The sequence below is a fragment of the Streptomyces sp. NBC_00094 genome (genome assembly GCF_026343125.1).
Lineage (GTDB): Bacteria > Actinomycetota > Actinomycetes > Streptomycetales > Streptomycetaceae > Streptomyces.
Genome location: NZ_JAPEMB010000001.1, coordinates 3,281,857 through 3,507,036 on the forward strand (window position 1 = coordinate 3,281,857; position 225,180 = coordinate 3,507,036).

Below are 225,180 nucleotides of genomic sequence, written 5' to 3' on the forward strand. Positions count from 1 at the left end.
CGGACGCGGCCGGGGTCGGCGGCGGCGAGCTCCTGGAGGAGCGGGAGGGTCCGGTCCCGGCTGCCGTCGTCCACGTAGACCAGCTCGAAGTCCCCCTCGAGACGGGAGAATTCGTCGGTCACGCGGGCATGGAAGCGGGTGAGGACGTCGTCCTCGTTGAAGCACGGGACCACGATCGAGAGCAGCACGCGGACCACGACAACGGAGCCCGGTGTCCCAGCCGGTCCGCGTGGATGGCGGACAGACGACCATTGCGTCAACTTCTCTGCCCAGAGGGCGTTGATTGCAAGTGGAGCGCGGCTGGCTGCCGCGTGGTTCCCCTGCGTCCGGAATCAGCGTGTGCTGATTCTGGGGCGGTTGACCGCGCCCCGCTTCCACGCGGCTTCGCCTCGGTGGGCGATGTTGCGGGAGCCGTTGTGGTCCGCGTGCATGACGGTCCCGCAGGACCGGCAGACGAACCGTGCTTGATCCACACGGTTGGTCCGGTGGGTGTGCCAGCACTCGGAGCACTGGCGGGAGGTGTTGCGCGGGTCCACGAAGACCACGGGCACCCCCGCCCGTCGCGCCTTGTACTCGACGAAACCGCCGAGCTGGGCGAACGCCCAGGAGTGCAGTCGTGCCCGCTGGTCCTTCTTGGCCGTAACCCTCTGCCGAATGCCCGAGAGGTCTTCCAGGGCGATCCCGCGCGAGGTGCGTTCAGCGGTGGCGACGAGCTGTTTGGCGATGATGTGGTTGGTGTTGACGGCGTGCCGGGCCTCCCGGCGACGGACACGCTTCAAGACCCGCTTCGCGGACTTGGTGCGCTTCTTCTGCAACTTCTGCCGCAGGTCACGGTGTCGCTGCCGGTAGCGGTTGAGCCTGCGGCCGGCCATGATCTCGCCGTCCGAGGTGGTGGCGATGTTGACGATGCCGAGGTCCACGCCGAGGAAGCCGTCCGGCTCGAACACCTCGGGCTCGGGGATGTCGATGGTGGCGACCAGGAAGAACCTGCCGTCCCGCATCACCAGATCCGACTCTCCCTCGCGGGAGGCCAGGAGCTCGAATGCCTGATCAGAGCAGACGAACGGAACGTGCTTGATCCGCCCGGCCACGGTCCAGATCGACACCGTACGGGCGTCGAGGTTCCACGTCAGGATGCGGTCGTCGAACGGCTGAGCCGCGTCCTCACGGAACCGGATCGGCTTCGCCTCCGCCCGCACGCGCCGCTTCGAGCCCTCCCGGCCGATGTTCCCGGCCTTGATGTTGCCTTTCAGGGTGGCGTAGGCGTCGCAGACCTTCTTCACGACCCGCACAGCGGGCTGGGCCCCAAGGTCGTAATCCGCCTTGAGGGTGAAGTACACCTCCTGCTGCAACACGTTCCGCCGCTTGAGGTTCTTGGCGAAAGCCACGTCCGAAGCATGGTTCGCGGCCCGGTTGCAGGCACGCAGGGTCGCCGCCAGCGCATCCGCGTCATACGCGGACGCAGGCAACAACTTCACCTGCGCGACAATTTTCACGCAAACCACGCTAGTACGATCGGTCATAGGAGAGCAACTCGCCCCCGGGTGCGCCGAAGGGAGCTCCACCGCTCCACACCTTCACGCCAGCAGGCGATTGCTCCCGGGCCTGAATCCGGAACGCCCCGGCTAATACGCGGTGAACTGTCCTGCTGTATCTGCCTCTTCCCGTCGGGGCACTGGCATATTCGACCCGTCATGCCGAACACCACGCGCTCGTGCCTGGCGGCCGCCCTCCTCTCCGTGGCCGCCGTCTGCGCTGGGGACGCCGCCGCCCGCGTCTTCCCCTTCGGGCCGCGCCACCGGGCCGTCAACGACCTCGCGAACCAGTTCGTGCCGTTCCACGCGCACCTCTGGGACCTGCTGCACGGCCGCGCGGACGGCGGGCCGCTGCTCGACTGGCAGGCGGGCTGGGGCACGAGCTTCCTCCCCGACTACGGCACCTACCTGTCGAGCCCCTTCGCCCCGCTCGTCGCCCTCTTCCCGCGCGGGGACATCGAGTACGCGGTGTACGGGATCACCGTCCTGAAGACGGCGGTCTCGGCGGCCGCGATGACGTTCCTGCTGCGGCGCCTCGGACCGGGCGCGTGGTGGTGGGCGGCGGTCCTGGGCGCCTCGTACGCGCTGTGCGGCTGGTCGCTCGCGGAGGGCACGTACAACCCCATGTGGCTGGACGGCCTGATCGCCTTCCCGCTGCTCTGCCTGGTCGGCGAGTGGGTACGGGAGGGCCGGCGGCCGCTCCTTGGACCGCTGGTGGTCGCGGTCTGCTGGCTCGCGAACTTCTACACGGCCTACATGGCGACCCTCGGCGCGGCCCTCGTGCTCCTGGTACGGCTGGCGACGACCGACTCCCTCCGGGCGCGGACACTGGCCCGGGCGGCGGTGACCACGACCATCGGCATCGGCCTCACGGCCCCCGTCCTCGTCCCCGTCTTCCTCGGCTCCCGCCACGCCCACCCGGGCCTGGTCCGCGCGTTCGACCCGGCGGCCGGTACCGACGTGCTGGCCCGGCTGCTCCCGGCGACGTACAGCTTCGCCACCCCGGCGGCCTTCGTCTGCACGGCGGTGCCGCTGCTCGCGGGGACGCTGCTCTTCCGCCGGGACGTCCCGGGCCGTGAGCGGTGGCTGTGGGCGGGCCTGTGCGCGGCCGTCGCGATGTCGCTGCAGTGGGGCCCCACGCACCTCGTCTGGCATGTCTTCGCCACCCCGAACGGCAGCCCGTACCGCCAGACCTTCGTCCTCTCCGGCGTCCTCGTCCTCGCCGCCTGGACGGCCGTCTCGCACGGCCTCCCGGACCGCCGGGCGCTGCTCGGCGGGGCGGGCGTCGTCCTGGCCCTCGCGGCGGGCGCGCTGCCCAGCCCGCTCGTCACCCGCGGGGCGCTGCTGCTCGCGGGCGCGGGCCTCGCGGCGGTGGCGGGCGCGCTCCTCCTGCCCCGCCGGGGCCGGTACGGGGCCGTCGCCGCGCTCCTCGTGACGGGCACGCTGCTCGGGCAGGCCGCGGCGACGACGGCGTACGCGGACCGGGAGCGGATCGCCCGGCTCGACGACTACCCGCCGCTGGGCGTGGAGCAGGAGCGGCGGGCGGCGGCCCTGGCGGCGGCCGACGGCTGGCCCGCGTACCGCGTGGACACGGGCCTCCCCCGGTTCGCCGGGAACGATCCCCTCCTCCTGGGCGGCCAGGGCGCCGCGTACTACAGCAGCCACACCCCGGCGGTCCTCACGAAGACGCTGACCGCGCTCGGCGGCGGCTGGACCTCGCGGGGCCGGAACCTGCTGAGCCCGGACAACCCGGTGACGGACGCGGTGTTCGGGGTGGGGGCGCGGTGGCGGGACGGTGCCGTCCACCGTACGGAGACGTACCTCCCCCTGGTGACGGTACGGCCGCCGGGCCCGCCCCCGGTCTACGGCCCGTCCCCCTTCCGCAACCAGGAACTCCTCCTCGGCGCGCGGGTGTACGAGGCTCCGCGCGCGGGCGCGTGCCCGGTCGGCACCGAGGTCTTCCTCTGGGCCCCCGACGCGAGCGGCCGGGCCCGACTGGGCACCCGCACGGCCGACCTCCTGGGCGGCCGGCCGAAGCGCAGCGCGGCGATGACCTCGCTGGGCGTCCAGCGGACGGCGGGCACGAGGGTGGAGGTGCCGGGCGGCGGCAGGAGCGAGGTCGGCTGCCTGGACCACGCCCGGCTGCGGGAGGCGGTGACGGCCCTCCGCGCCAAGGCCGCCACGTCGGTCCGCCCCACGGCGGACGGCATCAGCGCGACGGTCCCCCGGGGCCCGGGCACGGTGGTCGTCGCGGCCCCCCACATCGCGGGCTGGCGGTGCGCGAACACCCCCACGGCCTCGTACGGCGGCCTCCTCGCCCTCCCGACGGCGTCGACCGGCACCGGGACGGTCGACTGCGTCTTCCGCCCGCCCGGCCTGCGGGCGGGCCTGGCGGCGGGGGTGGGCTCACTGGCGATACTGCTCCTGTGGCGCGCGGCCGCCCGCAGGCGTTCCCGCCCCGCCGCGGCGCCGCCCCCCATTTGCCGGTCGGTCTAAGGTCGTCGCATGCATCTGGACGAGGGACGAAGGGCCGCCGAGGCCGGGGACTGGGTGGCGGCGGGGCACGCGTTCGTGCGGGCCGCCATGGAGGGCAGCGCGGAGGGCGCCGAACTGGCTACCCAGGTGACCGTGGGACTCGTACCGCTGGCGGACGCCGGGTCGGCGGAGGCGGCCGCGCTGCTCGCCGGGATCTACCTGGAGTACTTCGACGAGTCGGCCCTGCCCGACGCCGTGCGGTACGCCCGCGCGGCGGCCGGGGCCGGGCTCCCGGCCGGAGAGCGCACCTACGGCTACATGCTGCTCGAAGGGATCGGCGTCGAGGAGGACCACGCCCGCGCCGCCGAACTGTTCAGGACGGCCGCCGAGGCCGGGGACGCCTACGCCTGCCTCAACCTCGCCCAGCTGGTCGACGACCCCGACGAGTCCCGCCGCCTCCTCGAGGAGGCCGCGCGCGCGGGCGTCGACGTGGCCGGCGTCCTGCTCGCCGACGAGCTCTCCTCGCTCGACCGGGACGAGGAGGCGCTGACCTGGTACCTCTGGGCGGCCGAGCGCGGCCACACGGGCGCGATGAACGCCGCCGCCTGCTGGTACCGCGACGGCTTCGGCACCGATCCGGATCCGGTGCAGGCGGTGCGCTGGTTCTTCGTCATGTCGGCGTACGGCGACGGGGACGGCGTCCACGAGGCGATCGAACTGGCGAAGTCCGGAGGCGTCGACGAGAACCAGGTCCGCGAGGCCGGCCGCCTCGCGAACGACCCCGCCGCGGCGGAGGCCCTGATCGCCACGGTGTGGGGCGGCTGAGACCGGACCCCAGGGCCCGTCCGGCGGATCAGGGTCGGACAGGACCCAGCCGCCAGCGGATCTCCCCGTCCTCCCGTTCCTCCGTCGCCGTGAGGCCCGCCGCGCGGGCGACTGCGGCGGAGGCCGCGTGCTCCGGGTGGACGTGCGCGAGCACCGTTCGTACGCCCTGGGTCGTGAGCAGGTCCACGAGCCCCCGGGCCGCCTCGCGGGCGATGCCCCTGCCCTGCCACTCGGTGCCGACGACCCACGCGATCTCCGCGACCCGCCCGCCGTCCGTGACGGTCGCCTGGACGGTCCCGGCGAGCCGGTCCTCGTCGCGGAGCCGCACGACCCAGTTGGCCCAGACGACGGCCGGGTCGGGCGATCCGGCGGTCAGCCGCTCGTACCGGGCGCGCAGTTCGGGCGCGGTCAGCGGGGCGCCGCCGATGAACGTGTGCAGGGCGGGGTCGGCCAGGACGGCGGCCATCTCCTCCGCGTGGGCGACGGCGAGCGGCACGAGGTCGAGCCGCCGGGTCCGCAGGACCGTCCCGTTCACAGCGCCCCCAGGAATCCGGGGTCGGCCTCGTCGAACTGCATGCTCGTGTCCCGCTCGAGGTCCAGCAGCTCGGCCATCGCCACGACACTCCGGCTCGTCGCCGCCAGGTCCTGGTGCGCCTCGGCGGACCACAGCGGCGGGTAGAGCGTGAGCCCCCGGTCCCCGTCCAGCTCACGGACCTCGTCGCGCCAGCCGGGCCAGCGCAGCCCCTCGTAGAACTCCTCCGTGCCGCCCGACAGCATCCACGACAGCCAGGCCCCGTAGCCGGCGCCCAGCGCGTCCCACCGCAGCGAGTCCGGCGCGAAGTAGACGATCTCCCCGGGCTGTCCCGGGAGTCCGACCTGGTCCGCCGGCCCGCCCTGGACGACGAACACGCCGCCCAGCACGTCGTGGGCCACGACGAGCCCGGCCCTGGGCCGCCAGTCGGGGACGGTCACCGGCGGATAGCTGTTGACCCGCGCGATCCCGGGCATCCGCCGCTCGTTGTCGGCGGCCGGACTGCCGTACACCCGCAACCAGCCGTCGTCGACGAACGCGCCCCCGCTGTGCAGCACGAACGCCCCCAGGAACGACCGCACGGTCACCTGCGTCTGCAGCAGCGCGGCGGCGCCCCGCTCCGCGTCGGCGGCCAGCGCCTCGACGGGGACGGACGCCGCCCGCAGCTCCTCGCCGAGGACCGGCCACGCCGGGTCCTCGACCTCGATCAGTTCACTCAGTTCACGCACCGGGGAATGCTCGCACGAGTGGCGCGGCCGAGACCCCCGTCCACGGCCGCACCCCCGTCCAGGTCCCAGACCCCTTGCCCGTTCCTCTTCCTCGTCCTCTTCCACGTCCTCATGAAGACTCCCCCGTCGTCGCGCCTGATGGAACGGTTACGAGCCTAGGAAGATCGAGGTCAGCGGGCTGTGCGCTCGGCGCGCCGTTCCTTGACGCTCAGCGCACCCGCGCGGAACTCGGTCGGACTCACCCCGTACGCCTCCCGGAAGGACCGGCTGAACACCGCCGGGCCGCTGAACCCCCACCGCGCCGCGATGGCCTGCACGGGGTGGGTGAGGAACTCGGGCCGTTCGAGGTCGGCCCGGCACCGTTCGAGGCGCCGCCGCCGGATGCGGGCCTGGACGGTCTCCCCTTCCCCCTCGCCCTTGAAGAGCTGGTGGAGGGTGCGTACGGAGAGGTTGTGGTGGGCGGCGATGACGACCGGGGTGAGCTCCGGGTCGCCCAGGTTGTACTCGACGAACGCGTGGATCCGGCGGAGCACGGCCCGCGCCCGCACCTCGGCGGGGAGTTGCTGCTCGGCGTCGAGGTTCTGCGCCAGGCAGGCCGCCGCGAGGTCGACGGCGGTCGAGCCGATCCTCTGCAACTCGTCCGGCGTGCAGTCGCCGCCGTGCCTGACGAGGGACCGCAGGAAGTCGACGAGGACCGCCCCGACGCCGTGCCCGCCGGGCATCCGCCGCGCGAGCAGTCCGTCGAGCCGGTTCGACCGGAGGGGCAGGACGTCACGCGGGAGTTGGAGGATCACGAGCTGTCCCGGATCGCCCTCGGAGACGTACCGGGCGTCGGACGGCCGCGAGGTGTCCCAGAAGACGAGGTCCCCGACCTCCGCCTCACAGCTGTTGCCGTTCTGGACGAGGGTCATGGCCCCCTTGGTGACCAGGCCGAGCTGGTACTGCTCGGGGTCGCCCCGCCGGATGAGCGCGGGTGTCCGCCGCGAACGCAGCGGCGTGTAGGCGACGTTGGACACCTGCAGCTCCCCCAGGTCCAGCAGGGCCGCCTCCGCGGAGAAGGTTCCGGGCAGCTCACTGCTGAGCGCGGTGGGCATCACCTCCCGCGAGATCATGTCCGCGAACCACTCGAACCGCTCTCCCTCGGGGAGTTCCCCCGACGACACCACCGACCACATCGCACGCTTCTCCCGGCTCGCACCACACGACACTGGCCAGAATGCAGCGGCGAGAACGGGAACCCCTCATGGTTTCGCGGACGGCGTGGCGCCTGCCGGCCCGGGCGGACCCGGCCCCCTGATCCGACGGACGGCACAAGGGGGTCCGGCCCCGAAGTGACCGGTTGTGCAGGGGTGATGGCGATGGATTCAATGACCGCCATGAGCAACCCGACGACCACGTCCCCCTCGCCGTCCGGAACAGAGCAGAGAGCAGAGCGGACGGACAGGCCGCCCGTCCTCGTGGGCGCTCTCGTCCCGCTGACGCGGCCCGGTTGGATCGACGCCGGCCGGCATCTGCTCGCGGGGCTCGACCTCGCCGCCCGTGAGGTCGACGAGGCCGGCGGGATCCACGGCAGGCCGCTGGAGTTGGTGGTCCGGGACACCGCGGCCGATCCGGAGCGGGCCGCGGCGGCCGTGGACGAACTGGCAGGACTGGGCGTGGCCGCCGTGGTGGGCGAGTACCACAGCGTCGTCGCCCGGGCCGCCGCCGCCCGGGCCGACGCGCTCGGCCTGCCGTACCTCTGCTCGTCCGCCGTACTCGACGCGCTCACCGAGGAGCCGACGGAGTGGGTCGCGCGCCTGGCCCCGGCCCAGTCCCGGGGCTGGCGGATCTACGCGGACTTCCTCCTCGGCGCGGGCCGGAGCCGGGTCGCCGTGGCGACCCAGCCGAGCGTCTACTGGGCGTCCGGGACCCGCGTCCTCCGCGACCACCTCGCCGCCCGGGGCGGCACCGTCGTCGAACTCGACGCGAACGCGCTGACGCCCGAGGCCCTGTGCGACGCGCTCGTCGACCACGGCGCGACCGCGCTGCTCCTGCTGGTCGGCCATCCGGAACCGGCGGTGCCGATCGTCAGGGCCGTCCGGGGCGACACGCGGCTCTCGGAGCTCCTGATCGGTGCTCCGGCCGGACAGCCGGAGTTCGCCGGATGGGCGGCGGCGCTGGGCGAGGACGGCGCGGGGATCCCGTTCCTGCGCTACCTGCCCGAGCACCTCGGCCCGCTGGGCGAACGCGTCGCGAAGGAGCTCCACGCGCGCCTGGGCGAGTCCCCCTCCTTCGTCGCCTTCGAGGGCTGGGACGCCGTCACGGCCCTCGCGGAGGTCCTGCGCGCCCACGGCACGGACCGGGCGGCCGTCGCCGCGGCCTGGGCGAGCGTGGAGGTCGAGGGCACGCGCGGGCCGATCCGGTTCTCCCGTACGCCGGGCATCCCCGTGCGGCAATGGACCTGGCCGCCGATCCACGTCGCCGACCGGGACCCGGCGGCGCCGGATCGCTTCCGCATCCTCCACGTCGGCTGAGCGGCGCGCCCGACCGCGGGGGGCTCAGTTCCTGAAGCGTCGGACCAGCAGCAGGCCGCTCAGCATGCTCAGGACGGCGAGGGCGGCGGCCGCGTAGGTGCGGGGGCTCGTGCCGCTGTCGGCGAGGTCGCCGTCCGGGCCCGGGTGGCCCGGGGAGGCGCTGGGGGTGGTCGGGGGCTCGGACGAGGATTCCGTCGGGGTCGGGTCCGGGTCCGTCGGACTCGGGGTCGGATCCGTCGGGGTCGGGTCCGTCGGAGTCGGAGTCGGATCCGTCGGAGTCGGAGTCGGATCCGTCGGAGTCGGGTCCGTGGGCGTCGGGTCCGTGGGCGTCGGGTCCGTGGGCGTCGGGGTGGGCGGCGTCGGCTCCTCGCCGCAGCTCAGCTTCGCCGCGAACGGGAAGGAGTGGATCTCGCCCGCGTTCACCGGGGCCCGCAGCTCCCGTTGGACGCCCCTGCGCGGGGACTTCGCCCGGGTGCCGGCGTCCAGGGGCCCCGCCGCGAGGGAGCGGACGATGACGTCGCCCTCGATGTCGGCGGGGTCGAGGTCCGTGAGGTGGGCGCGGGGCGCGTAGATCGTCCCCTCGATCGAGTCGCCGGTGGCGATCGTGATCGCCGTCGCGTCGGCGAAGTTCCACAGGATGTACGGGGCGTCCTGCCCGCTCACCCCGGCGAGGTTGGGGACGTCCCAGGTGTACGCGCCTCCCGTGGCCGTCGTGTCGACGTCGATGACCAGCGGACCCGCCGCCGTCGGGCGATCGAGGAACGTCAGTTCCGCGAGCTGGTTCAACTCGGCGCCCGTCAGGCGCAGGACGTTCGTGCGGGTCGTGTCCGGGGTGATGCGGCCGGGGTCGACGATCTCGACCGTGCTCTCGCAGGTGGCGAGCGCGTCGGCGCGGTCGCGGTGGGTGGAGAAGAGCGACGTGAAGTCCATCAGGCCGGGGGCGGGGGCCACGGAGGACGCGGGCTGCTCGGTGGTGAGTTCGATGCGGGGTGTGGCGTCGTGGCCGGCTCCGGTCGCGGTGACCTGCGTCTTGACCGTGGCCCCGTTGCCGTCCTTCGTCACCACGTCGGACCCCGTCGCGTCGCCGACCTTCACGTACCCGTCGGCGAGGACCTTCAGGACGCCCACCGGGCTGCTGTGCGCGTAGTCGATCCGGCCGCCGACGAGGAGCGCGGTCGGGCGGGCGTCACCGGGGGCGGTGAAGGTCCCGGCGGTGTGCAGGGAGACGTTGTATCCGGCGCCGTAGGCCAGGTCGCCGCCGACGGCGACGGGGCCCTCGGACTCCGTACTGCCCAGAAGGGCGTTCTTCTCGGTGACGACGCCGAAGCCGTTGTTCCCGGCGACGGGGTTCCCCACGGTCACGGCGACGGCCGCCGCGCGGGGCACGACCGCACCCGCCGGGAGGGCCAGCGCGGCCACGGCACAGGCGGCGGCGCAGGCGGTGAGCCCGAGGGGCGGCTTGGTCGGCTTCGTCATACGGAGACGGTCGGGCGGCCCCGCCCCGCGCACCCCGTGACACGCCCGGCCGCCGGTCAGATGCCGTAACGAATCCACACTCCGGGAGCGCTCCGGCCCTTGCCCCGGTTCTTGCCCCGGTTCTTGCCCCGGTTCTCGTCCCGGCTTCCGTCCCGGGACGGCCTGCGGCCCGGGCCTTTCGGCCCTGTCCGTTCAGGACGTACGGCCCTCCCTGAACGGGCGAAGGGAGGGTTCCGGCGGAGGCCGGGCACCCTAGGCTCGGCTACCAGACGGCGGTCGCCGACGCAGGGCGGCCCCGCGTCGCGCCGGACCGGCAGCAAGCGTCAGCAGGGGCCATGTGCCACTGCCTCGGCTGCTCGGGGAGGGTCCGAACCCTCGGCGAAGGATGATCAGATGGAGATGAAGACACCCGCATACCACTTGGCGACGCACCGGTCATGGGCAGTGCCCAGCGCCGCGATGAGCATCGTGGTGGTGGCCGCCACCGCGGCGGGACCCGGGTTCGGTCTGCTGCCGCTCTACGCTGCCGGTCCCGCCCTGGCGGCCGCGCGCGGCACCACGGTCACGGTGCTGAGCATGGCCGCCGTCGCTGCCGGGCTCTGCCTGTTCAGCGCCACGATGGACGGCAACCTCGGACAGACCCGACTGCTGATCGCCCTGGGCGGGAACGCCGTCGTCACCGCGGCCGCCTGTTACGTGAGCCGGGTCCGCTGCCGGGCCGAACAGGACCTCGTCGACGTACGGGAGGTCGCGGAGGTGGTCCAGGACGTCCTCGTCCCGCCGCTGCCGTCGCAGGACGGTCCGATCAGGCTCACCGGTTCGTACCTGTCCGCCACCAAGGCCGCGCGCGTCGGCGGTGACCTGTATCAGGCCGTGCACGTCACCGACGGTGTACGGATCATGGTCGCCGACGTCCAGGGCAAGGGCCTCGACGCGCTGCACACCGCCACCCTCGTCCTGAACGCCTTCCGTGACGCCGCCCGAGGCCCGCACAGCCTGGAGGAGGTACCGGCGCACATCGAGGAGGCGCTGGGCTCCCGTACGGAAGGAGACCGGTTCGTCACCGGCATCATCGCCGAAGTGCACCACGACGGGACGGTCGACCTGTTGAACTGCGGCCACCCCGCCCCCCTCGTGCGGCGAGCGGACGGCACCCTGGAGCTCGCCCACCCCGCCGAGCCCGCACCGCCCCTGGGCCTCACCGGCCTCAGAGAGTTCGGCGACCTCGACGCCGCCGCGCCCGTCGCCACCCACCTCGTCCTGGCCCCCGGGGAACGCATGCTCTTCTACACCGACGGTCTCAGTGAAGCCCGCGACCCGGAGGGCGAGTTCTACCCGGTCCTGGACCGCGCCCAGGGCCCGCTCGGCCATCCCGAGCCCGACCTGGCCCTGGAGCAACTGCGCGCCGACGTCGAGATCCACACCGGCAGTGGCGGCGACGACGACTCCGCCCTGCTGCTCCTCCACCTTGAGGGCGTCGCCTGACCGCGCGCACGTCACGCCGCGCGGGCTCTTCTCTCCTCCAGGCAGCCCGGGCACTCGCCCGGTTCCGGGGCGCGGAAGGCCACCTTGTCGCAGGTCACGCAGGTCTGGATCGGGCCTTGTGGGGCGTCGCGCGGGCGTGCGGGCATGGGCGGCGGCGGCAGGTACTCCTTCAAGCGGAATCCGAGCAGGCCTGCCCGGCCGGTGAGGTTCGCCGGGAGGCAGGCCGTCAGCGTGCGGACGATCCCCTCCGCGACCGCGCCCCGCGTTCCGCGTTCCGCTTGACGATATGCAGGTAACTACCTGCATAATCGAATCATGGCCCTCGAAGCGAGAGCGGTGGACGCGGTCTTCAAGGCGCTGGCCGACCCCACCCGACGACTCCTCCTCGACCGTCTGCGCGCGTACGACGGCCAGACGCTCCGCGAACTGTGCGAGCACCTGGACATGGCGCGCCAGTCGGCCACCCAGCATCTCGACGTCCTCGGCCAGGCCGGACTCGTGACCGTCGTACGACGCGGACGGGAACGGCTCCACTACCTCAACCCCGCGCCGATCCACGAGATCGAGGAGCGCTGGATCTCCGGGTTCGACAAGCCCCGACTGCTCGCCCTCAGCTCCATCAAGCACCAGGCAGAGGAGTACGCCATGACGACCGAACAGGCCACGTCCGTACCGACCTACGTCTACGTCACCTACATCCGCGCGAGCGCCGAACAGGTGTGGCGGGCGCTGACCGACGCCGACCTGACCGCCCGCTACTGGGACCACGCCAACGTCTCGGACTGGAAGCCCGGTTCGGACTGGGAGCACCGGCGGATCGACGGCTCGGGCACCGTCGACGTCGTCGGCCGCGTGGTCGCGGCGGAGCCGCCGAACCGTCTCGTCATCACCTTCGACGACTCGGAGGGCGAGGAGAAGCCCGGCGGGCCGTCGGTCGTGACCTTCCTCGTCGAGCCGCACGAGGAGATCATCCGGCTCACCGTGACCCACGAGAACCTCCCCAACCGGGAGATGCTGCAGGGGATCTCGACCGGCTGGCCGGCCGTGCTGTCCAACCTCAAGTCGCTGCTCGAAACCGGCGAGGTCCTGTCGCCGGCGCCGTGGGAGATGTTCTCCTCCCATGCCTGAGACCGGGACCGAGATCGAGGCCAGGACCATGACCGAAGCCGAGGCTCTGCGGAGCGCCTATCGCGATCTGCTCGACGCCGCCGACACCGTGGCCGCCGCCGGGTCCGCGCTCTCCGGACCGCCGGACGGCGAGTGGGGCGCCGAGCGGATCCTGGCGCACGTCTCCCTCGTCACCGCCACGACCCTCGCCGCCGTCTCCGCCGTCGCCTCGGGCGTGGGGGCGACGTACGACAACCGCGTCGCGCACGACCCCTGGACCCTCGACCACGTGGTCGAGCTCGCCGGGGGCGCGGCGGGGCTCCGGGAGCGCATCCGGGTCCACGGCGAGGCCCTGTGCGTGCTCGGCGTGGGGCCCGCGCTGAGCGAGGCCGAGCTCGGGACCCCCGTACCGACCCTGCTGGTGTCCCACGACACGCTCATGGTGGACGGGCCGGTGCCGCTGCGGGACCTCGTCGCGGGGCTCGCGGCGGCCGAGCTCCCCGGACACACGAAGCAGTTGCTGTCCCTCGTGTGACACGGGACGCGGGGCGGGCGGGCAGGCGGAACGCAAGAAGGGCCGGAACCTCCGTGGGGTTCCGGCCCTTCTCGGTGTGCGCGTCGGCGCGGTTACTTCGCGGCGACCGGCTCCAGGCAGAGCACGAACTTGTCCGACTCGAGCTGCTGCGCGAGCGCCGCGAACTCCTCGCCGCACTTGTCCAGGTCGAAGGTGTTGTCGATGACCTTGGCGACCTTGAACGTGTCGGCCTTGCCGGCCGCGCAGTCGACGGTGTCGACCTTCGGGTCGTTCTCCGGGCCGGTCACGGTGACGCACTCGCCGGCCTTCGCGTGCACCGGGGCCTCGCCCGTGAGGTACGGGACGCCGAGCTTCCACGCGAGGACGGCCACGATCGCGACGAGGACGGCGCCGACCTTCTTCAGGATCTTCTTCCCCTTCGAGGGCGCCTCGGGGGCGACGGGCTGCTGCTCGGGGGTGAGGGGCGCGGAGGGCGTCGTCATGAGGGTTCCTTGGGAGGCGCGGACACGATCAGACGCGAACGTTACATGCACCAAAACCGGCAAAAAGGATCAGGAAGATCCACTTCCCGATCAGATGCCGAGTCGTGACCCTGCCGATCCGTCAGGAAGGGCGCCCCAGCTGCCGCTGGTGCTCCAGCGCCCTTCTCAACTCCACCGGAAGCGGGTGATACGGGCCGTAGGCACGCTCCGCGTCGAACAACAGCCGCTGGAGCTCCGCCTGTCCGGCCGCGTGCTCCCCCGTCGCCAGGTGCAGCAGCCCGATCCGGTGCCGGATGTCGAAGGCGCGGGCCGGGTCCGCCCCCTGCTCGTAGTACGGCAGGACCGACCTGAACTCCGCGAGCGCGGCCGCCGTCTCGCCGAGTTGCTCCCGGCACACCGCCGCGTCGTACCGGAACTGCAGGGTCCCCGGATCCGCCGGGCCCGCCTCCGCCTCACGGTCCTCCGCGAGGCGGCGCAGCTCCGGCAGCGCGCGACGGTACTGGCCGTCGTCCATCAGCGTCGACGCGTACTGCTTGCGCAGGATGCGGACGACCGGCGACCGCTCCCCGTGCTCGGCCGCGGCGGCGGGCAGGATGCCGCCGAGGATGTCCACCGCCTGCGTCAGGGAACCCTCCGCGAGCAGCCGCTTGACCTCGTCGACGGCGGCGGCGACATCGGGCCGGGGCGCGTGCGCGGGTACGGGTGGGGGCGTGGGCGTCCCGTACATCCGGGGGTCCGCGGGCGGGGACGCCGGCTGCGCGGCCGCCGGGGCCGGGGCGGCGGTCGCCGTGCTCCGGTCCGGCCAGGGCGCGTGCGGGCGCAGGAACGGCCGGGTCGGGTCCATCGGCCCCGCCGGGGCGCCGCGCGCGGGCAGCAGCGGCAGCAGGTGCTCGTACACCTCCTGCGCGCCGGACGGCCGGTCGCGCGGGTCCTTGGCGAGCAGCCGCAGCACGAGCGCTTCGAGCGGCTCGGGGATCTCCGGCCTCAGCTGCCGGATCGGCTTCGGCGGCTCGTACAGGTGCCGGTGCAGCACCCCGAGCGCGGTCGAACCGGAGAAGGGCACGTCACCGCTGAGGAGTTCGTGGAGCAGGGCCCCGAGCGCGTACAGGTCGGTGTACGGGCCGACGGCGCCGCCCATGGCCTGCTCCGGCGCCATGTACGCCGGGCTGCCGATGGGCGAACCGGTGTGCGTGAGGCGGGTGGTGTCCGTGTCGAGGACGGAGGCGACGCCGAGGTCGAGGACGGTGACCGTGCCGTCGGGGCGGATCATCACGTTCCGCGGCTTGAGGTCGCGGTGCACGATCGGCACCGCGTGGACGGCGGCGAGGACCGCGCACAGCTGCGCGGCGACGCAGACGGCCCACTCCCAGGGGTACGGGTCGTTCTCGGCCAGATGGTCGGCGAGGTCGGCGCCGTCCACGTACTGCATGACGAGGTACAGCTCGTCGCCGTCGCTGCCCGCGTCGTGCACGGTCACCAGGCCCGGGTGGTCGACCTGCGCCGTCACCCGGCACTCGCGCACGAACCGGCGCCGCAGCTCGTCGGCGGCGGTCGCGGGCCCGGCGATTCCGGCGGGCCGGAGGAGCTTCACCGCGACCCGGCGGTCGAGCCGCCCGTCGTACGCCGTCCAGACCTGGCCCATGCCGCCCTGCCCGATGACGGTGGCGAGCTCGTAACGCCCGCCGATGACACGTCCGTTCACCTGCGGTCTTCGCCTTCCCGTCCGTCCTTGCGCAGCAGGTCGCTCAGCTCGTCGAGCTCGGCGCGGACCTGGTCGATGCGGGGTGCGGTGGGCGGCTGATGGGCCGGGTGGGTCGGGTGGGTCGGGTGGGTCGGTTGAGCCGGGGGCGTCGGCTGAGCCGGGTGGATCGGCTGGGCCGGGGGCATCGGCTGCGGAGGGGCGCAGATGTACGGGGCGGGGGCCCCGCTCGGGGTCGTCGTGACGGCGCTCCCGTCCGGCCCGTACACGTATCCGAGCGGCCGGTACGGAGGCGGCACGGGCATCGGCATCGCGCGACGGCGGTCGTGGTGCCGGATCTCCCCGACCAGGTAGTAGGCGACCGAACCGGCACCCAGGACCAGGATCGTGCCGACCCCGAGGAAGGCCTCCAGGTCGCTGGGCTCCTCATCGGGGCTGGTGCCGATGTACACGAACAGGGCGGTGGCCGCGACGAAGGTCAGACCGAAGACCACCCAGTCCCGCACCGTGCGCGTGAGGACCGCCAGACGCAGCAGCGGCGCCCAGGCCAGGAAGCCGCAGCTGAGCAGCGCGAGCGCGACGAAGAGGACGCGCAGCGCGATCAGACCGCCGGAGGCGGGTCCTGACGGAGACTGCGGGACCTGCGGCGACTGCGGGGCCTGCGGGGGGCCGTACATCTCGGCTGCTCCTGTGCTCCTGCTCGAACGGATCGGGTAGGAGACGAGCGTATACACCGTCACGGACAACGGTTCCTGGTTGTACGGAACCGTTGTCGAACGGGACGGGGATTCCCCGGGCGCCCTCAGCCGGCCCTCAGGGCGCGACCGTGCCGTCCGCCAGGCCGTCGTACAGGCCCTGGACGAGCTGTTCGCCGAGCCGGGAGGCCAGCCGCAGCGTCTCCTCGAACTCCGCGAGAGCGCGGAACCGCTCGCCGAACCTGCGCTGTTCGGACAGGGGCAGGCGCGGGAGCTGGAGCCGCCGCACGTCGAGCCGGGTCGCGGTGGAGGCGTAACTGCTGGCCTGCCGGGTGTTGGCGGTGGCCCGGAGGAATCCGGCCAGGAACCAGGGGTCGAGGGCCGCCGGGTCCGGGCGCAGCAGCTGGAGGTTGCGGCCGAGGGCGGCGCCCGCCGCCGCGGCGTCGACGACCCGGACGGCCGCGCCGCCCACGACCGGGACCACGACGTCACCGGCGGCGAGGAGCACCGGCTCCTCCGGCGGCCCGTCGGGCAGTGTGCCGGAGGGCTGCTGGGCGGCGAGGACGTCGTGGTCGGTGAGGACCGCGACCGGGGCGCCGGAGGGAGCCGTGCCGACGCCGCCCGCGTGCAGGGCCAGGGCCCCGGCGCGCGCGAGCTCGCCGACCGTGGTCGTGCCCGCGGTGGCCGTGAGCCGGCCGCCGCCCTGGGCACCGGCCGTCGTGGCCGGGTCGGTCACGGGCGGCGGCGTCAGCTCGCGGGTCCGGTGCAGGGTCTCGGCCAGCCGCTCGCGGACCAGGGCCAGTTGGGTCGCGCCCTCGGCGGCGGCCGGAGGCGGGAGGTGACGGGCGGGGGCGAGGTCGACGTCGTCGTCGAGGAGCTCGATGACGGGGACGGCACGGCTCTCCCCGGGGGTCGCGGCGACGGTCCCGTCCCGGTCGAAGGCCGTCCAGGCGTCGAGGACGGCGGCGTGGACGGCCGGCCAGTCGAGCCGGTCCCGGCTGTCCCTGCCGTGGCCGCTGTGGCCGCCGTGGCCGTCCCTGCCCTGGCCCGTGTGCTCGGACGCGGTGTCGACGAGGAGCAGTTCGGCGGCGGGGCGCTCGGCGGGGACCGGCTTGCGCAGGACCCAGAGGTGGAGCGGGATGCCGTACGGGGGCGCGGCGCCGGCCGGGAGGGCGACGACCGCGCGCAGGGCGCCCCTGCGGAGCAGGTCGGCGCGGACGCGGCGGCCGGAGCGGCGGGAGGCGGCGGCGGGCGGCATGAGGAGGACGGCGGTGCCGCCGGGACGGAGGCGGGCCAGGGCGTGCTGCACCCAGGCGAGTTCGGACTCCGTACGGGCCGGGAAGCCGTACTCCCAGCGCGGGTCGTAGGCCAGCTCGTCGTGGCCCCAGTTGCGCTCGTTGAACGGCGGGTGGCAGAGGACGGCGTCGGCGGCGAGCGACGGGAAGGCGTCGGCGCGCAGGCTGTCGCCGGTACGGACGCGAATGTCGGCGTCGGAGGCGAGGGCCAGGCGCAGGGCCGTGAGCGCGGCGAGGTCGTGGTCGGCGTCCTGGCCGCAGACCGCACCGGGCCGGTCGACGGCACAGAGGAGGCCGCCGGTGCCGGAGGCGGGGTCGAGGACGGTGAGCGGGGCGGCGGGGAGGGCGGTCGTGCCGGTGGCGGTCGCGGCGGATCCGGCGGTCGCGGTGCCGGTGGCGGTCGCGGCGGATCCGGCGGTCGCGGTGCCGGTGGCGGTCGCGGCGGATCCGGCGGTCCTGGCAGTCGCAGCGGCACCGGCGGTCGCGGCGGCACCCGTCGGCATGGCGCCGGTCGACGCCCGGCCGGTCGCGAGGGCGGCCATCAGGGAGGCGGCGGCGGGAGGGGTGAGTGTGTACTGCCGGGGGTTGGCGTCGAGGTGACGGCCGAGCAGGAACTCGAAGGCCGGACGGACCCCGCCCGCCTCGGCCGCGAGCTCGGCGACCCCGCGCAGGAGCGCGAGGGAGGCACCCAGCGCGGAGGCGGTGGGGGTGAGGACGGGCCGCTCGGGGCCGAGGCGCTCGGTGAGCGTCTCCTCCAGGGCGACGGGCAGCACCTCCGTGAGCCGCTCGTCGGGGAGCGCGGCGAGCGACGGCCAGGCCGCCGACCTGTCCCGTACGAGAAGGAGGACGCAGCCCGCGTGCACGAGGGCGGTGACCGCGCCCGCGGGGTGGCCCGCGATCTGCTGCCAGACGCGCTCGCGAAGCGGGACCTCGGCCAGTTTGCCCTGGTCACGGAGCCACTGCTCGACCTCGGCGAGCGAGAAGGACGGGCTGGTCTCCGTACCGCCCACGGGCTTGGGGAAATCGGGGTGCCGGCGGCGCCAGTTGCTGACGGCGGCCCGGCCGACCCCGGCGAGCCGGGCGATCCCGGCGGCGGTCACCTCTGTTGCGCCCGCCTCTGCTGCGCTCTCCGGCACCTGACTCATCTCCCCTGATTCATCCTCGTGTGACATCGATCTTACTGATGAACGGGCGCGGAACCACTTCACAGCGTGTGCTGACCCCTTTTTCGTGAACCGTGTTGACTCGGTTCACAGCTTCTGTTGTTATTACCTCATCGCTTCAGACAGCTTCTCTGTCCAGGAGGACACACCCCATGTCGTATGACACCCAGGTTCCGCCCGCCGCCCCCCAGCAGGTCATGCGCAACGGACTCGGCACCGCGGCCCTGATCCTCGGCATCATCGGTACGATCTCCGGCCTCATCCCGCTGCTCTTCTGGCTGGCCGGCACCCTCGGCCTCATCGCCCTGATCCTGGGTCTCGTCGGCAAGGGCCGCGTGAAGCGCGGCGAGGCGAACAACAAGGGCGTCACGCTCACCGGCGCGATCCTCGGCCTCGTCTCCCTGATCCTCGCGACGGTCGGCCTGATCATCACGGTCACGGCGGTCAGCGACGCGGTGGAGGAGATCGACAAGGCCGTCCAGAGCGCGGCCCCGAAGGCCCCGAAGACGACCGAGGCCCCGGCGGCCGACGCCACCAAGGACAACAAGGGCAAGGGCCTGGCGGACGGCGACAGTTCGGTCTACGACGACGACCTGAGCGTCACGGTCTCGGACCCGAAGCCGTACGCCGCGGGCGAGTACTCGGGCCACGACAAGGGCAACAAGGCCTACCAGGTCACCGTCGTCATCGAGAACGGCGGCAAGGAGAAGTTCGAGGCCGCCGGCGTCATGCTGAACGCGACGGCCGGAGCGAACGGCGTCAAGGCCGAGCAGCTCTTCGACGACAAGGTCGCCATGGGCTTCGAGGGCACGATCATGCCCGGCAAGAAGGCCACCATCACGGTCGCCTTCGACGCCCCCAAGGACGCCAAGACGCTGACCGTCGAGGTCAACCCCGGCTTCACCTACGACGCCTCGCAGTGGGAGCTGAAGCTCGGCTGACACAGAACGGCCGACCGCCCCAGGCGGTCACCACCCGGACCGGGGGCCCCGCGGGGCCCCCTTCCCCCGTACGGCTCCCCCGCACATCCCCTCGGAGACACCGCCACCATGCACGCCTCGCCCCTCCGCCCGCTCGCCGCCACCCTCCTCTGCGCGGCCGTCGCGCTCTCCGCCGTCGCCTGCGGCCCGTCCGCGGACGGCCCGGCGTCCGCGAAGCCCGACGCCACGCGCACGGCCACGCCCACGGGGCCCTTCGGAGGGGCGACCGGCTCGCAGATCCTCGACCAGGCGATCGGGGCGACGAAGGCGGCGAAGTCCCTGACGCTGAGCGTCGACGTCACGTCCGACGGGGAGCCGCTGAAGGCCTACCTCTCCGTCGACACCCGGGAGAAGTGCGCCGGCACACTGACCATCGGCACGACGGGCACGGCCGAGCTGATCAAGGTCGACGCCAAGACCGCGTACCTGCGCTTCGACGAGTCGCTCCTGCGCGCGCAGGGAGAGGGCGAGAGCCCGGAGGTCCAGGAGGCCATACTCCAGCAGCTCAGGGGCCGCTGGACGAAGACGTCCCCGACCGACCCCGACACCGGGGACATGCTGGCGCTCTGCGACCTGAAGGGGCTCCTCGCCGAGTTCGAGCAGGGCGGGAGCGGCATCACGAAGGGCGGCGAGACCACCGTCGGCGGGCAGAAGGCGCTGAAGCTGACGGAGGCGGGCGACGTCGACGGCGAGACGACCACCGTCTACGTCGCCACGGAGGGCAAGCCGCATCTCCTGAAGATCGTCACGACGGGCGGCGACGAGCCGGGGACGATCGCGTTCTCGCGGTACGACAGGCCGGTCGAGGCGAAGGCCCCGCCGGCCAAGAGCATCTTCGTCACCGAATGAGCCGTCAGAGGCTGTGGCGTACCCACACGTTGGGCTCGACGTACACCGCGTAGCCGCGCGAGACCTCGCAGTGGACCGGGACGAGGGCCCGCTCGACCTCGACCGGACCGTCCGTGTCGAACGGCAGGCCGGTCCACTTGCGCCACTGCTCGACGGAGCCGGAGACCGTCATCGACGCCGGGGCCACCGCCTCGACGACACCGCCCGCGCGGACGTGGACGCGCAGCCACGGGTCGACCGGCAGGCCGTCGGACTCGCGGGTACGGAAGGCGTACTCGTGGATGGAGGACTCGGCCTCCAGGTGCTTGCCGTTGGGGCGGACCGGGGCGACGAGCTCCGTGAAGCCGAGCCGCCGCGCGTTGTCCCGCATGGCCGCGAGCATCCGGTGCGAGACGCCGTTGCCCAGCGCGCTCGTGTCGACCGTGATCTCGATCGCGCTGACGGTGTCCGCCTCACGGCCGGCCCGCAGGTCCGAGAAGGCCCAGAGCAGCACCTCGTCCCAGCCCCGGGGCGGGAGCGCGCGACGGCCCTCGACGTCCATCCGGAAGGGGACGCTGAAGCCCCGGGCGACGACCTTGCCCTCGGCGTCGGTGGCGACGAGGACGTACTCCGGGAGCTCGCGCACGATCCGGCCGATGTTCGCCCAGCCGACCGGGTCGTACATCATGAACTCGGGCCAGAGGTCGAGCATCCCCCACATCGGCCCTTCCAGCTCGGGGCGTTCGGCGAGGGTCGATATGTTCAGATCCATGCGGGCAGGATAAAGATCATTTCCCCGGAGCCCAAGCGAATTTACGGGCGGGTCGGCGCCCTACGGAAGTTTCTGCTGCGGGCAGCCACGGAGCACCCGCTTCATCGCGTCCCGCTCTCCGCTGGTCACCCACACCCCGTACTTCTTCTTCACCGCGACCTGCCGGGCCACGTAGGTGCAGCGGTACGCCTTGTTCGGCGGGAGCCAGGTGGCGGCGTCGCCGTCGGACTTGCGGCGGTTGGTGGACGCGTCGACGGCGAGGAGGTTGAGCGGGTCGTTGGCGAAGCGGCGCCGGGTGTCCGCGTCCCACTTCCCCGCACCCTTCTGCCAGGCGTCGGAGAGCGCCACGACGTGGTCGATGTCGACCTCGCTGCGGCCCCGGACGTAGTCGACGGTGGTCCCGGTGTACGGGTCGTCGGTCAGGGTGCCGGAGGCGACCTTGCAGTGACCGTCCTTGAACCGGACGCCGGTCAGGTCTCGCTTGAGTATGTCGTCGCGGGTTCCGCAGCCGTTGCCGTCGACGTCCAGCCAGCCGTGGCCGAACTTCTCCCGCTCGTAACCGGTCTTCGGGGCGCGGCCCTTGACGGTGAGGGTGTCCACGGCGGCGAGCGCGGACCCGCGCGGGGCGGGCTTCCCGCCCGTGCCGCCGTCCGACGCCGGGGTGTCGGCGCCGGGCGTGCAGGCGGTGGTGACGAGCGCGGCGGCGAGCGCCGTGGCGGCCAGGGGCTTGCGAAATATGCGGAACGTCCGTTGTGTGAACACCCCCGCATCCTAGGGGGCGTCTTGTCGATCAGGCCGGATCAGGGAGCGGGGTCTGGTGCCGTGGATCGCAAGGCGGAGGAGGGAGTCATGGCGGAGTCATGACGAGTGACGACAACGCGGCGAGGCGCGGTGCCAGACCCCGCGAGCCCGGCCTGATCGACAAGACGCCCCCTAGGCCTGAGGGCCGTGCGACCGTCGGACGAACGGCGGTGCGAGGATGGCGCCCGCGTTCCGGGAGACGACCGGGGCGAGGACTCAGACACGTTTCGAGGCACGGAGGCGACATGGCCAAGGAAATCCAAGTGGCGTACGACTGCGCTGATCCGCTCGCGCAGGCGACGTTCTGGGCCGAGGCCCTGGGCTATCGCCTCCCGCCGTCGTCCGAGCCCGAGAACACCTGGGCGGCCATCTCGGATCCGGACGGCAAGGGGCCTCGGCTGTACTTCCAGATGGTCCCGGAGGGGAGGACGGCGGCGAAGAACCGCCTCCACCTGGACGTGCGTTCGGCACCCGGCCTGACTGGGGACGAGCGGATGGCCGTGCTGGAGCTGGAGGCCGCCAGGCTGGAGGGGCTGGGAGCGAAGCGGCTGTACCGGCTCGACGCCGACAGTGAGAACGAGGGCATCATCGTGATGGACGACCCCGAGGGAAACATCTTCTGCCTGGACTGAGGGCGGGGCGCCCGGCTTGAGCGGGCGCCGACTTGAGCCGACTCGGGCCTGAGCCGACTCGGGCCTGAGCGGGCGCAGGCCTGAGCGGGCGCAGGCCTGAGCGGACTCGGGCCTGAGCCGCACTCCGGCCCGCGAAGGCCCCGCCTGCCGGTCGGCGGGCGGGGCGTTCTCAGATCTTGCCGATCCCGAGCGTGTTCTCGGACGGCAGCAGGCCGGAGCCGATCGCGGCCAGCCAGGGGCCGCCGAGGAGTTCGGCGAGTCGCCCGGTGCCCTCGGGGCCGAGGGCGTCCCAGGGGCCGGCGGCCAGTTCGTCCGTACGCAGCTCGACCTCGGCGCGCAGGGCGCGGCCCGCCTCGGTGGCCGCGCCGGCCTCGTCGACGAGCCCCCGGGCGGCGAGGCGCGCGCGGGCGGCGGACCATTCGGCGGCGGACCAGCCGCGACTCCCGAAGACGGCCTCGGGGGCGGCGCCGACCGCCGCGAAGGAGACGAGCGCCTCGACCGGGTCGAGGTCGGCGGCGAGCAGCGCGGCGAGGTGCCCGTCGCCGCGGTGCTCACGCAGGACCGTCGCGGCCTGCCAGAGGACGAGATGCGGGGCCTCGGGCCAGGGCAGGGCGGCGTTGGCGGCGGCGAGTGGCCGTCCCGCAGCCACGGCCGACTCGGCGGCACGGCGGGCGAGTTCGGCGGCCTCGGCGAGCTCGGGGCTCTTGACCGTGCCCTCGCCGAGGACGGCGCGGTAGGTGCGGTCGACGGCCCGGAGGCGGGCGGCGAGCACGTCACCGGGGGCCGCGGACGTCGCGCCCGGTACGTAGCGGGCGACCATCTCGGGGCTGAAGCTGTAGAAGGCCGAGGCGACCCGGACGGGGCCGGCCGCGCCGAGCGGGGCGGAGCGCCAGGCGAAGTAGGAGGGCCAGCGTTCGCCGGTCTCGTAGCCGAGGGCGGCGGCCTCGTCGAAGGCCTCGGGGGCGTAGTAGAGCAGGGCGTGCAGGGGTTCGAGCAGGTGCCACATCTGACGTACTCGGCCGGATTCCACAGCGGTCTCCCTCGCGATCGAGCGATCTACTCACTCACTCACTCACTCATCGACTTGTCACTGACAAGATTGCACCCGGCCCGCAAACTTGTCAACGCCTAGATAGGGGCTAGGCTGGCTGCCATGACGAGCCGGAAGACCTACCACCACGGCGACCTGCGGCAGTCCGTCCTCGCCGCCGCCCTCGACGTGATCGCCGCCGAAGGCCCCGGAGCGCTGAGCCTGCGCGACCTCGCGCGCCGCGCGGGCGTCTCGCACGCCGCCCCCGCCCACCACTTCAAGGACCGCGCCGGACTCCTCACCGCGATCGCCACCGAGGGGTACGACCTCCTGGCCGCGGCCCTCGCCGCGGCGCCCGAGCTGCGCGAACGCGGCGTGCGCTACGTACGGTTCGCGACGGACCACCCCGCCCACTTCCAGGTCATGTTCCAGCCGGAGCTGCTCCGCACCGACGACCCGGAACTCCTCGCCGCCAAGGAGCGGGCCTCCGCCGAACTCCGGGCGGGCGTCGCCGGCCTCCGGACCGCCCCGGACGCCCGCGCGGCCGGCATCGCCGCCTGGTCGCTCGCCCACGGCTTCGCGACGCTGCTCCTGACGCGAAACGTCGACGCGGCGCTGGACGGCCGGGACCCCGAGGAGTACTTCCGCTCGCTGACGGGCCTGCTCTTCACCGGCGGACTCGCCACGGAGGCCCCCTAGGTCGCGGCCAGGGCTCAACTACGCAGCAACCAAACTCCGCCTGAGCCCCCATCAGGCCACACGGCCGGGAATACCCCGCGCCAGCCCGTAATTGACGCAAGCATGCGATCAACGAGCACCCTCCGCCGCGCCGCCACCGCCCTCCTCACCGTCGCCGCCCTCGGCATCGCCCCCACCGCGCTCGCCGACACCGGCCACCAGGGCCCCTCCTGGCGCGCCGCCTGGGCCGCGTCGCCGCAGTCGCCGACCGCGCCCTTCAGTGCCAACTGGTCGCTGCAGGGCTTCGCCGACCAGACGGTCCGCCAGGTCGTCAGGGTCACCACCGGTGGCACCCGGGCCCGGATCGAGCTGACGAACCGTTACGGCACCACGCCCCTGCGGATCACGGGCGCGACCGTCGCCCGTACGGACAAGGGCAGCGCGGTACGCCCCGGATCCATACGCCAGCTCCGCTTCGACGGCCGGGCGTCCGTCACGATCCCCGCCGGCGGCACGCTCCTCAGCGACGCCGCGAACCTCCCCGTCGAGGCCTTCGGCTCGCTCACCGTCACCCTCTACCTGGCGGACGCGACCGGCCCCGCGACCTTCCACCACTTCTCCTCGGCCACCAGCTACCGGGCCGACGGCGACCACCGCGCCGACCTGGCCGGCACGGCCTTCGACGAGACCAGCGCATCCTGGTACTTCCTCTCCGGCGTCGAGGTCACCGGCGGCCGGGACACCGGACGCCGGAACGGCGTCGTGACCTTCGGGGACTCCATCACCGACGGCGTCGGCTCCACGCTCGACACCGACAACCGCTACCCCGACCAGCTGGCGGAACGCCTCGCCGAGGCCGGCCGGCCCCGCGCCGTCGTCAACCACGGCATCGCCGGCAACCAGGTCGTCAACGACACCACCTGGGCGGGCGACAAGGCCCTCTCGCGCTTCCGTAAGGACGTCCTGACGGAGCCCGGCGTCCGGACCGTGATCATCCTCGAGGGCATCAACGACATCGGCGGCAGCACGACGACCTTCCCCGCCGCGCCCACCCCCGACGTCTCCGCCGAGCGGCTGATCGCGGGCCACCGCACCCTGATCCGCGAGGCCCACGCGAAGGGCCTCAAGGCCGTCGGCGCGACCCTCACCCCGATCAAGGGCTCCTTCTACTACTCCCCGGCGAACGAGGCCAAGCGGGACGCCGTCAACGAGTGGATCCGCACGTCCGGCGCGTACGACGCGGTCGTCGACTTCGACCGCGCGGTCGCGGACCCGGCGGACCCGGACCGCATGCTCACGGCGTACGACTCGGGCGACGCCCTGCACCCGAACGACGCGGGCTACACGGCGATGGCCGGGGCAGTGGACCTCGACGAGCTGTGACAGAGGCGTGCCCCGGCCGGTCCGGAGGGACCGCCCGGGGCACGCTTCACTTCACCACTCCGGATCCGTCGTCACGACCTCGGAATCACCGTCACGACCTCAGATCGCCGTCACGACCTCAGATCGCCGTCTCGACCCCGAAACCGCCGTCACGACCCCGGAACCGCCGTCACGACCCCAGGATCGTCGTCAGGAACTCGCCCGTCCACGCGAGGAGTTCGCGCCCGACCACCGGCTTCCCGCCGATCTTGCCCGACGTGGGGCGCGGGACCAGGATCTGGTGGACGGCCGGCTTGATCACCGTGCGCGGGTACAGGCGCTTCAGGCGCAGCTCCTGCGACTCCCTCAACTCCACCGGCGCGAAGCGGATGTTCGGGCCCTGGAGGACGATCTCGCCGACGCCGCACGCGCGCGCCAGCATCCGCAGGCCCGCCACCAGGAGCAGGTTCTCGACCGGCTCCGGCAGCTTGCCGTACCGGTCGGTGAGCTCCTCGCGTACGGCCCTGATGTCCTCCTCCGAGTTCGCGGAGGCGATCGAGCGGTAGGCCTGGAGCCGCAGCCGCTCCCCCGGCGCGTAGTCGTGCGGCATGTGGGCGTCGACCGGGAGCTCGATCTTGACCTCCAGCGGCGCCTCCTCCTCCGGGCCGCCCTCCATCTGCGCCCGGTAGTCCGCGACCGCCTCGCCGACCATCCGGACGTACAGGTCGAAGCCGACGCCCGCGATGTGACCGGACTGCTCGCCGCCGAGCAGGTTGCCCGCGCCGCGGATCTCCAGGTCCTTCATCGCCACGTACATGCCGGCGCCCATCTCGGTGTGCTGGGCGATCGTCGCGAGCCGCTCGTGCGCGGTCTCCGTCAGCGGCTTCTCCGGCGGGTACAGGAAGTACGCGTAACCCCGCTCGCGGCCTCGGCCGACGCGGCCGCGCAGCTGGTGGAGCTGTGAGAGGCCGAAGTTGTCGCCGCGCTCGACGATGAGGGTGTTGGCGTTGGAGATGTCGATGCCGGACTCGACGATCGTCGTGGAGACGAGGACGTCGAACTTCTTCTCCCAGAAGTCGACGACCACCTGCTCCAGGGCGCTCTCGCTCATCTGGCCGTGGGCGGTCGCGATCCGCGCCTCGGGCACGATCTCGCGCAGTCGCGCCGCGGCCCGGTCGATCGAGTCGACACGGTTGTGGATGTAGAAGACCTGTCCCTCGCGGAGGAGTTCGCGCCGGATCGCGGCGCCGATCTGCTTCTCCTCGTACGGGCCGACGAAGGTGAGGACCGGGTGCCGCTCCTCCGGCGGGGTGGTGATCGTCGACATCTCGCGGATGCCCGTCACCGCCATCTCCAGGGTGCGCGGAATCGGGGTGGCCGACATCGTCAGCACGTCGACGTTGGCGCGGAGCTTCTTCAGCTGCTCCTTGTGCTCGACGCCGAAGCGCTGCTCCTCGTCGACGATGACCAGGCCCAGGTCCTTGAACTTCGTCTCGGAGGAGAAGAGGCGGTGGGTGCCGATGACGACGTCGACCGAGCCCTCCCGCAGCCCCTCCAGCGTCGCCTTCGACTCGGTGTCGCTCTGGAAGCGGGACAGCGCCCGCACCTTCACCGGGAACTGCGAGTACCGCTCGCCGAACGTGCCGAAGTGCTGCTGCACGAGGAGCGTCGTCGGGACGAGGACCGCGACCTGCTTGCCGTCCTGGACCGCCTTGAACGCCGCCCGTACCGCGATCTCCGTCTTGCCGTAGCCGACGTCGCCGCAGATCAGACGGTCCATGGGGACCGTCTTCTCCATGTCCTCCTTCACCTCGGCGATGGTGGACAGCTGGTCGGGCGTCTCCGCGTACGGGAAGGCGTCCTCCAGCTCGCGCTGCCACGGGGTGTCCTGGCCGAAGGCGTGGCCGGGGGCCGCCATCCGGGCCGAGTACAGCTTGATCAGGTCGGCGGCGATCTCCTTGACGGCCTTCTTCGCGCGCGCCTTCGTCTTCGTCCAGTCCGCGCCGCCGAGCCGGTGCAGGGTCGGCGCCTCGCCGCCCACGTACTTGGTGACCTGCTCCAGCTGGTCGGTGGGGATGTACAGCCGGTCGCCGGGCTGGCCGCGCTTGGCGGGGGCGTACTCGACGAGGAGGTACTCGCGGGTCGCGCCCTGCACGGTCCGCTGGACCATCTCCACGTACCGGCCGACGCCGTGCTGCTCGTGCACGATGTAGTCGCCGACCTCCAGGGTCAGCGGGTCGATGGTCTTGCGGCGCTTGGCCGGCATCCGCTGGCCGTCCTTGCCGGCCGCCTTCTGGCCGGACAGGTCGGTCTCGGTGAGGACGGCGAGCTTGAGCGCCGGGTCGACGAAGCCGAAGTCGATGGAGCCGGTCGACACGTGCACGACGGACGGCGAGATCTCCGCGAGGTCCCCCGTCTTCGAATCGAGCACAGTGAGGCGGGCGGCGATGCCCTCGCCGCCGAGGACCTCGACCGTACGGGTCGCGGGGCCGTGGGCCTCCGTCACGTACACCGTGCGCCAGCCGTCGGCCAGCCAGCCCTTGGTGTCGGCGAGCGCCCGGGCGGTGTCCCCGCGGTACGACTCCGGGGCGCGCATGCCGAGGAGCAGGGTGTCCCCCGACAGGACCTCGTCCGCCGCGAACGGCGCCACCGACCACCAGGCGATGTCCAGCTCGCGCGCCCGGTCCCGTACGTCCGCGATCCCCCACAGGGAGGCGGCGCCGACGTCGATCGGGGCCTCGCCGCCGCCGGCCGTCGCCGCCCACGAGGCCTGGAGGAACTCCTGCGACGTCGCCACCAGGTCCGAGGCCCGGGTCCGGACCCGCTCGGGGTCGCAGACCACGGCCATGGCGCCCTTCGGCAGCACGTCGAGCAGCAGCTCCATGTCGTCGACGAGGACCGGGGCCAGGGACTCCATGCCCTCGACCGCGATGCCCTCCGCGATCTTGTTCAGGAGCTCGCCCAGCTCCGGGTGGGCCTCGGCCAGCGCCCGGGCCCGCTCCCGTACGTCCTCGGTCAGCAGCAGTTCGCGGCAGGGCGGCGCCCACAGACCGTGCTCGGCGACTTCGAGGGATCGCTGGTCCGCCACCTTGAAGTAGCGGATCTCCTCGACGTCGTCGCCCCAGAACTCGATGCGGAGCGGGTGCTCCTCGGTGGGCGGGAAGACGTCCAGGATGCCGCCGCGCACGGCGAACTCGCCGCGCTTCTCGACGAGCTCGACCCGGGAGTACGCGGCGGCCGCGAGGCCCTCGACGATCTCGTTCAGGTCCGCGCTCTGGCCACTGCGCAGGGCCACGGGCTCCAGGTCGCCGAGGCCCTTGACCTGCGGCTGGAGTACGGAGCGGATCGGCGCGACGACGACGCTGACGGGGCCGGCGGCCGGGTCGTCGTCGCGCGGGTGCGCGAGGCGGCGCAGCACGGCGAGACGGCGGCCGACGGTGTCGGAGCGGGGCGAGAGCCGCTCGTGCGGCAGGGTCTCCCAGGAGGGGTACTCGACGACCTTGTCCGGGTCGAGGAGCGAGCGGAGCGCGGCGGCCAGGTCCTCGGCCTCCCGCCCGGTCGCGGTGACGGCCAGGACAGGGCGCCCCGAGTCACGGGCGAGCGCGGCGACGGCGAACGGGCGCGCGGCGGCCGGCCCGACCAGGTCGACGTGCGGGCGGTTCCCGTCGGCGGCGGCCTTCACCGCTTCGGCGAGGGCCGCGTCCTTGACGACTACATCAAGCAGGCCGTGCAGGCTCATGGAGCTTTCCATCCCGGGTTCGGAGTACGGGCGCGGTGGCGCGGGGGCGGACAACGCGAACAGCCCGACACGTCGAACGGGCCGGGGTGGTCCCGGACCTGCCACGGCCCGGATGCGCCCCCAGCCTACGACGTGCCACTGTCACTCGCCCGAAGGAAAGGGGCCACTCCGGGGAGTGACGGAGCTGGCAGCCGGACCGCTCGTACGACTAAACTTAGTCCCCCACTTAGTCCACCTAGCTGTGAGAGGCCGCGATGGAAGCAGCCCGGCAGTACAACGTCCACGAGGCGAAGACCCACTTCTCCAAGATCCTGGAGGCGGTCGCGACCGGCGAGGAGGTGATCATCAGCAAGTCCGGCGAACCGGTCGCGAAGGTGATCCCGCTGGCCGGCAAGGTCCACCGGAGCGACTACGGCTCCCTCAAGGGCCGGATCACCCTGGCCGACGACTTCGACGACCTCCCCGAGGGCTTCGACGAGGCCTTCGGAGCCGACGAGTGAAGCTCCTTCTCGACACGCACGTCGTCCTGTGGTGGCTCAGCGGAGAGCTCCCGGACAAGACTCGCGACCTGCTTGCCGGGGAGCGCTGGGTCTACATGAGCGCGGTGACCCCCTGGGAGCTCTCCGTCAAGCAGGCCACGGGCAAACTCGACGCCCCCGTGGATGTCGCGGAGCGGGCCCGGGCCACGCAGTTCCTCCCGCTGCCGATCGTCGCGGAGCACGGCGTCCGCGCCGGACAGCTCCCGCCCCACCACCGCGACCCCTTCGACCGGATACTGATCGCCCAGGCACAGACCGAAGGGCTCACCCTCGTGACCCGGGACAAGCACATCCCCCGCTACGACGTGCCGGTGCTCACCGTCTGAGCATGCCGAACGGCCCCGGTGGACCTGGCAGGGTCCACCGGGGCCGTGCTCCCCCGTTCCGTCCCGCGACCGCTACTCGCTCGCGATCGCGTTCAGGACGTCTACTCGCTCGCGATCGCGTTCAGGACGTTCATCCGGCCCGCCCGGAAGGCCGGGACCAGGGCGGCGAAGAGGCCCACGAAGGCCGAGCCGACGAAGACGGTGAGGATCGTCGGCCAGGGGATCTCCAGGACGCCGAGGCCCTCCAGGGCGAGGAGCTTCTGGGCGGCCGTGCCCCAGCCCATGCCCAGGCCGAGGCCGAGGAGGGCGCCGAAGAGGGCGATGACCACCGATTCCAGACGGATCATGCGGCGCAGCTGGCGGCGGGAGAGGCCGATGGCGCGCATGAGGCCGATCTCGCGGGTCCGCTCGACGACCGAGAGGGCCAGGGTGTTCACGACGCCGAGGATCGCGACGACGATCGCGAGGGCGAGGAGCCCGTACACGATGTTGAGGAGCTGGCCGACCTGGCCCTTCAGGTCCTCCTTGTAGTCGGCCTGGTTGCTCGCCTTGTACTGCGGGTAGGGCGCGAGGGCGTCCTTGACGGCCTGGTAGGCCTGGGTCTCCTGGCCCTCCTTCGCGCTGGCGAGGAGGAGCAGGCTGTGCGGCATCCGGTCGGCGGGGACGTACCGGGCGAGGGTGGTGATGTTGGTGTACATCACGCCCGAGTCGACGCCGCCGGTGTCCTCGGTGATCGCCATGACCTTGAGCTTCGCCGTCTCGCCGCCCTTGAACTCGACGGGCAGGACGTCGCCGACCTTCACGCCGTGCTCGGCGGCGTACTCGCTGCCGACGGACATGGCGTCCGTACCGTAGGCGTCGGCGAGCGTGCCCGCCGTGGTCTCCCGGCGCAGGTCCTTCATGTACGTCGGGTCGGTGGCGGCCAGCTCGACGGCCTTCGCGGTGCGGCCGCCCGGGTCGGTGATCGTGGCGTCGACCCACCTGTACTCGGTGACGTGGTCGAGGCCCGGGACCTTCTCCAGGGCTGCCTGTGCCTGCGGCACGATCGGCTGGCCGGTGCCGGACTGGACGATGTAGTCGGCGCCGACGGAGCGGTCCAGTTCCTCGGTGGCCGAGGCGACCATCGAGGAGCCGACCACCGACAGGCAGGCGACCAGGGCGAGGCCGATCATCAGGGCCGCGCCGGTGGCGCCGGTGCGGCGCGGGTTGCGCAGGGCGTTGCGCTCGGCCATCCGGCCGACCGGGCCGAAGACCCGCAGGACGACGACGCCGAGGGCCCGGACCACCCCGCCGGCGAGGAGCGGGCCGATGACGATGAAGCCGAGGAGGGAGAGGACGACGCCGAGGCCGAGCCAGAGCGAGCCGGGGCCGGCTTCCTCGGCGCGGGTCGCGGTCCACAGCGCGGCGGCGCCGGCGGCGGTGAGGGCGAGGCCGAGCCCGCCCCGGACCCGTCCGGCCTTCCCGTCGGCGGGGGTGCCGGCGTCGCGGAGGGCGGCCATCGGGGAGACCTTGCCGGCCCGGCGGGCCGGGATGTAGGCGGAGAGGACGGTGACGACGACGCCGAGGGCGAGGCCGATGGCGGGGGTCGTCCACGCGACGGTGAGGTCGCGGGTGGAGAGCTCCATGCCCATCGAGGACATGAGCTTCATGAGGCCGACGGCGAGACCGACGCCCGCCGCGACTCCGGCGACCGAGCCGACCAGGCCGAGGAGCAGCGCCTCGACGAGGACGGAGCGGTTGATCTGCTTGCGGCTGGAGCCGATGGCCCGCATGAGGCCGATCTCGCGGGTGCGCTGGGCGACCAGCATGGAGAAGGTGTTGACGATGAGGAAGATGCCGACGAGGAAGGCGATCCCGGCGAAGCCGAGCATCGCGTACTTCATGACGTCGAGGAACCCGGCGACGTCCTCGCGGCCCGCGTCGGCGGCCTCGGCGGCGGTCTGGAGCTTGTAGCCGTCGCCCCCGATGGCCGCGGCGATGTTCGCCTTCAGCGCGTCGTCACTGACACCGGGCTTCGCGTCGGCCTGGATCTGCGTGAACAGGCCTTCCTTGCCGAGGAGTTCGCGCTGCGCGGTGGCCGTGTCGAAGTAGACGAGGGTGGCGCCGGGGTTGGTGACCTTGAAGTCGACGATGCCGGAGATCTTCGCCGTGAAGTCGCCGTCGACGGCGATGGTCCGCAGCTCGTCGCCGATCTTCAGGCCGTGCTTCTCGGCGGTGGCGCCGTCGACGACCACGTCGGTGGGGCCGCGCGGCTCGTGGCCGGAGACGAGCTCCACCGAACGGAGCTCGTTGGGGGTCCAGTTGAGGGCGATGGTCGGGGCGCCGCTGGTGGGCCCGACGTTCTCGTTCTCGGCGTCGACGACGGTGACGCTGGTGGAGGCGATCGCGCCCTGCGCGGCCTGGACGCCCTCCGCCTTCCCGACCTGCTCGACGAGCGAGGCGGGGAGGGACTCGGGGCGGCCGGTCTGCGGGCTCTCGTCCTCCGCCGCCGCGCCCCTCGGGCTGACGCTGACGTCGGAGGCGGTCGACGCGAAGAGCTTGTCGAACGTCGTGTTCATGGTGTCGGTGAAGACGAGCGTCCCACTGACGAAGGCGACGGAGAGGAGGACGGCGACGGCGGAGAGCGCCATGCGTCCCTTGTGCGCGAGGAAGTTGCGCAGCGAGGTCTTGAGGACGGTCATGACGTCCGCCCGCGCGCGTCGAAGTCCTTCATCCGGTCGAGGACGGCGTCGGCGGTGGGCCGCTCCATCTCGTCGACGATCCGCCCGTCGGCGAGGTAGAGGACGCGGTCGGCGTACGAGGCGGCGACCGGGTCGTGGGTGACCATGACGATCGTCTGCCCCAGCTCGTCGACGGACTGCCGCAGGAAGCCGAGGACCTCGGCGCCGGCCCGGGAGTCGAGGTTGCCGGTCGGCTCGTCACCGAAGATGATCTCGGGCCGGGCGGCGAGCGCGCGGGCCACGGCGACGCGCTGCTGCTGCCCGCCGGAGAGCTCGTTCGGCCGGTGCTTGAGGCGGTCGGAGAGACCCACCGTGTCGACGACCCGCCGCAGCCACTCGGCGTCCGGCTTGCGTCCGGCGATGTCCATCGGGAGCGTGATGTTCTCGATGGCGCTCAGGGTCGGCAGCAGGTTGAACGCCTGGAAGATGAAGCCGATCCGGTCCCGGCGGAGCTGGGTGAGCTTCTTGTCCTTGAGCCCGGTGATCTCGGTCTCGTCGAGGAAGATCTCGCCGCTGGTGACGGTGTCGAGCCCGGCGAGGCAGTGCATCAGGGTCGACTTGCCGGAACCCGAGGGCCCCATGATCGCGGTGAAGGCACCACGGGCGATGTCCACGTCGACGGAGTCCAGCGCGACGACCCGGGTCTCCCCCGCGCCGTACGCCTTGACGACCTGTCGCGCCCGCGCGGCGACGGCCGTACGCCCTCCGGTGTCCCCGTGCCTGGGGATGGTCACAGCCGAAGTCACGGTCTTCTCCTAGGAGCAGTGGGTGGGTTGTAAGACCAAGTTAAGAAGCGAAACCCGCACTTCTCGTCCTCCGCCGGGACGACCGATCCCTGGCTCTCATGGGGGAGATCCCCCTAGGGGTTCCTCCGACCCTGGTACTGGTGAGACCCTGTCGACGAACATTTAGGTGTACGAAGAAAGGAATCTCGCGGTGACCGAGCCGTCCACGACACCGGCGGGAGCAGGCGGGCCCGGGACCCCGGCCGCCACCGCACCCCCCGAGCCCCGAACGGCCGCACGCCGAGGCCCCGTCGTGGCCGCCCTCATGCTCGGCATGGGGCTCGCCGCCATCGACGGCACGATCGTCTCCACCGCCGTCCCCCAGATCGTCGGCGACCTCGGCGGGCTCGCCGTCTTCTCCTGGCTGTTCTCCGGCTACCTGCTCGCCGTCACCGTGACCCTGCCGGTGTACGGGAAGCTCAGCGACACCTTCGGCCGCAAGCCCGTCCTCATCGCCGGAGTCGTCCTCTTCCTCATCGGCTCCCTGCTGTGCGCGGCCGCCTGGAACATGGCCTCCCTCATCGCCTTCCGCGTCGTCCAGGGCCTCGGCGGCGGCGCGCTCCAGGGCACGATCCAGACGATCGCCGCCGACCTGTACCCGCTGAAGGAGCGCCCCAGGATCCAGGCGCGGCTCTCCTCCGTCTGGGCCGCGTCCTCGGTCGCCGGCCCGGCGGTCGGCGGCCTGCTCGCCGGATACGCCGACTGGCGCTGGATCTTCCTGATCAACCTGCCGATCGGGCTCGTCGCGCTCTGGCTCATCTGCCGCCACCTGGTGGAACCGAAGCGCACCGCACCCCGGGAGCGCCCCCGCATCGACTGGGCCGGCGCGCTCGCCGTGTTCGCCACCGGTGCCCTGCTCATCACCGCGCTCGTCCAGGGCGGCGTCGCCTGGCCCTGGCTCTCCGCCCCGTCCCTCGGCCTGCTCGGCGGGGCCGCCGCCCTCGGCGCGCTCACCGTCGTCATCGAGCGCCGCGCGGCCGAACCGATCATCCCCGGCTGGGTCTGGCGCCGCCGCACGATAGCCGCCGTCAACCTGTCGCTGGGTGCCCTGGGCCTCCTGATGGTCGCCCCGACGGTCTTCCTCCCGACGTACGCGCAATCCGTCCTCGGCCTGGGCCCGATAGCCGCCGGCTTCGTCCTCTCCTCCTGGACGCTGAGCTGGCCGGTCACGGCAGCGCTCTCCAACCGCGTCTACAACCGCATCGGCTTCCGCTCGACCGCCGTCCTCGGCATCTCGGGCGCGCTGCTCCTGCTGCTCGCGTTCCCGTTCCTGCCGTTCCCCGGCGAACCGTGGCAGCCGGCTCTGCTGATGCTGCTGCTCGGCGGCACGCTGGGCCTCTTCCAACTGCCGCTGATCGTCGGGGTCCAGTCGACCGTCCCGTACGAGGAGAGGGGCACGACGACGGCCTCGGTCCTCTTCTGCCGCCAGGTCGGCCAGAGCGTCGGCGCGGCGCTCTTCGGCGCGGTCGCGAACGGCGTCCTCGCGGCCCGCCTCGGCGGCGGCACCGACCTGGACACCCTGGCCCGCGCCCTGGACGACCCCGCGTCCCTCACCGCCGAGACGATGGACCACCTGCGCCGGGCGGTCGACGCGGCCGTCGACTACGTCTACCTGGGAGCGGCGGGCGCGGCGGCCCTGGCCCTCCTGGCCCTGCTCACCCTGGCACCGCGCCGCTTCCCGGTCCTGAAGGAGCTGAAGGAGGAGGACTAACTGTGGTGAACCGGTGCGTCGCCCCTGTCACCGGCCATGTCACCGGCCATGTCACCGGCCAGGTCACCGGCCATGTCCCGCCAGTGCCTCTCGGCGGAACGGATGAGGTCGTCGCCGAGGCGCTCGAAGAATCGGCCTGCCAGGGCGAGCCGGGATCCGGCAGCGGTCCCGGCTCCGAAGAGCTCGGCGCCGCGCAGCGCGGTGGCGGCGAACCGCTGGTTGGCGGCCACGCTGGCCGCGACGGTCCGCAGGCCCGCCTTGTCGTCGAGGAAGTACCGGTGTCGGCGGCCACGGTCGTCGCGACCGCGGCGGATCAGTTCCTGCCGTTCCAGCAGGCGGACCGCGTACGAGATGGTCGCCGCGCTGACCCGCAGGTGCTGCGCCATCTCGATGGCGGTGCGACTGCCGGTCTCGGAGGTGAACAGGCAGGCCATCACGCGGGCGGCGGTGCGCGGGAGGCCGGTCTCGACGAGTGCTGTGGTGAGGTCGGTGACGAACGCGGCCGTCGCGTCGGGGTCGGGGCCCAGACGCTCGACGGTCCGCCGCACCGGGGCGGGGGGCCGCGGCCGGCGCTGGGCTCGGTGGGTGGTCGCGAGCTGTGCCAGATCCGCGCGGTACCGGGCAGGTCCACCGTTGCGCGCGACCTCGCGGCCCACCGTCGAGGCGGGACGGTTCAGGCGTCTGGCGATGTCGGCGTAGCTCAGGCGCTGCGCCAGCCCTGCGGCGATCTGTTGCCGGTCGGCTCCGGTCAGCCTGCGTCCTGGCATCGGGGTCGGTTCCTCTGCTTCGGTCGTCTCGACACCCAGTGTGTGCACGGGGCGCCGGTCGTTGCAACACCCTCCCCTTCGCCGTGCATTGACCATCACCGTCATTGCAATCGCCAGTTACGCGGCTGACCAGCGCAAAGAGCACGGTTCCGAGGAGATCGCCGTTGACCGGTGTTTCGACTCGCGCCTAACGTTCGGCTCCGATCACCGAACACGGCTGTCAGGTGGTCTCCCGGAGAGACGCGTGCCGATCGATTGTCAGGAGGCCCCGTGCGAGCCAAAGGCATCACCTACGACACCGGCTTCACCCCGGGCGGAAAGAGTTCACGGCCCGTCTTCGACGCCGACGCGGTGCGACGCGAGATCCGCGTCATCGCGGACGACCTGCACTGCGATGCCGTGCGGATCACCGGCGGCGACCCCGGGCGACTGGCCCTCGCGGCCCGGCACGCCGCCGATGCCGGGCTCGAGGTCTGGTTCTCCCCCTTCCCCTGCGAACTGTCCGCCGAAGAGCTGCTGCCCTACTTCGCCACCTGCGCCGACCGTGCCCAGGAGGTGGGAGCGGACGTCTTCGTCACCGGCTGCGAGCTGAGCCTGTTCGCCGCCGGCATGCTCCCCGGAGACGACAGCCTCGCCAGGATCGCAGCCCTGACCAGCGGCGCCCCCGAGGCATTGGCCGGGCTCGCCGAGCTTCCCGCCCGGCTGAACTCCTTGCTGGCCGACATCGCGGAGTCGGTGCGCGCGCGGTTCCACGGAAAGATCACCTACGCCTCCGGCACGTGGGAGCAGGTCGATTGGGCGCCCTTCGACATCGTCAGCGCGGACGCCTACGGCGATCCCGGGGACGCCTTCCGACAGGGCCTGCGGCAGTACTTCCGGCACGGCAAGCCGCTCGCGACGACCGAATTCGGCTGCTGCACCTACCGGGGCGCGGCCGAGCGCGGTGGCATGGGCTGGGTGGATGTCGTCGATCACGACGCCGATCCGCCCCGCATCAACGGCGATCACGTCCGCGACGAGGAAGAACAGGCCCTCCACCTGCGCGAGATGCTCGCCGTCTTCGACGAGGAAGGCGTGGACACCGTCTTCTGGTTCACCTTCGCCGGCTACGAGTACCCGCACCACGCCGAACCGCGCTTCGACCTCGACATGGCCTCCTACGGGGTGTGCAAGGTCATGCCCGACGGCGGCCTCGCACCGAAACGCTCCTTCCACGCCATGGCCGAGGCCTACCGATCGGCAACGTCGGCGTTGCCTGTCCAGGGCGAGGAGGGCCAGGCCGGTCGGGGCCGCTCCGTCTGAGTACGTGCCCTCGTGGCCTGGGCGGCGTAGCCGGAGAGCCCCGCGGAATCAGATGTCGCCCTGGACCAGGGCGTGCAGATGTTCGTCGTGCCACCGCCGGCGCATGCGCTCGATCCTCTGCCGCGCCGCCTCCGGAGAGTCCACCAGCAGGCGGTTCCAGTGGCGTACCGCCGCAGCGGGAAAGAGCCCTGCCGTCCGACTCGGACAGGCAGGGCTCTCACGCGTACAACGGTGGGCTGTACTACTCCGCCGAGGCGAGCCCGACGAATCCCGCCCACGCCTCACGCGAGACCCGGAGGGCCGGACGGGCCACGTCCTTGGAGTCACGGACGTGCACGGCTCCCGCGCCGGTCGCGACCTCGACGCACTGGCCGCCGTCACCACCGCTGTAGCTGCTCTTGAACCAGGCGAGGGATTCGGTGTTGTTCATAGCTCTCCCAGCAACTTCTCGATGAACTGCAGCGACTCTCGCGGCGTGAAAGCCTGTGACCGGATGATCCCATAGCGTGCTGCGGCGAGGACGGCCTGTTTGGGGTCTGTCTCCAGGGTGCTGGTGCCCTGGGCCTCAACGTAGACGAACCTCTTGCCGTCGTCACGGGTGATAAAGGTGAACGGGCCTTCCAGGCCTGCGTTGTCCTCACTGGCCAGCGGCATGACCTGGATCTCGACGTTCCTCCGCTGTCCGATGAGAAGAAGCTCTTCGAGCTGCCCGCGCAGCACGTTGCCACCGCCGACCTTCCGCCGCAGCACCGACTCGCACATGACGAAGCTCAGCAACGGCGCAGGCTTTCGCTCGAAGATCGCCTGCCTGGCCAGCCGGGCGGACACGCGTTGCTCGATGGTCTCCGCGTCGACCGGCGGACAATGATTGCCCACCAACGCTCGCATGTACTCCTCGGTCTGGAGCAGGCCGTTGACCACCAACGTGTCATACGACAGCAGCTCTATCGCCTGCTTCTCCAACTGCGCCATGCCCTGGAAGAACGCCGGGTACTGCGCCCTCTCCAACTGGTCCTTCCACACCGTCAGCAGTCCGCCCGCGTCCAGCACTTCATCGGACCGGTCGATCGCGCGCGGTGGCGGAATTCGGCGGCCCTGCTCGAACGAGGCGATGGTGGAGGCCGAGTAGCCCAGCCGCTTGCCGAACTCCTCCCGTTCCATCCCCGCCCGTGTTCGCAACGTCTTCAGGCTCTGCCCGAACGCGGCCACCACACCCCGCGCGGACTTGTCCGCCGTATGGGCGCCCTCCGCCTCGTCGGCCTCGGGCTCCGCCTGCTCTTCCGCCACCGCACCCCACCTCTCGTACATGCACCGACACGCCACGTACAAGGCAGTCGCGTCGGTGCGTCACCACTGGTCACGCTACGCGACCAAGAGGAGCTTGGGAGGCATGACGAGCAACAACCTCAGCCCCACCGGCACCACCCAACTCTCCGGCGACTCGCCCTACTTGGGCAGCAGGGTCTTCGCCCTGCAGTTCACGTCGACGGCCCGGGGCGCCCGGCTCGCGCGGCGGCTGGTCGCCGTCCGGCTGGACGAGTGGGGCGTGCCGTACGGGAGCGGGGCGCACGAGACCGTCGTCCTGGTCGCCGCCGAGCTGGCGACGAACGCGGTACGGCACGGGCACGTGCCGGGGCGGGACTTCCACCTGCTCCTGCGGGTCACGGACGCGCCCCGGCCCGTCGCGCGGATCGAGGTGAGCGACACCCGCGCCGAACGCGTACCGCCCCGGCCCGGACAGCTCCCCGGCCCCGGTCCGGAACTCGCGGACGGGGGCCGGGGGTTGCTGCTCGTCGACGCGCTCGCCGACCGGTGGGGCTGGTGCCCGAGGCGCGGGGCGCCGGGGAAGACGGTGTGGGCGGAGTGCGCCCTCACCTAGGGGACGAGGGTCAGAAGGCGGTGTTGTAGGACGTGTCCTGGGTCAGGGACACGTTCGCGCCACGCTTGAAGGGAGCCGACCAGCTGCCCGTGCCCGCGTAGAAGACCTCGTCGCCGTTCGAGGCGACCAGGTCGGCGCGTCCGTCGCCGTTGGCGTCACCGACGGCGGTGAGCCCGGTGAAGGCACCCCACCCGGCGCCGACGCGGATCCGGCTGGCGAAGGTGCCGTTGCCGTTGCCGAGGTACATCCAGAGGACGCCGGCCTTGTCGCGGGCGAGGAGGTCCCCGGCCGGGGCGCCCGCGATGTTCCCGGTGGCGGTCAGCTGGTTGTAGATGCCCCAGCCGGCGCCGAGCCGCTTTCCGGCGGCGAAGGGCGCGGAGGTGCTCCCCGTGCCCTTGTACAGGTACATGACGCCGGTCTTGTCGGTGGCGACCAGGTCGGGGCGGCCGTCGCCGGTGACGTCGCTGCCGCCCGCCAGCTGGTCGAAGGCCTGCCAGCCGCCGCCGATCCTCGTACGGCCCGTGAGCGGCTTGTCCCGGTCACCGGTGCCCTGGTAGAGCCAGAGGACGCCGTCGCGGTCCCGGGCGACGGTGTCGGGCGCGGCCGTGCCCGCCACGTTCCCGACGGATTCGAGCCGGTCGTAGGCTCCCCAGCCGCCTCCCACCCGGGAGGCGCCGGTGTCCGTCAGGGAGGCGCCCGGGGCGGTGGGCCGGGTGCCGAAGCGCCACAGCACACCACCGAGGTCACGGACGAGGAGGTCGGCCGTGCCGTCGTCGTCGTAGTCGTGCGGGGCGGCGGGCCGGGTCACGGTGAACCGGCCGGTGGAGACGAGCTCGGGGCCGATGCCCTCGTCCGGGCGGGCGGTGAGCTTCCACTCGTACTCGCCGTTGCGGGCGGGGCTCCCCCAGTCCTTACCCTCCAGGTCCTTGCCGTCCCAGTGCCAGGTGACACGGCGCGGCGTCCCGGGGGTGATGCCGTTCGGGACGGACCACCCGTCGTACACCGTCTTGCGGCTGCGCACGTGGGTCAGGGTCAGCCAGACCTCGCTGTCAGCCCGGGACAGGTCCCAGCTGAAGTCGACACCGCGCGCGACCTGCTCGCCGGTGAGCGCCTTCGGAGCGACGGAGCCGGTGAGGGTCAGGACGGTCGACTGCCCTGTGGACGCGACCTGTTCGACGTCCGGCCGGCCGCCGTCGGCGCGCGGCGAGATCCGGTAGAGGCCCTCCCCGTGCTCGGGGGTGCCACCGCGCACCAGGAGACTGCCGTCGGGGCCGGCGACGGCGGAGGAGAACGCGGTGAGGAGGACGATCTTCTCCCCGGTCTCGATCGACTGGACGGTGAACGGCCGCTTCGTCGGGTTGTCCGCGCCCTGGACGTAGGTGGACGCGCTGATGTGGACCTTCTGGCCGGACGCCATCCAGCCGCCGACCAGGTACAGCGGGTCGTTCAGGTCGTCCGACGGGAACCAGCGTTCGGTGGAGGAGCCGCGGCGGTGGGCGACGATCCCGTCCCCCGACAGCCGCATCTCGCGCCATGCCACGTGGGTGGCGGAGACCGCGCCCTGCTGGGCGTACTCGTTCGGGCCCTGCAGGTACGCGGGCGAGTTCCCCGACGCGAAGTCGACGACGACCTTGGAGGCCGTACTCGGCTCGCCGACCCAGCAGTCGTAGAGCGCGGAACCGGTGTCGGTCCAACCCTCCTCGCCCCCGTAGCACTCGAACCCGGGCCCCCCGAGCACCCAGCGGACCTTGAGCGTGCCGGCGTCGATCGTGCCGGCGTACTGCTTCCAGTGACCGCTTTCCTCCCGCGTGAGGAGGAGGGTGCTGCCGACCAGGCCCGTGAGGTGGTAGCCCCCGAGGGCGTCGAGATCGACCTCCACCGGCGCCGCGGCGGCCGAGGCGGGCGTCGACATGTCGTGGACCGTCAGCCGCCGGCTGGTGTAGTCGATGGGCTTGTCGCCGGTGACGACGAGGTCCGAGCCGCCGCCGATGGCGTAGGCCCCGGGCAGGACGGTCGACGAGCCGTCGGCGTACCGGGTCCAGCGGAACTCGGGCGTACTGCCGCGGGTCTTCGACAGGAAACCGCTCGGCCCCGCACCGACGACGTCCGCGTCGAGCGGGAACGGCACGGTGACCTGCTGGTCGTCCTGGACGGCCCCCGGCACGGCGGCTGCGGCCGGAAGCGCGGTGAGCGTGCCGCCTGTGGCAGCGAGGACGATGGTGACGGCGGCGGCCGCGAGTCTGCGGCCGCGCGCGCGTGCGATGTTCATGTACATGTTCCCTCCCCTGGGAAACGGGAGGTTAGCGGACGGTCGGCGTCCGGCCGTCACCGGGCTCCGCGTCGCGGCGCGGAGCCCGGTGACGGTGATGGGTCAGAACACCTCGTTGTAGGCCGGCTCCTCGGTGAACACGTACTCCTTGCCGCCCGCGTTGAAGGGGGCCCTCCAGTCGCCGGTGCCCGGGTAGAAGAGCTTCAGGGTGCCCGTGCGGACGAGAAGGTCGGGGCGGCCGTCGCGGTTCACGTCGCCGGCCCCGATGAGACCGTCGTACGCGTTCCAGCCGCCGCCGATCCGCAGGCGCTGCGCGAACGTGCCGTCCCCCTTGCCGAGGTAGAGCCACAGCACGCCGGCCTTGTCCCGGGCGACGAGGTCGCCGGCCGGCGCGCCGGCGACGTTGCCGACCGCCGTGATGTCGTTGTAGATCCCCCAGCCCGCACCCGTCTTCCGGCGCGTGGCGAACGGCGCGGACGCCTTGCCGGTGCCCTTGTACAGGTACATGGCGCCGGTCTTGTCGGTGGCGACCAGATCGGCCCGGCCGTCGCCTGTCAGGTCGCTGCCGCCCGCGAGCCGGTCGTACGTCTGCCAGCCGCCGCCGATCCTCACCCGGCTGAGGAGGGAACGCATCCACTCGCCCGAGCCCTGGTACAGCCAGAGGACCCCGCTCTTGTCCCGGGCCAGGGTGTCGGCGAAACGTGTCCCGGCGACATCGCCGGCGGATTCGAGCCGGTCGTAGGTGTTCCAGCCGCTGCCGAGGTACACGCGGGCGGTGCCCCAGGACACCGCGCCGGGACGGTAGAAGGTGGAGACCACGTACAGGCGCCCGTTCGCCTCCCGCCCGAAGATCTCGGGTTCACCGTCGCCGTCGTAGTCGTGCGCGCCAGGGGTGCGGCGGACGGTGACCGTGCCGGAGGCGCGGACGGTGTCGCCGATTCCGTCGCGCGGCACGGCCTCGATCCGCCAGGCGTACTCGCCGGGCTGGGCCGCCTTCTCGGGAGTGGCCGGCTCCTCGCCGTGCCAGGTCCAGTCGAAGGCGCCGGGCCCGAGGGCCGAGTCGTTGTCCGGGAGCGTCACGGTGGTGCCGGTGGTGCCCTTGAGGCCGAAGGTGAGACGGAACCGTACGTTCGTCCGGGACAGGTTCCACCGGAAGCCGATGCTCCGCTGACGGTCGAGGTCGACCACGTCGGGCACGTCCTCGCCGAGGTACGTGAGTGCGGTCGGCTCTCCCGTGGAGGCGACGAGTTCGACGACGGGCTCGCCCTCGGCGCCGGCCGTGACGCGGTACAGCCCCTCGCCGTGCTCGACGGTGCCGCCCCTGGCCAGCAGGGAGCCGTCGGGGCCCGGGGCGAGGGAGCTCATCCGGTCGAGCAGCGGCAGTCCCACTCCGGGCTCGGTCAGGGACCACGCGGTCAGCGGGGTCACCGCACTTTCCCTCTCGGGCCGGGTCGGCGGCCCGGACACGAGCCAGTTCCCGACCAGGCCGTACCGGTCGCCGGCGGCTTTGATCGGGAACTGCCGCGTATCGCCGGTTCCGCGGGTGCCGACGACGACCGACGTGGCGGACTCGGGCGCCACCCAGGCGACGCGCCCCGCCGAGACGGCTCCGGTCCGGTAGGGGCTGATCCCGGTGACCGGGTACGTGTCGGTGATCTCGCCGGTCGGGATGTCCAGGACCACATCGGAGTACCGGGAGGTGTCCACCGGCCCGGCCCCGACGAACAGCTGGGCGGTGTGGGAGGAGCCGGAGAGCATCACGAACGCGCGCAGGTCGGCGGGGAGTCCGCCGATGACGCGCTCTTCCGCGCCGTCCGCGCCCGGGGCGACCAGACGCCCCTGTCCGGTCCCGTCCGCCTTCTGCACGGAGAAGACGAGGGTGGCGCCCACCGCACCCCGGTAGGTGTACGTGTCCCCCGCCTCCCCCAGCTCGGCGGTGTCCACCACCAGGGGCGCCGCCCCCGAGGCCATGTCGTGGACCGTGAAGACCCGGGACTGCTTGATGTCGGAGACGTGGTCCCCCGTCACCACGATGCCCGTGGCGCCGGCGCTGAACGACCCGGAGCTGGCTGGCAGCACCGTCGAGGTCCCGTCGGCGTAGCGGGTCCAGCGCAGCTCGCCCGGAGTCGTAGCGTCCCGGAGGTACGTGAGGAAACCGGTCCGCCCGGCGCCGACGACCTCCGCGCCGCGCGGGAACGGCACGACGTCGGACGCCTGCTCTCCGCCGACGACGGCGGACACGGGCACGGACGCGGGCGCGGCGGCGGCCGGAAGTGTGGAGACCGCGGCGAGAACGACGGCGACAGCGACAGCCGTACGGGGCACACGTGAGTGCATCAAGATCTTCCCTCCCCTGGGTGAGGGGAGATTAATGGATGCCAGGCCTCCGGCAGCGCCCGTGTGCGACGACTACGGCGTCTCCGCCCGCCGCGTCTTCGGAACCGAGACGCAGAACGGGTGGCCCGCCGGGTCCAGGAGGACCCGCCACAGGTCGGGGTGGGGCTGAGCGGCGGCGGGGAGGGTCGCGCCCAGCGCGAGGAGCTCGGTCTCGGCCTCGTCCAGGTCGTCGACGTCGAAGCAGAGGTGGCTCTGCTGCGGCACCGCGCCGTCGGGCCAGGTCGGGGCCCGGTGGTCGTCGATCCGCTGGAAGCCGAGGTACAGGCCGTTCGCGCCCTCGGTCTCGCCCGCGCCGAGGAGACCCGCGAAGTCGCCGTCCGAGCCCTCGTGGAGGGGGAGGCCCGTGGCCCGGTGGTAGAACGCGGCGAGGGCCAGGGGGTCGGCGCAGTCGAGCGTGACCGCCGTCAGCTTCATGTACATGAAGAGCGAGGCTAGTCCGTCAACTCGGACCCGGGCGAGGTGAATCCCCGGGGCGGGGCGGGGCGCCTGGGTCTTGCCCCGGGGCGGGGCCCCGCCCTCTCGCCTCGCCTCGCCCCGGGCCCGGGTGTCCCCTAAGCCGCGTCCGCCCCCGGGGACTCCTCGTCCTCTACGGGCTCCGCCGCCTTCGAGGGCTTCGTCGCCTCGGCCTCCCCCTCGGCCCCGGTCTCCGCCTCCGTCTCCGTCTCCGTCTCCGTCTCCGTCTCCGTCTCCGTCTCCGTCTCCGTCTCCGTCTCCATGGACGGCGGTGCCACCCGGCCCGTCAACGCCGCCAGCGAGTTCCGGATGTGCTCCATGTGGCCATGGATCTCGTCCCGCGCCTCGTCGTGCTCCCGGAGCACCCGCTCCGTCTCGCGCTCGACCCGCTCCCCCTTCATCCGGGCCTCCGCGAGCACCTCCTCCGCGCGGGCCTCCGCGTCCTCCTGGCCGTGCCGGGCCTGCTCCTCGGTCTCCGCCAGGGCACGCTGCGCCTCCGCGAGCCGTTCCTCCGCGTAGGTCACGAGCTCCTCGTGGCGCGCGTCCAGCTCGGCCGCCTTGCCCTCCGCGGCCCGCTCCGCCTCGTCCCGTATCGCCGTCTGCTCGGCCTGCTGCTCCGCGAGCAGCGCCGCCGCACGGCGCTCGGTCTCCTCGAAGGCCTCGCGCGCCGCGGAGCGCCGCTCCTCCGCCTCGCGGCCCGAGTCCGTCGCCAGCTCCTCGGCCCGCTCGCGCGCGGCCGTCAGGGTCGCTCGGGCCGCCGACTCGGCTGCCGTCCGGACGCCCTCCGCGTACGCCCGGGCCGACTCCTCCGCCTCCCGGCCCGCCGCCTCCGCCGCCTCCGCGAGGGACTGCGCCTCGGCCTCCGCCGCGCGGACGAGCGTCTCGTCCTCCTGCTCGGCCATCTCCAGGATCTTGCGCGCCCGGTCGCTCAGCGTCTCGTACCGCTGCGGCGCGAGCGCCTCGACGGCCTCGCGCAGCCGCGCCGCCTCCGCCTCCATGTCCTTCGCGAGGACGGTGAGCCGTGCCGCCCGCTCCCACGCGCCGTCGCGTTCCTCGGAGAGCGCGGCGAGGTGGCGGTCGACCTGCTCGGGGCGGTACCCGCGCCCCCGTCCGACAGCGAAATTCATCCCTGACGCCCCTTCCCTGTGACCCCAACGTCCCGAACGTCCAGGATGCGCCATCAGAACGGACAAAAGGCGCCCAACGTGGATACACGTCGAGCGCCTTTCGTCACATTCTGTCCAACTGTGACCACACAAGGGCCTACAGAGGGCCTACAGAGGGCCTACGAAGGGACCTACAGCAGGCCGTCCCACATCTGCTCGAGCAGCACGGACCACCAGTTCTCCGGCGACGACAGCGCCGCCGGATCCAGCATCGCCAACTGCGCCTGGAAGTCGACCGTCCAGCGGCCCGCCTGCTCCGGGTTCAACCCGAACCGCAGCCGCCACATCCGGCCCAGCAGCGCCATCGCACGCGTGAACTCCGGCAGCCCCGTGTTCACGAACTGCGGCGGCACAGGCTGCCCGCCCGGACCGGCCTCCACCGGCACCGCCACGATGTGCGCGGTCCCGTACTGCACGCAGATCGCCCGCCCGAAGTCCGAACCGAGCACCAGATACGAGCTCGCGTCCGCCGCCGGCTGCACCTGCCGCTGCGCCGCCAGCTCCGCGAGCGTCGGCACCACCGGCACCGCCGGCTGCGCCCAGAAGAACGGACCGAAGTCCGCCGGCAGCCCCGCCCACACCAGCGTCCGCGCCACCAGCTCCGGCACACCCTGACGGGACACCGCGTGCTGGTCGAAACGGAGGATGCCCGGGCCGAACGCCCCCGCCAGCTCCTGCGCGATCGCCTCCGGCGGGACCGGCGGCGCGGGCTGCACCTGCGGCAGCGGCGCCCGTACCGGAGCGGGCCGCGCCGGCCCGTCCGCTACCTGGTGCAACTCGCCCTGATGGGTGAGGAGTTGCCGCATCCCCTGCTGACGGCCGTGGTGATCGCGACCGTACGGGGCGATGCTCGTGATCCGCGCCTGCGGCCACGTCTCCCGGATCATCCGCGCGCAGTAACCACCGGGCAGCTCACAGGACTCCAGCTCCGTGTGGAGCTCGAGGACCTGCTGCGGCGGCACGTTCATCGCCCGCAGCTCGTGCAGGATCTGCCACTCGGGATGCGGAGTACCCGGCGCCGAGCGCCGGATGATCTGCGCCTCGGAACCGTCCGGCGCCCGGTACCGCAGCACCGCCTGATAGCCCGGACCGACCGTCGGCAGACCCGCCGGCTGCGGATATCCGTACGCGGGCGGTACGGGACCGGGGCCGGGCGGCGGCGTGTGCCCGCCGTGCATCGGCGGCGGCGGGGCCGGGGGCCCCGGAGGCGCCGGAGTCGACGGACCGCCCGGGCCACCGGGACCCGGGTGCGCCAGCATCGTCGCGGCGTGCGCGACCCCACCGGCCGGCGTGCCACCGGGCACACCGGGCGGCGGCGGAGGCGGCGGAGGCGCGCCCGGACCACCCTGGCTCGGGTGCGCCAGCATCGTCGCCGCCTGATGCACGGGCTGCGGCGCCGCCGGCGGACCGGGCGGGGCCGGCTGCGGCGGACCCGGCGGCTGGAGCCCCTCGGGCCCGAGCTGCGAGACGAGCTGCGTCGGTACGTACGCGGGGGCGCCCGACCCACCGGGAACCCCGGGCGCGCCGGGCGGCGGGGGCGGCGACGCCGGACCGCGCCCGCTCTTCGGCGGCATCGTGGCCTTGCTCGTCGCCGCGTCCGCGATGTCCCCGGCACCCGGCACCGAAGGCGCGGGCGGCGGAGGCGGCGGCGCCCCGGGCCCGGCCTGGGCCGGCGGGACGGGGGGCGCGGGCTGCCGCACGGGCGACACCGGCGGGGCCTGCGGAAGCGACGGCGGCGGCGCGGCCGGGTCGAGCCGCGGGGCCACGGCGGTCGCGGGCAGCGCACTGCCCCCCTTCATCAGGGCGGTCGGCGCGTCGGCACCCACCACCGGGGGCGGGGTGTCCTCGTCGTCCGTCCCCGACAGCGGCGGCGCGAACACGGTCGCGGGCAGCGGCACCGCACCGTCCGCCCCACCGGAACTCGCGTTCGCATCCGCCCACGGACTCACCGAAGGAGCGGGGGCCGGAGCGGGAGTGGGGACAGGGGCAGGAACGGGGGCAGGCGCAGGGGCAGGCGGAGCCTGAGGAGCCACGGACACAGGCGCCGGAGCAGGGGCAGGGGCAGGGGCAGGCGGAGCCTGAGGAGCCACAGGCGCGGGCAAAGGCGCAGGCGCATCCACCACCCCACCCACCGGCACCGACGGCCCCGGCACAGGCCCCGAAGGCCCCGCGTCCGACACGTCGTCCACCGACGCCGACGCGCTCCCGTCCTCCTGCGAGGCGTTCGGCCCCGCCGGCAAGCCGATCCGGTCCGCCGCGTCCTGCAGCCACTCGGGCGGGCTCAGCAGGAACGACGTCTGGTTCAGATCGATCCGGGCCGCCTGGGGCGCCGCCGGAGCAGCCGCCGCCTCCTGCGTCCCGTACTCCTCCTCGTACCGCCGGATCACCTCGCCCACCGGCAGCCCCGGCCACAGCGTGGCCTCGCCGCTGTCCCGCGCGATGACCAGACGCTGCCGGCCACCGTCCGAGACCGGACCGCCCTCGCGGTCCTCCGACCACACCACGAAGCCCAGCTCGAACTCCCGCACCCGCACCTCACGGTGCTGGTACGCCGGCAGGTCGCCGTTGATCCATTCCTCGGCGCGCTCCTGCGCCTGCGCGAACGTCACCACAGCCAGTTCACTCCCCTACCGGGACCACGGGCACGGCGCGCGCGAAGCCACCGTCCACCATCAGGTTCGCCACCGTCTCCAGCTCCGGCGGATTACCGGCGAGGCGCTGCAGGAACGCGTCGAAGTCCTCGCCGCAGGGCAGCAGCAGCCGCTCCGCCCGCTCGCCCACCGACCAGCCCGCCGCCTCCGGCCCGGAGTCCCGCGCGTCGTCGTACGCGCAGAACCACACCGTGCCGATCGCGTCACCCCGCACCTTCACCGCGACCAGACCGCCCTGGACGAAGGCGACGCCCAGGTAGTCCTTGGTCAGGTGGTCGCGCAGACACTTGTTGACGTAGACGAGGTCGTTGACACCCGCCTGCTCCCGCACCGTGAAGAACGGCTGGTCGACCAGGAGCCCCAGCTCCGCGTCGAGCGCCGTACCCACCGGCGCGCAGCCGCCCGCCGCCTTCAGGAACGAGCGGTACGCCCCCGGCAGCCGGTAGCCGAGGTCCTCCTCGACGCCCTGGAGCTGAAGCTCCGACACCGACACGAGCGTCTTCGGCAGGCCGAAGTGCGCCGGACGGGTCTCCTGCAGGGGCCGCGTCCCCCGCTTCCCGTGATCGACGGCGGCCGTCGCCACACCACCGTGGTGCCGCAGCAACGCCTTCACCTCGACCGGGACCAGCTCCATCCGGCGACTGCGCGCCACGTGGTGCCAGGTCCAGCCGTGCGGGGTCGCCACCGACGGGATCGTGTCCCACAGCTCATGACCGGTCGCCGCCATCGCCGCGTTCGCCGACACGTAGTCCGTGAGACGCAGCTCGTCGACGCCGAAGCCCTCCGGAGGATCGGCGATCTCCGCCGCCGCACGCGCGTACGGCGAGAAGTCCGGGTGACCGTGCTCGTCGATCCGCACCCCTCTGGGATGACGGGCGGCACGGACCGGGTCCGGAAAATGCACGACCTGCCCGGCATAGGCCGCGTTCGGTGGCGCGGTGTCCTGCCCGAGCCGACCTGTCGTCATGGCGGTTGCCCCCTGCACTGGCGTCGCTGACTGCTGCTACCGACTGATCTGGCACAGCCTATGCGCTGCCACAAGAGCCCGAACGGCCCCCGTCCGGCGGTGACCAACTGTCACGACGCCATGACAGTTGCACCATGGTTCCGACACACCGGGCGGGTCATTCGGCGCCCCAGCTTCCCCATATGGCTCCCTATTTGGCAGGCTGTCCACGCAACTCGGGGGATTGCAGGAGGGGAACACAAGCACCATGCACGCAACAACGACACCCACACAGGGTGACCCACGCCTCAACTGGAGCAGCGATGCCGAGGCGACCCGGGCACCCCTACTGCGTCACCGCCGCGACGGCATCCTTCCCACCGTCGGGGCCGCCCTCTCCGTACGCGGCGAGACCCTCACGTGCACCGCGGGCCGCGGCGACCGCCCGCCCCTCCTGCACGCCCTCGTCCAGGACTTCCTGGACACCCTCACCAGCAGCCAGCGGGAACGCTTCACCGGGCGATGTCCCGAGGCGATCCTGCTCTCCCGGCACCTCACCGCCGCCGAGAACGGCCGCTCCAAGCGCGCCCAGCGCAAGCCGCTCACGTCCGGCGAGGCCCGCCGGTCCCTCAAGCACGCCAAACTCACCGCCCGGCGCATCCGGGAGGACGGCGACCCGCTCCACGGCAGCTACGCGGCACCCTGCCGGTCCTGCACGGCGATGCTCGCCCACTTCGGCGTCCGCACCGTCGACCCCACGACACCTGTCGAGAACGGCTGACCGCACACCCATGCCCGACCACCTCAGCACCACCCGGTTCCCGGTCAACGTCGACGCCGCCCTCCGCGAGGCCGGCTGGCAGCCCGGCCGCTGGGACATCAAGCTCGCCGAAGAATGGGCCGACGCCCTGCGCGCCCACGTCTCCCCCGCCGGCCACCGGCACAGCGTCTTCCCCGCGGCCGTCGAGGCCTGGGCGGAGTTCGGCGGCCTGCGGATCACCTCGCCCGGGCACGGGCGGACGATAGCGCCCACCACGGTCCGCTTCGACCCGCTCGCCGGACTCCACCTGGCACGCACCCTCGCCGACCTGGGGCGCGCGCTGGAGAGCGAGCTCGCGCCGCTCGGCGAGGAGGGCGACCAGCAGGCCGTCCTCGCGATGGACGTCGAGGGACGGGTGTACAGCCTCGACCACGCGGGCGACTGGTACCTCGGCAAGGACATCGACGCGGCGCTGTCCACCCTGGTCACGGGTGTCCAGCCGACCCGCCTGACCGCGGGGTAGTCCGGGCGCGCCCGTCACTCCCCCGTCGGCAGCACCGCGGACACCCGGAACCCGCCCGCGTCCGTCGGACCCGACACGAACACCCCGCCCAGCCGCGAGACCCGCTCCCGCATCCCGACGAGACCGTTCCCACCGCTCGGCAGCCGCACGTCCGAGACCTCGGCGTCCGAGGGGCGGGGGCCGTTCTCCACCTGCATCGCGACCTCGGCCTCGCGGTGCGCGAGCCGCACCACGACCTCGGCGCCCACCGCGTGCTTGTGGACGTTGGTCAGCGCCTCCTGCACCACCCGGTACGCCGTCCGCTCCACCTCCGGCGGATACGCCCGCGCCTCACCCAGCACCGACAGCTTCACGACCGCCCCCGCGAGCCGCGACTGCTCGCACAACGCCTCCAGGGCGTCCAGGCAGGGCCCGTCCTCGGCGGCGGCCTCGGCCGCGGCCGCGGCCGCCCGGCCCACCGCGGCCAGCGGCACCGCCGCCGGGACGGCGGGCGCCGCCTCCTCCCGCAGCACGCCCAGCATCTCCCGCAGCTCCGTCAACGCCTGCCGGCCCATGTCACCGACCAGCGCGGCATTCCTCACGGCCTTCTGCGGATCCTTCAGGGCCACCGCCTGCAGCGCCGCCGCGTGCACGACCATCAGCGACACCCGGTGCGCGACCACGTCGTGCATCTCCCGCGCGATCCGCGTCCGCTCCTCCTGCCGCGCCCACTGTGCCCGCTGCTCGGCCCGGTCCGCGAGGAGCGACAGCTCCTGCTCCAGGCTGTCGGCCCGCTCGCGCAGGCTCTCCATGAGGCGGCGGCGGGCCCCTATGTAGAGGCCGAAGAGCACCGGCGGCGCGTTGAGCCCGAGGGTCATGAAGAGCGCCACGACGGGCACGTACCAACCGCTCGGGTCGATCTCCCGCTGCCCGATGTCGGCCTGCGCGACGTCCTGGCGCATCCGCACGACGGTCACGACGAACACCGCCACCGTCGACATCGACGCCAGTACGGCGGTGATGCGGCGCGGCACCTCGGAGGCGGCGAGCGTGTAGAGCCCGACGATCCCCATGAGGAAGCCCATCTCGGCGGGCGCGACCGCGATCGAGACGAGCACGACGGCGATGGGCCACCGCCTCCGCACGAGCAGCACCGAGCCCACCATCAGCCCGAACAGCACCCCCACGGGCACCGGCAACCCGGCCTTCTCGGCGAACCCGACGCCCTCGATGCCGCACTCCAGCGCGGACACCAGCGCGAGCCCCACATCAAGGACGGCGCTCCGCCGTCTCCCCCACCACCACCAACTCCCCGAACGAACGCCCGCAGCGTCCCGGTCTGCCCCCGTTGTGGTCATGCCCTCCACCCTACGGGCGCGCCGCACACGACACGGCGAACCGCAGACGCTTCGGACACCAGTCCCTCGAACTGTTGAATCTCCCCCGCTTCCGGACCCAGACGTCCGCATTTCGGACGACGGTGGTCGCATGACAACCGAAACGAGCCGGTACGCCGACTTCGAATCCCTCCGCGAACAGGCGATCGCCCTCCGACGCGAGGGTCTCAGCCGCCGCCAGATCCGGGACCGCATCCACGTCGACAACAACGACATGCTCAACCGCCTCCTCGAAGGCGAACCCCCGCCGGAATGGACGAAGCGCCCGAACGCGAAGGACGACCTCCGCGACCGCGCCCGCGCGCTGCGCGCCCAGGGCTGGACCTACGACCGGATCCAGGCCGAGCTGGGCTGCTCGAAGAGCTCGATCTCCCTGTGGGTCCGCGACCTGCCGAAGCCGGAGAGGAAGCGGACCCGGGAAGAGGCGTCCGAGATCGCCAAGCGGGGCTGGGAGTCGACCATGCGCCGTCGCGAGGAGGAGCGAGAAGCGGCCAAACGCGCGGCGGCCGAGGAGATCGGAGCGATGTCCGAGCGCGAGCTCTTCCTCCTGGGCGTGGGCCTCTACTGGGCGGAAGGGACGAAGGACAAACCGCACGCCCGCCGTGAACGCGTGACGTTCGTGAACAGCGACCCCCGGATGATCCGGGTCTTCGCCGCCTGGTTGGACCTCCTCGGCATCGAGCCCGCGCGACGGAGGTACTGGGTGATGATCCACGAGACCGGGGACGTGTCCGGCGCCGAGCGGTACTGGGGCAGCCTCGTCGGCGCCGCCCCCTCGGCATTCGGCAAGACGACCCTCAAGCGCCACAATCCGCGGACCAACCGCAAGAACGTGAACGCCGAGTACCACGGCTGTCTCGTGATCAGAATCCTCGGGAGTGCCGATCTTTACCGTCGCATCGAGGGGGCCTGGTGCGGCATAGTAGGGGCCGTCTCGATCTCCTCAACGGAAATCCAGACATAGAGGGCGAACAATCCCGGATCGTCTAAGGGCAGGACAAATGGTTTTGGTCCATTGAATGAGGGTTCGAATCCTTCTCCGGGAGCCCATGGTTGCGGGTCCTGACCGTCACGGTCAGGACCCGCGCTCATGTCCGGACCCTGGCCCCCCGGTATCCTTCGTGCGTCCACCACCCAAAGCCGAAGGGCATACCCGTGAGCGCCAACCGCCCGGCAGCCGTCGTCGTCCTCGCAGCGGGTGAGGGCACCCGCATGAAGTCGAAGACCCCCAAGGTCCTGCACGAGATCGCCGGGCGTTCGCTCGTCGGACATGTCGTGTCCGCCGCCCGGGAGCTGGAGCCCGAGCACCTCGTCGTGGTCGTCGGGCACGCCCGTGAGCAGGTGAAGGGTCACCTGGAGGCGCACTACGCCGGGACCCGCACCGCCGTCCAGGAGGAGCAGAACGGCACCGGGCACGCCGTGCGGATGGCCCTGGAGGAGCTCGGGAAGACGCCCGACGGGACCGTCGTGGTCGTCTGCGGCGACACCCCGCTGCTCTCCGGCGAGACCCTGAAGGCCCTGGCCGGCACGCACGCGGCCGACGGCAACGCCGTGACCGTGCTGACCGCCGAGGTGCCGGACTCCACCGGCTACGGCCGGATCGTGCGGGACGCCGCCGGCGCCGTCACCGAGATCGTCGAGCACAAGGACGCCTCCGCCGAGCAGCTCGCGATCCGGGAGATCAACTCCGGCGTGTTCGCGTTCGACGGGAAGCTGCTGGCCGAGGCCCTCGGCCAGGTGCGGACGGACAACAGCCAGGGCGAGGAGTACCTCACCGACGTGCTGTCGATCCTGCGCGAGGCCGGTCACCGGGTCGGCGCGTCCGTCGCCGGCGACCACCGCGAGATCCTCGGCATCAACAACCGCGTGCAGCTCGCCGAGGCCCGCGCGCTGCTGAACCAGCGCCTCGTCGAGCGGGCCATGATGGCCGGCGTCACGATCGTCGACCCCGCCTCCGTCCTCGTGGACGTGACGGTGACCTTCGAGGCCGACGCGGTGATCCACCCGGGCACGCAGCTGCTCGGCGCGACGCACGTCGCCGAGGACGCCGAGGTCGGCCCGAACAGCCGCCTGAAGGACACCCGCGTCGGCAAGGGCGCCCGGGTGGACAACACCGTCGCGGACTCCGCCGTGGTCGGCGAGGGCGCCTCCGTGGGCCCGTACGCGTACCTCCGTCCGGGCACGAACCTCGGCGCGAAGGCCAAGGCCGGCACGTACGTCGAGATGAAGAACGCGACGATCGGCGAGGGCACCAAGGTCCCCCACCTGTCGTACGTCGGCGACGCGACCATCGGCGAGTACACGAACATCGGCGCCGCGAGCGTCTTCGTGAACTACGACGGCGAGGCCAAGCACCACACCACGATCGGCTCGCACTGCCGTACGGGCTCGGACAACATGTTTGTGGCCCCCATCACCATCGGGGACGGGGCCTACACCGCCGCCGGGTCCGTGATCACGAAGGACGTTCCCGCCGGTTCGCTCGCCGTGGCCCGGGGCCAGCAGCGGAATATCGAAGGCTGGGTGGCCCGGAAGCGGCCCGGCAGCGCCGCCGCGCAGGCCGCCCAGGTGGCCTCGGAGAACTCCGCAAGCGAAAGCTGACCGGAAACGGGTGCGTCGAACTCGGCGTACCGTGATACGTGCACACAAATTCGGCTGGTTCGCACACGCGCCCGCAGGGCGTGGGGCCGCGGCCAGAGAACACGTCTGAGGAGACAGTGCTGTGACCGGGATCAAGACGACCGGCGAGAAGAAGCTGATGCTCTTCTCCGGCCGCGCCCACCCCGAGCTGGCCGAGGAGGTCGCGCACCAGCTGGGCGTCGGTCTCGTTCCCACCAAGGCGTTCGACTTCGCCAACGGTGAGATCTACGTCCGCTTCCAGGAGTCGGCCCGCGGCGCGGACTGCTTCCTGATCCAGAGCCACACGGCTCCGATCAACAAGTGGATCATGGAACAGCTGATCATGGTCGATGCGCTCAAGCGGGCCTCGGCCCGCAGCATCACCGTGATCATCCCGTCGTACGGCTACGCCCGTCAGGACAAGAAGCACCGCGGTCGCGAGCCGATCTCGGCGCGTCTGGTCGCGGACCTGCTGGAGACGGCCGGTGCGGACCGCATCCTGACCGTGGACCTGCACACCGACCAGATCCAGGGCTTCTTCGACGGCCCGGTGGACCACCTGTCGGCGCTGCCCGTGCTCGCGGACTACGTCGGTGCGAAGGTCGACCGCGCCAAGCTGACGATCGTCTCCCCGGACGCCGGCCGCGTGCGCGTCGCCGACCGCTGGTGCGACCGCCTCGACGCCCCGCTGGCGATCGTGCACAAGCGCCGCGACAAGGACGTCGCCAACCAGGTCACCGTCCACGAGGTCGTCGGTGACGTGAAGGGCCGCGTCTGCGTCCTGGTGGACGACATGGTCGACACCGGTGGCACGATCTGCGCCGCCGCGGACGCCCTGTTCGCGCACGGTGCCGAGGACGTCATCGTGACGGCCACGCACGGCATCCTGTCGGGCCCGGCCGCCGACCGTCTGAAGAACTCCAAGGTCAGCGAGTTCGTCTTCACGGACACGCTGCCGGTTCCCGGCGCCCTGGAGCTCGACAAGATCACGGTGCTGTCGATCGCGCCGACGATCGCGCGCGCGGTGCGCGAGGTGTTCGAGGACGGTTCGGTGACGAGCCTCTTCGAGGAGCACTGAGCTTCCCCCGAGTGACACGTGAGGGCCGCTTCCCCGTCCGGGGGGAGCGGCCCTCCGCCGTGTTCCGGTGATCCCGGATGATCGAATTGGGTGGTACGGGGGTCGGCCGGTAGACTGCCGTAGTTGCTCGGCGAGGGAGGCCGTACCCGTACGGATGTACAGGGTCACGGCGGTCCGTTATCGACGCGCTCTTCGTAGCAGGCCAACGCCAGTCGTGGCCGGGTGACCACTTGTTTCGTCACCATCTACGAGGAGTGCAACATGTCCGAGGTCAAGCTCGCCGCCACCGTCCGCTCGGAGTTCGGCAAGGGCGCTTCCCGCCAGCTCCGTCGCGCCTCCCTGGTCCCCACGGTCCTCTACGGCCACGGCACCGACCCGGTCCACATCTCCCTCCCGGCCCACGAGCTCGGCCTGGCGCTTCGTACGCCGAACGTCCTGCTCTCCCTGGACATCGAGGGCACCAACGAGCTCGCGATCCCGAAGGCCGTCCAGCGCGACGCCATCAAGGGCTCGCTCGTTCACGTCGACCTGATCCTCGTCAAGCGCGGCGAGACCGTCACGGTCGAGGTCCCGGTCCAGGCCGAGGGTGAGCTCGCCGCCGGTGGCAACCTGCTGGAGCACGTGCTCGGCACCCTCTCCGTCGAGGCCGAGGCCACCCACCTCCCCGAGGCCATCACGGTCTCCGTCGAGGGCCTGGAGGCCGGTGCCTCCATCCTCGCGGGCGCCATCACCCTGCCGGCCGGCGTGACCCTGGCCACCGACGCCGACGCCGTCGTCCTGCAGGTCCTGGCCGCGCAGGCCGAGGAGCCGGCCGCCGAGGCCGCCGAGACCACCGAGGCCTGAGCCGTAGGCTCTGCCTGACGTGACGGGGTGACGGGCCGTTCGGCCCGTCACCCCGTTTCTCTTGTGCGGAAGTACGGAAGTACGGACGCGTGGACGGATACGAGGAGACCTGACGCACATGACGGACGACGCCAACGCCCCCTGGCTGATCGTCGGCCTCGGCAACCCCGGGCCCGAGTACGCGGCCAACCGCCACAACATCGGCTTCATGGTCGTGGACCTGCTCGCCGAGCGGATCCGCGGCTCGTTCAAGCGCGCGCAGAAGGCCCAGGCGCAGGTCGTCGAGGGCCGCATGGGGCCGCCCGGGCCAGAGAACCGTCGGGTGATCCTCGCGAAGCCGATGTCGTTCATGAACCTGTCGGGCGGTCCGGTGACGGCGCTGCGCGACTTCTACAAGGTGCCGACGGCGCACATCGTGGCGATCCACGACGAGCTGGACATCGACTACTCGGTGCTGCGGCTGAAGATCGGCGGCGGCGACAACGGGCACAACGGTCTGAAGTCGATGACGAAGGCGATGGGTCCCGAGTACCACCGGGTGCGGTGCGGGATCGGGCGTCCGCCGGGCCGGATGCAGGTCGCGGACTTCGTCCTGAAGGACTTCTCGTCGACGGAGCGCAAGGACCTCGACTGGTTCGTGGACCGCGCGGCGGACTCGGTGGAGTGCCTGCTGGCGGAGGGCCTGGAGCGGGCGCAGACGGCGTACAACTCGTAGAGGGCGTCGTGACCCCTCGCGGTCGGAACGTACGACTGTACGATCGCGGGTCATGACGCACGTCCGTAACGCCGCGATGGCCCTGGTCGCCCTGCTCCTCGTCGTCGGGGGTGCCTGGGCGTCGTGGGACTCCGCCCAGCACGTCCTGCTCGCGAAGGGGCGTGAACACGGCACGCTCACGGTGACCGGCTGCACGGACGACACCTGCAGCGGCACGTACGCGCCGGAGGACCCGTCGTCGACGCGGCGGACGCTGACGATCACGCGTTCGGTCGCGGCGGAGCAGGGCATGGCGATCCCGGTGGTCGTGAAGCCGGGCACGGACGAGGGCGTACGGACGGGCTGGGGCGGCGGGCTGCACGCGTGGGTGCCGCTGGGCGGGGCGCTGCTGCTCGCGGCGCCGGTGGTCGGCGGCGGACTGCGTCTTTCACGGACGGCGTGGTCGCTCGCGGGGGCCGGCGGGGCGCTTCTCGTGGCCGCGTTCTTCGCACTCTGACCGATACCCGGTGATACCGGCGGGTCCGTCGCGATCGTTATGAACCTCTGGGTTAAGAGTGGCTTAAAGCGACGGATAGGCTGCCCCCGCCACCTCCCACGGCATCCTCATCTCCCAGATGGACGACTGCACATGCGACGTACTCTCCTTTCCTCCGGCGCACTGGTCGCCGCCCTGGCGGGCTCCCTGGTCCTCGCCCCGATCGCCTCCGCGTCGGAGGGTCCCGGCGCCAACCACCCCACTCTGCGTCAGGAGCTTCCCCTGACGGCTGCGGAGTTCGACAACGAGGGCGGCGAGACCTGCCCCGGCATCCCCGCCGACAAGGATGGCTGGCACTTCGTCCTCCCCGGTGGCACGGCCGACTTCGTCGAGCTGACCGTGACGTTCGAGCCGGGCGGCACGCAGGTCATCACCGACTTCAGCGCCTTCGGCAACCCCGAGGGCAAGCACGCGTACGTGGCCTCCGCGCCGGGCGCGACGCTGAAGTCCGTCGAGGCCGAGATCACGGGCGGCCCGCTCCCGGGCAAGGGCAACAAGTTCCCGCTCTCCCACACCTGCCCGGCCACCCCGGTCACCGAGACCACGTCTCCCACGACCCCGGCCACCGAGACGACCACCCCGGGCACGGAGACCACCACCCCCGGCACCGAGACCACCACTCCGGGCACCGAGACCACGACCCCCGGCACCGAGGCCACGACCCCGGGCACCGAGACCACCGCCCCCGGTGAGACCCCGGCGCCGGGCGAGACCCCGGGCGGCACCGAGTCGCCGTCGGCCACCACCCCGGCCGGCGAGACCGCCGGTACCGGTGGCACGGGCAGCACCGGTGAGGGCGACCTCGCCGAGACCGGCTCCAGCGCCCCGGTCGGCGTCCTCGCCGCCGTGGCCGTGGCCCTCGCGGGTGCCGGCGCGTTCCTGGTGACCCGCCGCCGCAAGGCCGCCCAGCAGTAGTAGTAGTCGCTTCACGCCGTCATGACTGTGCCCCCGCCGGAGTCCGAGGATTCCGGCGGGGGCACAGTCGTTCGTACGGCAGGGGTCAGCCGGTGTTGCGCAGGCCCGCCGCGACGCCGTTGACCGTGAGGAGCAGGGCCCGCGCGAGCAGCGGGTCCGGGTCCTCGCCGCGCTCGGCGGCCGCGCGCTGGCGGGCGAGGAGGGCGACCTGGAGGTAGGAGATCGGGTCCAGGTAGGCGTCGCGGATGGCGAAGGTCTGCTGGAGCACCGGGTTGGAGGCCAGGAGCGTCTCGCCGCCGGTGACCTTGAGGACCTCGGCGACCGTCAGGGCGTGCTCGGCCTCGATGGTCTCGAAGACGTGCTTGAGGTCGTCGGGGACGAGGGTGTCGACGTAGTGGCGGGCGATCCGCAGGTCGGTCTTCGCGAGCGTCATCTCGACGTTGGCGAGGAAGTTGCGGAAGAAGTGCCAGTTCCCGTACATCTCGCCGAGGACCGCGTCGAGTCCGGCCTCGCGCAGGGCCTTGAGGCCCGAGCCGACGCCGAACCAGCCGGGGACGATCTGCCGGGACTGCGTCCAGCCGAAGACCCACGGGATGGCGCGCAGTCCGTCGAGACCGGCACCGGAGTCGGGGCGGCGCGAGGGGCGGGAGCCCAGGTGCAGGTCGGCGAGCTGGTCGACGGGGGTCGCCGCGAAGAAGTACGCGGGCAGGTCCGGGTCCTCGACGAGTTCGCGGTACGCGGTGTGGGCGGCGTCCGAGACGGTGTCCATGGCCGCGTCCCAGCGGGCGAGGGCCTCGTCGGACTGGCGCGGGGAGGTGTGCAGGGCGGAGGCCTGCAGCGTGGCCGCGACGGTCAGTTCGAGGTTCTCCCGGGCGAGGGACGGGATCAGGTACTTGTCGGAGATGACCTCACCCTGCTCGGTCACCTTGATCTCGCCCTCCAGGGTGCCCCAGGGCTGCGCGAGGATCGCGGTGTGCGAGGGGCCGCCGCCACGGCCGACGGTGCCGCCGCGGCCGTGGAAGAGGCGCAGGCGTACGCCGTAGCGGTGGGCGACGTCGCGGAGCCTGCGCTGGGCGCGGTGGATCTCCCACTGGGAGGTGGTGATGCCGCCGAACTTGGAGGAGTCCGAGTAGCCGAGCATGACTTCCTGGACGTCGCCGCGGAGCGAGACGAGGCGCCGGTAGGAGGGGTCGGCCAGCATGTCGTTGAGGATGACGTCGGCGGCCTTGAGCTCGTCGGTGGTCTCCAGGAGCGGCACGATGCCGATCTTGGCCCAGCCGGCGTGCAGGTCGATCAGGCCGGCCTCGCGGGCGAGGACGGCGGCGGCGAAGACGTCGTCGGCGCCCTGGCACATCGAGATGATGTACGACTCGATGACCTCGGGGCCGAAGCGCTCGAAGGCCTGCTTGATGGTGTGGAAGACGCCGAGGGTCTTCTCGCCGGCGGCGTCCAGCGGGGCCGGGGTCGGGGCGAGCGGGCGGCGGGAGCGGAGCTCCTTGGCGAGCAGCTTCTGCCGGTAGTCGCGGGGCATGTCCGTGTAGCGCCAGGACTCTTCGCCGAGGCGGTCGAAGAGCTGGCCGAGCGCGTGGTGGTGCGCGTCGGCGTGCTCGCGGACGTCCATGGTGGCGAGCTGGAGGCCGAAGGCCGAGAGGGTGCGGATGGTGCGGTCCATCCGGCCGTCGGCGAAGAGGCCGCCGCGGTGCTCGCGCAGCGAGGTCTGGATCAGGGTGAGGTCGTGGATCAGCTCGGCGGTGCCGAGGTAGTCGCGGCCGTCCTGGTGCGGGGTGCCGGAGGCGAGGCGCTCGCGGGTGTTGACGAGCTTCTGCCGGATGCAGGTGGCCTTGAGGCGGTACGGCTCCTCGGCGTTGAGGCGCTTGTAGCGGGGGCTGATCTCCGGCAGGAGTTCCAGGTCGCGCTGGAGGGAGTCCAGGAGTTCCTGGGTGGCTCCGGTGTAGCGGATGGAGTTGGAGAGCAGTCCGCGCAGGAAGTCGACGAGTTCGAGGGCGTCGGTGATGCCGTGCTCGTGCTGCAGGATCAGGACGTCCCAGGTCACCTGCGGGGTGACGTTGGGGTTGCCGTCGCGGTCGCCGCCGATCCAGGTGCCGAAGGTCAGCGGGCGCGTACCGGCGGGCAGTTCGATGCCGACGCGCTCCAGCTCGGCGGCGAGGTCCTCCAGGACGTCGCCGACGGCGTTGGCGTGCAGCTCGTCGAGGTAGTAGATGGCGTTGCGGGCCTCGTCGGCGGGCTCGGGGCGGACGACCCGGAGCTCGTCGGTCTGCCAGATGAGGTCGATGTTCTCGGCGAGCCGCAGGTCATGGCGGCGCCGGTCGGCCTCGATGACCGGGGTCTCCAGGAGGGCGGCGATGCGGCGCAGCTTGTTGAGGACGGAGCGCCGGGCGGCCTCGGTGGGGTGCGCGGTGAAGACGGGTCGTACGTTGAGGTTCTTGACCGTCTCGCGTACGTGCGCGAGGTCGCCGTCCTTGAGCATGTCGGCGGTGCGGGCGAGGAGGCCGCCCTCGGCGGCGCGCTTCTCGCGCATCTCGCGGCCGCGGTGGACCTGCTCGGTGACGTTCGCCAGGTGGAAGTAGGTGGAGAACGCGCGCACCAGCTTGGCGGCGGTCTCGAGTTCGACGCCACGGAGCAGCTCGGCGGCTGCCTCGCCGTCCTCACGGGTGAGGCTACGGACCTTCTCGACGAGGTCGAGGAGCTCGTGGCCCTCCTGGCGGACGAGGGTCTCGCCCAGCAGGTCGCCCAGTCGGCGGATGTCGGCGCGCAGCTCGGCGCTGGCGGTGGGGGTCTGGTCGGCACTGCTCACAGGTGCGGCTCCTTGCAGTGTTTGAGCACGTCTGGAGGGGTACTGGAGGCTTGCGGACCGCGCTGTCCGACGGACCCAGGATAGGTGTCCGCCGCGGCGGTGTGGGCAACGCCCCTCTCGTGCCCCCTTGCCGCGGGTCACGGCGCTGCCATACTTACGACGCCGTAGGTTACGGTCCCGTAGCCTCGGCTGCGATTTCCGCTCCTTTCACCCTCACCCTCATCCCCAGGGGACACCCATGACCACTAGCACCGAGGTGACCTCGGCACCCGAGGCTCCCGAGGCGCCCGCCGGCGCCACGGACCTGCCCTCCGCCACGCTGGGCGGTGACAGCAAGGGATCGATCGAGCAGATCACCCTGGGGCTGTTCATCACGGTGCCCTTCGTGGCGCTGCTCGCGGCGGTGCCGCTGGCCTGGGGCTGGGGGGTGAGCTGGCTGGATCTCGGGCTGATGGTGGCGATGTACTACATCGGCTGCCACGGGATCACGATCGGTTTCCACCGGTACTTCACGCACGGTTCCTTCAAGGCGAAGCGGCCGCTGCGGATCGCGCTGGCGATCATGGGGTCGCTGGCGGTGGAGGGGCCGCTGGTGCGCTGGGTGGCGGACCACCGCAAGCACCACAAGTTCTCGGACGCGGAGGGTGACCCGCACTCGCCGTGGCGTTTCGGGGAGACGGTCCCGGCGCTGATGAAGGGCCTGTGGTGGGCGCACATCGCCTGGATGTTCGACGAGGAGCGCACCCCGCAGCACAAGTACGCGCCCGATCTGATCAAGGACCCGGCGATCCGGGCGATCTCGCGCCACTTCCTCTCCTTCACGATCCTGTCCCTGGCGATCCCGCCGCTGGTGGGCGGTCTGGTGACGATGTCCTGGTGGGGCGCTTTCACCGCGTTCTTCTGGGGCTCGCTGGTACGGGTGGCGCTGCTGCACCACGTGACCTGGTCGATCAACTCGATCTGCCACGCGGTGGGCAAGCGTCCGTTCAAGTCGCGTGACCGCTCGGGCAACGTGTGGTGGCTGGCGGTGCTGTCCTGCGGCGAGTCCTGGCACAACCTGCACCACGCGGACCCGACCTCGGCGCGGCACGGCGTGCTGCGCGGCCAGGTCGACTCCAGCGCGCGGCTGATCCGCTGGTTCGAGCTGGCGGGCTGGGCGTCCGACGTGCGGTGGCCGGCGAAGGAGCGCATCGAAGCCCGGCGCCAGAGCCCGGCCGCAGACGCGGCATGATGGAAGACGTGGCGATCGAGGGCAGTACCAGCGGTACCGGGAGTACCGGAAGCGCGGGAAGCAGTAGCGGGCAGAAGCCCCGGCGTGGCCGCCGGGTGAGGATGACGGGCGCGGAGCGCCGGGAGCAGCTCCTCGACATCGGCCGCACACTGTTCGCCGAGAAGGGCTTCGAAGGCACGTCGGTGGAGGAGATCGCGGCGAAGGCCGGGGTCTCCAAGCCGGTGGTGTACGAACACTTCGGAGGCAAGGAGGGGCTGTACGCGGTCGTCGTCGACCGGGAGATGCGGCAGCTCCTGGACGGGGTGACGGGCGCGCTGACCGCGGGCCATCCGCGGGAGCTCCTGGAGCAGGCGGCGTTCGCGCTGCTCGACTACATCGAGAACTACACGGACGGTTTCCGGATCCTGGTGCGGGATTCGCCGGTGGCGCAGTCGACGGGCACGTTCGCCTCGCTGATCAGCGACATCGCCACGCAGGTGGAGGACATCCTCGGCCTGGAGTTCAAGACCCGCGGCTTCGACCCGAAGCTGGCCCCGCTGTACGCGCAGGCGCTGGTGGGCAGTGTGGCGCTGACGGGCCAGTGGTGGCTGGACGTGCGCAAGCCGGACAAGTCGGAGGTCGCGGCGCATCTGGTGAACCTGGCGTGGCACGGGCTCGACGGTCTGGAGCAGAAGCCGCGGTTGATAGGGCACCGCAAGAACTGAAGCGGACGTTCACCTTCGCGGAGTAAAGCGCTGGCAAACGGCGGACGCCCGAGTAGACTCGCGTTCAACATCCGGGGGGGTGTTCCGACCGTCCAGCGAAGTGGTCTCCGCGTGCCCATCGGCGCGCGCTGACGCCGTTCGACGCCTGTGCGAACCCCCCTGGCTGGTTCCCTTGAACCTCTGATCCCTGGGGGGGATCTTCTTGTTCTTCCTGAACTCCCGTCGTGGCCGCCGTGTCGCCGCGTGCACCGCGCTCGCGCTCTCCGCCGGCATGCTGCTGGCGTCTCCCGCGTCGGCCGCCGACCCGGCGCCGCTCCCCGTCGCCGAGAAGGCGGACGACTCCGCCTTCCCGCTCCCGAAGCTGACGATCCCGCGGAGCGAGGCCCGCGCCGGTGCCGCCTCGGCCGAGGGTGCGACCTCGGTCCTGCCGCTCTCGGACTTCAACGGCGACGGCATCGACGACTTCGTCTTCCGCGCCGTGGACGGCAAGACCTACACGTCCACCGGCCAGGAGGGCTCCGAATTCGAGCTCTACCGCACCGATCAGGTCGCGAAGGACATCATCCCGATCGGCAACCAGGGCGGTTACAGCACCGAGCCCGAGGTCCTGGTGCTCTCGGAGAACGGCACGCTCACCCTGTACGTCGACGCCGCGATGACCGGCACGCCGTACGAGACGTGGCACGGTGGCGGCTGGCAGATCTACAACAAGATCGTCTCGCCCGGTGACGTGAACGGCGACGGCCGGGCCGACGTGGTCGCCCGCGACACCAACGGCACGCTGTTCCTGTACCTGGCCACCGGCAACACCAGCGCGCCGCTCAGCACGCGCAAGCAGATCGGCGGCGGCTGGAACGTCTTCGACCAGCTCGTGGGCATCGGCGACAACAACGGCGACGGCCGGGCCGACCTGGTCGCCCGCGACACCGCCGGCACGCTGTGGTTCTACGCCGGCACGGGCAACACGTCCGCGCCGTTCGCCGGCAAGAAGGCGATCGGCAGCGGCTGGAACATCTACAACCAGATCATGACCGCGGGCGACAACGACGGTGACGGCGACGGCGAGCTGCTCGCCCGCGACACCGCCGGCACGCTCTTCTGGTACGACGCCAACGGCAACGGGACCCTGGCCGGGCCTGTGCAGGGCAGCCCGGTGGGCGACTGGGCGGGCATCGCGCAGTTCGGCGGCGCGGGCAACATCCCGTACACCGGCAAGGAAGGCGTCGTCGCCCGCGACAAGGCCGGCACGCTCTTCTGGTACGGCAACAAGACCACCGGCCAGCTGGGCGCCCGCTCGCAGCTCAGCGACACGGGGAACTGGCTCGGCGCGACCGTCCTGCACCTGTCCTCGATGGACGCGGACGGCTCCTCGGACATCGGGCAGCTCCTCGACGGCGAGCTGTACGTCAACGGCAACTACATCGGCATGGGCTGGGGCATCTACAACCACCTGGTCGGCCCGGGCGACGTGAGCGGCGACGGCAAGGGCGACCTGCTGGCCCGGGACCGTTCCGGCTCCCTGTACCTGTACCGGGGCAACGGCCAGGGCACGGGGCTCGCGTCCCGTACCAAGATCAGCGCGGGCTGGGGCGGCTTCGACCGGATCGTCGGCGCGGGCGACCTCTCGGGCGACGGCCGTGCGGACCTGGTGGCCCGTACGCCGGGCGGCGCCCTCTACCTGTACGCGGGCACCGGCGTCGCGGCGACGCCGTTCAAGGCCGGGGTCAAGATCGGTGCCGGCTGGAACGCGTACCCGAAGCTGATCGCCCCCGGCGACGTGAACGGCGACGGCAAGGCCGACCTGCTGGGCGTCACCTCGGGCGGCGACCTGTACCGCTACCTGAACACCGCCCCGGGCAAGTTCGCCCCGAAGTTCCAGATCGGCTACGGCTTCGGGATCTACAACCACATGTCGTGACCTCACGGCCCGACCCCGTGGCGTGACCCTCGTGGTCCCGCACGGGCGCCCCGCACCCGGATCTCCGGTGCGGGGCGCCCGTGTTTAAGCGCCCGTGCGTCACGGCGCTCACGCCGGCTTGCGTGCGACGGCGAAGACACGGCGGAAGGGGAAGACCGTGCCGTGCGGTCCCGCCGGGTAGGCCTCGCGGAGCCGGGCGCGGTACTGGCCGAGGAAGGCGTCGATCGCCTCCTGGTCATCGCCCAGGGTCGTGAGGACGGGCCGCAGCGCCGTGCCCTTCACCCAGTCGAGGACGGGGTCCTCGCCCTGGAGGAGCCGGCAGTACGTGGTCTCCCAGACCTCCGTCTCGCAGCCCAGCCCGGTGAGCCGGGTGAGGTACTCGGTCGCGTCGAGGATGTGGACGAAGCGGCGGCCCTGGTCGCCGAGGCGGGCGCGCCACTCGGGGGTGTCGCAGAGTTCGCCGAGCAGCGCGTGGCTGGGCGCGGTGAAGTTGCCGGGGACCTGGAAGGCGAGGGTGCCGCCGGGGCGGAGTCCGTCGATCCACGCGGCGAAGGACTCGGGGTGGTTGGGCACCCACTGGAGGGCCGCGTTGGAGACGATCAGGTCGTAGGGCTCGGTGGGGGTCCAGTGCGCGGCGTCGGCCGCCCGGAAGTCGAGCCAGCCGCCGCCCCGGGTGGTGCCGGACCAGTCCTTCTCGGCGCGCTCCAGCATCTCGGGCGAGAGGTCGTATCCGGTGATGTGGGCGTCGGTCCACCGGTCGGCGAGGCGGACCGTCACATTGCCGGGGCCGCAGCCGAGGTCGGCGATCCGGGCGGGCCTGCCCTGGGCGGGGAGGCGCGGTATTCGGGCGAGCAGGTCGAGGAAGGGCCGGGTGCGGTGGCCGGAGTGGCGGAGGTACTGCTGCGGATCCCAGGTTGGTGCGGCGGATTCCACGGAATGCATGTTCGAAGCCCCCTTGCTGGAACGAGTTGCCGAAGCGGAACGGTGTTCCGGCCCGGTCTCTTCCCCGCACACCAGGGAAATATATCTCGTAATCAAGATGCTTGAAATCGAGAAACTTGAACACAAGAGACTTTATGTCAACAGACCCTCTACACTGATCGTCATGGAGGACGAGGTCGACCGACTGGTCGCAGCATGGCGCCGCGAGCGCCCCGACCTCGACGTGGAACCGCTCGAGGTGCTCAGCCGCGTCTCGCGACTCGCCCGCCACCTCGACCGCGCCCGTCGGCTCGCCTTCTCCGAGCACCAGCTGGAGCCCTGGGAGTTCGACGTCCTCACCTCGCTCCGCCGGGCAGGCGCGCCCTACCAGCTCTCCCCCGGCCAGCTCCTGACCCAGACTCTGGTCACCTCGGGCACCATGACCAACCGCATCGACCGGCTCACCAAGAAGGGCCTCGTCGAGCGGCTCCCCGACCCCAGCGACCGGCGCGGGGTCCTCGTCCGGCTCACCCCCGAGGGCCGCGACCGCGCCGACGAGGCGCTCGCCGGACTCCTCGCGCAGGAACGCGCCATCCTGGCCCAGCTCTCCCGCGCCCAGCGCGGCGAACTGGCCGCGCTGCTACGCCGACTGACCGCCCCGTTCGACAACGTCCCCGGATAGTCCCTGCCCGGACGGACCGTCCGCTCCCAGCGGCGCCGGTCCGACACCCGCGCGGCGGGCCAGCGCCACCGCCGCCAGGGTCGAGTGGACGCCCAGCTTCCCCAGCACGTTCTGCATGTGCGTACGGACGGTGTGCGGGGAGAGGAAGAGCCGCTCGGCGACCGCCTTGCGGCCGAGCCCCGCGACCATGCAGCGCAGCACCTCCCGCTCGCGCGGGGTCAGCGACTCCACCAGCCGTTCGCTGTCCGTCCGGTGCTTGCGGGCCGCCGTCAACTCCCGCAGCACGCCCGTGAGCAGCGCCGGCGGCAGATGCGTCTCGTCCCGCAGCACGCCCCGGACCACCGCGAGGAGACGCTGCAGCGAGCAGTCCTTCGCCACCCAGCCCGAGGCCCCCGCCTGGAGCGCGAGCGCGGCCCTGCGCGGGTCGTCCTTCTCCGCCAGGACGACGGTGCGGACGGCGGGCTGGACCCTGCGCACCCCTGCCACCAGGGAGATCCCGTCGACCGGGACCTCGGCCCCGGTCGGTGCGGAGCGGGCCGCGCCGGCCGCGCCGGGGCCCGCTGCCGCGAGGGCGGCCCCGGTCGGTCCCGTACCCAGCTCGGCGTCGACGAGCAGGACGTCGAACCTGCGGCCCTCCGCGATACCGCGGTCCAGGCAGCGCAGGGCGGCCGGTCCGCTGCCCGCGGCGGAGACGTCCACGTCGGGCTCCGCCGCGAGGGCGGCGGCCAGCGACTCGGCGAAGATGCGGTGGTCGTCCACCACCAGGACCCGGATACGTGCCACGGACACCCCCAAGGGTCGAGGAACGGACCGGCGCGGGTACGGCGCCGGAGGCGGGTCCGTCGGTCGCGCGGCCGCCGCCGTGCGTTGACTGTTACCCCGCTGATGGCGCCGTACCCGACGGGTCTCGACCCCTGAACAGCACCGGCCCCCACCGGCGCTGCCCCTCAGGGTAGGGGCGAGGCGTCGCGGTGGGGGCCGTTTGGCGGAACTGGGCGAAGTCGTACGGACGTGTGACCGGACGGATGACCGGACGGGCGACCGGACGGGGGACCCGTCGCGTGACCGGGCGTATGGCCCGGCGCGTGACCGGGCGTCAGAGCCGGCGGGCGCCCTCCGAGGGCACGGCCGGGAAGACGCCGGGGGCCGCGTACCCGGCCTCGGCGAAGGCCTTCCCGACGGCGGCGGCGACCGCCTCCGCCCGATCGGTCTCGACGAGGACGACGGCCGAGCCGCCGAAGCCGCCGCCCGTCATCCGCGCGCCCAGCGCCCCGGCCTCGTTCGCCGCCTCGACGACGAGGTCCAGCTCGGGGCAGGAGACCCTGAGGTCGTCCCGGAGGGAGGCGTGCCCCTCGGTGAGGACCGGGCCGACGGCACGGGTGTCCCCGGCGTCGAGGAGCGCGATCACGCGCTCCACCCGGGCGTTGTCCGTGACGACGTGCCGGACGTACCGAAGAACCGTCTCATCGCTCAGACGTGCGAGGGATTCGGGTAGGTGCACGGCGCTCACATCGCGCAGGGCACTCACCCCGAGCGCCCGCGCACCCGCTTCACAACCGGCGCGCCGCTCCGCGTACGCGCCGTCCCCGAGCGCGTGCTTCACGCGGGTGTCGACGACGAGCAGCCGCAGCCCCTCGCGGGCCAGGTCGAAGGGCACCTGCCGGTACGAGAGGTCACGGGTGTCCAGATGGAGGGCATGGCCCTCCTCCGCGCACGCGGAGGCCATCTGGTCCATGACCCCGCAGGGGACGCCGACGAACGCGTTCTCGGCGCGCTGGGCCAGCCGGGCCAGTTCGGGGCGGGACAGGCCGAGCCCGAACAGGTCGTTCAGGGCGAGCGCCGTGACGACCTCCAGGGCCGCCGAGGAGGAGAGCCCCGCGCCGGTCGGCACGGTCGACGTGAGGTGGACGTCCGCCCCCGTCACCGGGTGCCCGGCCTCCCGCAGCGCCCAGACGACACCGGCCGGGTAGGCCGCCCAGCCGCCGCCGGAGAGCGGCTCCAGGGCCTCGACGTCCAGCTGGACGATCCCGCCGTCGATGTCGGCGGAGTGCAGGCGCAGGACCCCGTCGTCGCGGCGCGACACGGCGGCGACGGTGGTGTGCGGCAGCGCGAGCGGCAGCACGAAGCCGTCGTTGAAGTCGGTGTACTCACCGATGAGGTTGACCCGCCCCGGGGCGGCCCACACCCCGTCGGGCACGGCGCCGTACAGCGCCTCGAAGCCGGCGGCGACATTCATCGACGTCATGGCCGGGCCTCCTCTGCGCGGTGACGTGCGAAGGCCCAGGCGTCGGCGACGACGTCCGCCAGGTCCGGGCGGGACGGCGTCCAGCCGAGCCGCTCCCGCGCGGCCTCGGCGGAGGCGACCAGGACGGCCGGGTCGCCGGGGCGGCGCGCGGCGGTGATCTCGGGGATCGGGTGGCCGGTGACCTTCCGTACGGTCTCGACGACCTCGCGGACCGAGAAGCCGTTGCCGTTGCCGAGGTTGCAGATCAGGTGCTCGCCCGCCGTCATCGCGTCGAGCGCCAGGAGGTGCGCCTCGGCGAGGTCGGCGACGTGGATGTAGTCGCGGACGCAGGTGCCGTCCGGGGTCGGGTAGTCCTCGCCGTACACGGAGATGGCCTCGCGCCGGCCCAGGGCGACCTGGAGGACGAGCGGGATCAGGTGCGACTCGGGCTCGTGGCGCTCGCCGAGCGAGCCGTACGCCCCCGCCACGTTGAAGTAGCGCAGCGAGACGGCGGCCAGGCCGTGCGCGCCGCACTCCCCGCCGATCATGTGGTCGACGGCCAGCTTGCTCGCCCCGTACGGGCTGGTGGGCGCGGTCGGCGCGGACTCGGTGATCGGCACGGACTCCGGCTCGCCGTAGGTCGCGGCGGTGGAGGAGAAGACCAGCTTGCGCACCCCTGCCGTCCGCATGGCGGCGAGCAGGGCCATGGTGCCGCCGACGTTGTTCTCCCAGTACTTCTCCGGCTTGGCGACGGACTCGCCGACCTGGGAGAAGGCGGCGAAGTGCAGGACGCCGTCGTAGCTGGAGTCCAGCCACTTCGCGGCGTCCTGGATGCGGCCCTCGACGAACTCCGCGCCCTCCGGGACGCCTTCGGCGAAGCCGGTGGAGAGGTCGTCCAGGACCGTGACCCGGTGGCCGCGCTCCAGGAGGTGGGCCGCGACCACGCTGCCCACGTAACCGGCGCCGCCGGTCACGAGGTAGCGGCGGGTTCGGGGATCGGCTGTGCTCATGCGGTGGCCACCTCTCGGATACGTCGGGCCGCGTCCTCCGGCCGCACGTCGTTCATGAACGCGCCCATGCCGGACTCCGTGCCCGCGAGGAACTTCAGCTTGCCAGAGGCCCGTCGGACGGTGAAAAGCTCCAGGTGCAGTCCGAAGTCCTCGCGCCGCGCGTCCGTGAACGGCGCCTGGTGCCAGGCGGCGATGTAGGGCGTCGGCGGCTCGCCCGGGCCGAAGAGCCGGTCGAAGCGCCTCAAGAGTTCCAGGTAGACCTGTGCGAACTCTGTGCGGGCGGCCTCGTCGAGGGCGAGCAGGTCGGGCACCCGGCGCTTGGGGTACAGGTGCACCTCGTACGGCCAGTGCGCGGCGTACGGCACGAAGGCGATCCAGTGCTCGGTCTCCAGGACCACCCGCTCGCCGTCGGCGCGCTCACGGGCGACGACGTCGTCGAAGAGGTTCCGTCCGGTCTCCGCGCGGTGCTCGTCGAGGCGGCGGCGCATCTGGGCCGTGCGGGGGGTGACGTACGGGAAGGCGTAGATCTGGCCGTGCGAGTGGGGCAGGGTGACGCCGATCTCCTGGCCGCGGTTCTCGAAGCAGTAGACCTGCCGGACGCCGGGCAGGGCGGAGAGTTCGGCGGTCCGGTCGGTCCAGGCGTCGAGGACGAGCCGGGCCTGCTCCTCGGTGAGGTCGGCGAAGGAGGCGGTGTGGTCGTCGGTGAAGCAGACGACCTCGCAGCGGCCGAGGCCTCCGGAGAGGGAGGGGAAGCGGTTCTCGAAGACCGCCACCTCGTAGCTCGCGTCGGGGATCTCGCTCTCGCGGCCGTCCCGGCCGGGGCAGAGCGGGCAGGCGTCGGCCGGCGGCTGGTAGGTGCGGGCCTGCCGGTGCGAGGCGACGGCGACGGCGTCGCCGGTGAGCTCGTCGTACCGGATCTCGGAGCGGGAGACGACGGGGGTGAGGGGGCGCGGGTCGACGGCCTCGCGCACGACGTCGTCGCGCGAGTCGTAGTAGATGAGCTCGCGCCCGTCGGCGAGCGTGGTGACGGTCTTCTTCACGGGGGTGCCCTCCGGGCGGGATCAAACAGAACCACGCACAAAGAATCACATTCAAACATCACCGTCAATGGCGAAGCCCGCCCTCCGCGTCGATGAACGAGCGAAGGACGGGAAGAGTGACCCCCTACGGCCGGAAGCCCCGCTGCGTCGGCACCGCCCGGTCGAGGAGCCCCGTGCGGGCCGCCAGGGCCGCCGCCTCCAGGCGCGAGCCCACGCCCAGCTTCATCAGGACCCGCTGCACATGCGTCCGTGCCGTGCTCGGCGCGATCCGCATCCCCGCCGCGATCAGCCGGGTGTCCTCCCCCTCCGCGACCCGGACGAGGACCTCCACCTCCCGCTGGGTGAGCAGCCGCAGCAGCCGCTGACCCTCGTCGTCCTCCCGTACCGCCGGGTCGAGCAGCTCCGCGAAGGCCGCCTGCAGCAGCTGCGGCGCCACCGCCGACTCCCCCGCGCGGGCCTTCACGATCGCGCGCTCGACGCCCTCGATGCGCTCGTCGTGCCGGACGTACCCCGAGGCCCCGGCCGCGAAGGCCGCCGCGATCCCGCGCGGCGACGGCACCGGCCCCAGCACCACCACGGCCACCTGCGGCCGCTCCCGCTTGATCCGTACGACCACGTCGAAGGCGCCCGGCTCGGCCGGGGCCGCCGTGCCGAGCAGACACACCTCCGGCGCCCGGCCCACCACGAGCTCCGCCGCCCCGGCCACCGGCGCCGCCGCCGCGAGCACCCGGTGCCCGCGCAGCTTCAGCGCCGAGGCCAGCGCCTCGGCGAGCAGTCGGTGGTCGTCCACCACCACGAGGCGTACGCCCATCCCGGTCATCCCCCATCCTCCGGGCCCGCCGTACCCCGGCCCGGCCCGCTCGACCTCGAATTCCTCACCAGCCGGCGAGCAACGCAAACGGCCCGGGGCATCGGGGTGAACCGATGCGCCGGGCCGCGCGAGTCTCCCACGGACACCCCAGGGGGTGTCAGCGGATTCACTTGGTGCTGTACGATACCACCAGAGGCTCCTTGTCGTCGGGCGATGCCGACGCCCGCGGCTTGGAGAGCATCATGGCGGACATGAACAGCCGTCCGTCGCGGTACAGGATCTCCGAGTAGTCCGGCGAGAAGCTGTTCTCGATGTCGTTGATCGAGGGGTCCGCCGGGTTCTCCAGGAGCAGCGTCTCCTTCATCGTGACGCCGTTGATCGCGACGATCCGACCGCCCTTGTCGTACGGCGGGGACTTGTACGCGATGATGTCGCCGCCGTCCATGCGGAGCGGGACCAGCGTGTACTTGTCCCCCGCGTCCGCCTTCTCCGGCGCCGTCCGCCCGGTGGTCAGGTCGAACGCGATGAGCTCGTTCGTCTCGTCGCCGTACTCCCCGGTGCTGCCCTCGTGCTCCTCGGTCGGCACGTACAGCCGGTTGCCGTTGACGACGACCTTGGTGCAGGACTCGACCTTCGTCGAGCGGCAGCGGCCCGCGTACTGGTCCGCGTCCGCCGTGATCTTCGCCTTCAGCTTGCCGGTCTTCTCGTCCAGGGAGAAGAAGTCCGAGATGCCGCTGCCGTCGTCGGCGCTGTCGCCGACGTCGGCCGCGACGACCAGCGGCTTGGTGGAGACGATCGACGCGTACTTCACGCCCGTCGGCATCTTGTACTGCGAGACCGGCGCGCCCGTCATCGGGTCGATGTTCTGGATCAGCACGTACTGGCTGTCGTACGGACCGCACTTGCGGACCGCGACGAGGCCGGCGCCGCCGCCGTACCCCATGTCGTAGCAGTTCTGGTCGCTGACCTGCGGCTTCCACCGCGGGTTGCCGTTGGCGACGTCGAAGGCCGCGCCTCCGTCGTTGCCGCCGGCCGCGACCGTCTTCCCGCTGACCGTGATCTCGCCGAACCGGGCCTTCTGGTCACCGGCGGAGCCGCCGGTGATCGAGGTCGACCAGAGCAGCTTGCCCGCGTCGAGGTCGACCAGGCCGACCTCGGTGCACTGCTGGTAGTAGCGCGGCGCGACCCGCTTGGAGGCCTCGAAGAGGATCGGCAGCTTGTTGTCGGCGGTCACGTGACGCGAGACGCCGCAGATCTGGCCGACCAGCGGCAACGTCCAGAGGGGCGTGCCCTTGGCGAGGTCGTAGCCGACGATCGAGTTGATGCCCGTCTTGACGTACGCCTTGTCGGTGATCCAGGAGCCGGAGACGTCGGTGACGTCCGGGACCGCCGGCTTGGGCACCTGGAAGGTCAGCTTCGCCTGGGTGTCGGCCGGCGGCTTCTCGCTGCCGCCCCCGCCCGTGCCCTTGGACTCGCCGCTGCCGCCGGAGCCGCCCTGCGACGTGCCCTGCGAGGTGCCGGCCGAGCTCTTGGCCTCGCCGTCCTTGCCACCGCCGCTCTCGGAGTTGGCGTACCAGATGCCGACGCCGACGATCAGGACGACCGCGACGACCGCCGCGATCACGATCTGGAGCTGCGCCGACAGCTTCTTGCCGCCGGGCGCCGCGACCGGGGCCTGGACGGTCCCCGGGTAGCCGCCGTAGGGCTGCTGAGGCTGGGTCGGGTAGCCGTACGGAGGCTGGACCGGCTGCTGTGGCTGGTAACCGCCGTACTGCTGGGGCTGCTGGGGCTGCGGCTGCGCCGGGTAGCCGTACGGCGGCTGGGCCGGAGGCTGCTGCGGGTAGCCGTAGCCGGGATCGGCCGGAGGCTGCTGCGGGTAGCCGTATCCCGGCTCCTGCGGCGGCTGCTGCGGGGGCGTGGGGGCGCCGAAGCCGCCCTGGGGATCCGGGGGCTGGTTGGGCGGGGGCGGGGGTGGCTGTGTCATCGGTCCGAATCCCTCACTTGCTGAACGACATCATCGTCTTGACCTGCTTCTCTTCCTTGTCGTTCGACGCGGAGACCCGTCCGCTCGTCACGACGAAGTGGCCGCCTCCGTAGGCGAACCCCGGGTCGTAGAAGCTGTTCTCGATCGTGGCGGCCGAAGCCGGGTGCTGAAGCACGATCTTCGGCGCCCCGCCGGTCGGGGCGATGGTCGCGACGGCGCCGCCCTTGTCGTACGACGGATCGACGTAGAGCAGGACCTGCCCGCCCTCCATGCGCAGCGGGATCATCGACTGCTCACCCGGCGCCTTGGAACGCCACTTCGCCTTGCCGGTCTTCAGGTCGAAGGCGACGACCTCGTTGGGGGTGCCGTACGAGGTCTCGGTGGCCATGTAGAAGGTGTTGGCGTCGGCGGCGACTCCGGTGCAGCCCTGGAGGTTCTTGCCGAAGATGACGAAGCTGCCGCCGCAGGACGGGGCGAACTTGTCCTTGCCGCCCTGGATCTGCGAGCGGAGCTTGCCCTTGGCGTCGAGCGCGAAGATGGTCCACTTCTTCTGCTCGCGCTGGGTGGCCGAGACGACCAGCGGGTCGACCGAGTAGACCTTGTCGACCTCCCAGTTCGCCTCCAGCTGGAAGGTGTACTTGGGCTTGCCGGTGGCCGGGTTGACCTCGCCGACCGCCTGGATCTTCTTGCTCGTGCTGCCCGAGGGGCAGTCCATGGCGGCGATCAGCTTGCTGCCGCCCGCGTAGGCGAAGGGCTTGCAGCCGGTGGTGGCGCCCTTGAAGAGCTGCTTGCCGTCGGTGAGGGAGAAGCCGTAGGCGGTGCTGGAACCGGCCGCGGTGACCGTGTTGCCGCTGATGGCCAGGGTGTTGTCGGAGAAGGCGAAGAGGCCGGTGGCCTTCGGCACGGCCTTCTTCCAGCCGGCCTTACCGGTCTTCAGGTCGATCTGCTGGAGTCCGGTGCACTTGGCGCCGTCCTTGGCGCTGTCGTTGTACGCGACGACCATGATGCCGTTGGCGGAGGGCGCCGGCGGCGTCGCGCACAGCTCGAACGGCACGTCGACGTGCCACTTCTTGGAGCCGTCGCTCAGGCTGTAGCCGTCGATGCCCTTGTACATCGCCTTGACGACGGTGTCGCCGACGATCCACGGGCCGTGGACGTCGGCGCCGTTGCGGGGCAGGTCGACGTCGTTCTTGAGCAGCCAGTCGACCTTCGCCTCGCCGGCCTGGCGGCCGCCGTTGAGGTCGTCGTCGCCGCCCCGGCCGTCGCCCGAACCGTCGCCCTGGTCCACCGACTCGGTCGGCGTGGGAGCCCCGGAGGACGAGGCCGAGGACGAGGCGGTCGCGGTCGGCTGGGCGATCGGGTCCTTCTCGTCGTCCCCGCCGCCGACGACCGCCCAGGTCGTCACGGCGGCGATGAGCACGGCACCGGCGGCCACGGCCGCGACGACACCGGTACGGCCCTTGAGGCCGCCGCCACCGGGCGGGGGCGGGGTGGGGCCGCCCTGGTACATGGGCTGCGTGGGGTAACCGCCGTACGGGTTCTGCTGCTGACCGTACGGACCCGGCTGCTGCGGCTGCTGGCCGTACGGCCCGGGCTGCTGCTGCTGCGTCGGCTGCTGCGGGTAGCCGTAGGGCGGCGGCGTGGGCTGCCCGTACGGGCCGGGCTGGCCGGGCTGCTGCGGGTAGCCGTAACCGGGCTGCTGCTGCGGCGGCTGCTGACCGTACGGCCCGGGCGCGGCGGCCGGCGGGGCCTGCGGCGGGACGGACGGCGGGGACTGCGGGGCCTGCGGCGGGACCGGCGGGACGGGCGGGAGGCCCTGACTCGGGTCCTGGGGGGCTCCGAAGCCCCCCGGCGGCTGGTTGCTGGGCGGCTGGGTCATCAGCGGTTTCCCCCTTGACGTGAGCGGGTTTTCTTTCTACCACCCACGCGATGGCGCAAAAGCGACCGGTCCGCCCCTTGTGCCCAAGGGAGGACCGGCCCGTGATGCCCTTGTTATGCGTCCTCGGCCAGTTCGAGCCAGCGCATCTCCAACTCATCGCGTTCACCGACGAGTTCCCTGAGCTCCGCGTCGAGCTTCGCGACCCGCTCGAAATCGGTGGCGTTGTCGGCGATCTGCGCGTGCAGCTTCGCCTCCTTCTGGGAGACCTTGTCGAGCTGCCGCTCGACCTTCTGGAGCTCCTTCTTCGCGGCACGCGCGTCGGCGGCGGAGACCCCCGCCTTCTGCGGCGCGGCGGCCGCGGAGGGCGTCGGGACGGACGCCTCGATCATCTTCCGGCGGCGCTCCAGGTACTCGTCGATGCCGCGCGGCAGCATCCGCAGGGTCTGGTCGCCGAGCAGCGCGAGCGTCTTGTCGGTGGTGCGCTCGATGAAGAACCGGTCGTGGGAGATGACGACCATGGAGCCCGGCCAGCCGTCGAGGAGGTCCTCCAGCTGCGTGAGGGTCTCGATGTCGAGGTCGTTGGTGGGCTCGTCGAGGAAGAGGACGTTCGGCTCGTCCATGAGCAGGCGCAGCAGCTGGAGGCGGCGGCGCTCACCGCCGGAGAGGTCGCCGACCGGCGTCCACTGCTTCTCCTTGGTGAAGCCGAACTGCTCGCAGAGCTGGCCGGCCGTCATCTCGCGGCCCTTGCCGAGGTCGACGCGGTCGCGGATCTGCTGGACGGCCTCCAGGACGCGGAGCGTCGCCGGGAGCTCGGTGACGTCCTGCGAGAGGTAGGCGAGCCGGACGGTCTTGCCGACGACGATCTTCCCCGCGGCGGGCTGCTCCTCGCCGCCGGAGACGGCGGCGTCGGCGAGCGCGCGCAGGAGTGAGGTCTTGCCCGCGCCGTTGACGCCGACGAGGCCGATGCGGTCGCCGGGGCCCAGCTGCCAGGTGAGGTGCTGGAGGAGGGTCTTGGGACCGGCGGTGACGGTCACGTCCTCCAGGTCGAAGACCGTCTTGCCGAGGCGCGCGTTGGCGAACTTCATCAGCTCGCTGGTGTCGCGCGGCGGCGGCACGTCGGCGATCAGCTCGTTGGCGGCCTCGATGCGGTAGCGCGGCTTGGACGTACGGGCGGGGGCGCCGCGCCGCAGCCAGGCCAGCTCCTTGCGCATCAGGTTCTGCCGCTTCGTCTCCTCCGTGGCCGCGATGCGCTCGCGCTCGGCGCGGGCGAAGACGTAGTCGGAGTAGCCGCCCTCGTACTCGTGCACGTCACCGCGCTGCACGTCCCACATGCGGGTGCAGACCTGGTCGAGGAACCAGCGGTCGTGGGTGACGCAGACGAGCGCGGAGCGGCGCTCCTGGAGGTGCTTGGCGAGCCAGGCGATGCCCTCGACGTCGAGGTGGTTGGTGGGCTCGTCGAGGACGAGCATGTCCTGGTCGTCGATGAGGAGCTTGGCGAGCGCGATCCGGCGCCGCTCGCCACCGGAGAGCGGGCCGATGACGGTGTCGAGGCCCTGCTCGAAGCCGGGCAGGTCGAGCCCGCCGAAGAGCCCGGTGAGCACGTCACGGATCTTGGCGCTGCCGGCCCACTCGTGGTCGGCCATGACGCCGATGACCTCGTGCCGGATGGTGGCCTTCGGGTCGAGCGAGTCGTGCTGCGTGAGCACGCCGAGCCGCAGCCCGCCGCTGTGCGTGACGCGGCCGGTGTCGGCCTCCTCCAGCTTGGCGAGCATCCGGATGAGGGTGGTCTTGCCGTCGCCGTTGCGCCCGACGACCCCGATCCGCTCCCCTTCGGAGACGCCGAGCGAGACCCCGTCGAGCAGGGCACGGGTGCCGTACACCTTGCTGACGGCCTCGACATTGACCAGGTTGACGGCCACGTTGACTCTTCCTGTACGGGGGATCGATCGACGTCCCAGGGTACGTTGCCGCCGCTGGTACACCTCCGGTACACCAGCGGTGTACCGTTGGGGGTATGGCTGACTCCACCATCAAGGTGCCGGACACCACGCGCGACCACCTCGCCTCGCTGGCCCGCGAGCGGGGCACCACGATAGGAGCGCTGGTCACCGAACTGGCCGCGTCCCAGCTCACGGCCGCGCAGGCGCGGGAGAAGGTTTCCGAGAGCCGGCGGATCATGCGTGAGCGCATGCACTCCACGCTCACCGACGAAGAGTTCGACGCGACGCCGAACGCCCTCGACAAGGTCTACGAGATCGCCGCCGAGAACACCCGCCGCGCCTTCGGGGACACCGCAGCGTGATCATTCTCGACACCTCCGCCGTACTCGCCCTCGCCCGCGGCCACCGCAAGCTCCAGCGCGTCGCCGACAACGCGGCGGCCTCGCCGTTCCGACATCTCCAAGTGCCCGCCCTGTGCCTGCTGCAGGCCGAGACGGAGGACGAAGGGGCGGGTGACGCGGCCCTGGCGCTCCCCGGCATCGACGTCGTCCCTCTCGACATGGTGGCGTCGGTGACCGTCGCGCGGATGGTTCGCGGCGGATTCGGCGGACCCGACCTCTGCCACGCCCTCTACACCGCGCTGCCCGCGCCGCACCGTCCCACCATGGACCTGATCCTGACGGATCAGGAGGATCTCTACCCCCCGGGCACCGTGACCGTGAACATCGACGACGAGCGTCTCGACGACTGACGTCACCGTCGACCGTCCCCGGCCCCGCGCCGCCCCGCCCGCTCCACCAGCAGCCAGCCCGCGAGGGCGAGGCCGACGGCCGCCGGGGCCGTGACCGGTACGGCGATCAGGGTCGCCGAGTGGCCGGTCAGGAGGCCCCCGAAGCCCGTCATGGAGAGGCCCAGGACGCCCAGCAGGGCGAGGGAGATGCCGAGGGCCGCGACGGGGCCGCCCTCGCCGGTCCCCGGCGCGGTCGGGAGCGGGGCCTCGAAGCGGCGGAACACGGCGACGAGTACGCCGGTGAGGACGGCCGCCGCACCGATCCGGAGCGGAACCTGCGCCCACCAGGTGCCGGAGGCAGGGTCGGGCAGCCTCATACCGGACGCGAGCATCGCCCCGTACACGCCGAGCATCGCCGTCAGGTGCCAGAGGAACGCCGTCATCGCGATCCCGTTGGCGGCGACCACCGCCCGCCACACCCCGGCCCGGGCGACGAGCCGCGCCCCCGGCCCCCTCAGGAGCTCGACCGCGCCGACCAGCCACAGGCCGTGGCAGAGCAGGGCGAGGGTCGGCGGCGCCATGTTCGAGACCTCCTCACCGGGCATTCCGACCATCGACAGCGGATACGGGCCGAGGGCCACGAGCGCGGCGGCGCCGACGAGCCCCGCGCCGGCGAGCAGCGCCGGGCGGCGGATCATGCCGTCGGCCCGCAGGAAGCCGAGCTGGTGGACCGCCAGCCAGACGAACGCGAAGTTCAGGAACTCGACGAACGGCACGTGTGCCGCGAACCGCAGCACGTCCACCGCGACCGCCCCGCCCGCGAGCGCGGCGAACGCGCCCCAGCCCCACCGCTCGTGCAGCCGCAGCAGTGGCGGGGTGAAGGCGACCATCGCCAGGTAGATCCCGATGAACCAGAGGGGCTGGGTGACCAGGCGCAGCGCGACCCCGGTGAGCCCGCCGTCGGCCCCGGTCAGCTGGAGGACGAGCGCGGCGGCGCCCCACACCGCGACGAAGACCATCGTCGGCCGCAGCAGCCGCTGGAGCCGGGCCCGCAGGAAGGACGCGTACGCGGGGCGGGAGCGGTGGGCGAGGGCGTGCGAGAAGCCGCCGACGAAGAAGAACACCGGCATGACCTGGAAGACCCAGGTCACGAGCTGGAGCTCGGGGACGACGGCGAGGAGGTTCCCGACCTGCCCGTCCCCGGCGACCGCCGCCATCAGCCAGTGGCCGAGGACGACGACCGCGAGCGAGGCGACGCGGAGGAGATCGACGTACCGGTCCCGGGTGGCGGGGGTCGCGGCGGCGAGGTCACGCGCGCTGAGGCGGTTGCTGCTTCCCATGCCGGTACGGTCCCGCGCGGGGGCTGGGGGCCGACAGGGCGCGGATACTCAACCGGTGGCTGAGTAGTCGGCGTCGCTGCGCCACTTCCGCCACTCGCGCCAGGCGCGTACGACGCCCCGGCAGGCGCCGAGGGCCCCGAGGGCGAACAGGCCGGGCGGCACCCATCTCCAGACACCGTCGAAGAGCGGCTCCTGGACGTAGATGACGGTGAGTCCGGTGAAGAGAACGATCTGGGCGACTTCGCTCAGCACCTTCAGAAACGGATGGAACCTGAACTTCACGCGATGCCCCCCACAGGCTTGTACGCCGACGCGCCCATGATGACAGGCGCAGGTGTCAGGCAGCCGGGAGGACGACCGCGCCCTCCGCCGGCGACGTCGCCGCGCGCGCGGTGCGGCACGTGCCCGAGGCGGTCAGGGCCGCCGCGACGGACTCCGCCGCCTCCGTGTCCTTCACCAGGAACGCCGTCGTCGGGCCCGAGCCGGAGACGAGGGCCGCGAGGGCGCCCGCCTCCGTACCGGCCGACAGGGTCGCCGCGAGCGAGGGGCGCAGGGAGAGCGCCGGGGCCTGGAGGTCGTTGGCGAGGGCGCCCGCGAGGGCCGTGGTGTCGCCGGTGCGCAGGGCGTCCAGGAGGAGCGGGGAGGCGGCCGGCTCGGGGACGTCGACGCCCTCGGTGAGGCGGTCGAACTCGCCGTACACCGCCGGGGTCGAGAGCCCGCCGTCGGCGACGGCGAACACCCAGTGGAAGGTGCCGCCGACCGGAAGCCCCGTGAGCTTCTCACCGCGGCCCGTGCCGAGCGCCGCCCCGCCGACCAGGCTGAACGGCACGTCGCTGCCGAGTTCGGCGCAGATCTCCAGGAGGTCCTCGCGCGAGGAGTTCAGGCCCCAGAGCGCGTCGCAGGCGAGCAGGGCGCCCGCGCCGTCCGCGCTGCCGCCCGCCATGCCGCCGGCGACGGGGATGTCCTTGGCGATGTGCAGGTGCACGTCCGGGGAGATGCCGTGCCGGGCTGCGAGCAGCTCCGCGGCGCGCGCGGCGAGGTTCGTGCGGTCGAGCGGCACCTTGTCGGCGTCCGGGCCCTCGCAGGTGATCGTCAGCGTCTCGGCGGGGGTGGCGGTCACCTCGTCGTACAGGGAGACGGCGAGGAAGACGTTGGCCAGGTCGTGGAAGCCGTCGGGGCGGGCCGCGCCGACGGCCAGCTGGACGTTGACCTTGGCGGGTACGCGGACGGTGACGCTGCCGGAGGTGGTCACGCCTTCGCCTCCGCGATCCTCGCGAACTCCTCGACCGTCAGCGCCTCGCCGCGCGCCTGCGGCGAGATCCCGGCCTTGACCAGGGCGTCCTCGGCCGCCGCGGGCGAGCCCGCCCAGGTGGCGAGGGCCGCGCGCAGGGTCTTGCGGCGCTGCGCGAAGGCCGCGTCGACGACCGCGAAGACCTCCTGGCGGGTGGCGGTGGTCGCGACGGGCTCGGTGCGGCGCACGAGGGAGACGAGGCCGGAGTCGACGTTCGGCGCGGGCCAGAAGACGTTGCGGCCGATGGAGCCGGCCCGCTTCACGTCCGCGTACCAGTTCGCCTTCACCGACGGCACGCCGTAGACCTTGTTGCCGGGCTTGGCGGCGAGCCGGTCGGCGACCTCGGCCTGGACCATGACGAGGGTCCGCTCGATGGTCGGGAACCGCTCCAGCATGTGGAGCAGGACCGGCACGGCGACGTTGTACGGCAGGTTGGCGACGAGCGCGGTCGGCGCCGGGCCCGGGAGCTCCTGCACCTGCATGGCGTCGGAGTGGACGAGCGTGAAGCGGTCGGCGCGCGCGGGCATCCGGGCCTGGATCGTGGCCGGCAGCGCGGCGGCGAGGATGTCGTCGATCTCGACGGCCGTCACCCGGTCCGCGGCCTCCAGGAGGGCCAGGGTGAGGGAACCGAGTCCGGGCCCCACCTCCACGACGACGTCGTCGGGCCGTACCCCGGCCGTCCGGACGATCCGCCGGACGGTGTTGGCGTCGATGACGAAGTTCTGGCCCTTCTGCTTCGTGGGGCGCACGCCGAGGGCGGCGGCCAGCTCACGGATGTCGGCGGGGCCGAGGAGGGCGTCGGGGCTTTCGGGGCCGGTGGTGGTGCTCACCGGTACAGCGTAGGCCCCGCACAGGGCCCGGGCTCACCGGTGGAGTGTCGACCACCGGTGCGGCCCCCGCTCACCGGTGCAGCCGTCGGCCGCAGTGGGGCCACGGACTCGCCCCCCGCTGCACGTAGAGCTTCTTGGCCCGGAAGGTCTGCTCCGCGGCGGGCGCGTTCTGGGCGGTGCCGGTGCCGCCGAGGGACCGCCAGGTGCCCGGGTCGAACTGGTAGAGCCCGCCGTACGTCCCCGAGGGGTCGACGGCGTTCGGCCGGCCGCCGGACTCGCAGGCGGCGAGTGCGCCCCAGTCGAGGCCGTCGGCCCCGGCGACGGTGGTGGGCAGTGCGCGGGTGCCGACGCGGACCTTGCGGCTGACGGGTTCGCGGACGATCTCCTCGCCGGTCCTGCGGGGCTTCTGCTTGACGCCGTTGACCGTGCGCAGGCTGTACGTGACGCGGCGGACGCCCGTGACGCCCTGCCGCTCGACGACCTCGGTGCCGGCGAAGAGCTCCGGGTCGCGGACCTTCTCGACGGCGTACGGCACGGCTTCCTCCCGTACCTGCTTCGAGCCGGTGATGCGGAGCACGGTGACCGTCTGGCCGTCGCGGGGGAAGGTGTCGGCCGTGACGGAGGTGGTGTCCTGCCCGGAGAGGGTGATCCCGGCCTCGGCGAGGGCCTCGCGGACGGTGGCGGCGTTGGTCCGGACGACGCGCTCGCGGCCGTCGGCGAGGAAGGTGATCGTCCGCTCGGTGCGGACGTCGAGCGCGAGGCCCTGGCGGGAGATCGGGGCGGCGCGGGAGGCCGAGAGGTACGCGCCCTCCGCGCGGACGCCCAGCTGGCGCAGCGCCCCCTCGACGGTCCTGGCGGTGGTCCAGATGGTGTGGCGCCGGCCGTCGAGGGTGAGGGCGACCGGCCTCCCGTACCGGACGATGATCTCGTCGCCGTTGGTCAGGGCCTCGCCGGGGGCGGGGGCGACGATGTCGTGGGCGCCGACGGACAGGCCCTCGTGGGCGAGGAGCTCGTCGACGTCGTCGGCGAAGGTGTGGAGGCTGCGCGGGACGCCGTCGACGGAGAGCCGGACCGCCTTGTCGTTGGCGACGAAGGCGCTGGTGCCGCCGGCGAGGAAGGCGACGACGAGGGCCTGCGGGACGAGCCGCCGCAGGCTGCCGGCGGCGGAGCCGGAGGCCTTGCGGCGGCGCGCGGCCCGGCGGGACGCGGCGCGGGAGCCGGCCTGGCCGGGGACGGCGGCGGGGACGGCCCCGGGGACTGGGGCGGAGGCGGCCCCGGGGACTCCGCCTCCCGGTCCGGGGGCGACGAGCGGCGCTGCTTGGGTCGGCTGCTCGTGGACGGGCAGGGTCGCCGTCCGTCGTCCGGCGCGGTGACTGCCCTGGGAAGTGCTCACGAGGCCGGGACACTAGCCCCGCCGACGGTCACTCTCACGGACTGTCCGGCTACGACACGTAACCGTTATGGATCAGTAATCGAAGGCGCGGGCCGTGTTCACGGCGATCGCCTCGGCGAGCTCGTTCTCGCCGATGCCGCGCACGGCCGCCATCGCCCGCACGGTGACCGGGATCAGGTAGGGGGCGTTGGGGCGGCCCCGGTAGGGCGCGGGGGTGAGGAAGGGCGCGTCGGTCTCGACGAGGACGAGTTCCAGGGGGGCGACGGCGAGCGCGTCCCGCAGCGGCTGGGCGTTCTTGAAGGTGACGTTGCCGGCGAAGGACATGTAGTAGCCCTTGGCGGCGCAGATCTCGGCCATGGCGGCGTCGCCGGAGTAGCAGTGGAAGACGGTCCGCTCCGGGGCGCCCTCCTCGTCCAGGACGCGCAGGACGTCGGCGTGGGCCTCGCGGTCGTGGATGACCAGTGCCTTGCCGTGGCGCTTGGCGATCTCGATGTGGGCGCGGAAGGAACGCTCCTGCGCGGCCATGCCCTCGGGGCCCGTACGGAAGTAGTCGAGGCCGGTCTCGCCGACCCCGAGCACGTACGGCAGGGCGGCGAGCCGGTCGATCTCGGCGAGCGCGTCGTCGAGGGCGGCGTCCCCGCCGCCCGGGCGCGCACCCTGCCGGGACCAGCCTCCCCCAGCCCCAGAGGGCTGGGAGGTGCCCCCAGGGTCCCCGAGCACGATCCGCGGGGCTTCGTTCGGATGCAGGGCGACGGCCGCGTGCACGTTCGCGTGGGCGGCGGCGGTCTCGGCGGCCCACTGGGAGCCCTTCACGTCACAGCCGACCTGGACGACCGTGGTCACCCCGACGGCGGCGGCCTTGACCAGGGCCTCCTCGACGGTCCCGGACTGCATGTCCAGGTGGGTGTGCGAGTCCGCGACCTCCACGAGCAGGGGTTCGGGCAGCGGCGGCGGGGCGTCCTTGGCACTCATGGCCCCGATCGTACGAGGGCCATGAGCACCGGCGCGCGGGGCTTACCCGCCGGCCTGCTTGTCGTGGTGACGGAAGGGATGCAGCAGGTCCGACAGTTGCCAGTGGTGCGGCACGGGCGGCGGCTCAGGAGTGTCCCCGGTGGGCTCGACGGGCCCCGCCGGGTCCTCGGTCAGCTCCTGCCCGATCGGCCCGGCCGGCGAGACGGGCTTGGTCGCCCTCGCCCCGTGCCGGTGCTTCTCCGTCGCGGCGATCAGGTCGAGCACCGACGACACCTGCCCCGCGCGCATGATCCTGACGACGTGACCGCTGCAGTTCATGCAGGTGGGACTGGACAGCGGGGACGGGACCCGCTCCCCGTCGGCCTTGTAGACGACGAATTCCTGGCCGGCGGCGTCGACGTGGTGCTCGATGTCGTACGCCTGCTCCCAGCCGTATCCACAGCGCATGCAGGCGAAGGCGTACGCCTCATGGGCGACGGATATGCCGGTGCCGGTGATCTCGCTCATGCCAGCTCCTCTCCACTGATCAGTGGACGCCTTTTCGGGCCGGAGCGCATCAGCAGAGGACGAACCATGGAAGGCTTTTGGCTCTTCCCTTGCCAAGCGCCCTGCGAAGAGTCCCGGCGCCGGGTTCGGCTTTGCCTTTCAGGTTAGTCCTTTGCGTTTGGCGGGACCTTTCCTGTCAGCCCTTTGCCGCGTTCTTTGCCGCCACGACCGCATCGAACACCTCGCGCTTGGGCAGCCCCGTCTCGGCCGCGACCGCGACGATCGCCTCCTTGCGCCGCTCCCCCGCCTCCTCGCGCACCTGCACCCTGCGCACCAGCTCCGCGGCGTCGAGCTCACCGGGTCCGGCCTCCGGGGCGCCCTCGACGACGACGGTGATCTCGCCCCGTACGCCCTCGGCTGCCCAGGCCGCGAGTTCGGTCAGCGGGCCGCGCTTGACCTCCTCGTACGTCTTGGTCAGTTCGCGGCAGACGGCGGCGCGGCGCTCGGCGCCGAAGACCTCCGCCATCGCGGCGAGCGTGTCGTCGAGCCGGTGCGGGGCCTCGAAGTACACGAGGGTGCGCCGCTCGTCGGCGACCTCACGCAACCGGCCGAGGCGCTCGCCCGCCTTGCGCGGCAGGAAACCCTCGAAGCAGAAGCGGTCCACGGGCAGCCCGGAGAGGGCGAGCGCGGTGAGCACGGCCGACGGGCCGGGGACGGCCGTGACCTTGATGTCCTGCTCGACGGCCGCGGCGACCAGGCGGTAGCCGGGGTCCGAGACGGACGGCATGCCCGCGTCGGTGACGAGCAGCACACGGGCGCCGCCCACCAGCGCCTCGACGAGCTCGGGCGTACGGGCGGACTCGTTGCCCTCGAAGTACGAGACGACCCGGCCCGTGGTGTGGATCCCGAGGGCCCGGGTCAGCCCGCGCAGCCTCCGGGTGTCCTCGGCGGCCACGATGTCCGCGTTCTGCAGTTCGGTGGCGAGTCGGGGCGGAGCGTCCGCGATGTCACCGATGGGGGTCCCTGCGAGTACCAGCGTTCCTGTCACACGGGACATCCTCCCAGCCCGGACAGGCGACGCGCACAGGCGCGTTCCCTACGATGGCGCGGTGACCAGTACCGCACCCGAGGCCCTGGAGGGCCAGCACCCCATGGCAGAGCCCGTGGCAGAGCCCTCTTCGTGGCAGCAGAGGCTGCGGCGCTTCGGCTACGCCCCCCGCGCCGAGAACCCCGCTCCCATCGGGCTGCGGGAGCGGCTCGACCCGCCGTACACCCGCCCCTCGAAGCACGTGTGGTCGCTCCTCCGCCTCGGCCCCGGCCCGGCCGAGCGGCTGTGGCGGCTGATGGCCTGGGGCGGTCCGCTCCTGGTCACGGCGGTCGCGGGCCTGCTGCGGTTCTGGAACCTCGGCAAGCCGCGCGCGGTGATATTCGACGAGACGTACTACGCCAAGGACTCGTGGGCCCTGATCAACCAGGGGTACGAGGGGGCCTGGCCGAAGGACATCGACAAGACGATCCTGGCGGACCCGGGCGCGGTGCTCATCCCGACCGACCCGGGGTACGTCGTCCATCCCCCGATGGGCAAATGGGTCATCGGCGTCGGCGAGAAGATCTTCGGATTCGAGCCCTTCGGCTGGCGCTTCATGGTGGCGCTGCTCGGCACCCTGTCGGTGCTGATGCTGTGCCGGATCGGCCGCCGGCTCTTCCGCTCGACGTTCCTGGGCTGTCTGGCGGGCCTGCTGCTCGCCGTCGACGGACTGCACTTCGTGATGAGCCGCACGGCGCTCCTCGACCAGGTGCTGATGTTCTTCGTCCTCGCCTCCTTCGGCTGCCTCGTCCTCGACCGCGACCGCACCCGGAAACGGCTCGCGGCGGCGCTCCCCGAGGACGAGGAGGGGGTGCTGCGGCCCGACGCGGAGCTCGCGGAGACCCTGCGCCTCGGGTGGCGGCCGTGGCGGATCACGGCCGGCGTGATGCTGGGCCTCGCGGCGGCGACGAAGTGGAACGGCCTGTACGTCATGGCGGCGTTCGGCCTGATGACGGTCCTGTGGGACGTGGGCGGCCGCCGCACGGCCGGCGCCGTCCGCCCGCACCTCGCGGTGCTCAAGAAGGACCTCCTCCCGGCGTTCGTGTCGGTGGTGCCGGTGGCGATCGCCACGTACCTGGCGACCTGGACCGGCTGGCTCGTCTCGGACAAGGGCTACTTCCGCGACTGGGCCGCCAAGCAGGACAAGCTCCCCGGGGGCGGGGACAGCTTCTGGGGCTGGCTGCCGGAGTGGCTGCGCAGCCTCTGGCACTACGAGTACGAGGTCTTCAACTTCCACGTGGGCCTGACCTCGCCGCACACCTACGAGTCGAACCCCTGGTCCTGGATCGTCCTGGGCCGCCCGGTCTCGTACTTCTACGAGTCCCCGGCCCCCGGCACCGCCGGCTGCCCGGCCACCGCCAAGGAGAAGTGCGCCCAGGAGGTCCTGGCCCTCGGCACCCCGCTCCTGTGGTGGGCGGCCTGCTTCGCCCTCCTGTACGTCCTGTGGCGCTGGGCCTTCCGCCGCGACTGGCGCGCGGGCGCGATCGCCTGCGGCATCGCGGCCGGCTGGGTCCCCTGGTTCCTCTACCAGGAGCGCACGATCTTCCTTTTCTACGCGGTCGTCTTCGTGCCTTTCCTGTGCCTGGCGGTGGCCATGATGCTGGGCGCGATCATCGGCCCACGGGGATCATCGGAAAGGCGCCGGACTTTCGGCGCGGTGGCGGCGGGCTGTCTGGTTCTCCTGATCGTCTGGAATTTCATCTACTTCTGGCCGATCTACACGGGCACGCCGATTCCGATAGACGAATGGCGGAACCGGATGTGGCTCGACACGTGGATCTAGCCGCGTAAGGACACGAAGAGACGAAGAGGGCGCGACCGGTGGTCGCGCCCTCTTCGTCGTCAGGCTCAGCCGCTGATGAATCTGCGTGGTGCGCCCCGGCGGTCCGCCGGTTCGGGCTCCGCGGGCGCGTAGGGGGCGGAGAACAGCGCGAGGACGCCCGGGTGGACGGCGCACAGCGGCATCCGGCCGTTCTCGGCGGCCGCTGCGCGGAGCCGCTCGTCGCCGGCGAGCCGGTCGCCGCTGACGTAGAGGAAGGCGTTCTGCGCGTACCAGGGCTCGATCGTCGGGTCGTCCCACAAGCGGGTGCGCAGGCAGTCGGCGAGCTCGTAGCCCCACTGCTCGAAACGCCCGCGCCAGTACGGCGGCCACTGTTCGTTGCGGTGATCCGTCCCGGTCTGACCGGGGATCGCGGCGGAGAAGAGGACGACGTCCGCCATGGCGCACAGGTCACCCACCAGGGAGTCGGCGCGGGCCGCGTCGAAGTGCTCCGCGGCCTCCAGGCACATCGCCAGGTCGAACCGCCGGTCGAGGCGCAGCGGGTAGGTGAGGTCCTGTTCCATGAAGCAGTCCGGGGGAATGCGCAGCGCGTCGGCGGACACCCAGGGGCCGTCGACGCCCAGGATCTCCTTCGCCCCCAGGTCCTGGGCGGTGGCGAGCCAGGAGCCGGTGCCGCAGCCGACGTCCACCACACTCGACGGCCTGACGAGGTCGAACACCAGCGGCAGCACGGACTCGGCGGAACGCCGCGAACCGTCCTGTTGGCCGGCGTAGAACCACGCGCCGTACGTACTCGTAGAGGCAACGCCCATCGGATATCTCCTAGCGGCCGACAGTCCCGGAAGATCGTGGAACACGAAGATTCCCAGGCATATCCGCTATTTCGGGCGAGCCGCGCGAGAAGGTCGGGCACGGCGATTCCGATGGAGCAACCGGTCGCGCCCGCTGCGTTGTGACGGATACGGCAGTAGTTGCTCGACACACCGAAGGGACGCTGCTTGACTGGACGGCCACCTGGGGAGGGGAGCGCAGTCATGCGCAGTGGAGCGAAGACCGCGATCGTCGGGGGCGTGTTCCTCGTCGTGGCGGGCGGTGTCGGATACGGAGGGCTCAACCTCTACAACGGGATCACGGGCGGCGACACGAACGTCGGAACCCGTTCCGACAACGCGCCGAAGACCGGGCCCGTCACCGGCGACGAGGTGACGACGACCGCGAAGGAGTTCCTCGCGGCCTGGGCCGCCGGCGAGCCGGAGAAGGCCGGGCAGCTGACGAACGACCCCGTCACCGCCGGACCCGCCGTGGCGGCCTACCGGGACGGCGCGAGCGTCTCGGAGGCCGAGATCACACCGGGGACGCCCGTCGGGGCGACGGTGCCGTTCACGGTGAAGGCCACGATCACGTACAAGGGCGTGTCGAAGCCCTGGACCTACGCCTCCGAGCTGACCGTCGTCCGGGGCCAGACCACCGGCCGGCCGCTGGTGAAGTGGGCGCCGTCCGTGCTCCACCCGAAGCTGCTCACCGCCGAGGCCACGGTGCGCACGGGCGTCGCGGAGACCGCCTCCGTGAAGGCCGTCGACCGGAACGGCAAGGAGCTGACGGCGGAGACGTACCCCTCGCTGAGACCGATCCTGGACGAGCTGCGCAAGCGGTACGGGGCGAAGGCCGGCGGCGAGACCGGCATCGAGACGTGGATCGACTCGGGCAGCGCGTCCGTCCCCGACTCGACCGTCCTCGTCCTGTCGAAGGGGAAGCCGGGCACGCTGAAGACCACCATCGACGCGGGCGTGCAGGCGGCGGCGGAGAAGGCGGTCAAGAAGTACGGAAAGAGCTCGGTGGCGGCGATAGAGCCGTCGACCGGTGCGATACGCGCGGTGGCCAACAACCCGGCCACCGACTACAACACCGCCTTCCAGGGCGCCCAGGCCCCCGGCTCGACGATGAAGATCGTCACGGCGGCGATGATGATGCAGAACGGCATCGCGACGCCCGGCAGCAAGGTCGAGTGTCCGCCTGACGTCGTCTCGCGGAGCACCACCTTCCAGAACCTCAAAAGGTTCAGCATCCCCAACGGCACCCTCGCCGAGTCATTCCGCCGCTCCTGCAACACCGCCTTCATCAAGGCGATCAGCACCCTCAGCGACAAGGGCATCGCGGACACCGCCCTCGGTGACACCGCCCGTGACTCCTTCGGCATCGGTCAGAGCTGGGCGGTGGGCGTCCCGGCGGCCGACGGCAGCGTCCCCGAGTCGGCCGGCAGCGAGACGCCCGCCTCCTACATCGGCCAGGGCAAGATCACGATGAGCGCCCTGAACGTCGCCTCGCTCTCCGCGACCGTGAAGAACGGCGGCTTCCTCCAGCCGTACCTGGTGGCGAGGGAGCTCGACGACCGGGAGTTCGCCCAGGCCGACCGCCTCTCCCCCGAGGTCGCCTCGGGGCTGAAGACGATGATGAAGGCGGCGGCGACCGCGTCCGACGGCACGGCGACGGCGGCGATGGCCGGGGTCCCCACCCCCAAGGGCGCGAAGACCGGCTCCGCCGAGGTCGACGGCCAGACCTCCAACAGCTGGTTCACCGGCTACTCCGGCGACCTCGCGGCCGCGGCGGTCGTCGAGGAGGGCGGCCACGGCGGCGACGCCGCGGGCCCGGTGGTCGCGCAGGTCCTGAAGGCCGGCTGACCGGTCGGCCCGGCTGACCGACCCCCGGAACCCGGTCGCGTGGCCCGTACAGCTACCGCTAGCGTGCGGGCCATGACCGCTGACGACACCTCCCTCGCGCACCCCCAGTTCGCCGCCGCACTCCAGGAGTTGGGCCTCGATGTCGAGGTCCGTCGCTTCCCGGACGAGACCCGCACCGCGCAGCAGGCCGCCGAGGCCATCGGCTGCGAGGTCGCCGAGATCGTGAAGTCGCTGATCTTCGCCGCCGACGGGGTGCCGGTCCTCGTCCTGATGGACGGCGCCTCGCGGGTGGACGTCGAGCTCGTACGGTGGGAACTGTGCGCCGGGAAGGTCACCCGGGCCGACGCGAAGGTGGTCCGGGAGACGACCGGGTACGCGATCGGGGGCGTCCCGCCCTTCGGGCACCGCACCCGGACCCGGGTCCTCGCCGACCGGGGCATCCTCGACCACGACGTGGTGTGGGCCGCGGCGGGCACCCCGCACACCGTCTTCGCGATGGACCCGAAGACGCTGGTCACCCACGCGGGCGCCACCCTGGTGGACGTGCGCGAGCCCACCGCGTGACCCCGCTCGTCACCCTCGCGGTGCTCGTCGCCGCCGTCACGCACGCGAGCTGGAACGCCATCGCCCACCACATCAAGGAGCAGTTGCTCTCCTTCACGCTGATCTCCGGCGGCGGGGCGCTGATCGGCCTGGTCACGGCGGTCTTCGTCCCGCTCCCGGCGGCAGGCGCCTGGCCGTACCTGATCGCCTCCGCGCTGCTCCACATCGGCTACTACGCCCTGCTCATGCGCTCGTTCACGCTGGGCGACTTCGGGCAGATGTACCCGATCGCCCGCGGTACGGCCCCGCTGGTCGTGACCGTCCTCGCGGCGGTCTTCCTCCACGAGGTCCCGGGCGGCTGGCAGTTGCTCGGGGTGGCGGTGGCGTGCGCGGGCCTGACGGGCCTGGCCCTGTGGGGCATCCGGGGCAAGGACACCCGCCCGCACTGGCCGGCGCTGCTCGCGGCGGGCGCGACGGGTCTGTCCATCGCGCTCTACACGGTCGTCGACGGCGTCGGCGTCCGCGCCTCCGCCACCCCGCTCGGCTACATCGCGTGGCTGATGATCCTCCAGGGCCTCGTGATCCCCGCGTACGCCCTGTGGCGGCGCCGCGCGGCCCTCCTCCCCCAGCTCCGCCCGTACGCGGCCCGCGGCCTCCTCGGCGCGGCGCTCTCGGTCTCGGCGTACGCGCTCGTCCTGTGGGCCCAGACGAAGGCCCCGCTGGCCCCGATCGCCGCGCTCCGCGAGTCCTCGATCATCGTGGGCGCGGCGATCGGCGCGCTCTTCTTCAAGGAACGCTTCGGCGGCCCGAGGATCGCGGCGGCGGGCCTGATGGTCATCGGCATCGGCTTGATGCTCCAGGCGGGGTGAAGCGGGCGGAAGCGGGCTGAACCGGCCCGCGCCATACGAACGGAGGGACTCACGGTGTTCATCACGGAAGAGGACGCTTTCGATCCTGAGGAGATGCTGGACCTCTACGGATCAGTCGGCTGGGAGGGCTACACCAGCGATGTCGGCCGGCTCTGCCGCGGCCTGGCGAACTCCCACCTCGTCATCACGGCACGGGACGGTTCCGGAACGCTCCTCGGACTGGCCCGGACCGTCTCCGACGACGAACACATCTGTTACGTGCAGGACGTCGTGGTCAACCCCGCACATCACCGGCAGGGCGTCGGCCGTGCCTTGGTCGAGCACCTCACGCGACGCTACTCGCACTGCCGGTTCTTCCTCCTGTCCACGGACCACGAGTCGTCACCGGAAGGCGAGCGCAACCACGCGTTCTACCGGAGCCTGGGCTTCCTGTCCTACGAGGAGAAGCACATGGCGGGCTTCGGACTCCCCAGGAACCGTCCCGACCTGCGCGCCACGGCGCCGTAGGCAGACCGCGCCGCCCCGGAGGCGGCCCACGATGCCTCCGGGGTGGCGGTGGCCAACCACGTCGCCAAGGCGGCCTGAACGACGTCAGGTGCCGTTGACAGCCGCCGCCTCCGGGCCGTCACAGGAGGCCCTGAAGAAGTCGGTACGGATGCGGCGGAAGCCGGTGTGTCCGGTCTCCTCGGCGTGAGCCAGGCACCAGACGGCGGGCCCGCGCCCGTCGTCCGCCGCGCCGGAACCGTCCAGACAGGTCGTGCACTCGGCCTCGGTGATCGGCCCGCTTCCGGAGCGGTCGGCCCGTAACGCCCAGAGCTTGGGCCGCCGGGCGCCCCGGTGGTACGACCCCGCCACCCGGCCTAACGCAATACCCTCACGGCGCATCCGACTCCCCCTTCACGGCAAGCTCAGCCCACACCAGCTTTCCCGTCCCGAGGCGGTCGCAGACACCCCACTTGGCGGAGAGGGTGTCGACGAGGGGAAGCCCCCACCCGCCGTCGCCGACACCGTCGGGCAGCGCCATCAACGGCCGCCGCTCGGAGGCGTCATGGACCTCGATACGCAGTCTGGCGCCGGGCACTTGAGCGAAGTGCGTCTCGACCTCGCGGCCGGGCACGCGGCCGTGCCGGACGGCGTTCGTCAGCAGCTCGGAGAGCACGAGCGAGGCGACGTCCTCGACGACTCCCCACTCCCACCGGGCGAGCACGCGCCGCAGCTCACGCCGGGCGAGCGGCACGCTGCGGGCGGCGGGCCGCCAGCGCAGCACCACGGTCTCGTCGGGCGCGGGCCCCATCAGGCCACCTCCACGCCGTGGATCCGCCGCGGCCCGACGTCGACCCCGTGCGTGGCCAACCACAGGGCCCGCCGGCGCTGTCGCTGGGACCGTGCGGTCTCGTGTGCATCCAGGTAGGGGCGTACGAGTCGGCTGTCCTCCCCTCGGAGGAGGGGAACGCGGGTGTGGCACCGGACAGTTGCGGTTCGGGTGGTGCACCCGCGCACCGGTGGGGGCGGAGCCCCACCCAGGCGCCGACGCCCCGACGGGGGCAGTAACAGCCGCAGGACCAGTCCGACAAGGCGGACGATAGGGTTACTCACGTTGACGCTCCTCTTAAGCGTTGACCACGCCCCCGGACCGGTCGCACGGTCGCGGGGGTCTCCCCTTACCCGGGGATTCCGGCATCGGCCGCCGGGCGGCTGTCGGCCGCCAGTCGGCGCACCACCAAGATCACGTATCGCGATGAAGCATGTGCGGTACGTCACGTCATCACGCTAGAGGTGACGCCGCCATCACCGCAAGTGGACCTCTCGCAAATTTGCGACCGCTCCAGCGGGGGTCCAGGCTGGCTCCGCTTTGCCCCAAAGCGGCACACTGGACGTCACGTTGAGAGGAGACGGCATGCCCGCAGGTGGGAAGCCGACGGTTCGCAGTCGGCGGCTCGGCTCCGCCCTCAAGCGCCTTCGGGAGGCAGCCGGCGTCGACCAGTCGGTCGCGGCCCAGGCCATCCTGAGGTCGGTGACCAAGGTCAGCCGGCTCGAGAGCGGACAAGTCTCCGCCTCCGCACTGGAGGTGAGGACGCTCCTCGACTGCTACGGGGTCCGGGACGGGGACGAGCGACGCAGGCTGGAGGAACTGGCGCGTGCGAGCAATCAACGCGGTTGGTGGTTCGACTACCAGGAGACCCTGCGCCCGGACTACGCGGATCACATCACGCTCGAGAGCGATTCGACCTACATCCGATCGTGGGAACCCTCGCTGATTCCGGGCCTGTTGCAGACCCCGGAGTACGCGGAATCGGTGATCTCCTCCGGCCCCAGCTTCATCCCGCAGGAGCGCATCGCCCAGCTGGTCGAGGTCCGCCAGGAGCGTCAGCGGCGGATCGAGGACGGCGGGGTCCACTTCACCGCCATCATCTGGGAGCCCGCCATAGCCGCGCTCCGCCACGATCCGGCCGTCCGCGACGGCCAGCTCCGCCGCCTGCTCGACGCCGGGCAGCGCCAGAACGTCACCGTGCAGATCCTGCCGGCTGCGGCGAGCAAAGCGGCGGGGATGTCGGGTGCGTTCGTCGCGTTCTCGTTCGGCATCGAACCCAACGTCGAGGCGGTGGCGGTGCGCACGGCCGCGAACACGACCGTCGTCGAAGCGCCCGAGGATCTCGCCGCCTACGTCAACGTATTCGATCTACTACGCTCGGCGGCGATGTCCGCAGAGGAGAGCGCGGAGCGCATCCGGCAGACCCTGGGCGGCGTCGTCCCGGATCAGATGGAAGAGGCAAAGTGACACCTGAGATCGTCAGCGCTTTCCGCAAGTCGTCCTTCTCGGATCAGCAGGGTGACTGCGTCGAGACGGCCGCCACCGCCGTGGACGGAACCGCCGTACGCGACAGCAAGGCCACGCCCACCGGACCGTGCGTCTTCTTCGAGGCGGAGGCCTGGGCGTCGTTCGTCGGGGCCGTGAAGGCCGAGCGGCTGTAGGTCGCGGTCGGCCCGTCCGTTTCCGGGATCTCCGCATCCGCCTGGGCCGACGCCCGACTCCGCTGAGACTTCCGGCAGATGGGCCGCGCGCGCCCCGGTCCGTCCCGCTCCGACGACTCGTCCCGTCAGTCCGACGGCCTGAGGACACGCGGCTCCGCGGCCGGCGAGGGAGTCGTCGGGGCCGTTGTGGGCGGTGCCGGGTCCGTGATGCCCGGGGGGCGCGCCGGCTGCACCGGGGCCGGGGCCAGGAGGCCGCCCGGCAGCAGGTACAGGACACAGACGGCCGCCACCGCCGCCGCTGCGGCCAGCGCGGCAAGGCCGGGGCCGTACAGGGCCCGGGCCGTCCGGGCGCGACCCTGCGGGGGGTTCTCGCGGCGGAGGTCCTGGTGGGTGACGAGGGCCGCTCGGGCCGTCAGGGCCGCTCTGAGGCGGGTCTCCGTCGTGGCGTGGCGGTCTTCGGCGGGCGGGTGAGGGGTCATCGGGACGCCTCCAGTCTCTTCTCCAGGGCGTCCAGGGCGCGGCTCGCCGTGGACTTCACCGTGCCCCGTGACAGACCGAGGGCTTCCGCGATCTGCGCCTCCGTCAGCTCCGACCAGTAGCGCAGGACCAGGACCTCGCGCTGGCGGCGCGTCAGCTGGGCCAGCGCGTCGAGGACGTGACGGTGCTCCTCCGCCAGGAGGAGGCCTTCGTCGACGGGCGCGCTCGCCGGCTGGTGGGGCGGGGTGTAGCCGCGGGCCGTACGGCGGCGGCGCAGGACGGAACGGGCCGCGTTGACCACGGCGGTGTGCAGGTACGCCCCCGGGTCCTGGAGGCCGTCCAGTGAGGTGCCGTACGACCGGCAGACCGCGGCGAACGCGTCCTGGACGACGTCCTCGGCCGTGTGCAGGTCGTCGACGAGGAACAGCGCCAGTCGGACCATGTCGAGCCGGCGGGCCCTGTACAGGTCGGTCAACGTCGGCGGTCGCTCGTCGTACGACGTGACCCGAGCGCGCGGACGGAGTTCCCGTACCACCGCCCGGCCCTCGGCCCCTGTCCCGGTCCCGGACACGCGGGCCAGCAGCCGGGACCACCAGGGCGGCGCCGCGGCCATCGCGTACTGCATGTCTCGCTCGATCCGTCGCGGGGTGGGTGGGCGGGAACGGGCCGGCCCCTTGGTGGGGCCGGCCCGCCCTGGTTCCTTGGTTACTCGCCCGGGGTGATCACGCGGGGCGCGGTCTCGGCGGGCACCGACTTCGTGGCGGGAACGCCCTTCTCGCCGGCGTCGGAGGCGGCCGTGCCCGGCTTCACCACGACCGGCTTCGACGCCGGCTGCGGGACCGACTCGGCGGGCGTGACGACCTTCGGCGCCGGCTTGGCTCCCGAGTCGGCGACGGCCTGCGCGGTGAAGGCACCGCCCAGGAGCAGCGCGGCACCGGCGACGGCGCCCAGGACGCGGCGGGGGTTGCGGTTCATGGGGTTCTCCAGGTGAGGAGGTGGGATGGGTTGGGACGTGCGGTGAAGGGCGCCTTCAACCCACCAGACGTGTGGCACCTCCCGAGGTTGCGTCCCCGGTCGAAGAAGTTCTCGGACCGGCCGGGGCGTTCTCCGACCGGGGCGTTCTCCGGCCGAGGCGTTCTCGGGCCCTCAGTCCGCCAGTACCTCCGCGAAGTGCGTGTTCACCGCCAGCAGGCCGCCGTCGACCCGTACCACCGTCCCCGTGATCCACGCCGCGTCCCGCGACGCGAGGAACGCGACGGCCGCGGCCACGTCCTCCGGCGTGCCGACGCGGCCCAGGGGGTAGACGCGGTCCGCCAGGGCCGCGAGTTCGGCCTCCCTGCCCGCCCAGGCCGTCGTCGCGATCGTCCCGGGGTTGATCTGGTTGACTCGGACGCCGCGCGGAGCCGCGTCGCCCGCCAGCGTGCGGGTCAGGGAGGCCAGGCCCGCCTTGGCCGCGCTGTAGGCGTGGCCCCCGAAGTCCACCTCCGCGTTGACCGAGCCGATGGTGACGATCGCCCCGCGCCCGCCCGCCGCCGCGAGGTGCGGCAGCGCGGCCCTGGAGCAGCGGACCGCGCCCATCAGCGTCACGTCGAGCTGGCCCGCAAAGCCCCCGTCCGGTTCGTCCTCGAAGCGGTCCCGGTCGGGGGCGACGGGGGCGAGGGCGTTGTTGACGAGGACGTCGAGGCCGCCGAAGGTCTCCACCGCGTACGCGACCGCCGCCTCCACCGCGTCCCGGTCGCCCACGTCGCAGCGCAGGGCCACCGCCCCGGGCAGCTCGGCGGCGGTCCTCGCCGCCTCGTCCTCGTCGATGTCCGTGACCAGCACCCGCGCGCCCTCCGCCGTGAGGCGCCGTGCCGTGGCCGCGCCGATGCCGCGCGCCGCTCCCGTGATCAGTACCGCGTACCCGTCGAAGCGCTGACTGAGATCCATGGGCGGCCCCTACCCATCGGGCCGCCCGCCCGCAACATTCCGTTCACGAACGTCGCGGCGGGAGCGCGGGGAAAGAGGAGTCATGACAATTCGGCCAGAGCCGAAACCCTTTGACATGCCCCAGCAGCGAATACCACGATCAACTCTGCAGTTGATCACTTGCACACAGGGGGAACAATGTCTTCGGCGTACGAATCCGGAGTTGAGGAAATATGCCGGTCGCTTTCCTCCCGAAGCTATGACCTCCGCTCCAGCGAGCAGGCCCGGCGACTTCTCCTCAAGCGATCCGAAACCGCGCTCGACGACCTGGAGGGCTTCCGCGAGAGCTGGGCCCGGATGCCGCTCGACAGTTCCATGGCGAACGGCGGGCGCCGTCGCCGCCGGCACGCCACGCTGAGCGCGCCCCGGTCGAGCGCCGACTACCGCGTCGAGGCCCACCAGCCGCACTACCAGGGGCTCGACTACAACAACCTCAACGGCGGCGCCGCCCGGCACTACGAGCCGTTCGAGGACGCGACCCTGCGCGGCGCCACGATGGACAGCCTGATCACGCTCGGCTGCGACATCTTCGGCCGCCTCGCCCCGTACTCCGCGTGGCACATCGAGGCCCACCAGCTCCGCGTCGAGGTCGACGGCGCGCAGGTCGGCCTGCCCGCGCCCGAGGCCGTCCACCGCGACGGCGTCGCCTTCGCCCTGGTGGCGATGATCGGCCGCTCCAACGCCACCGGCGGCGAGAGCACCGTCTTCGACCTGGACGGGCGGCCGGTGGAGAAGTTCGTCCTGACCGACCCCCTCGACCTGGCCCTCGTCAACGACGAGCGGGTCTACCACGGCGTCTCGTCGATCGGGCAGATCCATGCCGCCTTCCCGGCCTCGCGCGACGTGCTGGTCGTGACCTACCGTCACAAGCCCTGATGTACGGCGCGGGTGCGGGGAGGCGTCCGTCACGGCGGCCCTCCCGCAGCCGCGCCGCCGCGTGAACCAGTGAGAAGAAGACGGGAATACGGGACGGAAAATGGGTCAGCTCATCGCTGTGGCGGTCATCACCGTTCTGGCTGTCATCAGCCCCGGAGCGGACTTCGCGATGACCGTCCGCAACAGTTATCTGTACGGGCGCACCGCGGGGGTTCTGGCGGCCGTCGGAATTGCCCTGGGCGTTCTCGTCCACGTCACCTACACCATGCTCGGTGTCGGGCTTCTCGTGACACGGACCCCGATGCTTTTCACGGCGATGAAACTGATCGGCGCCGCCTATTTGGTGTACATCGGGTACAAGACCTTCGTCACCAAAGCCCAGGTGGACATCGACCTTTCGGGCGACGCCGGCCTGTCGAAGGCGGGCGCGCTGCGCACCGGGTTCCTGACGAACGCGCTCAACCCCAAGACGATGCTGTTCGTGCTGAGCACCTACACCCAGGTCGTCAGCGCCGACACCCCCGTCTTCCAGCAGGTCGGCTACGGCCTCTTCATGTCGTTCGCGCACCTGGTCTGGTTCGCGCTGGCCGCGCTCCTCTTCTCCCACCAGAACCTGCGCACCCGGCTGCTCCGGCGGCAGACCGTGCTCAACAAGGTGATCGGGACGATCCTCGTCGGGCTCGGGATGGTCCTCGCGCTGACCCCGTCCGCGGCCTGACCATGGGGGCGGCTCAGTGCGCCGTCGGCATTCCCCGCGCGCCGTCCATGTGCCGGAGTAACACCACGCCCGGGCGGTCCAGTTCGTACAGCACCCGTACGCCCTCCCGGCGCCGTCGCGCCACGCCCGCGGCCACCAGCGCCGTGAGGTGCTGGGAGACGGTGCTCGGGGCGAGGCCGAGGGCCGCCGCGAGGTCCGAGGTGGTCGTGGGCGCGGCGAGGCCCCGGACGACCCCGGCCCGGCTCCGGCCGATCAGGATCTCCAGCCGGTCGCCGCGCACGGGTATGTCGGCCGGCCGCTCGGGCGGTGTCTGCCCGACGAGGACGGCGGAGCCTTCGACCGGGTAGGACAGGGCGGCTGCCGAGCCGTCCGGGGACGCGGTGGAGAAGGGTGCTCCCCGGCCGAACAGCAGAGGTACGAGGACGAGCCGGGCGGCACCGGCGGACGTGAGCGCCTCCGACGCCGCCGCCCCGGCCGCTCCCGGCAGCTCGCCCAGGAGCGCCTCCGGGCCCTGCGTGGCCAGGGTGCGGGAGCGGAACAGCAGGTCCTCCTCCGTCGCCGCCCGCAGGGTCGCCGCGTACGGGGCCAGGGCGGCCCGCCAGTACTCCGGGAGGAAGGCGACGAGTTCGGCGATGTGCGCCGCCGGGTCCGCGTACAGCGGGCGGAGTTCGGCGGGCACGCCCTGCGGGAAGCTCTCCTCGAGCTCCGCGCGGGCTCGGGCAGGGCAGACCGCCCCGAGGGCCGCGAGCTCCTCGTCCAGGTTCGCCTCGTCCGAGGCGGGGACGGCGAGCAGGAACGACGGCAGGGTTCCGCCGCCGGCCCGGTACAGCTGGACGAGCCAGCCCGGGATGGTCACCTCGGACCGGCTCAGCGAACGGCGTGCGGCCTTGTCCCAGTTGGCGTACGGCCAGGGCACGAGGCCCCGGTGCGCCGAGAGCAGCCCGATGCTGCCGTAGATCTCCCAGAGCCTGCTGCTCGCGATCCGGATGGCGCCCGGCCCGATCCGGATGGCGCCCGGCCCGATCCGGCTCGTCTCCGGTCCGGTCGATCGCGGCGGAAACTCACTCACCTGCACCCCCGTGCCTACCCACCGGTATCAGTGGGCCCGCACACGTTACCGGCCGCCCGCCCGCGGGCCCGCCCGGCGGGCGCTCAGAATGTCAGGTCCGCCGCCCGCCGCACGGCCCTCACCAGGGCCTGGGCGCGCGGGTCGGCCGTGACCGTCTTGCGCATGCCGTTGGTGACGTACCCGAAGGCGATCCCGGACTCGGGGTCGGCGAAGCCGAGGGAGCCGCCGCGGCCGGGGTGGCCGAAGGAGGACGGGCCGAGGAGCGGGGAGGCCGGTCCGTGCAGCATGTGGCCGAGGCCGAAGCGGGTGCCGACGAGCAGCACCTGGTCCGCTCCCGCCGACTCCTCCGTACGGGCCAGGGTGAGCGTCGCCGGGGCGAAGAGGCGCTCGGCGCCGTCGACGGGGCCGAGGGTCGCCGCGTAGAAGCGGGCGAGCGCGCGGGCGGTGGCGACGCCCGCCGAGCCGGGCAGTTCGGCGGCCCGGTAGACGGGGTCGTTCTCGTCGGGCTTGGGTTCGATGACCCCGAAGGCGCGCCGGGTGAGGGAGTCCGGGTCCTTGTACGCCTCGCTGACGGAGCGCTTGGGGCGGAGCTTGAGGGCGCCGCCGCCGGGCGGGTCGATCTCCTCGACGGGGCCGAGTCGGCCGACCCGGTGGGTTTCCGCCTCGGGGAGCCCGATCCACAGGTCGAGGCCGAGGGGGTCGCTGATCTCCTCGGCGACCCAGCGGCCGATGGTGCGGCCGGTGACGCGGTGGACCAGGCCGGAGAGCAGCCAGCTGAAGGTGTGGGCGTGGTAGCCGTGGGCGGTGCCGGGCTCCCAGACGGGGGCCTGGGCGGCTATCGCGCGGGTCGCCGTCGGAAGGTCGATCGCTTCGGCGAGGGTGAGCGGGCGGTCCAGGACGGGGACGCCGGCCCGGTGCGCGAGGAGCTGCCGTACGGTCACCCGGTCCTTGCCGGCCGCCTTGAACTCGGGCCAGTACGTGGCGACGGGGGCGTCCAGGTCGAGCAGGCCTCGCTGGTGCAGGAGCAGGGGTACGGCGGCGGCGACGCCCTTCGTGGCCGAGCGGACGACCTGGGCGGTGTCCGCCAGCCACGGATCCGTACCGTCCACGTCACGCGTCCCCGCCCACAGGTCGACGACCCTCTCGCCGTCGTGGTGGACGGCGACGGCCGCCCCGCGCTCGCCGCGCTGCTCGAAGTTGTTCAGGAACGCGTCCCTGACCGGCTCCCAGCCCGCCGCCACCGTGCCCTGGACGTCCACGTCCCCACTCCCTCACTCGTTGCTCCGACCCTCCATGGTGCAACGCGGCACGCGAAGGACGGATTCCGGGGCGGTCAGGCCACGGAGCTCGGGACGAAGCCGAACGGCAGCTCCAGGCGGTGCCGGGCCATCAGCTCCGTGTCCGCGAGGATGTCGCCCGTCCTTCCGTCGGCGGCGATGACGCCCTCGCTGAGGATCACCGCGCGCGGACAGAGCTCCAGGGCGTACGGCAGGTCGTGGGTGACCATCAGGACGGTGACGTCGAGGGAGCGGAGGATGTCGGCGAGCTCGCGGCGCGAGGCCGGGTCCAGGTTGGAGGACGGCTCGTCGAGGACGAGGATCTCCGGCTCCATGGCGAGGACGGTGGCCACGGCGACCCGGCGGCGCTGCCCGAAGGAGAGGTGGTGCGGCGGCCGGTCCGCGTACTCGGCCATGCCGACCCGTTCGAGGGCCTTCCGCACGACGGCCTCCAGGTCGGCGCCCCGGAGTCCGGCCGCGGCCGGGCCGAAGGCCACGTCCTCGCGGACGGTCGGCATGAACAGCTGGTCGTCGGGGTCCTGGAAGACGATGCCGACCTTGCGCCTGATCTCGGCGAGGTGCTTCCTGCCGACCGGGAGCCCGGCGACCGTGACCGTGCCCGCGCCGCCGGTGTGGATGCCGTTGAGGTGGAGGACGAGCGTGGTCTTGCCGGCGCCGTTGGGGCCGAGGAGGGCGACCCGCTCGCCGCGTCCGACGGTCAGGTCCACCCCGAAGAGGGCCTGGTGGCCGTCGGGGTAGGCGTACGCGAGGCCACGGACCTCAAGCGAGGGGGGAGTCGTCACAGGGTCCATCCCAGGAGGCAGATCAGGAGTGCGGTGAGCGGGAGCGCGGCGGCGTACGCCCATTGGGCGCGGGTGGCGGTCGCCTCGTCGATGACCGGCATGGTGCCCGTGTAGCCACGGCTGACCATGGCGAGGTGGACGCGTTCCCCGCGCTCGTACGAGCGGATGAAGAGCGCGCCGGCGGACTTGGCGAGGACGCCCCAGTGGCGGACGCCCCGCGCCTCGAAGCCGCGCGAGCGGCGGGCGACGGACATGCGGCGCATCTCGTCGGTGATGACGTCGCCGTACCGGATCATGAACGAGGCGATCTGGACGAGGAGCGGGGGCAGCCTCAGCCGCTGGAGGCCGAGGAGCAGGGCGCGCAGCTCGGTGGTGGAGGCGAGGAGTACGGAGGCGGCGACGCCGAGGGTGCCCTTGGCGAGGACGTTCCAGGCGCCCCACAGGCCGGGGACGCTCAGCGACACCCCGAGGACGGTCGTCTGCTCGCCGGGCACCACGAAGGGCATGAGCAGCGCGAACGCGACGAACGGCACCTCGATGAGCAGCCGCTTCAGCAGGAAGCCGGCCGGGACGTGGGCCTTCGCCGCCACGACCGCGAGGAGCAGGGCGTAGAGGGCGAAGGCCCAGACGGCCTCGCGGGGCGTCGAGACGACGACCACGACGAAGCCGAGGACGGCGGCGAGCTTGGTGTGCGGGGGCAGCGCGTGCACCGGCGAGTGCGCGTGCCGGTAGAGCTTGTGGGCTCCCCCGTGGCCTCCGGCACGGGAGGTACCCCCACCTGCTCCCATGTCAGGCCGCCGCGGCTTCCTGGTGCGCGGCGGCTTCCTCGTTCGTACGCCGGCGGCGCACGACCCAGAAGGCGCCCGTGCCGACGGCGAGGGTCGCGCCCACGCCGATGACGCCGGCCAGGCCGCCGGAGAGGCGGGCGTCGTCGACGTCCTTGACGCCGTAGTCGGCGAGCGGCGAGCCGGCGGCCGCGTGCTCCTCGACCTTGGCGTCGATGCCCTGGTCGGCGGCGACCCTCTCCAGGCCGTCGGGGCTGGCGGAGGCGTAGAAGGAGACGAAGCCGGCGAGGACGAGGGCGGTGACGACCCCGCCGATCCAGAGCTTCCTCGGGGAGCCGGCGGGCGCGGGCGCGGGGGCCTCGGCGTCGACCAGCTCGCCGTCGACGCGGAGCTTGAGCGGGGTGGTCAGGCCGCGGGCGCCGTACACGAGGTCGGGGCGGACGGCGACGACCGCGCCGACGGTCAGCATGGTGATGACGGCCTCGCCGACGCCGATGAGGACGTGCACGCCGACCATGGCCGTGAGGACCTTGGAGAGCGGTACGTCGGTGGTGCCGCCGACCGCGTAGACGAGGGTGAAGGCGGCGGCCGCGGCCGGTACGGAGACGAGCGCGGCGACGAAGGAGGCCACGGTCACCGAGCGGCGGGTGCGCGGCAGCACGAGGACGAGGCCGCGGAAGAGCGCGTACGCGACGACGACCGTGACGACGCCCATGACGGTGATGTTCACGCCGAGGGCGGTGAGGCCTCCGTCGGCGAAGAGGATGCCCTGCATCAGCAGGACGACGGCGATGCAGAGGACGCCGGTCCAGGGGCCGACGAGTATCGCGGCGAGCGCGCCGCCGAGCAGGTGTCCGCTGGTCCCGGCGGCGACCGGGAAGTTCAGCATCTGCACGGCGAAGATGAAGGCCGCGACGAGGCCGGCGAGCGGAGCCGTCCGCTCTCCCCCGTGGCCATCGGCACGGGAGGAGCCCCCGAGCTCACGGCGGGCCCCGCGCAGGCTGACCGCGACGGCGCCGGCGGCGACGACACCGGCCACGGCCGATACGGGGGCGTTGATGAATCCGTCAGGTACATGCACGTCCCGAATCATGAGCCTTCTTGCGAACTACTTGCAAGAGCGCATGGGTCACAGGTCACAGCACGGATGGCGCATGACCCGCACACAACGCGGGAAGGAGTGACACATTGACCGATAAGAGGACAAAACGTTAAGGAGCCTCGATGGCCGCTGTAGACGAACGCGTAGTCGACGACCACGCCAAGGGGCGGATCATCAGCGACGCCCCGCTGTCCCGGCCCGTCCCGGTGGGCCTCCGCTACGACCCCGAGTTCTCCCCCGCGACCGTCCGCTTCGTCTTCCCCGGCGACGTCGAGTGGTCCTTCCCCCGCACGCTCCTCGAAACAGGCCTGCGCACCCCGACCCGCCGCGGCGACATCGAGGTCTGGCCCTGCGGCCGGGTCCAGACGGTCGTCGAGTTCCACCGTGCCGACGGGGTCGCGGTCGTCCAGTTCGACACCGTCGCCCTGGTCCGCTTCCTCCGGCACACGTACGACGCGGGTACGCCGACGCCGCCGGCGCGTCGGTGACGACACGCCGGCGGCGTACGGAGGGCGAGCCCGCGATCAGGCCTTGACGAGGTCCGGCTTCGCCGCCGCGTCCTCACCCGTGGACCCGGCGAGGCTCTCGCCCTCCACGTCCACGTTCGGCAGGACCCGGTCCAGCCACTTCGGCAGCCACCAGGCCTTGTGGCCGAGGAGCGCGAGCACGGCCGGGACGATCGCCATCCGGACCACGAAGGCGTCGAAGAGGACCGCGACGGCCAGACCGAAGCCGATCATCTTGATCATCTGGTCCGTCATGCCGATGAAGCCGGAGAAGACCGCGATCATGATGACCGCCGCGGCGACGACCACCCGGGCGCTGTGCCGGAAGCCGGTCACGATCGCCTCGCCGGGCCGCTCCCCGTGCACGTACGCCTCGCGCATCCGGGTCACGAGGAAGACCTCGTAGTCCATCGCGAGACCGAAGACGACACCCACCATGAAGATCGGCATCATCGACATGATCGGGCCGGTCTGCTCGACCCCGAAGAGGCTGCCGAGCCAGCCCCACTGGAAGACCGCGACGACCGCGCCGAGGGCCGCGACCACCGAGAGCAGGAAGCCGAGGGCCGCCTTGAGCGGCACCAGGATCGACCGGAAGACCACCGTCAGGAGCAGGAAGGCGAGGCCGACGACGAGTGCCAGGTAGGGCACGAGCGCGTCGTTCATCTTCTGCGAGAAGTCGATGTTCATCGCGGTGGCGCCGGTGACGAGGACCTCGTCGCCGGTGGCGTCCCGGATGTCGTGGACCAGCTCCTCGGTGGCGACGGAGGACGGACGGTCCTTCGGGACCACCGTGATCATCGCGGCGTCCTTGGCCTTGTTCTGGGTCGCCGGGGTGACCGCCGCCCAGCCGTCGAGGCCCTTGATCGCCGAGACCGTCTTGTCCGCGGTGGCCTTGTCGCCGTCGACGACGACGAGCAGCGGGCCGTTGAAGCCGGGGCCGAAGCCGTCCGACAGCGTGTCGTACGCCCGGCGCTCGGTGGTGGAGGTCGGCTTGACGCCGTCGTCCGGCAGGCCCATCTCCAGGGAGGCGGCGGGCACGGCGATCGCGCCGAGGCCGATGACGCCGACGAGCAGCACCATCAGGGGGCGGCGGATGACGAACCGGGCCCAGCGGGTGCCGCCGTTCGGCTTGTCGTCGACCTTCGCGGTGCCCTTGCGGACCTTGCGGCCGACGACCTTGTCACCCGCGAAGCCCAGCAGCGCCGGGATGAGGGTGAGGGCGATCAGTACGGCGATGACGACCGTGCCGGCGGCGGCGAAGCCCATCTTCGTCAGCATCGGGATGTTGACGACGGCCAGGCCGACCAGGGCGATGACGACGGTGAGTCCGGCGAAGACGACCGCCGAGCCCGCCGTGCCGACCGCGCGGCCCGCGGCCTCCTCCTTCTCGCGCCCGTCGGCGAGCTCCGCGCGGTAGCGGGAGACGATGAAGAGGGCGTAGTCGATGCCGACCGCGAGGCCGATCATCATCGCGAGGGTGGAGGTGGTGGAGCCCAGGTCGAGGACGTTCGCGAGGGCGGCGATCGAGGAGACGCCGATGCCGACGCCGATGATCGCGGTGAGCAGCGGGAGCCCCGCCGCGACGAGCGAGCCGAAGGTGATGACGAGCACGATGCCGGCGATGATCACGCCGACGATCTCGCCCGCGCCGGTCGCCGGCATGGTCTGGAGGGCGTCACCGCCGACCTCGACGGTCAGCCCCTTGCCCTGCGCGTTCTCACCGGCCTGGGTGAGCGCCTCGCGGGTCTCGTCGGTCAGCTCCATCGCGTTGACCTTGTAGGCGACGGAGACGTAGGCCGTGGAGCCGTCCTGCGAGACGGCGTGCGCGGTGTACGGGTCGGCGACCGAGACGATCTGGTCCGAGCCGGACTCCAGCGCGGCGACGGTCTCCTCGACGACGGCCTTGTGGGCCGTGTCGGTCACCTTCTGGCCCTCGGGGGCCTTGAAGACGACACGGGCGGTGGCCCCGTCGGCGCCGGCGCCGGGGAAGCGCTCTTCGAGCAGGTCGAAGGCGCGCTGGGCCTCGGTGCCCGGGATCGAGAAGGAACCGGAGGTGGGGGCGGGCGCGGTGGCGGCGCCGATACCGGCGACCGCCAGGAGCGCCACCCAGAGGAGGGCGACGAGCCGTCGGCGCCGGAAGGCGGAACGGCCCAGCTTGTAGAGGAACGTGGCCACGGGGGCGTACTCCCATTGTGGGGCGGGACAGGACATGGGGAGCCGGCCCGACGGCGTGAGCGGTTCGACGTCAGGTGGTGCGGGTACTGCTGTGCGGGTACTGCCGTGCGGGTACTGCCCTGCGGGTTCTCCGGGCAGATGGTGGGTCAGACGCCGAGTGAGGGGAGCACGACGGCGTCGACGTAGGCACTGAGGAAGGCGCGGTCGACCGGCTGATCCTCGATCAGCGGCCGGGCGACGAACGCACCGATCAGCATGTGGGGAACGAGCTTCAGCGCCGGGTTGTCGGCGTCGACCTCTCCCCTGCGGACCGCTCGGCGCAGCAGTTCGTCGAGGCCGTTCATCTCGGGTTCGATGAGCAGCTCGCGCAGCGCCCGGTGCAGTTCGGGGTGGGTGTGGACGGCATGGGCCAGGCCCCGCATCAGCGCGGAGTCCTTCTCCATCTGACAGTCGTCGGTGCGCTCCATGAGCGCGTGGAAGTCGCCGCGCAGCGAGCCGGTGTCGATCTCGGTGAGATCGGCGGGCTTGTTGGCGCGCAGCGCCCGTGCGACCAGCTCGGGCTTGCTCCCCCACTGGCGGTAGAGGGTGGCCTTGCTGGAGTGGGTGCGGGCGGCGACGGCGTCCATGGTGAGGGCGTCGTAGCCGACCTCGCGAAGGAGGTCGAGCACGGCTGCGTACAGCTCGGACTCCCGCTCGGGAGTGAGTCTGCTGCGAGCCATGAGCGGCTCCTCCGATCCGACGGTGCGAACGAAACGGTTTCGTACAGTACGAAGGTACCCGCGGCCCCAGCGAAACGAAACCGTTTCGTACGTGTCCTGGGCCACAGTCCGGCTCCGGTCCGGTGCGCCGGACCGGCCCACCGGACCGGTACACACGTACGAGTTGCCGCACCCTCTCCGCGCGGAAAGCATGTACAGGTGAGTGACGACGTCGCGTATCTCCGGTTTCCGCACATCCACGACGACCTGCTGTGCTTCGCGGCCGAGGACGATCTCTGGATCGCCCCCCTCGTGCCCGAGGGCCACCGCCCCGGCCGGGCCTGGCGGCTGACCGTCGACCGCACCCGGGTCGGCCACCCGCGCTTCTCGCCGGACGGCCGCCACATCGCGTACACGAACTGGCGCAGCCTCGATCCGGAGATCCACCTCGTCCCCATCGAGGGCGGCTCCGCCCGGCGCCTCACCTACTGGGGCTCCACCGACACCCGGGTCTGCGGCTGGACACCCCCCGACCCCGACCGGGACGGCCACTCCGACATCCTCGCCGTCTCCTCGCACGGACAGCCCTTCTCGTACTACTCCTGGGCCTACACCGTCCCCACCGACGGCTCCCCCGGCCGCCGCCTCCCCTGGGGCCCGGTCTCCGACATCGCCGTCACCACGGCCTCGGCCACCACCCGTCACGGCGAGCAGCCCGCCCACCACCACCGCACGCTCCTCCTCACCGGGAAGCCGCCGCACGAGCCGGCCGCCTGGAAGCGGTACCTCGGCGGCGCCACCGGACGGCTCTGGCTGCACGGGGAACGACTGCTGCCCGACATCGGCGGCCACCTGGACTGCCCCATGGCCGTCGACGGCCGGATCGCCTTCCTCTCCGACCACGAGGGCGTCGGCAACCTCTACTCCTGCCTGCCCGACGGCACCGACCTGCGCCGCCACACCGACCACGACGCCTTCTACGCCCGGCACGCGTCGAGCGACGGCCACCGGGTCGTCTACCAGTGCGCGGGCGAGCTGTGGATCGTCGACGCGCTCACCGCCGACTCCCGCCCCCGGAAGCTGGAGGTCCGGCTCGGCGGACAGCGCGTCGGCCGCCGCGCCTACCAGGTGCCCGCCGCCCACCACGTCGACGCGGTCTCCGTCGACGAGACCGGCCGGGCCAGCGCCGTCTCCGTACGCGGCAGCCTGTACTGGCTCACGCACCGCGACGGCCCGGCCCGGACGATCATCGACTCGCCCGGCGTCCGCGTCCGGCTGCCCGAGATGCTCGGCAGCGGCGGCCAGGTCGCGTACGTCACCGACGCCGAGGGCGAGGACGCCGTCGAGGTCGCCTACCTGCCGCGTGCCAGCGGCGACCGGCCGCCGCGCCGGCTCGCCTCGGGCGGCCTCGGCCGGGTCGAGGAGCTGATCGCCGACCCGGACGGCAAGCGGCTCGCCATCGCCTCCCACGACGGACGCCTCCTCCTCCTGGACGCCACCGAGGACTCTGGGGGTACCTCCCAGGCCGAAGGCTCTGGGGGAGGCGAGGTCACCGAGCTGATCCGGTCCGTCAACGGGCCCGTCACCGACCTCGCCTTCTCCCCCGACGGCGACTGGCTCACCTGGTCCCACCCCGGCATCGGCCGCTCCCTGCGCTCCATCAAGCTGGCCCGCATCTCCGGCCCCGGCGCCCGGACCGTCGTCGACGTCACCAACGGCCGCTTCGCGGACGAGAACCCCGTCTTCACCCGCGACGGCCGCTACCTCGCCTTCCTCTCCTGGCGCGGCTTCGACCCGGTGTACGACGTCCACACCGGCGACCTGTCGTTCCCGCTCGGCTGCCGCCCCTACCTCGTACCGCTCTCCTCCGCGACCCCCTCCCCCTTCGCGCTGCTGCCCGACGGGCGCCCGGCGGCCGGCGGGCTCGACCCCGCCGACGACGAGACGGACACCGGCGACGGCACGGTCACCGTCGAGATCGAGGGACTTCCCGACCGGGTCACCCCCATCCCCGTCGCCGCCTCCAAGTACTCCGCGCTGCACCCCGTCAGCGGCGGCGGCCTCGTCTGGCTGCGCTGGCCCATCTCGGGCGCGCTCGGCGAGACCTTCGCCAACCCGGCCGACACCTCGGGCCGCCCCTCGCTCGAACACTTCACCATCACCAAGGCCCGCAAGACCGAACTCGCCAAGGACCTCGACTGGTTCGCGGTCAGCGGCGACGGCACCCGGCTCGTCGTCGCCGAAGAGGGCGAGCTGCGGGCCGTGCCCGCCACCGAGTCCGGCGACGGCGACTCCACCGTCTACCTGGACCTGCGGCGCATCCTCCACGAGGTCGACCCCGGCGCCGAGTGGCGCCAGGCCTTCGACGAGGCCGGCCGGATCGTCCGCGCCTACTTCTGGGAACCCGGCATGGGCGGCGTCGACTGGACGGCGGTCCTCGACCAGTACCGGCCGCTCGTCGAACGGGTCGCCTCCCCCGACGAGTTCGCCGACCTGCTCCGCGAGGTCGTCGGCGAGCTGGGCACCTCCCACGCGTACGTCACCCCCGCCCGCCGCAACGAGGGCCCGCCGCACTACCAGCGGCCCATGGGCCTCCTCGGCGCCAACCTCGTGCCCCGGGAGGCCGGCTGGACGGTGAAGCGGATCCTGCCCGGCGAGTCCTCCGACTCCAAGGCCCGCTCGCCGCTCGCCGGCACCGGCATCCGCGAGGGCGCCGTCCTCACCCACGTCGACGGCCGGCCCGTCGACCCGGTCACCGGCCCGTACCCCCTGCTCTCCGGCACCGGCGGCACCACCGTCGAGCTCACCTTCACCCCCGCCGAGGGCGAGGGCCGCTCCCGCCGCGTCGCCGTCGTCCCGCTCGTCGACGAACGGCCGCTGCGCTACCAGGACTGGGTCGCCAAACGCCGGGCCGTGGTCCGGGACCTCAGCGGCGGCCGCTGCGGCTACCTGCACATCCCCGACATGGGCGGCTCCGGCTGGGCCCAGTTCAACCGCGACCTGCGCATGGAGGTCTCCCGGCCGGCCCTCATCGTCGACGTCCGCGGCAACGCCGGCGGCAACATCAGCGAGCTCGTCATAGAGAAACTCACCCGCAAGATCCTCGGCTGGGACCTCACCAGGAACGCCCAGCCCGTCTCGTACGCCTCCAACGCCCCGCGCGGCCCCGTCGTCGCCCTCGCCGACGAGGCCACCTCCTCCGACGGCGACATGATCACCGCCGCCTTCAAGCTCCTCGGCCTCGGGCCCGTCGTCGGCCAGCGCACCTGGGGCGGAGTCGTCGGCATGACCGGCCGCCACCGGCTCGGCGACGGCACCCAGATCACCGTCCCGATGAACGCGGCCTGGTTCCCCGAGTACGGCTGGTCCCTGGAGAACCACGGCGTCGAACCCGACCTCGCGGTCCTCCGCACCCCGCTCGACTGGGCCGAGGGCAGGCACGCCCAGCTGGACGACGCCGTGGACGTCGCCCTCTCGCTCCTCGGCAAGACCCCGCCGGCGAGCCCCCCGGGCTACGAGGCCGTACCGGACCGCTCCCGCCCGAAACTGCCGCCGAGGTCGGAGCCGTAGGGAGGAGCCCGCGACCCCGGCCATGACCGCCGGGCAGGCCCTACGCGTACGGGGCGCCCAGGTCCAGTTCGTACGAGGCGCCGGGCTTCCCGTCCAGCGTCACGCTCCCGACCGCGCCGAAACCGACCCGCCCGAGCACGGCCCTCGACCCCTCGTTGTCGAGGGTCGTCGCGGCGGTCAGCCTGGTCAGCCCGTACTCCTCCCGCGCCAGCCGGCACAGCTCGCGCACCGCGGCCGTCGCCACGCCCCGCCCGGTCGCCTTCTCCGCCACCCGGTAGCCGAGCTCGGCGCCCCCGTCGACGGCGTCGACGAGGTTGAACCGGCCGAGGACCTCCCCGCCCTCCCCCACCAGGACGTGGAAATGGATCGCACCGGTCTCCTGCTCGTCGAGCAGCGCCCGGTGCCGGGCCTCGAACTCCTCGAAGAACGCGTCGCCCCTGTCGGGTACGGACGCGGCGAAATAGGCCCTGTTCTCCCGCTCGAACACGAGCAGGGCGGGCGCGTGGTCGGGGCGCAGTCGCTGCAGTACGGACATGAAGGCAAGGTATGCCTTCGCTCCGCGGGGCGGCGCCCGAATATCCTGCGGCTTGGGGCCGGTCACGGCGGAATCCCGCCGGGCGGAGCACGCCGTCCGTGATGCAGAAGATGCAGAACAGGAACACGCATGCCCGATCGACCACCGACCGGCCAGACCCTCATCCAGTCGGTCCAGCGCGCCGTCCATCTGCTGCGCGCCCTGAACCACCGGGGCGGCAGCGCCAGCGCCAAACAGCTCGCGCGCGACGCCGACCTGCCGCTGCCCACCGCGTACCACCTGCTGCGCACGCTCTGCCACGAGGGACTGGTCCGCAAGGACCGCCACGGGTACGCGCTCGCGGACCCGGGCGGCCTCGCCGTGCCGCAGCCCTCCGCCCCGGACAGCCTCCCCACCCAGGAGTGGACGGACCAGCTCAGTCTGGAACTGAACGCCGCCGTCTACTTCGTCGTCTACCGCGAGGGGGAGATCCGGGTCACAGCCGCCTCCCGGAACCCCGCCTGTCCCCCCGTCACCGAATGGGCGGACTTCCGGCTCACCGGCCACGCGCACGCCGCCGGCCAGGCGCTCCTCTCCCAGCTCTCCGACGAGGAGCGCGCCGACCACCTCGCCCGGCACCCCGCGACCCCGCTCACCCGCCACACCGTGGCCGGCCGCACCGCCGTCGAACGCCGGCTCGCCTCCCGGCAACGCGGCGCGCCCCACCTCGAGTACGAGGAGTACACCCTCGGCACCGTCTGCGCCGCCGTCCCCATCACGGTCGGCTCCTCGGCCGCCACCCTGGCGATATCCCTGCCGTCCGCCCGGGCGGCCGAACTCCAGCCCCTCACCCGCAGCCTCCAGGCCCGCGCCGAGAGCGTCCTCCTCGACCGGACCTTCTCGGTGACCCCCTGGGCGCCCCGACCGGCCCGCCCGCCCCGGACGCGCGAAGGCGCACCCGGCGTCCCGGGTGCGCCTTCCTCGACGACGGAGCGTCCGAAGGACGGACGTCAGGCGTCGTAGTCCTGGTCGAAACGGTCCTGGGCCTCCTGCTGGGCCCGGCGCGTCTCCTCGTCGGAGCGGTCGCGGCCCTGGGAAGCGCGCTCGGACGCCTCGTCCTTCGCCTTGCCCCTGGCCTGCCTGGCCTGCTCCTTGAGCTGCTCCGCCTTGTCCTTGAACTGGTCTTGCATGCCCATGAAAGTCACTCCTAGAAGGGTGTGAGGGGGACGGGGCGTCGCGCCCCTTGGGCCTCGATCAGCCTTGCACGGGCGCACATCCCGCGCATGTCGATCAGACACACCCCGTCACCACCCCACGGAACCCTCCCGCACCGCCGGGCCGCACACCCGTCCCGGCCGGGCTGCACACCGCGTCACCGCGGGACCGCACGCCCCTCACTGCCGGGCCGCACACCCGTCCCGGCCAGGCCGCACACCGCGTCACCGCGGGGCCGCACGCCCCTCACCGCCGGGCCGCGCCCCCGTCACCGCCGGGCCGCGCCCCACGTCACCGCCGGGCCGCACCCCCCGTGCGCGCCTGCTCATCGGCCGCCCCGCCCGCGCCCACCAGTCCCTTGGAGACCGAGCCGAGGCGCGGCTCGAAGCGCCGCATCTCGCGCTGACCGACCGTCGCGATCATCCCGGGCAGATAGCCCCGGACCGACTGCATCCCGCGCAGCCACCACTGCGCGTACACATGGGACGAGCGCCGCTCGATGCCCGCGACGATCCGGTCGACGGCCGGGCCGAGGGGGTACGTCCGGTTCGCCGGCCACGGCAGCCGCGAGCGGAGCTCCCGCATCACGTCGTCCTGGTCGGCGCCCCGCACCATGTCGGTGTCGGTCCAGGACAGATAGCCGACGCCGACCTTCACGCCCTTGTAGGCGACCTCGGCGCGCAGGCTGTGCGCGAAGGCCTCGACGCCCGACTTGGAGGCGCAGTACGCCGTCATCATCGGGGCCGGGGTGAGCGCCGCGAGCGAGGCGATCTGGAGGAAGTACCCCCGGGACTCCATGAGGACGGGCAGGAACGCGCGGCCGGTCACGGCGCCGCCGATCAGGTTGACCTCGATGACCCGCCGCCAGGCGTCGGGGTCAGACTCGACGAACGGTCCGCCGGCCGCGACTCCCGCGTTGGCGACGACGATGTCGACCTTCCCGAACCGCTCCTTGACCTCGGCCGCGACCTTCGCCATGGCCTCGTGGTCGGTGACGTCGGCGTGCCACCAGTCGGCCTCGGTGTGCAGCCGCCCGGCGACCTCCTTGAGCTGCTCCGGCTCCAGACCGACGAGCGCGATCTTCGCGCCGCGCGCGGAGAGCTTGCGGGCGAGGAGTTCGCCGACGCCTCGGGCCCCTCCGGTGACGACCGCGACCTGTCCTTCCAGACTCACCCGGCTCATGCCTTCTCCTTCACTTCCAGGTACGTGTCGGTCAGTTCACGGATCCGCGCCGTGACGGCCTCGGGGGCCTCCACCGGTGTCATGTGGCCCGCGCCGGTCAGTTCGAGGAGTCCCACGCACTGCGGGAGCGCCTCGGCCATGGCGCGGGAGTGGACGGGCGGGGTGAGCCGGTCGGCGGTGCCGACGAGGACGGCCACCGGCAGGTCCAGCCCCCGTACGGCCTCGTCGAGATCGAGCTCGGACAGGACGCGGGACCAGCCGACGCGGGCGCCGCGCGGGCAGGCGTGCACGATCCGGGCGCAGGCGTCGACCCGCTCGGGAGCCGACCCCGGTCCCATCGTCGCGTACTTGAGGATCTTCTTCGAGAGGGGCGTGACCGGCCCGAGGGGGGCCTTCGCGCCGAGGACGCCCCGGGTGAGCCGGGTACGCCGGCCGCTCGGCCGCAGCGGTACGACGGTGGCCTCGGCGGTCAGCCGGGAGGGCCCGGTGGAGCAGAGCAGTACGGCCGCCGCGTGCGCCTGGAAGCCGGGGCGGGAGGCCGCCGCCATCACGGTCATGCCGCCCATGGAGTGCCCGGCCACGACGGCCTTCTCGCCGGGGGCGAGGGTGGCCGCGAGGACGGCTTCGAGGTCGTCGGCGAGGGACCGGACCGAGTAGCCGGAGGGACCGGCGGGGGCCGGGGAGCGGCCGTGGCCGCGCTGGTCGTAGGCGATGACCCGGTGGTCGGCGGCGAGTGCCCGTATCTGCTCGGCCCAGAAGGAGATGGAGCAGGTCCAGCCGTGGGCGAGGACGACGACGGGGGCGCCCTCGGGGCCGTACACCTCGACGTGGATCCCGGAGCCGTCGGCGGAGACGGCGGTCAGCTCCCGGGACGCGGGCAGCGAGGTCAGGTGCCGGCTCACTGGGCCGCCTCCTTCTTGCGGGACGGACGGCGGGCGGCGTCGGCGGGCTTCGCGGACTTGGGGGCGCGCAGCACCTCGTACTCGGAGAGGTCGACCTGCCGGGTCTCCTTCCGGAACTCGCCCGTCGTCCCCGGCCACAGGGTGGTGTTGCGGCCGTTGGCGTCGAGGTACCAGCTCTCGCAGCCGCCGGCCTTCCAGACGGTCCGCTCCATCCGGGCCTGCACCTTGCGGTTCCAGGCGCCGACGGCGGAGGGCCGGACGGCGAGCGCCGAGCGGCCGCCGAGCATGTTGAGCTGGCGCAGGTAGTCGGCCATGTAGTTCAGTTGGGACTCGATCATCAGGATCATCGAGGAGTTCCCGAGGCCGGTGTTGGGTCCGATGACCGTCATGAAGTTGGGGAAGCCGGCGGCGGTGGCGCCGCGCAGCGCCTCCATGCCGCCCTTCCAGCTCTCGGCGAGCGTCTTCCCCTCGGCGCCGACGACCCGTTCGGCGATCGGCATGTCGGTGACGTGGAAGCCGGTGCCGAAGACGATGGCGTCGACCTCGGTCTCGGTGCCGTCCGAGGCCACCAGGGTGGAACCACGGACCTCGCGCAGTCCGGACGCGACGACGTCGACGTTGGGCTGGGCGACCGCCGGGTAGTACGTGCTGGAGAGCAGGATGCGCTTGCAGCCGATGCGGTACGAGGGCGTCAGCTTGGCCCGCAGCGCCGGGTCCTTGATCGCCTTGGCGATGTTGGCCTTGGCGAGCTTCTCGATCAGCCCGAGTTCGTTGGGGTGCTTGGTGAAGGCGCCGACCTGGAGTTCGCGGATGCCCCAGAGCAGGCCGCGGCGGAGGGTGCCGGTGACGGGCACGGCACGGTGGAGCCAGCGCTCGGGGCCGGAGATGGCGCGGTCCATGCGGCGCATGACCCACGGGGGCGTGCGCTGGAAGAGCGTCAGCTTCCCGACCAGGGGCTGGATCGCGGGCACGATCTGGATGGCGGAGGCGCCGGTGCCGATCATGGCGACGCGCTTGCCGGCGAGGTCGTAGTCGTGGTCCCAGCGGGCGGAGTGGAAGACCTTGCCGGGGAAGTCGGCGAGCCCCGGGATGTCGGGGATCTTGGGGTCGGAGAGCGGCCCGGTCGCGGAGACGACGACCTCGGCGCTGAAGGAGCCCTGGCTCGTCTCGATCTCCCAGCGGAGCGCTTCGGCGTCCCACTCCATGCGCCGCACCTCGTGGTTCAGGCGCAGGTGGGGACGGATCCCGAAGGTGTCCGTGACATGCTCCAGGTACGCGCGGATGTGGCGCTGTCCGGAGAAGGTCCGCGGCCAGTCCGGGTTGGGCGCGAAGGAGAAGGAGTAGAGGTGCGAGGGCACGTCGCAGGCACAGCCGGGGTAGCTGTTGTCGCGCCAGGTGCCCCCCACGGAGTCGGCCCGTTCCAGGACGACGAAGTCGGTGATTCCTTCGCGGCGCAGCCGGACGGCGGCGCCGAGGCCACCGAATCCCGATCCGATCACCGCCACCCGTACGTTCTCGTGCTTCGCCATGCCGCCTCCCGTGCGCCCGGCAGATCACGCCAGCAATCACTGGCACAGTCCGGACTGTAGAGCAGCTCCATACCGAGCGGTAGGGGTACGGCGAGGGAAAGTTACCGGCGGTACAACATAGGCTGGCGGGTGTGGCAGAAGGATCAGGTCCCGACACGGGCGCACACGAAACCGTGCACGCCGACGCTCATGACGTCGGACACGACGGCGTGCACGACGGCGTACGCGAGTACCGCATGGACGATCTGGCGACGGCCGCCGGCATCACCGTGCGCACCCTGCGCTTCTACCGCGAGCGCGGACTGATCCCGCCACCCCGCCGCGAGGGCCGGATCGCCTGGTACGACGAGCACCACCTCGCCCGGCTGCGCACCATCGCCGCCCTCCTGGAGCGCGGCCACACCCTCACCGGCATCGCCGACCTCACCACCGCCTTCGAGACCGGACGGAACGTCCGCGAGGTCCTCGCCCTCGGTCCCCCCACCGAGGAGGAGCCCGTCCGCCTCACCCCCGGGGAGCTCGCCGACCACTTCTCCGGCGAGGTCACCCCCGAGAACCTCGCGGCCGCCCTCGACCTCGGCTACCTCGCCACCGACGGCGAGGAGATCATCCACGTCAGCCGCCGCCTGCTCGACGTCTCCGCCTCGCTCGTCCGCGAGGGCATCCCGCTCGCCGAGGTCCTCAAGGCGGGCGCCCGCGTCCGCGAACACGCCGACGCGCTCGCGGAGCTCTTCACCGAACTGCTGCGCGCGCACGCGGCCGAGGACGACGTGTGGCGGCTGCGACCGCTCGCGAAGAGCGTCGTCGAGGCCGAACTGTCGATGGCACTCGACCGACGCCTGCGCCCCGAGGACACCTGACTCCCGGCGGCACACCGCCCGGAGCGCGCCCGGATCCCCACGGAGACCACGAGCGGCGCAGCCGGACGGGGCGCCCCTCCGCCGCTCCCTACAGGTCGTACACCGCGGTCACGGGGGCGTGGTCGCTCCACCGCTCGGCATGGGTGGCGGCCCGCTCGACGTAGGCCTTGACGGCCTTGCCGGCGAGGCCGGGAGTGGCGACCTGGTAGTCGATCCGCCAGCCGCTGTCGTTGTCGAAGGCGCGGCCGCGGTAGGACCACCAGGAGTAGGGCCCCTCCTGCTCGGGGTGCAGGGCACGCACGACGTCGACGTATCCCCCGTCGCCCTCGTCGAGGACCCGCCCCAGCCACTCCCGCTCCTCGGGCAGGAAGCCGGCGTTCTTCTTGTTGGCCTTCCAGTTCTTGAGGTCGGCCTCGCGGTGGGCGATGTTCCAGTCGCCGCAGACGACGACCTCGCGACCGTCGGCGGCGGCCCGCTCCCCGAGGTCCTTCAGGTACGGCAGGAACTCGCCCATGAACCGCATCTTCTCGTCCTGGCGCTCGGTGCCGACCTCGCCGGAGGGCAGGTAGAGGCTGGCGACGGTCACACCGGGCAGGTCGGCCTCGATGTACCGGCCGCTGCCGTCGAACTCGCTCGACCCGAAGCCGACGCGCACCCGGTCGGGCTCGCGGCGGGTGTAGAGGGAGACTCCGGCGCGGCCCTTGGCGGCGGCGGGCGCGTGGGCGGTGAACCAGCCCTCGGGCGCCCGTACCTCCGCGGGCAGCTGGGCCTCCTCGGCGCGGACCTCCTGGAGGCAGACCACATCGGCGGAGCTACCGGCCAGCCACTCGACGAAGCCCTTCTTGGCGGCGGCACGGAGTCCATTGACATTCACGGACGTGACAGTGAGCATCCCGGGAGAATACCGACACCGCATATCTGCATACATGTACGATACTCTGCATGAACATCCAGCCCACCCCCTTCGACCACCCCGATGCCGTCAAGCTCAACGACGCGGTGCAGCTCGAATACGCCGCCCGCTACGACGACGAGGGCGATGTCACACCGCTGGACTCCGCGATGTTCGTCCCCCCGCACGGCCTCTACCTCCTCGCCTACGACGACCAGGGCCACCCCGTGGCCACGGGCGGCTGGCGCACCCAGAACACGAACGACGCGGGCTACGCGGACGGCGACGCCGAGCTGAAGCGCATGTACGTGATCCCCGAGGCCCGCGGCCTGGGCCTGGCCCGCCGCATCCTGACGGCCCTGGAGTCCGACGCCCGCGCGGCGGGTCGCACCCGCATGGTCCTGGAGACGGGCGTGGCCCAACCCGAAGCCATCTCCCTCTACACCTCCAGCGGGTACGAACCCTGCGTCAAGTTCGGCCACTACCGCGACTACCCGACCAGCCGCTGCTTCGCCAAGCCCCTGGCCTGACGCCGACCGCCGCGCTCCCCGGGGGGCGCGGCGCGCGGCATGCCCCGGAACGCCGAAAATCCCGCCCGATCTTTCGATCGGACGGGATTCCCGGTGTCTGTGGACCTGTGGGGATTTGAACCCCAGACCCCCTCGATGCGAACGAGGTGCGCTACCAGACTGCGCCACAGGCCCTTGCGACGTGTGAAACATTAGCATCCCTACCGGCTCACGCAAAAATCCGTTCCGCCGCAGGTCACCGGGGGCCGTCGCGGGCCCCCGGCGGGGGTCATTCGTTGGCCGCCCGAGGGCGGTCGTCGTCCGCGTACTGGTCGAAGAGCGGCGTGCGGCCGTTGTCGCGGCCGCGGCGCGGCGGGGCGCTCCGGCGGCGAGGAGCCGGGGACGGGGCGGGGGCCGGGTCCGCGGCCGTCGAGGAGCGGGCCGCGCTCCAGGTCTCCGGGTCCGTGATGTCGACGCCGCTCGACGCGCGCGGGGCGACCGGGGCGGTGACGTACGTGGGGAGCGGGACCGGGACCGGCTCCCAGCTGTCGCCGCGGGCCGGGCCGCGCTCGCGCTGCTGGTCCACCCACTCCGCGTGGTCGGTCTGCTCGACCAGGGCACGGCGGCCCGCCTCCTGCGGGGAGGCCTCGGGCGCCGGCTCGGGCGTCGGGGTGGGCCGTCGGCTCTCGCGCAGCCGGGCCGCCGCCGCTTCCGCGCGGCGCCGGTCCATCACGTACACGAAGCGCCGCCGCTCCTGGACCCGCAGATGCACGATGTACGAGCTCAGGAGCAGCGCCGGGACCGCGGGCGCCCACAGGAAGGGGACGCCGCCGACGGCCGCGACGACCGCGCCGAGGGTGAAGCCGGCGAAGAGGAGCGTCGTGGTGCGCCGGCGCCGGGCGAGGACCTTGCCCCGGCGGGCCCGCTCGGCCGCCGCGCCCGTGGCCGGGCGGGCCGGGGCGGGGGCGGAGGCGGGTTCCGGCGCGGGTTCCGGTTCGGGCTCCGGGAGTTCGAGGCGCGCCTCGGTCCTGGCCGCGGGCGCGGAAAAGGCCCGGACGTCGACCGAGCTCAGATGCTCGGTCTCCACGTCCGGGTCCACGTCGGGCGTCGGTCCCTCCGCCGTAAGGTCCCGCTCCTTGAGCTCCTTGGCGTACCGGCGCTCCATTCCCGCCCGTCCGGACAGCAGCCGGATGGCGGTGCTGAAGCGTTCCGTCGGACGGGCTTCGTTCAGCTCGTCCTGCCTGCGGAGCCACATCGGCACCAAGTAGGCGGCCCAGGCCCCGACGATGACTGCGTAGATGAGGCCGCTGCTGCTCACGCCTCACACGGTAGAGGGGTTCGCGTGGGGGCATCGGCCAATTGGCCCGGTGTGTCGCACGATCTGGCTGATATCACTGAACTTTTTTGTGATTGTTCAGATCGTTTGCGTGCAACTACCGATTGAATTCGAACACTTATTTCATTCTCGTCTGACGCCAACGCCGGACGAGCCCCTCCGGCACCTCCTCCACCGTCAGCGCGAAGACCAGATGATCCCGCCACGCGCCGTCGATATGGAGATAGCGGGGGCGCAGCCCCTCCTCGCGAAAGCCGAGTTTCTCGACGACGCGGCGCGAAGGGCCGTTCTCCGGACGGATGCAGACCTCCATGCGGTGCAGCCCGACCGCGCGGAAGCAGTGGTCGACGGCGAGCGCGACCGCCGTCGGCATCACCCCGCGCCCGGCCACCTCGCTGTCCACCCAGTACCCCACGTGGCCCGAGCACATCGAGCCCCAGGTGATCCCGGCCACGGTCAACTGACCGACGAGCCGCCCCTGGTACTCGATGACGAACGGCAGCATCCGGCCGGCCTTCGCCTCCGACCGCAGATGACGCACCATCTGACGGTACGTCGGCCGCTGCGCGACCGGGCCGCCCGGTGCCGCCGGCGGCACCGTCGCCTCCCAGGGCCGCAGCCACTCGCGATTACGTCGGTTCACCTCGCGCCAGGCCCGCTGGTCGGCCATCTTTATCGGACGGAGGACGACGTCCCCGTCCACCAGGACCACGGGCCAGGGCGGGATCATGACGGTCTCGGGTGGTCGCCGCCGCGGATCTGGTCGACGGCGTGCCGCAGCAGCGGCTCCAGGACCGCGAGCCCGTCCCGTACCCCGCCCGGCGAACCCGGCAGGTTCACCACCAGGGTGCCGCCCGCGACCCCCGCGAGGCCGCGCGAGAGCGCCGCCGTCGGCACCTTCTCCCGGCCGTACGCGCGAATCGCCTCCGGGATGCCCGGGATCTCGCGGTCCAGGACCCGGCGGGTGACCTCGGGCGTCTCGTCGGTGGGCGAGATGCCCGTACCGCCGGTGGTGACGATCGCGTCGTACCCCGCCTCGATCCCCGCCCGCAGCGCGGCCTCCACCGGCGCCCCGTCCGGGACGATCTGCGGGCCGTCCACGGCGAAGCCCATCCGGGCCAGGCCCTCGGCGATCAGCGGACCGCCCTTGTCCTCGTACACGCCGGCCGAGGCGCGGTTCGAGGCGGTGACGACCAGGGCGGAGTACGGGGCGGACAAGGCACCGCCGAGCACGGCCGGGAGCGACTCGCTCGTCGGCGCCTCGGCCTCGTGGACGTGTGCTCCCGCCACCCGGCCCGCGCGCGTCACGATCCGCTCCGCGTCCAGTGGCCCGACTTTCCGCCCGTCTTCTCCTCCACCCGTACGTCGGAGATGACCGCGCCCTTGTCAACCGCCTTCACCATGTCGACGACGGTCAGGGCCGCCACCGAGACCGCCGTCAGGGCCTCCATCTCGACGCCCGTGCGGTCCGTCGTCTTCACCGTCGCCAGGATCTCGACGGCCTCGTCCGTGACCGCCAGGTCCAGCGTGACGCCCGAGACGGCGAGCGGATGGCAGAGCGGGATCAGGTCGGGGGTCTTCTTCGCCCCCATGATCCCGGCGATCCGGGCCGTCGCCAGCGCGTCGCCCTTGGGGACGCCCTCGCCGCGGAGCAGCTCGATCACGCGCGGCGAGACGAGGACCCGGCCGCTGGCCCGCGCCGTGCGGGCCGTGACGTCCTTCGCGGAGACGTCGACCATGCGGGCCGCACCCGCCTCGTCGATGTGGGTGAGACCTTGCTGCGTGCTCATGGCCGTGACACTCCCGGTCGCTGTATGGGGACGACACCGTACCCCCACCCTCGCCCCCTCAGCCGAGGAGGACCACTTCCAGCTCACTGCCCGGCTCCACGCTGTCCGTCTCCTCGGGGACCACGAGCAGGCAGTCCGCGTGCGCGAGGGCCGCGATCAGGTGCGAGCCGGCGCCGCCCACCGGAGTGACGGTGCCCGCCTCCGGGTCGTACGCGCCGCGCAGGAACTGACGGCGGCCGGCCGGCGACGACAGCGCCTTGTCCGCGGTGAGGACCGCCGTGACGGTCGGTCTGTGCAGGTCCTCGACGCCCATCAGGGCCCGGATCGCGGGCCGCACGAAGAGCTCGAAGGAGACGTACGAGGAGACCGGGTTGCCCGGCAGCGCGAGGAGCGGGATCTGCTCGGCGCCGATCGCGCCGAAGCCCTGCGGCTTGCCCGGCTGCATGGCCAGCTTGCGGAAGTCGACCTGCCCGTCGGCGCCCAGCGCCTCCTTCACCACGTCGTACGCCCCGACGCTCACCCCGCCCGTCGTCACGATCAGGTCCGCCCGGATGAGCTGGTCCTCGATCGTGGCCCGCAGCGTCTCGGCGTCGTCGGTGACGGCGCCCACCCGGTAGGCCAGGGCGCCCGCGTCCCGCGCGGCCGCGGCCAGCGCGAAGCTGTTGGAGTCGTGGATCTGGCCCTCGCCCAGCGGCTCGCCGGGCTGGACGAGCTCGCTGCCGGTGGAGATGACCACGACCCTCGGACGCGGCCGCACGCGGACCGTGCCCCGGCCGATCGCCGCGAGGAGCCCGATCTGCGGCGGCCCCAGGACCGTGCCCGCCGCGAGGGCCAGCTCCCCGGCCCGGACGTCGCTGCCGCGCGCGCGGACGTGCGCGCGGGCCTCGGCGGCCCGGTGCACCCGGACCTCGCCGCCCGCGCCCTCCGGGGCGGAGCTCGCGGCGCGCATGCCGGTGGCCGCGCCCCCGCCCGTACCGCCGTCGGTCCACTCGACGGGGACGACGGCCTCGGCGCCGGGCGGCAGCGGGGCGCCCGTCATGATCCGGGCGGCCTGGCCGGGGCCGACCGTGGGCAGCCCGCCGTCACCGGCCGCGACGTCCCCGATGACCGTGAGGACGGCGGGGAACTCCTCGGTGGCACCGGCGACATCGGCGACCCGTACCGCGTACCCGTCCATGGAGCTGTTGTCGAAGGGCGGCAGCGCGACCGGCACCGTCACGTCCTCGACGAGGACGCAGCCCTGCGCGTCGAGGAGTTGGAGTTCGATGGGTTCGAGCGGGCCGACCGTCGCGAGGATGTCGGCCAGGTGCTCGTCCACCGACCACAGGCCGCCGGCCGGACCCGCGCAGGGGTCCGCCGGGCCGTGCTCGTGGCCGTGGCCGTGGCCGTGGCCGTGGCCGTGGCCGTGGCCGTGGCCGTGGCCGTGGCCGTCGGACGGGTGCTCGCCTGACGACGACGGTGTCGCGCTGCTGCTCAAGGTCCTACATCTCCTCGCTGACGTATCTCCGGAGCCAGGCCCGGAAGTCCGGTCCCAGATCTTCACGTTCGCACGCGAGTCTGACAATGGCACGCAGATAGTCCCCGCGGTCACCGGTGTCATAACGGCGCCCCTTGAACACGACACCGTGCACCGGCCCGCCGATCTTCTCGTCGGTGGCCAGCTTCTGCAGGGCGTCGGTCAGCTGGATCTCGCCACCGCGACCCGGCTCGGTCTCCCGCAGCATCCCGAAGACGGCCGGATCCAGTACGTAGCGGCCGATGATCGCGTAATTGCTGGGCGCCTCCGCCGGTTCCGGCTTCTCGACCAGGTCCGTCACCCGCACCACGTCCGAGTCGACGGTCGCCTCGACCGCCGCGCAGCCGTAGAGGTGGATCTGCGCGGGCTCGACCTCCATCAGCGCGATCACGCTGCCGCCCTCGCGCTCCTGGACCTCCACCATCCGCGCGAGCAACGGGTCGCGCGGGTCGATCAGGTCGTCACCGAGGAGCACCGCGAACGGCTGGTCACCGACGTGCGGGGCCGCGCACAGCACGGCGTGGCCGAGCCCGCGCGGGGCGCCCTGGCGCACGTAGTGCATGGTGGCGAGGTCGCTGGACTCCTGGACCTTGGAAAGGCGTTCGTCGTCGCCCTTCCGCATCAGAGCTTCCTCCAGCTCGTAGTTCCGGTCGAAGTGGTCCTCCAGGGGACGCTTGTTCCGGCCGGTGATCATCAGAACGTCCGAGAGGCCGGCCGCGACGGCCTCCTCGACGACGTACTGGATGGCCGGCTTGTCGACGACCGGCAGCATCTCCTTCGGCGTCGCCTTGGTCGCCGGGAGGAAGCGGGTGCCGAGTCCGGCGGCCGGGATGACAGCCTTGCTGATCCGGCCGAGCCTGGGGAGCGACTGATTCATGCGGTGCACCTTAGTCGTTCGGAATGAGAGAAAGATGTGGCTCCGATTAACTTCCTCCACATAAAGACAGTTACGAGAGTTTCGTGAATTCACATGAGGCCGTCATGACACCCGAGATGTCCGAAAAGACCATGCTCCGCAGTCGACTTCTGGCCGCCCGAGCCGCCCTGAGCCCCGAAGCCCTCGCGCACACGGCCGAATCCCTCGCCCGCCGGGGAGTGGAACTGGCCGAACTCGCGGAGGCGTCCACCGTCGCCGCCTACGTGTCCGTCGGCCGCGAGCCGGGCACGCGCGCGCTGCTCGACGCGCTGCACGCGCGCGGGGTGCGGGTCCTGCTCCCCGTGCTGCTCCCCGACAACGACCTGGACTGGGCCGCGTACGAAGGTCCCGAGCGGCTCGCGAAGGCCGGCCGGGGGCTCCTCGAACCGGTCGGGCCCCGCCTCGGCCCCGAGGCCGTCTGCGCCGCCGACGCCGTGCTGCTGCCCGGGCTCGCCGTCGACGGGCGCGGGATGCGGCTCGGACGGGGCGGCGGCTCGTACGACCGGGTCCTCGCCCGGCTCGCCCGGGCGGGCGCCGACCCGGCCCTCGTGGTGCTCCTGTACGCGGACGAGGTGGTCGCCCGGGTCCCGGAGGAACCGCACGACCACCCCGTCCACGCGGTGGTGACCCCGCTGGGGGTCAGCCGCTTCCCGACGACCCCTACGGCTTGAGGACCAGCGTGTCCTTCGTCGCCGCGTCGACCGCCGCCTTGCCGTAGGCCCAGTCGAAGAGCTCGCCCCTCGCCCAGGCGTCCGTCTGGTCGGTGTAGTGGGGGTCGAAGGCGTGGCCCGAGGCCCCGGTCAGGTTGACCCACCGGGACTTGTCCCAGTCGCCGACGTTGACCACCATCCGCATCGACGGCACCCAGATCACCTCGTAGCCGCCGGCCGCGTTCCAGCCGGTCGCGTCGACCGCCGCCTCGCCGCCGCCCAGGTTCCACGGGCCGCGGTTGAGGAGCTGCTGCACGAGGCCGGGGCCGGCGGTGCCGAGGGTCTGGTTCTTCAGGGTCAGCTGGTGCAGCCGGCCCCAGCTCCAGGTCGAGACGTCCTTGCCGAGCTTGGCGGTCAGCTCCCAGCGGGCGTCCTTCATGGCCCGGGCGAGCAGCTGGTCACGGGTCTCGGTGGCCGCGTCGGTGCGGCTGCCGGGACTCGTCCACCACTCGCTGTCCTCCTGCTTGAGGAGCGGGCGGACCACCTCGTACCAGCGGTCGCCGCCGTCCGGCTGCGCCGAGTCGGGGTCGCGCTGGCCGCACTCGCGGACGAGCTTGTTCTGCTCGTCGACCGGGCCGGTGGCGTCGGCCGGGCGCACGGTGATGCAGTCGCCCTCGGCGCGCAGCTCCTTGGGCAGCTTGTTCCCGAAGGCGAGCTTGAGGACGTTGCGCCAGACCGCGTTGAAGTAGGCGGCGGCGGCCGAGTCGGGCTCCTGGGTGTAGTCCCAGCCCTCCAGGAGCTTCTGCGCCTCGCGGACGTACGGGTCCGAGATGTCGACCTTCAGCAGGAGCGGGTTGAGCAGGGTCGCGATCTCGCTGCGGTTGTCCGTCTGCATGGTCCGCATGTCGTCCGGCGAGATCTTGCCGCCGTCCTTGATCTTCGACTCGATGAGGTCGTTGATCCGCTGGCTGCGCGAGCCGTAGCCCCAGTCCTTGGTGAGCAGGTCGGGGTAGGTCTTCTCGTCGATCACGGCCTGGTTGGCGGTGACGATGTAGCCGCGGTCGGGGTTGTACTCGTACGGCAGCTGCGCGAAGGGGATGTACCCCTTCCACCGGTACGTGGAGTCCCAGCCCGGCGCCGGGAGGGTGCCGTCGCCCTTGCCGCGCTGCGGGATCTTGCCCGGGGACTGGTAGCCGATGTTGCCCGCGGTGTCGGCGTAGATCAGGTTCTGGGACGGGACCTCGAAGTTCCGGGCCGCGGCGCGGAAGGTGGTGAAGTCCTTGGCGCGGTCGAGCGCGAAGATCGCGTCCATCGACTTGCCCGGCTGGAGCGCGGTCCACTGGAGGGAGACGCCGTAGCCGGTGCCGCGGTCGGGGGCGGCGTTGCCGACGGGGGCCTTCTGGCCGACCTTCTCCAGTTCGGAGGAGCGGTCGGAGACGAGCGGGCCGCGGTCGGTGGAGCGGACCGTGATCTTCCGGTCCTCGCCGCCGGCGACCTTTATGGTCTCCTCGCGGGTCGTGAAGGGCTTGACCTTGCCGTCGACGAGGTAGCCGTCGGGGCCGATCCGCTCCAGGTAGAGGTCGGTGACGTCGGCGCCGAGGTTGGTGAGACCCCAGGCGATCTTGTCGTTGTGGCCGATGATCACGCCGGGCATGCCCGAGAAGGTGTAGCCGGCGACGTCGTAGCGGCAGGTGGCCGAGACCGAGCGGCAGTGCAGACCCATCTGGTACCAGAGGGACGGCAGCATCGGCGCGAGGTGCGGGTCGTTGGCGAGGAGCGGCTTGCCGGAGGTCGTGTACCTCCCGGCGACGACCCACGAGTTCGAGCCGATGCCGTTGCCGTTGGGGCCGAGGAGGGCCGGGATGCTGTCGAGGACCTCGGAGAGCCCGCTGAGCTGGGCGTCCACGCCGCCGCCCTGGGAGGACGAACCGGAGGAGCCGCCGGGGCCCGTGCCCGGGGTGTCGCCCGTCGTCGCGCCGTCGGCCTCGCCGGCCTTCGCCGTCGGGTCGAAGGAGCCGGTCGACTCGTCGACCGCGCCCTGGTCGACGATCGGCTGGTGGAGCGCGTACGGGTACGCCGGGTACAGCTGCTTGATCTGGCTCGCGCTCAGCCGGCTCGTCATCAGCGAGCGGTCGATCTCGTCCTGCATGTTGCCGCGCAGGTCCCAGGCCATCGCCTTGAGCCAGGCCACCGAGTCGACCGGGGTCCACGGCTCGATCGCGTAGTCGTTGGTGAAGGCCAGCGCCGCGTACTCGACGGAGATGTCCGCCGGGTCCCGGTCCTTCAGGTAGGCGTTGACGCCCTCCGCGTAGGCCTGGAGGTACTTCTTCGTCTCGGCCGACAGGACCTTGTCGTACTCCTGCTGCGCGACCTGGCGCCAGCCGAGCGTGCGCAGGAAGGCGTCGGTGTCGACCTGGCCCTCGCCGAACATCTCCGAGAGCCGGCCCGCGGTCATGTGCCGCCGGACGTCCATCTCGTAGAAGCGGTCCTGCGCCTGGACGTAGCCCTGGGCGCGGAAGAGGTCCGTCTCGTTGTCCGCGTAGATCTGCGGGACGCCGTTCGCGTCGCGCTTCACCTCGACGTCGCCGGAGAGGCTGTCGATCCGGATCTCGCCGGTGGTCTGCGGGAACGAGGCCCGGACGGTGGTGACACCCCAGTACCCGGCGAATCCGATGCCCGCGACCAGCGCAAGGACCAGGACGAGGAGGAGCAGGCGGACGCGCCGCCCTTTCTTCTTGGCGGGGGGCGCGGTCGTGTTGGAGGGCATCGCTGTCCTTCGAGGGGCAGGGTGGTCCTGGAGTACGGGAGCAACCTTAGGCGCAGCGTCCGGAGGGCCCGGACGCGGTGTCAGGAAGAGAACCGTACTGATGAGCGGCCCGATGCAAAGGAGGCGTCAAGAAAACGTTAAAGATTAGGTAAGGTAACGAAGTGTCGGCCGCTGGAGGAACGATCCAGCTGCATGCGAGGGGAAGGAACGGCCACTGACTGTCCACGAGCTCAACGAACTTCTGCTCATCTGCTCGCTGGTGTTGCTGATCGCCGTCGCGGCCGTGCGGATCTCGTCGCGGAGCGGGCTCCCCAGCCTGCTGCTCTACCTCGGGATCGGCATCGCGATAGGGCAGGACGGCATCGGCAACGTCGCCTTCGACAACGCCGAGCTGACCCAGGTCATCGGCTACGCCGCCCTCGTCGTGATCCTCGCCGAGGGTGGCCTCGGCACGAAGTGGAAGGAGATCAAGCCGGCCCTGCCGGCCGCCGTCGTCCTCTCCACCGTCGGCGTCGCCGTCAGCGTCGGCATCACGGCCACGGCCGCCCACTACCTCGTCGGCCTCGAATGGCAGCAGGCGCTGATCATCGGCGCCGTCGTCTCCTCCACCGACGCCGCCGCCGTCTTCTCCGTGCTGCGCAAGGTGCCGCTGCCCTCCCGGGTCACCGGTGTCCTGGAGGCCGAGTCCGGCTTCAACGACGCCCCGGTCGTCATCCTCGTCGTCGCCTTCTCCACCGCGGGACCCGTCGACGCCTGGTACGTCCTCGTCGGCACGATCGCCCTGGAGCTCGCCATCGGCGTCGCCGTCGGCCTCGCCGTCGGCTTCCTCGGCGCGTACGGCCTGCGGCACATCGCCCTGCCCGCCTCCGGCCTCTACCCGATCGCCGTCATGGCCATCGCGGTGGTGGCGTACGCGGCGGGCGCCCTGGCCCACGGCTCCGGCTTCCTCGCCGTCTACCTGGCCGCGATGGTCCTCGGCAACGCCAAACTGCCGCACGCACCCGCCAACCGCGGCTTCGCCGAGGGGCTCGGCTGGATCGCCCAGATCGGCATGTTCGTCCTGCTCGGCCTGCTCGTCACCCCGCACGAGCTGGTGCACGACTTCTGGCCCGCCGTCGTCATCGGCCTCGTCCTGACGATGGTCGCGCGGCCGATGGAGGTCCTGGTCAGCCTGGCGCCCTTCCGGATCCCCTGGCAGGAGCAGGCCCTCATGTCCTGGGCCGGCCTCCGCGGAGCCGTCCCCATCATCCTCGCCACCATTCCGATGGTGGGGCAGATCGAGGGCAGCGAGCGGATCTTCAACATCGTCTTCGTCCTCGTCGTCGTCTACACCCTGGTCCAGGGACCGACCCTGCCCTGGCTGGCGAAGGCGCTGAAGCTGGGCGACTCCGCGGAGGCCGCCGACCTCGGCGTCGAATCGGCCCCCCTGGAGCGGCTCCGCGGCCACCTGCTCTCCGTCGCGATCCCGCAGGGCTCCCGGATGCACGGTGTCGAGGTCGCCGAGCTGCGGCTCCCGGCCGGAGCGGCGGTCACCCTCGTCGTACGGGACGAGAAGAGCTTCGTACCGGGCCCCGCGACCGTCCTGCGCCGCGGCGACGAGCTCCTCGTCGTCGCGACCGACCCGGTGCGGGACGCCACGGAGCGGCGCCTGCGGGCGGTCGGACAGGGCGGCAAGCTCGCGGGCTGGCTGGGTACGGGGGGCGCCACGGCGGCCACGAAGCCCAGCGCCACGGCGATGCGCTTCCACCTTCCCGGCGGCCACGAAGGCCACGAAGGCGGCGGAGGCGGTCGCGAAGGCAGCCACGGCCGTCGCGACGGCGGCCACGGCGGCCATGACGGTGGCGAAAACCGCCACGGCAGTGGCTCCTCGAAGAAAACAGCCGGTTAATCGCAGGCATTAATTCAGGTGCGGGAGCGTTTTCCCAGGCGGGAAGACGCTCTCCCCTGTAGCATGAAGGCACACCTGATCGAACCAACTCTGCCTGACGCAGAGCTGGCGCGACCGTATGGCGGCCGAGGCGCCTCCTCCGCAAGGAGGCCGGCCCGGTATCTACCGCAGTTCCGCGCATGAGGACAGCTCTCGGCGACACCCGCACCACCGTGCACGGGACGCGCTACCAGGCGGCAGAAAGGCCAGGACCGTGGCGTCCACGGTCATCTCGGACAAGCGGCCCGGCTACGGGCAGCTCCTGCGCACCCCCGGTGCGCTGTCCTTCCTGCTCCCCGGGTTCGCCGCCCGGCAGCCCTTCGCGATGCTGACCATCGGCATCGTCCTTCTCGTCCAGCACACCACCGGCTCCTTCGGCAGCGCCGGCGCCGTCGCCGCCGTCACCGGCGTCTCGATGGCGCTGTTCGCCCCGCAGAGCGGCAAGCTCGCCGACCGGTACGGCCAGCGCGCCGTCCTGATCCCCGGCGTCCTCGTCCACACCGCCTCGGTCGTGCTGCTCGTGGTCCTCGCCCTGGCCGGCGCCCCGCTCTGGGCGCTGTTCCTGGCCGCCGTGCCCGCCGGCGCCTCCGTCCCCCAGGTCGGACCGATGGTCCGGGCCCGATGGGCGGCGAAGCTCGACGGGAAGCCGCTGATGCCGACGGCCGCGGCCTTCGAGTCCGTGACCGACGAGTTCACCTTCGTCGTCGGCCCCGTCCTCGCGACCGCCCTGTGCACCGGCATCCACCCGGCCGCGGGCCTGATCGCCGAGGCCGCCCTCACCCTCGTCGGCGGCCTGTTCTTCGCCGCGCAGCGCGCCACCCAGCCGCCGTTCGGGATCTCCGCGGCCAACGCCGCCGGACCCCGGCGCTCGGCCCTCTCCATCCCCGGCGTCCGCGTCCTGATCGTCGCCTTCCTCGGCATCGGCTCCGTCTTCGGCGGAATGCAGGTCTCGCTGACCGCCTTCACCGAGGAGATCGGCAACCCGGGCGCCAACGGCCTGCTGTACGGGATCTTCGCCGCCGGCAACATGCTCGCCGGCATCGCGATGGGCGCCGTAGCCTGGAAGACCGGCCCCCGCCGCCGCCTGATCCTCGGCTACGCCGGCCTCACGATCGCGGCCTCCCTGCTGTGGACCGCCCACTCGGTGCTCCTCCTCGGCGCCCTGGGCCTGGTCGTGGGCCTGTGCATCGCCCCCGCCCTGATCACCGGCTACACGATCGTCGAGACCCTGATCCCGGCGTCGTCCCGTACCGAGGCCTTCACCTGGCTCACCGGCGCCGTCGCGCTCGGCCAGGCCGCGGCCGTCACGGTCGCCGGCCGCCTCGCCGACTCCCAGGGTTCGAGCGCCGGGTTCCTGGTGCCGGCCGTCGGCACCGTCCTCGCCCTGGGCACGCTCGTCGCCCTCCGGTCGCGGCTGGCGCCGGCCCGCGCGACCCGTACGGTCGCGCGGGGCACGGTCGACCGCGATCCTGTCGCAGTCGGAAATGCGTGACGATTCCACGGAATACGTCAGTGTGACTCCTCCGCCTACTGGAGGCGGCTTCTCACTTGAGCCCGCAGGCTCTTGTGACGGCCAAGCCCTGACCGCTGCCGGAGCAGGTGACGAATCTTACTCCGATCGACTGGCGGCAGCCGCTACTATGGAAAATTGTTAGCACTCAACGAGTGAGAGTGCCAGGAGGAAGTCACAGTGCCGACCTACCAGTACCAGTGCACCGAGTGCGGCGAAGGCCTCGAGGCGGTGCAGAAGTTCACCGATGACGCGCTGACCGAGTGCCCCAGCTGCAAGGGACGCCTGAAGAAGGTGTTCTCGGCCGTCGGCATCGTCTTCAAGGGCTCCGGCTTCTACCGGAACGACAGCCGCGGCTCGTCGTCCAGCAGCTCGCCGGCCGCGTCGAAGTCCTCGACCCCGTCGTCCTCGACGTCCTCTTCGGACTCGAAGCCGGCCGCGTCGTCGACCTCTACCGCTTCGTCCGCGTCCTCGACCTCTTCGTCGTCGTCGAGCGCCGGAAGCTCGACCTCGGCCGCCTGATCCGTTGCCTCACCGAGGGCCCCGTCGCCGTGCGCGACGGGGCCCTCGGCGTTTTCCGGCGGCGCCCGTAGGGTGACGGCCATGACGACCCATGGTGCGTACGCGGACATCGGCGTGATCGGCGGATCGGGCTTCTACTCCTTCCTGGAGGACGTCACGGAGGTGTCCGTGGACACCCCGTACGGCAGCCCCAGCGACTCCCTCTTCCTCGGCGCGATCGCCGGCCGGCAGGTCGCGTTCCTCCCCCGCCACGGCCGGGACCACTCCGTCCCGCCCCACCGGATCAACTACCGCGCCAACCTCTGGGCGCTGCGCTCCCTCGGCGTACGGCAGGTCCTCGGGCCCTGCGCCGTCGGCGGGCTCCGCGAGGAGTACGGGCCGGGCACCCTCGTCGTACCGGACCAGCTCGTCGACCGGACGAAGAGCCGGGCACAGACGTACTTCGACGGGGAGCGGCGGTCCGACGGAGCCGTGCCCAACGTCGTCCACGTGACCTTCGCCGACCCCTACTGCCCCGACGGGCGGCGGGCCGCCGTCAAGGCCGCCCGGGGGCGGGACTGGGAGCCGGTGGACGGCGGCACGATGGTCGTCGTCGAAGGGCCCCGCTTCTCCACCCGGGCCGAGTCGCGGTGGCACGCCGCCGCCGGCTGGTCGGTCGTCGGCATGACCGGCCACCCCGAGGCGGTCCTCGCCCGCGAGCTGGGCCTCTGCTACACCTCGCTCGCGCTGGTCACGGACCTCGACGCGGGCGCCGAGACCGGCGAGGGCGTCTCCCACACCGAGGTGCTGCGGGTGTTCGGCGAGAACGTGGGACGGCTGCGGGAGGTGCTGTTCGACGCGGTGGGCGCGCTCCCGGCGACGGCGGACCGGGACTGCCTGTGCACGGAGGCGCACGCGGGCTGGGACCTGGGGATCGCACTGCCGTAGGGCCGCCCGGCGAGGCCTCCCCTCCTCCTCAGGGGTGAGGGAGTTGTCCACAGACGGTGGGTGATCCACAGGTCGGAGCGGGGACGCGGGACGGCCGGGAAGGTGGGGCGTGGCCCTTCTCCCGACCAGGACAGGCGGTACCCCGATGACCACGCATTCCCTTTCCTCCGTTCCGGCGCCGTGTTCCGTGCCGGCCTTCGAGCCGGTACGGAGCGGGGGCGGCCGGCGCGGGCCGCTGAGGGCCCTGCGCCGGGGGCGGCGTACCCCGGTCGTGCTCCTGGTGCTCACGGTCGCGGCCCTGGCCGCCGCGAGCGCGGGCTCGGTTTCGGGCGCCGGTTCGGGTGCGGGTTCGAGTGCGGGTGCGGCTCCGGGGGTCTCGCCGCCGGGGCCCGGCGTGACGCCTCGGGCACGGCCGCCCGCCGCCGTCCGGCTGGTGTCCGCGCCGGTGCGGATCGCCGACGCCGAGACGGTACGGCTGCTGCGCCCCGGAGACCGGGTCGACGTGATCGCCGCGCCCAACTCCCCGATGGGCGAAGCCGGTGAGGCCCGCGTGGTCGCGACGGGCGCCCGAGTGGCCGAAGTTCCACGCGCGGGCGAGACTCGTTCGGACGGAGGGGCACTCGTCGTCCTGTCCGTGCCACGGTCGACCGCGGCGGTGCTGGCAGGTGCCGGTGTCACGTCCCAACTGGCGGTGACGCTGTGCTGATTCGCACTGACTCACTGTCAAGTCGCCGGTCCGTGTGTACGGATTGGACGCCTCTGCGCCGTTCACGGCGTAATGGCTCCGCACACAGCACACACGACGAGAACGAAAGGCACCTTGGTGGCCGAGAAGAAGGAAAGCTTGCTCGGAGGCTTCAAGGCCTTCTTGATGCGCGGCAACGTGATCGACCTGGCGGTCGCGGTCGTGATCGGCGCCGCGTTCACCAACATCGTGAACTCGGTCGTCAAGGGCATCATCAACCCGGTCGTCGGCGCCTTCGGCACGAAGGACCTGGAGAGCTACTCGTCCTGCATCAAGGGCACCTGCGTGGTGGTCAACGGCGAGGTACAGGGCGTCCAGCTCCAGTGGGGCCTGGTCCTCAGCGCGGTCCTGAGCTTCATCATCACCGCGGGCGTCGTCTACTTCCTGATGGTCCTGCCGATGGCCAAGATCCTCGCCAAGCGTGCCGCGCACGACAAGGCGAAGGAAGGCGTCGCGGAGACCATGGAGATCAGCGAGCTGGAGGTGCTCAAGGAGATCCGCGACCACCTCGTCGCCCAGCGCAACCACTCCACGGGGACGGGCACGGGGACGGGCACGGGCTCCGGTTCGGGCTCCGGCGGTGGCACGGGGACGCACCCCACCTCCTGACCGGCGGAGCACGCCGGAATCAGAGGTGGTGCGGCGGCTTCTCGTCGAGGAAGCGCGCGAGGTCGGCGGCGCTGTCGCTGCCGGCCGGAGGCCGCTCGCCCCACCCGCGGTCCGTGTCGTCCGCGGACTGCTGGTCCAGCGGATCGTCGAAGACGAGTACCGGCTTCGGCGTGTTCTCGGGACTGGGCCTGGAGCCGGGCCGCTTCGCGTCTCGCGGTCCGTGGGCGGGGGCGGTACTCATGCCTTCAGGGTACGCCCGCTCCCCCGCCCCGTACCCCGCTGATCAGCGGTCCTTCGGGTCGATGAGCCAGAGGCCGAGCACCACCAGGAACGACAGGACGAGGAAGCCCGCGCCCCACCACGCGGTGCCGGTGTCGCCGGACATCCACTCGTCCACCACGATCGTCAGCCCCCAGAGCTGGCCGATGACGACCGTGAGCGCCAGCGCGAGACGCGCGGACAGCTTCGAGGAGCGCTCCGGCTCCTGCTCCGTACCGGCTCCCGGGCCCGGGCCGGTGTGCCGGACGCGGGGGTCGCCGTAGCCGCTGGTGGGGCGGATCTGCGGATAGCGCTCGTGGACCGGCCGGTTCAGGCGGGGCTGGGCGCTGCCGGGGGTGTACGCGGGCGGCGGCGGGGGTTCCGGTGCCTCCGGCGCCCCGGGGTCCCGGGGGAACGGGGTCTCGCTCATGTCCGCTCACTCCTCTCGGCCGTCTTCCCGTCGGCGCCGCTCGGGACCGCGCTCGGGCCGGCCGGGCCGCCGGCGCCGAAGCCGGGGCAGCCCGGGCGGTCGTCGCCGTTCTGGCGGCAGAAGCCCTCGACGGCGCTCTCGCCCGAGCGGGCGGTGCCGATCGCCCAGACGCTGCCGTCGACCTGCTCGACGAGCAGGACCTTCGGCAGGCCCCTCGGCGGCGGTCCCGCCGTGACCTCTCCCGTACGGGCGTCGAAGATCCCCTCGTGGCAGGGGCAGTACAGCTCTCCCTCGCTGCCGCGCTCCTTGCGCCACAACACGGCGCAGGCGAGGTGGGTGCAGACGGCGGAGTAGCCGGCGAGGGTGCCGTCGTCCATGCGGACGGCGATGGCCCTGTCCTCGTCGCCCGGGTAGCGGAAGGCGAGCGACTCTCCCGGCTCGATCCGGTCGGCGACCTTCTTGATCTCGGGTGCCTCGTCGCTGTCGCCGTGGCGGTGCAGGATGCCGGAGGCGACGGCGACGCCGCCGACGGCGAGGCCGCCGGAGACGGTGGCGACGATCCGCAGGTAGTCGCGGCGGGTGGTGAGGGAGTCGGCGGCGATCCGGTCGCGGAGCGCCTCCTGGGCCGCGTCGGCGCGGGGGTCCGGCGCCGGCGGCTGGGGGTCGGTGACGCTCATCGGACTCCCTCCCGTCGCCCGCCGCCACCCTTGTTCGAGTTCGCTTCGCTCACGTCCACCCCATTGATCTCGACGACGGGGAGCCCTCCGGGGACCGGCCACTGGACCTTGTCGGCGGGGACGACCATCGCGACGCCGGTGGTGACGGTGGTGGAGCCGAAGGTGAAGGAGTCCGCGACCTGGACGCCGGGGCGTTCGGCCTGGAGCTCTTCGAGGGTTCCGTAGAAGAGGGCGCCGGTGGGACAGACGGTGGCGCACATGGGGGCGAGTCCGTAGGCGGTGCGGTCGTAGCAGAGGTTGCACTTCATCTGGAGCTTCGCCTGGAGGTCGATCTTGGGGACGCCGAAGGGGCAGGCGTTGACGCAGTTGGCGCAGCCGATGCAGCGGGTGGTGTCGGCCTGCTGCACGACACCGTCGGCGGTCACGAGGATCGCGTCGGCGGGGCAGACCTCGGCGCACGGGGCGACGGGGTCCTCGCAGTGCATGCAGACGGTGGGAAGGGAGGCGACGGAGTGGCCCTCGTCGGGGTAGTCGAGGTGGATCATCGACTTGCCGCGGTGGGAGTCGCATTCGCGGCAGGCGGAGACGCAGGCCTGGCAGCCGATGCAGCGGCCCGGGTCGATGAAGATCGTGCGGCCCATCATGTGCGGGTCAGCTCCTCTCCGCGGTGCCGCGGCCCTGGGGGGAGGTGGGGGGCAGCGGGTCGGTGCGGGAGACCTGGGTCTCCGGGTAGGCCCGGTGCCCGGGGGCGGTGGGCGGGGCGGGGACCTCGTCGACGCGTTCGGCGGCCTCGATGCGGGCCGCGCAGACCTTGTACTCCGGGATCTTGGAGCGGGGGTCGAGGGCGTCGATGGTGAGGGCGTTGGCCGCGGTGGGGACGGGCCAGTGGTAGGGGATGAAGACGGTGTCGGGGCGGATGGCCTCGGTGACGAGGGCGGGGAAGACCTCGCTGCCGCGGCGGGTGACGACGCGGACGGGGTCGCCGTTGCGGAAGCCGTGGGAGGGGTGGACCTCGACCCAGGGGCGGGGGGTCTGTTCGACGAGGGCGCCGAGCCGGCGGGTCTGGTTGCCGGAGAGGAAGTGGGCGACGGTCCGGCCGGTGGTGAGCGAGAGGGGGTACTCCTCGCTGTACGGGTCCATCGGCGGGTGCCATTCGACGACCTGCATATGGGTCTTGCCGTCGGCGTGGTACGTCCTGCCGTCCTCGAAGAGGCGCGGGGTGCCGGGGTGTTCGGTGCTCGGGCAGGGCCAGGCGATGCCGCCGGTCTCCTCCAGCCGTTCGTAGGTGATGCCGTAGTAGTCGTTGACCGTGCCGGCGGAGGCGACGCGGAGCTCCTCGAAGACGGAGCGGGAGTCGGGGAAGTCGAACTTGTCCCCGGCGCCGAGCCGCTTGGCGAGTTCGCACATGACCCAGGTGTCGGTACGGACGCCGGCGGGGGGTTCCTGGGCCTTGTTGTGCTTGACGACCCGGGCCTCGGCGTTGGCCATGACGCCCTCGTCCTCGGCCCAGACGGTGACGGGGAAGACGACGTGGGCGTTGGCGGCGGTCTCGGAGAGGAAGAAGTCGAACTGGGCGTGGAACTCGAGGGTGTCGTAGCCGTCCTTGACGGTGGCGTAGTTCGGAAGGGAGACGAAGGGGTTGTTGCAGATGCCGACGAGTCCGCGGATCTCCTGGCGTTGCATCTGCCAGACCATCTCCATCATGGAGGTGCCGGCGAGGGGGAGCTCGGCCTCGTCGACGCCCCAGATCTCGCAGATCTGGCGGCGGTGCTCGGGGTTGGTGATGGAGCGGCCGCCGGGGAGGAGGTCGGACTTCTGGCCGTGTTCGCGGCCGCCCTGGCCGTTGCCCTGGCCGGTGATGGTGCCGTAGCCGGCGCCGGGCTTGCCGATGTTCCCGGTGGCGACGCAGAGGTTGATGATCGAGAGGCAGTTCTCGACGCCCTGGGAGTGGTGCTCGACGCCGCGGGCGTGCCAGGCCATGGCCTTGCCCGCGCCGGCGAACATGCGGGCGACCTGGACGATCTGCTCCTCGGGGACGCCGCAGATCGTGGCGGAGCGGGAGGGCGGATAGTCGGCGACGGTCTTCCTGACCTCGTCCCAGCCGGTGGTGTGGGCGGCGAGGTAGGCCTCGTCGGTGAGGCCTTCGGCGACGACGACGTGGAGGACGGCGTTGAAGAACGCGGAATCCGTGCCGGGCTTGAGGGCGACGTGGACGTCGGCGGTGCGGGCGACGGCCGTCTCTCGGGGGTCGATGACGATGAGGGTCGCGCCCCGGTCGCGGGCTCCCCACAGGTACTGGGTCATGACGGGGAAGCACTCGCCGACGTTGGAGCCGGCGATGAGGAGGCAGTCGGTGAGGAGGATGTCGGAGAAGGGGTTGCCGGCTCGGTCGATGCCGAAGGCGAGCTTGTTGGCGCCGGCGGCGGAGACCATGCAGAGCCGGCCGTTGTAGTCGACGTGCCGGGACTTGAGGGCGACGCGGGCGAACTTGCCGACGAGGTAGGTCTTCTCGGAGAAGAGGCTGGCGCCGCCGAGGAGCCCGAAGGCGTCGTTGCCGTACTCGCCCTGGATGCGGCGGATCTCGGCGACGGTGTGGTCGAGGGCCTCCTCCCAGCTGACCTCGCGGAACTCCTCGTCGCGGTTCTTGCGCATGAGGGGTGCGGTGAGCCGGTCGGGGTGGTTGACCTGCTGGTAGGCGTTGATGCCCTTGGGGCAGAGCCGCATCCGGTTGATGTCGTGGTTGCGGGGTTCGACGCCGAAGACCTTGCCTCCGCGGTCGACGCGGAGGTACATGCCGCACTGGACGCCGCAGAAGCAGCAGTGGGTGGGGACGAGCGTCTCGCCGTTCTGGTCGGCGTGCCAGCGGTCGGCGGGGATGCCTCCGGCGTCGCGGAAGTTGCGGGTGCCGGGCGGAGCGAGGGAGGGATCGAGCGGCACCGGCCGCCCGGGGGTGGTCACGGGGTCGGTCGCGGTCACTTGAAGCCCTTCTTCACGTGGTCGAGGTAGGCGCTGCCGCGGAGGACGCGCTTGCAGCGGGGGCAGTACTCGGTCCACTCGTCGAAGCCCAGGTCGAGGTCGCGCATGGTGCCCTGGAGGTTCTCGACGTAGGGGGCGGTGTCGATGGGTTCGTGGCAGCGGCGGCAGGCGAGGACCTCTTCGTCCTGGCGGCGCGAGGTGTACTTGAAGAGCTGCATGCCGACGGCCGCGGGCCGCTGGACGATGTGGAAGAACTTCCCGAAGGGGATGTAGATGAGGGTGAAGACCACGGACACCATGTGGAGGATGGCGAGGAACTCGTAGCCGCCGCCGTGCAGGAAGATCGACGAGAAGGTGAGCAGGAGCCCCGTCACGGAGATGACGATGAGGGCGATGAGGGGCACCAGGTCGTAGGCGAACCGCTGGCCGGTGATGGCTCCGCGGTCCTTCATACGGCGCCAGAGGAAGTAGGAGGCGCCGGCGATGACGAGGACGGCCGCGATGTCGAGTCCGTGGAACATGAGCCAGCCGAGGACGCTGAGGGCGTCGAAGCCGATGACCTTGAAGCCCCAGATCCGCATCTCGTAGCCGGGTCCCGAGCCGGTGGACGAGGTGAAGGTGAACCAGCCCCAGGTGAGGGGGAAGGTGATCGCGGCGGCGAGCAGACAGCCCCAGAAGACGAGCTGGTGGGCGGCCCAGCGGGCGTGCGAGCGGGCACCGAGGAACTTCTGGAAGCCGAGGTAGGTGGCGATCATCCGGGGCAGCGCGGTGGGGGCCTTGCGGAAGTTCGCGGCGGAGAAGAAGGAGCGCCAGCCCTGCCGGAAGAGGCGGCGGGCGCCGGGGGCGGAGATCCAGACGGTGTACCGGTAGGCGACGCCGAAGGCGAGGAAGACCGTGGCGACGGCGTACGGCAGGAGGGCCGAGTCGAAGTCGCGGAGGAGGCGGCTGCCGAAGACGATCGCGAGGATCAGGAGCACGGAGACGACGGCGCCCGTGAGGGAGGCGCGGCGGCGCACGGCGGCGGGGGTCTGCGGCTCGGGGCCGGCGGCCGCGGGGGCCCCGGGCGCGAGGTCCGCGGACGCGGGGGCGGTGTCTCCGGGAGTCGGGTCTCCGGGGGCGGGGCTCGGCTCGGCTGTCTGCGGTGGCTCGGTCACGCGGCCACGCTAAGGGCGGGCGTACCCTTTCGTCCTGTTTTGCGAGGTGGCGGGGTGAGCGCGTCGCTCAGACGGCGTGCAGGCCGTGGGAGAGGAAGACCTCGCGGGCATCGGCGACCTGCTCGGGCGTCGGGGACGGGGTGTCGTGCAGGGTGAACGGCTTGGCGAGTGCCTGCCACTTCGCTTCGCCCAGCTTGTGGAAGGGGAGGACGTCCACGCGGGAGACGTTGCCGAGGCCGGCGGCGAAGGCGGCGACTCCCTCGACGTTGGCGGGGTCGTCGGTGAGCCCCGGGACGAGCACGAAGCGGACGTGGACCTCCTGGCCGAGGTCGGCGAGGCGCCGGGCGAAGTCCAGGGTGGGCCGCAGCGGCCGCCCGGTGACCTTCTTGTACGTGTCCGGGTCCCAGGACTTGATGTCGAGAAGGACGAGGTCGGTGTCGCGGAGCAAGGCGTCGGTGGCGCGGACGCCGAGGAAGCCCGAGGTGTCGAGGGCCGTGTGGAGGCCGAGCTCGTGCTTCATCCGGTGCAGGAGCTCGCCGGTGAAGACGGGCTGGAGGAGCGGTTCCCCGCCGGAGAGGGTGGCTCCGCCACCGGAGGCGGCGATGAAGCGGACGTACTTGCGCGCCTCGGCGATCACGTCGTCGGCGGAGGTCCTCTTGCCGTTGCGCATCTTCCAGGTGTCGGGGTTGTGGCAGTAGAGGCAGGTGAGGGGGCAGCCGGAGAGGAAGGTGACGAAGCGGGTGCCGGGTCCGTCGACACCGGTGGACAGGTCCCAGGAGTGGACCGAGCCCTCGGAGGGCCGGTGGGTCGCCGCGGCGGCCGGGGTGGCGGGTCCGATGGTGAGGCTGGTCATGGCAGGACCTCCTTCGGAGGGTGTCGGGCACGGCCCGGGGCCGGGGTGAGGGCAAGACACCCCCAGGGCTACAGCGAGCCGTGGAAGGTGCGGTTCAGGACGTCGAGCTGCTGCTCGCGCGTGAGCCGGACGAAGTTGACCGCGTATCCGGAGACCCGGATGGTCAGCTGCGGATGGTTCTCCGGGTGCTCCATGGCGTCCATCAGCACGTCGCGGTTGAGGACGTTGACGTTCATGTGGAAGCCGTCGCTCGCCATGTAGCCGTCGAGGACGCCCGCGAGGTTCTTGATCCGCTCCTCGGGGGTGCGGCCCAGACCGTCGGGGGTGACGGTGTTGGTGAGCGAGATGCCGTCCTCGGCGTCCTCGTACGGGAGCTTGGCGACCGAGAGGGCCGAGGCCACGTAGCCGTGGGTGTCGCGGCCGTTCATCGGGTTGGCGCCCGGCGAGAAGGGCTCGCCGGCGCGACGCCCGTCGGGGGTGTTGCCGGTCTTCCTGCCGTAGACGACGTTGGAGGTGATGGTCAGCACGGACTGGGTGTGCTCGGCGTCGCGGTACGTCGGGTGCTTGCGCACCTTCCGCATGAACTCCTCGACGAGCCGGACGGCGATCTCGTCGACGCGCTCGTCGTTGTTGCCGTACGCCGGGTACTCGCCGTCGACCACGTAGTCGGTGGCGAGACCGGTCTCGTCCCGGACCGGGGTGACCTCGGCGTACTTCACGGCGGCGAGGGAGTCGGCGGCGACGGAGAGTCCGGCGATGCCGCAGGCCATGGTGCGGCGCACGTCGCGGTCGTGGAGCGCCATCTCGACGCGCTCGTAGGCGTACCGGTCGTGCATGTAGTGGATGACGTTCAGGGCGTGCACGTACACGCTCGCGAGCCACTCCATCTGCTCGTCGAACCGGGCCATGACCTCGTCGTAGTCGAGGACCTCGGCGGTGATGGGCCCGCCGCCGACGGGGCCTACCTGGGCGCCGGACTTCTCGTCGCGGCCGCCGTTGATCGCGTAGAGGAGGGTCTTGGCCAGGTTCACGCGGGCGCCGAAGAACTGCATCTGCTTGCCGACGGGCATCGCGGAGACGCAGCAGGCGATGGCGGTGTCGTCGCCGAAGCGGGGGCGCATCAGCTCGTCCGACTCGTACTGGACGGAGGAGGTGTCGATGGAGACCCGGGCACAGAACTCCTTGAAGCCCTGCGGAAGCTGCGGCGACCAGAAGACGGTCATGTTCGGCTCGGGGGCCGGGCCGAGGTTGTAGAGGGTCTGGAGGTAGCGGAAGGAGGTCTTCGTGACCAGCGGGCGGCCGTCCTCGCCCATGCCGGCGATGGACTCGGTGACCCAGGTGGGGTCGCCGGAGAACAGCTCGTCGTACTCGGGCGTGCGCAGGAAGCGGACGATGCGGAGCTTGATGATGAAGTCGTCGACGATCTCCTGCGCCTGCTCCTCGGTGAGGAGGCCCTCCTCGATGTCGCGCTGGAGGTAGACGTCGAGGAACGTGGACGTCCGGCCGAGGGACATCGCCGCGCCGTTCTGCTCCTTCACGGCGGCGAGGTAGGCGAAGTACAGCCACTGGACGGCCTCGTGGCCGTTGGCGGCGGCGCCCGAGATGTCGTGGCCGTAGGAGGCGGCCATCGCCTTGAGTTCGCCGAGGGCGCGGATCTGCTCGGAGAGCTCCTCACGGAGGCGGATGGTCTCCTCCAGCGAACGGTTCCCGGCGGGGAGGGCGTTGAGCTCCTCCTTCTCCTCCTTCTTCACCGCGATGAGCCGGTCGACGCCGTAGAGCGCGACGCGGCGGTAGTCGCCGATGATGCGGCCGCGGCCGTAGGCGTCGGGGAGGCCGGTGACGATGCCGGCCTTGCGGGCGGCGCGGATCTCGGGGGTGTACGCGTCGAAGACACCGGCGTTGTGGGTCTTGCGGTACTCGGTGAAGACCTTCTCGAGGTCTGCGGAGACCGGGTAGCCGTAGGTCTCCAGGGCGCCGGCGACCATGCGCCAGCCGCCGTACGGCATGATCGCGCGCTTCAGCGGGGCGTCGGTCTGGAGGCCGACGATCAGGTCCTTGTCGCGGTCGATGTAGCCGGGGGCGTGGGCGGTGATGGTGGAGGGGATGTCGTACGCGACGTCGAGGACGCCCTTGGCGCGCTCCTCCGGGAACCTGTCCGTGATGACCTTCCACACGGCGGTGGTCCGCTCGGTGGGCCCGGCCAGGAAGGAGTCGTCGCCCTCGTACGGGGTGTAGTTCTGCTGGATGAAGTCGCGGACGTCGACGGCGTCGCGCCAGAGCCCGCCCTTGAAGCCCTTCCAGGCCTGCTCGTTCGCCATTGCCGTTGCCTCAGCAGGGGTCGCAGTCACTGCCCGCACCGCCTTCTTCGCTTCATTCGATCGCGTCGTTTCCTCCTTCCATTTCACTCCTGCCGACCGGTCGTTCCGGTCGGCGTTGGTCACCGGTCGACGGCCTTTGGTCCTGTTCCGGGTATGCCGGAAGGCCCCGCCGTGGCGGGGCCTTCTCCTCCGTGGGGAAAGGGGGGCTCAGCTGGGCGCCTCGGCGCTCTTGCGGGCGTAGAACCACCAGGTCACGACCGTGCAGCTGAGGTAGAAGGCGACGAAGCCCCACATCGCGCTGGTCACGGCCACCGAGCCGAAGAGGGCCGGGATGAAGAAGAATCCGTAGGCGGCGATGGCCGAGGTGAATCCGGTGACGGCACCCGACTCCATTTCCGCCTGCTTGAGCGCCCTGGCGTATTCCGGGGTGCCTTCCTCAAGGCCCTTGAGGTGGGTGCCGCGGAAGATCACCGGTATCTGCCGGAACGTCGATCCGTTGCCGATTCCGGAGAAGAAGAACGCGGCGAGGAAGCAGAAGAAGAAGCCGTAGAAGGAACCGCCGTCACTGCCCGAGGGCAGAAAATTGATCACGCCGACGATGGCGACGGCCATGCCCACGAAGGACAGGATCGTGACCCGGGCGCCGCCCCACTTGTCGGCGATCCAGCCGCCGCCCCAGCGGGCGAGGGCGCCGACGGCCGGGCCCATCCAGGCGTAGGTGGCGACGGAGTAGTCCGGGAACGTGGTCTTGATCAGCATCGGCAGGGCGGCGGCGAAGCCGATGAAGGAGCCGAAGGTGCCGACGTACAGCCAGGTCATCAGCCAGTTGTGCTTGCGCTTGAAGATGATCTTCTGCCGGCTGAAGGGGGTCGAGGCCACCTTGAGGTCGTTCTGCCCGAACCAGGCGACGGCGGCGAGCACCAGCAGGACCGGGACCCAGAGGAACGCGGCGTTCTGCAGGTAGACGGGGGTGCCGTCGGCCTTGTGCTGGGCGGAGCCGATCGCGATGGTCGACCAGGTGATGACGATCGGCGTGAGGAGCTGGACGACGGAGACACCGAGGTTGCCGAGACCGCCGTTGATGCCGGTCGCGCTGCCCTTCTTCGCCTTGGGGAAGAAGAAGCCGATGTTGGCGAGGGAGGAGGCGAAGTTCGCGCCGCCGATGCCACAGAGAGCGGCGATGGCGACCATCACGCCGTACGGGGTCGTCGGGTCCTGGATGGCGATGCCGAGCCAGATCAGCGGCACGATCAGCACGACCGTCGACAGCGCGGTGAAACGGCGCTGGCCGACCATCGGGCCGAGGAAGGTGTAGAGGATCCGGGCCGTGCCGCCGGTGAGGCCGGGGATGGCCGTCAGCCAGAACAGCTGCGAGGTGGAGAAGCCGAAGCCGACGTCCTTGAGGTTGGTCGCGGTGACCGACCAGACCTGCCAGACGACGAAGGCCACGAGCAGCGCCGGGACCGCGATCCACAGGTTGCGGGTGGCGACCTTCCTGCCGATGGACTTCCAGAAGAGCTCGTTCTCGGGCTCCCAGTCGGTGATCGGCCTGCCGGGGCGGTACTGCTCCGTGTCGTACGAGGCGGGCGGCCCGCTCGCCGTTCTGCTGCCCTGCTCCTGGGACCGGACTACGGAACTCATGGCGCTTCCCTGCCTTTTCGCAGACTCTCCTTGCTCTTCCAGGCTGCGCCCCGGCATAAGGGGGAGGTGAGTGCCGATGGTCGCCGGCCGGGCGGGCCTAGGTCCCGTCAGTGGCGGGTCGGAGGGACCCGCGGCCTAGGGGTGTCTTGTAGATCAGACCCCGCGAGCCCGGCCTGATCTACAAGACACCCCCTAGGTCCCGCGCCGTACGGGTCCCGCGACACCTATCCCGTACGGGCCTGTCCCTGCCGCCGTACGCGCCCCACGCTCCCGCCCCCACGTCCCGCGACACCGACCCCGTACCGCGTGGCATGCGGCAGGACGCGCCGACCCCTCTGCTGTGCTGGGGCGCATGACACAACCGTTCCTCCCCCTCACCTCGCGCTCCCGCGAGGAGTCGCACCGGGCCGCCACCCCCCTGGAACTCTTCTTCGACCTCTGCTTCGTCGTCGCCGTCGCGCAGGCCGGCGCCGAGCTCGTCCACGCGGTCGCCGAGGGCCACACCGGCGAGGGGATCGTCAACTACGCGATGGTCTTCTTCGCGATCTGGTGGGCGTGGATGAACTTCACCTGGTTCGCCTCGGCCTACGACAACGACGACGTCCTCTACCGCGTCGTCACCCTCGTCCAGATCGCCGGCGTCCTCGTCCTCGCCGCCGGCGTCTCACGCGCCTTCCAGGACCACGACTTCCTCGTCGTCTACCTCGGCTACCTGGTCATGCGGCTCGCCCTCGCCTTCCAGTGGCTGCGCGCCGCCCACCACGCCACCGACCCCGCCGAGCGGACGATGTGCCGGCGGTACGCGGGCGGGGTCGTCGCCGTCCAGATCGGCTGGCTCGCGCTGGTCCTCGCGCCCGAGCCCGCCCGCGGCTGGATCTTCCTCGTCATGGCGCTCGCGGAGATGGCCGTGCCCGTGTACGCGGAGAAGGACGCCCCCAGCACCTGGCACCCGCACCACATCGCCGAGCGGTACGGCCTGTTCACCATCATCGTGCTCGGCGAGACCGTCGCCGCCGCGACCGTCGCCGTGAAGTCCGGCGTCGTCGAGAACGACGCCCTCGGCGAGCTCCTGCCGATCGCCGTCGGCGGCCTCCTCCTCGTCTTCGCCGCCTGGTGGATCTACTTCGTCGTGCCCGCCCACGACCGGCTGACCTCCAGTCGCCAGGGCTTCCTGTGGGGCTACGGCCACTACGTCATCTTCGCCTCGGCCGCCGCCGTCGGTGCGGGCCTGGAGATCGCCGTGGAGCAGGCGGTCGGCGAGGCGCACCTCTCGACGCTCGCCGCGTCCGCCGCCGTGACCATCCCGTCGGCCGTGTTCCTGCTCTCCGTATGGCTGCTGCACGCCCGCTACTTCAAGGTCGGCGTCGCCCAGCAGCTGGTGCTGCCCGTGGCGTCGGCGGCGATCCTGCTGTGCACGTTCGCGGGCGGCTGGGCGGTCCTCGCCGCCGGACTCGTCGCGGCGGCCACGGTCGCGACCGGGGTGACACTGACCGCCCGGAACCCGGCAACCCGCGCGCCGGCCGCCTGAGGCGCCCCGCTCGGTGCGCGGCTCGTCGGGGAGGTCGGCGCCCTCCTCGCGGGGTGAACGCGGGCCCGGCCAGGGGCTGTACGGCGCACGCGCGCCGAGCCGAGCCCCGTGGTAGGGAGAGGGCATGACACAGCCCGAGAAGGCGGCGACGAAGGCGGCGACGGCGGCGGACGGCCGGGACGCGATCACCGACGTGAGCGGAGTACGCGTGGGGCACGCGCGCGTGGCCGGGCCCGGGGCGCTGAGCGGCACCACCGTCGTCCTGGCCCCGGAGGGCGGGGCCGTCGCCGCCGTGGACGTCCGGGGAGGCGGGCCCGGCACACGGGAGACGGACGCGCTCGACCCCCGGAACGTGGTCCAGCGGATCGACGCGGTCGTCCTGACCGGCGGCAGCGCGTACGGCCTGGACTCCGCCGCCGGGGTGATGGCCTGGCTGGAGGAGCGGCACCGGGGCGTGCGGGTGGGACCCGACCCCTCGCACGTGGTGCCGGTGGTGCCCGCCGCCTGCGTCTTCGACCTGGGGCGGGGCGGTGACTTCCGGGCCCGGCCGGACGCGGCGACGGGCCGCGCGGCGGTGGAGGCGGCCGACGCGAGCGGGGACCACGCGCGCGTGGAGACGGGCGCGGTCGGTGCGGGCACCGGGGCCGTCGTCGGCGGGCTGCGGGGCGGGGTGGGGACGGCGAGCACGGTCCTGGAGTCGGGGATCACCGTCGGCGCCCTGGTCGTCGTGAACGCGGTCGGGTCGGCCGTCGACCCGGCGACGGGCGTCCCGTACGGGAGCTGGTTCGAGGGCCGCGGCCTGCCCGACGTCCCGGCGGAGGCGGTGCACGAGGCGGCGCTGCGGAGGCTCGCGGAGGCCCGGGCGGCGGCCGCCCCTCCCCCGCTGAACACGACGCTCGCCGTCGTCGCCACGGACGCGGTGCTCACGCGCGCGCAGGCGCAGAAGGTCGCGGGGACGGCGCACGACGGCATCGCGCGCGCGGTGCGTCCTGTGCACCTGATGAACGACGGTGACACGGTCTTCACGCTCGCCACCGGACGGCGCGAACTCCCGGAGGAGGCCGGTCCGCTGGCCCTGAACGAGATCCTGGCGGCGGGCGCGGACCTGGTGACCCGGGCGATCGTCCGGGCCCTGCTCGCGGCCCCCGGCGGGCAGCGCGGCCCGGGCGGCGACTTCCCCTCGTACCGCGAGCTGTACGAGGGGGGCGCGACCCCCTGGCCGACCCCGGACGCGACCCCGGACGCGACGCCCGGCACGACCCCGGACGCGACCGGGGGCCCGGCCGCCACACCACCGTACTCCCGGTAACCACAAGGGAGTTGGGGAGGAAACCTGCGGGAACTTCCGGTGCGTTCCCTTCGTTTTTCCGAACGCCGGACACGATGTCAGACCCAGGGACTACGTTTAGCAAGCACCAAGTGACATGCGGCGACGGCCTGGAGACCCTCTTGAACGATCCGCAGGATCCTCACGATCCGTACGAGACGACCGAGACGCACCTTGAGCGGCTCCTCGGCAGGGCGCTCAACTCCTTCGATCTGCCCGACTCCACCGTCGAGCGCCTCGGCACGGCGCTCGCCCACTCCAGCGCGCTGCACTCCTCGCACCACAGCGCGTCGCTGCACCGCACCACCTATCGCCACACGTACCTGCTCGCCGACGGCAGCGCTCTCAGCTTGTGGGAGCTCACGCACAACGCCGGCCGGGACGGCACCGATCAGCACGAGCTGTACACGGAGGAGGCGGAGGCCCGGCTCGCCGCCTCCCGACTGCCGACCGGGCCGCTGCCGGGCTGGAGACTGGAGCGAAACGACGGCCGCGCCCTCGACGACGACGACGCCGACATGGAGCTGCTGAGCGCCCTGCTCGCCCGCCCCATACCGGCCCAGCCCCGGATGTACGTGCCGGACAACTCGGCCGACCACGCGCGCCGCGTCCTGCGGCGCGCGGAGAACGTGGACCGGCCGGGCGAGCGGACGGCACGGCGGCTCCGCCTGGCGTTCGCGCACCACATCACCCAGGCCTTCGGGCGGCAGTGCGCGGTGGAGGGTGGCCGGGACGCCGGCTTCACCCTCTACGAGCACCAGTTCCTGCTGCTCGACGGCAGCGAGGTCAGCCTGTGGGAGGTCGAGCACACGGCGACCCCCGACGGCCGGCACATGTGCGAGGTGTACGAGGACGAGCCCTCGGCCCGCCGGGCGATGGAGTTCCGCTCCCGGGTCCGCTGACACCGGCCCCGGACTCCGCTCCCGCCCCCGCGTTCCTCAGACGAGCGCGGGGGCGGGTGCGGGCTCGGAAGCGGGAGCACCCCCCTCGATCCCGGGCTCGACCTCTGCCTCGACCTCGATCCCGGCCTCGGCCAGCTTCCCCACGGCGAACGCCCGGTTGGCGCGGGTCTGTTCGCGGTACGCGGCGGGCAGGTCCGGCAGTGCGAGCAGCCGGTCGCAGGCGGCGAGCGAGGCGACGTAATCGCCCATCCAGTACGCGGTGATCGAGTACTCGAAGAGCAGCCCGTACCGGTACACCCACGGCTGCATGAACAGCAGGTCGTCCGGCTGCCTCCCGTCCAGGACGGCGGAGACGACGGCGTGGGCGGCCCGGTACCGGCGCATCTTCCGCAGCCGCGCCGTCAGCTCGTAACAGGCTTCGAGCCGCTCCGGCCGCGACTCCCAGGCCCGCGAGAGGGCGTCCATCGCGGACGGCCACACGCCGGACTCGGCCTGGAGGACACCGGACTGGAGGAGCGAGTAGTAGACCTCCTCGCCCCAGCCGCCCATGGCCGCGCGCCGCTCGTAGAGGGCGACGGCCTCGTCGGGGCGGCCCATGTCCCGCAGGGTCTGCGCGAGGTAGAAGACCGTTCGGGGGTTGGCCGGATCCCGGACGAGCTCGTCGCCCAGGAGACGGGCGTCCCGCTCGAACTTGTCGTGGCGTGAGCCGCCGTCGGCGTGGTCCTCGATGGCCAGAACGTCCAGGTTCCGCTGCACGTGGTCCCGGTCGGCCGTCAGGTACTCGTGGGTGACGCCCTCGTACCGCCAGGGCAGATCGCCCCTGACCAGGCGTTTGATGCGGTACTCCAGGGATCCCTCGTGGCGGATCATGTACGCGTCCGCGGTGAGGTCCGGCAGCGGTCCGTCCTGCCGCAGGACGTGGTCGGCGTCGATCAGCAGGAGGTAGTCGGCCCTGCCGCGGGCGTGCGCGATGTTCAGGCTGCGGTTGTGCCCGAAGTTCACCCACGGCTCCTCCCGGAGCTCGCCCGGGATGCCGGCGAGGGCGGTACGGATCAGCTCCTGGGTCCCGTCGGTGGAGCCGGTGTCGGTGATGACCCAGGTGTCCACGAGACCGCGGACGGAGGCGAGGCATCGCTCGATGACTTTGGACTCGTTCTTGACGATCATGCACAGGCAGATGGACGGCTTCACGGCAACACCACTTCCGGTGGGGGCGGGAGAGCACTCGGGGGGTGGGCGACCCTACGGGCGCCTGCCGAAGGAGCGGTGCCGCCGCGCCGACGGCCGGTTCGAGATTCGCCTTCGTGTACGCATCCGTTCGGCTAGCAGCGATACGCCATGGCGTTGGGAGTGCCGCCAGACCGTCAAGCCTTCGCAAGCGCGATCCGATGATCCGACTAGGAAGCACGAACGCTTCCCGGACATCACTCGGACCGGCCGCGGCGCGGCCGGTGGAGGAAGGAGCATGCATGCGTCCTGATGCCAGGACCAGGTCCCCGCTGGGTCCCCTGCCCCGACGACGCCCCTGGGTCGTCGGCGGGGCCATCGCCTCCGTCGCACTCGTCCTCACGGGCTTCACCTCCCAGGCGGCAGCAGCCGCCGCCTGGGACTCCCCGGGGAGGGCGACGGCAGGCCCGTCGACGGGCGACCACTGCGAGGAACGCCCCCCGCACCACGAGGACGGTCCGCCGCCTCACCACCAGGACGGCCCGCCGCCCTGGGAGTACCAGGGCGGTCCCCGCAGCGCCGACCAGAGCGGCTCGCCGGAGGCCGAAGGCCTCCAGCAGTTCCTGGACGACGTGATCCAGCCCCTGGTCGAAGGCCAGGACATCCGCGCCCTGCGCGCGGTCCCGGTCGGCGGCGGCGACGACTGCAAGGTCGGCCCAACAGGCCCGACCGGCCCGACCGGACCGCCCGGCCCGAAGGGCGACACGGGCGACACCGGGGCGACCGGAGCGACCGGAGCCACGGGTGCGACGGGTGCGACGGGTGCGACCGGAGCCACGGGCGAGACCGGAACCGCCGGCGAGACCGGTGCGACGGGAGCGACCGGCGAGACCGGAGCGACCGGCGAGACGGGAGCCACTGGAGCCACAGGTGAGACCGGCGCCACGGGCGAAACCGGAGCCACTGGAGCCACGGGCGAAACCGGCGCCACTGGTGAGACCGGAGCCACGGGTGCGACCGGCGAAACCGGCGCGACGGGTGAGACTGGAGCCACCGGAGCCACAGGTGAGACCGGCGCCACGGGCGAGACCGGAGCAACGGGCGAAACCGGAGCGACCGGCGCCACGGGCGAAACCGGAGCGACCGGCGCCACGGGCGAAACCGGCGCGACGGGTGAGACTGGAGCCACCGGAGCCACGGGCGAGACCGGCGCCACCGGTGAGACCGGAGCCACCGGAGCCACGGGCGAGACCGGCGCCACCGGTGAGACCGGAGCCACGGGAGCCACTGGCGAGACCGGAGCCACCGGTGAGACTGGAGCCACGGGAGCGACCGGCGAGACCGGCGCCACGGGCGAAACCGGAGCCACCGGAGCGACCGGCGAAACCGGCGCCACGGGCGAAACCGGAGCCACCGGAGCGACCGGCGAAACCGGCGCCACGGGCGAAACCGGAGCCACCGGAGCGACCGGCGAAACCGGCGCCACCGGCGAGACCGGAGCCACGGGAGCCACGGGCGAGACCGGAGCAACGGGCGAAACCGGAGCAACAGGCGAAACCGGAGCGACCGGCGAAACCGGAGCAACAGGCGCGACCGGCGCGACCGGCGCGACGGGTGCCACCGGCGCCACTGGTCCCACCGGGCCCTGCTCCGACATCGACCTCTTCGCCCCCTCCAGCACCGAGGACCAGCAGGCCGTGCTCACCGGCGGCAAGGTCTTCGTCGGTAGGGCGCCGTCCGCGGGCGGGATCATCGTCTGGCAGGACCTCAGCAACCCGGACGACGCCCCGGGGGATCCCGACAACGACAACTTCCCCGCCGACGCCTGCGGCGTCTCCTACGACAACCAGGGCAACACGGCCCTCGTCAAGATCGTGACCAAGGGCGGGCAGGTCTGGCAGACGGTAGGCGAGACCAACGGCGGCAACTTCATCTGGGACGACCCGTGGGTCCAGCAGACGACACCCACCCCGGTGGCACTCCGCGCGAACAAGTTCGCGCGCGCCCTGCCTCCCGGCACGTCCCGCAACCTCATCCCGGGCCTGAAGCGTCCCTGACCGACAGGTGACACGACTGAGGGGCGGTGCGCTCGCGAGCGCACCGCCCCTCTCCGCCGCAGCGGCTCAGTGCGTCAGCACCGGCTCCTTCTCCACGGTCTCCGGAGCGTCCTCGTCGCCGCCGCCCTCCAGGTGCTGCTTCGGCTTCGCCGGCAGCGCGAACATCACCAGGAAGATCGCGGCGAGCACGCCCGCCGCCCAGCCGAGCGAGTTCTGGAAGGCGTCCGTGAAGGCCGCCCCCACCTCGGTCGGCGCCTGCTGGAGGTTCCGGTCGTCGATCACGCCGAAGAAGACCACGGACACCAGGCCGAGCCCGAGCGCGTTGCCCATCTGGCCCGTGGTGTTGATCAGGCCGGACGCCGAGCCGGCGTGCTCGCGCGGTACCTCGGAGAGGACCGCGTCCGTCAGCGGGGCGACGATCAGGCCCATGCCCAGACCCATGACCACCAGCGGCGGGATCATCTGCCAGGACTCGATCCCGGTCCCGTACCGGCCCGCCACGAAGAAGTAGAGGAGGACGCCCGCGATCATCGTGAGCGCGCCCGCCTGGAGCACCTTGCGGCCGAAGCGCGGCACCAGCTTCTGCACCGAGAGGCCGGCGGCCACGGACACCGCGATCGAGAACGGCACGCCGGTGAGGCCCGCCCTCAGCGCGCTCCAGCCGAGGCCGATCTGCATGTACAGCGTCCAGACCAGGAAGAAGATGCCGAGCACGACACCGAAGGTCAGCTGTACGGCGATACCGGCGGCGAAGCTCTTCACCTTGAACAGCGACAGCTCGACGAGCGGCGAACCGTCCTTCTTCGCCTTGTACTTCTCGTAGACGACGAAGAACGCGAAGACGAACAGGCTGCCGATCATCATCAGGTGGCCCCACAGCGGCCAGTCCAGCTCACGGCCGCGCGTCAGCGGGTAGATCAGCATCAGCAGCGCCGCCGTCACGAGGAGCATGCCGACGATGTCGAGCCGGAGCGCCTTCGGCGCCTTCGACTCGGTGATGAACTTCCGGCCCAGGATCAGGCCCGCGATGCCGACCGGCAGGTTGATCAGGAAGATCGGGCGCCACTCGAGGCCGGCGATGTTCCACTCCGTGAGCAGCGCGCCGAGCAGCGGGCCGGAGACGGCGCCGAGGCCGATGATCGCGCCGAACATGCCGAAGACCTTGCCGCGCTCGTGCGCGGGGAAGGTGACGTGGATGATCGAGAGGACCTGCGGCACCATCATCGCCGCCGCCGCGCCCTGGAGGAGGCGGGAGGCGACCAGCATCTCCGGGTTCGCGGCGAAGCCGCAGAGCGCCGAGGCGAGCGTGAAGCCGGCGGTGCCGAGGAGGAAGAGCCGCTTGCGGCCGTAGATGTCACCGAGCCTGCCGCCGGTGATCAGCCCCGCCGCGAAGGCGAGGGCGTATCCGGCGGTGATCCACTGGATGGCCCCGAAGGAGGCGCCGAGGTCCCGCTCGATGCTGGGGATCGCGATGTTGACGATCGTGGCGTCGACCAGATCCATGAAGGCTGCCGTCATGACGATGGCAAGGGCGATCCACCGCCGCTTGTCACCTGTGTCCTGGGGGGCCGCATCCGTGACGGCTTCGTGTGAACTCATACGAAGAAGATAGAAGTCATCTAGGTCAAATAATGTCCTAGATGGGCCGCATCCTGGAAGGCATGACGGACACCCCGGTTCGACTCCTGAATCTGCTGTCACTCCTCCAGACCCCGCGCGAATGGCCCGGCAGCGAGCTCGCCGAGCGGCTCTCGGTCTCCCCGCGCACCATCCGGCGGGACATCGACCGCCTCCGCGACCTCGGCTATCCGGTCGAGGCGACCCTCGGCGCGGTCGGCGGCTACCGCCTCGTCGCCGGTACGGCGATGCCGCCACTGCTCCTCGACGACGAGGAGGCCGTCGCGATCGCCGTGGGCCTGCGCGCCGGCGCCGGACACGCCATCGAGGGCGTCGAGGAGGCGTCCGTACGGGCCCTGGCGAAGCTGGAACAGGTCCTGCCGGCGCGGCTGCGCCACCGGGTCTCCACCCTCCAGAACGCGACGATCCCGCTGACCAGGGGCGACGGCGCCACGGTCACGCCGGCGACCCTGACGACCCTGGCGGGCGCGGTCACGGGGCGGGAGAAACTGCGCTTCGGCTACCGGGCGGGCGACGGCGCCGAGTCGAAACGGCTGGTCGAGCCGTACCGGCTGGTGTCGACCGGGCACCGCTGGTACCTGGTCGCGTACGACCTGGAGCGCGAGGACTGGCGGACCTTCCGGGTGGACCGGGTGAGCGACCCGCTCGCGACGGCCGCCCGTTTCACACCGCGCGAGCTGCCGGCGGGCGACGCGGCCCAGCTCCTGGTCCGCTCGATGTCCCGCACCCAGCCCGAGCTGGACCTGGACGTCAGTTTCGAGGCCCCGGCCGACTTCGTGACGGCCCGCCTCCCGTCCCACCTGGTCCCGACCGCGACGGGCCCGACGACCTGCCGGCTCCGCACCCGCTCCAACGACTCCGTCGAATGGCTGGCCCTCCGCCTGGCCCTCGTGGACGCCGCCTTCACGATCCACGGCCCGCCGCCCCTCCACGCGTACGTGGAAGACCTGGCGGTCCGCCTGGCGGCGTCGACAGGAAGGTAGCGGGCCGGGGCGTCGACACGGGGGGCATCGGGCCGGGGCGTCGACACGGGGGGGCAGCCGGGGCCGGACCCGGCACCCGTGCCGCGAGGCGGCTTCGGAACGCGAAAGAGGCCCGGGGAGGGAACTCCCCGGGCCTCTTCGAGGCCCCGCACCGGACACCCCCTAAGGGGTGCCCCGGCCCGGTCAGGCCACCGCGTCGAAGCCCGTGTCGCGGGCCATCTTCTTCAGTTCCAGCAGGGCGTGCTTCTCGATCTGGCGGATCCGCTCGCGCGTCAGCCCGTGCTGCTTGCCGACCTCCGTCAGCGTCCGCTCGCGCCCGTCCTCGATCCCGTACCGCATACGGATGATCGACGCCGTGCGGTGGTCGAGCTTGGCGATGAGGTCGTCGAGCTCCTCGCTGCGCAGCAGCGTGAGCACCGACTGCTCGGGCGAGATCGCCGAGGTGTCCTCAAGGAGGTCGCCGAACTGGGTCTCGCCCTGGTCGTCCACCGACATGTTCAGCGAGACCGGGTCACGCGCCCAGTCCAGGACGTCGACGACCCGCTCCGGCTTCGTGTCCAGCTCCGTCGCGATCTCGGTCGGCTCCGGCTCCCGGCCGTGCTCCCGGTTGAACTCGCGCTGCACGCGCCGGATGCGGCCCAGCTCCTCCACCAGGTGGACGGGGAGCCGGATCGTCCGGGACTGGTCGGCGATCGACCGGGTGATGGCCTGCCGGATCCACCACGTCGCGTACGTGGAGAACTTGAAGCCCTTCGCGTAGTCGAACTTCTCGACGGCGCGCACCAGGCCCGCGTTCCCCTCCTGGATCAGGTCGAGCAGCGGCAGGCCGCTGCGGGGATAGCGCCGCGCGACGGCGACCACGAGCCGCAGGTTGGACTTGATGAAGAGGTCCTTGGCGCGCTCGCCCTCGGCGACCAGCGCTTCGAGCTCCTCGCGGGAGGCTCCGTCCGCCCCGGCCTCTCCCGACTCCGCCCCGGCCTCTCCCGAGGCGGCGGCCCGTGTCACGGTCCCGTCCAGGATCTGCTGGGCGTACACGCCGGCCTCGATCGTCTGGGACAGCTCGACCTCCTTGGCGGCGTCGAGCAGGGGTGTGCGCGCGATCTCGTCGAGGTACATGCCGACCAGGTCGCGGTCGGCGATGTCCCCGCCCACGGCGCGAACGCTGCTTGCCCGACTCGCCCCGCTCTTGGCGGAGGTCTGACGACGGGCGACGGCACGGGTTGCCATGCGTGCTCCCTTGCTGAGTAGGTCGCGACACCCTTTCGAGTGCCCTGCATCCGACGGAAACAACGACTGGAATCAGGACAGAATTCCCACCAGGCACATGGATTTTCGCGATCATGCAGTATCCTGCGCCGCTGCCACCCCTTGGGGCGCACCTCGGGCACCCACGGAGTCGCAGGTCAGACCGGGCGCGGAGGGTGGACGACGCCGCTCGCGGGGATTCCCGACCACACTGTCGGTGAGACCGCGATCACAACGGCGGGCACCTGCGGCGTCATCTCTTCAGACGCGACGACGGGCCGTGTGGTTGCCCGCGCCCGCGCGGGCGTCCTCGGCGTCCTCGGCGTCCTCGGCCCCGAGTCCTAGGTCCCGAGCCCGTTACGCCCCGCCCCTCCCCGTCCTAGCGTCGTCCCCATGAGCGACGACACGACCGGCACCCTCGACGAGGCCCTCGAACGCCTCCACACCACCGGCCCCGAACACGACGGCTGGCTCAGCAACCACGCCCCGATGGCCGTCGAGGCGCTCGTCCGCAACGGCCAGGCCCCGGCCGTGCACCGCTGGCTCGACCACTACGCGCCCAGGCTGGAGGACGTGCCGCCCGCGAACCGCCCCGTCACGGCGGACGGCTGGCGCGAGGCGCTCGGCGACCCGTCCCGGATCACCGACTGGACGCGCTTCTTCGCGCGGGAACTCGACGGGCCCGAGGCCCGCCCCTGGCGCGAGGTCCTCGCCGAGTGGTGGCCCCGGCTGCTGCCCGGGATCGCGGCCGGCGCGACGCACCCGGTGATCCGTACCGGTCACGCCGTACGGACCCTGCTGAGCGGCGGTGACGGGGAAGCGACCGCCCCGCGCCGCGCCGAGCTGGCGCACGCCCTCGGCTACTGGGCGGCCCGCCACCAGCCGCTGCCCCCGCTCACCCCGCTGGCCGCGGCGCCGAACGCGACGGCCGCCCTGGACGCCGTACCGCCGGTTCCGGAACAGGGCGGCGGGATCCGCGCCCGACTGGCACAGCTCACCGGGTTCCCGGACTGGGGCACGGCCCCGGACCCGGAGACGGCGAAGGCGCTGCTCACCGAGCTGGTGACGGCGGCCACGCACCGGTACGCGACCCACGGCCACGGCGAGCCGATCATGCTGGTCCACGCGGCGACCGCCCCGAACGCGGTCCTCCGCACCCTGCCCGCGCTCCCCCGTGAGCTGTGGGCGCCGAGCCTGGCGGCGGCCTGGACGGCGTCGGCCGCGGTGACCGCCGCGTACAGCCCGGCGGAGGCCGCCGCCTACGCGCCGACCTCCCTCACCTCCGAGGAGGTCTTCGCGCGGGCGGCGGCGCACGGCGACGACCACACGATCAAGTTCACCGACACGGCGCTCGACGTGGGCGACCCGCTCGCCCTCACCGCCGCCGCCCGCTCGGTCGAACTGAACCCGCCGGTCTTCTGACCCGGACGCCCCGGAGGGCCCGTAGGACCCTGAAGACCCGGAGGGCCCTGCGGACCCCGACGAACCGCACGAACCGGATGACCCTGCCGACCCCGACGAACCGAAGGACCCGAACCGTGCCGCGGACCCGAGTCATTCCGAGGGACCCGGCGCTCAGCCGAACTGGACGGACCGCTTGGCGAGCCCCATCCAGAACCCGTCGATCACCGACCGCTCGGCGTCGAGGTCGCCGGCCGCGTCCGCCGCGCCCATGGTGACGAAGAGGGGCGCGAAGTGTTCCGTACGCGGGTGGGCGAGGCGTCCGGCCGGGGACTTGTGCGCGAAGTCGAGGAGCGCGTCGACGTCCCGGGCCGCCAGGGCGCGGTGCCCCCAGTCGTCGAACTCGGCGGACCAGCCCGGCACGCCGCCGCCGGTGTGGCGGAGGGCGGCGAGGTTGTGGGTGAAGAAACCGCTGCCGACGATCAGGACGCCCTCGTCGCGCAGCGGGGCGAGCCTGCGCCCGATGTCCATGAGCCGGCGCGGGTCGAGGGTGGGCATGGAGATCTGGAGTACGGGGATGTCGGCGCCCGGGAACATCTCGACGAGCGGCACGTAGGCGCCGTGGTCGAGCCCCCGGTCGGGGATGTCCTGGACGGGTGCGCCGGGCGCGCGGAGCAGCTTGCGGACGGCGTCGGCGAGCTGCGGGGCGCCGGGAGCCCCGTACCGGACCTGGTAGTAGTGCTCGGGGAAGCCCCAGAAGTCGTAGACGAGCGGCACGGTCTCGGTGGCGCCGAGCGCGAGCGGGGCCTCCTCCCAGTGGGCGGAGACCATGAGGATCGCCTTGGGGCGCGGGAGCTGCGCGGACCAGGCGGCGAGCTCGCCGGGCCAGACGGGGTCGTCGGCGAGCGGCGGGGCGCCGTGGGACAGGTAGAGGGCGGGCATCCGTTCCAGCGTGGCGTCCATCGCGACGACCTCCGGCTTCCTATGTTCTTGAAACTTCAAGCTCACTGCCGTACAGCGTAGACCGACATAGTTCAACTTTCAAGAATGAGTCGTACGATGGAGCCGATCGAGCTGCTGGAGACGACGGAGCCGATGGAGGCGACGGAGATCGTGGGAGACATGACCGAACCCCGCTGGCTCAGCGACGGCGAGCAGCACGTCTGGCGCTCGTACCTGCACGCCACCACGCTCCTGGAGGATCACCTCGACCGCCAGTTGCAGCGCGACGCCGGGATGCCGCACGTCTACTACGGGCTGCTCGTCCAGCTCTCCCAGGCGCCCGGCCGACGGCTGCGGATGACCGAGCTCGCGAGGAACGCCAAGATCACCCGCTCCCGCCTCTCCCACGCGATCGCCCGGCTGGAGAAGAACGGCTGGGTGCGGCGCGAGAACTGCCCCTCCGACAAGCGCGGCCAGTTCGCCCTGCTCACGGACGAGGGGACGGAGGTCCTCGGCCGCACCGCGCCCGGCCATGTGACGGCCGTACGCCAGGCCCTGTTCGACCGGCTGTCGCCGGAGCAGGTGGAGCAGCTCGGCGCGATCATGCGGGTGATGGCCGAGGGCCTCGAACCGGCGGGCCCGGACGCGGACCTGCCCTGGCTCCGCTGACGTACGCGGAACCAGGGCAGGAGGGCCGCCGGGATCTGAGGACCGGGGGCTTGAGGACCGGGGGGCTTGAGGACCTGAGGACCCGAGGACCCGAGGACCAGGCGATCCGGCGATCCGGGGATCCAGGGATCCAGAGATCCAGGGATCCAGAGATCCGGGGATCCAGGGATCAGTGGGCGATGACGGGCACCTTCACGTCGCCATCCGCACCCGAGCCGGATCCGACGACCGCCCCGGTGTCCGGCTTCCCGGTGTTGATGAACACGAAGGCGATCGCGGCCGAGAGGACCAGGATGCCGACGGCCCACCAGATGGCCGCCGCGTACCCCTCGACCATGCCCTCGAGCTGGACCAGCTTCTGCGCGGCCGGGGTGGTCGCGCCGGCCGCGTGGTCGGCCAGGTACGCGGTGGTCGCCGAGGCGGCGATCGTGTTCAGCAGGGCCGTACCGATGGCCCCGCCGACCTGCTGCGAGGTGTTGACCATCGCGGAGGCCACACCGGCGTCCCGCGGGTCGACGCCGAGCGTCGCGAGCGACATGGCGGGCATGAACGCCGTACCCATGCCGAGGCCGAGCAGCAGCTGCGCGGGCAGGATCAGGCCGGCGTACGAGGTGCCGACCTCCAGCTGGGTGAGGAGCAGCATGCCGATGCCGGCGGTCAGGAAGCCGGGGGCCATGAGCAGCCGCGGCGGGACGCGGGTCATCAGCCGCGTACCGATCTGGGTCGAGCCGATGATCATGCCCACGATCATGGGCAGGAACGCGAAGCCCGTCATGACGGGCGAGTACTCCTTCACGACCTGCAGGTAGTAGGTCAGGAAGAGGAAGAGGCCGAACATCGCGATGACGGCGAGGCCGAGCGACAGGTAGACACCGCCGCGGTTGCGGTCGGCCACGACGCGCAGCGGCAGCAGCGGGGACTTGACCCGCGACTCGGTGAACACGAACGCGGCGAGCAGCACGGCGGAGCCGACGAAGAGGCCGATCGTGCCGGCGTCGCTCCAGCCCTCGGACTCGGCGCGCGTGAAGCCGTACACGAGCGCGACCAGACCCAGGGTGGAGAGGATCACGCCGGGGATGTCGAGCGGGGAGCGGTTGCGGCCGCCCGCGGGCTCGCGGATGACGAGGTACGCGCCGACGGCGGCGACGATCGCGAAGGGGATGTTGACGAAGAAGGTCCAGCGCCAGTTCAGGTACTCGGTGAGGAAGCCGCCGAGGATCAGACCCACGGCGCCGCCGCCACCGGCGATCGCGCCGTAGATGCCGAAGGCCTTGGCGCGCTCCTTGCCGTCGGTGAAGGTGACGGCGAGCAGCGAGAGCGCGGCGGGCGCGAGGAGCGCGCCGAAGGCACCCTGGAGCGCGCGGGCACCGAGCATCATCGCCTCGCCGTTCGCGGCACCGCCGAGGGCGGAGGCGGCCGCGAAGCCGATCAGGCCGACGATGAAGGTGCGCTTACGGCCCCACAGGTCGGCGATGCGGCCGCCGAAGAGGAGGAGACCGCCGAAGGCGAGCGCGTAGGCGGTGATGACCCACTGCCGGTTGCCGTCCGAGATCCCGAGGTCCTGCTGGGCGGAGGGCAGCGCGATGTTCACGATCGTCGCGTCGAGCACGACCATCAGCTGGGCGAGGGCGATGAAGACGAGCGCTTTCCAGCGGCCGGGGTCGGCCTGGAGAGCGGGGTTCTCGGGGATTTTGGACATGGGGGTAGCCACCTCTTGGCGCGTACAGGTGCAAAAAGGACGTAAGGGAGTTCGGGGCGGGCCGCTAGGGAGCCATCACGGCGTCACGGCGTCACGGCATCACGCCCGCCGGCAGGAGTCGCGTCTCAGGTCCTCCAGGGTCGCGGCCGCGCCCGGCAGCTCGGAGCGCGCGGGCGCCTCCAGGCCGTCGAGGAACAACTGCAGGTGGCGATGGACGAACTGGTCGAAGTCCAGGCAGGCCGCGCCCGGCAGGGGACGGGTCAGCTGGGAGACCGCCACCATCAGGTCCCCGACTCCGACGTCGGGGCGGAGGCGGCCGGCGCGCTGCGCCCGGTCGACGAGGCCCTGGACGGCCTCCTCCAGGCGGTCGCGCTCGACGGCCAGATCGGGGTGGTCCTGGTCGAAGGCCCCGTCGAGCATCGGGCACAGGGCTCCGATGCGCGCGTCGGCGGCGGCGTGCGTGAAGCGGCGGAGGGCGGCGAAGGTGTCGGCCTCCTCCTCGGCCGCCCGTTCGGCGAGTTCGGTGACGCCGGCCATGAGGGAGAGGACGACCTCGCGGACGAGGTCGGTGCGCTCGGGGAAGTTCCGGTAGAGCGTCGCGTTCCCGACGCCGGCGCGCCGCGCCACCTCGTCGTACGGCACCTGGGGGCCGAACTCGACGAACATCTCACGGGCCGCCGTCACGATCCGCTCGCGGTTGCGCAGGGCGTCGGCGCGCGGGCGGGGTACGCGGCGGACGGGCGCGGTGTCCTGGGTGCTGGTCACGCCTCGACCTCCTCTACGACATCTCATCCGACAACGAATCCGGGACCGGGTCCGGAAAACGGATCCGGGGGCGGATCCAGGATCGGATCCGGGAACGAACCCGTCCGACGGATCCAGGATTCGGATCCGGGGACAGACTCCCCACTTCGGGGAACACAGGCTTAAACGGGGAGAGGCTCCCCGCTTATTTCCCCTCCATGATGTGACCTGGATCACATTCGACACGCCGCGCGGAATACCCACGATCGGTCCACTCGACGCGCGCCTCCGGGCCGATCACCACAGGCTGATCGCACGACACGGATCTCCGTCCCCCGCGGAGGAGATCCGTGCCGCAGACCTGCCCCCACCGGAGAGGCGCCCGTATGCAGCACCCCCGCCGACGGATACGCAGACCCGTCGCCCTGGCAGCGACCACGGCCCTCTCCCTCGCCCTGCTCGCCTCCGCGAGCACCACGCTCCCCGACCCCGCCCCGGCGTCCGCCGGCCCCGTGGCCGCCGCGCCGAGCGGCGCCCAGCTCGGGCCGTGCCGGATCGCCACGACGATGGGCGTGCAGATGTCGGAGGGGCTGCCCACCGCTCCCGGATACGTACGCTCCACGGGCCGCGTCAGGGCCCTCACCCTGATGGTCGACTTCCCGGACGCCGTCGGGGAGGGCACGGCGATGAGCCGTTTCCGCGAGTTCTTCCCGCAGACCTCCGACTGGTTCCACACCAGCTCGTACGGGCGCCTGAAGTACCGGGCCGAGGTCCCGATGACCGACTGGCTGCGGATGCCCCGGCCGTTCACCTCGTACGGGATCGAGCGCGGCTCACCGTACGAGCCGGGCTACCGCTCCCTCGTCGAGGACATCGTGAAGGCCGCCGACACGACGGTGGACTTCAGCGCGTACGACCTGGTCAACGTGCTCATGACGCCGAACGCCGGGCCGTCCGCCCTCGACACCGTGCTGTCCGTGACGTTCTCCGGCAACGACGACGCCCCGTACGCCGACGGCGTGCCGCTCGCCAACACGTCCTTCGTCTACAGCCGTCAGGACGACGGCTCGGGCAGCTTCGCCGAGACCGGCTACCGCGTCCTGCCGCACGAGAACGGCCATGTCTTCGGCCTGCCCGACCTCTACACCTCGGACGGCGGCGGCACGGTCGGGCACTGGGACATCATGTCCGAGGACTGGGGAGCCAACAACGACCTGCTCGGCTGGCACAAATGGAAGCTGGGCTGGCTCGACAACGACCAGGTCGCCTGCGCGTCGGGCCCCGGCTCCACCGACTACACCCTCACCCCGCTGGCCGTCGCGGGCGGCCCCAAGCTCGCCTTCGTCCCGCTCTCGGGAACCTCGGGGTACGCGGTCGAGGTGCGCAGCAAGGAGGGCAACGACGAGGCGGTCTGCGAGCAGGGCGTCCTCGTCTACCGGGTCGAGTCCGACGTGGACACCGGCCACGGCCCGGTGACCGTCTCCGACAGCGACCGCTCCAGCGGCGGCTGTACCCGGCGCCCGAACGTCCACGCGGAGCTGTCGGACGCCCCGTACCGCCCGGGCGAGATCTTCACGGACCGGGCGAACGGCATCCGGATCAGCGTCCTCTCGGAGGACTCGACGGGCACGTACCGCATCCGCGTCACGCGCCGCTGAAGGACCCTCGCAACTCCCGCTTCAGGATCTTCCCGGTCGGGTTCCGAGGCAGCTCCTCTTCCCGTACGAGGACACGGGCGGGCACCTTGAAGGCGGCGAGGCGCGCACCGACGTGCGCCCGCAGCCGCTCGACGTCGCGATCGGCCCCGTCCCGCAACCGCACGACGGCCACGACCTCCTCCCCGAGCAGGGGATGCGGAACACCCATCACGGCGGCGTCGACGACATCCGGATGCTCCTGCAGGACGCCCTCGACCTCGACGCAGTACACGTTCTCGCCGCCGCGGATCACCATGTCGGTGAGCCGGTCGACGACGCTGACCCGCCCGTCCTCGTCGACCCGGGCGAGGTCCCCGGTCCGGAACCACCCGTCGTCGCCGAACGCGCGCCGGGTGGCGACGTCGTCGCCCCAGTACCCCCGGATCAACGACTGCCCCCGCAGCCACAACTCCCCCACGCCCTCCCCGTCGGGCCGATCGATCCGCACCTCGGTGGCGGGCGAGGGCCGCCCGACGCTCCCCGGATGCGCCCGGTACTCGGCCCCTACGTTCGACAGCACCCCACCGCAGGTCTCGGTCAGCCCGTAGCCGTTACGGGGCTCGACGCGCTCGCCGTACGAGGCGGTGATCCCGGCGACGATCCCGGGCGGGGCGGCGGCGCCGCCGGTGCTGAGGAGGGTGAGGCTCTCCAGCGGGTCGCCGGCGCTCCGGGCGGCTTCGAGCAGCTGGAGCGCGGTGGTGGGCACACCGGCGTAATGGGTGACGCCGTGCTCCCGGATCAGCTCGAGAGCAAGGCGTGCATCCCACTTCCGCATCATCACCAACGTCCCGCCGGCGGCCATGACGGCGTAGAAGGACGTGAAGGCGGCTACGTGGAAGAAGGGAAAGGTGGTCAAGGACACGGGCGCGGGCCCGGTCCCGGGCACCTCCCCCCGGGCGAGGGCGGCAGCGGCGGCGAAGTACCGGGGGTTCATGGCGGCCCCGGCCTGCGCGAGGTGCGTGGCGACGGCGCCCTTGGGGCGGCCGGTGGTGCCGGAGGTGTAGATGATGGTGGAGTCGTGCTCGGGGAGGACGTCGACGAGGGGCGGACCGAGCAGCGGATCGTCATCGACCACGTAAGCGACGAACCCTTCCTCACCCTCCCCCCGAAAAACGACCCCGGGCACCTGATGCTGCCGCGCCCAGGCGCGCACGCGCCCGACCCGCTCCCCATCGACGAGCAGCACCCCGGGCGCGCAGTCGTCGAGGGCGTACGTGAACTCGTCCTCGGTCCACCAGGCGTTGAGCGGCACGGCGACGAGCCCGGCGAGCTGGGTGGCCCAGAAGGCGACCTGCCACTCGGGAAGGTTCCGCATGGCGACGACGGCCCGGTCCCCTGTCCGCAGCCCGAACTCCCCTACGAGCCGCCGGGCGAGCCCACAGGCGGCGTCGAAGAACTCCCGATAGGTCATCCGCCCGGCCTCGGACACGAGGAACACGCGATCCCCGTAGGCCCAGACGACCTCGACGAACTCCCGCAGAGTCCGCGGCCCGCCGACGTACACCCCGCCCTCGACAGCGAACGGCGCCCCGGGCGCCCGAAGCCGCGCCTCCCCCGCCTGCCCACCGGACACCACCACGAGGACCTCCTAAGCGCTTGCTCACCCCAGCGCCGCGACGCTATGCGCCCCAGCCCCGAGGGTCAACCCACACAGGGACGCCCGAAGAAGCACCGCCATTGTCGGGGCGACCCCGCTCAACGCCACCAGCACCGCCTTCGCAGCCCGTAAGGGCTTCGGCCAGCCGGCAGGTGAGCCACCGGGCCTCGGCGGCCGAAGCCCCTTGCCCGGAGGCCGCGACCTCGCGGGCTTATCAAGCTGGGGCGTCATCGAGGAATTACCCGACCACGCCTCCGCGACTCCGCAGGGTCGGACATCTCTGAAGCCCCATCAGCCATAGCCGATGGGGCTTCAGAGGTGTTCAGCACATCACGAAATGGAGGAACTGTTGACGCTCGACCAATAGTTGCGGGCCGCCTCGACGATCGGGGCGTACTCGGCAGATGCCACGACGGCGACCAGCGTAGGGCCCGTCAACGAACCATCCTCGTCGCCTCGCGCCACCACAACCACATTTCCCTTGTACACATACCCGTGGATCAACCAGCCATCCAAAGACTCGGCGATAGACAGGGTTGTGCGATCGTGGAGCTCCTCTTCGGTCAGCAACGCCGAGAGAACGACATCCCTGTCCGAGAACAAGAGACCGAGACGATCGTCATCCAGATGCGTCAGGCCTTTCAGCCTGGCCATGGCTGTACCCAGAATGCATGGCTCGGTGTCACCGATCAACTGGCTGTCGACGATGAGCTGGAACCGGAACATGCCGCGACCCTCCAGCGGGGCGACAAGGAATCCGAATCGACCGTCGTCGGTCAAGAACCTCACAACTAGCCTCTCTTGACCTGAATCGGAACATGATTCATCGGAATCGGAACCAGAGTACCCGACTTAGTCACGCCCCTGGTACTTCCACTCCAGTGCCACTTGCCATTGCCGTCATCGAAGTAACGGTAGTACTCGGCACTTTTTCCGGAACCCACCTTTGTCCACCTGGCGCCGTCGACGAGAACGCTTTTCGCGAATTGCGCTTCGGCGTCACCCGGCAGCACCGCCTTCTTCGGAATATACGGGTTCGGACCACCCGTCGGATCATGGTGCCCTGGATTCTCGTACACAGGGCATGTGCTGTTGTGAACGAGTACCGGCGTTTCTCCTGCCAGTACGTAGTACGTGTGCAGGTCATCGACGGTCAGGTTGTACGTGCGGGCACGCTTGCTGAAGGGCGTGTTGCCCGTGACGACTACCGTGTCTCCGTCGTCGGTGAGCAGCGTCATGCCGGACTCGAGGTCGCGGGCCTCTATCCAGTCACGCTCGGACGGTGACCAGAATGGATGCTCGTGTGTAGCAGTTAGTTGTTCGACTCCGTCATCTGTGACAACAGACAGGGTGTTGAAGTACTTATCGTTCTCAGTTCGGATGAGCCGGGTTACCTTACGAGCACCGCTCTCACCCGTCTCCGGGGAAGTCGCCTTGACGTAATCTCCGACCTCCACGTCCTCGATGGCCTTAGTGGAGCCATCTGCCATGAGGACTTCGGTTCCGGCCAAGAAGCACATGCAGTCGCCGAGGAGCCTTGCCACCGCCCCTCTCTCGGCTGCTGTCGCGCCCCCGGCGACGGCACCCTTGGCGGACTTGGCTGCGATACCGCTGACGAAGCGCCCTATCCCCCACGTGACCAAAGTGATGACGTCCGCGAGCAGCGCTTCTCCGCACCGGCCCTTTCCGGTGATGCAGTCGACATTCGCCTTCACGCCCCAGGGGTCGTCACCCACTTCAAGAAGACCCGCGGCGTCCGCGGTTTCGCAGAAGCCCTTCGTGCTCCCCTGGAATCCGCTCGTGCCGACGCCGCACTTGCTCTTGGCCCACTTCGTGGTCAGCTTGTCGTAGGAGTCGCCCGGCCACGCGAAGGACATGGCGCGCAGTTCGTCTTCGGCGGGAAGTCGAATGCCTTCGATCACCGGCTGCTTGTCGCCGGTGTCTCCCCCTGAGCCACCGCCAGTCGTCTTCTTCTCTCCCGCCGGCGGATCCGGAGTCGCTGCCGGGTCGTTCTCTTCCGTGTAGTCGTCGTACGTGCCGTTGTCGCCCGAGCAGTTGTGCGGGTAGCAGCTCTCGAGACCGGTCGGGTCGCTGGCCGTCGTGGGGTTGTTGTTGGCGTAGCTGTAGCCGTTGAGGGACTGCGGCTGGTCCAGGCTGAGGAGCGGGTCGACGCTGATGAACTGGCCGAGGCCGGTGTCGTACTCGCGGGCTCCGATGTGGGTGAACCCGGTGGTGGTGTCGATGTCTCCGCCGACGAAGCCCTTGTAACCGGGCCAGAAGGCGGGGGCAGCGCCGCGCTGCCCGCCGTAAGGGAGGCTCTTGCGGCGGTTGAAGGTGAGCGTGGTGGAGGAGAAGGAGAGCGTGTTGGTGTTGTGGTGGTCGGCGACGAGGAGACGGACCTTGCCGTCATCGCTCGTGCGGATGGCCGAGCCGCCGGGGAAGGTGTAGTAGCGGGTGCCGTTGGCGATGGTGGCCGCGGTGGTGCCGACCTTCCGGGTCAGCGCGAGTTCCTGACCGCCGGGCAGATAGAGCGTGGTGGTGGTCGGGTCGCGCTTGATGATGCGGGTGCCTTCGGCGTCGTAGAGGAACGACGTCGTCTTGCCGGAGATGGTGGACGTCTTGAGCTTGCCCTCTTCGGTCCAGGTCAGGTCCTGGACCGGGCCGGCGTTGGCCGGGGTCTTCTTCTGGAGGTTGCCGGTGTCGTCGTAGCCGTAGGTGTCGGTGCCGGTCACTCCGCCGGTCGCGGTCACCGAGGTGACGGCGTGCGGCCGGGGCGCGCCCGCCGTGGTCGGGTAGGCGTAGGTGCGGGTGGTGTTCGCGGCGATCGGGCCCGCCTTGTGGAGGGTCTCCGTCTTGCGCTGGCCGGTGTCGGTGAACGTCCAGGACGTCCAGTACGGGTCGACCGTGCCCAGGTTCGGGGTGCCGGTGCCGTTGACGGGCTTGGTGGCGCAGGCGTCGCCCGAGGTCCAGGCCTCGGACAGGCGGCGGGCCCAGTCGTAGGTGAAGCACTGCTGGTCGACGACGGTGCCGTCGGTCTGCGCGTCCCGGATGGTCGTGACGTTGCCGGCCTGGTCGTAGCCGTAGGTGATGTTCGACGGAGTCGCCGGAGCCGTCGCCTCACGGTCGACCGTGCTGCCGATCAGACGCCGGGTCGACGCCTCGTAGGTGTTCGTCTGTGTGACGAGCTTGCCGATGTTGCCGAGCTGCGCCTGCGCGAGCTCACCGAACGGCGTGTAGCTCGCCCCCCGCAGATAGGCGTGGTTCAGCGAACCGTCGACGATCCCCAGCACGTCCTTCGCGCCGTAGTGGTTCGTGACCGTCTCGGCGGGCAGAGCCGTCGTCGCGTTGGCGTTGGTCGTGCTGTACGTGGCGGTCGCCGGCATACCGCTGACCGGTGTGGCGGTGGTGGCGACGGTGTAGGTGCCGGCGAGCAGCTCCTCACCTGTCACCGAAGGGATCGTCACCGTCGTGCCTGTGGGTCGGCCGGCGGAGTCGTAGCCCCTGACCGCAGCCTTGTACGCGGCGTTCGCCGTGATGGAGGAGTCGTAACGGGTGGACGTGGCGGGCAGGCCCTTGCCGCCGGTCGCGGTGTCGTAGGTCCACTCGGCGAGCTTCGGGCCGGCGATCGATCCGGTGCGCAGGCTGGTCTTCCGACCGAGCTCGTCATAGGTGCTGGCGAGAGTGCCGCGTGCGTCGGTCGCCGTGTCGACGCGTCCGAGCGGGTCGTAGTGGACGGTGCTGGAGCCCTTGTCCGGGTCGGTCGTGGCCACCTGTCGGCCGCGCAGGTCGTAGGTGTAGGTCCAGCTGTTGCGGCCCGAGGAGTCCGTGACGGAGGCGAGCAGGCCGGCGTCGTCGTAGGTGTGGGAGGTCTTCTCGTACTGCGTGGCCGCTGCCCCGGGGACGGGGTTGCGGTCCTTGTACTGGCGCTGCTCCGTCGGGCGGCCCCGTACGTCGGAGACGGTGAGGGTGGCGGTGCCTCCCGCGGGCGGGACGGTGGCCGTCCAGTAGTCGCCGTAGGTGTTGCTGGTGCGCCACTTCTCCACGTTGAGCGACAGCTGGATGCCGGCGGTGACCCGGCCACGCCCGTCGTACTCGTTCTGCAGCGCCTGCGGGATCTGGTTCGGGGTGACCACCAGCATCGCGCCGGCGACGGCGGTGCTGTTGTAGAACGGCGCGTTCGTCAGGAACGCGCGGCCGTGACTGTCGTAGAAGACGTCACTCACCACACGGCCGACGGTGCCGACGGCGTCGGACTGGGTCTGGCGGGGCCGCAGCAGCGAGTCGTAGAACGTCGTCGAGGTGCCCCACAGGCCGTCCTCGTAGAGCGCCTTGGTCACGACGCTGGAGGGGACCGCACTGGAGACGTTGTACGTGAAGGTGGCGTTGGGCTGAGCGGTGGTCGCGCGCCCCGTGCTCCACGTCTTCTTCAGGCGTCCCAGGGCGTCGTACTCGTTGGTCGCGGTGCGGTTGTCGGCATCAGTGGTGGTCAGCGCGAGTCCGCGCATGCCGTCGAACGTCGAACGAGCCGTGTGACCCTTGACGTTGGTGACCGTGACCGTCGTGGACTGCGCGCCCGCAACCGGGTCGTAGGTGGTGGTGACGGGCTGACCGTCCTGGCCCTTGACGACGAGGGCACGGCCGTACTGGTCGTACGTGCTCTGGGAGATGGTGTCCCAGACGGGCGTCAGGTCGGCCTCGTGGTGGGAAAGCCGTTCGGTCCTGGTGACGTTGGCCTTGCCCGGATCGGGAGCTGCGCCGAGCACATTGTCGTCGTAGTAGGTACGGGCGCGGCCCGTGACCTCACCGGGGCGGGCAAGGCATGTGGTGCTGTCGGTGGTGACGATCTCGCTGGGGTAGGCGATCAGCCAGTTCGTCGTGTCCGGGGTGACGAAGTCGGTCCAGGTGCAGCGGGCTTCGACCGTGCCGGCGCCGTCGTCCGTCTCCTTGAGGAGAAGGCCGTAGGTGGTGTCGTAGGACCGGTCGGTGGTGAGGGTGCGCCAGGTGCCGTCGTCGAGGAGAGTGCTGGCCTTGGTCGTCCCGGTGCCGGAAAGCCGAGCCGTTCTGGCGGGGAGGGTGGGCGCGGGGTCGTTCGGCTTGTCGGGGTCCGTGATGCCCTTGACCGCCTGGGTGGCCGTCACGCCCGATTCCCAGGGCGTGTTGGTGGTCTTGGCGACGATCTTGCCGCCGGTGCCGTCCTTGTCGTAGGTGGCGGTGGAGGCGACGCGACCGGCGAAGTCCTCGCGGTCGACGACGCCGTTGATGGCCATGCCGGGTCGGGGGCTGCCGTCGGCGAGGGTGTCGCCGGCCATGCCGAGGTAATACGTCTTCTCGGTCTTCACCCGGTTGGTGGAGCCGGCGTAGGTGCGGACGGTGCCGTATCCGCGGAAGTCACTCCAGGTGCGGTGCTTGTCGAGGGTGAACTCGCCGGTGTCGCGCCGCCAGTTCGGGCCGTTGGCGTACTCGTAGCTGGTGACCTTCGACGGCGAACCGGTACCGGCGGTGGTGTCGTTCTCGTCGATCCGCGTGACGAGGTACTTGTGGAACCAGTCCTTGACCGGATCCACGTAACCGTCCGGGGTCCACCAAGCCGGGTAGCAACGCTTGGCGTTCATGTCCTGCGTCGCGGGCAGCGTCGTCGGAGTGCACTCCTTGGCGCTGTACGTGACGAGGGTCTGGCCACCGGTCTCGTTGGTGACCTGGGTGATGCGCCTGCGGTTGAGCGCGGGCCGGCCTTCGGCCGCGTCGACACGGTTGGCCATGAGCGCACCGGTGAAGGCGGTCTCGGTCATGCCGATGTCGGCCAGGGCGCCGGCCTTGCCGGTGCGCTTCACCGAGTCCAGCCACATCGCCGGGGTGGAGGTGTCGCCGGTCGCGGGGAACGACTGGGCCAGCGCCCAGGTGTCGACGGGCTCCAGGGTCGTACCGACGAGGGAGAAGGTGTTGATGCCGGTCAGGCGCTGCTTGGACCAGAACGTCGGGGAGCCCTGGAGGCACTCCGTGCCGGTGGTGCAGTTCAGGTCGACCGGCGTGTCCGGCCAGCTCGTGGCGTTGGCCTCGGTGAAGGCGCAGTCCGTGGCCGTGCACCGGTTCCCCGTGGTGAAGGTCACCCGTCCGGCAGGCGGTGCCGTGGCGTAGACGGCGTCGTCACGCAGGCCGTAGTCGATCCGGTTCAGGTAGCCGCCGCGGGTGTACGGCTTGGGGTCGTCGAACGTGCCGTCCTGCGCGTAGTAGCCCTGCTCCTTCGTGTAGTACATGGCCATCGCGTTGCCGTGCGGGTCGACCACGTAGTCCAGGTTCCAGCGCCAGCCCTGCACCTCGGCGGAGGAGGCGTAGTCCGCGCCGTTGCCCTGCTCACCGGCGTGGTTGCCGTAGACGGGGGCGGTGAAGACCGAGTTCGTCTCCGGCTTCCCGCTCGCCCAGCCGGGAAGGTGGTTCTTGCCGAACCAGTACTGGGTGCCGTCGAGCGTGGTGACCTTCCAGTACTCGAAGTCCTCGTCACCGGAGTTGTTCGGCTCGGCAGTGTCGTACATCCGCTCGATCCGGGACCCGTCGTCGCCTTCGAGCTTCCACGTGTTCTTCGTGCCGTCCCAGACGAGCTCGCTCGAGGAGCCGTTGAGGGAGAGTGTCGCGTTCTCCGACTTCCAGCACAGGTCACCGGTCTTGGCGGTGTTGTTGCCGCCCTGCTTGTCGTTCTCACACGAGGCGTAGCGACGTTCGATGAAGCCGGGCGAGTACTCCCAGCCCTCGCCGATCCACGACGGCTGGTTGTTCGTCGACGCCGTACGTCCGTCGACCGCCGAGGAGTTGTAGGACAGGGCGATCTTCGGTGCCAGACCGCCGGGGGAGGCGGGGACGTCGATGGGCACGGTCCAGCCGAAGCCCCCCGAGTTCCCGCCTGCGGACCACGATCCGGACGGGGCGAGCGTGGTCGCCGTAAAGGCGCCGTCACTGCCACTGGCCCCCGCCGTGGCCGCGAGAACGGTCGCGCCGGCAGTGGCCACGGCAAGGGTGGACAGCGCGGGAGCGGCCTTCGCCTCCGCCCCGGATCCCGCCTTCAGCGGTGCGCCGGAAGCCGTGGGGGCGAGAGTCGCGGTGAGGGTATGAGCGACGGTGTCGTTCTCGGTCGCCAGCGGTGTCTGCTTGCGACACTCCGGCTTGTCGGGGGTCGTCAGCGCACAGGCCGGCAACGTCACCAGGCGCAGCCGCGAGGACCAGCCCGCCCCGTAGGCGCCCTGGATGGTGCCGTAGTCCACCTCGACCTCGACCGGCGTACCAGGGGTGGCCGCCTCGGTGGGACGCACCGACATCAGCAGGCCGTCCACACCGGCCTGTTGGGTGACGGCGCGGCTCTTGACCGCCACTTCGATGTGGCCGGGGTCGGCGGCAGCGGTCTTCTTCGCGTTCGCGCGCGAGGTGGGTGTGGTGAGGCGGATGGGCAGTCCGCCCACCGTCGCGGCCTCCGTCTCCCCGGGCGGGAGAGTGAGCTCCTCGGCGGCCGGGGTGGGCCAGGTGACGGGTGGCGCCTGCCACGGTGGCGATGGCTTGGGTCTTCTCTTCAGCCCCTTGGGGACGAAGTCGGTGCCATCGACGGACGCGGTCTTCGGTACGGGCGGGGGCCCCGGGACGGCGACGGGCGTGGCCCACGACGGCGCCGAGAGCAGGGAAATGCCCAAGGTCATGGAAAGAACGCCGATGATTCCCGTCCGCGATTTCCTGACGTTACGCTCTTCGGGGCTTCCGGAAAAAGGCATCACGAAGGCATGACGGAACAACATCGAAATCCCCACCCCGATAAACACATGGCAGCCGGACGGCCAGCCGGATCCAACACCGGCACATGTGCACCTGGCAAGTGCGCACGGAAAGAGTCACCCCGAATCCGTCAGGTCCGGACCCTCAACTTCGGCGAGTCCACGGCAAGTTGAACCAATGCCCCAACCAGTCACACCACCCTCTATTGAGGGCAAATCCCTGCGGTCCATGGAATGGATAGCCCTGATTGCGATCGGCGCAGCCATGCAGGCGCACCCCTCGATCGAGAACAAGCCCCACCGACGGAAAGAATCTGGATCGCTTCCTCTCTCAGCGATCCGAGCACTCCGGAAAGGCCCGAGCTCACCCCCGAAAGGGACCGCGATCCACGACTCCGCGAGACGGTGCTCGTGCGGGCGCCCTGCGATGTACGGGAGGAACGTCTCAGCCGGCCAGCAGGACAGAGCGCCGTCGCCCCTCACAAGACGACCCCACAAACACCACCAGGGGCCGGAACTCTGGCGCTGATCACGCCCCTCAGCCCGTCCAGGACCGGAACGGTCGGGAACGGCCGCCGCTGGAGGACTGTCCCGCACACGCTCTCCTGGGAGCACACGGGAGAATCCACAGGTCAGCGACCTACCAGTCCGGCCACGCCACTCGGCACCCACTATCCAAGACCCCACGCGGGCGCCCATCCGCTACCCTGTTCCCTGGTCGGCCGTTGGCGTGGCTCTTGTCGGGCAGCAACACTGCTCAGCAGGGTCCACACTGCGCCTGACCAGCGGGCTTGACGTCCTTGCGAAGATCCAGTTGCCGGGTTTTCTCCAAGGTCTCCTCCAAGCCCCTGCCTTCGTAGCTCAGGGGATAGAGCACCGCTCTCCTAAAGCGGGTGTCGCAGGTTCGAATCCTGCCGGGGGCACAAGGGAAAGAGCACCTCCGGATTCTCCGGAGGTGCTCTTTGACATCCACGGCTGACATCAACGGCGACGGTCAGGGACGGCCGGGCCGCCTCTTGAGCAGCCGGTCCATGTGACTGATGGCCTCGCGCTGCGTGTCCTGGACGACGTGCGTGTACACGTCCATGGTGATGCTGATCTGGCTGTGCCCGAGGATCTCCATGACCACGCGGGGAGGCACCCCGGCCGCCGTGAGGATGGTCGCGCAGCCATGCCGGGCGTCGTGGAGCCGGATGACGCGGAGCCCGGCGGAGGCGGCGACGCGGGTGAAGGAGCGGTACACGTTTCGCGGCTCGACCGGGCTGCCCGTACGCGTAGTGAAGACGTAGTCACTCCCCTTCCACTCCTCCCCCGCCTTGACCCGCTGATCGTTCTGCCGCATCCGGTGCCAGCGGAGGGGCGCGATGCACATGGCGGGCAGCGGCACGGCACGCCGGCGGCGCCCCTTGGGGTCGTCGTCGTACAGGACACCCCGGCGCCGCTGGGTCTGCTGGCGGACGTAGAGGACGCGGTGATCGAGATCCACGTCTGCCCAACGGAGTCCGACGAGCTCGCCCCGGCGGAGGCCCATGGTGATGGCGAGGACGAAGGCTGCGTACAGCGGGTCCCGGCGCGCGGCTGCGAGGAAGTCGAGCGTCTCGTCCAGGGACCAGGGACTCAGCTCTCGCGCCTTGGCTCGGGGCGGCTCCACGAGGGTGGCCACGTTGCGCGTGATCAGCTCCTCGCGGCAGGCGGCAGTGAGCGCCGTGCGCAGGACCCGGTGGGACTCCCTGGCCGTGGCGGCGGTGGTCTTCTTCTCCAGCTGGACGAGGAATCGCCGGACGTCGGCGACGCCGAGGGATTCCAGGCGCTTGGAGCCGATCAGCGGGACGAGGTAGAGGCGAACGTGTGCCTCGTACTTGTCGTACGTACTGAGCTTGAGCCGCGGCTGTACGACGTTGTCCAGCCAGTACGGGAGCCACTCGGAGAGCTTCGCCGAGCGGGTCGGAATGGGGATGCCGTTGCTGGCCTTGTCCAGAAGCGCACGGCGCTTGGCGTCGCACTCCTCCCATGTCTTGCCGTAGGCGAACTTGCGGGCGCGGGTGCCGTCGGGCTGGAGGACGTACACGGCAGCCTGATAGCGGCCGTCTTTCCGCTTGGTGATGGTGCCGGCGCCGTTGGGGTTGCGCTTGCGCTGTCCGGCCATCAGGCGGCCTCGCCGATCTCGTACGAGATGAAGTCCCGTACCGAGTCGACCGGGATGCGACGTGCGCGGCCGACGGTGATGGAGGCGAGGCGGCGCGAGCGGATGAGGTCGTAGACGGTGGAGCGTCCGAGCTTGAGCCGTGCCATGACCTCGGGCACGGTCAGCAGCTCGTCGGTGGTGGCGGTAGTCATGCTGCGGCTCCTTCCGGGGCGTCCAGGACGAGTTGGTCGCGCAGAGCTTCGCGGGCCGTCTGGCGGTTGAGCTGGATACCGCGCGAGATGGTCGCGGCGAGGGCGGCCTCGCCGGGGGTGTGGCCGTGGCCGGCGTACTGCCAGGAGGCGAGGACGAGCACGGTGTCCGGGTCGGCATCCACGTGTTCCTGGGCGGCGCGGTAGTCGGCGCGGATCTGGCGGAGGGCGCCGAGGGTGGTCGAGTAGCGGCGGGACTTGGTGGAGAAGTGGCCACGGAAGCCGAGCATGTGGGCCCAAGCGGTGAGCTTGCGGTCCGGGTAAAGCGGGGCCAGGTCGAGGCAGGCCTCAATCAGGCGGCGGGGGTGGTCGGCCACATCCAGGAGGTCGAGCACCTCCCGGTTGCCGATCCGCCGGTCGAGGCTGCCGGTGGTCTCGGCGGCCTTGGTGGCGTACTTCGCGACGTACGAAGCCACGGCCTGCTCGGTGATGTCGGAGCCGTCACCGAATGCCTTGACCGGTCGGATGTCGAGCTGGCGGCCCCACTGGAAACGCCGCCGCGGCTGGTCTCCGGCGGCCGGGACGGTGATGGTCGTGTACGCGTGGACGGCAGCGGCGCGGATCGCGTCGTCGAGGAGCCGCACAGTGGCCCACGAGGGTGGGGCAGTGCAGGGGCCGTCCCGTCCGTCGAGCCGGATCACGGCGTGGAAGTGGATCGCACCACGCTTCTGGAACTCTGCGACCTTCCCGTACGAGACCCGTAACGCGTCCTTCAGCTCGCGCTGCGTGAGCCCGGCGCGGGCGGCGAGCTCTCGACGTAGACGGTTGGTGAAGCGCTGCCAGAGCTGTCCGGCGTGGTTGTTGAAGAGCACGGCCCCGGCGTAGTCGTACGACTCGGGGTCGAGCGCTGTGCCCAAGGCGGGGTCGTTCTCCGGGTGACGGGTGCCGCAGCGGCAGGCGCCGCGGTCGGGCCGGTTGTGCACGGGGCCGAAGGACGGGGCGGTGAGGGTGGCGAAGACCCGGGGGTGGTCGCGGACGGTCGTGGGAATGGCCTTGGAATCGTCGCCCGCCAGGCCCGCGCGGATCAGGTGGTAGGTGTCCCCCGCGTACGTGTGGGCGCAGGAGGGGCAGCGGGAGGCCCGGCGGTTGCCACAGGCGACGCGGAGACGGCCGCCGGGCTCGGCCTCCGTGGAGTATCGGCGGAGGGTCTCGCCGGACGTGCGGTCCTTGGCGAGGGACCAGCCGGTCAGATGGATGGGATCGGAGCAGCCGCCGGTGCGATGCACCTGGTCCCGCCAGCGATCGAAGTCGGGGGCGGCGGCGACTCGGAGAACGTCGTGGAGGGTGGCCGGGTCCAGGCCCGCCGCGGTGGCGACGGTGCGCTGATCCATGATGGGTGTTCCTTCCGGTTGAGAGATCGGCGAGGGGTACGGCTCCCGGGCGGCGGATGCTTGGCGGTATCGAGGCCGCCCGGGGGCCGGTCAGCGACGGTGGCGCGGGCGTTTGGCCGGCGACGCGAGCAGCGAGCGGACGACAAGGGCGCAGACGGCGACCGATGCGGCGGTGACGGCGGTCGCGAGGAGCATCGAGACCAGGACCGTGCCGACGACCAGGACGACGGCGGTGCCGGCGCCGATGACGGCGAGCGCGGTGCCGGGGGTGATCTGGACGGTGGGCCGCTGGGCAACCGGAGGCGGGGACGACTGCATGGGCTCAACGGCGGTCGGCTGGACGACGGCGGGCGGGGTGACGAGACCGGTCGGCGTCGGCATGGTCGGGATCTTGGGTCGGAGCATGGGGTGGTTCTCCCTTCCGGGTCAGGTCACTTGGAGATCGCGGTGTCGATGACGGGGGCCAGCAGACTGTCGGCGAGGAGGAAGCCGCCGAGGAGGATCACGGCGACGAGCCACCAGGGCGGGCGGATCAGCTTGAAGCCGAGGACGCCGACGACGAGCAGTACGAACCAGAGCGGGACATCCACGGGCGGTATCCGTTCAGTCGGAGATGCGGCAGCGGTGGGTGCGGGCGGCGAGCTGGGCGGCGGAGGAGCTGGAGTAGTCGGAGGACCAGCCGCAGCGGTCGGCGGTGCAGACGGCGGCGTATTTGGTGCGGCCGTGCCGGTCGCGGTGGGTGCCGATCTGCACCGGGCCGATCCGCATCACGGAGTGGAAGTGGTCGCGAGGGGACATGGCGTTCTCCGTTCTGATCAGGTGAGTTGGGCGGCGATGGCGTCCGCCATGGGCGCGGGGACGCCGAGGCGGGCGCGCAGGGTGTCGGTGTCGATGGGGTGGCCGGTCCGGGTGCGGTGATCGGCGGCGACCTTGCGGGCGTGCTCGACCAGGGCGGCGGGGACAGGCACGGCGGGCGGGGCTGCCGGCGCGGGCGGAGTGGGCTCCAGCTCGGCGACGGCATCGGACTCGGGGACGCGTTCCGGGCCAGCCGGCGTCTCTCCGATCGGCTCCGGCTCGACCATGGAGTGGGTCTCCGAGACCGTCGGCGCCGGTGAGTGTGCGAGGAGCGTGCCGCCGAGGAACGCGACCGCGGGCCACCCGGCGATGCCGAAGCGCAGCCAGCCGGGTGGATGGGCGAGGTCGAGGAACCCGGCGGTGGCGACGTTTGCGCCGAGCGAGGCGAACAGGGAGACCAGGAACCAGCACCAGGCGAGCCGGGACGAGCCGTCCGAGCGGAGGCGGCGCCAGGCGGCGACCAGGAGCAGGTCGACGGAGATGGGGTAGGCCCACGCTTTCCATCCGGTCTGCCCGGCAGCGGCGGCCAGGTCGTGCAGGTGGGCGAAGGACAGCGCACCGGCGATCAAGGCTTGGACCAGCACGGCGTCGACGCGGAGCTTGCTGGTCATGTCGGCACCTCCTTTGCGGGGCGTTCTGGGCATGGCGGGGTAGGGACGTGGCGCGTGATGCGGTCGCGCCGACCGAGTGGGGCGGGGAGGGTCAGGCGGTAGCCGGGGACTCGGCGGACGCCGGGGCCGGAACCTTGACCGGGTGCGCGGGCGGCTCGACGGCGGGCCGGAAGGCGGCGAGGCCGGGCAGGTCCGGGACGAGGTGCGCGTACTTGTTGCAGGCGTTGACGGCCGTACGGAGCGAGGTGTGCGGCGTACGGATGCGGGCCCAGCCGCCGGAGGCGTCGCCGGTGATCGCAAGGCCGGGCGAGTCGACGGGGATCTGGACGGTGGCGAGGACGGCGTCCGGCGCGATGTCGCCGAAGGCCATGTTGGCGCTGGTCTCGTCGTTGACGCGGTGGGCGGTACGGACGCTGAGCTGAGCGCGGAGCATGGTGATGCCCTTGCCGAGTTCAGAGCCGAATCGCTGCCCGCAGATCTCCAGGTAGATGCCGGCGGCGCGACCGAGCTGGGCGAGTCGAGCAAGTGCGGTGATGATCCGATCCCGCCGCTTCTCCTCCTCCTTCGTGGCGAAGAGGGCGAGTTCGGCGACCTCGTCGACGAGGACGACGACGGGAACGGGACGAAGGTGGTCGGGCAGGTCCCAGATGTCGGCGGCGATGTCGGCGTCCGGGGTGTCTGCGGTGATGCGCTGTTCGGCGCGGATGAGCTGGTAGACGCCTTCCATGTGCGCGATCAGTGCATCGAGTAGCTCGGCGGCGGTGTCGGGGTTGTCAGCGAGAGCGGAGAAGCGACGAGCAAGCGGGAACAACTCAACCCCTTGCTTGCAGTCGATCCCCACCAAAGCCACGTCCTGGGAGGCGAGTTCGGCGACCAGGTTCCGCTGGTAGACGGACTTCCCGGACTTGGTGGCTCCGATCGTGAGGGCGTGCGGGGTGGTGCGGTAGTCGCGGTAATGAACGGCACCGTCCTCGCGCAGAGCGACCGGCAAGCGCATGGTCGAGCGCTCGACGCCGACGGGCATCTGAACCCGCTTGAGTACGTCGTATCCGGTCATCCGCAGTTCGACGACGCCGGAGCGGATCTCCCGCGAGGCCACGCCGTGCATGCCGAACGAGTGCCGCAGCCGGTCGCACGAGGCAGCCACGTCGAAGGCGTCCTGTCCGGGCCGGAGCCCCAGCCGTAAGACGAGGCCGGTCCGGGTGGGCCGAAGCCGCAGGATGCGCGGCGCCCGGGGCTCCGGCACGGGCCGGTTGGCCATTCGGGCGATGGCGAGACGCCACCGGGGCGGAGGAACGGTCAGCCCGCAGGCGTCCATGACCGAGGAGTACCGGCCCAGAACCCGAAGGGCGGCGAGTACGACCCCGAAGGTCAGCCAGTACCAGGCGGGCCGCCGCCACCGCAGGAAACCGGCGAAGGCGACGACGATCACCACGGCGGAGACGATCAACCACTCCATGATCAGGCAGCCTTCGGGGTCGCCGCGCTGCCGACGAGCGAGGTGACCGCGACGGCGCGAAAGGCGATGCCGTGCCGACGCTGGCCGTTGAACTCGTTCTCCCAGGGCCGGGCGATCAGGCCAGTGACCGCGACCGGGGTGCCCATGACGAGGTCGGCGGAGACGCCGGTCTCCGGGACGGTCACGGTCAGGATCTCGACCTCGCCGTTCGCGGCGAACATCACGTCCACGGTCGACAGCGCGGCGCCGGTTTCGGCGTCCATGGCGCGCTCGCCGGTGCGACGGTCCTTCACCTTGGGCTGCGGGGGCTGGGCGACCATCACGGAGGCCGCGGAGGTGTCGACGGGGATCTGACGCACAGAGATCACTCCTCTAGAAGTGCTGGACTCCGTCACTCATCTATATGAGTGACATGAAGAAGAGTGCCCGACTCCTATACATGAGTCAACCCGCCCAGACGAAGAAGTCCGAGCGGGTTGAGGAGAGTTGACCGCGCGTCAGTCGGCGGCAGGGATCCGATACTCGAAGACGAACTGGTCAGCGGCCATGAGGGTGTCGCAGACCTCGACCACCCGCCCGGTCTTGGTGACGGCGTTCCGCAGCAGGTGAACGACGGGGGCCCCGGGGCTCAGGGCGAGTTCAGAAGCCTCAGCCTTGGCGGCCGGCCGAGCCTGCAACGTCTCGACGAACTCAGTGAAGACGTGCCCGTCGTCCTCCAGCCGGGCGTAGATGCCGCCAGGGCCGGGGTTCTCGGAAAAGAGCTGAGGGATGTCCTTAACGACGTCCCACGGGAGGTAAGAGGAGGCAGTCTCGACGGGAACGCCGTTACGGAAGTACAGCCGCCGCCGCGCGAGCACCTGCGTACCGGCGTCGACGCCCAGCCGCTCGGCGATGTCCTCCGGCGCTTCCATCGGCCCGATGTAGAGGACGCTCACCTTGGCGGTGGCACCGGACTGCGCGGACTCAGCAAGGTATGCGGCCTTCCCCCCACGTCGATGCGAGGCCCGAAACCGATCCGACGACCGCAGCCGCACGGGCGGCCGGTCCTTCACGATCGACCCCTTGCCGTGCCGCGTCTCCACAAGCCCGCTCGCACGAACCTCAACCATCGCCTTACGGATGGTCCCGCCGGCGACGCCGTAGCGCTCGACAAGCTCGGACTCGCTCGGCACCAGGTCCCCAGGCTTGAGAACCCCAGCCTGGATCTGCTGAACAATCTCCTCGGCGATCTGGACGTACCGAGGTACGGACCGACCACCTCCTACTGGAGTTCCCACAGTCTTTCCCACTCTCCTATGCTCCTGTACATGAGTAACAGCGCCCGAGAGACGACGTCAACGCCACTGCACTCCGTGTCCGTCGCGGGCGCAGTCGTACGCGAAGACGGCCGGCTCCTGGCGATCCGTCGCGCGGACAACGGCACCTGGGAACTCCCGGGCGGAGTCCTCGAACTCACGGAGGCCCCCGAAGAGGGTGTGGCCCGCGAGGTCTGGGAGGAGACCGGCATCCGGGTAAAGGTCGAGGAACTGACCGGCGTCTACAAGAACACGGCCCGAGGCATCGTGGCGCTGGTCTTCCGCTGCAAGCCGTCCGGCGGCGAGGAACGAACCTCCACGGAGTCGACCGCGGTCGAGTGGCTCACCCCGGAAGAGATCACCGCCCGAATGACCGAGGTCTACGCGATCCGCCTCTTGGATGCCCTTGACGAAGCAGGCCCTCACGTCCGAAGCCACGACGGCCGTCGGCTTGCCGCACAGCAGTAATCGTGGAACCGGTGCGAACGATGAGCCGCGAGGAAGCCATCTCCCTGGTTCAGCGCCTCATGGCCGCCGAGGAGACCAGCGAGGCAGAGCAGGACCAGATGCTGGAGGCCCTTGAACGCGGCCTGGTCTGCCCTCACATCAGCGACTACATCTTCTGGGCCCCGCCGAGTTGACCGCCGAGCAAGTCGTAGACAAGGCCATGGCCTACCGCTCGATCGCCCTGTGACCCCACAGGACTGATGCGGTAAGAGTTTCCCTACTTCATCAAGGCACCCGCCGCGCACGGCGCGGCGCGCGCGGCCCGTCGCCCGGGCCTGCGCTCCTGTCTGACGCCCCGCTCCAGCCCGGGCGCCGTCCGCACGCCTGACAGCTCGGGTTGATAGGTGACGAACCCACGATGGGGCCGAGGCGGTACGCGGGTGCGGCTCGGGACGATGCCTCCGGCGGGGGCGCTCAGGCTCCGGGATGGAGGGGCCCGCGGGCGGGTGCCGGCCGGTGGGTTGTAGCGGTGAGGGCTCCCATCCCGTCTGCCGTCGACCCAGGCAGAGCCGAGCAGACACGGCACCGGGCGTCCAGGTCGTTCGTACAGTGGCGCGCTCCACCTGGACGCCCGGCACCGCGCCTGCTCCACGGTGTGTGGGCCGACGGCAGACGGGATGGGAGCTGGGGGCGGGTTCGGCGGGGTTGCTTTTCGGCCATCTTTAAAACTTACGGTAGGTAAGCCAATTGAGTCTTCCTTCTACTTTTCTCGAGGAAAGTAGAAGGAGCTAGGGTCGAATGTCCGTTATTTCGTAACTCAACGTAGCTGTAAACTATAGTTTACAGCTGAGAGTTGCCGGTGGCGTCGCGGTTGCACCCTTCGACAGTCAAGGCCTTGCTACCGTCCGGAGGCAAGAAAGTGCCCCCGATCGCGAGTGCTTGGCGGCGCGTGCGATCGAGGGCCTTAAGCCATTGGAGGCTCACATGAGTGTCACCCTAAACCCAGGGGCGCTGTCAAACCCCATGCCCAAGCCGTGGGTCGTCGGGGTAATCGTCATCGTGCTGGTGATCTCACGCTCAGCCGCACAGATCGCTGACGCTTACGCGAGTGCCCTTGCTCTGACATCTGCGTTGGCAGGTCTTGGCGCGACAGCGACATACCGCAACCACCGCAACCGCGCCTGACTGCACGTGGCCACGCAGGCCGTTGAAGCAGCCGGCATGACCGGTGCTGACCGGCCTGGCTAGAGCTACGGATCAGTCAGCTGCACAACGAAGAGGCGGCTCGGCTTCGGCCGGGCCGCCTCAGTTTCCGTCTCGTTCATCTCCGTCCGGGGCCATCCAGGGGAGGGAGCGAGAAACCGATTGAGGACGGCAGCCAGCCGACCCTGAATGCACGTAAACGTCCAGGAACCCACCCCTGACCGGTACCCACAGACTTGGAAAGCGCGTAGGTCAACGGCAAACAAGAGACGTTCAATCAGATGGCGGGCGCGGTGACGCGGCGACGCTCTTTAGTCAGCTCTCGCCAATCAAAGAAAGCTTGTCTATGTACCCATCGAAAAATGTCTTGGCTGCAGCACACCGGTTAGATACGGGGGCAAAATCAAGCTCCATATCTGCCCCCAAAAGCGGCGAGAGATCCAGGAAGATGGGTATCTGCAATCCTTCAAAAAGCAGGGCTGTAATCGAAAGGACCCAGGCGGCATCGTAGTAGTCGACTGTACTACCCGTGCGATGACGAAAAGTACCTCTCCGATCAAACAATGAAGCCGCTGCTGCCGCACCAGCATGCACCGAATGATTCATTGTCAGGTATGCATGCCGCCAGTCGCGGTTGCCCACAGATTCATCTATGTCACGAAACGTGACCTGCTTGGCAGTGCCATCACCAATTGCAGGGATGGCCCACCCGTAAGGCTTGAAGTAGCGATCACCCCAGGCGGAGCGAATCGCTTCTTCCAAGCCAGGTGTCCCATCGAACGGATCCCCTTCAGCGCTCCCCTGCAAGTCACGTCGCGCCTCAACGAGCCCAGAGAGGCTATACCGCTCCGTAAGAACATACGGAGGTTCATCGCTCAAAGAGAGGAAAGCAAGAGTAGTAGTCAACTCATAAAGACTCCGCGCCCGTGAATGCGCCCCCTTGATGAATCCATGCCGAACAAGGAGGAGAACCTCTGACACCAGAGTGCAGCCGCGGGCATGGAGTCCGAGGAAGGTTAGTGCACGAACGGCAGGCCCGCCAAGCGTATTGGGGGCGTTGATCGAGTTAGCCAGGAGTTCATCGCTGCCTTTATTGAGCACCAGCCAACGCGCAAATGATTCGGAAGCATCCCTGTTACCTGTTTCCGCCAGGATCACCGCCTCTTCCAAATCCCTAAATCCAACACCCAATTTCTTCAGGTGCGCGCGCTCTGCATGCCTTTTTTCGTGAAACCGTCGAATCTTACCGCGTTTCAAAGCCTTGCGGGCAGCCCGTGTAACGTCAGGGGCGATCCGCTCAATATCCCTGACGAGCGTGTCTTGAGCCTGGTCAATGATGACCTGCCACTCTTCGAGGGTGCGGCGAACCTCTCCGTCATCCCCTGTAATGATCTTGACTTGCTCATCCTGAAGGTCGTCGAACCTGCTCATGACGAGTTGAACCCCCACTCCGATGCCAGCAAAGCCTTTCAGGATCCGGCCTTGCACCCTGAAGCGCAACCAGTTTCAGCAGACTCGGCGGACCAGCAAGGCCAGGAGATTGCGACTGATCCCACGCGTCGCGGGAGCGCGCTCTGACCGCATGAGAGCCGGCAGCACGAGCAGCCGCACCTAGGCAACACGGCCTATTCGTGGACTGCCACAGCAGGACAAGAGCGCTTGATCCGGCTGACCAGCACAAAATCCTGGAACGCACGCGCCCTCCGGAGTCGTGTGTCGTGGGCGGCATCATGGTCTCCATGACTTCCAGACCCGTCCGTGGCCCAATCGAGAGCACCCACGTCACGGTGACGGATGGTGCCGCGCTCGTTTTCACGTGGGACGCGGACTCACGTATCGAGGTGCGGAACCTCGGGAGTGAGGTTGTCATCGAGGCGAATGCCGCGGGCCTCAGGACGCTGGCTGGGCACCTGCTCGTACTGGCCGGCGAAGGCGTTTCCGACGGAGCGCACCTGCACCTCGAAGACAGCAACGGGCTAGAGGACGGGTCCGTCGGCTTGGTGCTGGAGCGGAGCGACGAGGAGTAGCACGTTCAGCGCGTAGGTCTCTCGGCCCGGTGGAGGCGGTCTCCCCACTGCGGTATGTGGCATGCCAAGTAGGGTGCCGCGCATGACCACTTCTCCGGATCACGTCGTCAGCAGAGAGGATCTGGCGTCCTTCGTCCTCTCTCTGCACCGCAGCTATGTCGACGGCGGCGAGTCGTGGGACAACGCAGACCTTGCTGGGTTCCTGGAGGCATTGGCCGCATGGATTGACGACTCGGACAGTTGGTACCGCAACACCGGCCGCGAGCTGCCGACCGAAGGTGACTGGCGCTTCTTCGCCCAAGCGCTCCAAGCGGCAACGATGTACGAGTAGCCACGGTTCTTGCCGTGTCAGAGCACCAAGCAGAGCAGCCTCGGACGTGATCCGGGGCTGCTCTGTCGTTGGATGGGCTGTTGCTAGCCGAAGGCCGCAGCCTGCAGTTGAGGGCCCTCGTTACCTTCCTCGCGGGTGGTGACGTTCGCTGCCGGCAGGCGGTGGCCGCGGCTTGTTGCTACACGGAGTGCATCCTGGAGGGCTTCCGTCAGGTCCATTGATAGGCGTCGGAGGTCCTCCGGGGCGATCGTCTCGGCTCGGAGGACCTCCGCTGCGTGTGCCACGAGGTCGGCTGCCAGGTTGAGTTGGATTGCCTCGGTGGTGTCAGCGAGGCGGGACAGGTGGCTGCCTTCGTCGTTGGTGCTTAGGTAGCAGGGTTTGCCGTCGGGGCCCGCCCAGGGCAGGAGTCGGAGTTCGTCGTGGTGCGTCATCCTTCTTGCCCTTTCTCGGCGGGTGGGTTGCGGGTGATGAAGAGCGCGTCGGCACGGTCGCTGGGGAGGACTAGGAGGGCAGCTTCCAGCACACGGCCTGTGGTGTCGGTCGACACGCGGGTGATGGAGAGGACGGCCAGGGTTGCGCTGATGCGGAGCATCGAGGCTTCCTCGGGGGTTGGCAGGCGGGCGCTGATCTGGTCTTGGCTCTGTTCCGCGGCGGATCGGTGCCAAGAGGGCTTGGCTGGCGCCGGGTCACGCGGGACGTATATGCGGGTCAAGCTGTGCGGGGACTCTCCCTGGTGGGTGAGGTAGAGGAACTCCGTCAGCGGCGTGCGCGCGGGGACTTTGAGCAGGGAGATCAGGTCTCCGTGTGCTCGGAGGTTGGTGGTGCGGGTTGTGACGTGGAGGTCCGTGTCCGGGATGAGGCGGCCTCCCGTGTACGTGAGTCTGCGGAGCGGGCCGCGGACGTAGTTGCCCTTGCCGTGGATCTTCTCGATCAGGCCCTCGGCCTGGAGGAGTGCGAGGGCGTTGCGCAGGGTCGGGGTGCTGACCTTGTAGTGCGTAGCGAGGCGGGGTTCCGAGAGAAGGCGTTCGCCGGCCTTGAGGTGGCCCGTGGTGATCTGGGTTCGGAGGTCGGCGGCGATGGTTTGGTGGAGGGACGGCATGGGAGCGGTCACCACCTTCTGAGCACGCGTACGGCGATCAGGCGCGTACGGGTGTGCATCGTGAGGAGTTCGCCCGACTCGAAGAGGAGGCGTTTGGCGCCTCCGGGGAGTTGGCGGAGGTCGGCTACTCGGCACGGTTGGCCGCCGATCTGGATGACGTCTCCGCGCTGCACGGTGGCCGTAGTGATCTCGACCGGGGAGGCGAGTGCGCCACCGGCGGGGAGGCCGTTCATGAGGCTGCCTCCGGTGATGCGGCCGTGGAGTGGCAGGGGCAGGTGCATGCCTCGTAGATGACCGGGATGCCGATCGGTGCCGTCTTTGGGGAGGAGTGTGCACAGTCGCGGTGGGTGCCGATACGGCATGAGGTGGACCGGTAGGGCGTGTTCGCCGTCCGGGGGACGCCCGTCATCCGTGTACCTCCGCCGGCGCGAAGCAGGTGTGGGCGAGGTGGCCGTGTGCGGTGGGCTTCGAGTGCTGCCTTGTGCGCTGTTCGCTGGCCAGGATGTACGGGCGAACGAGGGCGGTGTCCTCGCCCCTAAGGACGTCTCTGCAGTCACGCAGCTGTCGCAGGAGCAGTGTTGGTGCGGTGGGTGGGATGAGGTGGGCGAGCGGGGGGCCGGTGGGCCTTAACGTCTGACGGTTGCCCGGCCTTTGGGACCATCGCTCCCTGGTGCGCGCGATGGCGCGGCGGATACGGTTGAACATGCTGATCAGCTCCTATCGCTGACGGCCAGGTCCCCGGACATCGCCCGTCGCGGGGACCGCTTTATTCACGGCGGCCCATAGGGTGCGGCCGCCCAGGCTGGTGGCGAGGAGACCGAATCGGTCAGCCGCAGCCACGACTTCCAGGACCTCCCGCCATGTCTCGGCGGGGAGGGTTTCCGGTACCTCCGCTTCGATCGACGTGTGTCTGGTGTGTTCCAGCACGCGTGTGGTCAGTCCGATGGCGGACAACCGGGCGGCGAGGGCCTCCGCGCTTACTTCTGGAGCAGGCACAGGAAGCCTCCGTCACCGATAGTCACTTTCAGTGAAGCTAGTTAACTAGATTAGAGCTAGTGGACTAGATTTTCCATATGCCTGAGCAGCCGCCTTACCTCCGCATCGCCGACGAACTGCGGCGGCGGATCGCGGAGCACGAGTGGACTCCTGGAGACCGGCTGCCCTCTCGGGCCCAGATCGGCCAGGAGTGCGGGGTGGGCGAGAACGTCGTTCGTCGTGCCCAGGAGCTATTGATCTCCCAGGGCGTGCTGGAGGGGCGGGCCGGGTCCGGGACCTACGTGGCCGAGCCCCGGGCGCGGGTGCGGATGGTTCGGTCCGCGGCGCGCGAGCAGCCAGATGGGTCACCGTTCCGAGCGGACATGAAGGCCGTGGGAAGGAATGGCGGCTGGGAGAGCCGGACCGATGCCAAGGTGCCCGCGCCGGCGGAGATCGCTGCGCGGCTCGGTATCGGTGAGGGCGAGCTGTGCGTCCGGACCGTGTACGAGTTCCTCGCCGACGGGCGGCCCGTGCAGCTGTCGACGAGCTGGGAGCCGTACGACCTCACCGGCGGGACCCTCGTCGTCCTTCCCGAGGGCGGGCCACACGCCGGGGCCGGGGTCGTGAACCGGATGGCCGAGATCGGCGTCACGGTCAGCCATGCCGTCGAGCAGCCCGAGCCGCGACAGGCGACTGCCGAGGAGGCCTCACTCCTCGGGATCCAGAAGGCCGCGCTCGTCACCCACATCCGGCGGAGCTACTACAGCGACCAGGGGCGGCCGGTCGAGACAGCGGACATCGTCGTACCCGTCGCCTTGTGCGAGATCGTCTACGAGATTCCCATCAACCGGTAGGGGCCGCGAGGAGGCTCAGGGGCGCGCCTACCATGACGCCCATGACGGATGGGCAGGACAGCGATCGCCTCAGTGACGAAGAGGTCGCTCAGATGATGGGTTTGTGGCGCCGGTACTGCGCTCACGACCTGGACCAATGGGAGGCTCTCCAGACGGAGACGCCGTACGGGCCCGTCTACGTCTTCATGACCCGGTCCCTTCCCCAAGAGTGGGACCCCTCCATGTTCCGGGAGTTCTGAGCAACTCCCATGCTCCCGACGCTCCGTCTGTGCTTCCACCGCCGTCCTCTGCGCCCTCATCGTGAGCCGGCTCTGCAGGCAGCGTAGGGAAGGGCGCCCACCGTGGGCCCCGAGGAGGTGGCAGGGTGGCTCAGTCGAATTGCGGTGCTCCTACGAAGAGCGGGGGCCGCTGCCAGAGCAAAGCGATCATCGGCAGCTCGCGGTGCTCCAAGCACCAGGGGCCGTGGTCCGCGTACGGGGTCGAGCAGCAGAAGAAGAAGGAAGCCGAAGCCAAGATGCGGAAGCTCCGGAAGAAGCGATAGTGGCTACCGGATCCGACTCGGCTGACATCCATAGCTGACATCAACGACAGTGGACAGCGGCGGTCGCGCCCAGCCAGCCGCAGCAGCCGTCAGTAGCGCCCCTCCCCCGCCCTGGACCGTACAACCGAACTCCTAAAGCGGGTGTCGCAGGTTCGAATCCTGCCGGGGGCACAAGTGCAAAGGGCACCTCTCGATGTCGAGGGGTGCCCTTCGGCGTTCGGGCCGGGTGCAGCATCCGGTAGGGCGTGCGGGGGCGCCGGTGGGGAGGTCCTGGTGGAGTAGCCGACCGCAACACCCCGACCAACACCCCGCTGCGCAAGGCGGGAGTGGAGGTCATCACCATCGTCGGCGCCGAACTCGGCCGCGGACGGGGCGGCGGCCACTGCATGACGTGCCTGCTGATCCGCGACGCCGTCGACTTCTGATCGGATCCTGATCGGATCCTGATCGGCCGAACGGACGCCCGCGGGCCGCCGATTCCCCTGAAGGAGTCGGCGGCCCGCGGGTGTCCGTTCCGAGCGGCGATACGGCTCCGCGTCACCCCGCCGTCTCGGTGTCGGAGCCGGTGAGCTGTTCGGCGAGCTCCCGCTCGCGGTCCTCCGGGAGGGACGTCTTGAGGACGGTGCCACCGAAGGGCTCCATGGCCGCGGCGAACCGGTCCTCGGTGATCTTGGAGGCCATGATCACGACGGCCGCCGAGCCGGGCTCCAGCAGTTCGCTCACCTTCTTGCGGAACCCGTTGTCGACGCCCATCTGGTTCAGCTTGCCGATGAGGCCCCCGACGGCGGCACCCACCACACCGATCCCCGGGGTGAGGATGACGATGCCGAGGACCATCCCCCACAGGGCGCCGGCGGTGGCCGAGAGGGCGACCTCCTCGGTCTTCTTGGGGGTGTCCACATGGGTCTCGCCGTCCATGTCCACCCGGACGACGGCGAGACCCTTGAGTTCGACGACGTGGTCGTCACGGAGCTTCTGGACCGCCTTGAAGGCCTTGGTCGCGACCGCGTGGTCGTCGTAGCCGATGACGATGAGTTCGGACATGCGGTTTTCCTCCGGGTCTCTGCGGTTCAGTACCTCTGCGCCTTGGTGAGCCTCGGCGTCAGCGGGGTGTCGGCCGGCTGCCGACTGATGGCCAGGGGCTGCTTCCGCTCACCCGGCGCGAGGTCCTCGGCCCCGACGAACTGCGTCTCGACGACCTTGCCCGAGGAGTCGAGGAAATCGACCTGGGCCGCGTAGGACGCCGTCGCGTCCGTCTTGTTGGTGATCGTGACGACGACGGTGAGCAGTCCGCCCGTGTCGGCCAGGGGCTTGCCGGTCATCCCGACCTCGCTCAGGGCGTTCCCCTTGCCGTCGACGTCCTTGAGGGCGTCCTGGGCCGCCTGCCGGGAGCGTTCGACCTCGGCTCCGATCGACGCCTTGCGCTCGGCCTCCCGCGCGGAGGCCGAGGCCGCGGCGGACGACGCCGACGCCTGCACGGACGCGATCGCCGATTTCGCCGCCGAGGCGACGGAGGAGGGATGGTCACCGGAGAAGGAGGCCGTGTCGGGCGCCGTGGGGCGTTCGCTGAACGTCGGGCCGCCGGTGTCGTCGCCGCCCGAGTCGCAGGACACGAGGGCGGCCGCACCGAGGGCGGTGACGACGACGGCACCGGCCGCCCGGACGCGGAGCGGTCGCCTGCCGCGGGACGAAGCGGGGTTCACGGTGGCTTCCTCCGGCATGGTGGGGTCGCGTCGCGGTCAGTAGCGCAGTACGGCGGCGACGCGGCCGTTGCCGGCCAGGGTGTCGTCGCGTACGAACCTCACTTCGGCGCCGGTCTCCAGGGCCTGTTCGACGATCTCGTCCACGATGTCGTCCCGGGAGCCGGGGTCGGAGGAGTCCGCGGGTTCGAGGTGGTCGCCGTGGTCGCGGACGGCGGCGCGATAGTGCTCCTCGACGGCGAGCAGACGGATCCGGCCCTCCTTCACGGCCTTCCACACCTCGTCGAGACCGCCGGCGTACTCCCGTCGGCCCCGTGCCGCGTCCAGCTCGGCCACGACGGTGGCCGTCAGGGCCGCCTCGTGGGCGGCGAGCAGGGGGGCCACGGCCTTGCGCACGGCCGCCTCGGGCCCGCGCCCCAGGCCGCCGTGGTGGAGGGACGTCGTGCCCTGCGGCAGCGATCCCGTCTCCTCCAGGAGCGAGACCGCGGGCGCCTCTCCGATCACGTACAGCGGACGGGGGTCGGCGGCGAGGACGGTGCGCAGGGCCTCGTGCGCGTCGCGGAAGAAGGTGCGCGCGTCCTCGTCGCGGAAGCTGCTCGGAAGGTCCCCGACCTGTTCCTTGCGCTCCGCGTCCGGGTCCTCCAGGCTCCGCGTCAGCGGGAAGCCGTCCGCCGTGTGCTCGACGGCCTGTTCCGGCCCGCCGCTCCACAGCGACATCCGGTCCGCCGCCATGGTCAGTGCCCAGTACGGCCGTTCGGCGGCCTGGGCGGCGACGAGGTTGCGGGTGAGGAAGGTGTCGGCGACGACCACCCGCTCGGGGACCGTCCGGGCGACCGACCACACCTGGTGCTCTCCGGGGGCCGCGTAGATCACCAGGCCGTCCTCGGCGTGGACGAGGTCGATCTCGGCGGCGGCCCGCTCCAGTTGCTCCAGCACGTCCGCGCGCCGTTCCCGCGTCACGGACGGGTCGTCCTGGACGGCCTTCGCCGCCCTGGCCAGGAGGTTCCGCAGTCGTACGGGGTCCTGGGCGTTGTCCGGCTCACGGCGGTGCGTCGGCATCACGACCGACACGGCGGGGTAGGGGCGGGGCCGGCGCAGCTCGGCCAGTGCGTCGGAGTCGAGCGCGGGGTGCATGAGGGAGCCTTTCGTGGGAATCCCGGGATCCCGGGGCCATGACGAGGAGTGCGACGCGGCGGTCGCGGGCGTGGGCGGCCCGACCGTCTGGCTCCTGAGCCGCACACCGGCGGGCACGGGGCCAGGGACGGGGACGACGAGAGCCGGTCCACGATTCGTCATCTTTGCCCGGAATCGACCGGTTCGCGACCCGGTGGATCCGACGGCGGGACCCCACCCCCGCCGCGCGGACCGCCCGTAAGGTGACGGCATGAGCACGCTTCCGTACGTCGACGAGCACGCCGTGGACGTGGACGCCGGGGTCGAGGAGCTGTGGCGCAGGCTCCTCACGGGCCTGGAGTGGTCACTGTCGCGGGAGGCCGGAGCCCGGTACACCCGGCTCGTCCGCGCCGACCCCCGCGATCCGGCCGGGCCGCGGCCGCTCGCCGAAGGCTCGGAGTACCCCGGGTTCCGCGCCGTCAGGGTCGTACCGGGGCGGGAGCTGGCCCTTGAGGGCCGTCACCGGTTCTCCACGTACAGCCTGGTCTTCCGGCTCGACGAGCTGGGGGACGGACGGTCGCGGCTGACGGCCGAGACGCGGGCGGTGTTTCCCGGGGCGGCGGGACGGGCCTACCGCCTCCTCGTCATCGGCAGCGGCGGGCACGCCTTCGGCATGCGACGGCTGCTCGCCGGCTACCGGCGCCCGTGACGGCCCGCTCGACGCCTCAGCGCAGTTCCTCCGGGCACGGTGTGCCTCGCGACAGTTTGTACGGGGCCGCCAGGCGGTAGACGCCCGCCTTCGGGGCGACCAGTTCCGTCCACTCGTCGCCCTCCGTGTCCGCCTCCGCCTTGAAGAGGCAGCCCTCCTCGTTGGCGAAGACCTTCGGGAGCTCCGTCTCCGACTCCTCGCGGGCCAGCTTCGAGGCCTCGGTCTCCTGCGGGGCCTCGATCTTGCCCCCGTTCTCGTCCATGAGCGCGAGCCACGGCGAGTACGGGACACGGATCCGGACCCGGCCGGGGCTGTCGACCCGGATCACCACCTCGTTCTCCTCCGCGCTCAGCACCTGCGCGGGCGGGTCCGCGAGCGGCGTCGGGTTCTCGACCGCGTACAGCCGCCAGTTCTCGTCCGACCAGACCTGCTCCAGGTACGGCAGCCCGCCCTCGACCAGCTCCGCCTCCCGCGCGGCCCCCGAGTCGGGGGCGCCGGTCGGCAGGACGACGTAGTGGACGGCCCAGCGGTCGAGCCAGTCCTGATAGTTCACGGAGTTGAGCGTGTCGTCATAGAAGAGCGGGTTCCGCTCCATGTCCGCCTGACGGTTCCAGCCCCTCGCCAGGTTGATGTACGGGCTGAGGGCGGAGGACTCGCGGTGGCTGGAGGCCGGCACGACCTCGACCCGCGCCTTGCCCGCGTCCCGCACCTGCAGCTGGTTGACCAGCGGGGCGAGCTCACGCGCCCAGGAGGCGTCCGGGGCGGTGCGGATGACGTCGTCGACGCCCTTGAACCCGATCCAGAAGTTCAGGCCGGCGAAGGCGAGCAGCAGCGCGTACCAGCGGCGCGAGCGCGGCGCCGTGTACGGCAGCGCCGCGAGCAGCACGACGCCCGCGAAGAGCATCGGCAGCCGCGAGATGTTCGAGCCGATCTGCGAGTCGATCAGCCAGGTCAGGAGCGTGCCGACCGTGTAGACCGCCGCGGCCGTACGGACCGTGCGCCAGTCCCCCGGGACCAGGACGAAGACCAGGACCCCGAAGAGCAGCGGCAGCGCCGTCGAAGCGAACGCCATCGGCTGCGTACCGGAGAAGGGGAAGAGCCAGGACGAGAGCGCGACCACCGCGACCGGGGCGAGGCCGAGGGCGTACGCGCCCGGGCGCCGCTTGTTGAGGAAGAGAGCCGCCGCCGCGACCCCGAGGAACAGCCCGGCGACCGGGCTGCACGCCGTCGCGAGGCCGGCGAGCGGGGCGGCGACCACGGCCTTCGCCCAGCGTTTGCGGCGCCAGCGGTGCGGCCAGCAGAAGACGGCGGCGACCGCGCCCAGCGCGAACATCATGCCGAGGCCGAAGGTGACCCGCCCCGACATGGCGTTGCAGAGGAAGGCGAAGACACCCGCGAGCGCGCACGCCATCGGATTGCGCACCGCGGGCACCCGCACCAGGATCAGCGCGGTCAGCGCCGCCGAGAGCGTCCCGGCGATCATCATCGTGCTGCGCACGCCGAGCAGCGACATCAGGTACGGCGAGACGACGCTGTACGAGACCGGGTGCATCCCGCCGTACCAGGCCAGGTTGTACGCGGAGTCCGGGTGCCGTCCGACGAACTCCGCCCACGCGTCCTGCGCCGCCAGATCCCCGCCGCTGTTCGCGAAGAAGAAGAACCAGAGGATGTGGGTGACGGCGGCCACGCCCGTGGCCACCATGACCGTGTGGCGGCGCTTCCGCCTGCGGGGCGTGGGTGAGGGCGTGGGGGTGGGGGTGGGGGCAGGTGTGGTCGGCGGGGGTGTTGAAGCCGATGCCGACGCTGCCGTCGCCTCGTGAGGGGGTGGGGACGCCGGGGCCGGTCGCTGGGACGGGAGCACTATTCGCGGGAGGGAAGAGGCAGCCGACTCCGGGGCGGAATCGGTGCGGCCGAAGGCGTGGTCGGCTGCGTGATCGGCTGTGCCATCAGCTTCACGGTCGGCTTCATCCTGGTGATCCTCGCCGTCGGTCTGGTCGGCTCGGTCCGCGCGTGTCGGCTCAGCGGTGGTCACTGCGGCCCTCTCCCGTACTGCCCGTACTTCCCGTCTCGATCTCCGCGCGTGTGACACGCGCGCTCCTCGTCCCCCGGAAACGCTAACAGCCGGGCGCCCCGGAGGTCCGGGGCACCCGGCCGAGCGGGTGGCTGCTCAGCCCAGGCGCGTCAGCTTCTTGTCGAAGCCCGGCTCCACCAGGTCCGACTGGAGGGCGACCGGTGCGCTGACCTTGCCCACGCCCGTACCGATGGACACCTGGCCGACGACGTCGCCCGCCTTGCCCGTGTGCGGAACGGTCTTGCCGCCGTTCGTGAGCTCCAGCTTGACCTGGAGGCCCGGCCAGCCGATCGCCTTGAGCTCCTTGGTGGCCACGACCGGGGTCCGGCCGCCGAGCCCGTCGTCGATGTAGCCGAGGACCTGGCCCTTGCGGACCACGGCGGCGGAGGTGACGTCGTTCTGGGCCTGCTGGATCAGCTTGAGGCTGTTGTCGATGGCGAGCTGGAGCTTGTCGTTGAGGAGCTTCGCGTCCTTCGCCCCCATCACGATGCCCAGGATGCGGCGGTTCTCGCCGTCGACGACGGTGTTCGCCGACCAGAGCAGATTGCCGCCAGCCGGGGTGGAGGAGCCGGTCTTGATGCCGCTCACACCCGGCTCCAGCAGGATGTTGTTGTTGTTCTCGATCCGGCCGGGGATGCCGTCCACCGTCACGTTCGGCATGTTCACGATCTCGCGGAACACGTCGTACTGCATGACCGCCTTCGCCAGCTTCAGCTGGTCCTGCGGGGTCGACACGGTGCTGTCGAGCAGACCGGACGGGTCGGTGTACGTGGACTGGGTCATGCCCAGGTCCTTCGCGGCGGCGTTCATCTTCTCGACGAACGCGGCCTCCGAGCCGGCGTCCCAGCGGGCGAGCAGCCGGGCCACGTTGTTCGCGGACGGGATCATGAGGAGCTCCAGGAGCTCCTTCTCCGTGTAGGTCTGGCCCTCCTGGACCGCCGCCGTCGACTCGTGCGCCGCCTTCGCCTGGTCGGCGGCCTTCTTGTCGATCGTGATCTCGGGACCGCCCGCGTTCCCCTTGATCGGGTGGTCACGCAGGATCACGTACGCCGTCATCGTCTTCGTGACGCTCGCGATCGGGGCCGGCTTCTGCGGGCCGTACAGGCCCATGGAGCCGACGCCCTCGACCTCGACCGCGCCCTGTCCCTCGGTGGGCCACGGCATCTTCAGCTCGCCACCCGCGAAGGTGAACGTCGGCGCGGCGGAGAGGGTCAGCACGGGCGCGGGCAGCGGCCGGACCATCTGCACGATCGCAAAGATGATCAAGAGCAGCACGACCAGCGGGGTCCAGATCCGCACCCGGCGCGCGGCCGTCCGCAGGGCGTTCGGCTTCGGCGGCGGAGTGTTCGTCAGCTCCGCGAGCAGGTCGAGCGGGGGCAGCGGCGGAAGCGGCTGCTGCCGGGTCCGCTCCGCCTCGGCGAGCGAGGCCGGCGGTACGGGGGCGGGGGCCGGGGCGAACGCCTTGGGGGCCCTGGGGGCCGCAGAGGCCTCAGGAGCCTCAGGAGTGGCCTGGGGCGCCCGCGCGGACGCCTCGGGGGCTCCGGGGGCTCCGGGGGCCTTCTGTGCCGCCTGTGCCTGCTGAGCCGCCTGCGTCGCCTGTGCCTGCTCGGCCTTCCGCTCGGCGGGGATGTCCGCGCGCAGCGGTACGAAGGTGCTCGTGCGCTCACTGTCGGAGTCCGCGCGCAGGGCGGGCGGGAGCTTCAGCGCGGTCGTCGGCTGGTCCACGGCGGGTGCCACGGGCGGGCGGACGATCTTGAACATGGCCGTCGGCTGGTCGACAGGCTCCTCGGCGACCGGCTCGTCGACGACCGGCTCATCGAGGGCCGGCTCGTCGACGACCGGATCCTCGGCTGCGGGCTCCTCGACGGAGGGCCGCGAGGCGGCCGCTTCCGGCTTCCGCGCGGCGAACCAGGACTCGGCGGAGTCCGACGGCGCGGAGTCCGACGGCGCGGAGGGCGCCTTGCCCGCGACGGGCTCCTCGTCGGGCTCGGGCTCGGGCTCGACCGCGACCTCGGCCTCGGCCTCAACCCCGTCCGGCTCGTCGGCGTCCTCGTTGGCGTCCTCGTCGCCGGACGCGTCGCCGGACGCGTCGCCGGACGCGTCGCCCTCCGGCTCACGCTCCTCCGCCGACGCGACCCACGCCGCCACCGCCGCCTTCAAGCGCTCACTCTCGGGCTCGGGCACGGGCACGGCCTCAGGGGCCGACTCGACCTCAGCCTCGGACTCGGACTCGGGCGCAACCTCAGCCTCGACCCCGGCCTCGGCCTCAGCCCCGGCCTCCGGCTCGGCATCCCGCTCGGGCGCCTTCGGCGCGTCGTCCTCCGACACCCGGGGCGCCAGGGTCTTGAACACGGCCGTCGGCTGGTCGACCTGGACCGACGACGTCGAAGCCGACGCCGGCGTCGAGGACTCTGACTCACGGAGCGCTGAGAGCCGAGGATCCCGGCTGCCGCCGCCCGAGGCCGTCGTCTTCTCCGACGACCCCTGCTGCTCCGCCTTGTCGGGGGACTCGCCCGCCACCGTGCCTCCTCCATGCGTCATGCATACGTCCGAACCGTCTACCAGTGTCCTGTGTGAACCCCTTGGCTCCGGTGCTAGACGAGAACGACATACCTACTGGTTCCCGGATCAACCACCCAGGCGCTCTCGACAGATGAATGTGAGAGGGGTCACCCTGTCATTCATCCACGCGGGGAGGCATGGATGGGCAGGAGCCGCAGAACTATTCCGGAGGAGCTTCTGTTGCTCGCTCTGGACCCGACCACGGGTACCACAGCGCAGCCGCAGTCGCTCGACCTCGGCCTGGCCGGAGCACAGCTAGTGGAGCTGGCTCTGGCAGGACGGATAGCCCCAGACGGGGATCGTATCGCCGTGGTGATGCCACGGCCGACCGGAGATCCGACCTTGGACTCCGCACTGGAGCTGTTGCGCAGGCGCGGCAGCCCGGTTCGGGCCGTCCACTGGATCGGCGGACCCCGACTGGGGCTCCGTCAGACGTATCTCTCGCATCTGGAGCGATGCGGCATGGTGCATGCCGTGGAGGGCCAGATGTGCGGGGTGTTGCCGACGACTCGCTACCAGGCGACGGACACGGCGATCAGCAGGGAGATCAAAGCCCGGCTGGACAGTGCGATCCGCACCGGCGTACCGCCGGACCCGCGGACCGCGGCGCTTGCCGCGCTGGCCCACGCGGTCGGACTCGGGAAGCACCTCTACCCCGGCAACGAAGGACGGTCGTCGCGGTCCCGGCTGCGCGACCTGATCCGGCACGACCCGATGGGCGGCCTCGTGGCACACGCCGTGATGGACGTCCAGAACGGTGCGGCGGCACAGCCGCGCCGTGCGCCCGCAGCGGGCGTACCGGCGCAGCCTCGCGGCACCATGGCCCGTGCGGCGGCTCACTGAGCCGACGCACGACGTACCAACCCGGGAGCCGCACAGGTGTGCGGGGCGGTCGTGACGACCGCCCCGCACACGTACGTTGTGCCGGTTTCCCAGCGCGTACCTGACCTTTGGTGGCAGTCTGCCAAGCAGTAGATACTCACAGCTACGCAGGCAGACAGCCGGAGGTGCAGTTTCCGTGGCGTCCAACGTCAACCCCACCGTCAGGCGACGCCGACTGGGACAGGAGCTGCGCAAGCTCCGCGAGGCGAAGAACATGACGGCCGAGCAGGTCGCCGAGCGCCTCCTCGTCTCCCAGTCCAAGATCAGCCGGCTGGAGAACGGCCGTCGCTCCATCAGCCAGCGCGATGTGCGCGACCTGTGCGGGGTGTACGAGGTCGAGGACGAGCGCATGGTCGACTCCCTCATGCAGATGGCCAAGGACTCGCGCCAGCAAGGCTGGTGGCACGCCTTCGGCGACATCCCGTACAGCGTCTACATCGGCCTGGAGACGGACGCCGAGAGCCTGCGGATGTATGAGTCGCAGATCATCCCCGGACTGCTCCAGACCCCCGCGTACGCGGAGGCCGTGATCTCCGGCGCGATGCCGGAGTCGACACCGACGGACATCGACAAGCGCGTCACCGTCCGCACCCGCCGCCAGGAGCGCATCCGGGACGAGGAACGCCCGCTGCGCCTGTGGGCCGTCATCGACGAGGGCGCCCTGCACCGGATCGTCGGCAGCAGGCAGCTCATGGTGCAGCAGCTGGAGCACCTCATCGAGCAGTCGCACCTCCCGCACGTCACCGTGCAGGTGATCCCCTTCGAGATGGGCGCGCATCCCGGGATCAGCGGCCAGTACTCGATCCTGGAGTTCCCGGACACATCCGACTCCAGCGTCGTCTACATCGAGGGCGTGACCAGCGACCTCTACCTGGAGAAGGCCCAGGACGTCGGCAAGTACAGCGTCATGTACGAGCACCTCAGGGCGCAGGCGCTGAACGTCGAGCAGACGCGGGAGTTCATCGCGAAGATGGCGAAGAAGCACGCCCAGGGCTGACCTGATCCCGGCGGGTCAGGCACCGTACACCCCGCAATCGCTCCCACGGAAGCGCAGTTGGAATATGCCACCCGGTCGTGTGAACGCTGGTCCCGCCGGGCGGGACCAGCAAGTAGCGTCGATCACGCCGGCAAGAAGGTTGGCGCGAACACCCACTGCAGAACCGGAGTTGAGCATAATGGCGATTTTTCAGGGTGCAACGGACACGTGGACGAAGTCTTCGTACTCCGGCGGCAACGGCGCCTGCGTCGAAGTGAAGTCCCCCGTCGTGGCCGCCATCGCGGTGCGTGACTCCAAGGCCCCCGAGGGCCCGTCCCTCTCTTTCGGACCGGGATCGTGGAACGCCTTCGTCGGCCAGGTGAGCAACGGGGCCCTCTGAGCCCCGATGACCCCCGGTCGTCACCCGCAGTACGTGCAGCACTCGCAGCACACGAAGTACCCGCAGTACCCGAGAAGAGCCCTCTCGTCCGGTCCGCCGTCCTGGCCGAGGGGGCTCGGCTTTTTGCCCGCGCGGAAGCGCGCCCGCGCGGAAGGATGCCCGCGCGGAAGCATGCCCGCGCGGACGCTCAGCGCAGCTCGTCCACGTACCGGTCCGTCCCCGGCACCGTCGGGATGAAGGGCGCCACCAGCTCCACCCGGCCGACGTCGCCCCCGAGGGTTTCCAGGTCCGCGAAATGCTCCGCCCAGCACTCCCGCGGGTCCCGCTCCAGGAACCAGAGCAGGGTCAGCCGGGTGTCGACCCCCTCGACCTGCTTCACGTACGTCATCCGGTCGCCCGGCAGCGGGGTCGGGCGGAAGGCCGTCACCATCGCCGCCGGTGAGCCGGCCAGCCGCCGGGGCAGCTCCCGCGAGCGCAGCCGGTCGAGCAGTTCCGCCCGCGCCTCGGGCCCCTCGGCGTCGACGACCTGGAGGATCAGCCCGGCGTAGGGGTGGTCGAGGGCGTGGAAGTCGCGCGGCCCGCCCGCCCCGTCGCGGTAGACGGTCGCCTCGTGGTCCTGGAAGGCCGTGAAGACGTGCGTACGTTCCTGGTGGACGCGGGCGTCGCGGTTGAGCCGCTTGTTGATGGCGACGGTCCACTTCATGTGCTCGTCGTAGCGGCCTTCGGTGACCCAGTACGTGGAGAGGTAGCAGCCGGCGGTGACGGGCTGCGCGACGGCGGACTTCTCCGGACGGCGCAGCTCCTGGAGCTCGCGGGTGGCGACCCAGCGGCGGCCCGCGTACATCCAGGGCATCGCCATGGCCCCCGCGTAGTAGTGATCATCTTCGTACCAGCGGTTGTACGCGTGCTCGTGGCCCGGGTGCGGTTCGACCATGGTGATCAGGGCGTGGCCGGGGCGCACGCCGTACGGGCCGACGGCGGCCAGCTCCGCGTAGGTCTCACTGTGGGTCTCGCTCGCCGCGCCCTCGGCGTTCGCCTCGTTCGTCTCGCTCACTCGCGTGTCCCTTCCCAAGTCGGTGACGGAGACCTACTCTGACGGACCGTCAGATGCTTCGCCAGGGTCGAGGAGGGTCCGGATGCTGCTCCAGGGGAAGACGGTCGTCGTGTCGGGTGTCGGGGCCGGGCTCGGTCACCGGATCGCCGAGACGGTGGTGCGGGACGGGGGGAACGCGGTCCTCGGCGCCCGTACCGAGGCGAACCTCGTCAAGTCCGCCGCGGAGATCGACCCGGAGGGGCGCCGTACCGCGTACCGGGTCACGGACATCACCGACGAGGAGCAGTGCGCGGCGCTCGCGGCGCTCGCCGTCGAGCGGTTCGGCGGGGTCGACGCCGTCGTCCATGTCGCCGCCTGGGACTCCTACTTCGGGGGCCTGGAGGACGCCGACTTCGCGACGTGGCAGGCGGTCCTGGACGTGAATCTGCTCGGTACGCTGCGGATGACCCGGGCCTGCCTGCCGGCGCTCAAGGAGCGCGGCGGCTCGGTGGTCCTGATCGGTACGCAGTCGGCGATCGCCGCCCCCTCGCAGGTGCGGCAGGCGGCGTACGCGGCCTCGAAGGGGGCGCTGACCTCGGCGATGTACTCGCTCGCGCACGAGCTGGGGCCGCACCGGATCCGGGTCAACACCGTGCTGCCGGGGTGGATGTGGGGGCCGCCGGTGCAGGCGTACGTCTCGTTCGCCGCGCACACCGAGGGGGTGCCGGAGGCCGAGGTGCTGGCCCGGCTCACCGAGCGGATGGCGCTGCCGGAGCTGGCGACGGACGGGGACGTGGCGGAGGCCGCGGCCTTCCTCGCCTCGGACCGGGCACGGGCGATCACGGGCCAGTCGCTGCTGGTCAACGCCGGGGAGCTGATGCGCTGACACCGACCGGAGCCCCCTCCGGAACCCTCTCCGGAGCCCCTCCAAAGCCCTCTCCGGAGCCCCTCCAAAAATTCATAGATGTGAACAGGGGTCAGTAAACAGAACGATTTTACTGTCCCTTGACCCTCCATTGCATTGTCCCTGCCTTGCAACTCGCCACACGATGAACGGCGTTCACAAGGCGGACCGGACCCCTTGGAGGGGGCTCAATGAACAGTCTCGACTGGGCCGTGCTCATCGGCTACTTCGGCGTGATGGTCGCGATCGGCGTCTGGTCCCACAAGCGCGTGGACACCGTCTCCGACTTCTTCACCGCCGGCGGCCGGATGCCCTGGTGGCTCTCCGGCATCTCCCACCACATGTCGGGCTACAGCGCCGTGATGTTCACCGGCTACGCGGGCATCGCCTACACCTACGGCGTCACCTCCTACGTCACCTGGTCCTTCCCCATCGCCATCGGCATCGCGATCGGCGCCCACCTCTTCGCGCCCCGCCTCAACCGGCTCCGCTCCCGCCTCCGGGTCGCCTCCCCGCTCGAATACCTCAAGGACCGCTACAACCTCCCCACCCAGCAGGCCCTGGCCTGGTCGGGCGTCCTCCTGAAGATCGTCGACGTCGGCGCCAAGTGGGCCGCCATCGCCACCCTCCTCTCCGTCTTCACCGGCATCTCCCTCAACCAGGGCATCCTCATCACCGGCGTCGTCACCGGGATCTACTGCACGGTCGGCGGACTCTGGGCCGACGCGCTCACCGAACTCGGCCAGTTCGTCATCCAGCTCCTCGCCGGCATCGCGATGCTCGTCGCCGTCCTCGGCAAGCTCGGCGGGTTCAGCGCGCTGTGGACCGTGTGGGACCGCCCCGAGCTCCAGGGGCACACCGCGCCGACGGCCGGCCCGTACACGCTGACCTTCCTGCTCGCGTACCTCTTCATCAAGACCTTCGAGTACAGCGGCGGCATGTGGAACCAGGCCCAGCGCTACATGGCCACGCCTTCCGCCCGCGAGGCCACCCGCTCCGGGCGGCTCTCCGCCGTCCTCTGGTTCGTCTGGCCGCTCGTCCTCTTCTTCCCGATGTGGGTCGCGCCGCTGCTCGTCGACCCGCAGAAGCCCGACGGCTCCGACGCGTACGCCCTCATGACCGAACAGCTCCTGCCCCACGGCCTCCTCGGCCTGGTCGTCGTCGGTTTCTTCTCGCACACCATGGCCATGTGCTCCTCCGACGCCAACGCCATCGCGGCCGTCTTCACCCGGGACATCGCCCCCGTCCTCAGCAAGGCCGCGCGGAGCTGGACGCAGCGGGCCGGGCTGCTCGCCGCGCGCTGGTCGACGATCGCCTTCCTCGCCCTGTCGATGGCGGTCGCCACCCAGGTCAACTCCCCCACCTTCAAGGACATCATCACCGTCGTCATCAAGTGGGTGGCCGGTCTGATGGGCCCGATCGCCATCCCGTTCATGCTGGGCCTGCTGAAGACCTTCCGGAAGTCGGGGCCGACGGCGGCCCTCGTCTCCTGGGCGGCCGGGCTCTTCGTCTTCTGGCTCACCAACTACGGCCTCGACGGCATCGAGCTCCAGATCCAGATCGTCTCGCCGCTCGCCACCTCCCTCGTCCTGTACGTCCTCATCGGCCTCGTCAGGCCGGAGGACACCCCGGAGCGGGACGCGCTCCTGCACCGGATCGGCACGGACCCGGACGGGGACGGGGACGGGGACGGGAGCGACGGCGTCGCCTCCGTACCCGCGCAGGGCGGCGGCGAACGAACCGCCGATCAGCCCCTCGGGTAGCGCGTCAGCCAGCCCGGTGAGGCCTCCGTGGCCGAGTGCAGGGCGGCCCCCTGGGTCATCTCCATCGAGAAGTCGTCCGCCAGTTCCAGGACCGTCGCACGGCCCTCCAGTTCGGCCAGCCAGGCCGGCGGGAGGGCCGTCTCGCCGTGCAGGGCGCCGAGCAGCGCGCCGGTGAGCGCCCCGGTGACCGACGAGGGCCCGTCGTGGTTCACGGCGAGCCGCAGCCCGTGCCGGACGTCCTCGCCGACCAGGGCACAGTAGACGGCCGCCGCCAACTGCCCCTCGGCCCCGTCCTCGTCCGCCCCGAGGGCCGCCACGCGCTCCGCGTCCGGCGCCCCCTCCCGTACGGCTCCGAGGGCCGCGGTGAGGGCCTCGGTGACCGGCTCGTGGCCCGGGCGCTCCGCGAGGTGCTCCAGGGCGCGGGCCACCGCCGCCTCGACGGAGCCGCCGCGCGCGAGCCCGTGCACCGTGACCGCGAGGGCCCCCGCCGCCAGGGTGGCCTCGGGGGCGCCGTGCGTCTGCGCCGCGCACTCCACCGCGAGCTGGCAGACGAGCTGCGGCTCCCAGCCGACGAGCAGCCCGAAGGGGGCCGAGCGGACGAGCGCGCCGGCGTCGGCGGCCCCGGGGTTCTTGGGCTTGTCGAGGGTGCCGAGGAGGTCGTCGCCGAAGCCGGTGAGGCAGGCGCGGGGCGGGTTGCGGCGGGTGTAGAGCCACTCCTCGCGGGCGAGCCAGCCGTTGTCCTTGCGGCGCTCGTCGGGGCCCCAGTCGCGCTGGGTGGCGGCCCAGCGGAGGTGCGCCCGGTGGACGTCGGTGGGCGGGTGCCAGGCGCCGGTGTCGCGGCGCACCTGGGCGCGGATCAGTCCGTCGACGGTGAACAGGCTCATCTGGGTGGCGGCGGTGACGGCTCCGCGGCGCCCGAACGCGGGTGCGGGTTCGGTCAGGCCGTCGGGTCCGTGGGTCTCCCGGAGCTCCGCGAGGGTGAGTCCGTCGGCCCCCGCCCCGAGCGCGTCGCCGACGGCTCCGCCGAGGAGACAGCCCCGTACGCGGGCCCGGAAGTCCTGCTGTTCGGCACGGCCCCACACGGCTGCGGCTGTCGTGGCCACGACGTGACCTCCCCCGGTCGGCGGTTCGCTGACGGTTCCTCGCCGCACTGTAATCGACCGGGTACGCCCGTCCGGGGGCCGGAACGTTATGTGATCCGACGCCCTTCAGGCCGCTTTTGACCGCAGTTCACCCGAGGTTCGGTTGCGACTTGAACGATCCACGGCATGAACCTCGTGACACGAGTCAAGACCGTCTCGACCGCGGCCCTCGCCGCCGCGCTGCTCGTCGGCATCACCGCGCCCGCCGCCTCCGCGCACCCGCACTCCCGGTCGGACCACCGGATCCCCTTCACCGCCGCGACCGTCACCGAGAACGCCGGCGGCACCTACACCGTCACGTGGTCCGCCCCCGGCGCCCGCGGCGTCGCGATCCGCACCGACGGCCGCACGGTCGCCCGCGGCGGCGCCACCGGCTCGGTCACCGTCTCCGGCCTGGCCGCCGCCGACCGCCGCTGGTTCGACCTCGTCCCCGAGCGCGGCGCCCCGCTGCACCTCGCCGACCGGCTGATACGCCTCCAGGGCACGGTCAACTTCCGTGACGCGGGCGGCTACCGGACCCGCGACGGCCGGTGGGTGAAGATGGGCGAGGTCTACCGCTCCGACTCCCTGGAGAAGCTCACCGACGCCGACCTCGCCACGCTGAAGCGCCTCGGCGTCCGCACCGTCTTCGACCTGCGCATGGAGTCCGAGCGGACCACCGCCCCCGACCGCGTCCCGGTCGGCGCCACGCACGTCGTCGCCGACGTCCTCGCCGGCGCCGGCACCTTCACGTCGATGCCGAAGAGCCCCGCCGAGGCCGAGGCGATGATGGTCGAGGGCAATCGCTTCATGGTGAGCGGCGACACCGCCCGTACCGCCTACACCGCCGTCTACGACGGCATCGCCGACGACGACCGCCGGGGCGTCCTCTTCCACTGCACCGCCGGAAAGGACCGCACGGGCTGGTCGAACGCGGCTCTGCTCACCGCCCTCGGCGTCCCCGAGGAGACGGTCATGGCGGACTACCTCGCCAGCAACGCCTACCGGGCCACCGCCAACGAGGCGATCCTCTCCCACCTCCCGGCCCAGCAGGCCGCCGTCTACAAGCCGCTGCTCGACGTCCGTCCCGCGTACCTCAACGCGAGCTTCGCCGAGGTCGAGGAGGAGTACGGCTCCTTCCGCGCGTACCTGCGGAAGGGCCTCGGCATCGACCAGCAGGAGCTCAAGGAGCTGAAGAAGGACCTGCTGGTCGGCTGAGCCTCACTCCGCCGGCAGGACCGGCAGCAGTTCCGGGAGGTGGCCGTCGGAGGCGGCCGCCGTCCGCTGCCGTTCCTCCGGGACCTCCCCGTAGAGGGTCGTCCGGGGCTTCGCCGGGCGGCCCGCCGCGTCCGCGATGGCGACCAGGTCGCGGACCGAGCGGTACGAGCCGTAACTCGACCCGGCCATCCGGGAGATGGTCTCCTCCATCAGGGTGCCGCCCAGGTCGTTGGCGCCCGAGCGGAGCATCTCGGCGGCGCCCTCCGTGCCCAGCTTCACCCAGCTGGTCTGGATGTTGGGGATGTGCGGGTGGAGGAGGAGCCGGGCCATGGCGATGACCGCGCGGTTGTCGCGGGCGGTCGGGCCGGGGCGGGCGATGCCCGCGAGGTAGACGGGCGCGTTGGTGTGGATGAAGGGGAGCGTCACGAACTCGGTGAAGCCTCCCGTCTCCTGCTGGATGCGGGACAGGGTCCGGAAGTGGCCGAGCCAGTGCCGGGGCTGGTCCACGTGCCCGTACATCATCGTCGAGCTCGACCGGATGCCCAGCTCGTGCGCGGTGGTGACCACCTCGATCCAGGTGGCGGTCGGCAGCTTGCCCTTGGTGAGGACCCAGCGGACCTCGTCGTCGAGGATCTCGGCGGCGGTTCCGGGGATCGAGTCGAGCCCGGCCTCCTTCGCCGCCGTCAGCCACTCCCGGATCGAGAGGCCGGTGCGGGTCGCGCCGTTGATGACCTCCATCGGGGAGAAGGCGTGCACGTGCATGCCGGGGACGCGTTCCTTCACCGCGCGCGCGATGTCGAAGTAGGCCGTGCCGGGCAGGTCGGGGTGGATGCCGCCCTGCATGCAGACCTCGACGGCGCCGACCTCCCAGGCCTGCTGGGCGCGGTCCGCGACCTGGTCGAGGGAGAGGGTGTACGCGTCGGCGTCGGTGCGCCGCTGGGCGAAGGCGCAGAAACGGCAGCCGGTGTAGCAGACGTTGGTGAAGTTGATGTTCCGCGTGACGATGTACGTGACGTCGTCGCCGACCGCCGCGCGGCGGACGTCGTCCGCGATCCGGGTGAGGGCGTCGAGCGCGGGCCCGTCGGCGTGCAGCAGGGCGAGCGCCTGGGGATCGGTGAGCCTCGTCGGGTCGTCGGCGGCGACGGCGAGGGCCTCGCGGACGTCGGCGTCGATGCGCTCGGGGACCATCCCGGGGGCGGCGGCCTCGCGCAGGGCCTCCCAGTCCCCGTACACCTCGTCGAAGTCCTCGCGCCGGTCGTGCGTGCGGCCCGTGGTGTCGACGGTGCGGTGCAGGTCGGTGCGGCCGGTGGCGGTGAAGGCCTCGTCGGGCTCCTGCCAGGGCAGGCCGCGCACGGGTGCGTCGGGGTCGGCGAGGCCGGTCTCGGGGTCGGCGAGGGCGCGGACGTGCGGGAGGAGCCGGGGGTCGAGCCAGGGTTCGCCGCGCTGGACGAACTCCGGGTAGACGCAGAGCCGTTCGCGCAGCTCGAAGCCGGCGGCGGCCGACCGCTCGGCGAGTTCGTCGATCTGCGGCCAGGGCCGCTCGGGGTTGACGTGGTCGATGGTGAGCGGGGAGACGCCGCCCCAGTCGTCGATGCCGGCGGCGATGAGCCGCTCGTACGCGGAGTCGACGAGGTTCGGCGGGGCCTGGAGGCAGGCGGAGGGGCCCATGATGAGCCGCGCGACGGCGACGGTCGCCACCAGGTCGTCGAGGTCGGCGTCGGGTGTTCCGCGCATGGCCGTGTCCGGCTTGGCGCGGAAGTTCTGGATGATCAGCTCCTGGATCGAGTGGTAGGTCCGCGCCACGCGCCGCAGCGCGAACAGCGACTCGGCGCGCTCCTCGACGGTCTCCCCGATGCCGAGCAGCAGGCCGCTCGTGAAGGGCACGGAGGACCGCCCGGCGTCCTCCAGGACCCGCAGCCGCACGGCGGGTTCCTTGTCGGGCGAACCGTGGTGCGGACCGCCCGGCTCGCTCCACAGCCGGGTCGCGGTCGTCTCCAGCATCATGCCCATGGACGGCGCGACGGGCTTGAGCCGCTGGAAGTCGGTCCAGGACAGCACGCCGGGGTTGAGGTGCGGGAGGAGTCCCGTCTCCTCCAGGATGCGGATCGCCATGGCCCGTACGTACGCGATCGTGTCGTCGTACCCGTGGGCGTCGAGCCACTCCCGCGCCTCGGGCCACCGGTCCTCGGGCTTGTCGCCGAGGGTGATCAGGGCCTCCTTGCAGCCCATCTCGGCGCCGCGCCGGGCGATGTCGAGCACGTCGTCGGGCGACATGAACATCCCGTGGCCGTCCCGGCGCAGCTTGCCGGGCACGGTGACGAAGGTGCAGTAGTGGCATTTGTCCCGGCAGAGACGGGTGAGCGGAATGAACACGCTCTTCGAGTACGTGATGACCCCGGGCCGCCCGGCGGCCTCGAGTCCGGCGTCCCGCACCCGCCCGGCGGACGCGACGAGATCCGCCAGGTCGTCCCCTCGCGCCCGCAACAGCACGGCGGCCTCGGCGACATCGAGCGCGACCCCGTCCCTGGCCCGCTTGAGGGCGCGGCGCATGGCGTTCTCGGTGGGACGTGCTGCCTGGTGATCCGTCATGAACCGAGCATACGAGCGGGTGGGGCGGGGAGGGTTCGGGTCCCCGGAGGAAGGTGGACCTCCCCGCCCACGGGGGCCGCCGCTCAAGCGAACCGCGCGTACCGGTCGAGGACCCTCAGGACCTCCGTCTCGTCGCCCGGCGGCAGCTGGAGGACGGCCTCGTCGCAGCCCAGCCCTTCGAAGTGCGCGAACTTGCCGGCGTTCGGGAGGACCGCGTACGGGACCACCTGGAGGGCCTTCGGGTCGCGGCCCGCGGCCTCCCAGGCCTCGCGCAGGACCGGGAGCGACTCCGTGAGGCCCCGGCCGCCGATCGGCATCCAGCCGTCCGCCTCCGCGACGATCCGCGCGAAGAGCTTCGGGCCCGCCGCGCCGCCGAGGAGGATGCGGGGCGCACCGCCGCGCACCGGCTTGGGCCAGGCCTGCGAGGCGCGGACGGAGCGGCCGAACTCCCCTTCGTACGCCGTGGGTTCCGGCGCCCACAGGGCCCGCATCAGGGCGAGCCGGTCGTGGGTGAGCTCCCGGCGGGTCGCCCAGTCGACGCCGTGGTCGGCGGCCTCCTCCCGGTTCCAGCCGTAGCCGACGCCGAGGGTGAACCGGCCCCCGGAGAGGTGGTCGAGGGTCGCGATCTGCTTGGCGAGGGCGATCGGGTCGCGCTCGGCGATCAGCGTGACACCGGTCCCGAGCCCGAGGCGCTCGGTGACGGCGGCGGCCTGGCCGAGCGCCACGAAGGGGTCGAGGATGCGGCCGTACTCCCGGGGCAGCTCGCCGCCCTGCGGGTAGGGCGTGGTCCGCTCGACGGGGATGTGGGTGTGCTCGGGGAGGTAGAGCCCCGCGAAGCCGCGCGCCTCCAGCTCGCGCGCGAGCCGCACGGGGGTGATGGTCTCGTCGGTCAGGAAGATCGTGGTCGAGATCCGCATAGCGGCACGGTAGGGGGTGGAGCGTGGTTTTCCGAGGGGCACGACACGGGTTGTCCGTCAGTCACGGACCGAGTCCACGACCCTCCGCTCCCCCGCCAGGTCGCCGTACCCGCCGTGCTCCCAGACCTTCTCGCGGAAGCGCTGGAGGCTGAGCGGGGTGCGGTCCTCGCCCGGGACGTCCTCGAAGTGGACCGTGCCGCAGCGGTGGCAGTACCAGCCGTGCGACCAGAGTTCCTCGGCGTGGTGGCGCCTGCGCGTCAGGCGGGCGAAGGTCGCCCGGCGCCGCAGCATCACGGCGAACACGAGGACGGCGGCGAGCAGCGCGAACGCCGAGATCCAGCCCAGGAAATCGAGGTCCGGCGGAGCCGCGGCGGGCACCTCCGGCGCGGACCAGCCGCCCGGCCACTGCGACTCCTGCGGCTCGTCCGCGGGCTCGTCCCTGAACCACTTGCCGGCGAGGACCCCGCCCAGGAAGGTGCCGATGGAGACGGCCGTGGCGAGGACGCCGAGGCAGCCGATCGCGTACGTCGGCGGTGCCGGCATCGGCGCGAGCGCGTCGGAGAGCCCGGTGGACACGGTCCGTGTCACGGTCCGCATGTCGCCGTCGCTGTCCCGCTCACGGCTGGTGACCGCGTCCCGGCCCGCCAGGTACACGGCGGGCACGGCCTGCACCAGGTCGTCGCGGTCGCAGCTCGGGCAGGTGTACCTCGTGCGGCTCATGGATCCCCCTTCGTCCCACGCCTGCAGTGAGTGACGGGATCATGCCATCGACGGTTCCGTCCTGTCCGCCGGAAAAACCGCCTGCGCCTTCCCGCCCCGCCCTCTACCGTGGCCCGGTGCTGCAGCGAATCGAGACGTTCTACGACGCCGTCCCCCGTTCCTCCGCCCGCGCCGAGGCGCACGGGCCCCTGACCCTGTTCGTGCAGGAGGGGAAGGGCTGGCCGTACTACGCCCGTCCCGCGCTCGGTCACGCCGGTGAGGTGCCGCTCGACGCCGTGGAGGCGGTACGGGCCCGGCAGCGGGAGCTGGGGGTGCCCGAGGCCTTCGAGTGGGTCGCGGAGACGACCCCGGGGCTGCGGGCCGCCGTGGAGGCGAGCGGCCTCACCGTCCACGAGCACCCGCTGATGGTCCTGGAGGGCGACGGGCTCGCCGTACCGGACCCCGAGGGGGTCACCGTGCGGATCGTCGACGCCGACGACACCGCCCTGGAGACCGCCGTCGCCGCCCCGTACGCCGCCTTCGGGATGGACCCGCAGCCCGGCACCGCCGAGCGGATCGCCGAGCGGATCGCGGCCGGCCTGACCCGGCTCGCGGCGGCCCTCGACGGCACGGGCGGCGCCCTCGCGGCCGGGCAGCACCAGCCCGTCGGACCGGTCACCGAGGTCGTCGGCGTCGGCACCGTCCCGGCGGCCCGCCGCCGCGGCCTCGGGCTCGCGGTGACGGCCGCCCTCGTCGCGGACGCCCGGTCCCGGGGCGCGGAGCTCGTGTTCCTGTCGGCGACGGACGCGGACGTGGCCCGGCTCTACGGACGGCTCGGCTTCCGCACGGTCGCGACCGCGCTCATCGCGGAGGCGTAGGGCCGCGCAGGGCCGCGCAGGGCCGCGTAAGGACTCCTTGGGGGACTTCCCGGAAAGTCTTTCGAAAAAAGTTCTCCGGTCCTGTCACATCCGCGTCGCCCCCTCCGTCATTGCTGTGGAAGCGACGCACGAGAGACGCCGCACGAGAGACGCCGAGGAGCGATCACCATGGCCCACGAGCCCAAGGCCCGTATGACCAACCCCGCCTACGTCCTGCCCGACGCCGGAGCGGCGATCATGGACCTGGTGAAGGCCGCCCGCCAGGGCGGGGTCCCCGAGTCCACCCTGGAGCTCGTGCACCTCCGGGCCAGCCAGATCAACAACTGCGGCTTCTGTGTCGACTTCGGCGCGAAGAGCGCGCGGAAGCACGGGGTCAGCGACGAGAAGCTGTTCACCGTCGCCGCCTGGCGCGAGACGCCGTACTTCTCCGACGAGGAGCGCGCGGCCCTCGCGCTCGCCGAGGCGGCGACCCGGCTCGCGGACGCCTCGGACGCGGTGCCGGACGAGATCTGGGACGCGGCGGCCGACCACTACGACGAGAAGCAGCTCGCCTCGATCGTGCTGATGGTCGCGGTCACCAACCTCTTCAACCGCATCAACGTCACCGTCCGGCAGCCGGCCGGCGTCGCCCCGTAAGCGGTACGGGTCCCACGGGCCGCCCCGGTCCTCGTAACCGGATCCGGGCGGTCCGCGTTGGAGCGGGCATGAAGAGGATCCTCACCGCAGCCGCCCTGACCGCCATCGCCGCCGCGGGTGTCGCCGGCGCGACCGCCGGAACCGCCGCCGCCGACACCGGCGGCGTGAACCTGCCCTCCGTCGTCCCGCTCAGCGGCGTCCTGACCCCCAAGGCGAAGCCCGCCGGCACCCCCGACCTGCCGCCCGCGAACGCGGCGGTGGAGCGGCTGATGCCCGGGCACTGAACCGCCCGGGAAACGAGGACGAAGGCGGCGGGACCCCCCACGGGCCCGCCGCCTTCGCGTTTCGGATGACTCAGGTCGTACGACTCAGGAACGTACGAGCGTCGTCAGTCGGCGACCACCAGCGACGGGGTCTCCTTCGTCAGGATCTCGCCCCGGAAGAACGCCGGGCTCTTCCGCTGCATGACCAGCATGATCACCACGCCGAGGAGCAGCAGCCCCACCCCGATCACGAAGACCGAGCCGACGCCGAGGACGGCGGAGCCGGAGCCGTAGGCCGGGTCCCACATGTCGTACAGCGTCTTGCCGAAGACGGCGGTGAGCATCAGCCCGCCGAGCAGCGGCATCAGGCCCTTGTAGGCGAAGTCCCGGCCGGTGCGGAAGAGCTCGCCGCGGAAGTACCAGACGCAGGCGAAGGCCGTCAGCGCGTAGTAGAAGCAGATCATCAGGCCGAGGGCGTAGATGGTGTCGACCAGGACGTTCTCGCTGACCAGGGTCATCACGGTGTAGAAGACGCCGGTGGCGACGCCGGCCACGATCGTGGCCTTGCCGGGGGTCTTGAACACCGGGTGGACCTTGGTGAAGGACTTCGGCAGCGCCTCGTACGTGGACATGGCGAGCACCGTGCGGGCGACCGGGATGAAGGTCGTCTGGAGGCTCGCGGCCGCCGAGGCGAGGACCGCGACGAAGAGCAGGATGCCGAGCGTCGGGCCCATGACGGGGCCGGCGAGGGCGGCGAAGACGTTGTCGGAGGTCTCCGGGTTGGCGAGGCCGAGGCCCTCCTCGCCGGAGCCGACGACCATCTGCGCGGCGATGCCGGTGGCGAGGTACGAGGCGACGAGCACGACCATCGCGATGAGCGCGGCACGGCCGGGCGTCTTCGCGCTGCCGGTGGTCTCCTCGTTGGTCGCCATGCAGGCGTCCCAGCCCCAGTACATGAAGATCGAGAGCGAGAGGCCGGCGGTGAAGGCGGCGAAGGACTGGACCGCGAAGGGGTTCATCCAGGACCAGGAGAAGGAGACCGAGGTCTCGAAGTCGCCGGCCTTCGACAGCGCCATCGCCACGAAGACGACGAGGACGACGAGCTGGAGGCCGACGAGGGCGTACTGGATGCCCTTGGTGGCGGTCATGCCGCGGTAGCTGATCGCGGTGGCGACGGCGATGAGCGTGAGGCAGGTGGCGATGTGGACGAGTTTGTTGTCGTCCAGGGCGGCGATGGACTCACTGCCGCTGATCTCACCCGCGAGGAGCCAGAAGTAGGAGGTCGCGACGCCGGCGAGGTTGGAGAGCACGATGATCGTCGCGATGACGAGGCCCCAGCCGCACATCCAGCCGATCTTGGGGCCGAAGGCCTTCACGGTCCAGGTGAAGGAGGTGCCGCAGTCGGGCATGACCTTGTTGAGCTCCCGGTACGCGAAGGCGACGAGGAGCATCGGGAGGAAGCCCGCGAGGAAGATCGCGGGCATCTGCAGGCCGACCTCGCCGGCCGTGGAGCCGAGCGTCGAGGTCAGGCAGTAGACGGGGGCGACGGTCGAGATGCCGATGACGGCACTGCCGAGCAGGCCGACGGAGTTGCCGCCGAGGCCTTTGGTGCGTACGGCCTGGGTGCCGCCCGGGGCGTCAACGCCCCTTACCGTGTCTCCGGCCTGGGGCCGTGCATCCACCTGAGTCATGAACAGGACGTTAAACGCTGCGGTTTCCACATCCGGAAGATCAGACTCCGCTCACCTGATCGATCATCGCCTTACATTACGCGGGTCGAAGGGGACACCCGCCAATGATTGAAAGATCGACGACCGACACGGGCCGACCAACTGGTAGGTCGGTCGGCCCGTGTCCGATATACGGGAACCGCAGCTGTACCCCAAATGTCCGGTTTCAAAATTTCCCGAGGAATTTTCCGAGCGGTTCCCCGGGGTGCCGTCGACCCGGGCTCAGCCCGGCCAGACGACCGCCTGGAGCTCGCTGTACGCGTGCAGCGCGTACGAGCCGACGTCCCGTCCGACCCCGCTCTTCTTGAATCCGCCGAACGGTGCCTCCATGTTCCGTCCGATCGTGTTCACCCCCACCCCGCCGGCCCGCAGCCGGGCCGCGACCCGGAAGGCGCGGGCCACGTCGCCGGACCACACGTAGTCGATCAGGCCGTAGTCGCTGTCGTTGGCGAGCGCGATCCCCTCCTCCTCCCCGTCGAAGGGGACGACCACGACGACCGGGCCGAAGATCTCCTCCCGGACCACCCGCATCTCGTTGGTGCAGTCGGCGAGCAGGGTCGGGGCCACGTAGAAGCCCTTGGCGAAGTCCGGACGCTCGCCGCCGACGACGACCCGCGCCCCCTCCTTCCGCCCCAGCTCGACGTACGACTCCACCCGGTCGCGGTGGGCCGCCGAGATCACCGGGCCGACCACCGTGCCGCGCTCCGTCGGGTCCCCCACCGTCATGAAGGCCATGAAGCCGGTCAGCTTCTCGATCAGCTGCTCGTAGATCCCGCGCTGCGCGAGCACCCGGGTCGGGGCCGTGCAGATCTGCCCGCTGTAGAAGGCGAAGGTCGTCCCGATGCCCATCACCGCGGAGTCCAGGTCCGCGTCGTCGAAGACGACCGCGGCCCCCTTCCCGCCCAGCTCCATCAGCTGCCGCTTGAGCGAGCGCCCGCAGACCTCGCCGATCGCCTGCCCGACGGCCGTCGAGCCGGTGAACGAGACCATGTCGACGTCCGGGGAGTCCACCGCCGCCTGCCCGGACTCCACGGAGGAGCCGGTGACCACGTTGACGACACCCGCCGGGACGCCGGCCTCCGCCAGGGCCCGGGTCATCGCGTACACCGACAGCGGGTCCTGCGGGGCCGGCTTCACGAGGACCGTGTTGCCCATCGCGAGCGCCGGTGCGATCTTGCCCGCCGGGTTGGCCCAGGGATTGTTGTACGAGGTGATGCAGGTGACCACGCCGACCGGGCGCCGCACCGCCACCGCGCCGAACACCCCGGCCTTCCCCATCGGGCCGGCCTCGTTGATCTGCGGCGGCAGCGCCTGCTCGACCGGCTCCATCGCACCCCGGGCGTACCGCCGGAAGCGGGAGGAGCCGATCGCGACCTGCATCCCGCGGGCGGTGCCGGTGGTGGCCCCCGTCTCGGCCCGCGCGAGCAGCACGTTCTCCTCGGCGTCCCGGGCCATCAGGTCCGCGGCCCGGTCGAGGATCGCCGCCCGCTCCTCCGGCTTCGTCCGCGACCAGGAGCCGAAGGCCTCGCGGGCCGCGGCGGCCGCCTCGTACACCTGGGCGCGCGAGGCCTCCGGCGCCAGGCCGACGACCTCCTCCGTGGCCGGGTCTATAACCGGGTAATGGCCGCCGTCGGGCTCGACCCACTCGCCGCCGATGAAAAGCCGCTCGGTCCTCATCGCGTCGCCACCGTCCTCGTGTCACGGCCGGAGCGCAGCACCCTGCCGGGGATCGCGCCGGTCACCTCGTCGTCCCGTACCGTCTCCACGCCGTTGACCCGGACCGAGACGATCCCGATCGCGCGCGAGTCGAGGCGCGGGCTGTCCCCCGGCAGGTCGTGCACCAGGGTCGCCGGGCCCGCCTCGATCCGCTCCGGGTCGAAGAGGACGAGGTCGGCGTGGAAGCCCTCCTCTATACGGCCGCGCTCGCGCAGTCCGAAGAGCCGGGCCGGCTCGTCGGTCAGCATCCGCACCGCCCGCTCCAGGGGAACCAGCTTCCGGCCGCGCAGACAGTCGCCGAGGAAGCGGGTCGTGTAGGGCGCCCCGCACATCCGGTCCAGGTGCGCGCCCGCGTCCGAGCCGCCGAGCAGGACGTCCTCGTGGTCCCAGGTCTCCCGGCGCAGCGCCCAGGAGGCCGGGTCGTTGTCGCTGGGCATCGGCCACAGGACGGTCCGCAGGTCGTCGTTGGCGCAGATCTCGACGAGGCACTGGAAGGCGTCCTGGCCGCGTTCGGCGGCGATGTCCTTCACGACCCGGCCGGTCAGGCCCTCGTTCTCCGCGCTGTACGTGTCGCCGATGACGTACCGGCCGAAGTGCGCGAGCCGCCGGAAGACCCCGGCCTCCTTGGAGTCGGCGCGGCGCAGCATCTCGGCCCGGACGTCGGGGTCGCGGAGCTTCACGATCCGCTCGGGGAGGGGAAGTCCGAGGATCTCGCCCCACCCCGGGATGAGGTTGAGCGCGCAGAACGTGCCGAGCGACATGTTCATGGGGGTGAGGATCGGCATGGTGAGGGCGACGATCCGGCCGCCGGACTTGCGGGCCCGCTCGGAGGCGGTGAGCTGGCGCGGGACGCGTTCGGGGACGGCGGCGTCGATGGTGAGGACGTTCCAGTTGAGCGGACGTCCGGCGGCGGCGGTCATCTCCACGAACAGCTCGATCTCGGCGTCCGAGAACTGGTCGAGGCAGCCGGCCAGGATCGCCTCCAGCTGGGTGCCCTCGTGCTCGCCGACGGCCCGGGAGAGGGCGATCAGCTCGGCGGGGGTGGCGTGCCGGGAGGCGACGGGGGCGCCGTCGCCGTCGGAGTGGGTGGAGGACTGGGTGGTGGAGAGCCCCCAGGCCCCGGCCTCCATGGCCTCCTTGAGGAGGGTGACCATGTGCTCCAGCTGCTCGGGGGTGGGCTGCCCGCCGACGGCGTCGGCGCCCATCACGTACCGGCGCAGGGCGCAGTGGCCGACCATGAAGCCGGCGTTGACGGCGATCCGCCCTTCGAGGGCGTCGAGGTACTCGGCGAAGGACGACCAGCCCCAGTCGACGCCCTCCTCGAGGGCCGCCAGGGCCATGCCCTCGACCTTGGACATCATGCGGCGCGTGTAGTCGGCGTCCTCGGGCCGGTCCGGGTGGAGCGGGGCGAGGGTGAAGCCGCAGTTGCCGCCGGCGACGGTGGTGACGCCGTGGTTCATGGAGGGGGTGGCGTACGGGTCCCAGAAGAGCTGGGCGTCGTAGTGGGTGTGGGGGTCGACGAAGCCGGGGGTGAGGACGAGGCCGGTGGCGTCCTCGGTGGTCCGGGCCTCCTCGCGGACGGTGCCGGGTTCGGCGACGACGGCGATGCGGCCGTCGCGTATCCCGACGTCGGCGGTGAAGGCGGGGGCGCCGGTGCCGTCCACGACGGTGGCGCCGGTGATCAGGTGGTCGAGCATGGACGGAACCTTCCTGTTCTGCGCGCGGACGCGGCGCGTGGACGTCTGTGCGTGGACGCGGGTGTGCCCCGGACCGGGGCCGCCGCGGAACGGCCTCCGGCCGGGGCTGGTACGGGGCAGCGATCCGGGAAGACACCGCCCCGCGCTCATACAGCTGGCACCACCCACCTCGTTGTGGGCATTCGTTCCGCCGGGGCGGGACGGGTGGGCACAACGGGACGGCGCCCCGTGCCGGGCCTAGGCTCCTGCGCCTCAACCCGCACCACGTGTGCGCCGCACTGGTGGTGCGGGTCAGGGCACAGAGGGCGGAGGCGCCGCGGAGGGCGCCGTCCCGTGTGCCCACCCGTCCCGCCCTGCGGGACGATTGCCCACACGGGGAGGGACGGGGGTCCGGCGCGCCCCGTCAGGAGCCCGCGGCCTGACGGAAGCGGGTCGTGCGGTGGACCGGGTCCGTGTCGATCTTGGGGATGACGTGCTCACCGATCAGCTTGATCGAGTTCATCGTGTCCTCGTACGAGATCCCGATCGGGATCCCGAAGGAGAGCTGGTCGGCCCCGGCCTGCTCCCAGCGCTTGCACTGGGAGAGCACCTCCGAGGGGTCGCCGCAGATCATCAGCTCCTCCTGGATGAGGAGTTCGATGATCTCGGCCGAGTACTCGGGGAGCAGCTCGGGCCACGCGGGGATGCCCTCCGGCCGGGGGAAGGTGTCGTGGTAGCGGAAGAGCAGCGACTGGAGGTAGTTGAGGCCGCCCGAGACGGCGATCTCGACGGCCTTGTCGTGGGTCTCCGCGCAGATCGCGGTGGAGGTGACCATGACGTTGTCGTTGACGAAGTCACCGACCGCCTTGGCCTCCTTGATCGCCGTCTTGTACGACTCGACGACCCACTCCATGTCGGAGACCTTCTGCACGCTGAAGCCGAGGACGCCGAGGCCCTTCTTGGCGGCCATGGCGTACGAGGAGGGGGACCCGGCCGCGTACCACATGGCGGGGTGGGACTTCCCGTACGGCTTCGGCAGGATCTTGCGCGGCGGCAGCGACCAGTGCTTGCCCTGGAAGCCGACGTACTCGTCCTGGAGCCACATCTTGGGGAACTCGGCGATCGTCTCCTCCCAGATCTCCTTCGTGTGGTTCATGTCGGTGATGCCCGGCATGAACCCGAGGATCTCGTGGGAGCCCGCGCCGCGCCCCGAGCCGAACTCGAAGCGGCCGCCGGAGAGGTGGTCGAGCATGGCGACCTTCTCGGCCACCTTCACCGGGTGGTTGACGGGGGCGAGGGGGTTGAAGATGCCGGAGCCGAGGTGGATCCGGTCGGTGGCGTGGGCGAGGTAGCCGAGGTAGACGTCGTTGGCGGAGATGTGCGAGTACTCGTCGAGGAAGTGGTGCTCGGAGGCCCAGGCGTACTTGAACCCGGACTTGTCCGCCTGGATGACGTACTCGGTCTCCTCCATGAGGGCCTTGTGCTCGGCTTCGGGATCGGTCTCGGCGCGCTTGCCGACGTATCCCTGTACGAAGATCCCGAATTCCAAGGGGTTCACCGTCCTCGTTATTTCTGACGAACCGTCAGATCGTTGATGTGCCCGACTGTCGCACCACGGGGTGGTCGCGTCAATACCTGATGAACCGTCAGATGACCTCGGGGAGGCCTCAGAACAGGCTCACGCCCGCCAGCCAGCCGCCGTCGATGACGAACGGCTGGCCCGTGATGTACGCCGAGTCCTCGCCCGTCAGGAAGAGCGCGAGCGCCGCCACCTCCGCCGGCCGACCGATCCGCCCGAGCGGCACGAGCTTCCGGTACAGCTCGGCCGTGGACGCCGTGTCCACGCCCTCCGGGTTGCTCATCGGGGTGTCGATCGCGCCGGGGCAGACCGCGTTCACCCGGATGTTCCGTGCGGCCAGTTCGAGCGCCGCGACCTTGGTGAGCCCGAGGACGGCGTGCTTGGAGGCCGCGTAGGCGCCGACGCCGGCCATGCCGGTGAGCCCCGTGTACGAGGCGGTGTTGACGATCGTGCCGCCGCCGGCCGCCGCGATCTCGGGCGCGACCGTCCGGATGCCCAGGAAGCAGCCGGTCTGGTTGACCGAGACGATCGCCTGGAACTCCTCCAGAGGCGTGGCGAGCAGCTCGTTGAAGCGGAGGATCCCGGCGTTGTTGACGAGCCCGTCGATCTTCCCGAACCGCTCCTTGGCCGCGTCCACGGCCGCCGTCCACTCCTCCTCCCGCGTGACGTCGAGGTGGACGTAGAGCGCCTGCCCCTCCCCCAGCTCCTTGGCCAGCGCCTCGCCCGCCTCGTCGAGGACGTCCGCGAGGACGACCCGCGCCCCCTCGGCGGCGAACAGCCGCGCCTCCTGCTCGCCCTGCCCGCGCGCCGCTCCGGTGACGAGGACGACCCTTCCGTCGAGCTTGCCCATGCCTGCCACGCTCCTCAGTTCAGGTGGGGGGCGACCTCCGTGCCGAAGGCCGCCATCTGGTCGATGAGTTCGGTACGGCTCCGGGAGCGGAACCGGACCTGGATCTGGTGCACGCCCATCTCCCCGTACGCGCGCAGGGAGGCGGCCAGCTCCTCGGGCCGGCCGCTCAGGGTGCGGCGGCCGACCTCCCAGCCGGGGGCACCGACGTACAGGGCCTCGGTGATGGCGCCGACGGTCAGGGGCGCCGCGATCCCGGCGTCGGCGCGGAGCCGGAGCAGGTTCCGGATCTTCCCGGCGAGCTTGTCGCGCGGGTCGCCCTGCGGCAGCCAGCCGTCGCCCTTGAGGGCGGCCCGGCGCACGGCGGCCGGCGAGGAGCCGCCCACCCAGACGGGGACCCGCTCCTGGGCCGGCCGGGGCAGCTGCCCGAGGTCCTTGAAGGCGAAGCGCTCCCCCAGGTGCTCGGGGTACTCCTCGGGGCCGAGGGCCGCCCGGAGCGCGTCGACGGTCTCGTCGAGCACGGCGCCCCGGCGCGCGAAGTCCACCCCGAGGACCTCGAACTCCTCCTGGACGTGCCCGGCGCCGACCCCGAGGACCAGGCGGCCGCCGGAGAGGTGGTCGAGCGTCGCGTACGCCTTGGCGGTGACGAGCGGGTGGCGCAGCCCGACGACGGCGACGTGCGAGAGGAGCCGGACCCGCTCGGTGGCGGCGGCGAGGAAGGAGAGCGTGGCGACCGGGTCGTACCAGATGGTGCTCATCGCCCCGGCGAGCCGGCGCGGGATGGCGACGTGGTCACAGCTCGCGAGGTAGTCGAAGCCGTGCGCCTCGGCGGCCCGGGCGACGGCGAGCAGGTCCCCGGGCCCGGCGGCCGCCTCCCAGGGTTCGGCGTAGAGGGTGGATTGCGACTGGACGGGCAGCTGCATCCCGTAGACGACCATGGGAACCCCTTTGTCTGACGCTACGTCAGTTACAGCGACGGCCCCATGCTCACCCCTGATGGCCCATCAGGCAAGGGGTGAAACGAGGATGGGTGGGGGCAAATAACAATCCAATTATTAATCGACTGCTATCATTCTCCCCATGAGCGAGCAGCCCGGCCCCGGCGAGGGCCCGACCCGTCCCATCTCGGTCTCCCTGCACGAGGGGACGATCGCCGCGCTCAAGGAGCGCACCGGCAAGCGCGGCATGTCCTCGTACATCGAGGCGCTTGTCCAGCGCCAGCTGGAGCGGGAACGGCTGCGTGAGCTGATCGAGGACGCCGAGGCGGAACTCGGCCCGGCCGACGCCGCCGCCGTCGAAGCGAAGCGCGCGCTGCTCCGCGGCGAGGCCGCGAAGCAGACTGACGCCGCGTGAGCGGGACGCTCGTCCTCGACTGCGAAGGCCTGTCACTGCTCGTGCGACGCTCCACCGACCTGCTCGAATGGCTCGTGGCAGCCGAGGCCGAGGACATCCGGGTCGTGACCAGCTCCGTCACCCTCGTCGAGGCCCGGGACGCCCGGGTCCCCCAGGCCCGCTTCGACTACGCCGCCTCCCGGGTGAACGTGATTCCTCCGAGCGAGACCATCGCCCGCCTGGCCTGCAAGCTCCTGGCGGGTGCCGGCCTGCACGGCCACAAGTACGCCCTCGACGCCCTCGTGGCCGCGACCGCGCTGTCCTCTCCGGCCCCGGTGACGGTCCTGACCTCGGACCCGGAGGACCTGACCGTCCTGTGCGGGCCCGGCATCCGTGTGATCAAGGTCTGAACGGAAGGCCCGGCAGGGCTTCGGCCCGGAACGACGTGGACGAGGCCCGACCGGTGGGCGTCTCAGGTCACGGCCGCCAGAGGCCCTCCGGGCTCAGCCCGAGGAGGTCGATCGCGTTGCCGCGGACGATCCGCTCGACGACGTCCGGCGCCAGGTGGCCCATCTGGGCCTCACCGACCTCCCGCGACTTGGGCCACGTGGAGTCGGAGTGCGGGTAGTCCGTCTCGTACAGGACGTTCCCGACCCCGATCGCGTCGAGGTTCTTCAGCCCGAAGGCGTCGTCGAAGAAGCAGCCGAAGACGTGGCCGGCGAAGAGCTCGGACGGCGGGCGCAGGACCTTGTCCGCGACCCCGCCCCAGCCCCGGTTCTCCTCCCAGACGACGTCGGCGCGCTCCAGGATGTACGGGATCCAGCCGATCTGGCCCTCCGCGTACATGATCTTCAGGTTGGGGAAGCGCTCGAACTTGCCGCTCATCAGCCAGTCGACCATCGAGAAGCAGCAGTTCGCGAAGGTGATGGTGGATCCGACCGCCGGCGGCGCGTCGGCGGAGGTGGACGGCATCCGGCTGGAGGAGCCGATGTGCATGGCGATGACCGTGCCGGTCTCGTCGCAGGCGCGGAAGAAGGGGTCCCAGTGGTCCGTATGGACCGAGGGGAGCCCGAGGTGGGGCGGTATCTCGGAGAAGGCGACGGCCCGGACCCCCCGCGCGGCGTTGCGGCGGACCTCGGCGGCGGCGAGCTCGGGATCCCAGAGCGGGATGAGGGTGAGCGGGATCAGCCGCCCGTGGGCCTCGGGGCCGCACCACTCCTCGACCATCCAGTCGTTGTAGGCGCGGACGCAGAGGAGGCCGAGCTCGCGGTCGCTCGCCTCGGTGAAGGTCTGCCCGCAGAAGCGCGGGAAGGTGGGGAAGCAGAGGGCGGACTGGACGTGGTTGACGTCCATGTCGGCGAGGCGGTCGGGGACCGAGTGGGAGCCGGGCCGCATCTGCTCGTACGTGATGACTTCGAGCCGGATCTCGTCGCGGTCGTAGCCGACGGCGGTGTCGAGCCGGGTGAGGGGCCGGTGCAGGTCCTCGTACACCCACCAGTCACCGATGGGCCCGTCCTCGCCCTTGGCGCCCATGACCGGGGCGAACTTGCCGCCGAGGAAGGTCATTTCCCTGAGGGGCGCGCGGACGATCCGGGGGCCGGTGTCGTGGAAGCGGGACGGGAGCCGGTCGCGCCAGACGTGCGGGGGCTCCACGGTGTGGTCGTCCACCGAGATGATCTTCGGGAAGGTCTCCATGCTCTCCATGGCTTTCACGGTAGCGCCGATCTGACGGCCCGTCAGCTATCGTGGCGTACAACGGTCGCGCAACGGCCCGGTCCCAGCCCGGCTCCAACCCCGCTCCCGGCCCCGCTCTCGACCGACCCGCTGCTGACGGACTCCCTCCGGACAAGGCAGACTGTGGTGGGCGAAACCAGCGGTACGGGCAGGGGGAGCTATGGACCGTGAAGACGGGCCGCGAGTTCCGGTGCAGCGGGCTCCGAAGACGGGCACGGGTGCCGACGCGGGCGCGGGCACGGGTTCCGGGATGGTCGCGGGCACGGGTTCCGGAATGGTCGCGGGCACGGGCACCGAGGTGGTCGCCGGCACCACCGGCACCACCGGTGAGCTGCGCTTCGGCGTGCTCGGCCCCGTACGCGCCTGGCGCGACGGCGAGGCCCTGCCCACCGGCTCGCCCCAGCAGCGCGCCCTGCTCGCCGCCCTCCTCCTGCGCGGCGGACGCACCGCCACCGCCTCCGAGCTGATCGACGCGATCTGGGGCGAGGACCCGCCGTCACAGGCACTCGCCGCGGTACGGACGTACGCCTCCCGCCTCCGCAAGGCACTCGACCCGAAGGTCCTGGTCAGCGAGTCCGGCGGCTACGCGCTGCGCACCAAGGCCCTGGACCTCCTCACCGCGCAGGAACTGGCCGCCGGAGCCGAGAAGCTCCGGGCCTCGGGGGACCGCGCGGGCGCCCGGGAGCGGCTCGCCGACGCCCTCGCCCTGTGGGACGGCGAGGTGCTCGCCTCCGTACCCGGCCCGTACGCCGAGACGCAGCGGACCCGCCTGGAGGAGTGGCGGCTCACGCTCCTGGAGACCCGGCTCGACATCGACCTGGAGGTCGGCGCGCACGCCGAGGCCGTCTCCGAACTGACCGCGCTCACCGCCGCGCACCCGCTGCGCGAGCGGCTCCGCGAGCTGCTGATGCTCGCCCTCTACCGGGGCGGGCGGCAGGCGGAGGCGCTCGCCGTGTACGCGGACACGCGCCGGCTCCTCGCCGACGAACTCGGCGTCGACCCGACCCCCGAACTCTCCCGGCTCCAGCAGCGCATCCTCCAGGGAGACTCCGAGCTGGCCCGCCCGGTCGAGGAGGCCGCCCCGGCCGCCGCGCCCGTCGCGCGCCCCGCCCAGCTCCCGGCGACGGTCCCGGACTTCACGGGCCGGTCCTCCTTCGTACGGGAACTCGGCGCCAGGCTCGCGACGGCCGAGGGCCACGTCATGGCCGTATCGGCGCTCGCGGGCATCGGCGGCGTCGGCAAGACGACGCTCGCGGTGCACGTGGCCCACGAGGCCCGGCCGCACTTCCCGGACGGCCAGCTGTACGTGGACCTCCAGGGCGCCGGCAACCGCGCCGCCGCCCCGGAGACCGTCCTCGGCTCCTTCCTCCGCGCCCTCGGCACCCCCGACTCGGCGATCCCGGACTCGCTCGACGACCGCGCCGCGCTCTACCGCTCGACGCTGGACGGCCGCCGGGTCCTGGTCCTCCTGGACAACGCCCGGGACGCGGCCCAGATCCGCCCGCTGCTCCCCGGAACGGCCGGCTGCGCGGCCCTGGTGACGAGCCGTATCCGCATGGTCGACCTGGCGGGCGCGCACCTGGTGGACCTGGACGTCATGTCCCCGGAGGAAGCACTCCAGCTCTTCACGAGGATCGTCGGCGAGGAACGCGTCCGGGCGGAACGGGAAGCAGCCCTCGACGTCGTCGCGGCCTGCGGCTTCCTCCCCCTCGCCATCCGCATCGCGGCGTCCCGCCTGGCGGCGCGCCGCACCTGGACGGTCTCGGTCCTGGCGGCGAAGCTCGCCGACGAACGCCGCCGCCTCGACGAACTCCAGGCGGGCGACCTCGCGGTCAAGGCCACCTTCGAACTCGGCTACGGCCAGCTGGAACCGGCCCAGGCCCGCGCCTTCCGCCTCCTCGGCCTCGCCGACGGTCCGGACATCTCGCTCGCGGCGGCCGCCGCGCTCCTGGACCTCCCCCTCTGGGACACGGAGGACCTCCTGGAGGCCCTGGTCGACACGTCCCTCCTGGAATCGGCGGCCCCGGGCCGCTACCGCTACCACGACCTGGTCCGGCTCTACGCGCGTGCCTGCGCGGACCGCGACGAACAGCCCCCGTCGGAGAAGGAGTCGGCGCTCTCCCGGCTCCTCGACTTCTACCTCTCGACGGCGGCCCGGGTGTACGCGATCGAGCGCCCCGGCGACCGCCTGGTCGACCACCTGGAAACCACGACCCACGAGGGCCTCACCTTCACCGACCGCCACACGGCCCAGGACTGGCTGTACGCGGAGGCCAACTGCCTCCTGGCCACGGTCCGCCAGTCGGCCGCGTCCCCGGCCACGCTGCGCCGGGGCGTGGACCTGCTGTGGGCGTCGCTGGACCTCGGGGAATCGGGGGCGAACTCCAGGGAGTTCGAGGCGACGGGCGTCGTCGTGCGCGACGCCGCCCGCACCCACGCGGACGCCAGGACCGAGGGCCGCGCGCTCATGGTTCTCGCCGGTGTCCACCACACGGCGGGCCGGTTCAAGGAGGCGGACCGCGACGCCGAACTCGCCCTGCCGCACGCGGACCGGGCCGGCGATCCCGTACCGGCCTGCTGGTCCGCCAACGCCCGCGGAATCATCGCGCTGTACCAGAACCGCTTCGCGGAGGGCGAGCGGTACCTCACCGAGGCGATCGAACGGTTCCGCGGCATCGGGGACGAGCCGGGAGAGGCGAGCGCCCTCTGCAATCTGTCGCGCATCCACCTGGCCATGGGCCGTACGTCGAGTGCCATCGCCCTCGCCCGGCAGGGCACGGAGATCTACGACTCGATGGGGCACGCGCTGCGGGGCGCCAACGGGCGGTACGCCCTCGGCCTCGCCCTCACCCAGGACGACCAACTCGCCGCGGCCGGCGAACAGCTCCGCGAAGCGCTGGCGGTCTTCGCCGACAGCAGGCAGCGGCTGTGGGAGGGCATGACCCTCTTCAGGCTGTCCGAAGTGGACCTCGCCGCCCGTCGGCACGCCCAGGCCGCGTCGAACGCCGAGATGGCCCTCACGGTCCTGCGGGGCATCGGGGGCGAGTGGCGGCGGGGCAACGTGCTCACGGTCCTGGGCCGGGCCCTCTTCGGCATCGGCCAGAGCGGCCGAGCGCTGGTCTGCTGGCAGGAGGCGCTCGGCATCTTCGACGCCCTCGGGGCCCCGGAAGCCGCCGAGGTCCGTGCGCTGCTGACCCCCGCGAAGGCGGCGTAGGGGGCTCGCGGTGCCAGACACCGCGAGCCCGGACTGATCGGCAAGACCCCCCAGACCGCTCCGGCCAGTGCGTTCATCGTTCGTTTATCGCTGCCCGGCATGCTCTTATCCATGGCGATCCGCCGCGTCGGGGGGCAGACGGGTCGCCGATGAGGGTCACTGCCCCTGAGTACTAGGGTGATCGGCCCCGGAGATTCGTCCAGCTGTCCACGGGGGAACGGCTGGGCGAATCTCCTCACCTCTCGGACATCACACGCAGGAGTTGACGAGCATGACCGACCCGATCAAGCAGGACCCGATCATCAAGCCCATGGACATGCACGCCACCTCGGAGCCGGCGCTCGACGCGATCACGGACAAGATCACGGGCGGCCACGAGGAGTCCATCACCACCAAGGACATGCACGCCACCTCCGAGCCGGCGCTCGACGCCATCGCCGAGAAGATCACCGGCGGCCACGAGGAGTCCATCACCACCATGGACATGCACGCCACCACGGAGCCGGCCAAGTAGACCATTCCCGACGGGGAAAGGCCGCGGCGGCGACTTCGGGGGAGCCGCCGGGGCCCAGGAGGTCCGGTCGACGGGGGAGCACACGGACTCGGGGGACACCCGACGGACCCAGGGGGGATCCGTCCGGGCAGGGCCCGTGCGCAACGCGATCGGACCACCGCACAGGAGGGGCCGGGCATCCGCCCGGCCCCTTCGGCGTGCGCGGGACGTACGGAACCACGCCTCCGCGCGCCTCAGCGGGCGTAGGAGCCCAGGCCGACCAGGCAGTACACGTACTCGCTGACGACGGCGCCGTTCATCGTGTACCGGTGCGAGAAGGCGTACTCCGTCTTCGGGTTGGCGTTGCACTTGTCCATGTCGGAGGTGAAGGGGAACGTCTGGATCACCTTGTAGTGGGCGTCCGAGGCCGAGCAGGAGACCTCCTCGACGTCGTCGACGCTCTGCGCGGTCTCGGAGTCGGGCAGCCGCCCGTTGAGGCAGGTGCCCTTGTCGAACGGTTCGGGCTCCTCCTCGGTGGGGGTCGCGGTGGCCGTGCCGAGGGGGTCGAGGGTGGGGAACGGCGCGACCGAGAAGGTCGGGATCGGGCCCGGGCCCTTGGAGCCGGCGGAGTCCTTGTCGTCGTTCAGGAGGTACCCGCCCCCGACGAGCGCGCCGATCACGACGAGCGGGACGAGGCAGCCGAGGACGCCGGACCTCTTGGCCTGCTGCCCGCCGGCGACCGTGATCCGCACGTACACCACGCCGTCGCCGATCCGGGCCGGGACGAGGTCTCCGTGACGGCAGGGCGGGACGGTGAGCTGGGCGGGGCCGGTCGGCAGGTGGATCGGGATGACGACGCCGGTGGCGGCCTGCTGCGGGGTGAGGGTGAGGGGGATCTCTTGCGTCGACACCGGCTGCTCCTGAAGGAGGGGGTGAGGTAAGGGAAGCGTAAGACTGCCCATATGACGTGTGCACGTGGAGAGTTGGTTGCACTCCCCACCACGTCACCCCCTCCCCACCACGTCACCCCCCTCCCCCCACGTCACCCCCCCGCCGCCACCCGCCCCCTCAGCTCCCCCTTCACGACCTTCCCGCTCGCGTTCCTCGGGAGCTCCGTCACGAACTCGACCTCCCTCGGCACCTTGTAGTTCGCCATCTCCCGCCGCGACCAGGCGATCAGGTCGTCCGCCGTCACCCGCGACCCCGCCCTCCGTACCGCGAAGGCCTTGCCCACCTCGCCCAGCCTCGGGTCGGGGATGCCGACGACGGCGACGTCCGCGATGTCGGGGTGGAGGCCCAGGAGTTGCTCGATCTCGGCCGGGTAGGCGTTGAAGCCGCCCACGATGAACATGTCCTTCAGGCGGTCCGTGATCCGCAGGTTCCCCGCCTCGTCCAGGACGCCGATGTCCCCGGTGTGCAGCCAGCCGTCCGCGTCGATCGCCGCCGCGGTCTCCTCCGCGTCCTCGAAGTAGCCGCGCATGACGTGGTGGCCCCGAACGAGGACCTCGCCGGTGGGCGAGAGCCGGACCTCCGTGTCCGGGATCGGGCGGCCCGAGGTGGTGGCGACGGTCTCGGCCGGGTCGTCGCGGCGGCACATCGTGACGATGCCGCTCGCCTCGGAGAGCCCGTACGCCGTGAGGACCGTGCCCACCCCCAGCTCCGTACGGAGCCGCTCGACGAGCCGGAGCGGGACCACGGCCGCACCCGTCACGACGAGCCGGAGCGAGGAGA

Annotated in this window: 203 protein-coding genes and 3 tRNA genes (2 of these 206 cut by a window edge); 82 read left to right on the top strand and 124 right to left on the bottom strand. The window is 71.6% G+C overall.

Translation table 11 applies throughout. The annotated features are described in order from the left end of the window. Positions 1-188, bottom strand: partial view of a glycosyltransferase family 2 protein gene (locus OG580_RS14110; protein ID WP_267044020.1) — the 5' end (the start) only. 808 nt of this gene lie to the left of the window's left edge; the window shows 188 of its 996 coding nt (coding positions 1-188); its start codon is at positions 186-188; the stop codon falls past the left edge of the window. A 144-nt stretch (positions 189-332) separates the two neighbouring features. Beyond that, positions 333-1,523: a transposase gene (locus tag OG580_RS14115; RefSeq protein ID WP_267044021.1), complete on the bottom strand. Its 1,191-nt coding sequence runs from the start codon at positions 1,521-1,523 to the stop codon at positions 333-335. A gap of 171 nt (positions 1,524-1,694) precedes the next feature. On the opposite strand from OG580_RS14115, the gene OG580_RS14120 reads away from it, so the two are divergent. Continuing rightward, positions 1,695-4,031 (top strand): YfhO family protein, encoded by a 2,337-nt coding sequence (locus tag OG580_RS14120; protein WP_267044022.1) that lies wholly within the window; start codon positions 1,695-1,697, stop codon positions 4,029-4,031. 9 nt (positions 4,032-4,040) lie between these two features. Next, positions 4,041-4,835, top strand: coding sequence for a tetratricopeptide repeat protein (locus OG580_RS14125; protein WP_267044023.1), 795 nt, complete (start codon positions 4,041-4,043; stop codon positions 4,833-4,835). 28 nt (positions 4,836-4,863) lie between these two features. Here OG580_RS14125 and OG580_RS14130 read toward each other — a convergent pair whose 3' ends face one another. The 3 genes from OG580_RS14130 to OG580_RS14140 form a co-directional block, all read right to left on the bottom strand. Beyond that, complete coding sequence (locus OG580_RS14130) at positions 4,864-5,370, bottom strand: GNAT family N-acetyltransferase (protein ID WP_267044024.1); 507 nt, start codon at positions 5,368-5,370, stop codon at positions 4,864-4,866. Then, entirely contained in the window at positions 5,367-6,095 is a 729-nt protein-coding gene (locus OG580_RS14135; protein ID WP_267044025.1) for a DUF2625 domain-containing protein, read from the bottom strand. Before OG580_RS14135 ends, OG580_RS14130 begins: the two co-directional genes overlap by 4 nt. 170 nt (positions 6,096-6,265) lie before the next feature. Further along, positions 6,266-7,270 carry an AraC family transcriptional regulator gene (locus OG580_RS14140; RefSeq protein WP_267044026.1) on the bottom strand — a complete coding sequence of 335 codons (1,005 nt, stop codon included), beginning with the start codon at positions 7,268-7,270 and terminating at the stop codon, positions 6,266-6,268. 201 nt (positions 7,271-7,471) lie between these two features. On the opposite strand from OG580_RS14140, the gene OG580_RS14145 reads away from it, so the two are divergent. Further along, positions 7,472-8,608 carry an ABC transporter substrate-binding protein gene (locus OG580_RS14145; RefSeq protein ID WP_267044027.1) on the top strand — a complete coding sequence of 379 codons (1,137 nt, stop codon included), beginning with the start codon at positions 7,472-7,474 and terminating at the stop codon, positions 8,606-8,608. 24 nt (positions 8,609-8,632) lie between these two features. Here OG580_RS14145 and OG580_RS14150 read toward each other — a convergent pair whose 3' ends face one another. Continuing rightward, a complete protein-coding gene (locus OG580_RS14150) occupies positions 8,633-10,084 on the bottom strand; it encodes a choice-of-anchor A family protein (RefSeq protein WP_267044028.1) in 1,452 nt (483 codons plus the stop codon). Positions 10,085-10,483: 399 nt separating this feature from the next. On the opposite strand from OG580_RS14150, the gene OG580_RS14155 reads away from it, so the two are divergent. From OG580_RS14155 to OG580_RS14165, 3 genes are all read left to right on the top strand, one after another. Further along, positions 10,484-11,569 carry a PP2C family protein-serine/threonine phosphatase gene (locus OG580_RS14155; RefSeq protein WP_267044029.1) on the top strand — a complete coding sequence of 362 codons (1,086 nt, stop codon included), beginning with the start codon at positions 10,484-10,486 and terminating at the stop codon, positions 11,567-11,569. 336 nt (positions 11,570-11,905) lie between these two features. Next, a complete protein-coding gene (locus tag OG580_RS14160; protein ID WP_267048000.1) occupies positions 11,906-12,697 on the top strand; it encodes a metalloregulator ArsR/SmtB family transcription factor in 792 nt (263 codons plus the stop codon). Continuing rightward, positions 12,690-13,211: a hypothetical protein gene (locus OG580_RS14165; RefSeq protein ID WP_267044030.1), complete on the top strand. Its 522-nt coding sequence runs from the start codon at positions 12,690-12,692 to the stop codon at positions 13,209-13,211. The genes OG580_RS14160 and OG580_RS14165 overlap by 8 nt, the downstream gene beginning before the upstream one ends. Positions 13,212-13,303: 92 nt before the next feature. Here OG580_RS14165 and OG580_RS14170 read toward each other — a convergent pair whose 3' ends face one another. The 4 genes from OG580_RS14170 to OG580_RS14185 form a co-directional block, all read right to left on the bottom strand. Then, positions 13,304-13,693: a hypothetical protein gene (locus tag OG580_RS14170; RefSeq protein WP_267044031.1), complete on the bottom strand. Its 390-nt coding sequence runs from the start codon at positions 13,691-13,693 to the stop codon at positions 13,304-13,306. A gap of 121 nt (positions 13,694-13,814) precedes the next feature. Next, complete coding sequence (locus OG580_RS14175) at positions 13,815-15,395, bottom strand: serine/threonine-protein kinase (RefSeq protein ID WP_267044032.1); 1,581 nt, start codon at positions 15,393-15,395, stop codon at positions 13,815-13,817. After that, the gene (locus tag OG580_RS14180; RefSeq protein ID WP_267044033.1) at positions 15,392-16,132 is read right to left on the bottom strand and encodes a hypothetical protein; all 741 of its coding nucleotides are present in this window, start codon (positions 16,130-16,132) and stop codon (positions 15,392-15,394) included. Before OG580_RS14180 ends, OG580_RS14175 begins: the two co-directional genes overlap by 4 nt. A 73-nt stretch (positions 16,133-16,205) precedes the next feature. Beyond that, a complete protein-coding gene (locus OG580_RS14185) occupies positions 16,206-18,527 on the bottom strand; it encodes an N-6 DNA methylase (RefSeq protein ID WP_267044034.1) in 2,322 nt (773 codons plus the stop codon). Between the two features lie 170 nt (positions 18,528-18,697). Between OG580_RS14185 and OG580_RS14190 the strand changes: the two genes are divergently transcribed. Beyond that, complete coding sequence (locus OG580_RS14190; protein WP_267044035.1) at positions 18,698-19,486, top strand: DUF4352 domain-containing protein; 789 nt, start codon at positions 18,698-18,700, stop codon at positions 19,484-19,486. A 108-nt stretch (positions 19,487-19,594) separates the two neighbouring features. Further along, positions 19,595-20,374 carry a hypothetical protein gene (locus OG580_RS14195; protein WP_267044036.1) on the top strand — a complete coding sequence of 260 codons (780 nt, stop codon included), beginning with the start codon at positions 19,595-19,597 and terminating at the stop codon, positions 20,372-20,374. Between the two features lie 4 nt (positions 20,375-20,378). Here OG580_RS14195 and OG580_RS14200 read toward each other — a convergent pair whose 3' ends face one another. Together OG580_RS14200 and OG580_RS14205 are read right to left on the bottom strand one after the other, a co-directional pair. Further along, entirely contained in the window at positions 20,379-21,125 is a 747-nt protein-coding gene (locus OG580_RS14200; RefSeq protein ID WP_267044037.1) for an N-acetyltransferase, read from the bottom strand. A 60-nt stretch (positions 21,126-21,185) separates the two neighbouring features. After that, complete coding sequence (locus OG580_RS14205; protein WP_267044038.1) at positions 21,186-21,887, bottom strand: HNH endonuclease family protein; 702 nt, start codon at positions 21,885-21,887, stop codon at positions 21,186-21,188. Positions 21,888-22,171: 284 nt separating this feature from the next. Between OG580_RS14205 and OG580_RS14210 the strand changes: the two genes are divergently transcribed. Next, a complete protein-coding gene (locus OG580_RS14210; RefSeq protein ID WP_267044039.1) occupies positions 22,172-22,558 on the top strand; it encodes a VOC family protein in 387 nt (128 codons plus the stop codon). Positions 22,559-22,727: 169 nt separating this feature from the next. Here OG580_RS14210 and OG580_RS14215 read toward each other — a convergent pair whose 3' ends face one another. Continuing rightward, positions 22,728-23,564, bottom strand: a complete 837-nt coding sequence (locus OG580_RS14215; RefSeq protein WP_267048001.1) for a hypothetical protein — start codon at positions 23,562-23,564, stop codon at positions 22,728-22,730. Between the two features lie 147 nt (positions 23,565-23,711). On the opposite strand from OG580_RS14215, the gene OG580_RS14220 reads away from it, so the two are divergent. Both OG580_RS14220 and OG580_RS14225 read left to right on the top strand, forming a co-directional pair. Next, on the top strand, positions 23,712-24,287 hold the full coding sequence (locus OG580_RS14220; protein WP_267044040.1) for a TetR/AcrR family transcriptional regulator: 576 nt from the start codon (positions 23,712-23,714) through the stop codon (positions 24,285-24,287). Positions 24,288-24,389: 102 nt separating this feature from the next. After that, complete coding sequence (locus tag OG580_RS14225) at positions 24,390-25,649, top strand: SGNH/GDSL hydrolase family protein (RefSeq protein ID WP_267044041.1); 1,260 nt, start codon at positions 24,390-24,392, stop codon at positions 25,647-25,649. Between the two features lie 169 nt (positions 25,650-25,818). Here OG580_RS14225 and mfd read toward each other — a convergent pair whose 3' ends face one another. Continuing rightward, positions 25,819-29,367 (bottom strand): transcription-repair coupling factor, encoded by a 3,549-nt coding sequence (mfd, locus tag OG580_RS14230; RefSeq protein WP_267044042.1) that lies wholly within the window; start codon positions 29,365-29,367, stop codon positions 25,819-25,821. Positions 29,368-29,621: 254 nt separating this feature from the next. Here mfd and OG580_RS14235 point away from each other — a divergent pair, with 254 nt between their 5' ends. Together OG580_RS14235 and OG580_RS14240 are read left to right on the top strand one after the other, a co-directional pair. Further along, positions 29,622-29,867, top strand: coding sequence for a type II toxin-antitoxin system Phd/YefM family antitoxin (locus OG580_RS14235; RefSeq protein WP_267044043.1), 246 nt, complete (start codon positions 29,622-29,624; stop codon positions 29,865-29,867). Beyond that, positions 29,864-30,232 (top strand): type II toxin-antitoxin system VapC family toxin, encoded by a 369-nt coding sequence (locus OG580_RS14240; RefSeq protein WP_267044044.1) that lies wholly within the window; start codon positions 29,864-29,866, stop codon positions 30,230-30,232. The genes OG580_RS14235 and OG580_RS14240 overlap by 4 nt, the downstream gene beginning before the upstream one ends. Before the next feature lie 101 nt (positions 30,233-30,333). On the opposite strand, the gene OG580_RS14245 is transcribed toward OG580_RS14240, so the two are convergent. Both OG580_RS14245 and OG580_RS14250 read right to left on the bottom strand, forming a co-directional pair. Further along, positions 30,334-32,913: an ABC transporter permease gene (locus OG580_RS14245; RefSeq protein ID WP_267044045.1), complete on the bottom strand. Its 2,580-nt coding sequence runs from the start codon at positions 32,911-32,913 to the stop codon at positions 30,334-30,336. Further along, entirely contained in the window at positions 32,910-33,698 is a 789-nt protein-coding gene (locus OG580_RS14250; RefSeq protein WP_267044046.1) for an ABC transporter ATP-binding protein, read from the bottom strand. The genes OG580_RS14245 and OG580_RS14250 overlap by 4 nt, the downstream gene beginning before the upstream one ends. A gap of 190 nt (positions 33,699-33,888) precedes the next feature. On the opposite strand from OG580_RS14250, the gene OG580_RS14255 reads away from it, so the two are divergent. Next, positions 33,889-35,448: an MFS transporter gene (locus OG580_RS14255; protein WP_267044047.1), complete on the top strand. Its 1,560-nt coding sequence runs from the start codon at positions 33,889-33,891 to the stop codon at positions 35,446-35,448. Here OG580_RS14255 and OG580_RS14260 read toward each other — a convergent pair. After that, entirely contained in the window at positions 35,445-36,215 is a 771-nt protein-coding gene (locus tag OG580_RS14260; RefSeq protein WP_267044048.1) for a helix-turn-helix domain-containing protein, read from the bottom strand. The two genes, OG580_RS14255 and OG580_RS14260, sit on opposite strands and share 4 nt — an antisense overlap. Before the next feature lie 270 nt (positions 36,216-36,485). Here OG580_RS14260 and OG580_RS14265 point away from each other — a divergent pair, with 270 nt between their 5' ends. Continuing rightward, positions 36,486-37,517, top strand: coding sequence for a hypothetical protein (locus tag OG580_RS14265; protein WP_267044049.1), 1,032 nt, complete (start codon positions 36,486-36,488; stop codon positions 37,515-37,517). A gap of 241 nt (positions 37,518-37,758) precedes the next feature. Here OG580_RS14265 and OG580_RS14270 read toward each other — a convergent pair whose 3' ends face one another. Next, the gene (locus OG580_RS14270) at positions 37,759-37,947 is read right to left on the bottom strand and encodes a DUF397 domain-containing protein (protein WP_267044050.1); all 189 of its coding nucleotides are present in this window, start codon (positions 37,945-37,947) and stop codon (positions 37,759-37,761) included. Then, positions 37,944-38,825: a helix-turn-helix transcriptional regulator gene (locus OG580_RS14275; RefSeq protein WP_267044051.1), complete on the bottom strand. Its 882-nt coding sequence runs from the start codon at positions 38,823-38,825 to the stop codon at positions 37,944-37,946. The genes OG580_RS14270 and OG580_RS14275 overlap by 4 nt, the downstream gene beginning before the upstream one ends. 82 nt (positions 38,826-38,907) lie before the next feature. On the opposite strand from OG580_RS14275, the gene OG580_RS14280 reads away from it, so the two are divergent. Beyond that, complete coding sequence (locus tag OG580_RS14280) at positions 38,908-39,396, top strand: ATP-binding protein (protein ID WP_267044052.1); 489 nt, start codon at positions 38,908-38,910, stop codon at positions 39,394-39,396. Positions 39,397-39,406: 10 nt separating this feature from the next. Here the strand turns inward: OG580_RS14280 and OG580_RS14285 are convergent, their stop codons facing one another. The 6 genes from OG580_RS14285 to OG580_RS14310 form a co-directional block, all read right to left on the bottom strand. Beyond that, the gene (locus OG580_RS14285; RefSeq protein WP_267044053.1) at positions 39,407-41,665 is read right to left on the bottom strand and encodes a VCBS repeat-containing protein; all 2,259 of its coding nucleotides are present in this window, start codon (positions 41,663-41,665) and stop codon (positions 39,407-39,409) included. 102 nt (positions 41,666-41,767) lie between these two features. Next, a complete protein-coding gene (locus OG580_RS14290; protein WP_267044054.1) occupies positions 41,768-44,002 on the bottom strand; it encodes a VCBS repeat-containing protein in 2,235 nt (744 codons plus the stop codon). Positions 44,003-44,074: 72 nt separating this feature from the next. Continuing rightward, complete coding sequence (locus OG580_RS14295; protein WP_267044055.1) at positions 44,075-44,482, bottom strand: VOC family protein; 408 nt, start codon at positions 44,480-44,482, stop codon at positions 44,075-44,077. 131 nt (positions 44,483-44,613) lie between these two features. Beyond that, positions 44,614-45,642: a cellulose-binding protein gene (locus OG580_RS14300; protein WP_323182567.1), complete on the bottom strand. Its 1,029-nt coding sequence runs from the start codon at positions 45,640-45,642 to the stop codon at positions 44,614-44,616. Between the two features lie 170 nt (positions 45,643-45,812). Further along, the gene (locus OG580_RS14305) at positions 45,813-48,293 is read right to left on the bottom strand and encodes an SUKH-4 family immunity protein (protein ID WP_267044056.1); all 2,481 of its coding nucleotides are present in this window, start codon (positions 48,291-48,293) and stop codon (positions 45,813-45,815) included. A gap of 7 nt (positions 48,294-48,300) precedes the next feature. Continuing rightward, positions 48,301-49,299 carry an HNH endonuclease gene (locus OG580_RS14310; protein ID WP_267044057.1) on the bottom strand — a complete coding sequence of 333 codons (999 nt, stop codon included), beginning with the start codon at positions 49,297-49,299 and terminating at the stop codon, positions 48,301-48,303. A 247-nt stretch (positions 49,300-49,546) separates the two neighbouring features. On the opposite strand from OG580_RS14310, the gene OG580_RS14315 reads away from it, so the two are divergent. Beyond that, a complete protein-coding gene (locus OG580_RS14315; RefSeq protein WP_267044058.1) occupies positions 49,547-50,059 on the top strand; it encodes a YwqJ-related putative deaminase in 513 nt (170 codons plus the stop codon). A 10-nt stretch (positions 50,060-50,069) separates the two neighbouring features. Beyond that, positions 50,070-50,561 carry an SUKH-3 domain-containing protein gene (locus OG580_RS14320; protein ID WP_267044059.1) on the top strand — a complete coding sequence of 164 codons (492 nt, stop codon included), beginning with the start codon at positions 50,070-50,072 and terminating at the stop codon, positions 50,559-50,561. A gap of 14 nt (positions 50,562-50,575) precedes the next feature. On the opposite strand, the gene OG580_RS14325 is transcribed toward OG580_RS14320, so the two are convergent. After that, positions 50,576-51,898, bottom strand: coding sequence for a sensor histidine kinase (locus OG580_RS14325; protein ID WP_267044060.1), 1,323 nt, complete (start codon positions 51,896-51,898; stop codon positions 50,576-50,578). 130 nt (positions 51,899-52,028) lie between these two features. On the opposite strand from OG580_RS14325, the gene OG580_RS14330 reads away from it, so the two are divergent. The 8 genes from OG580_RS14330 to OG580_RS14365 all read left to right on the top strand — a co-directional run bounded on the left by OG580_RS14330 (position 52,029) and on the right by OG580_RS14365 (position 58,642). After that, positions 52,029-52,901, top strand: a complete 873-nt coding sequence (locus OG580_RS14330) for a helix-turn-helix domain-containing protein (protein WP_267044061.1) — start codon at positions 52,029-52,031, stop codon at positions 52,899-52,901. Positions 52,902-52,912: 11 nt separating this feature from the next. After that, positions 52,913-52,983 (top strand) — tRNA-Gln (locus OG580_RS14335). Positions 52,984-53,092: 109 nt separating this feature from the next. Beyond that, positions 53,093-54,538: a bifunctional UDP-N-acetylglucosamine diphosphorylase/glucosamine-1-phosphate N-acetyltransferase GlmU gene (glmU, locus tag OG580_RS14340; protein WP_267044062.1), complete on the top strand. Its 1,446-nt coding sequence runs from the start codon at positions 53,093-53,095 to the stop codon at positions 54,536-54,538. Positions 54,539-54,659: 121 nt separating this feature from the next. Continuing rightward, entirely contained in the window at positions 54,660-55,634 is a 975-nt protein-coding gene (locus OG580_RS14345) for a ribose-phosphate diphosphokinase (protein ID WP_056649212.1), read from the top strand. 261 nt (positions 55,635-55,895) lie between these two features. Next, positions 55,896-56,477: a 50S ribosomal protein L25/general stress protein Ctc gene (locus OG580_RS14350; RefSeq protein ID WP_267044063.1), complete on the top strand. Its 582-nt coding sequence runs from the start codon at positions 55,896-55,898 to the stop codon at positions 56,475-56,477. A 118-nt stretch (positions 56,478-56,595) separates the two neighbouring features. After that, entirely contained in the window at positions 56,596-57,192 is a 597-nt protein-coding gene (gene pth / locus OG580_RS14355) for an aminoacyl-tRNA hydrolase (RefSeq protein WP_267044064.1), read from the top strand. A gap of 52 nt (positions 57,193-57,244) precedes the next feature. After that, on the top strand, positions 57,245-57,688 hold the full coding sequence (locus OG580_RS14360) for a hypothetical protein (RefSeq protein WP_267044065.1): 444 nt from the start codon (positions 57,245-57,247) through the stop codon (positions 57,686-57,688). A gap of 132 nt (positions 57,689-57,820) precedes the next feature. After that, positions 57,821-58,642 (top strand): LPXTG cell wall anchor domain-containing protein, encoded by an 822-nt coding sequence (locus tag OG580_RS14365; protein WP_267044066.1) that lies wholly within the window; start codon positions 57,821-57,823, stop codon positions 58,640-58,642. A gap of 85 nt (positions 58,643-58,727) precedes the next feature. Here the strand turns inward: OG580_RS14365 and ppc are convergent, their stop codons facing one another. Further along, a complete protein-coding gene (ppc, locus tag OG580_RS14370) occupies positions 58,728-61,457 on the bottom strand; it encodes a phosphoenolpyruvate carboxylase (protein WP_267044067.1) in 2,730 nt (909 codons plus the stop codon). 238 nt (positions 61,458-61,695) lie between these two features. On the opposite strand from ppc, the gene OG580_RS14375 reads away from it, so the two are divergent. The 3 genes from OG580_RS14375 (at position 61,696) to OG580_RS14385 (ending at position 65,310) form a co-directional block, all read left to right on the top strand. Further along, positions 61,696-62,688: a fatty acid desaturase gene (locus OG580_RS14375; protein WP_267044068.1), complete on the top strand. Its 993-nt coding sequence runs from the start codon at positions 61,696-61,698 to the stop codon at positions 62,686-62,688. Next, complete coding sequence (locus tag OG580_RS14380) at positions 62,685-63,392, top strand: TetR/AcrR family transcriptional regulator (protein WP_267044069.1); 708 nt, start codon at positions 62,685-62,687, stop codon at positions 63,390-63,392. Before OG580_RS14375 ends, OG580_RS14380 begins: the two co-directional genes overlap by 4 nt. 202 nt (positions 63,393-63,594) lie before the next feature. Continuing rightward, positions 63,595-65,310, top strand: a complete 1,716-nt coding sequence (locus OG580_RS14385; RefSeq protein WP_267044070.1) for a VCBS repeat-containing protein — start codon at positions 63,595-63,597, stop codon at positions 65,308-65,310. 108 nt (positions 65,311-65,418) lie between these two features. On the opposite strand, the gene OG580_RS14390 is transcribed toward OG580_RS14385, so the two are convergent. Continuing rightward, a complete protein-coding gene (locus OG580_RS14390; protein ID WP_267044071.1) occupies positions 65,419-66,252 on the bottom strand; it encodes a trans-aconitate 2-methyltransferase in 834 nt (277 codons plus the stop codon). Between the two features lie 163 nt (positions 66,253-66,415). Here OG580_RS14390 and OG580_RS14395 point away from each other — a divergent pair, with 163 nt between their 5' ends. Further along, a complete protein-coding gene (locus tag OG580_RS14395; protein ID WP_024754861.1) occupies positions 66,416-66,913 on the top strand; it encodes a MarR family winged helix-turn-helix transcriptional regulator in 498 nt (165 codons plus the stop codon). Here OG580_RS14395 and OG580_RS14400 read toward each other — a convergent pair. The 8 genes from OG580_RS14400 to OG580_RS14435 all read right to left on the bottom strand — a co-directional run bounded on the left by OG580_RS14400 (position 66,872) and on the right by OG580_RS14435 (position 77,780). Beyond that, a complete protein-coding gene (locus OG580_RS14400) occupies positions 66,872-67,696 on the bottom strand; it encodes a response regulator transcription factor (protein WP_267044072.1) in 825 nt (274 codons plus the stop codon). The genes OG580_RS14395 and OG580_RS14400 overlap by 42 nt on opposite strands. Before the next feature lie 313 nt (positions 67,697-68,009). Continuing rightward, positions 68,010-69,149, bottom strand: a complete 1,140-nt coding sequence (gene galK / locus OG580_RS14405) for a galactokinase (RefSeq protein WP_267048002.1) — start codon at positions 69,147-69,149, stop codon at positions 68,010-68,012. Positions 69,150-69,154: 5 nt separating this feature from the next. Further along, positions 69,155-70,147, bottom strand: coding sequence for a UDP-glucose 4-epimerase GalE (gene galE, locus OG580_RS14410; RefSeq protein WP_267044073.1), 993 nt, complete (start codon positions 70,145-70,147; stop codon positions 69,155-69,157). Continuing rightward, positions 70,144-71,187, bottom strand: coding sequence for a galactose-1-phosphate uridylyltransferase (gene galT / locus OG580_RS14415; RefSeq protein WP_267044074.1), 1,044 nt, complete (start codon positions 71,185-71,187; stop codon positions 70,144-70,146). The genes galE and galT overlap by 4 nt, the downstream gene beginning before the upstream one ends. 124 nt (positions 71,188-71,311) lie before the next feature. Beyond that, entirely contained in the window at positions 71,312-71,998 is a 687-nt protein-coding gene (locus OG580_RS14420) for a LuxR C-terminal-related transcriptional regulator (RefSeq protein ID WP_267048003.1), read from the bottom strand. Between the two features lie 166 nt (positions 71,999-72,164). Beyond that, on the bottom strand, positions 72,165-73,982 hold the full coding sequence (locus OG580_RS14425) for a PQQ-binding-like beta-propeller repeat protein (protein ID WP_267044075.1): 1,818 nt from the start codon (positions 73,980-73,982) through the stop codon (positions 72,165-72,167). A 13-nt stretch (positions 73,983-73,995) separates the two neighbouring features. Then, complete coding sequence (locus OG580_RS14430) at positions 73,996-75,861, bottom strand: PQQ-binding-like beta-propeller repeat protein (RefSeq protein ID WP_267044076.1); 1,866 nt, start codon at positions 75,859-75,861, stop codon at positions 73,996-73,998. Positions 75,862-75,974: 113 nt separating this feature from the next. Then, a complete protein-coding gene (locus tag OG580_RS14435) occupies positions 75,975-77,780 on the bottom strand; it encodes an ABC-F family ATP-binding cassette domain-containing protein (protein WP_267044077.1) in 1,806 nt (601 codons plus the stop codon). Positions 77,781-77,875: 95 nt separating this feature from the next. On the opposite strand from OG580_RS14435, the gene OG580_RS14440 reads away from it, so the two are divergent. Then, complete coding sequence (locus OG580_RS14440; RefSeq protein WP_267048246.1) at positions 77,876-78,163, top strand: hypothetical protein; 288 nt, start codon at positions 77,876-77,878, stop codon at positions 78,161-78,163. Then, positions 78,160-78,552 carry a hypothetical protein gene (locus OG580_RS14445; protein ID WP_267044078.1) on the top strand — a complete coding sequence of 131 codons (393 nt, stop codon included), beginning with the start codon at positions 78,160-78,162 and terminating at the stop codon, positions 78,550-78,552. The genes OG580_RS14440 and OG580_RS14445 overlap by 4 nt, the downstream gene beginning before the upstream one ends. Positions 78,553-78,554: 2 nt before the next feature. Here the strand turns inward: OG580_RS14445 and OG580_RS14450 are convergent, their stop codons facing one another. The 8 genes from OG580_RS14450 to rsmI form a co-directional block, all read right to left on the bottom strand. After that, positions 78,555-79,871 carry an acyltransferase gene (locus OG580_RS14450; RefSeq protein WP_267044079.1) on the bottom strand — a complete coding sequence of 439 codons (1,317 nt, stop codon included), beginning with the start codon at positions 79,869-79,871 and terminating at the stop codon, positions 78,555-78,557. Between the two features lie 48 nt (positions 79,872-79,919). Then, positions 79,920-80,123, bottom strand: a complete 204-nt coding sequence (locus tag OG580_RS14455; protein WP_267044080.1) for a hypothetical protein — start codon at positions 80,121-80,123, stop codon at positions 79,920-79,922. Between the two features lie 85 nt (positions 80,124-80,208). After that, complete coding sequence (locus tag OG580_RS14460) at positions 80,209-81,123, bottom strand: 4-(cytidine 5'-diphospho)-2-C-methyl-D-erythritol kinase (RefSeq protein WP_267044081.1); 915 nt, start codon at positions 81,121-81,123, stop codon at positions 80,209-80,211. Continuing rightward, positions 81,120-81,992: a 16S rRNA (adenine(1518)-N(6)/adenine(1519)-N(6))-dimethyltransferase RsmA gene (rsmA, locus tag OG580_RS14465; RefSeq protein ID WP_267044082.1), complete on the bottom strand. Its 873-nt coding sequence runs from the start codon at positions 81,990-81,992 to the stop codon at positions 81,120-81,122. The genes OG580_RS14460 and rsmA overlap by 4 nt, the downstream gene beginning before the upstream one ends. A 70-nt stretch (positions 81,993-82,062) precedes the next feature. Further along, positions 82,063-83,385 (bottom strand): resuscitation-promoting factor, encoded by a 1,323-nt coding sequence (locus tag OG580_RS14470; protein WP_267044083.1) that lies wholly within the window; start codon positions 83,383-83,385, stop codon positions 82,063-82,065. Between the two features lie 72 nt (positions 83,386-83,457). Beyond that, positions 83,458-84,357, bottom strand: a complete 900-nt coding sequence (locus OG580_RS14475; protein WP_267044084.1) for a TatD family hydrolase — start codon at positions 84,355-84,357, stop codon at positions 83,458-83,460. Between the two features lie 42 nt (positions 84,358-84,399). Beyond that, complete coding sequence (locus OG580_RS14480; RefSeq protein ID WP_267044085.1) at positions 84,400-84,864, bottom strand: hypothetical protein; 465 nt, start codon at positions 84,862-84,864, stop codon at positions 84,400-84,402. Positions 84,865-85,039: 175 nt separating this feature from the next. Beyond that, positions 85,040-85,900 carry a 16S rRNA (cytidine(1402)-2'-O)-methyltransferase gene (gene rsmI, locus OG580_RS14485; RefSeq protein WP_267044086.1) on the bottom strand — a complete coding sequence of 287 codons (861 nt, stop codon included), beginning with the start codon at positions 85,898-85,900 and terminating at the stop codon, positions 85,040-85,042. 52 nt (positions 85,901-85,952) lie between these two features. On the opposite strand from rsmI, the gene OG580_RS14490 reads away from it, so the two are divergent. Then, entirely contained in the window at positions 85,953-87,713 is a 1,761-nt protein-coding gene (locus OG580_RS14490) for a dolichyl-phosphate-mannose--protein mannosyltransferase (RefSeq protein WP_267044087.1), read from the top strand. Between the two features lie 65 nt (positions 87,714-87,778). Here the strand turns inward: OG580_RS14490 and OG580_RS14495 are convergent, their stop codons facing one another. Next, positions 87,779-88,522: a methyltransferase domain-containing protein gene (locus OG580_RS14495; RefSeq protein ID WP_267044088.1), complete on the bottom strand. Its 744-nt coding sequence runs from the start codon at positions 88,520-88,522 to the stop codon at positions 87,779-87,781. 222 nt (positions 88,523-88,744) lie between these two features. Here OG580_RS14495 and OG580_RS14500 point away from each other — a divergent pair, with 222 nt between their 5' ends. The 4 genes from OG580_RS14500 (at position 88,745) to OG580_RS14515 (ending at position 92,307) form a co-directional block, all read left to right on the top strand. Further along, a complete protein-coding gene (locus tag OG580_RS14500; protein ID WP_267044089.1) occupies positions 88,745-90,388 on the top strand; it encodes a penicillin-binding transpeptidase domain-containing protein in 1,644 nt (547 codons plus the stop codon). 72 nt (positions 90,389-90,460) lie between these two features. Next, complete coding sequence (locus OG580_RS14505) at positions 90,461-90,952, top strand: YbaK/EbsC family protein (RefSeq protein WP_267044090.1); 492 nt, start codon at positions 90,461-90,463, stop codon at positions 90,950-90,952. After that, positions 90,949-91,800, top strand: a complete 852-nt coding sequence (locus tag OG580_RS14510) for a DMT family transporter (RefSeq protein ID WP_267044091.1) — start codon at positions 90,949-90,951, stop codon at positions 91,798-91,800. The genes OG580_RS14505 and OG580_RS14510 overlap by 4 nt, the downstream gene beginning before the upstream one ends. A 54-nt stretch (positions 91,801-91,854) precedes the next feature. Beyond that, positions 91,855-92,307, top strand: coding sequence for a GNAT family N-acetyltransferase (locus OG580_RS14515; protein ID WP_267044092.1), 453 nt, complete (start codon positions 91,855-91,857; stop codon positions 92,305-92,307). An 84-nt stretch (positions 92,308-92,391) separates the two neighbouring features. Here OG580_RS14515 and OG580_RS14520 read toward each other — a convergent pair whose 3' ends face one another. Together OG580_RS14520 and OG580_RS14525 are read right to left on the bottom strand one after the other, a co-directional pair. Beyond that, positions 92,392-92,655: a hypothetical protein gene (locus OG580_RS14520; RefSeq protein WP_267044093.1), complete on the bottom strand. Its 264-nt coding sequence runs from the start codon at positions 92,653-92,655 to the stop codon at positions 92,392-92,394. Between the two features lie 19 nt (positions 92,656-92,674). Continuing rightward, complete coding sequence (locus OG580_RS14525; RefSeq protein ID WP_267044094.1) at positions 92,675-93,094, bottom strand: ATP-binding protein; 420 nt, start codon at positions 93,092-93,094, stop codon at positions 92,675-92,677. A 603-nt stretch (positions 93,095-93,697) separates the two neighbouring features. Between OG580_RS14525 and OG580_RS14530 the strand changes: the two genes are divergently transcribed. Next, complete coding sequence (locus OG580_RS14530; protein ID WP_267044095.1) at positions 93,698-94,579, top strand: helix-turn-helix transcriptional regulator; 882 nt, start codon at positions 93,698-93,700, stop codon at positions 94,577-94,579. Beyond that, positions 94,576-94,773, top strand: coding sequence for a DUF397 domain-containing protein (locus OG580_RS14535; protein ID WP_267044096.1), 198 nt, complete (start codon positions 94,576-94,578; stop codon positions 94,771-94,773). Before OG580_RS14530 ends, OG580_RS14535 begins: the two co-directional genes overlap by 4 nt. Positions 94,774-94,898: 125 nt before the next feature. Here OG580_RS14535 and OG580_RS14540 read toward each other — a convergent pair whose 3' ends face one another. The 4 genes from OG580_RS14540 to OG580_RS14555 all read right to left on the bottom strand — a co-directional run bounded on the left by OG580_RS14540 (position 94,899) and on the right by OG580_RS14555 (position 97,179). After that, positions 94,899-95,252, bottom strand: coding sequence for a hypothetical protein (locus OG580_RS14540; RefSeq protein ID WP_267044097.1), 354 nt, complete (start codon positions 95,250-95,252; stop codon positions 94,899-94,901). Continuing rightward, the gene (locus tag OG580_RS14545; protein ID WP_267044098.1) at positions 95,249-95,875 is read right to left on the bottom strand and encodes an RNA polymerase sigma factor; all 627 of its coding nucleotides are present in this window, start codon (positions 95,873-95,875) and stop codon (positions 95,249-95,251) included. Before OG580_RS14545 ends, OG580_RS14540 begins: the two co-directional genes overlap by 4 nt. 80 nt (positions 95,876-95,955) lie before the next feature. Further along, on the bottom strand, positions 95,956-96,225 hold the full coding sequence (locus OG580_RS14550; RefSeq protein WP_267044099.1) for a hypothetical protein: 270 nt from the start codon (positions 96,223-96,225) through the stop codon (positions 95,956-95,958). Between the two features lie 171 nt (positions 96,226-96,396). Further along, positions 96,397-97,179: an SDR family NAD(P)-dependent oxidoreductase gene (locus OG580_RS14555; RefSeq protein ID WP_267044100.1), complete on the bottom strand. Its 783-nt coding sequence runs from the start codon at positions 97,177-97,179 to the stop codon at positions 96,397-96,399. A 177-nt stretch (positions 97,180-97,356) separates the two neighbouring features. Between OG580_RS14555 and OG580_RS14560 the strand changes: the two genes are divergently transcribed. Both OG580_RS14560 and OG580_RS14565 read left to right on the top strand, forming a co-directional pair. Beyond that, positions 97,357-98,094, top strand: a complete 738-nt coding sequence (locus OG580_RS14560) for a 2OG-Fe dioxygenase family protein (protein WP_267044101.1) — start codon at positions 97,357-97,359, stop codon at positions 98,092-98,094. 100 nt (positions 98,095-98,194) lie between these two features. Continuing rightward, entirely contained in the window at positions 98,195-98,812 is a 618-nt protein-coding gene (locus OG580_RS14565; RefSeq protein ID WP_267044102.1) for a LysE family translocator, read from the top strand. A 13-nt stretch (positions 98,813-98,825) separates the two neighbouring features. Here the strand turns inward: OG580_RS14565 and OG580_RS14570 are convergent, their stop codons facing one another. The 5 genes from OG580_RS14570 to OG580_RS14590 all read right to left on the bottom strand — a co-directional run bounded on the left by OG580_RS14570 (position 98,826) and on the right by OG580_RS14590 (position 103,827). Further along, on the bottom strand, positions 98,826-99,881 hold the full coding sequence (locus OG580_RS14570; RefSeq protein ID WP_267044103.1) for a helix-turn-helix transcriptional regulator: 1,056 nt from the start codon (positions 99,879-99,881) through the stop codon (positions 98,826-98,828). A gap of 83 nt (positions 99,882-99,964) precedes the next feature. Next, positions 99,965-101,140 (bottom strand): serine hydrolase domain-containing protein, encoded by a 1,176-nt coding sequence (locus OG580_RS14575; protein WP_267044104.1) that lies wholly within the window; start codon positions 101,138-101,140, stop codon positions 99,965-99,967. A gap of 74 nt (positions 101,141-101,214) precedes the next feature. Beyond that, positions 101,215-101,970 (bottom strand): energy-coupling factor ABC transporter ATP-binding protein, encoded by a 756-nt coding sequence (locus tag OG580_RS14580; RefSeq protein ID WP_267044105.1) that lies wholly within the window; start codon positions 101,968-101,970, stop codon positions 101,215-101,217. Next, positions 101,958-102,749: a cobalt ECF transporter T component CbiQ gene (gene cbiQ, locus OG580_RS14585; RefSeq protein ID WP_267044106.1), complete on the bottom strand. Its 792-nt coding sequence runs from the start codon at positions 102,747-102,749 to the stop codon at positions 101,958-101,960. The genes OG580_RS14580 and cbiQ overlap by 13 nt, the downstream gene beginning before the upstream one ends. 1 nt (position 102,750) lies before the next feature. Next, complete coding sequence (locus tag OG580_RS14590) at positions 102,751-103,827, bottom strand: energy-coupling factor ABC transporter permease (protein WP_267044107.1); 1,077 nt, start codon at positions 103,825-103,827, stop codon at positions 102,751-102,753. 143 nt (positions 103,828-103,970) lie between these two features. On the opposite strand from OG580_RS14590, the gene OG580_RS14595 reads away from it, so the two are divergent. Next, a complete protein-coding gene (locus tag OG580_RS14595) occupies positions 103,971-104,336 on the top strand; it encodes an SsgA family sporulation/cell division regulator (RefSeq protein WP_267044108.1) in 366 nt (121 codons plus the stop codon). 36 nt (positions 104,337-104,372) lie between these two features. Here OG580_RS14595 and OG580_RS14600 read toward each other — a convergent pair whose 3' ends face one another. Together OG580_RS14600 and OG580_RS14605 are read right to left on the bottom strand one after the other, a co-directional pair. Beyond that, positions 104,373-106,532 carry an MMPL family transporter gene (locus OG580_RS14600; RefSeq protein ID WP_267044109.1) on the bottom strand — a complete coding sequence of 720 codons (2,160 nt, stop codon included), beginning with the start codon at positions 106,530-106,532 and terminating at the stop codon, positions 104,373-104,375. Between the two features lie 146 nt (positions 106,533-106,678). Continuing rightward, complete coding sequence (locus OG580_RS14605; RefSeq protein ID WP_267044110.1) at positions 106,679-107,251, bottom strand: TetR/AcrR family transcriptional regulator; 573 nt, start codon at positions 107,249-107,251, stop codon at positions 106,679-106,681. A 198-nt stretch (positions 107,252-107,449) separates the two neighbouring features. On the opposite strand from OG580_RS14605, the gene OG580_RS14610 reads away from it, so the two are divergent. Continuing rightward, positions 107,450-110,800, top strand: a complete 3,351-nt coding sequence (locus OG580_RS14610; protein ID WP_267044111.1) for a S41 family peptidase — start codon at positions 107,450-107,452, stop codon at positions 110,798-110,800. A gap of 40 nt (positions 110,801-110,840) precedes the next feature. Here the strand turns inward: OG580_RS14610 and OG580_RS14615 are convergent, their stop codons facing one another. Further along, positions 110,841-111,335, bottom strand: a complete 495-nt coding sequence (locus OG580_RS14615; protein WP_267044112.1) for a GNAT family N-acetyltransferase — start codon at positions 111,333-111,335, stop codon at positions 110,841-110,843. A gap of 129 nt (positions 111,336-111,464) precedes the next feature. On the opposite strand from OG580_RS14615, the gene OG580_RS14620 reads away from it, so the two are divergent. After that, on the top strand, positions 111,465-112,337 hold the full coding sequence (locus OG580_RS14620; protein WP_267044113.1) for an IclR family transcriptional regulator: 873 nt from the start codon (positions 111,465-111,467) through the stop codon (positions 112,335-112,337). On the opposite strand, the gene OG580_RS14625 is transcribed toward OG580_RS14620, so the two are convergent. From OG580_RS14625 to OG580_RS14640, 4 genes are all read right to left on the bottom strand, one after another. Next, the gene (locus tag OG580_RS14625; RefSeq protein WP_267044114.1) at positions 112,325-112,510 is read right to left on the bottom strand and encodes a hypothetical protein; all 186 of its coding nucleotides are present in this window, start codon (positions 112,508-112,510) and stop codon (positions 112,325-112,327) included. The genes OG580_RS14620 and OG580_RS14625 overlap by 13 nt on opposite strands. A gap of 310 nt (positions 112,511-112,820) precedes the next feature. Next, a complete protein-coding gene (locus tag OG580_RS14630) occupies positions 112,821-113,711 on the bottom strand; it encodes an SDR family oxidoreductase (protein WP_267044115.1) in 891 nt (296 codons plus the stop codon). Then, the gene (locus OG580_RS14635) at positions 113,708-114,613 is read right to left on the bottom strand and encodes an alpha/beta fold hydrolase (protein ID WP_267044116.1); all 906 of its coding nucleotides are present in this window, start codon (positions 114,611-114,613) and stop codon (positions 113,708-113,710) included. The genes OG580_RS14630 and OG580_RS14635 overlap by 4 nt, the downstream gene beginning before the upstream one ends. Then, the gene (locus tag OG580_RS14640) at positions 114,610-116,142 is read right to left on the bottom strand and encodes an NAD(P)/FAD-dependent oxidoreductase (RefSeq protein WP_267044117.1); all 1,533 of its coding nucleotides are present in this window, start codon (positions 116,140-116,142) and stop codon (positions 114,610-114,612) included. Before OG580_RS14640 ends, OG580_RS14635 begins: the two co-directional genes overlap by 4 nt. 236 nt (positions 116,143-116,378) lie before the next feature. On the opposite strand from OG580_RS14640, the gene OG580_RS14645 reads away from it, so the two are divergent. Then, positions 116,379-117,002, top strand: a complete 624-nt coding sequence (locus tag OG580_RS14645; protein WP_267048004.1) for a MerR family transcriptional regulator — start codon at positions 116,379-116,381, stop codon at positions 117,000-117,002. Between the two features lie 88 nt (positions 117,003-117,090). Here OG580_RS14645 and OG580_RS14650 read toward each other — a convergent pair whose 3' ends face one another. Beyond that, positions 117,091-117,894: an exodeoxyribonuclease III gene (locus tag OG580_RS14650; RefSeq protein ID WP_267044118.1), complete on the bottom strand. Its 804-nt coding sequence runs from the start codon at positions 117,892-117,894 to the stop codon at positions 117,091-117,093. A gap of 50 nt (positions 117,895-117,944) precedes the next feature. Between OG580_RS14650 and OG580_RS14655 the strand changes: the two genes are divergently transcribed. After that, positions 117,945-118,424 (top strand): GNAT family N-acetyltransferase, encoded by a 480-nt coding sequence (locus tag OG580_RS14655; RefSeq protein WP_267044119.1) that lies wholly within the window; start codon positions 117,945-117,947, stop codon positions 118,422-118,424. 100 nt (positions 118,425-118,524) lie between these two features. On the opposite strand, the gene OG580_RS14660 is transcribed toward OG580_RS14655, so the two are convergent. The 7 genes from OG580_RS14660 to galU all read right to left on the bottom strand — a co-directional run bounded on the left by OG580_RS14660 (position 118,525) and on the right by galU (position 123,922). Further along, positions 118,525-118,598, bottom strand: a tRNA-Ala gene (locus OG580_RS14660). A 94-nt stretch (positions 118,599-118,692) separates the two neighbouring features. Then, entirely contained in the window at positions 118,693-119,721 is a 1,029-nt protein-coding gene (gene glpR, locus OG580_RS14665) for a gephyrin-like molybdotransferase receptor GlpR (protein WP_267044120.1), read from the bottom strand. 136 nt (positions 119,722-119,857) lie between these two features. Continuing rightward, complete coding sequence (locus OG580_RS14670) at positions 119,858-120,469, bottom strand: GNAT family N-acetyltransferase (RefSeq protein ID WP_267044121.1); 612 nt, start codon at positions 120,467-120,469, stop codon at positions 119,858-119,860. Further along, positions 120,466-120,972 (bottom strand): molybdenum cofactor biosynthesis protein B, encoded by a 507-nt coding sequence (locus OG580_RS14675; RefSeq protein ID WP_267048005.1) that lies wholly within the window; start codon positions 120,970-120,972, stop codon positions 120,466-120,468. Before OG580_RS14675 ends, OG580_RS14670 begins: the two co-directional genes overlap by 4 nt. 71 nt (positions 120,973-121,043) lie before the next feature. Further along, positions 121,044-121,529, bottom strand: a complete 486-nt coding sequence (gene moaC / locus OG580_RS14680) for a cyclic pyranopterin monophosphate synthase MoaC (RefSeq protein WP_024754798.1) — start codon at positions 121,527-121,529, stop codon at positions 121,044-121,046. A 58-nt stretch (positions 121,530-121,587) separates the two neighbouring features. Continuing rightward, positions 121,588-122,856, bottom strand: a complete 1,269-nt coding sequence (gene glp / locus OG580_RS14685; protein ID WP_267048006.1) for a gephyrin-like molybdotransferase Glp — start codon at positions 122,854-122,856, stop codon at positions 121,588-121,590. A 154-nt stretch (positions 122,857-123,010) separates the two neighbouring features. Beyond that, entirely contained in the window at positions 123,011-123,922 is a 912-nt protein-coding gene (gene galU / locus OG580_RS14690; RefSeq protein ID WP_267044122.1) for a UTP--glucose-1-phosphate uridylyltransferase GalU, read from the bottom strand. A 104-nt stretch (positions 123,923-124,026) separates the two neighbouring features. Between galU and OG580_RS14695 the strand changes: the two genes are divergently transcribed. Then, positions 124,027-124,632, top strand: a complete 606-nt coding sequence (locus OG580_RS14695; protein WP_267044123.1) for a 5-formyltetrahydrofolate cyclo-ligase — start codon at positions 124,027-124,029, stop codon at positions 124,630-124,632. Here OG580_RS14695 and OG580_RS14700 read toward each other — a convergent pair. Then, positions 124,622-127,378: a penicillin acylase family protein gene (locus tag OG580_RS14700; protein ID WP_267044124.1), complete on the bottom strand. Its 2,757-nt coding sequence runs from the start codon at positions 127,376-127,378 to the stop codon at positions 124,622-124,624. The genes OG580_RS14695 and OG580_RS14700 overlap by 11 nt on opposite strands. A 256-nt stretch (positions 127,379-127,634) precedes the next feature. Here OG580_RS14700 and OG580_RS14705 point away from each other — a divergent pair, with 256 nt between their 5' ends. From OG580_RS14705 to mscL, 6 genes are all read left to right on the top strand, one after another. After that, on the top strand, positions 127,635-129,266 hold the full coding sequence (locus tag OG580_RS14705) for a potassium/proton antiporter (RefSeq protein WP_267048007.1): 1,632 nt from the start codon (positions 127,635-127,637) through the stop codon (positions 129,264-129,266). Between the two features lie 253 nt (positions 129,267-129,519). Further along, positions 129,520-130,797, top strand: coding sequence for an MFS transporter (locus OG580_RS14710; protein ID WP_267044125.1), 1,278 nt, complete (start codon positions 129,520-129,522; stop codon positions 130,795-130,797). A 198-nt stretch (positions 130,798-130,995) separates the two neighbouring features. Next, positions 130,996-131,337 (top strand): FmdB family zinc ribbon protein, encoded by a 342-nt coding sequence (locus tag OG580_RS14715; RefSeq protein ID WP_267044126.1) that lies wholly within the window; start codon positions 130,996-130,998, stop codon positions 131,335-131,337. An 81-nt stretch (positions 131,338-131,418) separates the two neighbouring features. Further along, positions 131,419-132,264, top strand: coding sequence for an S-methyl-5'-thioadenosine phosphorylase (locus OG580_RS14720; RefSeq protein ID WP_267044127.1), 846 nt, complete (start codon positions 131,419-131,421; stop codon positions 132,262-132,264). Between the two features lie 145 nt (positions 132,265-132,409). After that, entirely contained in the window at positions 132,410-132,970 is a 561-nt protein-coding gene (locus OG580_RS14725; RefSeq protein WP_267044128.1) for a hypothetical protein, read from the top strand. A 72-nt stretch (positions 132,971-133,042) separates the two neighbouring features. Further along, positions 133,043-133,618: a large conductance mechanosensitive channel protein MscL gene (gene mscL, locus OG580_RS14730; protein ID WP_267044129.1), complete on the top strand. Its 576-nt coding sequence runs from the start codon at positions 133,043-133,045 to the stop codon at positions 133,616-133,618. 19 nt (positions 133,619-133,637) lie between these two features. Here mscL and OG580_RS14735 read toward each other — a convergent pair whose 3' ends face one another. The 9 genes from OG580_RS14735 to OG580_RS14775 form a co-directional block, all read right to left on the bottom strand. Next, positions 133,638-133,859 (bottom strand): hypothetical protein, encoded by a 222-nt coding sequence (locus tag OG580_RS14735; protein WP_267044130.1) that lies wholly within the window; start codon positions 133,857-133,859, stop codon positions 133,638-133,640. A 42-nt stretch (positions 133,860-133,901) separates the two neighbouring features. Further along, positions 133,902-134,306 carry a hypothetical protein gene (locus tag OG580_RS14740; RefSeq protein ID WP_267044131.1) on the bottom strand — a complete coding sequence of 135 codons (405 nt, stop codon included), beginning with the start codon at positions 134,304-134,306 and terminating at the stop codon, positions 133,902-133,904. Next, positions 134,303-134,983, bottom strand: a complete 681-nt coding sequence (locus tag OG580_RS14745) for a ubiquinol-cytochrome c reductase iron-sulfur subunit (protein ID WP_267044132.1) — start codon at positions 134,981-134,983, stop codon at positions 134,303-134,305. Before OG580_RS14745 ends, OG580_RS14740 begins: the two co-directional genes overlap by 4 nt. Continuing rightward, complete coding sequence (locus OG580_RS14750; protein WP_267044133.1) at positions 134,980-135,627, bottom strand: 4Fe-4S dicluster domain-containing protein; 648 nt, start codon at positions 135,625-135,627, stop codon at positions 134,980-134,982. Before OG580_RS14750 ends, OG580_RS14745 begins: the two co-directional genes overlap by 4 nt. A gap of 7 nt (positions 135,628-135,634) precedes the next feature. Next, positions 135,635-137,959: a molybdopterin oxidoreductase family protein gene (locus OG580_RS14755; protein ID WP_267044134.1), complete on the bottom strand. Its 2,325-nt coding sequence runs from the start codon at positions 137,957-137,959 to the stop codon at positions 135,635-135,637. Then, on the bottom strand, positions 137,956-138,975 hold the full coding sequence (locus OG580_RS14760) for an MFS transporter (protein WP_267048008.1): 1,020 nt from the start codon (positions 138,973-138,975) through the stop codon (positions 137,956-137,958). Before OG580_RS14760 ends, OG580_RS14755 begins: the two co-directional genes overlap by 4 nt. A 205-nt stretch (positions 138,976-139,180) precedes the next feature. Beyond that, on the bottom strand, positions 139,181-139,966 hold the full coding sequence (pflA, locus tag OG580_RS14765) for a pyruvate formate-lyase-activating protein (RefSeq protein ID WP_267044135.1): 786 nt from the start codon (positions 139,964-139,966) through the stop codon (positions 139,181-139,183). A gap of 68 nt (positions 139,967-140,034) precedes the next feature. Beyond that, on the bottom strand, positions 140,035-142,284 hold the full coding sequence (gene pflB / locus OG580_RS14770; protein WP_267044136.1) for a formate C-acetyltransferase: 2,250 nt from the start codon (positions 142,282-142,284) through the stop codon (positions 140,035-140,037). Between the two features lie 207 nt (positions 142,285-142,491). Then, the gene (locus tag OG580_RS14775) at positions 142,492-143,925 is read right to left on the bottom strand and encodes an MFS transporter (RefSeq protein WP_267044137.1); all 1,434 of its coding nucleotides are present in this window, start codon (positions 143,923-143,925) and stop codon (positions 142,492-142,494) included. A gap of 352 nt (positions 143,926-144,277) precedes the next feature. Here OG580_RS14775 and OG580_RS14780 point away from each other — a divergent pair, with 352 nt between their 5' ends. The 3 genes from OG580_RS14780 to OG580_RS14790 all read left to right on the top strand — a co-directional run bounded on the left by OG580_RS14780 (position 144,278) and on the right by OG580_RS14790 (position 147,682). Continuing rightward, positions 144,278-145,453 (top strand): low temperature requirement protein A, encoded by a 1,176-nt coding sequence (locus OG580_RS14780; RefSeq protein ID WP_267044138.1) that lies wholly within the window; start codon positions 144,278-144,280, stop codon positions 145,451-145,453. 124 nt (positions 145,454-145,577) lie between these two features. Next, positions 145,578-146,762, top strand: a complete 1,185-nt coding sequence (locus tag OG580_RS14785) for a P1 family peptidase (protein WP_267044139.1) — start codon at positions 145,578-145,580, stop codon at positions 146,760-146,762. 74 nt (positions 146,763-146,836) lie between these two features. Next, positions 146,837-147,682 carry a DUF6227 family protein gene (locus OG580_RS14790; RefSeq protein ID WP_267044140.1) on the top strand — a complete coding sequence of 282 codons (846 nt, stop codon included), beginning with the start codon at positions 146,837-146,839 and terminating at the stop codon, positions 147,680-147,682. 36 nt (positions 147,683-147,718) lie between these two features. On the opposite strand, the gene OG580_RS14795 is transcribed toward OG580_RS14790, so the two are convergent. Beyond that, a complete protein-coding gene (locus OG580_RS14795) occupies positions 147,719-148,873 on the bottom strand; it encodes a glycosyltransferase (protein WP_267044141.1) in 1,155 nt (384 codons plus the stop codon). A 278-nt stretch (positions 148,874-149,151) separates the two neighbouring features. Between OG580_RS14795 and OG580_RS36150 the strand changes: the two genes are divergently transcribed. Next, a complete protein-coding gene (locus OG580_RS36150; protein ID WP_323182568.1) occupies positions 149,152-150,906 on the top strand; it encodes a hypothetical protein in 1,755 nt (584 codons plus the stop codon). 66 nt (positions 150,907-150,972) lie between these two features. On the opposite strand, the gene OG580_RS14805 is transcribed toward OG580_RS36150, so the two are convergent. Beyond that, positions 150,973-152,505: an MFS transporter gene (locus OG580_RS14805; protein ID WP_267044142.1), complete on the bottom strand. Its 1,533-nt coding sequence runs from the start codon at positions 152,503-152,505 to the stop codon at positions 150,973-150,975. Between the two features lie 62 nt (positions 152,506-152,567). On the opposite strand from OG580_RS14805, the gene OG580_RS14810 reads away from it, so the two are divergent. After that, positions 152,568-153,527 (top strand): YafY family protein, encoded by a 960-nt coding sequence (locus OG580_RS14810; protein ID WP_267044143.1) that lies wholly within the window; start codon positions 152,568-152,570, stop codon positions 153,525-153,527. A gap of 183 nt (positions 153,528-153,710) precedes the next feature. Here the strand turns inward: OG580_RS14810 and OG580_RS14815 are convergent, their stop codons facing one another. Further along, the gene (locus OG580_RS14815; protein ID WP_267044144.1) at positions 153,711-154,754 is read right to left on the bottom strand and encodes an RNA polymerase sigma factor RpoD/SigA; all 1,044 of its coding nucleotides are present in this window, start codon (positions 154,752-154,754) and stop codon (positions 153,711-153,713) included. A gap of 411 nt (positions 154,755-155,165) precedes the next feature. Here OG580_RS14815 and OG580_RS14820 point away from each other — a divergent pair, with 411 nt between their 5' ends. Beyond that, the gene (locus OG580_RS14820) at positions 155,166-156,194 is read left to right on the top strand and encodes a questin oxidase family protein (protein ID WP_267044145.1); all 1,029 of its coding nucleotides are present in this window, start codon (positions 155,166-155,168) and stop codon (positions 156,192-156,194) included. Positions 156,195-156,347: 153 nt separating this feature from the next. Here OG580_RS14820 and OG580_RS14825 read toward each other — a convergent pair whose 3' ends face one another. After that, positions 156,348-157,136, bottom strand: coding sequence for a dioxygenase (locus OG580_RS14825; protein ID WP_267044146.1), 789 nt, complete (start codon positions 157,134-157,136; stop codon positions 156,348-156,350). A gap of 159 nt (positions 157,137-157,295) precedes the next feature. Here OG580_RS14825 and OG580_RS14830 point away from each other — a divergent pair, with 159 nt between their 5' ends. Then, positions 157,296-157,784 carry a MarR family winged helix-turn-helix transcriptional regulator gene (locus OG580_RS14830; RefSeq protein ID WP_267048009.1) on the top strand — a complete coding sequence of 163 codons (489 nt, stop codon included), beginning with the start codon at positions 157,296-157,298 and terminating at the stop codon, positions 157,782-157,784. Positions 157,785-157,953: 169 nt separating this feature from the next. On the opposite strand, the gene OG580_RS14835 is transcribed toward OG580_RS14830, so the two are convergent. After that, positions 157,954-159,483, bottom strand: a complete 1,530-nt coding sequence (locus OG580_RS14835) for an MFS transporter (RefSeq protein WP_267044147.1) — start codon at positions 159,481-159,483, stop codon at positions 157,954-157,956. Between the two features lie 99 nt (positions 159,484-159,582). Next, entirely contained in the window at positions 159,583-160,248 is a 666-nt protein-coding gene (locus OG580_RS14840) for a TetR/AcrR family transcriptional regulator (RefSeq protein ID WP_267044148.1), read from the bottom strand. A 365-nt stretch (positions 160,249-160,613) separates the two neighbouring features. On the opposite strand from OG580_RS14840, the gene OG580_RS14845 reads away from it, so the two are divergent. Further along, positions 160,614-161,885: a M6 family metalloprotease domain-containing protein gene (locus OG580_RS14845; protein WP_267044149.1), complete on the top strand. Its 1,272-nt coding sequence runs from the start codon at positions 160,614-160,616 to the stop codon at positions 161,883-161,885. Here OG580_RS14845 and OG580_RS14850 read toward each other — a convergent pair. The 3 genes from OG580_RS14850 to OG580_RS14860 form a co-directional block, all read right to left on the bottom strand. After that, positions 161,872-163,503 (bottom strand): class I adenylate-forming enzyme family protein, encoded by a 1,632-nt coding sequence (locus OG580_RS14850; RefSeq protein ID WP_267044150.1) that lies wholly within the window; start codon positions 163,501-163,503, stop codon positions 161,872-161,874. The genes OG580_RS14845 and OG580_RS14850 overlap by 14 nt on opposite strands. A 348-nt stretch (positions 163,504-163,851) precedes the next feature. Continuing rightward, positions 163,852-164,301, bottom strand: a complete 450-nt coding sequence (locus OG580_RS14855) for a hypothetical protein (protein ID WP_267044151.1) — start codon at positions 164,299-164,301, stop codon at positions 163,852-163,854. Between the two features lie 11 nt (positions 164,302-164,312). Further along, complete coding sequence (locus OG580_RS14860; protein ID WP_267044152.1) at positions 164,313-171,200, bottom strand: polymorphic toxin-type HINT domain-containing protein; 6,888 nt, start codon at positions 171,198-171,200, stop codon at positions 164,313-164,315. Positions 171,201-172,122: 922 nt separating this feature from the next. Here OG580_RS14860 and OG580_RS14865 point away from each other — a divergent pair. Beyond that, positions 172,123-172,195: transfer RNA gene (locus OG580_RS14865), tRNA-Arg, on the top strand. A gap of 71 nt (positions 172,196-172,266) precedes the next feature. On the opposite strand, the gene OG580_RS14870 is transcribed toward OG580_RS14865, so the two are convergent. From OG580_RS14870 to OG580_RS14915, 10 genes are all read right to left on the bottom strand, one after another. Beyond that, complete coding sequence (locus OG580_RS14870) at positions 172,267-173,418, bottom strand: site-specific integrase (protein ID WP_267044153.1); 1,152 nt, start codon at positions 173,416-173,418, stop codon at positions 172,267-172,269. Next, positions 173,418-173,609, bottom strand: coding sequence for a helix-turn-helix domain-containing protein (locus tag OG580_RS14875; RefSeq protein WP_267044154.1), 192 nt, complete (start codon positions 173,607-173,609; stop codon positions 173,418-173,420). Before OG580_RS14875 ends, OG580_RS14870 begins: the two co-directional genes overlap by 1 nt. Then, positions 173,606-174,997 (bottom strand): replication initiator protein RepSA, encoded by a 1,392-nt coding sequence (gene repSA, locus OG580_RS14880; protein WP_267044155.1) that lies wholly within the window; start codon positions 174,995-174,997, stop codon positions 173,606-173,608. The genes OG580_RS14875 and repSA overlap by 4 nt, the downstream gene beginning before the upstream one ends. A 90-nt stretch (positions 174,998-175,087) precedes the next feature. After that, a complete protein-coding gene (locus OG580_RS14885) occupies positions 175,088-175,402 on the bottom strand; it encodes a SpdD-like protein (protein ID WP_267044156.1) in 315 nt (104 codons plus the stop codon). A 26-nt stretch (positions 175,403-175,428) separates the two neighbouring features. Further along, a complete protein-coding gene (locus OG580_RS14890; RefSeq protein WP_267044157.1) occupies positions 175,429-175,587 on the bottom strand; it encodes a hypothetical protein in 159 nt (52 codons plus the stop codon). A 13-nt stretch (positions 175,588-175,600) separates the two neighbouring features. After that, complete coding sequence (locus OG580_RS14895; RefSeq protein WP_150504141.1) at positions 175,601-175,795, bottom strand: mobile element transfer protein; 195 nt, start codon at positions 175,793-175,795, stop codon at positions 175,601-175,603. A gap of 17 nt (positions 175,796-175,812) precedes the next feature. Continuing rightward, on the bottom strand, positions 175,813-176,463 hold the full coding sequence (locus OG580_RS14900; RefSeq protein WP_267044158.1) for a DUF2637 domain-containing protein: 651 nt from the start codon (positions 176,461-176,463) through the stop codon (positions 175,813-175,815). Positions 176,464-176,554: 91 nt separating this feature from the next. Further along, a complete protein-coding gene (locus OG580_RS14905; protein ID WP_267044159.1) occupies positions 176,555-177,922 on the bottom strand; it encodes an FtsK/SpoIIIE domain-containing protein in 1,368 nt (455 codons plus the stop codon). 2 nt (positions 177,923-177,924) lie between these two features. Then, positions 177,925-178,281 (bottom strand): hypothetical protein, encoded by a 357-nt coding sequence (locus tag OG580_RS14910; protein WP_267044160.1) that lies wholly within the window; start codon positions 178,279-178,281, stop codon positions 177,925-177,927. A 138-nt stretch (positions 178,282-178,419) separates the two neighbouring features. Then, positions 178,420-179,199: a GntR family transcriptional regulator gene (locus OG580_RS14915; protein WP_267048010.1), complete on the bottom strand. Its 780-nt coding sequence runs from the start codon at positions 179,197-179,199 to the stop codon at positions 178,420-178,422. Between the two features lie 18 nt (positions 179,200-179,217). Between OG580_RS14915 and OG580_RS14920 the strand changes: the two genes are divergently transcribed. Both OG580_RS14920 and OG580_RS14925 read left to right on the top strand, forming a co-directional pair. Beyond that, the gene (locus OG580_RS14920) at positions 179,218-179,685 is read left to right on the top strand and encodes an NUDIX hydrolase (RefSeq protein ID WP_267044161.1); all 468 of its coding nucleotides are present in this window, start codon (positions 179,218-179,220) and stop codon (positions 179,683-179,685) included. Between the two features lie 20 nt (positions 179,686-179,705). Then, positions 179,706-179,858 carry a hypothetical protein gene (locus tag OG580_RS14925; RefSeq protein ID WP_267044162.1) on the top strand — a complete coding sequence of 51 codons (153 nt, stop codon included), beginning with the start codon at positions 179,706-179,708 and terminating at the stop codon, positions 179,856-179,858. Between the two features lie 1,324 nt (positions 179,859-181,182). On the opposite strand, the gene OG580_RS14930 is transcribed toward OG580_RS14925, so the two are convergent. Next, positions 181,183-182,298 (bottom strand): DUF5677 domain-containing protein, encoded by a 1,116-nt coding sequence (locus tag OG580_RS14930; RefSeq protein WP_267044163.1) that lies wholly within the window; start codon positions 182,296-182,298, stop codon positions 181,183-181,185. Positions 182,299-182,606: 308 nt separating this feature from the next. Here OG580_RS14930 and OG580_RS14935 point away from each other — a divergent pair, with 308 nt between their 5' ends. Both OG580_RS14935 and OG580_RS14940 read left to right on the top strand, forming a co-directional pair. Further along, positions 182,607-182,894, top strand: coding sequence for a hypothetical protein (locus OG580_RS14935; protein WP_267044164.1), 288 nt, complete (start codon positions 182,607-182,609; stop codon positions 182,892-182,894). An 82-nt stretch (positions 182,895-182,976) separates the two neighbouring features. Then, positions 182,977-183,225 (top strand): hypothetical protein, encoded by a 249-nt coding sequence (locus OG580_RS14940; RefSeq protein WP_267044165.1) that lies wholly within the window; start codon positions 182,977-182,979, stop codon positions 183,223-183,225. 83 nt (positions 183,226-183,308) lie between these two features. On the opposite strand, the gene OG580_RS14945 is transcribed toward OG580_RS14940, so the two are convergent. The 4 genes from OG580_RS14945 to OG580_RS14960 all read right to left on the bottom strand — a co-directional run bounded on the left by OG580_RS14945 (position 183,309) and on the right by OG580_RS14960 (position 185,320). Beyond that, positions 183,309-183,656 (bottom strand): hypothetical protein, encoded by a 348-nt coding sequence (locus OG580_RS14945; RefSeq protein WP_267044166.1) that lies wholly within the window; start codon positions 183,654-183,656, stop codon positions 183,309-183,311. Continuing rightward, positions 183,653-184,324: a GntR family transcriptional regulator gene (locus tag OG580_RS14950; protein ID WP_267044167.1), complete on the bottom strand. Its 672-nt coding sequence runs from the start codon at positions 184,322-184,324 to the stop codon at positions 183,653-183,655. The genes OG580_RS14945 and OG580_RS14950 overlap by 4 nt, the downstream gene beginning before the upstream one ends. 8 nt (positions 184,325-184,332) lie before the next feature. Beyond that, a complete protein-coding gene (locus OG580_RS14955) occupies positions 184,333-184,557 on the bottom strand; it encodes a hypothetical protein (RefSeq protein ID WP_267048011.1) in 225 nt (74 codons plus the stop codon). Between the two features lie 484 nt (positions 184,558-185,041). Continuing rightward, positions 185,042-185,320, bottom strand: coding sequence for a hypothetical protein (locus tag OG580_RS14960; RefSeq protein ID WP_267044168.1), 279 nt, complete (start codon positions 185,318-185,320; stop codon positions 185,042-185,044). Positions 185,321-185,397: 77 nt separating this feature from the next. On the opposite strand from OG580_RS14960, the gene OG580_RS14965 reads away from it, so the two are divergent. Then, positions 185,398-186,153 (top strand): GntR family transcriptional regulator, encoded by a 756-nt coding sequence (locus OG580_RS14965; protein WP_267044169.1) that lies wholly within the window; start codon positions 185,398-185,400, stop codon positions 186,151-186,153. 786 nt (positions 186,154-186,939) lie between these two features. Next, on the top strand, positions 186,940-187,119 hold the full coding sequence (locus tag OG580_RS14970; RefSeq protein WP_267044170.1) for an arginine deiminase family protein: 180 nt from the start codon (positions 186,940-186,942) through the stop codon (positions 187,117-187,119). A gap of 112 nt (positions 187,120-187,231) precedes the next feature. On the opposite strand, the gene OG580_RS14975 is transcribed toward OG580_RS14970, so the two are convergent. The 3 genes from OG580_RS14975 to OG580_RS14985 are packed head-to-tail and all read right to left on the bottom strand — an operon-like array spanning position 187,232 to position 189,528. Further along, positions 187,232-187,738: a DUF1269 domain-containing protein gene (locus tag OG580_RS14975; protein WP_267044171.1), complete on the bottom strand. Its 507-nt coding sequence runs from the start codon at positions 187,736-187,738 to the stop codon at positions 187,232-187,234. Positions 187,739-187,764: 26 nt separating this feature from the next. Then, positions 187,765-188,397, bottom strand: coding sequence for an FxLYD domain-containing protein (locus OG580_RS14980; RefSeq protein ID WP_267044172.1), 633 nt, complete (start codon positions 188,395-188,397; stop codon positions 187,765-187,767). A gap of 36 nt (positions 188,398-188,433) precedes the next feature. Further along, entirely contained in the window at positions 188,434-189,528 is a 1,095-nt protein-coding gene (locus OG580_RS14985) for a chemotaxis protein (RefSeq protein WP_267044173.1), read from the bottom strand. Positions 189,529-189,778: 250 nt separating this feature from the next. On the opposite strand from OG580_RS14985, the gene OG580_RS14990 reads away from it, so the two are divergent. Continuing rightward, complete coding sequence (locus OG580_RS14990) at positions 189,779-190,216, top strand: hypothetical protein (RefSeq protein WP_267044174.1); 438 nt, start codon at positions 189,779-189,781, stop codon at positions 190,214-190,216. A 16-nt stretch (positions 190,217-190,232) separates the two neighbouring features. On the opposite strand, the gene OG580_RS14995 is transcribed toward OG580_RS14990, so the two are convergent. After that, positions 190,233-191,918: an MFS transporter gene (locus OG580_RS14995; protein WP_267044175.1), complete on the bottom strand. Its 1,686-nt coding sequence runs from the start codon at positions 191,916-191,918 to the stop codon at positions 190,233-190,235. 465 nt (positions 191,919-192,383) lie between these two features. Next, positions 192,384-194,828, bottom strand: coding sequence for a D-alanyl-D-alanine carboxypeptidase (locus OG580_RS15000; protein ID WP_267044176.1), 2,445 nt, complete (start codon positions 194,826-194,828; stop codon positions 192,384-192,386). A 162-nt stretch (positions 194,829-194,990) separates the two neighbouring features. Between OG580_RS15000 and OG580_RS15005 the strand changes: the two genes are divergently transcribed. The 3 genes from OG580_RS15005 to OG580_RS15015 all read left to right on the top strand — a co-directional run bounded on the left by OG580_RS15005 (position 194,991) and on the right by OG580_RS15015 (position 197,107). Next, positions 194,991-195,692 (top strand): GPP34 family phosphoprotein, encoded by a 702-nt coding sequence (locus OG580_RS15005; protein ID WP_267044177.1) that lies wholly within the window; start codon positions 194,991-194,993, stop codon positions 195,690-195,692. A 175-nt stretch (positions 195,693-195,867) separates the two neighbouring features. Beyond that, positions 195,868-196,728: a helix-turn-helix transcriptional regulator gene (locus tag OG580_RS15010; RefSeq protein WP_267044178.1), complete on the top strand. Its 861-nt coding sequence runs from the start codon at positions 195,868-195,870 to the stop codon at positions 196,726-196,728. A 178-nt stretch (positions 196,729-196,906) separates the two neighbouring features. After that, positions 196,907-197,107 (top strand): DUF397 domain-containing protein, encoded by a 201-nt coding sequence (locus OG580_RS15015; protein WP_267044179.1) that lies wholly within the window; start codon positions 196,907-196,909, stop codon positions 197,105-197,107. A 187-nt stretch (positions 197,108-197,294) separates the two neighbouring features. Here OG580_RS15015 and OG580_RS15020 read toward each other — a convergent pair whose 3' ends face one another. Beyond that, complete coding sequence (locus tag OG580_RS15020; protein ID WP_267044180.1) at positions 197,295-198,161, bottom strand: hypothetical protein; 867 nt, start codon at positions 198,159-198,161, stop codon at positions 197,295-197,297. A gap of 82 nt (positions 198,162-198,243) precedes the next feature. Between OG580_RS15020 and OG580_RS15025 the strand changes: the two genes are divergently transcribed. Next, positions 198,244-199,026, top strand: a complete 783-nt coding sequence (locus OG580_RS15025; RefSeq protein WP_267044181.1) for an SDR family oxidoreductase — start codon at positions 198,244-198,246, stop codon at positions 199,024-199,026. A gap of 209 nt (positions 199,027-199,235) precedes the next feature. Continuing rightward, entirely contained in the window at positions 199,236-200,807 is a 1,572-nt protein-coding gene (locus OG580_RS15030) for a sodium:solute symporter family protein (RefSeq protein ID WP_267044182.1), read from the top strand. Here the strand turns inward: OG580_RS15030 and OG580_RS15035 are convergent. Next, positions 200,792-201,910 carry an ADP-ribosylglycohydrolase family protein gene (locus OG580_RS15035; protein ID WP_267044183.1) on the bottom strand — a complete coding sequence of 373 codons (1,119 nt, stop codon included), beginning with the start codon at positions 201,908-201,910 and terminating at the stop codon, positions 200,792-200,794. The two genes, OG580_RS15030 and OG580_RS15035, sit on opposite strands and share 16 nt — an antisense overlap. Positions 201,911-202,075: 165 nt before the next feature. Here OG580_RS15035 and OG580_RS15040 point away from each other — a divergent pair, with 165 nt between their 5' ends. Further along, entirely contained in the window at positions 202,076-203,146 is a 1,071-nt protein-coding gene (locus OG580_RS15040) for a tyrosine-protein phosphatase (protein ID WP_267044184.1), read from the top strand. Positions 203,147-203,149: 3 nt separating this feature from the next. Here OG580_RS15040 and OG580_RS15045 read toward each other — a convergent pair whose 3' ends face one another. From OG580_RS15045 to OG580_RS15055, 3 genes are all read right to left on the bottom strand, one after another. Continuing rightward, positions 203,150-205,735 carry a bifunctional FO biosynthesis protein CofGH gene (locus tag OG580_RS15045; protein ID WP_267044185.1) on the bottom strand — a complete coding sequence of 862 codons (2,586 nt, stop codon included), beginning with the start codon at positions 205,733-205,735 and terminating at the stop codon, positions 203,150-203,152. 83 nt (positions 205,736-205,818) lie between these two features. Beyond that, entirely contained in the window at positions 205,819-206,652 is an 834-nt protein-coding gene (locus tag OG580_RS15050) for an LLM class F420-dependent oxidoreductase (protein WP_267044186.1), read from the bottom strand. Positions 206,653-206,709: 57 nt separating this feature from the next. Continuing rightward, the gene (locus OG580_RS15055; RefSeq protein ID WP_267044187.1) at positions 206,710-207,372 is read right to left on the bottom strand and encodes a hypothetical protein; all 663 of its coding nucleotides are present in this window, start codon (positions 207,370-207,372) and stop codon (positions 206,710-206,712) included. Between the two features lie 116 nt (positions 207,373-207,488). Here OG580_RS15055 and OG580_RS15060 point away from each other — a divergent pair, with 116 nt between their 5' ends. From OG580_RS15060 to OG580_RS15070, 3 genes are all read left to right on the top strand, one after another. After that, positions 207,489-208,229, top strand: a complete 741-nt coding sequence (locus tag OG580_RS15060) for a GNAT family N-acetyltransferase (RefSeq protein ID WP_267044188.1) — start codon at positions 207,489-207,491, stop codon at positions 208,227-208,229. Between the two features lie 168 nt (positions 208,230-208,397). Beyond that, the gene (locus OG580_RS15065) at positions 208,398-208,865 is read left to right on the top strand and encodes a carboxymuconolactone decarboxylase family protein (RefSeq protein ID WP_267044189.1); all 468 of its coding nucleotides are present in this window, start codon (positions 208,398-208,400) and stop codon (positions 208,863-208,865) included. Positions 208,866-208,933: 68 nt separating this feature from the next. Further along, positions 208,934-209,149 (top strand): hypothetical protein, encoded by a 216-nt coding sequence (locus tag OG580_RS15070; RefSeq protein ID WP_267044190.1) that lies wholly within the window; start codon positions 208,934-208,936, stop codon positions 209,147-209,149. Between the two features lie 104 nt (positions 209,150-209,253). Here OG580_RS15070 and OG580_RS15075 read toward each other — a convergent pair whose 3' ends face one another. From OG580_RS15075 to OG580_RS15100, 6 genes are all read right to left on the bottom strand, one after another. Further along, positions 209,254-210,819 (bottom strand): APC family permease, encoded by a 1,566-nt coding sequence (locus OG580_RS15075; protein ID WP_267044191.1) that lies wholly within the window; start codon positions 210,817-210,819, stop codon positions 209,254-209,256. 261 nt (positions 210,820-211,080) lie between these two features. Further along, the gene (locus tag OG580_RS15080; protein WP_267044192.1) at positions 211,081-212,535 is read right to left on the bottom strand and encodes an aldehyde dehydrogenase family protein; all 1,455 of its coding nucleotides are present in this window, start codon (positions 212,533-212,535) and stop codon (positions 211,081-211,083) included. Further along, positions 212,532-214,271 (bottom strand): D-aminoacylase, encoded by a 1,740-nt coding sequence (locus OG580_RS15085; protein WP_323182569.1) that lies wholly within the window; start codon positions 214,269-214,271, stop codon positions 212,532-212,534. The genes OG580_RS15080 and OG580_RS15085 overlap by 4 nt, the downstream gene beginning before the upstream one ends. 403 nt (positions 214,272-214,674) lie before the next feature. Beyond that, complete coding sequence (locus OG580_RS15090; protein ID WP_267044194.1) at positions 214,675-215,799, bottom strand: LLM class flavin-dependent oxidoreductase; 1,125 nt, start codon at positions 215,797-215,799, stop codon at positions 214,675-214,677. A 118-nt stretch (positions 215,800-215,917) separates the two neighbouring features. Beyond that, the gene (locus OG580_RS15095; protein WP_267044195.1) at positions 215,918-216,679 is read right to left on the bottom strand and encodes an SDR family NAD(P)-dependent oxidoreductase; all 762 of its coding nucleotides are present in this window, start codon (positions 216,677-216,679) and stop codon (positions 215,918-215,920) included. A 14-nt stretch (positions 216,680-216,693) separates the two neighbouring features. Beyond that, positions 216,694-217,614: a TIGR03619 family F420-dependent LLM class oxidoreductase gene (locus OG580_RS15100; protein WP_267044196.1), complete on the bottom strand. Its 921-nt coding sequence runs from the start codon at positions 217,612-217,614 to the stop codon at positions 216,694-216,696. Between the two features lie 142 nt (positions 217,615-217,756). Between OG580_RS15100 and OG580_RS15105 the strand changes: the two genes are divergently transcribed. Together OG580_RS15105 and OG580_RS15110 are read left to right on the top strand one after the other, a co-directional pair. Further along, positions 217,757-218,029 carry a hypothetical protein gene (locus OG580_RS15105; RefSeq protein ID WP_267044197.1) on the top strand — a complete coding sequence of 91 codons (273 nt, stop codon included), beginning with the start codon at positions 217,757-217,759 and terminating at the stop codon, positions 218,027-218,029. Further along, positions 218,026-218,418, top strand: a complete 393-nt coding sequence (locus tag OG580_RS15110) for a type II toxin-antitoxin system VapC family toxin (protein WP_267044198.1) — start codon at positions 218,026-218,028, stop codon at positions 218,416-218,418. Before OG580_RS15105 ends, OG580_RS15110 begins: the two co-directional genes overlap by 4 nt. Before the next feature lie 67 nt (positions 218,419-218,485). On the opposite strand, the gene OG580_RS15115 is transcribed toward OG580_RS15110, so the two are convergent. Beyond that, entirely contained in the window at positions 218,486-219,703 is a 1,218-nt protein-coding gene (locus OG580_RS15115) for an amidohydrolase family protein (RefSeq protein ID WP_267048012.1), read from the bottom strand. A gap of 313 nt (positions 219,704-220,016) precedes the next feature. On the opposite strand from OG580_RS15115, the gene OG580_RS15120 reads away from it, so the two are divergent. After that, positions 220,017-222,956, top strand: coding sequence for an AfsR/SARP family transcriptional regulator (locus OG580_RS15120; protein ID WP_267048013.1), 2,940 nt, complete (start codon positions 220,017-220,019; stop codon positions 222,954-222,956). 271 nt (positions 222,957-223,227) lie between these two features. After that, entirely contained in the window at positions 223,228-223,470 is a 243-nt protein-coding gene (locus OG580_RS15125; RefSeq protein ID WP_267044199.1) for a hypothetical protein, read from the top strand. A gap of 233 nt (positions 223,471-223,703) precedes the next feature. Here OG580_RS15125 and OG580_RS15130 read toward each other — a convergent pair whose 3' ends face one another. Both OG580_RS15130 and OG580_RS15135 read right to left on the bottom strand, forming a co-directional pair. Further along, on the bottom strand, positions 223,704-224,360 hold the full coding sequence (locus OG580_RS15130) for a hypothetical protein (RefSeq protein ID WP_267044200.1): 657 nt from the start codon (positions 224,358-224,360) through the stop codon (positions 223,704-223,706). 131 nt (positions 224,361-224,491) lie between these two features. After that, positions 224,492-225,180, bottom strand: the 3' portion of a protein-coding gene (locus OG580_RS15135; protein ID WP_267048014.1) for a FadD3 family acyl-CoA ligase. 874 nt of this gene lie beyond the right edge of the window; 689 of the gene's 1,563 nt are visible here — the last part of the coding sequence; the start codon falls outside the window, past its right edge — the gene reads right to left on this strand; its stop codon occupies positions 224,492-224,494.

Excerpts from the sequence above, each read along its gene's own strand:
- OG580_RS14315 (WP_267044058.1), top strand. The coding sequence starts at position 49,547 with ATGCACGCAACAACGACACCCACACAGGGTGACCCACGCCTCAACTGG.
- OG580_RS14830 (WP_267048009.1), top strand. The coding sequence starts at position 157,296 with ATGACCGAACCCCGCTGGCTCAGCGACGGCGAGCAGCACGTCTGGCGC.
- OG580_RS14885 (WP_267044156.1), bottom strand. The coding sequence starts at position 175,402 with ATGCTCCGACCCAAGATCCCGACCATGCCGACGCCGACCGGTCTCGTC.
- OG580_RS15040 (WP_267044184.1), top strand. The coding sequence starts at position 202,076 with ATGAACCTCGTGACACGAGTCAAGACCGTCTCGACCGCGGCCCTCGCC.
- OG580_RS14780 (WP_267044138.1), top strand. The coding sequence starts at position 144,278 with ATGACACAACCGTTCCTCCCCCTCACCTCGCGCTCCCGCGAGGAGTCG.
- galU (WP_267044122.1), bottom strand. The coding sequence starts at position 123,922 with ATGAATCAGTCGCTCCCCAGGCTCGGCCGGATCAGCAAGGCTGTCATC.
- OG580_RS14720 (WP_267044127.1), top strand. The coding sequence starts at position 131,419 with ATGACGACCCATGGTGCGTACGCGGACATCGGCGTGATCGGCGGATCG.
- OG580_RS14210 (WP_267044039.1), top strand. The coding sequence starts at position 22,172 with ATGGCCAAGGAAATCCAAGTGGCGTACGACTGCGCTGATCCGCTCGCG.
- OG580_RS14375 (WP_267044068.1), top strand. The coding sequence starts at position 61,696 with ATGACCACTAGCACCGAGGTGACCTCGGCACCCGAGGCTCCCGAGGCG.
- OG580_RS14925 (WP_267044162.1), top strand. The coding sequence starts at position 179,706 with ATGAGCCGCGAGGAAGCCATCTCCCTGGTTCAGCGCCTCATGGCCGCC.
- OG580_RS14975 (WP_267044171.1), bottom strand. The coding sequence starts at position 187,738 with ATGTCCGAACTCATCGTCATCGGCTACGACGACCACGCGGTCGCGACC.
- OG580_RS14215 (WP_267048001.1), bottom strand. The coding sequence starts at position 23,564 with ATGTGGCACCTGCTCGAACCCCTGCACGCCCTGCTCTACTACGCCCCC.
- OG580_RS14620 (WP_267044113.1), top strand. The coding sequence starts at position 111,465 with ATGCCCGATCGACCACCGACCGGCCAGACCCTCATCCAGTCGGTCCAG.
- OG580_RS14655 (WP_267044119.1), top strand. The coding sequence starts at position 117,945 with ATGAACATCCAGCCCACCCCCTTCGACCACCCCGATGCCGTCAAGCTC.
- OG580_RS14170 (WP_267044031.1), bottom strand. The coding sequence starts at position 13,693 with ATGACGACGCCCTCCGCGCCCCTCACCCCCGAGCAGCAGCCCGTCGCC.
- galK (WP_267048002.1), bottom strand. The coding sequence starts at position 69,149 with ATGAATGTCGCCGCCGGCTTCGAGGCGCTGTACGGCGCCGTGCCCGAC.
- OG580_RS14920 (WP_267044161.1), top strand. The coding sequence starts at position 179,218 with ATGCTCCTGTACATGAGTAACAGCGCCCGAGAGACGACGTCAACGCCA.
- OG580_RS14825 (WP_267044146.1), bottom strand. The coding sequence starts at position 157,136 with ATGGACGCCACGCTGGAACGGATGCCCGCCCTCTACCTGTCCCACGGC.
- OG580_RS14235 (WP_267044043.1), top strand. The coding sequence starts at position 29,622 with ATGGAAGCAGCCCGGCAGTACAACGTCCACGAGGCGAAGACCCACTTC.
- OG580_RS14565 (WP_267044102.1), top strand. The coding sequence starts at position 98,195 with ATGGGTCAGCTCATCGCTGTGGCGGTCATCACCGTTCTGGCTGTCATC.
- OG580_RS14965 (WP_267044169.1), top strand. The coding sequence starts at position 185,398 with ATGCCTGAGCAGCCGCCTTACCTCCGCATCGCCGACGAACTGCGGCGG.
- OG580_RS14935 (WP_267044164.1), top strand. The coding sequence starts at position 182,607 with ATGACTTCCAGACCCGTCCGTGGCCCAATCGAGAGCACCCACGTCACG.
- OG580_RS15105 (WP_267044197.1), top strand. The coding sequence starts at position 217,757 with ATGAGCGAGCAGCCCGGCCCCGGCGAGGGCCCGACCCGTCCCATCTCG.
- OG580_RS14905 (WP_267044159.1), bottom strand. The coding sequence starts at position 177,922 with ATGGAGTGGTTGATCGTCTCCGCCGTGGTGATCGTCGTCGCCTTCGCC.
- pflB (WP_267044136.1), bottom strand. The coding sequence starts at position 142,284 with ATGGCGAACGAGCAGGCCTGGAAGGGCTTCAAGGGCGGGCTCTGGCGC.
- OG580_RS15000 (WP_267044176.1), bottom strand. The coding sequence starts at position 194,828 with ATGACGCATGGAGGAGGCACGGTGGCGGGCGAGTCCCCCGACAAGGCG.
- OG580_RS14990 (WP_267044174.1), top strand. The coding sequence starts at position 189,779 with ATGAGCACGCTTCCGTACGTCGACGAGCACGCCGTGGACGTGGACGCC.
- OG580_RS14260 (WP_267044048.1), bottom strand. The coding sequence starts at position 36,215 with ATGCCAGGACGCAGGCTGACCGGAGCCGACCGGCAACAGATCGCCGCA.
- OG580_RS14245 (WP_267044045.1), bottom strand. The coding sequence starts at position 32,913 with ATGACCGTCCTCAAGACCTCGCTGCGCAACTTCCTCGCGCACAAGGGA.
- OG580_RS14430 (WP_267044076.1), bottom strand. The coding sequence starts at position 75,861 with ATGACCCAGCCGCCCAGCAACCAGCCGCCGGGGGGCTTCGGAGCCCCC.
- OG580_RS15115 (WP_267048012.1), bottom strand. The coding sequence starts at position 219,703 with ATGGAGACCTTCCCGAAGATCATCTCGGTGGACGACCACACCGTGGAG.
- OG580_RS14120 (WP_267044022.1), top strand. The coding sequence starts at position 1,695 with ATGCCGAACACCACGCGCTCGTGCCTGGCGGCCGCCCTCCTCTCCGTG.
- OG580_RS15100 (WP_267044196.1), bottom strand. The coding sequence starts at position 217,614 with ATGGTCGTCTACGGGATGCAGCTGCCCGTCCAGTCGCAATCCACCCTC.
- OG580_RS14225 (WP_267044041.1), top strand. The coding sequence starts at position 24,390 with ATGCGATCAACGAGCACCCTCCGCCGCGCCGCCACCGCCCTCCTCACC.
- OG580_RS14500 (WP_267044089.1), top strand. The coding sequence starts at position 88,745 with ATGCGCAGTGGAGCGAAGACCGCGATCGTCGGGGGCGTGTTCCTCGTC.
- OG580_RS15125 (WP_267044199.1), top strand. The coding sequence starts at position 223,228 with ATGACCGACCCGATCAAGCAGGACCCGATCATCAAGCCCATGGACATG.
- repSA (WP_267044155.1), bottom strand. The coding sequence starts at position 174,997 with ATGGATCAGCGCACCGTCGCCACCGCGGCGGGCCTGGACCCGGCCACC.
- pth (WP_267044064.1), top strand. The coding sequence starts at position 56,596 with ATGACGGACGACGCCAACGCCCCCTGGCTGATCGTCGGCCTCGGCAAC.
- OG580_RS15080 (WP_267044192.1), bottom strand. The coding sequence starts at position 212,535 with ATGAGGACCGAGCGGCTTTTCATCGGCGGCGAGTGGGTCGAGCCCGAC.
- OG580_RS14190 (WP_267044035.1), top strand. The coding sequence starts at position 18,698 with ATGTCGTATGACACCCAGGTTCCGCCCGCCGCCCCCCAGCAGGTCATG.
- OG580_RS14995 (WP_267044175.1), bottom strand. The coding sequence starts at position 191,918 with ATGGTGGCCACGGGCGTGGCCGCCGTCACCCACATCCTCTGGTTCTTC.
- OG580_RS14495 (WP_267044088.1), bottom strand. The coding sequence starts at position 88,522 with ATGGGCGTTGCCTCTACGAGTACGTACGGCGCGTGGTTCTACGCCGGC.
- OG580_RS14275 (WP_267044051.1), bottom strand. The coding sequence starts at position 38,825 with ATGTACGAGAGGTGGGGTGCGGTGGCGGAAGAGCAGGCGGAGCCCGAG.
- OG580_RS14115 (WP_267044021.1), bottom strand. The coding sequence starts at position 1,523 with ATGACCGATCGTACTAGCGTGGTTTGCGTGAAAATTGTCGCGCAGGTG.
- OG580_RS14650 (WP_267044118.1), bottom strand. The coding sequence starts at position 117,894 with ATGCTCACTGTCACGTCCGTGAATGTCAATGGACTCCGTGCCGCCGCC.
- OG580_RS14615 (WP_267044112.1), bottom strand. The coding sequence starts at position 111,335 with ATGTCCGTACTGCAGCGACTGCGCCCCGACCACGCGCCCGCCCTGCTC.
- mfd (WP_267044042.1), bottom strand. The coding sequence starts at position 29,367 with ATGAGCCTGCACGGCCTGCTTGATGTAGTCGTCAAGGACGCGGCCCTC.
- OG580_RS14555 (WP_267044100.1), bottom strand. The coding sequence starts at position 97,179 with ATGGATCTCAGTCAGCGCTTCGACGGGTACGCGGTACTGATCACGGGA.
- OG580_RS14220 (WP_267044040.1), top strand. The coding sequence starts at position 23,712 with ATGACGAGCCGGAAGACCTACCACCACGGCGACCTGCGGCAGTCCGTC.
- OG580_RS14155 (WP_267044029.1), top strand. The coding sequence starts at position 10,484 with ATGAAGACACCCGCATACCACTTGGCGACGCACCGGTCATGGGCAGTG.
- OG580_RS14360 (WP_267044065.1), top strand. The coding sequence starts at position 57,245 with ATGACGCACGTCCGTAACGCCGCGATGGCCCTGGTCGCCCTGCTCCTC.
- OG580_RS14900 (WP_267044158.1), bottom strand. The coding sequence starts at position 176,463 with ATGACCAGCAAGCTCCGCGTCGACGCCGTGCTGGTCCAAGCCTTGATC.
- OG580_RS14540 (WP_267044097.1), bottom strand. The coding sequence starts at position 95,252 with ATGACCCCTCACCCGCCCGCCGAAGACCGCCACGCCACGACGGAGACC.
- OG580_RS14930 (WP_267044163.1), bottom strand. The coding sequence starts at position 182,298 with ATGAGCAGGTTCGACGACCTTCAGGATGAGCAAGTCAAGATCATTACA.
- OG580_RS14550 (WP_267044099.1), bottom strand. The coding sequence starts at position 96,225 with ATGAACCGCAACCCCCGCCGCGTCCTGGGCGCCGTCGCCGGTGCCGCG.
- OG580_RS14165 (WP_267044030.1), top strand. The coding sequence starts at position 12,690 with ATGCCTGAGACCGGGACCGAGATCGAGGCCAGGACCATGACCGAAGCC.
- OG580_RS14475 (WP_267044084.1), bottom strand. The coding sequence starts at position 84,357 with ATGAGTGCCAAGGACGCCCCGCCGCCGCTGCCCGAACCCCTGCTCGTG.
- OG580_RS14365 (WP_267044066.1), top strand. The coding sequence starts at position 57,821 with ATGCGACGTACTCTCCTTTCCTCCGGCGCACTGGTCGCCGCCCTGGCG.
- OG580_RS15075 (WP_267044191.1), bottom strand. The coding sequence starts at position 210,819 with ATGACTCAGGTGGATGCACGGCCCCAGGCCGGAGACACGGTAAGGGGC.
- OG580_RS14750 (WP_267044133.1), bottom strand. The coding sequence starts at position 135,627 with ATGATGGGCCGCACGATCTTCATCGACCCGGGCCGCTGCATCGGCTGC.
- OG580_RS14700 (WP_267044124.1), bottom strand. The coding sequence starts at position 127,378 with ATGCCCTCCAACACGACCGCGCCCCCCGCCAAGAAGAAAGGGCGGCGC.
- OG580_RS14420 (WP_267048003.1), bottom strand. The coding sequence starts at position 71,998 with ATGGGCGTACGCCTCGTGGTGGTGGACGACCACCGACTGCTCGCCGAG.
- OG580_RS14640 (WP_267044117.1), bottom strand. The coding sequence starts at position 116,142 with ATGGCGAAGCACGAGAACGTACGGGTGGCGGTGATCGGATCGGGATTC.
- OG580_RS14285 (WP_267044053.1), bottom strand. The coding sequence starts at position 41,665 with ATGAACATCGCACGCGCGCGCGGCCGCAGACTCGCGGCCGCCGCCGTC.
- rsmI (WP_267044086.1), bottom strand. The coding sequence starts at position 85,900 with ATGTCCCGTGTGACAGGAACGCTGGTACTCGCAGGGACCCCCATCGGT.
- OG580_RS15120 (WP_267048013.1), top strand. The coding sequence starts at position 220,017 with ATGGTCGCGGGCACGGGCACCGAGGTGGTCGCCGGCACCACCGGCACC.
- OG580_RS14440 (WP_267048246.1), top strand. The coding sequence starts at position 77,876 with ATGGCTGACTCCACCATCAAGGTGCCGGACACCACGCGCGACCACCTC.
- OG580_RS14330 (WP_267044061.1), top strand. The coding sequence starts at position 52,029 with ATGACAACCGAAACGAGCCGGTACGCCGACTTCGAATCCCTCCGCGAA.
- OG580_RS15050 (WP_267044186.1), bottom strand. The coding sequence starts at position 206,652 with ATGCGGATCTCGACCACGATCTTCCTGACCGACGAGACCATCACCCCC.
- OG580_RS14845 (WP_267044149.1), top strand. The coding sequence starts at position 160,614 with ATGCAGCACCCCCGCCGACGGATACGCAGACCCGTCGCCCTGGCAGCG.
- OG580_RS14525 (WP_267044094.1), bottom strand. The coding sequence starts at position 93,094 with ATGGGGCCCGCGCCCGACGAGACCGTGGTGCTGCGCTGGCGGCCCGCC.
- OG580_RS14480 (WP_267044085.1), bottom strand. The coding sequence starts at position 84,864 with ATGAGCGAGATCACCGGCACCGGCATATCCGTCGCCCATGAGGCGTAC.
- OG580_RS14450 (WP_267044079.1), bottom strand. The coding sequence starts at position 79,871 with ATGGGAAGCAGCAACCGCCTCAGCGCGCGTGACCTCGCCGCCGCGACC.
- OG580_RS14320 (WP_267044059.1), top strand. The coding sequence starts at position 50,070 with ATGCCCGACCACCTCAGCACCACCCGGTTCCCGGTCAACGTCGACGCC.
- OG580_RS14810 (WP_267044143.1), top strand. The coding sequence starts at position 152,568 with ATGACGGACACCCCGGTTCGACTCCTGAATCTGCTGTCACTCCTCCAG.
- OG580_RS14145 (WP_267044027.1), top strand. The coding sequence starts at position 7,472 with ATGAGCAACCCGACGACCACGTCCCCCTCGCCGTCCGGAACAGAGCAG.
- OG580_RS14310 (WP_267044057.1), bottom strand. The coding sequence starts at position 49,299 with ATGACGACAGGTCGGCTCGGGCAGGACACCGCGCCACCGAACGCGGCC.
- OG580_RS14425 (WP_267044075.1), bottom strand. The coding sequence starts at position 73,982 with ATGACACAGCCACCCCCGCCCCCGCCCAACCAGCCCCCGGATCCCCAG.
- OG580_RS14300 (WP_323182567.1), bottom strand. The coding sequence starts at position 45,642 with ATGAATTTCGCTGTCGGACGGGGGCGCGGGTACCGCCCCGAGCAGGTC.
- OG580_RS14290 (WP_267044054.1), bottom strand. The coding sequence starts at position 44,002 with ATGCACTCACGTGTGCCCCGTACGGCTGTCGCTGTCGCCGTCGTTCTC.
- OG580_RS14940 (WP_267044165.1), top strand. The coding sequence starts at position 182,977 with ATGACCACTTCTCCGGATCACGTCGTCAGCAGAGAGGATCTGGCGTCC.
- OG580_RS14295 (WP_267044055.1), bottom strand. The coding sequence starts at position 44,482 with ATGTACATGAAGCTGACGGCGGTCACGCTCGACTGCGCCGACCCCCTG.
- OG580_RS14125 (WP_267044023.1), top strand. The coding sequence starts at position 4,041 with ATGCATCTGGACGAGGGACGAAGGGCCGCCGAGGCCGGGGACTGGGTG.
- OG580_RS15055 (WP_267044187.1), bottom strand. The coding sequence starts at position 207,372 with ATGAGCCGCACGAGGTACACCTGCCCGAGCTGCGACCGCGACGACCTG.
- OG580_RS14860 (WP_267044152.1), bottom strand. The coding sequence starts at position 171,200 with ATGACCTTGGGCATTTCCCTGCTCTCGGCGCCGTCGTGGGCCACGCCC.
- OG580_RS14580 (WP_267044105.1), bottom strand. The coding sequence starts at position 101,970 with ATGGACCCTGTGACGACTCCCCCCTCGCTTGAGGTCCGTGGCCTCGCG.
- OG580_RS15030 (WP_267044182.1), top strand. The coding sequence starts at position 199,236 with ATGAACAGTCTCGACTGGGCCGTGCTCATCGGCTACTTCGGCGTGATG.
- OG580_RS14895 (WP_150504141.1), bottom strand. The coding sequence starts at position 175,795 with ATGTCCCCTCGCGACCACTTCCACTCCGTGATGCGGATCGGCCCGGTG.
- OG580_RS14605 (WP_267044110.1), bottom strand. The coding sequence starts at position 107,251 with ATGGCTCGCAGCAGACTCACTCCCGAGCGGGAGTCCGAGCTGTACGCA.
- OG580_RS14985 (WP_267044173.1), bottom strand. The coding sequence starts at position 189,528 with ATGCACCCCGCGCTCGACTCCGACGCACTGGCCGAGCTGCGCCGGCCC.
- OG580_RS14695 (WP_267044123.1), top strand. The coding sequence starts at position 124,027 with ATGACACCCGAGATGTCCGAAAAGACCATGCTCCGCAGTCGACTTCTG.
- OG580_RS14505 (WP_267044090.1), top strand. The coding sequence starts at position 90,461 with ATGACCGCTGACGACACCTCCCTCGCGCACCCCCAGTTCGCCGCCGCA.
- galE (WP_267044073.1), bottom strand. The coding sequence starts at position 70,147 with ATGAGCACAGCCGATCCCCGAACCCGCCGCTACCTCGTGACCGGCGGC.
- OG580_RS14725 (WP_267044128.1), top strand. The coding sequence starts at position 132,410 with ATGACCACGCATTCCCTTTCCTCCGTTCCGGCGCCGTGTTCCGTGCCG.
- OG580_RS14950 (WP_267044167.1), bottom strand. The coding sequence starts at position 184,324 with ATGCCGTCCCTCCACCAAACCATCGCCGCCGACCTCCGAACCCAGATC.
- OG580_RS14735 (WP_267044130.1), bottom strand. The coding sequence starts at position 133,859 with ATGAGTACCGCCCCCGCCCACGGACCGCGAGACGCGAAGCGGCCCGGC.
- mscL (WP_267044129.1), top strand. The coding sequence starts at position 133,043 with ATGGCTCCGCACACAGCACACACGACGAGAACGAAAGGCACCTTGGTG.
- OG580_RS15095 (WP_267044195.1), bottom strand. The coding sequence starts at position 216,679 with ATGGGCAAGCTCGACGGAAGGGTCGTCCTCGTCACCGGAGCGGCGCGC.
- OG580_RS15025 (WP_267044181.1), top strand. The coding sequence starts at position 198,244 with ATGCTGCTCCAGGGGAAGACGGTCGTCGTGTCGGGTGTCGGGGCCGGG.
- OG580_RS14875 (WP_267044154.1), bottom strand. The coding sequence starts at position 173,609 with ATGACTACCGCCACCACCGACGAGCTGCTGACCGTGCCCGAGGTCATG.
- OG580_RS14350 (WP_267044063.1), top strand. The coding sequence starts at position 55,896 with ATGTCCGAGGTCAAGCTCGCCGCCACCGTCCGCTCGGAGTTCGGCAAG.
- OG580_RS15005 (WP_267044177.1), top strand. The coding sequence starts at position 194,991 with ATGGGCAGGAGCCGCAGAACTATTCCGGAGGAGCTTCTGTTGCTCGCT.
- OG580_RS14625 (WP_267044114.1), bottom strand. The coding sequence starts at position 112,510 with ATGGGCATGCAAGACCAGTTCAAGGACAAGGCGGAGCAGCTCAAGGAG.
- OG580_RS14835 (WP_267044147.1), bottom strand. The coding sequence starts at position 159,483 with ATGTCCAAAATCCCCGAGAACCCCGCTCTCCAGGCCGACCCCGGCCGC.
- OG580_RS14870 (WP_267044153.1), bottom strand. The coding sequence starts at position 173,418 with ATGGCCGGACAGCGCAAGCGCAACCCCAACGGCGCCGGCACCATCACC.
- OG580_RS14785 (WP_267044139.1), top strand. The coding sequence starts at position 145,578 with ATGACACAGCCCGAGAAGGCGGCGACGAAGGCGGCGACGGCGGCGGAC.
- OG580_RS14595 (WP_267044108.1), top strand. The coding sequence starts at position 103,971 with ATGGCCGCTGTAGACGAACGCGTAGTCGACGACCACGCCAAGGGGCGG.
- OG580_RS14560 (WP_267044101.1), top strand. The coding sequence starts at position 97,357 with ATGTCTTCGGCGTACGAATCCGGAGTTGAGGAAATATGCCGGTCGCTT.
- OG580_RS14630 (WP_267044115.1), bottom strand. The coding sequence starts at position 113,711 with ATGAGCCGGGTGAGTCTGGAAGGACAGGTCGCGGTCGTCACCGGAGGG.
- OG580_RS14945 (WP_267044166.1), bottom strand. The coding sequence starts at position 183,656 with ATGACGCACCACGACGAACTCCGACTCCTGCCCTGGGCGGGCCCCGAC.
- pflA (WP_267044135.1), bottom strand. The coding sequence starts at position 139,966 with ATGACCAGCCTCACCATCGGACCCGCCACCCCGGCCGCCGCGGCGACC.
- OG580_RS14150 (WP_267044028.1), bottom strand. The coding sequence starts at position 10,084 with ATGACGAAGCCGACCAAGCCGCCCCTCGGGCTCACCGCCTGCGCCGCC.
- OG580_RS14270 (WP_267044050.1), bottom strand. The coding sequence starts at position 37,947 with ATGAACAACACCGAATCCCTCGCCTGGTTCAAGAGCAGCTACAGCGGT.
- OG580_RS14805 (WP_267044142.1), bottom strand. The coding sequence starts at position 152,505 with ATGAGTTCACACGAAGCCGTCACGGATGCGGCCCCCCAGGACACAGGT.
- OG580_RS14815 (WP_267044144.1), bottom strand. The coding sequence starts at position 154,754 with ATGGCAACCCGTGCCGTCGCCCGTCGTCAGACCTCCGCCAAGAGCGGG.
- OG580_RS14195 (WP_267044036.1), top strand. The coding sequence starts at position 19,595 with ATGCACGCCTCGCCCCTCCGCCCGCTCGCCGCCACCCTCCTCTGCGCG.
- OG580_RS14200 (WP_267044037.1), bottom strand. The coding sequence starts at position 21,125 with ATGGATCTGAACATATCGACCCTCGCCGAACGCCCCGAGCTGGAAGGG.
- OG580_RS14140 (WP_267044026.1), bottom strand. The coding sequence starts at position 7,270 with ATGTGGTCGGTGGTGTCGTCGGGGGAACTCCCCGAGGGAGAGCGGTTC.
- OG580_RS14280 (WP_267044052.1), top strand. The coding sequence starts at position 38,908 with ATGACGAGCAACAACCTCAGCCCCACCGGCACCACCCAACTCTCCGGC.
- OG580_RS14380 (WP_267044069.1), top strand. The coding sequence starts at position 62,685 with ATGATGGAAGACGTGGCGATCGAGGGCAGTACCAGCGGTACCGGGAGT.
- OG580_RS15065 (WP_267044189.1), top strand. The coding sequence starts at position 208,398 with ATGGCCCACGAGCCCAAGGCCCGTATGACCAACCCCGCCTACGTCCTG.
- OG580_RS15015 (WP_267044179.1), top strand. The coding sequence starts at position 196,907 with ATGGCGATTTTTCAGGGTGCAACGGACACGTGGACGAAGTCTTCGTAC.
- OG580_RS15085 (WP_323182569.1), bottom strand. The coding sequence starts at position 214,271 with ATGCTCGACCACCTGATCACCGGCGCCACCGTCGTGGACGGCACCGGC.
- OG580_RS14740 (WP_267044131.1), bottom strand. The coding sequence starts at position 134,306 with ATGAGCGAGACCCCGTTCCCCCGGGACCCCGGGGCGCCGGAGGCACCG.
- OG580_RS14390 (WP_267044071.1), bottom strand. The coding sequence starts at position 66,252 with ATGCATTCCGTGGAATCCGCCGCACCAACCTGGGATCCGCAGCAGTAC.
- OG580_RS14670 (WP_267044121.1), bottom strand. The coding sequence starts at position 120,469 with ATGATCCCGCCCTGGCCCGTGGTCCTGGTGGACGGGGACGTCGTCCTC.
- OG580_RS15045 (WP_267044185.1), bottom strand. The coding sequence starts at position 205,735 with ATGACGGATCACCAGGCAGCACGTCCCACCGAGAACGCCATGCGCCGC.
- OG580_RS36150 (WP_323182568.1), top strand. The coding sequence starts at position 149,152 with ATGCGTCCTGATGCCAGGACCAGGTCCCCGCTGGGTCCCCTGCCCCGA.
- OG580_RS14325 (WP_267044060.1), bottom strand. The coding sequence starts at position 51,898 with ATGACCACAACGGGGGCAGACCGGGACGCTGCGGGCGTTCGTTCGGGG.
- OG580_RS14645 (WP_267048004.1), top strand. The coding sequence starts at position 116,379 with ATGGACGATCTGGCGACGGCCGCCGGCATCACCGTGCGCACCCTGCGC.
- OG580_RS14775 (WP_267044137.1), bottom strand. The coding sequence starts at position 143,925 with ATGAGTTCCGTAGTCCGGTCCCAGGAGCAGGGCAGCAGAACGGCGAGC.
- OG580_RS14820 (WP_267044145.1), top strand. The coding sequence starts at position 155,166 with ATGAGCGACGACACGACCGGCACCCTCGACGAGGCCCTCGAACGCCTC.
- OG580_RS14545 (WP_267044098.1), bottom strand. The coding sequence starts at position 95,875 with ATGCAGTACGCGATGGCCGCGGCGCCGCCCTGGTGGTCCCGGCTGCTG.
- OG580_RS14530 (WP_267044095.1), top strand. The coding sequence starts at position 93,698 with ATGCCCGCAGGTGGGAAGCCGACGGTTCGCAGTCGGCGGCTCGGCTCC.
- OG580_RS14395 (WP_024754861.1), top strand. The coding sequence starts at position 66,416 with ATGGAGGACGAGGTCGACCGACTGGTCGCAGCATGGCGCCGCGAGCGC.
- OG580_RS14745 (WP_267044132.1), bottom strand. The coding sequence starts at position 134,983 with ATGAGCGTCACCGACCCCCAGCCGCCGGCGCCGGACCCCCGCGCCGAC.
- OG580_RS14955 (WP_267048011.1), bottom strand. The coding sequence starts at position 184,557 with ATGAACGGCCTCCCCGCCGGTGGCGCACTCGCCTCCCCGGTCGAGATC.
- OG580_RS14185 (WP_267044034.1), bottom strand. The coding sequence starts at position 18,527 with ATGAGTCAGGTGCCGGAGAGCGCAGCAGAGGCGGGCGCAACAGAGGTG.
- OG580_RS14790 (WP_267044140.1), top strand. The coding sequence starts at position 146,837 with ATGTCAGACCCAGGGACTACGTTTAGCAAGCACCAAGTGACATGCGGC.
- OG580_RS15070 (WP_267044190.1), top strand. The coding sequence starts at position 208,934 with ATGAAGAGGATCCTCACCGCAGCCGCCCTGACCGCCATCGCCGCCGCG.
- cbiQ (WP_267044106.1), bottom strand. The coding sequence starts at position 102,749 with ATGGGAGCAGGTGGGGGTACCTCCCGTGCCGGAGGCCACGGGGGAGCC.
- moaC (WP_024754798.1), bottom strand. The coding sequence starts at position 121,529 with ATGAGCACGCAGCAAGGTCTCACCCACATCGACGAGGCGGGTGCGGCC.